199 protein-coding genes, 1 tRNA gene and 6 pseudogenes (2 of these 206 running past the window's edge) are annotated in these 230,686 nt (G+C 56.2%); 79 read left to right on the top strand and 127 right to left on the bottom strand.

Features of this window, described 5'->3' with window-relative positions:
* Together BN5935_RS10260 and era are read right to left on the bottom strand one after the other, a co-directional pair.
* A protein-coding gene (locus BN5935_RS10260; RefSeq protein WP_064976030.1) for a tetratricopeptide repeat protein crosses the window boundary here: on the bottom strand, positions 1-1,107 show its 5' portion. 882 nt of this gene lie to the left of the window's left edge; 1,107 of the gene's 1,989 nt are visible here — the first part of the coding sequence; the start codon lies at positions 1,105-1,107; its stop codon lies beyond the left edge, outside the window.
* Between the two features lie 46 nt (positions 1,108-1,153).
* Positions 1,154-2,035, bottom strand: coding sequence for a GTPase Era (gene era, locus BN5935_RS10265; RefSeq protein ID WP_064976031.1), 882 nt, complete (start codon positions 2,033-2,035; stop codon positions 1,154-1,156).
* 355 nt (positions 2,036-2,390) lie between these two features.
* Between era and BN5935_RS10270 the strand changes: the two genes are divergently transcribed.
* Entirely contained in the window at positions 2,391-3,020 is a 630-nt protein-coding gene (locus BN5935_RS10270) for a hypothetical protein (RefSeq protein ID WP_147625807.1), read from the top strand.
* A gap of 83 nt (positions 3,021-3,103) precedes the next feature.
* Here BN5935_RS10270 and ffh read toward each other — a convergent pair whose 3' ends face one another.
* Both ffh and BN5935_RS10280 read right to left on the bottom strand, forming a co-directional pair.
* Complete coding sequence (gene ffh / locus BN5935_RS10275) at positions 3,104-4,435, bottom strand: signal recognition particle protein (protein WP_064976033.1); 1,332 nt, start codon at positions 4,433-4,435, stop codon at positions 3,104-3,106.
* Positions 4,436-4,519: 84 nt separating this feature from the next.
* Positions 4,520-5,098 (bottom strand): DUF4294 domain-containing protein, encoded by a 579-nt coding sequence (locus tag BN5935_RS10280; protein WP_064976922.1) that lies wholly within the window; start codon positions 5,096-5,098, stop codon positions 4,520-4,522.
* Between the two features lie 71 nt (positions 5,099-5,169).
* On the opposite strand from BN5935_RS10280, the gene BN5935_RS10285 reads away from it, so the two are divergent.
* Complete coding sequence (locus BN5935_RS10285; protein ID WP_064976034.1) at positions 5,170-5,544, top strand: thioesterase family protein; 375 nt, start codon at positions 5,170-5,172, stop codon at positions 5,542-5,544.
* 2 nt (positions 5,545-5,546) lie between these two features.
* Complete coding sequence (locus BN5935_RS10290; RefSeq protein ID WP_064976035.1) at positions 5,547-6,374, top strand: VanW family protein; 828 nt, start codon at positions 5,547-5,549, stop codon at positions 6,372-6,374.
* Positions 6,375-6,412: 38 nt separating this feature from the next.
* Here BN5935_RS10290 and nhaD read toward each other — a convergent pair whose 3' ends face one another.
* Positions 6,413-7,759, bottom strand: coding sequence for a sodium:proton antiporter NhaD (gene nhaD / locus BN5935_RS10295; protein WP_204244905.1), 1,347 nt, complete (start codon positions 7,757-7,759; stop codon positions 6,413-6,415).
* Positions 7,760-7,902: 143 nt separating this feature from the next.
* On the opposite strand from nhaD, the gene BN5935_RS10300 reads away from it, so the two are divergent.
* Positions 7,903-7,973: transfer RNA gene (locus BN5935_RS10300), tRNA-Gln, on the top strand.
* 204 nt (positions 7,974-8,177) lie between these two features.
* Here the strand turns inward: BN5935_RS10300 and BN5935_RS10305 are convergent.
* The 5 genes from BN5935_RS10305 to BN5935_RS10325 form a co-directional block, all read right to left on the bottom strand.
* The gene (locus tag BN5935_RS10305; RefSeq protein WP_064976037.1) at positions 8,178-8,429 is read right to left on the bottom strand and encodes a GlsB/YeaQ/YmgE family stress response membrane protein; all 252 of its coding nucleotides are present in this window, start codon (positions 8,427-8,429) and stop codon (positions 8,178-8,180) included.
* Positions 8,430-8,481: 52 nt separating this feature from the next.
* On the bottom strand, positions 8,482-8,730 hold the full coding sequence (locus BN5935_RS10310) for a TIGR03905 family TSCPD domain-containing protein (protein ID WP_010258744.1): 249 nt from the start codon (positions 8,728-8,730) through the stop codon (positions 8,482-8,484).
* A 72-nt stretch (positions 8,731-8,802) separates the two neighbouring features.
* Positions 8,803-9,123, bottom strand: coding sequence for a preprotein translocase subunit YajC (yajC, locus tag BN5935_RS10315; RefSeq protein WP_064976038.1), 321 nt, complete (start codon positions 9,121-9,123; stop codon positions 8,803-8,805).
* A 164-nt stretch (positions 9,124-9,287) separates the two neighbouring features.
* A complete protein-coding gene (locus tag BN5935_RS10320) occupies positions 9,288-9,701 on the bottom strand; it encodes a DUF1573 domain-containing protein (RefSeq protein ID WP_064976039.1) in 414 nt (137 codons plus the stop codon).
* Positions 9,702-9,714: 13 nt separating this feature from the next.
* Positions 9,715-10,653 carry a transcription antitermination protein NusB gene (locus BN5935_RS10325; protein ID WP_064976040.1) on the bottom strand — a complete coding sequence of 313 codons (939 nt, stop codon included), beginning with the start codon at positions 10,651-10,653 and terminating at the stop codon, positions 9,715-9,717.
* Between the two features lie 165 nt (positions 10,654-10,818).
* Here BN5935_RS10325 and BN5935_RS10330 point away from each other — a divergent pair, with 165 nt between their 5' ends.
* The 4 genes from BN5935_RS10330 (at position 10,819) to BN5935_RS10345 (ending at position 13,543) form a co-directional block, all read left to right on the top strand.
* Positions 10,819-12,090: a BaiN/RdsA family NAD(P)/FAD-dependent oxidoreductase gene (locus BN5935_RS10330; RefSeq protein WP_064976041.1), complete on the top strand. Its 1,272-nt coding sequence runs from the start codon at positions 10,819-10,821 to the stop codon at positions 12,088-12,090.
* 5 nt (positions 12,091-12,095) lie between these two features.
* Positions 12,096-12,608, top strand: a complete 513-nt coding sequence (locus BN5935_RS10335; RefSeq protein WP_064976042.1) for a hypothetical protein — start codon at positions 12,096-12,098, stop codon at positions 12,606-12,608.
* Positions 12,605-13,159, top strand: a complete 555-nt coding sequence (locus BN5935_RS10340) for a cob(I)yrinic acid a,c-diamide adenosyltransferase (protein ID WP_064976043.1) — start codon at positions 12,605-12,607, stop codon at positions 13,157-13,159. Before BN5935_RS10335 ends, BN5935_RS10340 begins: the two co-directional genes overlap by 4 nt.
* Positions 13,160-13,321: 162 nt before the next feature.
* Entirely contained in the window at positions 13,322-13,543 is a 222-nt protein-coding gene (locus BN5935_RS10345) for a DUF2795 domain-containing protein (RefSeq protein ID WP_019150042.1), read from the top strand.
* Between the two features lie 31 nt (positions 13,544-13,574).
* Here the strand turns inward: BN5935_RS10345 and BN5935_RS10350 are convergent, their stop codons facing one another.
* Positions 13,575-14,339, bottom strand: coding sequence for a class I SAM-dependent methyltransferase (locus tag BN5935_RS10350; RefSeq protein ID WP_064976044.1), 765 nt, complete (start codon positions 14,337-14,339; stop codon positions 13,575-13,577).
* Positions 14,326-15,174 (bottom strand): CvfB family protein, encoded by an 849-nt coding sequence (locus BN5935_RS10355; RefSeq protein ID WP_064976045.1) that lies wholly within the window; start codon positions 15,172-15,174, stop codon positions 14,326-14,328. Before BN5935_RS10355 ends, BN5935_RS10350 begins: the two co-directional genes overlap by 14 nt.
* Before the next feature lie 170 nt (positions 15,175-15,344).
* Between BN5935_RS10355 and BN5935_RS10360 the strand changes: the two genes are divergently transcribed.
* From BN5935_RS10360 to BN5935_RS10380, 5 genes are all read left to right on the top strand, one after another.
* Positions 15,345-17,126 carry a CocE/NonD family hydrolase gene (locus BN5935_RS10360; protein ID WP_064976046.1) on the top strand — a complete coding sequence of 594 codons (1,782 nt, stop codon included), beginning with the start codon at positions 15,345-15,347 and terminating at the stop codon, positions 17,124-17,126.
* A 5-nt stretch (positions 17,127-17,131) separates the two neighbouring features.
* Entirely contained in the window at positions 17,132-17,896 is a 765-nt protein-coding gene (locus BN5935_RS10365; protein WP_064976047.1) for an amidohydrolase, read from the top strand.
* A 110-nt stretch (positions 17,897-18,006) separates the two neighbouring features.
* Positions 18,007-20,823, top strand: coding sequence for an excinuclease ABC subunit UvrA (gene uvrA, locus BN5935_RS10370; protein WP_064976048.1), 2,817 nt, complete (start codon positions 18,007-18,009; stop codon positions 20,821-20,823).
* Positions 20,824-20,873: 50 nt separating this feature from the next.
* Entirely contained in the window at positions 20,874-21,416 is a 543-nt protein-coding gene (locus tag BN5935_RS10375) for a DUF4251 domain-containing protein (protein WP_064976049.1), read from the top strand.
* 2 nt (positions 21,417-21,418) lie between these two features.
* The gene (locus BN5935_RS10380; RefSeq protein ID WP_064976050.1) at positions 21,419-22,063 is read left to right on the top strand and encodes a hypothetical protein; all 645 of its coding nucleotides are present in this window, start codon (positions 21,419-21,421) and stop codon (positions 22,061-22,063) included.
* 49 nt (positions 22,064-22,112) lie between these two features.
* On the opposite strand, the gene ispF is transcribed toward BN5935_RS10380, so the two are convergent.
* Entirely contained in the window at positions 22,113-22,592 is a 480-nt protein-coding gene (ispF, locus tag BN5935_RS10385; protein WP_064976051.1) for a 2-C-methyl-D-erythritol 2,4-cyclodiphosphate synthase, read from the bottom strand.
* Between the two features lie 66 nt (positions 22,593-22,658).
* Here ispF and BN5935_RS10390 point away from each other — a divergent pair, with 66 nt between their 5' ends.
* Positions 22,659-24,110 carry an aminoacyl-histidine dipeptidase gene (locus tag BN5935_RS10390; RefSeq protein ID WP_064976052.1) on the top strand — a complete coding sequence of 484 codons (1,452 nt, stop codon included), beginning with the start codon at positions 22,659-22,661 and terminating at the stop codon, positions 24,108-24,110.
* An 83-nt stretch (positions 24,111-24,193) separates the two neighbouring features.
* Here BN5935_RS10390 and BN5935_RS10395 read toward each other — a convergent pair whose 3' ends face one another.
* From BN5935_RS10395 to BN5935_RS10420, 6 genes are all read right to left on the bottom strand, one after another.
* Positions 24,194-26,386 carry a HEAT repeat domain-containing protein gene (locus BN5935_RS10395; RefSeq protein WP_064976923.1) on the bottom strand — a complete coding sequence of 731 codons (2,193 nt, stop codon included), beginning with the start codon at positions 26,384-26,386 and terminating at the stop codon, positions 24,194-24,196.
* A 12-nt stretch (positions 26,387-26,398) separates the two neighbouring features.
* A complete protein-coding gene (locus tag BN5935_RS10400) occupies positions 26,399-28,624 on the bottom strand; it encodes a HEAT repeat domain-containing protein (protein WP_064976053.1) in 2,226 nt (741 codons plus the stop codon).
* A gap of 15 nt (positions 28,625-28,639) precedes the next feature.
* Complete coding sequence (locus tag BN5935_RS10405; RefSeq protein WP_064976054.1) at positions 28,640-30,835, bottom strand: HEAT repeat domain-containing protein; 2,196 nt, start codon at positions 30,833-30,835, stop codon at positions 28,640-28,642.
* A gap of 64 nt (positions 30,836-30,899) precedes the next feature.
* Complete coding sequence (locus BN5935_RS15305) at positions 30,900-32,486, bottom strand: DUF6850 family outer membrane beta-barrel protein (protein ID WP_064976055.1); 1,587 nt, start codon at positions 32,484-32,486, stop codon at positions 30,900-30,902.
* 24 nt (positions 32,487-32,510) lie between these two features.
* Entirely contained in the window at positions 32,511-33,806 is a 1,296-nt protein-coding gene (locus tag BN5935_RS10415) for a DUF4876 domain-containing protein (RefSeq protein WP_064976056.1), read from the bottom strand.
* A 21-nt stretch (positions 33,807-33,827) separates the two neighbouring features.
* The gene (locus tag BN5935_RS10420) at positions 33,828-36,566 is read right to left on the bottom strand and encodes a TonB-dependent receptor (RefSeq protein WP_235821079.1); all 2,739 of its coding nucleotides are present in this window, start codon (positions 36,564-36,566) and stop codon (positions 33,828-33,830) included.
* 588 nt (positions 36,567-37,154) lie between these two features.
* Between BN5935_RS10420 and BN5935_RS10425 the strand changes: the two genes are divergently transcribed.
* The 13 genes from BN5935_RS10425 (at position 37,155) to obgE (ending at position 57,849) form a co-directional block, all read left to right on the top strand.
* Positions 37,155-39,578 carry a TonB-dependent receptor domain-containing protein gene (locus BN5935_RS10425; RefSeq protein ID WP_064976057.1) on the top strand — a complete coding sequence of 808 codons (2,424 nt, stop codon included), beginning with the start codon at positions 37,155-37,157 and terminating at the stop codon, positions 39,576-39,578.
* A gap of 90 nt (positions 39,579-39,668) precedes the next feature.
* Complete coding sequence (ald, locus tag BN5935_RS10430; RefSeq protein ID WP_064976058.1) at positions 39,669-40,775, top strand: alanine dehydrogenase; 1,107 nt, start codon at positions 39,669-39,671, stop codon at positions 40,773-40,775.
* Between the two features lie 824 nt (positions 40,776-41,599).
* Positions 41,600-42,673, top strand: a complete 1,074-nt coding sequence (locus BN5935_RS10435) for a fibrobacter succinogenes major paralogous domain-containing protein (protein ID WP_064976059.1) — start codon at positions 41,600-41,602, stop codon at positions 42,671-42,673.
* A gap of 32 nt (positions 42,674-42,705) precedes the next feature.
* Positions 42,706-44,481: a hypothetical protein gene (locus BN5935_RS10440; RefSeq protein ID WP_064976060.1), complete on the top strand. Its 1,776-nt coding sequence runs from the start codon at positions 42,706-42,708 to the stop codon at positions 44,479-44,481.
* Positions 44,482-44,578: 97 nt separating this feature from the next.
* Positions 44,579-47,698, top strand: coding sequence for a SusC/RagA family TonB-linked outer membrane protein (locus tag BN5935_RS10445; RefSeq protein ID WP_082944104.1), 3,120 nt, complete (start codon positions 44,579-44,581; stop codon positions 47,696-47,698).
* A 6-nt stretch (positions 47,699-47,704) separates the two neighbouring features.
* On the top strand, positions 47,705-49,348 hold the full coding sequence (locus BN5935_RS10450; protein WP_064976061.1) for a RagB/SusD family nutrient uptake outer membrane protein: 1,644 nt from the start codon (positions 47,705-47,707) through the stop codon (positions 49,346-49,348).
* A 13-nt stretch (positions 49,349-49,361) separates the two neighbouring features.
* Positions 49,362-50,267, top strand: coding sequence for a hypothetical protein (locus BN5935_RS10455; RefSeq protein WP_064976062.1), 906 nt, complete (start codon positions 49,362-49,364; stop codon positions 50,265-50,267).
* A gap of 169 nt (positions 50,268-50,436) precedes the next feature.
* Positions 50,437-51,957 carry a 2-isopropylmalate synthase gene (locus BN5935_RS10460; protein ID WP_064976063.1) on the top strand — a complete coding sequence of 507 codons (1,521 nt, stop codon included), beginning with the start codon at positions 50,437-50,439 and terminating at the stop codon, positions 51,955-51,957.
* 1 nt (position 51,958) lies between these two features.
* Positions 51,959-53,335 (top strand): 3-isopropylmalate dehydratase large subunit, encoded by a 1,377-nt coding sequence (gene leuC, locus BN5935_RS10465; RefSeq protein ID WP_064976064.1) that lies wholly within the window; start codon positions 51,959-51,961, stop codon positions 53,333-53,335.
* Between the two features lie 12 nt (positions 53,336-53,347).
* Entirely contained in the window at positions 53,348-53,941 is a 594-nt protein-coding gene (leuD, locus tag BN5935_RS10470) for a 3-isopropylmalate dehydratase small subunit (protein ID WP_064976065.1), read from the top strand.
* A gap of 9 nt (positions 53,942-53,950) precedes the next feature.
* Positions 53,951-55,492 carry an alpha-isopropylmalate synthase regulatory domain-containing protein gene (locus BN5935_RS10475; protein ID WP_064976066.1) on the top strand — a complete coding sequence of 514 codons (1,542 nt, stop codon included), beginning with the start codon at positions 53,951-53,953 and terminating at the stop codon, positions 55,490-55,492.
* Positions 55,482-56,543, top strand: a complete 1,062-nt coding sequence (leuB, locus tag BN5935_RS10480; protein WP_064976067.1) for a 3-isopropylmalate dehydrogenase — start codon at positions 55,482-55,484, stop codon at positions 56,541-56,543. The genes BN5935_RS10475 and leuB overlap by 11 nt, the downstream gene beginning before the upstream one ends.
* A gap of 292 nt (positions 56,544-56,835) precedes the next feature.
* The gene (gene obgE, locus BN5935_RS10485; RefSeq protein ID WP_064976068.1) at positions 56,836-57,849 is read left to right on the top strand and encodes a GTPase ObgE; all 1,014 of its coding nucleotides are present in this window, start codon (positions 56,836-56,838) and stop codon (positions 57,847-57,849) included.
* Here the strand turns inward: obgE and BN5935_RS10490 are convergent.
* Genes BN5935_RS10490 through serB form a run of 3 tightly spaced genes read right to left on the bottom strand, consistent with a single transcriptional unit; the run spans position 57,846 to position 60,585 of the window.
* The gene (locus BN5935_RS10490; RefSeq protein ID WP_064976069.1) at positions 57,846-58,607 is read right to left on the bottom strand and encodes a DUF5689 domain-containing protein; all 762 of its coding nucleotides are present in this window, start codon (positions 58,605-58,607) and stop codon (positions 57,846-57,848) included. The two genes, obgE and BN5935_RS10490, sit on opposite strands and share 4 nt — an antisense overlap.
* Positions 58,585-59,355 carry a DUF5689 domain-containing protein gene (locus BN5935_RS10495; protein WP_064976070.1) on the bottom strand — a complete coding sequence of 257 codons (771 nt, stop codon included), beginning with the start codon at positions 59,353-59,355 and terminating at the stop codon, positions 58,585-58,587. The genes BN5935_RS10490 and BN5935_RS10495 overlap by 23 nt, the downstream gene beginning before the upstream one ends.
* A gap of 6 nt (positions 59,356-59,361) precedes the next feature.
* On the bottom strand, positions 59,362-60,585 hold the full coding sequence (gene serB, locus BN5935_RS10500; RefSeq protein ID WP_064976071.1) for a phosphoserine phosphatase SerB: 1,224 nt from the start codon (positions 60,583-60,585) through the stop codon (positions 59,362-59,364).
* Positions 60,586-60,695: 110 nt separating this feature from the next.
* Here serB and BN5935_RS10505 point away from each other — a divergent pair, with 110 nt between their 5' ends.
* From BN5935_RS10505 to BN5935_RS10520, 4 genes are read left to right on the top strand one after another with little or no spacing between them, the layout of a single operon-like run.
* A complete protein-coding gene (locus BN5935_RS10505; RefSeq protein WP_064976072.1) occupies positions 60,696-61,607 on the top strand; it encodes a mechanosensitive ion channel family protein in 912 nt (303 codons plus the stop codon).
* Positions 61,608-61,610: 3 nt separating this feature from the next.
* Complete coding sequence (locus BN5935_RS10510) at positions 61,611-62,039, top strand: hypothetical protein (RefSeq protein ID WP_064976073.1); 429 nt, start codon at positions 61,611-61,613, stop codon at positions 62,037-62,039.
* Between the two features lie 22 nt (positions 62,040-62,061).
* Positions 62,062-62,478, top strand: coding sequence for a DUF5606 family protein (locus BN5935_RS10515; RefSeq protein WP_064976074.1), 417 nt, complete (start codon positions 62,062-62,064; stop codon positions 62,476-62,478).
* A 15-nt stretch (positions 62,479-62,493) separates the two neighbouring features.
* Entirely contained in the window at positions 62,494-62,982 is a 489-nt protein-coding gene (locus BN5935_RS10520) for a methylglyoxal synthase (protein ID WP_064976075.1), read from the top strand.
* A gap of 56 nt (positions 62,983-63,038) precedes the next feature.
* On the opposite strand, the gene BN5935_RS10525 is transcribed toward BN5935_RS10520, so the two are convergent.
* The 8 genes from BN5935_RS10525 to BN5935_RS10560 form a co-directional block, all read right to left on the bottom strand.
* Positions 63,039-64,493, bottom strand: a complete 1,455-nt coding sequence (locus BN5935_RS10525; protein ID WP_162272069.1) for a calcineurin-like phosphoesterase C-terminal domain-containing protein — start codon at positions 64,491-64,493, stop codon at positions 63,039-63,041.
* A 136-nt stretch (positions 64,494-64,629) separates the two neighbouring features.
* Complete coding sequence (locus BN5935_RS15405) at positions 64,630-65,295, bottom strand: acyl carrier protein (protein WP_204244906.1); 666 nt, start codon at positions 65,293-65,295, stop codon at positions 64,630-64,632.
* A gap of 43 nt (positions 65,296-65,338) precedes the next feature.
* Positions 65,339-66,859, bottom strand: a complete 1,521-nt coding sequence (locus BN5935_RS10535; RefSeq protein WP_147625808.1) for a hypothetical protein — start codon at positions 66,857-66,859, stop codon at positions 65,339-65,341.
* Positions 66,860-66,885: 26 nt separating this feature from the next.
* Positions 66,886-67,359 carry a hypothetical protein gene (locus BN5935_RS10540; RefSeq protein WP_082944106.1) on the bottom strand — a complete coding sequence of 158 codons (474 nt, stop codon included), beginning with the start codon at positions 67,357-67,359 and terminating at the stop codon, positions 66,886-66,888.
* Positions 67,360-67,379: 20 nt separating this feature from the next.
* A complete protein-coding gene (locus BN5935_RS10545; RefSeq protein ID WP_082944107.1) occupies positions 67,380-68,873 on the bottom strand; it encodes a RagB/SusD family nutrient uptake outer membrane protein in 1,494 nt (497 codons plus the stop codon).
* Positions 68,874-68,883: 10 nt separating this feature from the next.
* Entirely contained in the window at positions 68,884-72,036 is a 3,153-nt protein-coding gene (locus BN5935_RS10550; RefSeq protein WP_082944108.1) for a SusC/RagA family TonB-linked outer membrane protein, read from the bottom strand.
* A gap of 257 nt (positions 72,037-72,293) precedes the next feature.
* Positions 72,294-73,316: a tRNA dihydrouridine synthase DusB gene (dusB, locus tag BN5935_RS10555; RefSeq protein WP_064976080.1), complete on the bottom strand. Its 1,023-nt coding sequence runs from the start codon at positions 73,314-73,316 to the stop codon at positions 72,294-72,296.
* The gene (locus BN5935_RS10560) at positions 73,313-74,590 is read right to left on the bottom strand and encodes a hemolysin family protein (RefSeq protein WP_064976081.1); all 1,278 of its coding nucleotides are present in this window, start codon (positions 74,588-74,590) and stop codon (positions 73,313-73,315) included. The genes dusB and BN5935_RS10560 overlap by 4 nt, the downstream gene beginning before the upstream one ends.
* Before the next feature lie 115 nt (positions 74,591-74,705).
* On the opposite strand from BN5935_RS10560, the gene argS reads away from it, so the two are divergent.
* Entirely contained in the window at positions 74,706-76,487 is a 1,782-nt protein-coding gene (gene argS / locus BN5935_RS10565; protein WP_064976082.1) for an arginine--tRNA ligase, read from the top strand.
* A 62-nt stretch (positions 76,488-76,549) separates the two neighbouring features.
* Here the strand turns inward: argS and BN5935_RS10570 are convergent, their stop codons facing one another.
* The gene (locus BN5935_RS10570) at positions 76,550-77,806 is read right to left on the bottom strand and encodes a hypothetical protein (RefSeq protein WP_147625809.1); all 1,257 of its coding nucleotides are present in this window, start codon (positions 77,804-77,806) and stop codon (positions 76,550-76,552) included.
* A 395-nt stretch (positions 77,807-78,201) separates the two neighbouring features.
* Here BN5935_RS10570 and BN5935_RS10575 point away from each other — a divergent pair, with 395 nt between their 5' ends.
* A complete protein-coding gene (locus BN5935_RS10575; protein ID WP_235821081.1) occupies positions 78,202-79,203 on the top strand; it encodes a hypothetical protein in 1,002 nt (333 codons plus the stop codon).
* A gap of 146 nt (positions 79,204-79,349) precedes the next feature.
* On the top strand, positions 79,350-79,637 hold the full coding sequence (locus tag BN5935_RS10580; RefSeq protein ID WP_064976085.1) for a hypothetical protein: 288 nt from the start codon (positions 79,350-79,352) through the stop codon (positions 79,635-79,637).
* A 58-nt stretch (positions 79,638-79,695) separates the two neighbouring features.
* Here the strand turns inward: BN5935_RS10580 and BN5935_RS10585 are convergent, their stop codons facing one another.
* The 21 genes from BN5935_RS10585 to dnaA form a co-directional block, all read right to left on the bottom strand.
* Positions 79,696-80,469 (bottom strand): metal ABC transporter ATP-binding protein, encoded by a 774-nt coding sequence (locus BN5935_RS10585; protein ID WP_064976086.1) that lies wholly within the window; start codon positions 80,467-80,469, stop codon positions 79,696-79,698.
* Positions 80,466-81,317 carry a metal ABC transporter solute-binding protein, Zn/Mn family gene (locus tag BN5935_RS10590; protein ID WP_064976087.1) on the bottom strand — a complete coding sequence of 284 codons (852 nt, stop codon included), beginning with the start codon at positions 81,315-81,317 and terminating at the stop codon, positions 80,466-80,468. The genes BN5935_RS10585 and BN5935_RS10590 overlap by 4 nt, the downstream gene beginning before the upstream one ends.
* A 754-nt stretch (positions 81,318-82,071) precedes the next feature.
* Positions 82,072-83,061, bottom strand: a complete 990-nt coding sequence (locus tag BN5935_RS10595; RefSeq protein WP_147625810.1) for a hypothetical protein — start codon at positions 83,059-83,061, stop codon at positions 82,072-82,074.
* 102 nt (positions 83,062-83,163) lie between these two features.
* Positions 83,164-83,475: a hypothetical protein gene (locus BN5935_RS15170; RefSeq protein ID WP_147625811.1), complete on the bottom strand. Its 312-nt coding sequence runs from the start codon at positions 83,473-83,475 to the stop codon at positions 83,164-83,166.
* Between the two features lie 2 nt (positions 83,476-83,477).
* On the bottom strand, positions 83,478-85,409 hold the full coding sequence (locus tag BN5935_RS15175; protein ID WP_147625812.1) for a hypothetical protein: 1,932 nt from the start codon (positions 85,407-85,409) through the stop codon (positions 83,478-83,480).
* Positions 85,410-85,411: 2 nt separating this feature from the next.
* Positions 85,412-86,347, bottom strand: a complete 936-nt coding sequence (locus BN5935_RS15180; RefSeq protein WP_147625813.1) for a rolling circle replication-associated protein — start codon at positions 86,345-86,347, stop codon at positions 85,412-85,414.
* On the bottom strand, positions 86,344-86,616 hold the full coding sequence (locus tag BN5935_RS15185; protein ID WP_147625814.1) for a hypothetical protein: 273 nt from the start codon (positions 86,614-86,616) through the stop codon (positions 86,344-86,346). The genes BN5935_RS15180 and BN5935_RS15185 overlap by 4 nt, the downstream gene beginning before the upstream one ends.
* 19 nt (positions 86,617-86,635) lie before the next feature.
* On the bottom strand, positions 86,636-86,824 hold the full coding sequence (locus BN5935_RS15310) for a hypothetical protein (RefSeq protein WP_162272070.1): 189 nt from the start codon (positions 86,822-86,824) through the stop codon (positions 86,636-86,638).
* Positions 86,825-86,832: 8 nt separating this feature from the next.
* A complete protein-coding gene (locus BN5935_RS15315) occupies positions 86,833-87,039 on the bottom strand; it encodes a hypothetical protein (protein WP_064976092.1) in 207 nt (68 codons plus the stop codon).
* Positions 87,008-87,151 carry a hypothetical protein gene (locus BN5935_RS15190; protein WP_157377879.1) on the bottom strand — a complete coding sequence of 48 codons (144 nt, stop codon included), beginning with the start codon at positions 87,149-87,151 and terminating at the stop codon, positions 87,008-87,010. Before BN5935_RS15190 ends, BN5935_RS15315 begins: the two co-directional genes overlap by 32 nt.
* A gap of 35 nt (positions 87,152-87,186) precedes the next feature.
* On the bottom strand, positions 87,187-87,339 hold the full coding sequence (locus tag BN5935_RS15195) for a hypothetical protein (protein WP_157377880.1): 153 nt from the start codon (positions 87,337-87,339) through the stop codon (positions 87,187-87,189).
* Positions 87,340-87,652: 313 nt separating this feature from the next.
* Positions 87,653-88,117, bottom strand: a complete 465-nt coding sequence (locus BN5935_RS10620) for a helix-turn-helix domain-containing protein (RefSeq protein ID WP_064976093.1) — start codon at positions 88,115-88,117, stop codon at positions 87,653-87,655.
* A 661-nt stretch (positions 88,118-88,778) separates the two neighbouring features.
* Positions 88,779-89,165, bottom strand: a complete 387-nt coding sequence (locus BN5935_RS10625) for an HIT family protein (RefSeq protein ID WP_064976094.1) — start codon at positions 89,163-89,165, stop codon at positions 88,779-88,781.
* Positions 89,166-89,273: 108 nt separating this feature from the next.
* Complete coding sequence (locus BN5935_RS10630; protein ID WP_064976095.1) at positions 89,274-89,732, bottom strand: hypothetical protein; 459 nt, start codon at positions 89,730-89,732, stop codon at positions 89,274-89,276.
* 4 nt (positions 89,733-89,736) lie between these two features.
* Positions 89,737-91,956 carry a RelA/SpoT family protein gene (locus BN5935_RS10635; RefSeq protein WP_064976096.1) on the bottom strand — a complete coding sequence of 740 codons (2,220 nt, stop codon included), beginning with the start codon at positions 91,954-91,956 and terminating at the stop codon, positions 89,737-89,739.
* A 3-nt stretch (positions 91,957-91,959) separates the two neighbouring features.
* On the bottom strand, positions 91,960-92,973 hold the full coding sequence (gene recA / locus BN5935_RS10640; protein WP_064976097.1) for a recombinase RecA: 1,014 nt from the start codon (positions 92,971-92,973) through the stop codon (positions 91,960-91,962).
* Between the two features lie 16 nt (positions 92,974-92,989).
* A complete protein-coding gene (bcp, locus tag BN5935_RS10645; protein ID WP_064976098.1) occupies positions 92,990-93,454 on the bottom strand; it encodes a thioredoxin-dependent thiol peroxidase in 465 nt (154 codons plus the stop codon).
* Between the two features lie 84 nt (positions 93,455-93,538).
* Positions 93,539-93,751 carry a hypothetical protein gene (locus BN5935_RS10650; protein ID WP_064976099.1) on the bottom strand — a complete coding sequence of 71 codons (213 nt, stop codon included), beginning with the start codon at positions 93,749-93,751 and terminating at the stop codon, positions 93,539-93,541.
* A gap of 122 nt (positions 93,752-93,873) precedes the next feature.
* Entirely contained in the window at positions 93,874-94,398 is a 525-nt protein-coding gene (locus BN5935_RS10655) for a cupin domain-containing protein (protein ID WP_064976100.1), read from the bottom strand.
* Positions 94,399-94,439: 41 nt separating this feature from the next.
* Positions 94,440-95,342, bottom strand: a complete 903-nt coding sequence (locus BN5935_RS10660) for a helix-turn-helix transcriptional regulator (RefSeq protein ID WP_064976101.1) — start codon at positions 95,340-95,342, stop codon at positions 94,440-94,442.
* Between the two features lie 135 nt (positions 95,343-95,477).
* The gene (dnaA, locus tag BN5935_RS10665; RefSeq protein WP_064976102.1) at positions 95,478-96,890 is read right to left on the bottom strand and encodes a chromosomal replication initiator protein DnaA; all 1,413 of its coding nucleotides are present in this window, start codon (positions 96,888-96,890) and stop codon (positions 95,478-95,480) included.
* Between the two features lie 228 nt (positions 96,891-97,118).
* Here dnaA and BN5935_RS10670 point away from each other — a divergent pair, with 228 nt between their 5' ends.
* On the top strand, positions 97,119-98,861 hold the full coding sequence (locus BN5935_RS10670; protein ID WP_064976103.1) for a phospho-sugar mutase: 1,743 nt from the start codon (positions 97,119-97,121) through the stop codon (positions 98,859-98,861).
* A gap of 57 nt (positions 98,862-98,918) precedes the next feature.
* Here the strand turns inward: BN5935_RS10670 and BN5935_RS10675 are convergent, their stop codons facing one another.
* Together BN5935_RS10675 and BN5935_RS10680 are read right to left on the bottom strand one after the other, a co-directional pair.
* Entirely contained in the window at positions 98,919-101,138 is a 2,220-nt protein-coding gene (locus BN5935_RS10675) for a calcineurin-like phosphoesterase C-terminal domain-containing protein (RefSeq protein WP_082944109.1), read from the bottom strand.
* 3 nt (positions 101,139-101,141) lie between these two features.
* Entirely contained in the window at positions 101,142-103,673 is a 2,532-nt protein-coding gene (locus BN5935_RS10680; protein WP_064976105.1) for an alpha-N-acetylglucosaminidase, read from the bottom strand.
* A gap of 171 nt (positions 103,674-103,844) precedes the next feature.
* On the opposite strand from BN5935_RS10680, the gene BN5935_RS15745 reads away from it, so the two are divergent.
* Positions 103,845-103,979: a hypothetical protein gene (locus BN5935_RS15745; RefSeq protein WP_449353805.1), complete on the top strand. Its 135-nt coding sequence runs from the start codon at positions 103,845-103,847 to the stop codon at positions 103,977-103,979.
* On the opposite strand, the gene BN5935_RS10690 is transcribed toward BN5935_RS15745, so the two are convergent.
* The 5 genes from BN5935_RS10690 to BN5935_RS10710 all read right to left on the bottom strand — a co-directional run bounded on the left by BN5935_RS10690 (position 103,969) and on the right by BN5935_RS10710 (position 111,869).
* Positions 103,969-105,078, bottom strand: coding sequence for an acyltransferase family protein (locus BN5935_RS10690; RefSeq protein WP_082944111.1), 1,110 nt, complete (start codon positions 105,076-105,078; stop codon positions 103,969-103,971). The genes BN5935_RS15745 and BN5935_RS10690 overlap by 11 nt on opposite strands.
* Before the next feature lie 22 nt (positions 105,079-105,100).
* Positions 105,101-106,792: a RagB/SusD family nutrient uptake outer membrane protein gene (locus BN5935_RS10695; protein WP_064976107.1), complete on the bottom strand. Its 1,692-nt coding sequence runs from the start codon at positions 106,790-106,792 to the stop codon at positions 105,101-105,103.
* Between the two features lie 18 nt (positions 106,793-106,810).
* Complete coding sequence (locus tag BN5935_RS10700; protein ID WP_064976108.1) at positions 106,811-109,987, bottom strand: SusC/RagA family TonB-linked outer membrane protein; 3,177 nt, start codon at positions 109,985-109,987, stop codon at positions 106,811-106,813.
* A 188-nt stretch (positions 109,988-110,175) separates the two neighbouring features.
* Positions 110,176-111,150, bottom strand: coding sequence for a FecR family protein (locus BN5935_RS10705; RefSeq protein WP_162272071.1), 975 nt, complete (start codon positions 111,148-111,150; stop codon positions 110,176-110,178).
* 128 nt (positions 111,151-111,278) lie between these two features.
* Positions 111,279-111,869, bottom strand: coding sequence for an RNA polymerase sigma factor (locus BN5935_RS10710; RefSeq protein ID WP_064976110.1), 591 nt, complete (start codon positions 111,867-111,869; stop codon positions 111,279-111,281).
* Positions 111,870-112,131: 262 nt separating this feature from the next.
* On the opposite strand from BN5935_RS10710, the gene BN5935_RS10715 reads away from it, so the two are divergent.
* A complete protein-coding gene (locus BN5935_RS10715; protein ID WP_064976111.1) occupies positions 112,132-114,873 on the top strand; it encodes a hypothetical protein in 2,742 nt (913 codons plus the stop codon).
* A gap of 61 nt (positions 114,874-114,934) precedes the next feature.
* On the opposite strand, the gene BN5935_RS10720 is transcribed toward BN5935_RS10715, so the two are convergent.
* The 8 genes from BN5935_RS10720 to dapB are packed head-to-tail and all read right to left on the bottom strand — an operon-like array spanning position 114,935 to position 123,258.
* On the bottom strand, positions 114,935-115,255 hold the full coding sequence (locus BN5935_RS10720) for a nucleotide pyrophosphohydrolase (RefSeq protein ID WP_064976112.1): 321 nt from the start codon (positions 115,253-115,255) through the stop codon (positions 114,935-114,937).
* Position 115,256: 1 nt separating this feature from the next.
* On the bottom strand, positions 115,257-115,904 hold the full coding sequence (locus BN5935_RS10725) for an O-methyltransferase (RefSeq protein ID WP_064976113.1): 648 nt from the start codon (positions 115,902-115,904) through the stop codon (positions 115,257-115,259).
* Positions 115,904-116,503 carry a type 1 glutamine amidotransferase family protein gene (locus BN5935_RS10730; protein ID WP_064976114.1) on the bottom strand — a complete coding sequence of 200 codons (600 nt, stop codon included), beginning with the start codon at positions 116,501-116,503 and terminating at the stop codon, positions 115,904-115,906. The genes BN5935_RS10725 and BN5935_RS10730 overlap by 1 nt, the downstream gene beginning before the upstream one ends.
* 1 nt (position 116,504) lies before the next feature.
* Positions 116,505-117,719 (bottom strand): M16 family metallopeptidase, encoded by a 1,215-nt coding sequence (locus tag BN5935_RS10735; protein WP_064976115.1) that lies wholly within the window; start codon positions 117,717-117,719, stop codon positions 116,505-116,507.
* Positions 117,720-117,728: 9 nt separating this feature from the next.
* Positions 117,729-120,518, bottom strand: a complete 2,790-nt coding sequence (uvrA, locus tag BN5935_RS10740; protein ID WP_064976116.1) for an excinuclease ABC subunit UvrA — start codon at positions 120,516-120,518, stop codon at positions 117,729-117,731.
* A 10-nt stretch (positions 120,519-120,528) separates the two neighbouring features.
* Positions 120,529-121,128, bottom strand: a complete 600-nt coding sequence (locus BN5935_RS10745; protein WP_064976117.1) for an IMPACT family protein — start codon at positions 121,126-121,128, stop codon at positions 120,529-120,531.
* Between the two features lie 2 nt (positions 121,129-121,130).
* Positions 121,131-122,483 (bottom strand): signal peptidase I, encoded by a 1,353-nt coding sequence (gene lepB, locus BN5935_RS10750; RefSeq protein ID WP_064976118.1) that lies wholly within the window; start codon positions 122,481-122,483, stop codon positions 121,131-121,133.
* Between the two features lie 19 nt (positions 122,484-122,502).
* Positions 122,503-123,258 (bottom strand): 4-hydroxy-tetrahydrodipicolinate reductase, encoded by a 756-nt coding sequence (gene dapB / locus BN5935_RS10755; protein WP_064976119.1) that lies wholly within the window; start codon positions 123,256-123,258, stop codon positions 122,503-122,505.
* Between the two features lie 607 nt (positions 123,259-123,865).
* Here dapB and BN5935_RS15410 point away from each other — a divergent pair.
* The 9 genes from BN5935_RS15410 to BN5935_RS10800 all read left to right on the top strand — a co-directional run bounded on the left by BN5935_RS15410 (position 123,866) and on the right by BN5935_RS10800 (position 127,714).
* Complete coding sequence (locus BN5935_RS15410) at positions 123,866-124,207, top strand: hypothetical protein (protein WP_227962251.1); 342 nt, start codon at positions 123,866-123,868, stop codon at positions 124,205-124,207.
* A gap of 161 nt (positions 124,208-124,368) precedes the next feature.
* Positions 124,369-124,584, top strand: coding sequence for a hypothetical protein (locus tag BN5935_RS10765; RefSeq protein WP_004291535.1), 216 nt, complete (start codon positions 124,369-124,371; stop codon positions 124,582-124,584).
* An 11-nt stretch (positions 124,585-124,595) separates the two neighbouring features.
* Positions 124,596-124,817, top strand: coding sequence for a hypothetical protein (locus BN5935_RS10770; RefSeq protein ID WP_004291534.1), 222 nt, complete (start codon positions 124,596-124,598; stop codon positions 124,815-124,817).
* Between the two features lie 13 nt (positions 124,818-124,830).
* Positions 124,831-125,247 (top strand): PcfK-like family protein, encoded by a 417-nt coding sequence (locus BN5935_RS10775; RefSeq protein WP_004291533.1) that lies wholly within the window; start codon positions 124,831-124,833, stop codon positions 125,245-125,247.
* On the top strand, positions 125,244-126,575 hold the full coding sequence (locus BN5935_RS10780) for a PcfJ domain-containing protein (RefSeq protein WP_004291532.1): 1,332 nt from the start codon (positions 125,244-125,246) through the stop codon (positions 126,573-126,575). Before BN5935_RS10775 ends, BN5935_RS10780 begins: the two co-directional genes overlap by 4 nt.
* Before the next feature lie 24 nt (positions 126,576-126,599).
* Positions 126,600-126,857 (top strand): hypothetical protein, encoded by a 258-nt coding sequence (locus BN5935_RS10785; protein WP_004291531.1) that lies wholly within the window; start codon positions 126,600-126,602, stop codon positions 126,855-126,857.
* A 19-nt stretch (positions 126,858-126,876) separates the two neighbouring features.
* A complete protein-coding gene (locus tag BN5935_RS10790) occupies positions 126,877-127,110 on the top strand; it encodes a DUF3873 domain-containing protein (RefSeq protein ID WP_004304291.1) in 234 nt (77 codons plus the stop codon).
* Positions 127,107-127,352: a DUF6956 domain-containing protein gene (locus BN5935_RS10795; protein WP_004291529.1), complete on the top strand. Its 246-nt coding sequence runs from the start codon at positions 127,107-127,109 to the stop codon at positions 127,350-127,352. The genes BN5935_RS10790 and BN5935_RS10795 overlap by 4 nt, the downstream gene beginning before the upstream one ends.
* Positions 127,353-127,405: 53 nt before the next feature.
* Complete coding sequence (locus BN5935_RS10800) at positions 127,406-127,714, top strand: hypothetical protein (RefSeq protein ID WP_004304290.1); 309 nt, start codon at positions 127,406-127,408, stop codon at positions 127,712-127,714.
* Positions 127,715-127,747: 33 nt separating this feature from the next.
* Here BN5935_RS10800 and BN5935_RS15695 read toward each other — a convergent pair whose 3' ends face one another.
* From BN5935_RS15695 to BN5935_RS10820, 4 genes are all read right to left on the bottom strand, one after another.
* Positions 127,748-128,137 (bottom strand): hypothetical protein, encoded by a 390-nt coding sequence (locus BN5935_RS15695; RefSeq protein WP_004291527.1) that lies wholly within the window; start codon positions 128,135-128,137, stop codon positions 127,748-127,750.
* A gap of 64 nt (positions 128,138-128,201) precedes the next feature.
* Complete coding sequence (locus BN5935_RS10810; RefSeq protein ID WP_004291526.1) at positions 128,202-128,729, bottom strand: glycoside hydrolase family protein; 528 nt, start codon at positions 128,727-128,729, stop codon at positions 128,202-128,204.
* A complete protein-coding gene (locus tag BN5935_RS10815; protein WP_004291525.1) occupies positions 128,726-129,229 on the bottom strand; it encodes a DUF3872 domain-containing protein in 504 nt (167 codons plus the stop codon). The genes BN5935_RS10810 and BN5935_RS10815 overlap by 4 nt, the downstream gene beginning before the upstream one ends.
* Positions 129,226-130,128 (bottom strand): toprim domain-containing protein, encoded by a 903-nt coding sequence (locus BN5935_RS10820; protein ID WP_004291524.1) that lies wholly within the window; start codon positions 130,126-130,128, stop codon positions 129,226-129,228. The genes BN5935_RS10815 and BN5935_RS10820 overlap by 4 nt, the downstream gene beginning before the upstream one ends.
* 178 nt (positions 130,129-130,306) lie before the next feature.
* Here BN5935_RS10820 and BN5935_RS10825 point away from each other — a divergent pair, with 178 nt between their 5' ends.
* The 3 genes from BN5935_RS10825 to BN5935_RS10835 are packed head-to-tail and all read left to right on the top strand — an operon-like array spanning position 130,307 to position 133,852.
* On the top strand, positions 130,307-131,926 hold the full coding sequence (locus BN5935_RS10825) for a tyrosine-type recombinase/integrase (RefSeq protein ID WP_064976120.1): 1,620 nt from the start codon (positions 130,307-130,309) through the stop codon (positions 131,924-131,926).
* Positions 131,923-132,861 carry a tyrosine-type recombinase/integrase gene (locus BN5935_RS14915; RefSeq protein ID WP_082944112.1) on the top strand — a complete coding sequence of 313 codons (939 nt, stop codon included), beginning with the start codon at positions 131,923-131,925 and terminating at the stop codon, positions 132,859-132,861. The genes BN5935_RS10825 and BN5935_RS14915 overlap by 4 nt, the downstream gene beginning before the upstream one ends.
* Positions 132,854-133,852, top strand: coding sequence for a tyrosine-type recombinase/integrase (locus tag BN5935_RS10835; RefSeq protein ID WP_064976122.1), 999 nt, complete (start codon positions 132,854-132,856; stop codon positions 133,850-133,852). The genes BN5935_RS14915 and BN5935_RS10835 overlap by 8 nt, the downstream gene beginning before the upstream one ends.
* A gap of 109 nt (positions 133,853-133,961) precedes the next feature.
* On the opposite strand, the gene BN5935_RS10840 is transcribed toward BN5935_RS10835, so the two are convergent.
* The 17 genes and pseudogenes from BN5935_RS10840 to BN5935_RS10920 all read right to left on the bottom strand — a co-directional run bounded on the left by BN5935_RS10840 (position 133,962) and on the right by BN5935_RS10920 (position 148,382).
* Positions 133,962-134,534 (bottom strand): conjugal transfer protein TraO, encoded by a 573-nt coding sequence (locus BN5935_RS10840; RefSeq protein ID WP_064976123.1) that lies wholly within the window; start codon positions 134,532-134,534, stop codon positions 133,962-133,964.
* Positions 134,535-134,536: 2 nt separating this feature from the next.
* Positions 134,537-135,523, bottom strand: coding sequence for a conjugative transposon protein TraN (gene traN, locus BN5935_RS10845; protein ID WP_004291522.1), 987 nt, complete (start codon positions 135,521-135,523; stop codon positions 134,537-134,539).
* A 34-nt stretch (positions 135,524-135,557) separates the two neighbouring features.
* Positions 135,558-136,910 carry a conjugative transposon protein TraM gene (gene traM / locus BN5935_RS10850; RefSeq protein WP_004291521.1) on the bottom strand — a complete coding sequence of 451 codons (1,353 nt, stop codon included), beginning with the start codon at positions 136,908-136,910 and terminating at the stop codon, positions 135,558-135,560.
* Entirely contained in the window at positions 136,891-137,178 is a 288-nt protein-coding gene (locus BN5935_RS15420) for a TraL conjugative transposon family protein (RefSeq protein WP_018697145.1), read from the bottom strand. Before BN5935_RS15420 ends, traM begins: the two co-directional genes overlap by 20 nt.
* Positions 137,179-137,205: 27 nt before the next feature.
* Positions 137,206-137,829, bottom strand: a complete 624-nt coding sequence (traK, locus tag BN5935_RS10860; RefSeq protein WP_004291519.1) for a conjugative transposon protein TraK — start codon at positions 137,827-137,829, stop codon at positions 137,206-137,208.
* Positions 137,830-137,860: 31 nt separating this feature from the next.
* Positions 137,861-138,865 carry a conjugative transposon protein TraJ gene (gene traJ / locus BN5935_RS10865; RefSeq protein ID WP_004291518.1) on the bottom strand — a complete coding sequence of 335 codons (1,005 nt, stop codon included), beginning with the start codon at positions 138,863-138,865 and terminating at the stop codon, positions 137,861-137,863.
* Positions 138,866-138,868: 3 nt separating this feature from the next.
* Positions 138,869-139,282 (bottom strand): annotated as a pseudogene (locus BN5935_RS10870) (DUF4141 domain-containing protein); the annotation flags it as partial.
* A 115-nt stretch (positions 139,283-139,397) separates the two neighbouring features.
* Entirely contained in the window at positions 139,398-141,203 is a 1,806-nt protein-coding gene (locus BN5935_RS10875) for a reverse transcriptase/maturase family protein (RefSeq protein WP_064976125.1), read from the bottom strand.
* Positions 141,204-141,768: 565 nt separating this feature from the next.
* Positions 141,769-141,981: pseudogene (locus BN5935_RS10880) on the bottom strand (DUF4141 domain-containing protein); the annotation flags it as partial.
* Between the two features lie 23 nt (positions 141,982-142,004).
* Complete coding sequence (locus BN5935_RS10885; protein WP_004291516.1) at positions 142,005-142,385, bottom strand: DUF3876 domain-containing protein; 381 nt, start codon at positions 142,383-142,385, stop codon at positions 142,005-142,007.
* A gap of 40 nt (positions 142,386-142,425) precedes the next feature.
* Positions 142,426-144,930 (bottom strand): TraG family conjugative transposon ATPase, encoded by a 2,505-nt coding sequence (locus BN5935_RS10890; protein WP_004291515.1) that lies wholly within the window; start codon positions 144,928-144,930, stop codon positions 142,426-142,428.
* The gene (locus BN5935_RS10895; RefSeq protein ID WP_004291514.1) at positions 144,927-145,259 is read right to left on the bottom strand and encodes a DUF4133 domain-containing protein; all 333 of its coding nucleotides are present in this window, start codon (positions 145,257-145,259) and stop codon (positions 144,927-144,929) included. Before BN5935_RS10895 ends, BN5935_RS10890 begins: the two co-directional genes overlap by 4 nt.
* A 10-nt stretch (positions 145,260-145,269) precedes the next feature.
* The gene (locus BN5935_RS10900; protein ID WP_002560983.1) at positions 145,270-145,587 is read right to left on the bottom strand and encodes a DUF4134 domain-containing protein; all 318 of its coding nucleotides are present in this window, start codon (positions 145,585-145,587) and stop codon (positions 145,270-145,272) included.
* A gap of 201 nt (positions 145,588-145,788) precedes the next feature.
* Positions 145,789-146,517, bottom strand: coding sequence for a hypothetical protein (locus BN5935_RS10905; protein ID WP_004304280.1), 729 nt, complete (start codon positions 146,515-146,517; stop codon positions 145,789-145,791).
* A gap of 16 nt (positions 146,518-146,533) precedes the next feature.
* Entirely contained in the window at positions 146,534-146,887 is a 354-nt protein-coding gene (locus BN5935_RS10910; protein WP_004291505.1) for a DUF3408 domain-containing protein, read from the bottom strand.
* Positions 146,888-146,889: 2 nt separating this feature from the next.
* Positions 146,890-147,330 carry a DUF3408 domain-containing protein gene (locus BN5935_RS10915; protein WP_004291503.1) on the bottom strand — a complete coding sequence of 147 codons (441 nt, stop codon included), beginning with the start codon at positions 147,328-147,330 and terminating at the stop codon, positions 146,890-146,892.
* A 2-nt stretch (positions 147,331-147,332) separates the two neighbouring features.
* The gene (locus BN5935_RS10920) at positions 147,333-148,382 is read right to left on the bottom strand and encodes a ParA family protein (protein ID WP_004291492.1); all 1,050 of its coding nucleotides are present in this window, start codon (positions 148,380-148,382) and stop codon (positions 147,333-147,335) included.
* A gap of 421 nt (positions 148,383-148,803) precedes the next feature.
* Between BN5935_RS10920 and mobA the strand changes: the two genes are divergently transcribed.
* Genes mobA through mobC form a run of 3 tightly spaced genes read left to right on the top strand, consistent with a single transcriptional unit; the run spans position 148,804 to position 152,507 of the window.
* Positions 148,804-149,232 (top strand): conjugal transfer protein MobA, encoded by a 429-nt coding sequence (mobA, locus tag BN5935_RS10925; protein ID WP_004291488.1) that lies wholly within the window; start codon positions 148,804-148,806, stop codon positions 149,230-149,232.
* Positions 149,211-150,458 carry a conjugal transfer protein MobB gene (gene mobB, locus BN5935_RS10930; protein ID WP_004291483.1) on the top strand — a complete coding sequence of 416 codons (1,248 nt, stop codon included), beginning with the start codon at positions 149,211-149,213 and terminating at the stop codon, positions 150,456-150,458. Before mobA ends, mobB begins: the two co-directional genes overlap by 22 nt.
* A gap of 30 nt (positions 150,459-150,488) precedes the next feature.
* On the top strand, positions 150,489-152,507 hold the full coding sequence (gene mobC / locus BN5935_RS10935) for a conjugal transfer protein MobC (RefSeq protein ID WP_004291482.1): 2,019 nt from the start codon (positions 150,489-150,491) through the stop codon (positions 152,505-152,507).
* A gap of 131 nt (positions 152,508-152,638) precedes the next feature.
* Here the strand turns inward: mobC and BN5935_RS10940 are convergent, their stop codons facing one another.
* The 15 genes and pseudogenes from BN5935_RS10940 to BN5935_RS11010 all read right to left on the bottom strand — a co-directional run bounded on the left by BN5935_RS10940 (position 152,639) and on the right by BN5935_RS11010 (position 178,533).
* The gene (locus BN5935_RS10940; protein WP_004291481.1) at positions 152,639-155,893 is read right to left on the bottom strand and encodes a P-loop NTPase fold protein; all 3,255 of its coding nucleotides are present in this window, start codon (positions 155,891-155,893) and stop codon (positions 152,639-152,641) included.
* A gap of 16 nt (positions 155,894-155,909) precedes the next feature.
* Positions 155,910-157,040 (bottom strand): ATP-binding protein, encoded by a 1,131-nt coding sequence (locus BN5935_RS10945; protein ID WP_004291480.1) that lies wholly within the window; start codon positions 157,038-157,040, stop codon positions 155,910-155,912.
* Between the two features lie 301 nt (positions 157,041-157,341).
* Positions 157,342-157,947 (bottom strand): RteC domain-containing protein, encoded by a 606-nt coding sequence (locus BN5935_RS10950; RefSeq protein WP_004304269.1) that lies wholly within the window; start codon positions 157,945-157,947, stop codon positions 157,342-157,344.
* A 238-nt stretch (positions 157,948-158,185) separates the two neighbouring features.
* A complete protein-coding gene (locus BN5935_RS10955; RefSeq protein ID WP_004291474.1) occupies positions 158,186-158,608 on the bottom strand; it encodes a dihydrofolate reductase family protein in 423 nt (140 codons plus the stop codon).
* Between the two features lie 279 nt (positions 158,609-158,887).
* Positions 158,888-160,210 carry a sigma-54-dependent transcriptional regulator gene (locus tag BN5935_RS10960; RefSeq protein ID WP_004291471.1) on the bottom strand — a complete coding sequence of 441 codons (1,323 nt, stop codon included), beginning with the start codon at positions 160,208-160,210 and terminating at the stop codon, positions 158,888-158,890.
* Complete coding sequence (locus BN5935_RS10965; protein WP_004291467.1) at positions 160,203-162,521, bottom strand: hybrid sensor histidine kinase/response regulator; 2,319 nt, start codon at positions 162,519-162,521, stop codon at positions 160,203-160,205. Before BN5935_RS10965 ends, BN5935_RS10960 begins: the two co-directional genes overlap by 8 nt.
* Positions 162,521-164,446, bottom strand: coding sequence for a tetracycline resistance ribosomal protection protein Tet(Q) (gene tet(Q), locus BN5935_RS10970; protein WP_004291466.1), 1,926 nt, complete (start codon positions 164,444-164,446; stop codon positions 162,521-162,523). Before tet(Q) ends, BN5935_RS10965 begins: the two co-directional genes overlap by 1 nt.
* A gap of 657 nt (positions 164,447-165,103) precedes the next feature.
* Positions 165,104-167,737 (bottom strand): annotated as a pseudogene (locus BN5935_RS10975) (helicase-related protein); the annotation flags it as partial.
* Positions 167,738-167,852: 115 nt separating this feature from the next.
* Positions 167,853-169,658, bottom strand: a complete 1,806-nt coding sequence (locus BN5935_RS10980) for a reverse transcriptase domain-containing protein (protein WP_064976126.1) — start codon at positions 169,656-169,658, stop codon at positions 167,853-167,855.
* Between the two features lie 571 nt (positions 169,659-170,229).
* Positions 170,230-173,409: pseudogene (locus tag BN5935_RS10985) on the bottom strand (N-6 DNA methylase); the annotation flags it as partial.
* Positions 173,399-173,851 carry a DUF1896 domain-containing protein gene (locus BN5935_RS10990; RefSeq protein ID WP_004304266.1) on the bottom strand — a complete coding sequence of 151 codons (453 nt, stop codon included), beginning with the start codon at positions 173,849-173,851 and terminating at the stop codon, positions 173,399-173,401. The pseudogene BN5935_RS10985 and the gene BN5935_RS10990, both read right to left, overlap by 11 nt.
* Before the next feature lie 162 nt (positions 173,852-174,013).
* Positions 174,014-176,101 (bottom strand): type IA DNA topoisomerase, encoded by a 2,088-nt coding sequence (gene topB, locus BN5935_RS10995; protein ID WP_004291456.1) that lies wholly within the window; start codon positions 176,099-176,101, stop codon positions 174,014-174,016.
* 60 nt (positions 176,102-176,161) lie between these two features.
* Positions 176,162-177,733 (bottom strand): DUF3945 domain-containing protein, encoded by a 1,572-nt coding sequence (locus BN5935_RS11000; RefSeq protein WP_004291455.1) that lies wholly within the window; start codon positions 177,731-177,733, stop codon positions 176,162-176,164.
* 20 nt (positions 177,734-177,753) lie between these two features.
* On the bottom strand, positions 177,754-178,104 hold the full coding sequence (locus BN5935_RS11005; protein WP_004291454.1) for a helix-turn-helix domain-containing protein: 351 nt from the start codon (positions 178,102-178,104) through the stop codon (positions 177,754-177,756).
* Positions 178,105-178,107: 3 nt separating this feature from the next.
* A complete protein-coding gene (locus tag BN5935_RS11010) occupies positions 178,108-178,533 on the bottom strand; it encodes a helix-turn-helix domain-containing protein (RefSeq protein ID WP_004291432.1) in 426 nt (141 codons plus the stop codon).
* Between the two features lie 138 nt (positions 178,534-178,671).
* Between BN5935_RS11010 and BN5935_RS11015 the strand changes: the two genes are divergently transcribed.
* Both BN5935_RS11015 and BN5935_RS11020 read left to right on the top strand, forming a co-directional pair.
* Positions 178,672-178,971 (top strand): helix-turn-helix domain-containing protein, encoded by a 300-nt coding sequence (locus tag BN5935_RS11015; protein ID WP_004291426.1) that lies wholly within the window; start codon positions 178,672-178,674, stop codon positions 178,969-178,971.
* 31 nt (positions 178,972-179,002) lie between these two features.
* Positions 179,003-179,308: a helix-turn-helix domain-containing protein gene (locus BN5935_RS11020; RefSeq protein ID WP_004291424.1), complete on the top strand. Its 306-nt coding sequence runs from the start codon at positions 179,003-179,005 to the stop codon at positions 179,306-179,308.
* A 77-nt stretch (positions 179,309-179,385) separates the two neighbouring features.
* Here the strand turns inward: BN5935_RS11020 and BN5935_RS11025 are convergent, their stop codons facing one another.
* Together BN5935_RS11025 and BN5935_RS11030 are read right to left on the bottom strand one after the other, a co-directional pair.
* On the bottom strand, positions 179,386-179,748 hold the full coding sequence (locus tag BN5935_RS11025; protein ID WP_004291423.1) for a hypothetical protein: 363 nt from the start codon (positions 179,746-179,748) through the stop codon (positions 179,386-179,388).
* A gap of 11 nt (positions 179,749-179,759) precedes the next feature.
* Positions 179,760-180,995 carry a site-specific integrase gene (locus BN5935_RS11030; protein ID WP_004291422.1) on the bottom strand — a complete coding sequence of 412 codons (1,236 nt, stop codon included), beginning with the start codon at positions 180,993-180,995 and terminating at the stop codon, positions 179,760-179,762.
* 349 nt (positions 180,996-181,344) lie between these two features.
* On the opposite strand from BN5935_RS11030, the gene truA reads away from it, so the two are divergent.
* Together truA and BN5935_RS11040 are read left to right on the top strand one after the other, a co-directional pair.
* The gene (gene truA / locus BN5935_RS11035; RefSeq protein ID WP_064976127.1) at positions 181,345-182,124 is read left to right on the top strand and encodes a tRNA pseudouridine(38-40) synthase TruA; all 780 of its coding nucleotides are present in this window, start codon (positions 181,345-181,347) and stop codon (positions 182,122-182,124) included.
* Positions 182,121-182,309 carry a hypothetical protein gene (locus BN5935_RS11040; protein WP_064976128.1) on the top strand — a complete coding sequence of 63 codons (189 nt, stop codon included), beginning with the start codon at positions 182,121-182,123 and terminating at the stop codon, positions 182,307-182,309. The genes truA and BN5935_RS11040 overlap by 4 nt, the downstream gene beginning before the upstream one ends.
* A 64-nt stretch (positions 182,310-182,373) precedes the next feature.
* Here BN5935_RS11040 and lpdA read toward each other — a convergent pair whose 3' ends face one another.
* The gene (gene lpdA / locus BN5935_RS11045; protein ID WP_064976129.1) at positions 182,374-183,750 is read right to left on the bottom strand and encodes a dihydrolipoyl dehydrogenase; all 1,377 of its coding nucleotides are present in this window, start codon (positions 183,748-183,750) and stop codon (positions 182,374-182,376) included.
* Positions 183,750-185,444, bottom strand: coding sequence for a C69 family dipeptidase (locus tag BN5935_RS11050; protein WP_064976130.1), 1,695 nt, complete (start codon positions 185,442-185,444; stop codon positions 183,750-183,752). Before BN5935_RS11050 ends, lpdA begins: the two co-directional genes overlap by 1 nt.
* A gap of 236 nt (positions 185,445-185,680) precedes the next feature.
* On the opposite strand from BN5935_RS11050, the gene BN5935_RS11055 reads away from it, so the two are divergent.
* The 3 genes from BN5935_RS11055 (at position 185,681) to proC (ending at position 188,522) form a co-directional block, all read left to right on the top strand.
* Positions 185,681-186,907: a WD40-like domain containing protein gene (locus BN5935_RS11055; RefSeq protein WP_064976131.1), complete on the top strand. Its 1,227-nt coding sequence runs from the start codon at positions 185,681-185,683 to the stop codon at positions 186,905-186,907.
* 71 nt (positions 186,908-186,978) lie between these two features.
* Entirely contained in the window at positions 186,979-187,668 is a 690-nt protein-coding gene (locus BN5935_RS11060) for a YggS family pyridoxal phosphate-dependent enzyme (RefSeq protein ID WP_064976132.1), read from the top strand.
* Positions 187,669-187,739: 71 nt separating this feature from the next.
* Complete coding sequence (gene proC, locus BN5935_RS11065) at positions 187,740-188,522, top strand: pyrroline-5-carboxylate reductase (RefSeq protein WP_064976133.1); 783 nt, start codon at positions 187,740-187,742, stop codon at positions 188,520-188,522.
* A gap of 53 nt (positions 188,523-188,575) precedes the next feature.
* On the opposite strand, the gene BN5935_RS11070 is transcribed toward proC, so the two are convergent.
* The 7 genes from BN5935_RS11070 to BN5935_RS11100 form a co-directional block, all read right to left on the bottom strand.
* Entirely contained in the window at positions 188,576-189,355 is a 780-nt protein-coding gene (locus BN5935_RS11070; RefSeq protein ID WP_064976134.1) for a glycosyltransferase family 32 protein, read from the bottom strand.
* Between the two features lie 25 nt (positions 189,356-189,380).
* Positions 189,381-190,580, bottom strand: a complete 1,200-nt coding sequence (locus BN5935_RS11075) for a peptidoglycan DD-metalloendopeptidase family protein (protein ID WP_204244907.1) — start codon at positions 190,578-190,580, stop codon at positions 189,381-189,383.
* Positions 190,581-190,585: 5 nt separating this feature from the next.
* Complete coding sequence (locus BN5935_RS11080; protein ID WP_064976135.1) at positions 190,586-191,158, bottom strand: DUF3109 family protein; 573 nt, start codon at positions 191,156-191,158, stop codon at positions 190,586-190,588.
* Complete coding sequence (locus BN5935_RS11085) at positions 191,155-192,138, bottom strand: D-alanine--D-alanine ligase (RefSeq protein ID WP_064976136.1); 984 nt, start codon at positions 192,136-192,138, stop codon at positions 191,155-191,157. The genes BN5935_RS11080 and BN5935_RS11085 overlap by 4 nt, the downstream gene beginning before the upstream one ends.
* Before the next feature lies 1 nt (position 192,139).
* Entirely contained in the window at positions 192,140-192,949 is an 810-nt protein-coding gene (nadD, locus tag BN5935_RS11090) for a nicotinate (nicotinamide) nucleotide adenylyltransferase (protein ID WP_064976137.1), read from the bottom strand.
* 1 nt (position 192,950) lies between these two features.
* Entirely contained in the window at positions 192,951-193,514 is a 564-nt protein-coding gene (gmk, locus tag BN5935_RS11095; protein WP_064976138.1) for a guanylate kinase, read from the bottom strand.
* Between the two features lie 158 nt (positions 193,515-193,672).
* The gene (locus BN5935_RS11100) at positions 193,673-194,533 is read right to left on the bottom strand and encodes a YicC/YloC family endoribonuclease (protein WP_064976139.1); all 861 of its coding nucleotides are present in this window, start codon (positions 194,531-194,533) and stop codon (positions 193,673-193,675) included.
* A gap of 191 nt (positions 194,534-194,724) precedes the next feature.
* Here BN5935_RS11100 and serC point away from each other — a divergent pair, with 191 nt between their 5' ends.
* The 3 genes from serC to BN5935_RS11115 all read left to right on the top strand — a co-directional run bounded on the left by serC (position 194,725) and on the right by BN5935_RS11115 (position 198,114).
* Positions 194,725-195,795: a 3-phosphoserine/phosphohydroxythreonine transaminase gene (gene serC / locus BN5935_RS11105; RefSeq protein WP_064976140.1), complete on the top strand. Its 1,071-nt coding sequence runs from the start codon at positions 194,725-194,727 to the stop codon at positions 195,793-195,795.
* Positions 195,796-195,877: 82 nt separating this feature from the next.
* On the top strand, positions 195,878-196,801 hold the full coding sequence (locus tag BN5935_RS11110) for a 3-phosphoglycerate dehydrogenase (RefSeq protein ID WP_064976930.1): 924 nt from the start codon (positions 195,878-195,880) through the stop codon (positions 196,799-196,801).
* Between the two features lie 65 nt (positions 196,802-196,866).
* A complete protein-coding gene (locus tag BN5935_RS11115; RefSeq protein ID WP_064976141.1) occupies positions 196,867-198,114 on the top strand; it encodes a DUF1015 domain-containing protein in 1,248 nt (415 codons plus the stop codon).
* A gap of 53 nt (positions 198,115-198,167) precedes the next feature.
* Here BN5935_RS11115 and BN5935_RS11120 read toward each other — a convergent pair whose 3' ends face one another.
* The gene (locus BN5935_RS11120; RefSeq protein WP_064976142.1) at positions 198,168-198,746 is read right to left on the bottom strand and encodes a hypothetical protein; all 579 of its coding nucleotides are present in this window, start codon (positions 198,744-198,746) and stop codon (positions 198,168-198,170) included.
* Positions 198,747-198,999: 253 nt separating this feature from the next.
* On the opposite strand from BN5935_RS11120, the gene BN5935_RS11125 reads away from it, so the two are divergent.
* From BN5935_RS11125 to BN5935_RS11145, 5 genes are all read left to right on the top strand, one after another.
* The gene (locus BN5935_RS11125; protein ID WP_064976143.1) at positions 199,000-199,227 is read left to right on the top strand and encodes a 4Fe-4S binding protein; all 228 of its coding nucleotides are present in this window, start codon (positions 199,000-199,002) and stop codon (positions 199,225-199,227) included.
* A gap of 3 nt (positions 199,228-199,230) precedes the next feature.
* A complete protein-coding gene (locus BN5935_RS11130) occupies positions 199,231-200,325 on the top strand; it encodes a 3-methyl-2-oxobutanoate dehydrogenase subunit VorB (RefSeq protein WP_064976144.1) in 1,095 nt (364 codons plus the stop codon).
* 6 nt (positions 200,326-200,331) lie between these two features.
* Positions 200,332-201,099 (top strand): thiamine pyrophosphate-dependent enzyme, encoded by a 768-nt coding sequence (locus BN5935_RS11135; RefSeq protein WP_064976145.1) that lies wholly within the window; start codon positions 200,332-200,334, stop codon positions 201,097-201,099.
* A gap of 3 nt (positions 201,100-201,102) precedes the next feature.
* Entirely contained in the window at positions 201,103-201,648 is a 546-nt protein-coding gene (locus BN5935_RS11140; protein WP_064976146.1) for a 2-oxoacid:acceptor oxidoreductase family protein, read from the top strand.
* Positions 201,649-201,886: 238 nt separating this feature from the next.
* Positions 201,887-202,573: a peroxiredoxin gene (locus BN5935_RS11145; RefSeq protein ID WP_064976147.1), complete on the top strand. Its 687-nt coding sequence runs from the start codon at positions 201,887-201,889 to the stop codon at positions 202,571-202,573.
* Positions 202,574-202,618: 45 nt separating this feature from the next.
* Here BN5935_RS11145 and BN5935_RS11150 read toward each other — a convergent pair whose 3' ends face one another.
* The 6 genes from BN5935_RS11150 to BN5935_RS11175 all read right to left on the bottom strand — a co-directional run bounded on the left by BN5935_RS11150 (position 202,619) and on the right by BN5935_RS11175 (position 209,347).
* Positions 202,619-204,322, bottom strand: coding sequence for an LTA synthase family protein (locus BN5935_RS11150; RefSeq protein ID WP_064976148.1), 1,704 nt, complete (start codon positions 204,320-204,322; stop codon positions 202,619-202,621).
* 129 nt (positions 204,323-204,451) lie between these two features.
* Entirely contained in the window at positions 204,452-205,423 is a 972-nt protein-coding gene (fmt, locus tag BN5935_RS11155) for a methionyl-tRNA formyltransferase (protein ID WP_064976149.1), read from the bottom strand.
* The gene (locus BN5935_RS11160; RefSeq protein WP_064976150.1) at positions 205,420-205,812 is read right to left on the bottom strand and encodes a VOC family protein; all 393 of its coding nucleotides are present in this window, start codon (positions 205,810-205,812) and stop codon (positions 205,420-205,422) included. Before BN5935_RS11160 ends, fmt begins: the two co-directional genes overlap by 4 nt.
* A 4-nt stretch (positions 205,813-205,816) precedes the next feature.
* A complete protein-coding gene (locus tag BN5935_RS11165) occupies positions 205,817-207,040 on the bottom strand; it encodes a bifunctional 3,4-dihydroxy-2-butanone-4-phosphate synthase/GTP cyclohydrolase II (RefSeq protein ID WP_064976151.1) in 1,224 nt (407 codons plus the stop codon).
* Positions 207,015-208,517, bottom strand: coding sequence for an LptF/LptG family permease (locus tag BN5935_RS11170; protein ID WP_064976152.1), 1,503 nt, complete (start codon positions 208,515-208,517; stop codon positions 207,015-207,017). Before BN5935_RS11170 ends, BN5935_RS11165 begins: the two co-directional genes overlap by 26 nt.
* On the bottom strand, positions 208,514-209,347 hold the full coding sequence (locus BN5935_RS11175; protein ID WP_064976153.1) for a metal ABC transporter permease: 834 nt from the start codon (positions 209,345-209,347) through the stop codon (positions 208,514-208,516). The genes BN5935_RS11170 and BN5935_RS11175 overlap by 4 nt, the downstream gene beginning before the upstream one ends.
* A 169-nt stretch (positions 209,348-209,516) precedes the next feature.
* Between BN5935_RS11175 and mtaB the strand changes: the two genes are divergently transcribed.
* The 8 genes and pseudogenes from mtaB to BN5935_RS15560 all read left to right on the top strand — a co-directional run bounded on the left by mtaB (position 209,517) and on the right by BN5935_RS15560 (position 217,773).
* Positions 209,517-210,815: a tRNA (N(6)-L-threonylcarbamoyladenosine(37)-C(2))-methylthiotransferase MtaB gene (gene mtaB, locus BN5935_RS11180; protein WP_064976154.1), complete on the top strand. Its 1,299-nt coding sequence runs from the start codon at positions 209,517-209,519 to the stop codon at positions 210,813-210,815.
* Between the two features lie 35 nt (positions 210,816-210,850).
* Positions 210,851-211,648: a hypothetical protein gene (locus BN5935_RS11185; RefSeq protein ID WP_064976155.1), complete on the top strand. Its 798-nt coding sequence runs from the start codon at positions 210,851-210,853 to the stop codon at positions 211,646-211,648.
* Between the two features lie 43 nt (positions 211,649-211,691).
* Positions 211,692-213,098, top strand: a complete 1,407-nt coding sequence (locus BN5935_RS11190; RefSeq protein ID WP_064976156.1) for a TrkH family potassium uptake protein — start codon at positions 211,692-211,694, stop codon at positions 213,096-213,098.
* An 8-nt stretch (positions 213,099-213,106) separates the two neighbouring features.
* Positions 213,107-214,654 (top strand): sporulation protein, encoded by a 1,548-nt coding sequence (locus tag BN5935_RS11195; protein WP_064976157.1) that lies wholly within the window; start codon positions 213,107-213,109, stop codon positions 214,652-214,654.
* Positions 214,655-214,697: 43 nt separating this feature from the next.
* Positions 214,698-215,168, top strand: coding sequence for an NfeD family protein (locus BN5935_RS11200; RefSeq protein ID WP_064976158.1), 471 nt, complete (start codon positions 214,698-214,700; stop codon positions 215,166-215,168).
* 12 nt (positions 215,169-215,180) lie between these two features.
* Positions 215,181-216,152: a flotillin-like protein FloA gene (gene floA, locus BN5935_RS11205; protein WP_204244908.1), complete on the top strand. Its 972-nt coding sequence runs from the start codon at positions 215,181-215,183 to the stop codon at positions 216,150-216,152.
* A gap of 67 nt (positions 216,153-216,219) precedes the next feature.
* A pseudogene (locus BN5935_RS15555) lies at positions 216,220-217,020 on the top strand (alpha/beta hydrolase); the annotation flags it as partial.
* A gap of 42 nt (positions 217,021-217,062) precedes the next feature.
* Positions 217,063-217,773, top strand: coding sequence for an SGNH/GDSL hydrolase family protein (locus BN5935_RS15560; RefSeq protein WP_235821141.1), 711 nt, complete (start codon positions 217,063-217,065; stop codon positions 217,771-217,773).
* A gap of 40 nt (positions 217,774-217,813) precedes the next feature.
* Here the strand turns inward: BN5935_RS15560 and BN5935_RS11215 are convergent, their stop codons facing one another.
* Entirely contained in the window at positions 217,814-218,581 is a 768-nt protein-coding gene (locus BN5935_RS11215) for a CDGSH iron-sulfur domain-containing protein (RefSeq protein WP_064976159.1), read from the bottom strand.
* A gap of 233 nt (positions 218,582-218,814) precedes the next feature.
* On the opposite strand from BN5935_RS11215, the gene BN5935_RS11220 reads away from it, so the two are divergent.
* The 3 genes and pseudogenes from BN5935_RS11220 to BN5935_RS11230 all read left to right on the top strand — a co-directional run bounded on the left by BN5935_RS11220 (position 218,815) and on the right by BN5935_RS11230 (position 222,956).
* Positions 218,815-220,275 (top strand): FISUMP domain-containing protein, encoded by a 1,461-nt coding sequence (locus BN5935_RS11220; protein ID WP_064976932.1) that lies wholly within the window; start codon positions 218,815-218,817, stop codon positions 220,273-220,275.
* Positions 220,276-220,376: 101 nt separating this feature from the next.
* On the top strand, positions 220,377-221,579 hold the full coding sequence (locus BN5935_RS11225; RefSeq protein WP_064976160.1) for an MFS transporter: 1,203 nt from the start codon (positions 220,377-220,379) through the stop codon (positions 221,577-221,579).
* 72 nt (positions 221,580-221,651) lie between these two features.
* Positions 221,652-222,956 (top strand): annotated as a pseudogene (locus tag BN5935_RS11230) (fimbrillin family protein).
* Positions 222,957-223,000: 44 nt separating this feature from the next.
* Here the strand turns inward: BN5935_RS11230 and BN5935_RS11235 are convergent.
* Genes BN5935_RS11235 through BN5935_RS11245 form a run of 3 tightly spaced genes read right to left on the bottom strand, consistent with a single transcriptional unit; the run spans position 223,001 to position 226,522 of the window.
* Entirely contained in the window at positions 223,001-224,209 is a 1,209-nt protein-coding gene (locus BN5935_RS11235) for a homoserine dehydrogenase (RefSeq protein WP_064976161.1), read from the bottom strand.
* Between the two features lie 13 nt (positions 224,210-224,222).
* Positions 224,223-225,236 carry a homoserine O-acetyltransferase family protein gene (locus BN5935_RS11240; protein ID WP_064976162.1) on the bottom strand — a complete coding sequence of 338 codons (1,014 nt, stop codon included), beginning with the start codon at positions 225,234-225,236 and terminating at the stop codon, positions 224,223-224,225.
* Positions 225,236-226,522, bottom strand: coding sequence for an O-acetylhomoserine aminocarboxypropyltransferase/cysteine synthase family protein (locus BN5935_RS11245; RefSeq protein ID WP_064976163.1), 1,287 nt, complete (start codon positions 226,520-226,522; stop codon positions 225,236-225,238). Before BN5935_RS11245 ends, BN5935_RS11240 begins: the two co-directional genes overlap by 1 nt.
* 394 nt (positions 226,523-226,916) lie before the next feature.
* Between BN5935_RS11245 and BN5935_RS11250 the strand changes: the two genes are divergently transcribed.
* Positions 226,917-229,301, top strand: coding sequence for an LruC domain-containing protein (locus BN5935_RS11250; protein WP_082944115.1), 2,385 nt, complete (start codon positions 226,917-226,919; stop codon positions 229,299-229,301).
* 125 nt (positions 229,302-229,426) lie between these two features.
* Here the strand turns inward: BN5935_RS11250 and BN5935_RS11255 are convergent, their stop codons facing one another.
* Entirely contained in the window at positions 229,427-230,005 is a 579-nt protein-coding gene (locus tag BN5935_RS11255; protein WP_064976164.1) for a TetR/AcrR family transcriptional regulator, read from the bottom strand.
* A protein-coding gene (locus BN5935_RS11260) for a TolC family protein (RefSeq protein WP_064976165.1) crosses the window boundary here: on the bottom strand, positions 230,005-230,686 show its end. The gene runs 683 nt beyond the window's last position; the window shows 682 of its 1,365 coding nt (coding positions 684-1,365); the start codon falls outside the window, past its right edge — the gene reads right to left on this strand; the stop codon is at positions 230,005-230,007. The genes BN5935_RS11255 and BN5935_RS11260 overlap by 1 nt, the downstream gene beginning before the upstream one ends.

A 230,686-nucleotide genomic window follows, 5' to 3' on the forward strand; every position in this document is an offset into this window, starting at 1 on the left:
CAGGCGCGAACGGTAATCGGCGATCTTCTTCTGGGCGATCGCGCGGTCGGACTTGGCGCCCTGCGGGTCGTTCAGGAATTCGCGCAGGCGTCCGCGGTAGATGTAGGCGTTGGCGAAATCGGGGTAGAGCTTGATGGCCGACGTGTAGTCCGCCACGGCCTGCTCGATCTCGCCCAGTTGGGCGTAGACGCCCGCCCGGTTGTAGTAGACCAGCACGTTGTTGGGCGAGTAGAGCGCCACTTTGTCGTAATCTTCGAGTGCGCGGTTGTAGTCGCCGATCTGGGTGCGCAGCATGGCGCGGTTGAAGTAGGTCAGCGAGTTGGTCGAGTCGAGCTGGATCACCTTGTCGAAATCCGCGAGCGCTTGCATCGGGCGGTTGGTGGCGTTGTAGACCAGCGCGCGGTTGAAATAGGAGAGCACATAGGCGGAGTCGCACGAAATGGCCTTGTTGAAATCCGCTTCGGCCTCCTTGTACTGCTCTTGCTGCAGGTGCAGCGATCCGCGGCGGTTGTAGCCGTTGGGATTCTCGCGGTTGGTACGGATCGCGGTGTTGAAGTTCTCGTAGGCCCGGGTGGTGTCCTTCAGGTGCAGGTAGCTGAGGCCCCGGCAGATGAAGGCGTCGGCGACCTTGTTCTCCTGACGGATGAACTTGTCGAAATCCTCGATGGCCTCCTTGAACTGCTGGTTCAGCAGGCGCGTCACGCCGCGGCTGTAATAGGGTCCCGGCAGGTCGGGACGCAGTTCGATCGCCTCGCGGAAATCCTGCAGGGCGTCGTCGTAGTTGCCCAGCCGCGAACGGGTGATGGCCCGGTAGGTGTAGGCCTGCGTGTAGACGGGGTTCAGCCGGATGGCGGTCGAGAAATCGGCTTCGGCGCCCAGCAGGTCGTCGAGGTTGTATTTGGCGATGCCGCGCAGGAAGTAGCCTTCGAAAGCGTCCTCGTCGAAGCGCAGCAGGGTATTCAGGGTGCGGATGGCCTCTTGGTAGTCGTTGTTCATCATCGACGAACGGCCCATCCAGAAGAAATACTCCCGGTTGTACTGTGCGTGCGCCTTCATGCCGCACAGCAGGGCGGCTCCCAGTATGATTCCGAAGATGAGTTTCCGCATGCTCGAATTTTCGTTTACGCTTAAAACGGCCTTTTTGTTCGATTTATTATTCCTGCTCGTATCCGAATCGGCGCAACTGGCGTTCGTTGTTGCGCCAGTCGTCGGCGACCTTGACGAAAAGTTGCAGGAAGACCTTCTTGCCGAGAAACTGTTCCATGTCCTCGCGGGCCGTCTGGCCGACTTTCTTCAGTTTTTCGCCCTTGTGTCCGATCAGGATGCCCTTCTGCGAGTCGCGGGCTACATAGATCGTCGCCGCGATGCGGTCGATCGTCGGCTCCTCCTTGTAGCTTTCGATCTCGATCTCGCAGCAGTAGGGGATCTCCTTGTCGTAGAATTTGAGGATCTTCTCGCGGATGATCTCCGAGGCGAAGAACCGCAGGGTCTTGTCCGTGAGCGTATCTTTTGGGTAGAACGCCGGGCCTTCGGGCAGCAGTTCGAGGATGATTTTGAACACCCCTTCGACGTTGAAATTCTCCTTGGCCGACACCGGGACGATCCGTGCCCCGGGAATCTCGGCCTGCCATTTGTCCACCAGCGCGTCCAGCGCTTCGGGTGTCGAGAGGTCGATTTTGTTGATGACTACGATCGTCGGGATGCCGCTCTGGTTGATGCGCTCGATGATCTCGGCCGAACGGTCGCTTCGCTCGACGGTGTCCGTCACATAGAGGATCACGTCGGCGTCGGTCACGGCTCCGGTCACGAATTTCATCATCGACTCCTGCAACTTGTACGAGGGCTTCAGAATGCCCGGCGTGTCGGAGTAAACGATCTGGAAATCCTCGCCCGAGACGATGCCCATGATGCGGTGGCGCGTGGTCTGCGCTTTCGAGGTGATGATCGAGAGTTTTTCGCCGACCAAGGCGTTCATCAGCGTCGATTTGCCCACATTGGGGTTGCCGATGATATTTACGAAGCCCGATTTATGCATTGGAATATGCTGTTTTGAGCAACAAAGATAGGTTTTTTATCGAATTTATCCTATATTTGCTCAACAATATACCAAAATCGAGCTGCCTATGGAAAGATAGAAATTTTTGATTTTTAATGCCGCCGTGGCGGCAACGACATATAAAAGCGCATCGGCTTTTCTTCTTGCTTTCGAAACTTGGACACTTTTGAAACTGACGGGAATGAGAGTTGATGTTCGTGCTGTTTTACGGCGCGGGCATTTTCTTCATTTTGTTAGTTGGGCAGTCCAAGGCCTCGAAGGCGGATGAACGAAGTTTGTCCGCGTTTTTTGTGTTTTAACATTTGCTTGATGTAAAATTCTAACTCCTTGAATGATGAAACGTTTTAATTTGCTTGTGTATGTTTACCGGGGCATAAACACGCTGGAAGAAAAATTCACCCGGAAGACCCATCCTGATTACAAATCCGATTTGAGCAGGCATGTTCTGATCGTGACGGGTATATCTATCGGAGCCATACTTATTAGTTCCCTGCTGATGGGTGTAGTCACGAGCTTGTCGCCCGTAAATTCTTCTTCTGATTTGTCGGTTAGCATGTCTGTAGTGATGGTTTTTCAGGCAATGTTTCCGTTTCTGTGTTGTGCTGCCTACTGGATATATTATTTGAAACGGCATTTGTATTTGTTCTCGACGACCGGTCAGAAAATCGGATATGGATTGTTCACTTGTGTGATGCTTGCTATTCTGGGACCGTCTATTTTCCCGATACTTGTTGCCCTTATTTTGCTGACCATTGCTATTTCGGTCGCTTTGTTTCTGTTGAGTGTCGTGATGACGATCATTGCCTTGTTCGACGGAGGAGGTTCGAAAAAGAAGCGGTTTTCGCTCGACAATGGCGATAAGGTGACCGAGAAATCGGGATTGTTCGGAGAAAAATATTATGAAGGACGCAGCGGAAAATCCTATGAGACCAACGATAGCGGCAGGACATTCTACGAAAAGTAGCATTTCCCACCGGGTTTCACATGAATATAAAAAGGCTCTCGTTTTCGAGAGCCTTTTTGTCATGAAGTTTTGTAAAATGTTGCCTACCGCCTCATCATGCCGCCCGGCATCTTGGGCATCTTCAGGTTGCCGCCGGCGACGGTTTTCATCATCTTGCGCGTGTCCTCGAACTGCTTCATCAGGCGGTTCACGTCGGCCATCGTTGTGCCCGAACCCTTGGCGATGCGTTCGCGGCGGCGGGCGTTGATAATCTCGGGCCGCTCGCGCTCCGCCGGGGTCATCGACGAAATGATCGCCTCGGTCTGCTTGAACACGTCGTCCGGAATATCCACGTTCTTGAGCATCTTGCCCATGCCCGGAAGCATCGAAGCCAGATCCTTGAGATTACCCATCTTCTTGATCTGCTGAATCTGCGAGATGAAGTCGTTGAAGTTGAACTGGTTCTTGACCAGCTTCTTTTTCAGCTTGCGGGCCTCCTCCTCGTCGAACTGCTCCTGCGCACGTTCCACGAGCGACACGACGTCGCCCATGCCCAGAATCCGGTCGGCCATACGCTCGGGGTGGAACACCTGCAGGGCGTCCATCTTCTCGCCGCTCGAAATGAATTTGAGGGGCTTGTTGACCACCGAACGGATCGAAATGGCAGCGCCGCCGCGGGTGTCGCCGTCCAGCTTCGTGAGGACCACGCCGTCGAAATCCAACCGGTCGTTGAACTCCTTGGCGGTGTTCACGGCGTCCTGACCTGTCATGGCGTCCACCACGAACAGCGTCTCCGAAGGCTTCACGGCAGCTTTGATGGCCGTGATCTCCTGCATCATCGCCTCGTCCACGGCCAGACGTCCCGCCGTATCGACGATCACCACGTTGCAGTTGTTCTGACGGGCGTATTTGATACCGTTCTCGGCGATCTGCACCGGATTCTTGCTGCCCTCTTCGGTGTAGACCTCCACGCCGATCTGCCCGCCGAGCACCTTCAACTGGTCGATGGCCGCGGGACGGTAGACGTCGCCGGCTACCAGCAATACCTGACGGCCCTTCTTCGACTTGAGCATCGCGGCCAGCTTGCCCGAGAAGGTGGTCTTACCCGAACCTTGCAGACCCGCGATCAGGATCACGGCCGGCGTACCCTCCAGCCGGATGTCTGTGGCCGTGCCGCCCATCAGTTCGGCCAGCTCGTCGCGCACGATCTTGGTCATCATCTGGCCCGGCTTGACGGCCTTGAGCACGTCCTGACCCAGCGCCTTCTGCTTCACCTCGTCGGTGAAGGACTTGGCTACCTTGTAGTTGACGTCGGCGTCGATCAGCGCGCGGCGAATCTCCTTGAGCGTCTCCGCGATGTTGATTTCGGAGATGCGGCCCTCGCCCTTGAGGATTTTAAACGACCGTTCGAGTTTATCTGTTAAATTTTCAAACATGGTTGTTGTAGCTTGTTTCAGAGGGCAAAGGTAATAAAAAACGGGAAAATGCCACAAATTTGCGGCCTAACTTTTAGACTGGAATCAGCGGAGCAATCCGGCCTCGTAATAAATGACGATCTGCTCGATCATCCGGTCCTCGCCCTCCTTGTCGTACTGCGATTTGAGGTCCTGTCCGAAGATTTTCGAGATGCCCTGCCAGAACCCCGCCACGAAGCCGCCCCGGAACTCCTTCAGCACCTCGTAGGCGGTGTATTCCGTTTCGCGGTCGATGAGTTTCAGCAGCACGCGGCCCTGCGTGCGGGTCATGCGTTTCAGCACGGGGGTGTATTCGTCCTTGATTTCGTGGTAAATCTGCTTGATATACTCCTTCTGGGCTTTCTTGGTGGGCAGGCGAGTCAGTTCGGCCTCCATCGTCGCCATCTTGGCCCGGGCGATCTTGGCAATGGGGTAGACCTTCTTCACGGCGTCCACCAGCCGGCGGTAACGCCGCAGGTCCACCGGACGGCTGAAGACATAGACCGGCAGGATGTGGACCAGCGGAATCGAATCGCCCCGCTCGACGGCCCACTCCTGATGCCAGAAGCCGCGTCCGCCCTGCGCCTGCGCTTCGGGAAGCGCGGCAAACGATGCGAGGAACAGCAGGACGGCCCATTTTTTCATGATCGGCGAAATTTGCTTATCTTTGGCAAAGATAATCATATTCCGTAAACGAAATTCAGACGCAGGATATTATGCTTGAAAAAGGACTTTCCGCCCGCAGCGCCGCGACCGTGGCCCCGGGCAATACGGCCGCCGCGATGGGTTCGGGCGACCTCGATGTATTCGCCACGCCCGCGATGGTGGCGCTGATGGAGAACGCCGCGATGACGGCCGTGGCCTCCTGCCTGCCCGAAGGCTCGACCACCGTCGGCGCCGAGATGAACGTCACGCACATCAAACCCTCGGGACTGGGCGCCGAAATCACCGCCACGGCCGTGCTGACCGAGGTCGAGGGGCGCAAACTGACCTTCAACGTCGGGGCCCGCGACGCCGAGGGGATGATCGGCGAGGGCGTCCACATCCGCTACGTCGTCGACCGCGCGAAATTCATGGCCAAACTCGGCTGACCGTGGAGCAGTCCACGCCCCGACCGCTGAAACGCTCGCGGTTGCGCCTCTGGTGCGGCCGCCTCTGGTACACCTTCCTGCGCTACGGGACGTGGTATTTCGGCGGACTGCGCTTCGCCCGGAAAGCCTCGGCCCCGGGGTGTCCCCACCTGCATTTCCAACACCGGACACCGCTGCTGCGCAAGCTGAAGGACGTGGACATGCAGTACCAATATAACAAGATCACCAACCTCCGGCTGGCCGCCGCACACCTCGACGGCGTGGTCCTGCGTCCCGGCGAGACGTTCAGTTACTGGCGGCTAATCGGGCATCCGACACGCCGCAAGGGGTATCTCGACGGCATCGTGCTTTTTTGCGGCACCTTCCGCCCGGGCGTCGGGGGCGGGCTGTGCCAGTTGTCGAACCTGATCTTCTGGATGACGCTCCACACGCCCCTGACCGTCGTGGAACGCTACCGCCACTCCTACGACGTCTTTCCCGACAGCGGCCGCACGCAGCCTTTCGGCAGCGGCGCCACATGCGTCTATCCCTACCGCGACCTGATGATCCGCAACGACACGCAGACCACGTTCCGGCTCCACGTCACCGTCGGCGGGGAGTTCCTCGAAGGGGAGTGGCGGGCCGACCGGCGTCCGGAGTTCGCCTACCGCGTCGTCGAGCGCGACCATTGCATGAAGAGCGAGTGGTGGGGCGGTTACAGCCGTCACAACAAACTTTTCCGCGAGGTCTACGACACCGAGGGGCGTTGTGTCGACGTGCAGTATATTACCGGCAACGACGCGCTGATGATGTACTCGCCGTTCCTTTCCGAGACGACCGGAGAACCCTGAAACGCAGGAAGCGGGGCATTTGCCCCGCTTCCTCTGTCTTACAGCCCGACGATCAGGTGTTCGAGCCAGATCACCGCGATTCCCGCCACATAACCCGCCAGAGCCAGCAGCGTGATCCGTTTGAGATACCACCCGAAGTTGATCTTTTCGAGGCCCATCGCCACGACGCCCGCCGCCGAACCGATAATCAGCAGGCTTCCGCCCACACCGGCGCAGTAGGTCAGCAGGTGCCAGAACAAGCCGTCCTGCACGAAATTCTGCGCGAAGGCCGGATCGACGCTTGCAGCCACCGCCGCGGCGTCGGAAACGGGGTACATGCCCATGCAGGCGGCCACCAGCGGCACGTTGTCCACCACCGACGAGAGCAGGCCGATGGCCCCCGCGATGGTGAATACCTCGTGTACGGTCTTGTCCAGCCAGTCGGCCATGTCGGTCAGCACGCCTCCGGTTTGCAGGGCGCCTACGGCCATCAGGATGCCGAGGAAGAAGAGTATCGTCGGCATGTCGATGTGTTTCAGTACTTTCGACACGCGCGGCTGGATCGATTCCTCCATATTGCGGATGCTGCGTTTGCGGTCGTAGATGATCTCGGTCAGTATCCACATGAATCCCAGCGACACCATCATGCCCATGTAGGGCGGCAGCCCGGTGAGGCTCTTGAAGACCGGCACGAACAGCAGGCTCAGTACGCCCACGATGAGGATGAACCTGCGCAGGCGCGGCCCGATGCACTCGGGGCATCCCGTTGCGAGGGCCTTGGCGCTGACCTGTGCCGCCGGCCTGTCGGCGACGTAGCGGCTGGCGATGGCCGTGGGGATGATTACCGACACGAGGCACGGCAGGAAGAGGTTGGCGACGAGGTTCGAGGCCGTGACGTTGCCGCGCATCCACAGCATGATGGTCGTCACGTCGCCGATGGGCGACCATGCGCCGCCGCTGTTGGCGGCGATGACGATCACGCTGGCGAATATCCACCGCTCTTTCTTGTTGGCGATCAGCCGCCGCAGCAGCATGACCATGATGATCGTGGTGGTCATGTTGTCCAGCGCCGCCGACATGAAGAACGTGATGATGGAGAGCAGCCACATCAGCTTGCGCTTGTTGCGCGTGGTGATGTGGTCGGTGATGACGCTGAATCCCCCGTAACTGTCGATCAGGTCCACGATGGTCATGGCGCCGATCAGGAAGACCAGTATCTCGCAGGTGTCACCCAACTGATCGACCAGTTCGTGCTGGATCTTGGGATCGTTGCCCATGAGACTGAAGACGGTCCAGATCGCTCCCGCCATGAGCAGGGCGACGGCCGATTTGTCGATCCTCGTCTTGTGCTCGAGTGCGATGAACAGGTAGCCCACCACGAAGAGCAGAATCATTGTCGTTATCATTATATGCGCATCAATTAAAAGTACGATAATTGCAAAGTTAATAAATTGCCGGTGTTCCGGTTGTCGGATCAGGCATTTTTTGTGGTCCCGATTGGATTTTGGAATTTTTTATATATCTTTGTCGTCGCTTTCGAGCGAATGTTTGAGCTGTGGTGTAATGGTAACACAGCAGATTTTGGTTCTGTCGTTCTGGGTTCGAATCCCGGCAGCTCAACAAAAAAGGGTGGTCATGCGACCATCCTTTTTTGTTGAGCTAAAGCTCACATGGACAATCCTCCCAAACCCTCCTTTAAGTTCCTTTTCGTTGCTTTCGCTCGGCATAGTCTGCAAGCAGCCTTTGCTCTCGCTTACTCGCAACGTTGAAAAGGAGGGCTTTATGGAGTGCTGTTTCCCGGTCTTATTTTGCTGCAAGCCTGCGTCAGCGTATTTTGCGGTGCGAGACGAGTGCCGCGATCCACAGCAGTACGACCGAGCCGATGACGGCCGTGGCCAAGCTGGCCAGCGTGCCCACGGGCACCCATCCGAAAAGTGAAAATATCCAGCCTCCCAGCACACCGCCGATAAGCCCGACGATCAGGTTGACGAAGAGTCCCGAGCTGCCTCCCTTGACGATCAGGTTGGCGATCCATCCGGCCGTCAGGCCGAGGAGCAGATACCATAGAAAATACATATTCGTGCGTTTTAGAACACACGACTTGTTGCAAAATTCGTTCCCGAACCGCTCACAACGCCTTTTTCAGCGCTTTTGCCAACTGATCGGGACACGAGGTGCCCCGGCCCCGGCAGTCGATGCCTTCGAGACGCGCCACGGCTTCCGCAGCCTTCATGCCCCGCACGAGCGCCGCGACGCCCTGCTGGTTGCCGTGGCAGCCGCCCGTGAATGCGACGCTGCGGACGATGCCGTCCTCCACCTCGATCTCGATCTGCCGCGAGCAGGTTCCCTCGCAGGCGTGGGTTATTTTCCGTATCATAAGCTGTCGTGTGACGAAAGAAACAAAAAGAGCCGCAAATCATTGCAGCTCTTTATGATATGTCGGTTACCTCTACTGACGCTGGAGGTCCGAGTTGTCGGCTACGACCATGTTCTTGTCGATGCGCAGCGTGACGTTGCCGTCAACCTCGATCAGCAGGGTGGTCTCCTTGATCTCCTTCACGACGCCGTAGATACCGCCGGCGGTGATGATCTTGTCGCCCTTTTTCAGGCTGTTGCGGAACTCCTGCATCTGCTTGCGGCGCTTGGACTCGGGACGCCACATGAAGAGCCAGAGAACCAGCACCATGAGGCCGATCATAATGATGAAACTGTACTGCTGCATGAAACCCGGCTGGGGTTCTATGGGCGCGCCCTGAAGAAAATTAATCATACTGTTATTCTGTTTTAAGTGTTTATTTCAGTGAACGAAGCAAAGATACGAAAAAGAACGGACAATGCCAAAACCGGATTGGACCCGGTTTTGCAAAACGGCCCGACTCCTAAAAGGGTCGTTACGACCCCAAAGATACGAATTATTGCGGAATAAACAAGCATTTATTCCACATCGGCTTCGATGAAGAGCCGCAGGGGCTGCTGTGCGCCCGCCAGCGAGATGTCCATGGTTTTGAGCTGCCAGCCCCATTCGCCGCGCGAATCGAACGTGAGCGTCACCTGCTGAGCGTCCCCCGGAGCAATGGGCTGGGAATCAAATTCGAGGGTCGTGCATCCGCAACTGCGCCGGTAGGAGGCGACGGCCACCGGACGGCTCGCGTCGTTGGCCAGCCACAGCCGCAACTGGGCGATCTCGCCCGATCCGAGGCGTCCGAAACGCACGGTGTCGGTGCCTCCCGTGGTGAGCATCGAATCCGTAAGCGCGATAATCCGGCCTTTGCGTTCGGTCGTCTGCGGCCGGGTGCCGCATGCAGCCGTCAGGGCGGCCAAAAAAAGGATCGCAAGCGCGCGGAACATGCCGGAGAAGGGGTTATTCGATCAGGCCGCGGCCTGCCTTTTTGATGCTTCCCTCGGCGGTCAGCGACTCGACGATCTTGTCCAGTACGCCGTTGATGAAGGTGCTGCTGCCCGGAGTGGAATAGTATTTCGAAATTTCGATCCACTCGTCGAGCGTCACCTTCACGGGGATCGACGGGAACGAGGTCAGCTCGGCCATCGCCGTGCCGATGATGAGGTTGTCCATGAAGACGATGCGCTCGACGTCCCAGTTCGAGGTGAACTTTTCGATGTAGTCCTGATAGGTCGTGTAGTTGACCAGCGACTTTTCGAACAGCGTCTTGACGAACGCCGGGTCCTCGTCGCTCTTGAATTTCGGGGGAACCCGCAGTTCGGTGTGCGACACGCGCAGCCCCGACAGCGTGCGCAGGATCATCATAATAATATAGGGGAGGTCGTCGCTCCAGAGGATCGACATCTCTTCGAGCACGTCGTCCAGCGCCTCGCAGTTCTGGAGTTCTTTGAAAAACTCTTCCAGCAGTTTTTTGTCCTCGTCGAACGGGCGCTCCTCGCGCTGCATGTACTCCTTATAATAGTCGCTCTCGATGAGCTGCGTGTAGAGCGTGCGGATCAACTCGGGGTATCTCGTCCAGCCCAGCTTGCGGGCGGCGACATGGTCGTTCACCGCGTCGCTGTTGGCGATGGTGCGGATCACGGCGTTGTCCACGAACTTGGTGTTGGGATTGAGGTCTTCGAATGTCGGCAGTTTCTTCTGTTTGGCCAGCTCCTGACGCTGCTCGGCGTAGCGCGCGATCTCCACGGGGAGGATCAGTATCTGGAAATAGAGGTCGTAGGCCTTGTCGACGGACGCCATGAGCGTCTTTTCCGACGCGATCATATTGTCGGCACCCGACTTGAGGTGGGCGAACAGCGCCTTGACGACCTTTATACGGAGTAATCTTCTGCTCAACATATCTTTTAGAACGATTGGAACGGTTTTGACGGCGGCAAAGATAGTGCAAGCCGAGCGGACTGCCAAATTTATTTGCACATAACCGGGCTATTGCCGGTCCGGACCGGCATTTTAGCCGCCCTGAATGAACACCTTTTTGCGGAAAATCCCTATCTTTGCACCCGTATGGAACAAATGGAAGAAAAACAGCCGTATGACGTAATCGTCGTCGGGGCGGGCGCTGCGGGCATGATGGCCGCGGGGACCGCGGCGCGCAACGGGCTCCGTGTGTTGCTGATCGAGAAGATGGAGAAGTCGGGCCGCAAGGTCCGCATTACCGGCAAAGGCCGCTGCAACGTCACCAACGCCCGGCCTGCCGAGGAGTTTGCGGAGCAGATGCGCACCAACGCCGACTTTTTTGCGCCGGCGTTCGCCGAGTTCAACAACCGCGCGGCGATCAAATTTTTCGAGCGTGCGGGCGTGAAACTCGAAATTGAGCGCGGCGAGCGGGTCTTTCCCAAGAGCGGCAAGGCGTGGGACATCGCCAACGCCCTGCTGGAATACTGCTTCGAGAACGGCGTCAAACTCATCTACGATACGCGTGTCACGGAGATCATGACCCTCGGGAACAAGGTTTTCGGCGTGAAATATATCAACAAGCGGGGCTTCGAACGCAAGGAGGAGTGTGCGCAGGTGATCCTCGCCACGGGCGGCGTCTCCTATCCCGCGACCGGATCGACGGGCGACGGCTATGCCTTTGCCGCCGACTTGGGCCACACGATCGAGCCGCTGCGCCCGTCGCTGACGCCGCTCGTCTCGTCGCACGCCCAGATGAGGTACCTCGACAAGGTGATGCTGCGCAACGTGCGTGCGACCCTTTATGTCGAGAACGAGCCCGTGCGTGAGGAGTTCGGCGAGATCGGGTTCTCCGACCGCGGCATCGAGGGCGCCGTGGCGCTGCGCATGAGCCGCGATGCGGTGGACGCCCTGATCGACGGCAAGCGGGTGAAGCTGACGCTCGACCTGAAACCCGCGCTCACGGAGGAGGTCCTGCGCGACCGCATCGCCCGCGAACTGGCCGAGTTGGCTCCCACGGAGTTCTTCGGCGAATTGCTGCGCAAGCTGGTTCCCAAACCGCTGGTGATGCCGTTGGCGCAGGAGATCGACGTCCGGGCGAATTGCTATGTCAGCAAACTCACCGAGGAGCAGATCACGCGCCTCGTGCGGACGCTCAAAGGGCTGACTTTCCCGATCACAGACTATGCGCCATTTGAATATGCCGTCACGACGGCCGGCGGCGTGCGTTGCGAGGAGGTGAATCCCTATACGATGGAGTCGCTGAAAATCAAAGGGCTGTATTTCGCCGGCGAGGTGCTCGACCTCGACGCCAACACGGGCGGTTACAACCTCCAGATCGCCTTTTCGACGGGGCGTCTGGCCGGCATGCTCAAAAAATAGAGACCATGAGGTTCGGCGAATATCCTCTTTCACTCCGGTTGCCCGGGCGGGTTGCGGAACTGCGCAACCGTCTCTCCCGCGCCCGTTATTTCCGCGGACACGGGGTGCATTCGCCGTTCGTTTACGACATCGTGCGCGAGGTGTTCATGCGCGACGGACTGCTTCCGGGCGACCGGACGGTCTACGAATCCCTGACGGCCGCGGGCATCTCCCGACGGCGCGCCACGCAGTTACAAAACCTCGCGATACACTGCGGTTACGGTTCGTTTGGCCTGAATCGTGCGGATGCGGAGCTGTGTGTGGCGACGCGCGACCTGCCGCGGACGGAGACGCTGGCGCTGGTGCGTGCGGCGGCCGAAGCGGGGCATACTCTGGCGGTGATGTCGCCCTACGACGGGCAGGTGCGGCAGGCGCTGTGTGCCCAGATCGTTGCGCGGCATCGTTCGACGACGGTCGACAACCGCGGTTACCTGCTGATTTTCAATAACCATTTACCGAAACAACACTTCCGGATATGAGTAAGGTATATACCAAGACAGGCGACAAGGGGACCACTTCGCTGATCGGCGGCGAACGGGTCTTCAAGACCGACGAGCGGGTCGAGGCTTACGGCTCGGTGGACGAACTGGCGGCCTTCACGGCCCTGCTGGCCGACAACCTGCGTCCGGACGAGGCGCTGGCGGCTTACGTCGACGACCTGAACCGCATCCTTTCGCGGCTGATGAGCGTCGAGGCGCTGCTGGCGACGGGCGAGTCGGGGAGCGACAAGGTCTCACCGCTGGACCCTGCGGTCGTTACATGGCTCGAAGGGCGCATCGACGCCATGCAGGGGGCGCTTGCGCCGATCGACAAGTTCACGATCCCCGGCGGCCACGCCGCCGTGTCGCTGTGCCACGTCTGCCGCACGGTCTGCCGGCGTTCCGAACGCGCGGCGCTCCGGGCCGATGCGAAATACGGCGTCGACCCCTCGGTGCTGGTCTGGCTGAACCGTCTTTCGGACTACTTTTACCTGCTCGGACGCACGCTGACGGCTCATTATGAGGTGAAAGAGGTTTTGTGGATTCCTTAAATCGCTGATTGGCTGAGGTATGCAGATGTAATAACGATGTTTTATCGTTTTTTCTTTGTTTTTCTCAATTTTTTTATACTTTTGCAAATCAGTCATATAGGATCAAGAGCCTTGCGGGGCTTATAATCCATTGATATTTGGGAACTTAAAAACTTTGTGACTATGTATTGGACACTTGAATTGGCTTCGAAGCTCGAAGATGCACCCTGGCCCGCAACCAAAGAGGAGTTAATTGACTATGCGGTACGTTCGGGAGCGCCGCTCGAGGTGCTCGAAAACCTGCAGGAAATAGAGGACGAGGGTGAGATTTACGAATCGATCGAGGACATCTGGCCCGACTATCCCTCGAAGGACGATTTTTTCTTCAACGAGGAAGAATATTAATGAGAAATGCGGAGGCTGACCTCCGCATTTTTTATTTCGTGGCGACGTAGAACAGGTCGAAACAATTCGCGCCGACCGGGTCGATGCGGTAGTCGTCCATTCGGATCGAGGTCGTCAGGTCGGTGTTCTGCTTCAGGAGCTTGCGGCGGTTGAGCCGGTTCAGCAGGTCGTAGGGCAGTTGCAGCAGGCGGCGCGGCAGGCGGTGCTGGAGGTCCAGAATGTCGAACCTCGTGATGCGGCGGACGCTGCGGCGGTTCTCTTCGTAATAATCCATCACTTTTTCATCCCCGAACACCCCGAGGGCTTCGACCGTGGAGAAACTCCCGGCGAGGAGCTTCCGGAGCCCCTCGGCCGTGTATTCGCGCACATGCCACGGGTTGCGCGTCAGCGACATCGGGGCATTGGGCGTCGTCACGATGAAACGTCCGCCCGGGCGCAGTACGCGGGCGATCTCGCGCACGAAATCACCGTCACGCTGAATATGCTCGATCACTTGGAACGAGATCACGCAGTCGAAACTCTGCTTGGGGAAATCCAGCGGCGGCACCTCGGCCTGCCGGAACTCGACGTTGGGCAGTTCGAGCAGCTCCGGCGCCGGGACGTGCTTGTCCACGGTGACGAACCGCCGGGCGTGGGGCGCCACGACCTCGATGCCGTAGCCGCTTCCCGTGCCGATCTCGAGCACGTCGCCTGCAATGCGCTCCGCCGCGGCGTGGTAGGCCAGCAGCGAACGCTGAAACACGAAATTGTCGGAAGCCTCTCCCGAGACCCGCTCTGCGGTGTTAATCTTCGCCATGGGTCTTGCAGTTTATTCCCTTTTCACCGACCTCGACCTCGCCGCGCTTGAGGAGCATCCCCAGCGAACGCTTGAAAACCTTTTTGCTCATCTGCGTCAGGCGCGTCACCTCCTCCGGGGCGCTGTCGTCGTTCAGGGGGAGGAATCCGCCGTTGTCGCGGACCAGTTGGAGCAGCGTCTGGGCCGAGTCCTTCACCTGCGCGAATCCGGCCTGCTGGAGACTTACGTCGATGCGGTTGTCCTCGGTGATGCGGCGGACATAACCCGTCAGGCGGTCGCCGACGGCTACCGGACGGAATATCTGGTTGCGGTAGATCATGCCCCAGTGGCGGTTGTTGACGATCACGCGGTAGCCGATCTCGCTCTCCGAGGCGACGAGCAGCGAAACCTCCTCGCGGGGTTTTACCGAGATCAGGTCGTTGTTGATGAAGCCTTTGAGCTTGGTCGTGGCCACACAGCGGCCCGTGATGTTGTCTTCGTAGAGGTAGACGACATAGCTTTGCCCGGCGAAGATGCCGCCCTGCTGGTTGCGGTTGGGGAGGAAGAGATCCTTGCCGTGGAGCCCCCAGTCGAGAAACGCCCCGTGGGCCGTCTTGTCCACCACGCGCAGGTAGCCCGCTTCGTCGGCGCGCAGCAGCGGCGTTTCGGTCGTCGCCACCAGCCGGTCCTCGGAGTCGTGGTAGAGGAATACCTCTTTTTGGTCGCCGACCTTGTCCGTCAGCGAGGTGTAGCGGTTGGGCAGCAGAACCTCGTTCTGCTCCTCATCTGCGAGGTATAGGCCGTATTCCGATACGCGGCTTACGGTGAGGGTTTGTGTGCGTCCTGCTCTGAGCATAGTCGTTTATTGAAAAATACGCAACAAAAGTACGTTTATTTTCGGCCGAATCCAAACGCCGCGCTCCTGCCCGTCGGAAGAAATGGTGCTTTTGTCGGGGCTTCGGGGTGTATTTTTGTGTTTTGATAGGAAAAAAGCTATCTTTACGGGAAGCTAAAACCAATCCTGCCATGAGACTCCGCCGATTCCTGCTGCTGCTCTGGGGCGGTCTGCTGGCTGTCGCCGCCGCGTGCGCCCAGCCTATCAGTTCGCTTTACGACAAGGCCGAATACCGCATCGCCATGCGCGACAGCGTCCGCCTCCATACCTCGGTCTACACCCCCAAAACTCCGGGCCGCGCGCCGATCATCATCTTCCGCACGCCTTACGGCACGGGGCCCTACGGCGCCGGCAAATTTCCCGCCGCATTCGATAAAGGCTACCTGCGCAGCTATGTCGACCGGGGCTACATCATCGTTCAGCAGGATGTCCGGGGACGTAACCGGAGCGAGGGTGAGTTCATGCACATCCGTCCGGTGGGCTTCGGCGACGTGGACGAGGCCACGGACAGCTACGACACGGTCGAGTGGCTGGTGAAACACATTCCCGGCAACAACGGCCGCGTGGGTTTCGCCGGCTGTTCCTATCCGGGATTCTACGCCCTGATGGGGGCCCTGAGCGGACACCCGGCGGTGAAGGCCGTTTCGCCGCAGGCTCCCGTGACCGACTGGTACATGGGCGACGACGTGCACCACAACGGCATTCTGATGCTGAGCGATGCCGTGCGGTTCCTCCATTCGATGAACACCCCGCCGGAGGGGACGCCCCGGCGGGAACTGACCCTCTCGCCCGACGAACGCACGTTCTTTCTGGAACACCCCGCGCGGGCCGATCTGACGAAACTGCTGGCCCCCAACGCCTTTTGGGAGGAGATGTCCGGACATCCCGACTACGACGAGTGGTGGCGGGCGCGCGACACGCGCCGGGCGTGCTACAACATCCGTCCTGCGATGCTCGTCGTGGGCGGAACCTACGATGCCGAGGATTGCTACGGGGCGTGGAACCTCTATCGGGCCGTGGTGCGGCAGAGCTCTCCGACGCCGGTGCATCTGGTCGTGGGCCCGTGGGCGCACGGGGCATGGACCGGTGACGGCCGGAAACTGGGGGCGTACGATTTCGGCGAGGAGGCCTCCGGGAAACATTATATGGAAAACTTCGAGGCGCCGTTCTTCGACTGCTACCTTTGGGCCCGCGATACCGTCGACCGCCTGCCGCCCGTGGCGGTCTTTTCCTCGGGCGACAACCGCTGGCACACGTTCGACCGCTGGACGCCCGCCGGGGCCCGCCGGATGACCCTCTATCTGGCCGACGGCGGCCGCCTGACGGAAGAACGCCCCACGGCCAAAAACTCCTCGACCGCCTATCTCTCCGATCCCGCCGACCCCGTGCCCTATGTCGAAACCTCCGGCACACGGCGGCCCAAGGAGTATATGGTCGCCGACCAACGGTTCCTTGCGGGCCGTCAGGACGTGCTGACCTTCGTCACCGAACCGCTCACGGAGGATGTGACCCTCGTGGGACCCGTCGAGGCGGCGCTCGAGGCGGCGTTGTCGACCTCGGATGCCGATTTCGTCGTGAAGCTGATCGACTGCTTCCCCGACGGGGGCGAACAGCGGTTGGTGCGGGGCGATGCCGTGCGGGGACGTTACCGCGACGGATTCACCCGCCCCAAAGCCTTCTCTCCGGGCAGGCCCGAATGCGTGCGGCTGCGCACGACGGACATCGCCCACACGTTCCGCGCCGGACACCGGATCATGGTGCAGGTGCAAAGCTCGTGGTTCCCGCTCATGGAGCGCAGTCCCCAGCAGTTCGTCGATCTGTGGCGCTGTACGGCATCGGATTTCGTGCCCTGCCGGGTGACGCTTTTCCACCAGCGCGACCGCGCGTCGTCCGTCTCCGTCCTTAAACTCTGATTCCGATGGAACTGCGTATCGCCCTTTGCCAGCACGATATCGCGTGGGAACAGCCTGCGCGGAACCTCGCCCGGCTGGAGCCGCTGGTGGCCGCCGCCGCTGCCGACGTGGTGGTGCTGCCCGAACTGTTCGCCACGGGCTTCACCCTCGATCCCGCCGCTGTTGCCGACGCTCCCGGCGGGGAGGTCGTCACGGCCCTGCGCCGCTGGGCCGCGCAATACGGCAAGGCCGTCGCAGGCAGCGTCGCCGTCGCCGAAGCGGGATGGTTCTGCAACCGGATGTATTTCGTGACGCCCGACGGCGGGTGCGTGTCCTATGACAAACGCCATCTGTTCACGCCCGGCGGCGAGGCCCGGAACTACACGCCCGGCAACAGCCGCGTGGTGGTCGAATACCGGGGATTCCGCTTTTTGCTGCTGGTCTGCTACGACCTGCGGTTTCCGGTCTGGAGCCGCTGCCGCGGGGATTACGACGCCATCCTGTGCTGTGCCTCGTGGCCCGCACCGCGGCGCGAGGTGTGGCGGACGCTGCTGCGCGCCCGGGCCATCGAGAACCAATGCTATGTCGCAGGGGTGAACCGGGTGGGGGACGACCCCTCGGGGCATTACGCCGGGGATTCGGCTTTTGTCGATTTCAAGGGCCGCACGCTGGTTGAGGCGGACGACCGGGAGCGGACGCTCACGGCGGTGTTCGACGGCGAAGCGCTGGAGGCGTTCCGCGCCAAATTCCCCGCGTGGAGGGACGCGGACGATTTCCGGATTCAAATGTAATTCGCACGGCTTGTTTTTCAGGCGCAAATGTCGTATCTTTACGCACTTTTCGCGCCGGATTTCCCATGCACTCAATAAAAGGGGCCTCCGGTACGTTTTTCTCAACGAAAATGGAAGATACGATCAAAATACTCGGCGCCCGGGTCCACAACCTCCGCAACGTGGACCTCGAAATCCCGCGCCGCAAACTGGTGGTCATCACCGGGCTTTCGGGCTCGGGCAAATCGTCGCTGGCCTTCGACACGATCTATGCCGAGGGACAGCGCCGCTACATGGAGACGCTCTCGACCTACGCGCGGCAGTTCGTGGGGACGATGGAGCGCCCCGACGTGGACAAGATCACGGGCCTGAGCCCCGTGGTGGCCATCGAGCAGAAGACCACCAACAAGAACCCCCGTTCGACGGTCGGCACCGTCACCGAGATCAACGACTTCCTGCGCCTTCTCTATGCGCGGGCGTCGCGGGCCTATTCGCCCGTCACGGGCGAGGAGATGGTCCATTATACCGACGACCAGATCGCCGACCTGATTCTCGAAGGCTTCGCCGGGCGCAAGATCGCCCTGATGGCCCCCGTCGTGAAGGGCCGCAAGGGCCACTACCGCGAACTGTTCGAGTCGCTGGCCAAGAAGGGCTATATCTATGCCCGCATCGACGGTGAAATCCGCGAAATATCGTCCGGGATGCGTCTCGACCGCTACAAGATACACACCATCGACTTGGTGGTGGACCGTCTGGCGGTGAACGACGAAGCCCGCGAGAGGCTGATGACCTCGCTGAAAGAGTCGATGCGGCAGGGCAAGGGTACGATGGCCGTCTACGATTACGGCACCGAGCAGCAGCGCTTCTATTCGCGCCACCTGATGTGCCCCTCGACGGGCATGGCCTTCGAGGACCCCGCGCCCCACACCTTTTCGTTCAACTCCCCGAAGGGCGCCTGCCCCCATTGCAACGGACTGGGCGAGGAGGCGGTGTTCGACATCGAAAAGATCATCCCCGACACCCGGCTCTCGCTGCGCGACGGGGCCGTCGAACCGCTGGGCAAGTACCGCAACAACATGCTCTTCGCCATCCTCGAGATGCTGGGCCGCCGTTACGATTTCACGCTGGACGACCCCGTCGAGAGTTTCTCTCAGGAGGCGCTGAACGCCGTGCTGTACGGCGATTCCGAGCCGCTGACGGTCGATCTCTCGGAGTTCAGCTCCCCGGGCGGGCGGCAGTTCCTTTCGTGGGAGGGCGTCGCCGAATACATCGGCCGCACGGAGGACGACGATTCGAAACGCGGCCAGAAATGGCGCGACCAGTTCCTCGTCTACCGCAAATGTTCGGTCTGCGGCGGCACGCGTCTCAAGAAGGAGGCCCTGCAGTTCCGCGTCGCCGGCAAGAATATCGCCGAGGTCTCGGCCATGGCCATTTCGGAATTTTCGGAGTGGGTGCCCTCGATTCAGGGGCAGATGACCGAAAAGGAGTGGAAGATCGCTCAGGAGATTGTCAAGGAGATTCGTGAACGCCTGCGTTTCCTGATGGACGTGGGATTGGGCTACCTCTCGCTGGCGCGTTCGTCGCGCTCGCTTTCGGGCGGCGAGAGCCAGCGCATCCGCCTCGCCACGCAGATCGGCTCGAAACTCGTCAATGTGCTTTACATCCTCGACGAACCCTCGATCGGACTGCACCAGCGCGACAACCAGCGGTTGATCCGCAGCCTCGAGGAGCTGCGCGACGCGGGCAACTCGGTGATCGTCGTCGAGCACGACGAGGACATGATGCGCGCCGCCGATTTCATCGTTGACGTGGGTCCCCGCGCGGGCCGCAAGGGCGGCAACATCGTCGCCGCCGGGACGTTCGACGACATCCTCCAATCCGACACCATCACCGCCGACTACCTTACGGGCCGCCGGCGGATCGAAATACCCGAAACGCTGCGCAAGGGCACGGGCGAGCGTATCGTGATCCGCGGCGCCCGGGGCAACAACCTCAAGAACGTCACGGCGGAGTTCCCGCTGGGCAAGTTCATCTGCGTGACGGGTGTCAGCGGTTCGGGCAAGTCGACGCTGGTCAACGAAACCCTGCGGCCGATCCTGTCGAAAGCCCTTTACCGCTCCTTCGACCAGCCGCTGGAATACGATGCGGCCGAGGGCATCGACCGTATCGACAAACTGGTGGTCGTGGACCAGTCGCCCATCGGGCGCACCCCGCGTTCGAATCCCGCGACCTATTCGAACGTCTTCGCCGACATCCGCAAGCTGTTCGAAATGACCCCCGACGCCCAGATCCGCGGCTTCAAGGCGGGGCGTTTCTCGTTCAACGTCAAGGGCGGCCGCTGCGAGGAGTGCCGGGGTGCGGGCGTGCAGACCATCGAGATGAATTTCCTGCCCGACGTCTATGTGCGCTGCAAGGCGTGCGGCGGTCACCGCTACAACCGCGAAACGCTCGAGGTGAAGTACAAGGGCAAGAACATCGACGACGTGCTGAACATGACGGTCAACATGGCCGTGGAGTTCTTCGAGAATATTCCCAATATCCATCAGAAACTCAAGGCGATTCAGGAGGTGGGCCTCGGCTATCTGACGCTCGGACAGCCCTGCACGACGCTGTCGGGGGGCGAGAGCCAGCGCATCAAGCTCTCCTCGGAGCTCTCGAAGCGCGACACGGGCCGCACGCTCTACATCCTCGACGAGCCCACGACGGGACTCCATTTCGAGGACATCCGCCTGCTGCTGGAGGTGCTGAACAAACTCGTCGACCGCGGCAACACGGTCATCGTCATCGAGCACAACCTCGATGTCGTGAAGGTTGCCGACCATATTATAGATATAGGTCCCGAGGGCGGGGCCGCCGGCGGTGAGATCATCGTCGCGGGTACGCCGCACGAGGTCGCGCAGTGCGAACGCAGCTACACCGGGCAGTTCCTAAAAAAGATTGGCCTTTAGCGCTTTCGGCACAAAACTTGCTTTCATAGCCGTAACAAACCTTATGTGCTATGAAAAAAACAGTCATCATCGTCTTGGGGCTGCTGTTTGCGACGGCGGCCGTTACCGTGATCGGACAGAAGAAGATTCTGTCGCCCAAAGAAGAACGCCGCGAGGTGCGTGAGAAGCGCCGTGCGGAACGCATTGCCAACTATGAAAAGTTCATGGATTCGCTCGTGCTGTCGCGCAATTTCCAGTTCAATCCCTCGACCATGCAGCGTCAGCCGGCAGGCCCCATGCGCCAGATCATGAACCCCGCGTTCAACGTCGGCATCTGGGACGGCACGGTCGACATCTGCCTGCCCTATATCAAGGGATATGTGCCGCCTTACTATGTGACGATCATCAACTACACGGTCCCCGACGTGCAGGGCTACACCACCGAACAGACCCATGAGGGGTGGATGGTGACCTTCTCGACGTCGCTGTTCTCGGCGTCGACCTACACCTTCACCTTCGAGATATTCTCCCGGACGGGCGGTGCCAACCTCACGATCACCAATCCGTGGTACAGCCCCGTGCAGTATACGGGTTCGATTTCGCAATTGTATTGAGTATGAACCGTTTTTTCACGGCCGGGGCGGCCCTTTTGCTGGCCTGCTCAGCCGTCGCCCAGTCCCCGCAGTTCGCTGTGGGGACTTCGGGTGCTGACAGCATTCCCCAGACCACGATTGTCCCCGTGCAGCAGCCCCCGGTCGGGGTCGTGGAGCGCACGACCGTCTATGAGGAGCCGGAGAAGGGGATGGACCGCGCCCAGCGGCGGGCTTACAAAGCCCGGGTCTATGCCGCGAAAATCGACTCGCTGGTGCAGTCGCGCGACTATATGTTCTTCCCCAACTCGATGCAGGAGATTCCCGGCGGGATGATCCGCTCGATCTATGCCGACTATTTCTTTTTCGGGATGTTCGTCGACCACGTCGAAGTGCATCTGCCCACCGAACGGGGCATCACGCAGTATGTCGAGATGCTGAATTTCGACTCGATGTCGATCCGCGATTACCGGGCGGCGCGCACGCAGTGGGGGTGGTCGGTCACGTTCAACATCGCCGACGGCGACGCCCTGTACCACGCCGATTTCGCTGTCTCGACCGCCACGGGCGAAACGGTGCTGACGCTTCTGACGCCTGCCGTTACGATGCGTTACGTCGGGTGGCTGTGGAACAAACGGGTCAATGACCCGCGTTATCACCGGATGGATTGACGAAAGGCTGCCCGAGGGCAGCCTTTTCGTTCGTATGAGACCCCTTGGCCTATTTTTTGCAGATCAATGCCACGGCGGAGACGGAAATCCCTTCCTCCCGCCCCTCGAAGCCCAGATGCTCTGTGGTCGTAGCTTTGACCGACACCCGGTCATCGTCTACACCCATTGCGTCGGCCATCGCGGTGCGCATGGCGTCGATGTGCGGCCTCAGTTTGGGCCGCTGGGCGCGGATCGTGCAGTCCACGTTTCCGATTTCGTATCCTTTGTCGCGCAGCAGCGCCGCGACCCTCCGCAGCAGTATTTTCGAATCGATGCCCTTGAAATCGTCCGACGTGTCGGGGAAATGCAGTCCGATGTCGCCCAGCGCCGCAGCGCCCAGCAGGGCGTCGCACAGGGCGTGGATCACCACGTCGCCGTCCGAATGGGCGATGCATCCTTGGGTGTGGGCGATCTCGACACCTCCCAAAACCAGCGGCAGGCCGTCGGCCAATGCGTGTACGTCGTATCCGTGTCCTATCCTGAAATCCATCGGTTCCCGTATTTTATATTGCCAAAGTTACGGATTTTTCCTAACTTTGCAAAAATGCAAATGCCTATGTCAGAAATTACCTCGCTGGAGCCCCGCCTCGTGTGGGAGCAGTTCGACGCCATTACGCGCGTGCCGCGGCCCTCGAAGAAGGAGGGCAAGATCATCGACTTTCTGGTCGATTTCGCCAAGAAACACAATATCGAATACAAGAAGGACGCCGTCGGCAACGTCGTGATGCGCAAACCCGCCGCGCCGGGCTTCGAGGAACGCCCCGCGGTGATCCTCCAGTCGCATATGGACATGGTCTGCGAGAAGAACTCCGACGTGGAGTTCGATTTCGACAACGACCCCATCCGCACCCGCATCGACGGCGAGTGGGTCAAGGCCGAGGGTACGACGCTGGGCGCCGACTGCGGCATCGGCATGGCCGCGGCGCTGGCCGTGCTGCTCGACGACACGGTGGAACACGGACCTCTCGAGGCGCTGTTCACCGTCGACGAGGAGACGGGCCTCACAGGCGCGTTCGAGCTGGGCGAGGGGATGCTCTCAGGCAAATACCTTATCAACCTCGATTCGGAGGACGAGGGCGAGATTTTCATCGGCTGTGCGGGCGGCATCGACACCATCGCCACGTTCCATTACACGATGGAGCCTGCGCCGAAGAATTACAGTTTCTTCCGCGTCGACGTTTCGGATTTGCAGGGCGGACATTCGGGCGACGACATCGACAAGGGCCGCGTCAACTCCAACAAGACCGTGGCGCGCCTGCTGTGGGACGGTATGCAGTCGTCCGAACTGCGGCTGAGCTATTTCAGCGGCGGTAACCTCCGCAACGCCATTCCCCGCGAGGCTTACGCCATTTTCGGCGTTCCGACCCGGCTCAAGGGCGAGTTCGTCAAACGCTATAATCTTTTCGCCGCGGACCTCGAAACCGAATTCCGCTTCCGCGAACCCAATTTCCGGATCACGCTCAACGAGATGCCGCAGGTCGAGGAGGTCCTCGACGCGCGGACGCAGTTCGCGCTGGTCTATTCGATCGTGGGCGTGCCCAACGGCGTCATCGCCATGTCGTTCGCCGTTCCGGGGCTGGTCGAGACCTCGACGAACCTCGCCTCGGTGAAATTCGCCGACGGCAACCGTATTGTCGTCACCTCGTCGCAGCGGTCGTCGGTCGAGAGCGCCAAGACCTATGTGATGCAGATGGTCGAGTCGGTCTTCGCACTGGCGGGTGCCGACGTGGCCCATTCCGACGGCTATCCGGGCTGGGCCCCCAATCCGCAGTCGCGGCTGCTGGAGGTCACGGTCGAAGCCTACAAGCGGCTGTTCCGTACCGAGCCCAAGGTCCGCGCGATCCATGCCGGACTGGAGTGCGGGCTGTTCCTCGAAAAATATCCCGATCTGGAGATGGTCTCCTTCGGCCCGACGCTCCGCGGCGTGCATTCGCCCGACGAGCGGCTCGAGATCGCCACGGTTCCCAAATTCTGGGACCTGCTTTGCGAGACGCTGCGCGTACTTTAGCGGTATTCTGCCGGCTTTTCAATGACGAAGGCTTTTCAGAGTTGCATCTGAAAAGCCTTCGTCATTCATAGTTTCGGGCTGCATCAATAGGCCGTCAGCCTGTTGGACGTGCGCCGGGCCTCTGCGGTAATTGCGGCGGGCTGTCCGCCCTGAAGCAACCGTTCGCACATGGCGGAAATTGCGGGACGCTGGTATGAACGGCCGAACCAGCCCAACGCTTCGATGGCGGCCACGCGCAGCGGTTCTTCGAGCGCGGCGTCTTCGGCCAGAGCGATCAGTTCGGGCACGCAATAATGGTGGCGGTAGAGGCGGAAATAGGTTATTTCACCCATACGCCTCTTGATTTTGTTCTGCGGGTCCCGAATGAATTTGAAAGTCTCCGTCTGTTCGGCTTGTTTGTCGGCTACGCGCTTCAGGCGCTTTTGCAGCAACTCGTCGTTTTGGTAAAGTTCATGCTTGGCCGCACACTGACGGCGGAGTTCGGTGCTTACGGCGTCGGGATTCATGAACATCATGTTCTCGTCGGCATGATAGGCCACGCGCAGCGAAAGTTCGTCGTCCAGCAGCATCTCGACAGCCGCGGGAACCAGCTCGTCGTCGCCGCAGTCGCCGATCCACTGCGACACCAGACGGCGCACCAATTCGTAGCTGTCGCCCGCCGTTTGTGCCAGCATCGCCTTGAAGCGGGGCGAACGGCTGTTGCTCATCAGCGTGAGGGCTTCGAGACGTACCGATCCGTAGGGTGATTCGGCAGCGCGTTTTTCGCACAGGTCGGCCGTCCCGCCGTAGCCGTTGTCGGCGAGTTTGCGCATGGCGATGGCCTGCACGTCGGCGGGCATCGTTTCGGCGGCCATCCGGAGCCAGTATTTGTTGTCCGCGGCCTTTGCCGTGAGCGCCGCGTTTAGGTCCGTGCCGGGCAGCGCCCGGTTGACGAAACGATAGGTAGGGTCGCCGATCAGGTGCGTTTCGAGGTAATGTACATGGCGTCCCCACTGGCCGATGCGCACGCCGCAGTCCAGCAGTCCGATATAACGGTCGGGCCACTTGTCCTGCAGGGCGTTGACCGAATTGCCTTGCGTGACGACGCAGTCTCCGGGTCCGAAGATATAGCTCGTGGCGATGCAGTCGTCGAGATGGAACGAGCCGTTGTAGCAGGCGTCGAACATCACCATGCGGGGATTCATCGGCCGTTCATAAAGGTCGTCGATGTGTACGTCCATCGTCCGGTTGAGCACCGAATCGGCCGTGTGCAGCGAATCGGAGAGCCGGCACCACGCTTCGGGCACGCCGTAATAGGCGATCATTTCAGCCTTGCGCTTTTCGGGGTCTTTGCGTCCGTCGAGTTTGCTGCGCAGGAACAGTTTGATGTTCTCGATCGAAACGTTCATGCTCGAACCGTTCCGGTAGCCGTTCAGGTATTGCATGTCGGGAGAGCCGTGGTGGTGGCACAGGGCGACATCGACGCCTTTCCGGGCCATTTTCTCCAGCAGATAGGGTTTCATGGGCCAGCGGCTTTCGAAGTCGTAGAAACGCACGCTGCTGCCGGTGCGGAAAAGTGCGGGCAGTTGTTCGCGCAGTGCGATCTGTTCCCCGGCCCAAGCCTCGGGAGCCTCGGAGTTGTAGCCGTGGCCGCGGAAAACGAACAGGTTGTCCAGAACGTTCTGCTCCTCATGGGCCTTCACCACCTTGCGCAGGTAGGCGCGCAGGAGTTCGTCGGAATCCGTGCCTTCGCGTTTGGGCGGCTTGATGCGGGCCGAATAGATCGGCGACGCGATGTGCTGGCGTGATTCGGGCGTGAGCGAGTAGTAGAAATAGAGCGGTTCGTCGGCGTCGCGGCGGATGAATTCGAATTGCAGTTCCGGATCGTCGTAATAGCGGTCGGAGGGGACCGACGAATCTTTCCAGTCGCGGTCCTGACTGCTCTTGAATGCCGACGTGAGATGCTGCGCATCGCGGATCATGGCGACGGGGATGTCGCCGATGAACACCACGCCCTCGAGGGGCGGCCGAGCCTCCGTCATCCGGACGATTTCGCTGCGCACGCTTTCGGGATTCTGCCATGTGTCGATGAGCAGGTAGGTTCCCAGCCCGTCGCGTTCCACGGCGGCGCGGTAGGCGTCGACCTCGGCCGCTGCGGCGTCGTAACTCCGGCTGTCGATGAAGATGGCGAATGTCGTGGCGCTTTTCACGCCGGGACGGATGATGCGCGGTGCCGCTGCGAGTGACAATGCCTGCAGGCAGACGGCGATCAGTAAAACGATTTTTTTCAACTTCATGGCCATATCTGATTAACGGGTCGGCTTGGATGGGGTGTTTCCGAGCCGGATCGCGGTTTGCGTCAGCTCGTCGCGGAGTTCTTTTTCCAGACTCTTGTCGGCAGCCATTTGCTGGCAGGCGGCGATGATCTCGGCGCGGCGCGGGGTGTGTACGAACCAGCCCAGACATTCGGCCGTGTTGACCCGCAGTTCGAGGGGCTGCGAAGCGTCTGCCACGAGTTTCAGCAGATCGGGCACCAGTTCGTGATAGGTGTTGTTGCGCATCGAACGGATGGCCGAAATACGGCTTTTGAGCGTCTTGCCGTTGAACAGCAGGTTCTGCTGACGGGCCTTCATCTCCTGTTCGCGTGCGACCTCCTCCCGGAGTTCGGCGAACTTTGCGTCGTGATCCGGATATGCCGAAGCCTCGACGGCCGTGCGCAACGCCTGTTCGACCTCTTTCCCGGGGAACAGCTCCAGCCCTTTCAGGACAATGTAGGCTACGCGTTTCGATTCGCTGTCGTTGACATAGATGTCGGCTAATGCAGGCAGCAGTTCCGGGCGGCCCGACTGCCATGCGTAGGTCGCGGCATTGCGGCGCAGCAGCTCGTAACGGTCTTTCAGTCCCCGGATGATGGCCTGTGCGAAGATCTCTTCGTCACCGGAGCGGCCGATGAGCTTGAGGCACTCCATGCGGGTCGTCGCCAGCGGCGACTGTTTCATGAACTCCAGCAGTTCGCCGGCCGAGATCGCCCCGGCGTCGGTCAGCATCCGCAGCGAGAGGCTCTGTACGTCGGCCCACGGCGAACTCGCGAGCAGGCTGCGCCAGTAGGCGGCATCTCCCTTGCGGGTCACCATGTCGGTCGCCAGCGTATTCGGTTCGACGGGGCGGAACCGGAAAGCCGGGTCGCCGATGATGTGCCCTTCGAGCGATGCGATCAGCCGGTTATATTGTCCGACGCGCACGCCGTGCGACAGCAGGCCGACCATCTCGTAGGTCCAGCGGTCCTGCAGCACGTTGACCGTATTGCCCTGCGTGACCACCGTGCGGCCCGGGCCGAAGATGTAATATCCCGTGATGTATCCGGGTTTGTGGAACGACCCGTTGTAGCAGGCATTGAGCATCACGAAGCGCGGCTGCGTCGCCAGCGTTGCAAGGTCTTCGAGGCTGATGATCGTCTGGTCGCCCTTGGCCTTCGCGCCGTCGTCCTTTTCCTTCTCTTCGAAGAAAGCGTCGGTCAGGTGGTATTTCTCCTTGAAATATTGTTTGGCTCCCTCCATGTCGGCCTTCTCTCCCTTGCGCCGCTCCATGTACAGGGCGATTGAAATTTCGGCCTTGAGCTGGCTGTACTGTCCTTCGAAACTGTCGGGCTCGGTCTTGTAATTGCCGACATGCTGTTTGTCGGGCGATCCGTGTTCGTTGAAGAACATCGCATCGACCTCCGGACGTACCAGTTCGTCGAAAACCCGGTATTTCATGTAGTCGTCCATCCGGAAATTGAGCTGGCGCAGGTTCTCGGCCTTGCGGGTATTGGTCAGCGGGAAGTTTTCGTCGAGCGCAATGCGTTCGTCCATCCAGCAAACCAGACAGTCGGAATTGTAACCGTCTCCGGCATAGGTTACCAGACAGTCGAGCTGATCGACCTTGCCGCGTTCGGCGACGACCTTTTCCAGATAGCGGGCTATTCCCTCATACTTGTCGCCTCCGAGCTGTTCGGGATAGCGGATGCGCCCCGAGTAGAATGCGGGAGCGAGCTGCTGCGGCGAATCGCAGGCGAGGTTGAAATAGGAGAGCAGCCGGTCCGTACTGTCGCGGGCGATCAGTTCGAACCGCAGGTCAGGGCAGTCGTAGTAGCGGTCGGAGGGGACCGACGACTGGATCATCGGGAAATTCTGCTCGTCCATTTTGAACGCCGTGGTCATATGCTGGGCATTGCGCACCATGGCGATCGGAATTTCGCCCACGAAGACCACGCCTTCGAGCGGCGAGCGTTTGGCTGTTTTGCGCATCAGTTCGATGAGCTGCGCACGCACCTGCTCGGGGGTCTGCCAGTCGTCGCGGAGAATGTAGGTCGAGAGGCCGTCGGCCTCCAGAGCATCGCGGTAGGCGTGGAGCTGCGGGGTGGTTTTGTCGTAGGTTGCCTGATCGACAACGATTGCGAACGATGTCGGCTGCTTGCTGCGGGGCTTTTCGACTGTAACTTTGGCTTGCAGGATGAACGGCAGCAGCAGGACGATTGCCAATAAATATCTTTTCATAGCTTTCATTACGGATTATTTCTTGGATTCCACGCGGTTGATCATGCGCTGCAACTCTTTGGACAGTTCCGGCGAACAGTTGCCGCGGGCGAGCAGTTTGCGTCCGGCGTCGGCGATTTCGTGGCGGCGCACCGAGAGATTGAACCACGCCAAGGCCTCGGCCATCCGCACACGCAGAATTTCCGGGGCCTGCTCGTCGCCCAGCAGGGTGAGGTATTCCGTTACATGCTGATGATAGGGGCGGTTCTTGAGGAAACTGATGCGGGCCTGACGCCAGCGTATCTTGCCTTCGGGGTCGAGTATTTCCCGCGTCGAGGACTCTCCGGGCGAAAGCCCGTCGCGCTCGACGAGCTTGTCGAGCAGTTCCTGTTTTTCCTCTTGGGCGTGATAGAATGTCTTGCCGGCGAAATAGGTTTCGATGGCCTTTTTGACCTTCTGCGTGTCGAAGCAGCGGATTGCCTCGCTGATGTTGAACACGATGCGCGCGGCGTTACGGTCCTTGGCATAGACGTCGATGAGTACGGGGATGAACTCCTCGTCACCGATGCGGCCCATGCGCGTAACGGCGATGCGGCGCAGGAACTCGAAACGGTCGTAGGCGGCCAGCATCAGGGCTTTCTTGTATTCGGGGCCGTTGAGCGATTCGAGCAGCCGGAATGCATTGTAGCGCACGACGCTGTAGGGCGATGTCGCGCACTTGTCGAGCAGTATGCCGGGCAGTTGCGGATAATCATTTTCCCAGAGCCGGATCATCGCCAGATTCTGGATGTCGGGCACTGCGTTGTCGAGCTGTCCGAGCCAGAAGCCGTTGTCGCGCTTCAGCGCCATCGAATTGATTTCGAGTTCGGGGTGAGCAGCCTTGAAACGGTAGGTCGGGTCGCCGATCACATGCGATTCGAGGATGTGGATGTTCTTGGCCCAAGCGCCGATGCGCAGCCCTTCGCCCAACAGCCCCAGCAGGTCGAAAGCCGACTTGTCCTGAAGCACGTTGACGCTGTTGGCGAACGTTACGACGCAGCGTCCCGGAGCCATGATGTAGTGCCCTGCGATGCAATCGTCCTCGCGGTAGTCGCCGTTGTAGCAGGCGTCGAAGACCACGAAACGGGCGTTGGGCGCAATGGCCTCCACCTCTTCGAGAATGATGCCCGTGCGCAGGTCGGCGATCGAGTCGAGGCGGAGCATCTCGGGGTCGTCTGTCCGGTTGTACCAAGTGGAGTCGAGCCCTTTCTCGGCGGCGCGTTTGGCGGCGTACTCCCGGCCGGTTCCGGGGCGGCGGGCCAGTTCGCGCAGGCTGCGCTGCATCTCGGCTGCGGCCTCCTCGCCCGATTCCACATAGGGCGTTCCCGAGAGGTACTGGCGATAGGGCATTCCGTGTTCGTGGAAGACCATCATGTCCACGTCGTCGCGGCGGACTTCGCGGATGAGCGACTCCTTCATGAAGGGCTGCATCGAGTAACGCAGGAATTTGGCGTTCTCGGTACGGCTGAATACGTCGCCGAACTGCTCGTCCAGCAACTGCTGTTCATCGCGCCATGCGATGAGCGAGTTGGAATAGGAGCCGTGGCCCGTATAGGAGACGAACCGGTCGAAAGGCGTCGTGGCGCGGTGTTCGGCCACGGCTTTTTCCAAGTAACGGGCGATCTGTCTGTAGGGGTCGCCGTAGGCTTTCTGTGCCTTGATGCGGCCCGAATAGATGTCGCAGGAGATGTACTGCGGCGACGAGGGCGACATCTCGTAATAATGGAAGAGACCCTGCGAGGGAGTGCCCTGCGGGACGAATTGCAGGTCGAAGTCGTCGTAAAAACGGTCCGAGGGGACCGAGGTCTCGTGGAGCGGGTGGTTGCGTTCGTCCATTTTGAAGGCCGAGGTGAGGTGCTGTGCCTTGGTGATCATGGCGATGGGGATGTCGCCGATGAACACACAGCCTTCCAGTGCGTTTTCCGCGTGAAGCTTACGCAGCACGTCGCGCACTTGTTCGGGCGTCGTCCAGTCGTGCGAAACGATGTAGACGGGCAGCCCTTCGGCTTCGAGCGTCTGTTTGTAGGCTGTCATCTGGGTCCGGCATTCCCGGGCGGTCCGGGTGTCGGTGATCACGGCGAAGGAACTCGGTCCCTGCACGGAGGGGTTTTCGAACGTCTGCGATCGTCCCGGCGCGGCCGAAAGCAGCAGAACTCCGGCCAGCAGGACAAAAAACGGTTTTCTGTAATTCATATGGAGCAGTTATTTGAAACCCTCCGGGGAGGATATGTGGCGTCCTCTCCGGAGGGCTCCGGTTTTAAAACATCAGTCCGATTTTGAAATTGGCGTAACCGCGGCGGTTGAACAGGTCGCGGTGGTCGTCGGCACGCACATAGTCGGCCGAGGCTGCGGCAAAGACCGAACCGCGGCCTTTGAACAGACGGGCGAACGAATAGGTGACCTCACCGCCGAACGCGGCGTATCCCGACCCGAGGTAGTAATAGTCGCGGAGCGTGAAATCGGTGTAGCACTTCGCGTCGGCCTTGTACCCGTTGTAGTCGATGTCGCTGCTGTCGTTCATTTTGTAGGAGGCGCGGATTCCGACGAGCAGCGAGTGCTTTTCGTTGAAGATGAAGTTCTTGCGTCCGAAAATTCCGATCTTGCAGTTCTTGATGTCCTGCGTGCTGCGCGGGAAATAGTAGATGTCGCTGAGCTTCTCGGTGGAGAATTCGACGCCGGCGGTCCAGTTGTAGGAATCGCCGCGGGTGGTGCGCATGTACTGCAAACGTCCTTCGAAACCGGCCTTCGAACTGTTCGAACGGACGGATTTCGATTTGATGATCCACTTGGCGACCTCGAAGGAGTTGTCCCACTCCTGCACATACTGGATGCCGTCGATGCTGCGGTCGCCGTAAGCGGCGTTCAGGAAGAGCGTATTCTCCTTCGAAGGCTTGTAGACGGCGTTCAGGCCGATCGACCAGCGCTCGTCCCGGGTCGTGCCGACCATTTTGGGGGTCGTGTAGCTGTTGGTAACGTCCTCCACCTCCCGGGAATATTTACCCGATACGAGCAGTCGCAGTTTTTGGGTCGTGAACGAGTACTGGCCGCCGACGCCCATGCAGTTGGCGTTGTAGATGCGCTGGTTGTCATCGTTGTTGCCTCCGATCGACGCGTCGATAAAGAATCCCGGGAAATTGAAAATGTAGACGGGGTTGGTGCTGAACGCGATTTTGTTCATGGCGGTTCCGTCTTCGCGCCGAGAGTAATACTGATAGTTGGCGCCGATGGCGTGCTTGCCCAGCGTGACGGTCAGGCCCGGTTTGATCTCGAATTTCGAAAGGCTGACCAGCGGGCGCGGGTCGTGCTGCTTGGCGCCCTGACCGTTCTGATATCCGGCTTCGATGCCGAAGATCAGCCGGTTCCACAGTTTGGGCGTAGCGGCTTTCACGGTCATGTCGTAGAGCTGGTTGATCCATTTGCTCTTGTAGGTGTCGGCGATGAAGAAGGGCGTGCCGCGCAGCGGGTCGATCAGCGAGGCGTTGTATTCGGCGTCGCGCAACTGGTCGCGCGAATATTCGAACCGTCCCCAGATGAAGGCGCCCTTGAGGGCCTGCATCGTACCGCCGCCGTCGGTGAAAAAGCGGTAGCCGGTGTTGTGTTTCCCCTCCTGCGCCCGTTTGAAGGAACCTTTTTCGATATCGTATCCCAGTCCGACTTGGCTGTAATAGTCCATCCGGTCTAGCTGGATGCCCGACACGTTGTCCGAGTAGCTGAACTGGAGGCTCTCGCTTTTCAGCCGTTCGACGGAGGCCTCGGTATTGATCCGCTGTGCCGAGGAGCAGAGCGGCGCGAGGGCCGCAGCCACGAGGCATCCCGTCAGTTTGATGTAGCTATATTTTATCATAACTCATTCGATTTTTGGGGATTATTATTTCAGGGACCAGTTCCATGCGGGCATTTTCTCTCCGTTGCGGCGGAACTGCGGGTCCTGCATTTCGAAATCTTCCGTCGAGTTGTTCGTGTCCTGATAGATCGGCGTGCCGTCGGCCCGCTGGCCGATCACTTTGCGGCATACGCTCTTGCCGACGTAGATTTCTTCCGTCGAAGCTGCTCCGGCATCCACGAATCCGGGGATGCGCTTCATGTTGAGGCTGTTCGATGTCGGGAGCATCTCCACACCGTCGATCAGTTGTTCGGCCGGGATGCGGACGTACTCCTGCGTTTTGCCCACCTGCTTCTGGGTCGTCTCTCCCACCACGCCCGTATTGATGGTCGGGAATTCGAGGTGCTTGCCGGGCTGGTAGATACAGAGTCCCGGACCGCTGACGGTGTTCAGCCACTGCATGGTCACGATGTACCCCGACCAGAAAACGTACTCGAGGTCGGGAACGTCCTCGTTGACACGCTGCGGATTGCCGGCCCATGTTTCGAATTCGGACAGCGACGTGTCGATCAGACCGCCGTATTTGCTGTGGTCGGCATGGTTCGCGGCCTCTTGGGTGATGATGAACGACTCGCCCGGCTTGAGCGGGTAGTCGGTTCCGTTACCCGGCAACTGCCAGACCGTCACGGCATAGACGTAGTTGTTCAGTCCGTCCTCGGCAGGCCATTCCGGGAGCGTCGCCGTTGCGAATTCGGGCACGAGACGCGCGAAACAGAGGTGGTCGAGGTAATAGGTTTCGTCGCCGTTGTTGTAGATCTCGTAGAACTGGTCGCGGAAATAGGTCGACTGGGTCGTGGGGTTGGTGCTTCCGCAGTAGAAGATCTGGCTGAAGCAGAGCGGGCCCACCATGGCGGGGCGGATGGCGATCGAGAAGTCGTTCGACGCCTCGGCCTGCTCCGGCGTGATGTCTTTCATGATGGTTTTGTTCTGCACCGATCCGTTCAGGTAATAGGTGTTCCCTTCGGATTCGGATTCGCCGAATACGGAGATCGTATAGTTGCCCGGAGCGACCTGCGCCTGCGCGATGCCGTTCTCATCGGTCTGCGTTTCGATGATGGCATCCTCTTCGAAATTGGTGAAACGGACGGTGAGCCCTTCCACCGGAAAATCCGTGTTGATGGTACCGTTGCCGTCGGCATCCACAAAGCCGGTCACGGCCTTGACCTTGAACGAAACGTCCAACGGATTCACGACATCGGCCTGACTGGCGGAGTCCATCATCTCGATGCACGAACAAAGCCCTGCAGCAACCGTCAGTATGGCTATATATTTCTTTTTCATAATTATGCTTGCATTGTAGGGTTATCGAATCTTGACAGACAGCGCGGCCCCGAAGAAGAAGGTCTTTTCGTTGCGCCGGGTGTACTTGCCCGGATAGACCTTGCTTTCCCAGATCGGCGTGCTGCGGAACATGTTGTTGGCGAAGAACGAAATGCGCATGAAGTTGCGGATTTCCTTGGTCAGATTGATGTTGATGCAGAGCATCGGGGGCATCGAACCTTCGCGGATCAACCGGCGGTTGTCGAGGCGTGAGCGCATGTCTACGGCTTGGAACTCCTCCTCCCCGATGCGCGAAGCGTCGAAATCGTATACCCGGCCGTCCAGACGCGAGATGTACTTCACGGGGATTGAGTCGTTGCCGTAGGTGGTGTACGAATGTTCCTGCCACTTGACGCTGGCTGTCAGGGTCACGACGAAGCCGATGCGCGGAATGTTGTGCGTGATGCGCAGGTTGGTGGTGGTCGCCTCCGCGTGCTCCGTCTTGTTGCCCGGTTCGAAAACGCCCATGTGGGGATAGGAGCCCGCTACGGTATTGCCTGTCGTATGGTTGTCGAACGTGTAGTAGTTCTTCCACGACTTGTACTGCGTCCAGCTTCCGTTCAGGCCGAACGAGGTGCGGATGGAGTTGATGCGTCCGAAGTCGATGTCGAACTCGACGCCCCGGCTTTCGTAGGCGAAGTAGTTGGTCGGAGTCGAATACTGGAGCAGGATCTTGTCCGACGACTTGAGCGAAAGTTCGGGCATATCCGTTTCATTGGCCGGTTTGGCCGCCGAATACTGGTTGTAGTCCACGCACTTGAACGTGTCGAACGTCGGGCTGGTCATATAGCCGTTGTGGGTCTTGTCCTCGAAATAGGTGACCGAACCGCGCACCTGTCCGATCTTGAAGTCGGCGCCGACCTCCCATTTGGTGGTTTTGGCCAGTTTGAGGTTCGGATTCTCCGCCGAATAGACGTGCGTCGTGGCGATCTGGAACTTCTGGGCGTCGCTGAAACCGCTTGCCGTCGTGTTGTCGAAGTTCAGAATGTCGAAATAGGCATTGTCGGGGTGGAGATAACCCAGCGAGGGGGCTTTGTATGTGATGCCGTAACCGCCGCGGATGCTCAGTTTTTCGGGAATCAGGTCATACGAGGCGTTGACGCGGGGCGCAACGCCTCCGTCCATGTCGTAAACGTGGTCATAGCGGACGCCGGCGACGATTTCCAGCCTGCGGTGCAGGATGTCCGTCGAAAAATGCTCCTCGGCGTAGAGGCTGAACTGGTGCATGAACGGCACGTCGCTGAAGGCACGTTCACGCTGGGTGGTGAAGTTGGTGTTGACCACCCGACGCGGCGGATTTTCCGGGTCGAATACCTTGCCTTCGCCCAGATTGCCCGTAGCGCGGTACTCGCCGCCGACGATCAGCCGGTGGTGCGTGCGTCCCAAGTCGCCGGCGAAGTTGGCCGCCAGTTGTACGAAGGTGTTCAGCTCCTTGCCGTAGATATCGTATTCCGCCGTGTAGTCCGAGGGCAGACGCCACGCCTTGCCGTTCTTGTCCGCATCGGGGATGTTCGTGATTTTCGTACCGTCGGACAGGAAAATGTCCCGCCCGGGAATGCTCGAAAGAATGGCCCCGTCGGTTTTCGAGGTGGAGTAGGTCCAGTCGGAGTTGGTGGCGAATTCCGACCGGTAGGTCTTTTTGTCCGTATAGTTCGCCGAGACGGTGTACCGGAGGTTCTTGAACCAGTTCCTGTTGAAGTTGAACGAGCCGTTGGTGTTGAAACGCAGTCCCAAATCGCGCTGGGTCATTACGTCCAGATCGCGTTTGTCGTCGGGGTTGGGCTCGGCCTTGTCCTTGGTGTAGAAAAAGTTCATCGAGGTGTTGGTCGACCATTTTCCCACGGTGTTCGAGTAGCTGACACGTCCCGTTACCCGATTATAGGTGTCGTATCCTTCGGTAGGGTCGTTCTGGGCAAAGGTATAGTCGACGCCGTAGTTGAGTACGCCGGCCCTGTCGCCGAGACCTACGCCGTGCGATGCGGAGGCCATGTAGACATTGGGATTGATGTCCAACTGGATCGACAGCGGAGCGCGTCCGGCCTTGCTGTTGACGATGACGGCGCCCGATGCGATGTCGCCGTATTGGGCCGATGCGATACCCCGGATCACCTCCACCGATTCGATGTTGCTGGTGGTGATGGTTCGCATGTCGACGCCCGAATTGGGAGTGGAGATGCTGGGTCCGGCATTGGCGCCCAACGACAACGACAGGGTTTGCATGTTGGCGTTGTTCGAAACGGGGGCGCCGTCCATGATGATGGCCGTACCGAAACTCTGGCCGTTGCGGATGGAGAACGTGCCGACTTTCTTGAGCGCTATCTCTTCGGAGGTGCGCGTATCGGCACCCGGGAGCAGCGACATGATGTCGGCCAGCGAGGTGGCCTGAATGTGCTCCATGGCCGATTTGGAGATCTTCGATGCGGTTGCCGCACCGGTCTTTTTCGACTCGGCCGACACCACGACATTCTCCAGATAGAACGACGTGGCCTTCAGAATGAATTTGAGGGAGTCCCGGGCGGGAAGCTGGATCGTTTGCGAGAGGGGCTCATAGCCCAAGGAACTGATTTCGACCTTGTATTTTCCCGGGTTTGATAATTGGATTTCGAACCGACCTTTGACGTCGGTGGTTGTCGCTACACCGATCTCAGGCAGGGAGACAACGGCATAGGCCAGCGGGGTGGTTTTGGAAATTCCCCCCCCCTCGGTTTCCGAGGCCAGCACTGTGCCGTTAAACGAGACCTTTCCTTTGCTCTGCGCCGACAAAGAAGCGGCACTGCAAAGTATCAGAATACTCGTTAATACACTCAATTTGGCAATAACCTTCATAAGCTATCGAGTTTTGGGTTAATAAATGGAACCTATCAGGTGCAAAAAGGTAAATTTGCCCCTGTATAGATCCGAGAATCATTGTGAATATCTCGGGTGCAATATAATGAAAAAAAATTAATAACTGTTCGAAAGTGCGCTTTTTTCAAGCAGATTGTTTTCTGGTTTTGAATGTCGCTGCATATCATCGATCATGCAGCAGAGCGCATTTTTAGATTGGAAGTTGCTGACTCATTGAGGTGTTTTGAACCGGTTTCATCATCAGGGCATAATCTTGATTCCATACCTTATATAATATGGATGATGGATTTTTATTTATATAAATCTTATAATTTTGTCGTAATGCCTATGATTTGGTTTCAAATTGTAAGTATTTTTGCGGTATTTGGTGCCGCAACGATACTTTCATGGGGCGCACCGTTTCTCCGTACCGCATCCGATTCGATTTTTTCTTATCTTTGTATTTCGTAAAGTCGCAAAAAGATGCTGAAAAGTCGCTGCTGCCTGCTGTTTCTTCTGCTGCCGAGCCTGCAGGCTGCGGCTCAGTCTCCCGACGACGAATACTATCCCTATGCCGAACGTGAGGAGCGGCGCGAAGTGCTCACGACCGATTCCGCGATCTTCTACCGCGCCGTGCAGGGCGTTTCGGACCTCTACGGCGACCATACCGATTTCAATCTGCCGCAGGTGGCCCACAAGCGTCGCGGGCTGGACTACCGCGCCGCGCGCACGTCGCTCTCGGGCGTGGACCTGCCGTACCGTTATCTTTCGCTCCTGCGTCTGCTGGGGGCCGGGGAGGAGCGCTACGCAGGACTTGCTCCGGTGCCCGGGGAGTGGGGCCCTGCGGGCGGTGTGAGGCTGTTCCGGTTTCCGGAAGGGGAGTCGTTGCAACCTTACCTCGCCTCGGTGCGCTTCACCGACCGCAACTACCTTTTCGGGGCCAAAGTAGCCGCCGCGAAGACTCTCGGCGACGGATGGAGCCTTTCGGCCGCTGCCGATGCCCGCACGGGCCGCGACATGCACGTCGAAGGGGTCTTCACCAACGCCCTGACCGCCGGGCTGCGCCTTGCCAAACGTTTTGGCGAAGGGCATGAACTCGCCCTGCTCTGTATCGTGCCGCCCTCGACGCGGGGCACGCGCCTCTCCTCCTCCGAGGAAGCCTTTTCGCTGACGGGCGACCGCCTCTACAACCCGGCGTGGGGTTTTCAGGACGGCCGGGTCCGCAACTCCCGGGTGCGGCGCGAGACGATCCCGCTGGCCGTTGTCACTTATGAGGTTCCGCTGTCGCCCGCGACCTCGCTCACGGCGGCGTTCGGCGCCGAAGCGGGCGTTTCGAAATACAGCATGCTCGACTGGTACGACGCCCGGACGCCGATGCCCGACAACTACCGCTACCTGCCCAGCTATGCCGGGGACCGGGAGACCGAGCTGGCGTGGCGTTCGAACGACACGCACTATACGCAGGTCGACTGGGACGAGCTGATCCGCCGCAACCGCATGGCCGCCGGACACGCGGTCTATGCGCTGGAGGACCGTGCCGAGCGGCTTTGCAATCTCTCGGCGAACGCCCTCCTGACCACCGATGTCGACGGCCGGCTGACGCTCCGTTACGGCGTTGCCCTCCGCCGCGAAAATACGCGCTCCTACCGGCAGATGCGCGATCTGCTGGGTGCGGAGTACATCACCGACATCGACCGTTTCCTCGTCGATGACGACACCTACAGCAACCTGCTGCAAAACGATCTGCGGCATCCCGACCGCACGATCCGCGCGGGCGACCGCTTCGGCTACGACTATACGCTCACCGCCCGCACGGCCCTGATCCACGCACAGGCCGACTACCGCGCCGACCGTTTCCGGGCGGATCTCTCCGCCGAATTGGGCAGCGGGGCGGTCAGCCGCCGGGGCCACTACGAGAAGGAGCTCTTTCCCGGAGCGCAGTCCTACGGCCGTTCGCGGGTGATGCGCTTCACGCCCTATGCCTTCCGGGCCCTTGCCGGCTGGGCTTTCACGCCGCGCTGCTACCTCGAAGCCGCCGTGCAGGCCGACGCCCGGATGCCCGAAGCGGAGAACCTCTTTTACCAACCTCTCTATAACAACCGCACGGTCGACAATCCCGTGCCCGAACGTACCTATGCCGCCGAACTCGGCTGGCGCTTCACGGGACCCGTTCTGGACTTGCAGGCGACGGTTTTCGCGGTGCTGACGCTCGACGGCACCGAGACGCGCCGCTATTACGACGACATGGCCTCGGTCTACTGCGACATGGCCGTCACGGGGATCGGACGCCTCTCCTACGGCATCGAGGCCGCCGCCGATATCCGCTTGTCCTACCGCTGGCGGTTGTCGCTGGCAGCCTCGGCAGGGCGTTACAAATACGCCCGCGACCCGGTCGTCACGGTGCTCTCCGACGTGGATAATTCGGCAGTCGACCTGCGCGCCGTCAGCCGCATGGGAGGTTGTGAGACGGGCGGGGCCCCGCAACTGACCGCCACGGCCGAACTGGCATGGTTCGGGTCGAGAGGGTGGGGCTGCCGCGCTTCGGCGGGATATGCCGGGCGGCGCTATGTCGAGCCGATGGCCCTGCGCCGCACCGACCGCATCGCCGGGCAGGGCGGCATCACGCGCGAGGCTTTCGAGGCCTTCACCCGGCAGGAGCGGCTGGCGGATGCCTTCACGCTCGATGCTTCGCTGTTCAAATCCTTTTATTTCGACCGTTCGCGGCTGACCGCGGCGTTGATGCTCCGCAACCTGCTGGGTGACGCCGATACGCCTTACGGCGGTTACGAATCGTTACGCGTGCGCCGCATCCGGCCGGGCGACGATACCCTCTACACGCCCCACGCCACGCGCTGCACCTATGCGTGGCCCCGTTCGTTCTATCTTACAATCTCTTACCGATTCTGACCCGTTGGTAAAAAAACGTCCGATTTTTTTGGATTTTACCGCGAAATTCGTATTTTGTAGGGGCGAAAGAACCCTAAAACTTCCAAAACCATGATTATCGGTATTCCAAAAGAGATCAAGAACAATGAGAATCGCATTGCTCTTACCCCTGCGGGCGCTCAGGAGCTCGTGAAGCGGGGCCACAAGGTTTATGTGCAGGCTGCGGCCGGTGTAAACAGCGGTTTTACCGATGATGATTATATAGGTGTGGGGGCCGAGATGCTCCCCACGATCGAAGAGGTCTATGCCCGGGCCGAAATGATTATCAAGGTCAAGGAGCCCATCGCCCCCGAGTACAAGCTCATCCGCCGCGACCAGTTGGTCTTCACCTATTTCCATTTTGCCAGCAGCGAACCCCTCACGCGGGCGATGGTCGACAGCGGGGCGGTCTGCTGCGCCTATGAGACCGTCGAACGCGCCGACCGTTCGCTGCCGCTGCTGATCCCGATGTCGGAGGTCGCGGGCCGCATGGCGGCGCAGGAGGGGCGTTATTTCCTCGAAAAACCCCGCGGCGGCAAAGGCGTCCTGCTGGGCGGTGTCCCGGGTGTGAAACCCGCCAAGGTCTTCGTGATCGGTGCCGGGGTGGTCGGTACGGCCGCTGCGCGCACGGCCGCCGGAACGGGCGCCGACGTCACGATCTGCGATATCTCGCTGCAACGGCTGACCTATCTGGCCGACGTGATGCCCAAGAACGTCAAGACGCTGATGTCCTCCGAATACAACATCCGTCAGGAGCTCAAGCACGCCGATCTGGTGATCGGCTCGGTGCTGATTCCGGGCGCCAAAGCCCCGAAACTCGTCACGCGCGACATGCTGAAAGATATGGAGCCCGGTACGGTGATGGTCGACGTGGCCATCGATCAGGGCGGCTGTTTCGAAACCTCGCGCCCCACCACGCACGAAGACCCCGTCTACTATGTCGACGGGATGCTCCACTACTGCGTGGCCAATATTCCGGGCGCCGTGCCCCGCACTTCGACCCTCGCGCTCACCAACGCCACGCTTCCTTATGCCATTCAACTGGCCGACAAAGGCTGGCGCCGCGCCGCGAAGGAGAATCCCGAGCTGGCACTGGGCCTGAACATCGTCGGCGGCCGGGTGGTCTGCAAACCCGTGGCCGACGCTTGGGGGCTGCCTTACGAGCCGCTGGCGTTGTAACGCCGTCGTTCTGCGATCCTTACTGCGGTCTTCCGGACCGTCGATAGTCCGGAAAGCCGCCGTAATGTCGTAAATCGTAAAATATTGCCCGAAAATTCGTCATCATTATTTTTGAAATTCTTGAATAATTTGTATATTTGCAAGTAAGCGAGTGGGTTACGACATTCGTTTTTGTTTCAAACCGTGTGAAAACGGGTTGAAATATCGCGTGATTCTTAGGAATACGGCGGATTTTCATTACAGATCGTAACAAAAGGGTCCCGAAATCAAAGGACGTGTCCCGGGACTGACATGGCGGCAGGCAATTAGGTTCCTTATATTATATTAGGTACGAGGTTCGGCGGTGTTCGGGTGTTCCCGGATACAGGGTGCCGGGCGACGGTTTCCCGTATCGACTGAATATAGAGCGCTGCCTCAGAAACCGGGCGGCAATAAAAAACAAGAGTCATGAAACAAATCGCCAAGAACCTTTCCTTCGCAGGGATGTTGCTGCTCGTCGGCTTCTTTGCGTCGTGCAAGGACGATGAGGATCCCATCAAGGATCTGACTGTCAAAATTCCCCCCCCCTCGCGGGAGAATATGTCATTGAACAGGGGCAGAGTTTAGAAATCCCCTTTACGGTAGGTGAGGCGAAGAACGCCGAACTGACCGCCACGGCAACGCCCGACAAGACCGAATACACGGTCGCAGCGACTCTTTCCGCATCCGATCCCGGATCGGGAGTCATCACGGTAACGGCACCCGATCTCATCCTTTCTCCCGTTACCGTCACCATCACCCTCAAGGTCGACGATTCCAAGACACAGCGTTCCGCAACCGGGACGGTGACCGTATCCTCGAAACTCATCGACGGATTCACCGAGATCACCACCCCCGCCAACTGCTATATAGCAGCTCCCGGAGCCCTTGTGAAATTCCCCGCAAATATCGGCAACACGACCGAAAAAGCCGCTTTCAAGACGGCTGAACTCCTGTGGCAGGACGCCGCAGGACTGGTCGAACAACTCATAGCCGCCCCTGAAGAGAACTGCGTGTATGCAATTCTCAAATCAGGTGTGAGCGGTAACGCCGTCGTCGCCGTCAAGAACGCCGACGGAGCCGTCGTGTGGAGCTACCACCTCTGGGTGGCCGATTTCGATCCCGATGCCAGCGTCATGACTTGGACCGATGCCGATGGCGGCGTCACCTATAAGATGATGGACCGCTATGTGGGTGCCGTCAGCAACCAGCCGGGCAGCGATCTTTCCAACGGTCTGTTCTACCAGTGGGGCCGCAAGGACCCGTTCGGCACCTCGAACTACGAGGGCAAGCTGAAAGCCATGTACAATATGGCCGGCGAAGAGGTGACGCGCACGGTCGAGGCTTGCGCCGCCGAGGATAACATTCCCAATTCGATCGCCAATCCGCTGACCCATTATTCGGGTGTGAGCGGCGGCAATTACAGTTGGCTCACGACCGTCAAGGCCAATATCGCCACCGACGCCATGAAGGACCTCTGGGGTGCCGAGTCGGGCACGCAGACCAAGTACGACCCGTGTCCGGCAGGCTGGCGCGTCGCTCCGCAGGCCGCTTGGAAATTCTATAACGATGCCGATGTGACCAAAGAGATCGTCTTTGCCGCCGGTGTCGAGTCGCCTGCGAACAAGGATCAGTTGGGACGCAATGTCTCGACCGACGGCACCACGAAATTCTATTTCCCCTCGCAGGGCGAGATCGCCCACGGCGGCGGCTACTCGAACGGTATCGGTACGAACTGGCCCAGCGGCAAAGCATGGTCGTCGACGGTGGATGCGGCCTATTTCCGTTCGTTCGGAACGACGGTTTCGCCGACCTCGGTCAGCTACACGGGCGGATTCTCCCAAGGATACGAACTTCCCGTGCGCTGCGTGAAACTCTGATCGGATTTCAAAATTTTTAAACCCTAATACATATGAATTTAATCAACAAACTCGGCAAGAGTCTGCTTGCCGCATTGCTGCTGACGGGGGCCGCGACCATCGTGTCGTGCGGCTCGGACGATTCGGACGACGGTCCGAAGCTCGGGGAACTGAAAGCGATCTTTTCGTCGGATAATTTCTCGGTCGAGGCCGGCGGAACCGTCTCGCTGCCTTTTACCGTGACCGGAGTCGAGGGAGCCACGCTCGCGCTGAGCGCCACGCCTTCCAATACGGCCGCCACGACAAGTGTCACCAGCGACGCCAACTATGCAGGATCGGTCGAATTCACGGCCCCAGCAATTACCGACGGTGAAAAGATCACCGTGACGCTGACCGTTACCGATAGTAAGAATAACCGCACCACGACGGCCCAGACTTCGGTGACCGTGGGCGCTTCGGAGAAGCTCGCCGTTGCGCTGAGCGCCGACATCAAGTCGATGGCCACCAAACCCGGCGGCTCGTTCGAACTGCCGTTCACGGTGACGGGCATCGGTACGGCAACGGTAGCCTCGGATGTGACCCTGACCGCTACGTCGGGCTGGAACGCCACCTGCGAGTGGGGTTCGGACAAGACCTCGGGCAAGATCAAGGTGACGGCCCCGGCTGCGCTCACCCCGACGCTTGCGCTGTCGATGACCATTTCCGACAACCATAACCGCACCGCGAAACTCGAGGCGACGCTGACGATCGTCGAGATATCGACCGCCGCCAATGCCGCCAACTGTCACATCGTGGCCCCGGGCAGCACGCTGACCATCAAGGCTGTCGAAGGCAACTCGACGACCGAACTCAATTTCAACAACGCCGCGCTCGTATGGCAGGATGCACAAGGCATGGTGAAGTCCGTTTCGGCGAACAGCTCCGAAAAGGTAGTGGTCGTCCAGCTCAACGCCGGAATCGTGGGTAACGCCGTCGTTGCCGCCAAACTCGACGATGTGATCGTCTGGAGCTGGCACGTCTGGGTCACCGACTACGATCCGATGAGCGATCCGTTCGTCTGGACCGATAAATCGACGGGTACGAGCTATACCTTCATGGACCGGAACCTCGGTGCCAAAAATGCCAAGAAATACGATGCAGGTTCGCTCGGCCTGCTCTACCAGTGGGGCCGCAAGGACCCGTTCGTGGGTGCCGACGGTACGGAGTCTTCGGTTTATGTGCTCAAATACGACATCGACGGCAACCGTGTGCGCGAGGTCAGCGAGGAGCGTCCGACCTATCCGTCGAGCGATTACGAGAGCACCAATCTTCTGCTGTCGATCCAGAATCCCAACACATTCTATTCCGCACCCAGTTCGGCATGGCCCGTCGTGGACTGGCTGACCGACGACGCACAGCGTCAGAACCACGATCTGTGGGGCGGCGTTTCGGGTTACAAGACCAAGTACGACCCGTGTCCCGAGGGCTGGAAGGTTCCCGAAGCGGGTGCTCCGTGGGGATTCCGTAAGGAGTACAAGAAAGCGGGCGCCCTCAATGACGGGCAGCCCTACGATTCGAGTTATCCATGGTTCATCGAGTACGATGACGCTTATTGCATCGGCTTCCGCTACAAGCAGGCCGATTCGGGCAAGGAGTACTGGTTTCCCTTCACCGGCAAGAAGGATTGCAACAAGGGAGATCTGAACGGTGTCGGCGGAGGTGCCAATTACAACACCGCTACATGTCAGAACACACTGGCTATCATGGAGATGCTCGCATGGGGCAATCCGGCGAGCGAGACGGGCCTCAACCGTCCGTACGGTTCTTCGGTACGTTGCATCAAGGAGTGATGACCGACCTGAAAGTGTAGAAATCTGAGGGGTTGCCGGCCTGAGTGGCGGGCAACCCTTTTTACCAGCAATTCAAACCCGCTTAAAACAGCATGAAATGAAGAGATTTCTGGCAACAGTCATAGCCTGTGTGGCGATCTGCGCCGTGCAGGCCCAGTCCCGCATGGTGCGGGGCACCGTGACCGATGCCGCCGACGGATCGCCTGTGGTGGGCGTTGCCGTCACGGTGGAGAACGGGACCGCGGCTGCGGTCACCGGGCTCAAGGGCGACTATACGATCAGAGCTTCGCAGGGGCAGACGCTCGTTTTCTCGTTCTTGGGCATGACTACCCAGCGACACAAGGTCGGCGCGGCCGACGTGATCGATGTGAAGATGGCCGCCGACAACAAGGTGCTCGACGAGGTGATCGTCGTGGCTTACGGAACGACCAAAAAGGAGACGTTCACCGGCTCGGCCGAGATCGTCACGGCCGAGAAGCTCAAGGACCGTCCCGTGACCGATGTTACCAAGATGCTCGACGGACAGGTCGCAGGCGTCATGTCGACCTCGGGCGGCGGACAGCCGGGCAGCGGCGCCGAACTGCGCATCCGCGGTTTCGGGTCGATCAACGCTTCGAACTCCCCGCTGCTGGTGGTCGACGGCGTACCGTTCGACGGCGACCTGAATTCGATCAACAGCAGTGACATCGAGTCGATGTCGGTGCTCAAGGACGCTTCGGCGGGAGCCTTGTACGGCGCCCGCGGAGCCAACGGCGTGATCCTGATCACGACCAAGCAGAACGCCGGACGGGGCGAATCGCTCAGCGTACACCTGAGCGCCAAGGTGGGCGTCAGCTCGCGGGCCATTCCCTCCTACAACACGATGTCGGCCCGCGAATATATGGAACACATGTACTTGGCCTGTTACAACGATCTGGTCTATACGGAGGGCTACCTCCCGTCCGTAGCTGCGGGGATGACCGCCGACCGGCTTGCACGCCAGATACTCGGCACGGACAATATCTATAATGTTTACGACAAAGAGATCGGGCAGCTTTTCGACTCGAACGGCAAGATCGTGAAGGATGCCCGCCAGAAATATAACGAGAGCTGGCTCGACGAGGCCGAGGCCAAATGCCCGGTTCGTCAGGAGTATCAGGTCTCGGTCAACGGTTCGGGCAAAAACAGCCGTTACCTCGCTTCGCTGAGCTACCTCAACGAGGAGGGTACGCTCAAGACCACGGGTTTCGAACGTTATACGGTGCGTGTCGGTGCGGATTTCTCGCCCAAAAAATGGCTCGATTTCGGTGCCAACGTCAACTATGCGCACACCGACAGCCAGTTCCTCGGCTCGGAGGGCACGGCCAACAACACCAATGTCTGGTATTCGGCCATGCTGATGGCCCCGATCTACCCGGTCTACAAGAAGAATCCCGACGGCAGCACCGTGTACGAGGATGACAAAAAGGTCTTCGACTACGGCTCGTCGCGTCCGGCCGGGGCGCAGAACAACCGCAACTCGGTGGCGACGCTTTTCGACGACGACTATTATACGCTGACCGACAACGTCAGCACCCGCGCTTATGTGGGCTTCAACTGGAAAGGGCTGAAATTCACCTCCAATATCGGCGTGGACAACGTCAACGCCTACGAGACGACCAACTACAATCCCTATTCGGGCAACGCCGCCGGCACGGGCCGTCTCACCAAGGAGAGCAGCCGCATGATGAGCTATACATGGAACCAGTTGGTGTCCTACAAGACGCAGATCGGCAGGCACAACATCGATGTCATGGCGGGCCACGAGTTCTACAACTACAACATGCGCTACATCATCGCCGAGCGCACCGGATTCCCCTTTGCCGACTACGACGATCTGGGCATGGGTTCGACACTTGCCGAGGCCAATTCGGCTTCCGACAACTATTCGATCAACTCCTACCTCTCCCGCGTCAATTACGACTTTTCCGACCGCTACTATTTTTCGGCGAGCTTTCGCATGGACGCCTCTTCGCGTTTCAAGAAGGAGAACCGCTGGGGAGCCTTCTGGTCGGTGGGCGCTTCGTGGCGCATCTCGCAGGAGAAATTCCTGAACGGCGTGAGCTGGATCGACAACATCACCCTCAAGGCCAGCTACGGCGTGCAGGGCAACGACAACCTCGGCTCCTACTACGCATGGCAGTCGCTCTACGACATGAACTACCCGAATGCCAACCAGTCGGGTGCGGTCATCAACTCGATCGAGAACAAGGACGTGACGTGGGAGAAAAACGGCAACCTGAACGTCGGCGTCGAATTCCGCCTGTTCGACCGCCTTACGGGTACCGTCGAATGGTACAACCGCAAGACCACCGACCTGCTGCTGGAGTACCCGATGGCCATTTCGCTCGGCTTCCCGGGTTATTACGCCAATGTGGGCAGCATTGTCAACCGCGGTTTCGACATCACGCTGGGCGCCGACATCATTTCGACACGCGACTGGCGCTGGAACGTTACGGTGATGGGCTCCACGCTGAAGAACAAGGTCCTGAAGCTCACCGACAACGGCGAGGACATCGTCAACGGCGTCTACATCATCCGCGAGGGGCAGGAGATCAACACCTTCTATATGTCCAAGAGCGCGGGCGTCGACCCGACCACCGGCGAGCAGCTCTACTGGGCCTATGAAAAGAACGCCGACGGCAGCATGAAGCCCGGCTCGGAGTACATGACCAACGACGCTACCGTGGCCGCCGGTTGCAAATACCTGCAGGGCAGCCGTATTCCCGACATCTACGGTTCGATCTCGTCGTCGCTGAAATTCCGCGGCTTCGATTTGGGGCTGCTGTTCACCTATTCGCTCGGGGGCAAGATCTACGACTCGATCTACAACGCCATGATGGAGCCGTCGTTCGTCGGGCAGACCTACCATCGCAACGCCCTGCGCACATGGACCGCCCCGGGGCAGAGGACCGACGTGCCGCGCACGACGACCACCGCCTCGACGCAGATCACCGACCGCTACTTGGTCGACGCTTCGTACTTCGCCGTGAAGAACATTTCGCTGGGTTACAGCTTGCCGAAAGGAGTGCTGGGCAAGGTCGGCATCGAATCGCTGCGCGTCTACCTGTCCGCCGACAGCCCGTGGATCTTCACCCACCTGAAGGGTATGAACCCGCAGGCCAGCTTCACGGGGTCGACCTCCTATTCCTATACGCCCAACCGCACGTTCACGCTGGGTGTGGACTTAAAATTCTAAACCGCGATGAAAAAAATCAGATACATACTCCTTTGCCTCGTGGCCTGCGCCGGTCTGTCCGGCTGCGGCGACCTGATGGAGACCGATCCGTCGAACGAGGTGGACAAAAGTTTGATCCTCAAGGATGTCAACGCCGTCAAGGTGGCCATGAACGGAGTCTACTCCACGATGTATAACCGCATCGACTTCGTGACGGCCAACGCCCACCAGTGCTTCGGCAACATGGCCGTGACGCTGTGCGCCGAGGTGATGGGCGACGACATGATCCAGACGGCGCAGGGTCCCGGATGGTTCTGGAAGGACTACAACTACGAGGCCCGTGTACGCTATACCAGCAAAATCTGGCGGAGTTACTTCACATGGAAATACTTTTACGAGATCATCAGCAACGTCAACTACATCCTTTCGGTCGAGCATACCGCCACAGGGGATGAGAACGAACTGAAATGCGTCATGGCGCAGGCCTACGCCGCCCGGGCGTTCGCCTATTTCATGCTGATCCAGTCGTTCCAGCAGACCTACAAGAAGCACGAGACGTGGCCCGGGGTACCCGTGTACACCGAACCCACGACCAGCGCATCGAAAGGCAAGGGACGCGGAACGGTGGAGCAGGTCTACACGCAGATCAACGACGACCTGACGGCTGCCCTGACGCGTTTCGAGGAGTGCGGCATCGCGCAGGAGCACATTTCCAACCTCGACTACTACGCCACGAGTCTGCTCAAAGCCCGTGTCGCGCTGGTGCAGAACGACTGGCCGACGGCCGCCGAGGCCGCTGCCGAGGCGATGAAGAAACCGGGCCGTTCGCTGCTCAGCAGGACCGACGCCACGGTCATAAAGGGCACGTTCGACGACGCGACGAGGAACTGGACCACGGGCAAGACGCCGTTCAACTCCGTGGCCTCGAGCTCGGTGCTGTGGGGTGCGGAGATGCTCTCGGAACAGTCTACCGTCTATGCGTCGTTCTTCTCCAACATGGACGCCTGCACCGATGTCTACTATGCGGCCGAGACGCCCAAGTGCATCAGCAACTGGCTCTATGCCCAGATTCCCGACACCGATGTCCGCAAAGGGTGGTGGAACGGCAATATCGGCATTCCGGCCGAGGACTGGAGCTACGGCGCCAACATCAACTACAACCAGCACAAGTTCCAATGGGCCGACCAGAAGGCGCACAAGGGCGATTATATCTTCATGCGGCTGGAGGAGGCTTACCTCATCCGTGCCGAGGCGCTGTGCCGTATGGGTGCCGAATACGAGGACGAGGCCCGCAGCGCGCTGCTCGAACTGGGTTCGCGCCGCGACACGGAATATGCCAAGCGCATCGAGACGCTGACGGGCGGCACCCAGACCTTCGCCACGACGGGCGTCGTGAAGACCCTGCTCGACGAGATCATCCTCCAGCGCCGCATCGAGCTGTGGGGCGAAGCCGGGCGCATCTTCGACATCCTGCGTCTGGCGAAGGGGTGGACGCGCTATTGGGAGGTGAACGGTGAGAAGAGCAACCACACCAATTACCTGAGCAAATATGCCGAGTACCTCAGTTTCCCGGCCGACTATCTCGAGTGCATCATGATGATCCCGCAGGCCGAGATCGACAACAACCCCAACATCACGGCCGCCGATCAGAATCCCTATGTTCAATCCTAAATGCGTATAAGCGATGAAATCATTCCATATGGTTGCGCTGCTTGCCGTCGCGGCGCTTGCCGCAGTGTCCGGATGCAGTGACGACGTGAAGAAAACGACCTATTCGGGCAGTTCGGGCTTCGGGTTTGCGGCTTCGGTGCTCAATGTGGAGGTCGGTTCGGCGAATGCCAACCAGATTCTCGTGCCGATCTACCGCGGCACCGAGGACATGCAGGTCGCCGAGCTGCAATTCGAGTACGACATCTCCAAGGCGGGGGCTTCCGAACCGTACTGGTCCGATGCCGATCCCGCGGGCATTTTCTCGCTGACCACCCAGCGGGTGATCTTCGCCGACGGGGCGAAGGTGGCCTATGCGCTGGTGCGTTTCACGAACCTCGACCTGCTGGGCATCACCACCAAATACAAGATGCGCCTGACGATCAAGGACTCCCTGAGCCCTTCGAAGCGCGATCAGGTGACGCTGTCCGTGAGCCGCCAGTTGACGTTCGATTATCTGGGCAAGTGCGATTACCACGATGCCTGCGTCTTCGACGGCATCTACAAGGCCGACATTTACCGGGCTCGGGAGGCGGAGATTTACCGCGTGATGGACCCCTATACCGAGGGGCTTATCAAGGAGGAGTATGCCGAGAACGGCTGGATGGGAACCCCGTCGGCCTATGTGCAGTTTGCCGTCGATGCCAACGGGCAGATCACTTACGAACCGTTCTGTACGGGCATGATGGTCAATGCGAAATATACGGCCTATGCCTATTATCCGGGTGAATATATCTGGGGAAAGGATTTTTCGGATTACAACAAGGAAAATAAAAAGCTGTCGGACAAAGTGTTACAGCTTTATCCGGTCTACTGTCTGCCCGAATACCAATACGGATTTCTCAACGACGGAGCCTATCCGCTGACCGTTACATTGCCATAAAGGAGCGGTAAATAAGCGATTTAGGCGATTATTTAAGAATTTTTATTTATATTTGCGAAAGATAGGTCTTTCGCATGGATAGGCGGCGCCCGACAGAGCCGACAAAATCGACTCTGTCTGTGGCCCGCGCTGTCTTTGTCTGAGTTTACAGGTTAAAAACAGGTTAGTTATGAGTGAGAAATTGTACATTTTCGACACCACGCTCCGCGATGGTGAGCAGGTCCCCGGCTGTCAACTGAACACCACCGAAAAAATCGAAGTCGCCAAACTGCTCGAAAACCTCGGTGTGGACGTGATCGAGGCCGGTTTTCCGATCTCCAGCCCCGGGGATTTCAATTCCGTGCTGGAAATTTCCAAAGCCGTTTCCGAACCGACGATCTGTGCGCTGACCCGCGCCGTGGAGAAGGATATCGATGTGGCGGCCGACGCCCTGCGACTTGCCAAGCACAAACGTATCCATACGGGTATCGGCGTGTCGCCGCAGCACATCTACGACAAACTGCGCTCCACGCCCGAGAAGATTCTCGAACGGGCTGTCGAGGCGGTGAAATATGCCAAACGCTATGTCGAGGACGTGGAGTTCTATGCCGAGGATGCCGGACGCGCCGATGTCGAGTATCTGGCCCGCGTGGTCGAGGCGGCCATTGCCGCCGGTGCCACCGTGGTCAACATCCCCGACACGACGGGCTACTGCCTCCCGAGCGAATACGGCGCCAAGATCAAATACCTCGTCGACCATGTGTCCAACATCGACCGGGCCATCATTTCGACCCACTGCCACAACGATCTGGGCATGGCCACGGCCAATACGCTGAGCGGCGTCCTGAACGGCGCCCGGCAGGCCGAGGTGACGATCAACGGCATCGGCGAGCGCGCCGGCAACACCTCGCTCGAAGAGGTGGTGATGACGCTGCGCTGCCACAAGGATGTCAATATCGACACGAATATCAACTCGCAGCTCATCACCAAGGCTTCGCACTTGGTGTCGAGCCTGATGAACATGCCCGTACAGCCCAACAAGGCCATCGTGGGCCGCAACGCCTTCGCCCACTCGTCGGGCATCCATCAGGACGGCGTGCTGAAACAGCGCCAGACCTACGAGATCATCGACCCGCAGGATATCGGGCTCAACGAGTCGGTCATCGCCCTCACGGCCCGCAGCGGCCGTGCGGCCCTCGTCCATAGGCTCGAACTGCTGGGCTACGACCTCACGCCGGAGGAGCTGGACGCCACTTACGAGAAATTCCTCGTGCTGGCCGACAAGAAAAAGGAGATTCACGATTACGACCTGCTGTACCTCGTGGGCGACATCGACCGCATGAAACAGCAGTCCGTGGCGCTGAAATTCCTGCAGGTGACCACCGGAACGCTGGTTCCGACGGCTACCGTGGTGCTGAAATTCGGCGACCACGAACGTATGGCCATCGCCACGGGCAACGGCCCGGTCGACGCCGCGGTCTCGGCCATCAAGAAGCTTATCAACGAGAAGGTCGTGCTTTCGGAGTTCCTGATGCAGGCCATCACGCGGGGTTCGAACGACGTGGGCCGCGTCCATGTGCAGGTCGAGTGCGGTAGCCGCACCGTCCACGGATTCGCCGCGCATACCGACACCACGCGGGCTTCGATCGAGGCATTCCTCGACGCCCTGCGGGCACTCAATGTAACCGAAAAGATCGAAGAGGAGAATTGATATGGGACGAACACTTTTGGACAAGATTTGGGACGCACACACCGTGCGCATCGAGGACGGCGGCCGCTGCGTGCTCTACATCGACCGGCAGTATATCCACGAGGTAACATCGCCCGTGGCCTTCGGGGGCATCGAACGCCGGGGCTTCGGCGTGGCTCGCCCGGCGCAGATCACCGCCACGGCCGACCATAACATCCCGACCGTCGACCAGCACCTCCCGATCGAGGAGCCCGAGTCGCGGCGGCAGGTCGAGGCCCTGGCCGAGAACTGCGCCCGGCACGGTATCGAGCATTTCGGGGTGGGGCACCCCAAGCAGGGCATCGTGCATATCATCGGCCCCGAGCTGGGCTTCACGCAGCCGGGCATGACGATTGTCTGCGGAGACAGCCACACCTCGACGCACGGAGCGCTGGGAGCCGTGGCGTTCGGCGTGGGCACCTCGGAGGTCGAGATGGTCTTCGCCAGCCAGTGCATTCTCCAGACCAAACCCCGGACCATGCGCATCACCGTCAACGGCGACCTGCGCCCGGGTGTGGAGGCCAAGGACGTCATTCTCTACATCATTTCGCAGATCACCGCTTCGGGCGGCACGGGCTATTTCATCGAGTTTGCCGGCAGCACGATCCGGTCGCTTTCGATGGAGGGCCGCATGACGGTCTGCAACATGAGCATTGAGTGCGGTGCCCGCGGCGGCATGATCGCCCCCGACGAAAAGACCTTCGAATATCTCCGGGGCCGTGAACGGGCTCCTCAGGGGGCCGATTTCGACCGGGCCGTGGCCCGCTGGCGGGAGCTTTACAGCGATGCGGACGCGGTTTTCGACAAGGAGTACCGCTTCGATGCCGCCGACATCGCCCCGATGATTACTTACGGCACCAATCCCGGGATGGGCATGGCCGTCGATGCGTCGATCCCCGCCGATGCCGATCCCAAGGCGCTGGAATACATGGGTTTCGGGGCCGGTGAGAAACTGCTGGGCAAGCCGGTCGACTATGTCTTCGTCGGCAGTTGCACCAACGGCCGTATCGAGGACCTGCGACGCTTCGCCCGTCTGGTCGAAGGACGCCGCAAGGCCGACAACATCACGGCATGGATCGTCCCCGGTTCGAAGGGCGTTGAAGCCGCCGCCAAGGCCGAGGGACTGGACAAGATTCTGGCCGCCGCGGGTTTCGAACTCCGCCAGCCGGGCTGTTCGGCGTGCCTTGCGATGAACGCCGACAAAATCCCTGCGGGCAAATACAGCGTCTCGACCTCGAACCGCAATTTCGAGGGGCGTCAGGGACCCGGGGCCCGCACGATGCTCTCGGGCGTGGCCGTAGCGGCCGCCGCCGCGGTGACGGGACGGATTACGGACCCGCGCGAACTTTTCGAATTCTAAAGAAGCAAAGACATGGCTATACCCAAATTCGTAACTTTCACCTCGGGGGCGGTGCCCGTCAAGGTGGAGAACATAGATACCGACCAGATCATCCCGGCGCGCTTCCTGAAGGCCACCGAGCGCAAGGGATTCGGCGACAACCTTTTCCGCGACTGGCGTTACGACGCCTCGGGCGCGAAGATCGCGTCGTTCCCGCTGAACGACGCCCGCTACGAAGGGCAAATCCTCGTCGCCGGGCGCAATTTCGGGTGCGGCAGTTCGCGCGAGCATGCCGCTTGGGCCATTGCCGACTATGGTTTCCGTGTCGTGGTGTCGAGCTTCTTCGCCGACATCTTCCGTAACAACGCCCTGAACAACGGCCTGCTGCCGATCCGTGTCAGCGAGGAGTTCCTGAAAGCTATTTTCGATGAAATCCGCCGCGATTCGAAAGCGCAGTTCACGGTCGATCTGGACAACCAGACCCTGACCGTCGTGTCGAGCGGCCGCAGCGAGCGTTTCGAGATCGACGCCTATAAGAAGCGCTGTCTCCGGAACGGCTACGACGACGTGGACTACCTGCACAGTATCGCCGACAGGATCGCGGCTTTCGAAGCCGCCCGCAAATAGACCGAGCCGATGCTTCGCCCGGTCGAAATAATGGACACGACGCTGCGCGACGGCGAGCAGACCTCGGGCGTTTCGTTCAATGCCCGCGAGAAGCTCGCCATCGCCCGGCTCCTGCTGGAAGAACTGCGCGTGAGCCGCATCGAGATCGCCTCGGCGCGGGTCTCGCAGGGCGAACAGCAGGCCGTGCGCGCCGTCGCCGAATGGGCCGCCGCCAAGGGGTATGCCGACCGCGTCGAAGCCCTCGGGTTCATCGACGGCGGGCTGTCGCTCGACTGGCTGGGCGCGGCCGGATGCCGCGTGGTGAACCTGCTGGCCAAGGGTTCCCGCAAACACTGCGAGGGGCAGTTGCGCCGCACGCCCGAAGAGCATCTGGCCGATGTGCGCGCCGAGATACTTGCCGCCGTCGACCGGGATATGCGGGTGAACCTCTACCTCGAGGACTGGTCCAACGGCATGCGCCACTCGCCCGACTATGTCTATGCCATGCTCGACGGACTGGCCGACGCTCCCGTGCAGCGGTTCCTGTGCCCCGATACGCTGGGGGTGCTCGATCCCTATGATACCGAACGTTTCTGCCGCGATCTGGTGGCGCGCTATCCGCAACTGCGCTTCGATTTCCATGCCCATAACGACTACGACTTGGCCGTGGCCAACACCGCCGCCGCCGTGCGGGCGGGTTTCCACGGGGTCCATGTCACGGTCAACGGACTGGGCGAACGCGCCGGCAATGCGCCGCTGTCGAGCACCGTGGCGGTGCTCCACGACCGGCTGGGCTGTACGACCGGCATCGACGAGACGAAGATCAACCGCGTCAGCCGCACGGTCGAGTCCCACACCGGCATCCGCATTCCCGCCAACCGCCCGATCGTGGGCGAGAGCGTCTTTACGCAGTGCGCCGGCATCCACGCCGACGGCGACAACAAGAACAACCTCTATTTCAACGAACTGCTGCCCGAACGCTTCGGCCGCGTCCGCGAATACGCGCTGGGTAAGACCTCGGGCAAGGCCAACATCCTCAAGAACCTCGAGGTGCTGGGCATCGACCTCGACGAGGCCGCGATGCGCAAGGTCACCGAACGGGTGGTGGAGCTGAGCGACAAGAAGGAGCTGGTGACGGTCGAGGACCTTCCCTATATCGTTGCCGACGTCCTGCGCTACGACCTTGCGGACAATCCGGTGAGGATACTCAATTACAGCCTTTCGCTGGCGCAGGGACTGCGCCCCGTTGCGACGCTCAAGATCGAGATACACGACCGTCCCTACGAGCAGACCTCGGCCGGCGACGGCCAGTACGACGCTTTCATGCGGGCTCTGCGGCAAATCTACCGCGAACAGCTCGGGCGCGAGTTCCCGATGCTGCGCGACTATGCCGTCTCGATCCCGCCCGGCGGCCGCACCGACGCCTTTGTGCAGACGATCATCACATGGGAGATGGACAGCCGCGTGTTCAAGACCCGCGGACTGGATGCCGACCAGACCGAAGCCGCCATCAAGGCGACGATCAAAATGCTGAATATCATCGAAATAAACTATAACGACAATGGATGTTAACATCGCTCTTTTAGCCGGCGACGGCATCGGTCCCGAGATCGTCGCCGAAGCCGCCAAGGTGCTGGACCGCGTGGCGGAAAAGTTCGGACACAAGATCACCTATACGCCTGCGCTGGTGGGCGCCGCGGCCATCGACGCCACGGGCGACCCCTATCCCGACGAGACGCACCGCGTCTGCCTTGCCGCCGACGCCGTGTTGTTCGGGGCCATCGGCGACCCGAAATACGACAACGATCCCACGGCCAAGGTGCGCCCCGAGCAGGGTTTGCTGCGGATGCGCAAGTCGCTGGGACTGTTTGCCAACCTGCGCCCCGTGGCGCTGTTCGACGCGCTGGCCGACCGTTCGCCGCTCCGGGCCGAGGTCGTGCGCGGTACGGATTTCATCTGTGTGCGCGAACTCACGGGCGGCATCTATTTCGGTCGTCCGCAGGGCCGTGACGACGACGGAAAGCGCGCTTTCGACACCTGCACCTACACCGTCGGGGAGATCGAGCGGGTTCTGCATGTGGCGTTCCGGCTGGCCGCTTCGCGCCGTCATAAACTTACGGTCGTCGACAAGGCCAACGTGCTGGAAACCTCGCGTCTGTGGCGCGAAACCGCCCAGCGCATCGCCAAGGAATACCCCGCCGTAACGGTGGATTATATGTTCGTGGACAACGCCGCCATGCAGATCATCCGCCAGCCGGCCTGTTTCGATGTGATTGTTACCGAAAACATGTTCGGCGACATCCTCACCGATGAGGCCAGCGTCATCAGCGGTTCGCTGGGCATGCTCTCTTCGGCGAGCGTCGGCGCCGAGGTGGCCCTTTTCGAACCCATCCACGGCTCCTATCCGCAGGCCGCGGGCAAGAACATCGCCAACCCGATGGCCACGATCCTCTCGGCCGCCATGCTGCTGGAGCACTTGGGGCTCGACGCCGAGGGCAAGGTCGTGCGCCGGGCCGTGGACAAGGCCCTCGCCGACGGCATCGTCACCGAGGACCTCGTCGCTTCCGGAGCCCGGGCGCACTCGACCTCCGAGGTGGGGGATTACGTTGCGAAGAACGTATGAACGGTCCTCTGAAATAACGGGTTGTTTGCAGACTGCGTTTCGCAGTCTGCTTTTTTTGTAGTATCTTTGCAATCCTAATCAGAGTGCTGCATTCCGGTCGCATGCGATAAGCCCCTCCCGAGGGCCGTTTAAGAAACGGCTCTTAAAATGTGGAGCGGAGTGTTGGATCCGATGTTTAACATCCGGGGATCGCCCCTAAAGCCCGGCTTTTAGCCGGGGTGGGGCAGACTTGTAAACGAATGTCGGAGGCGGCGACAAGGAGTATCAACAGCACAAAAAACGATGGATAATCATGGCAAGCTCAAATTTTGTCGATTACGTAAAGATATTCGCCCGTTCGGGGCACGGCGGCGGCGGCTCGACGCATTTCCGGCGCGAGAAATTCGTGGCTTTCGGCGGTCCCGACGGCGGCGACGGCGGCAAGGGCGGGAGTATCATCCTGCAAGGCGACAAACAGTACTGGACGCTCATCCACCTCAAATACCAGCGCCACCAGTTCGCCGAAGACGGCGAGCACGGCTCCGGGGCCCGTTCGTCGGGCAAGGATGCCAAGGACATCATCATCCCGGTGCCGCTGGGCACGGTCGCCAACCGCATCTATGAGAACGAGGACGGTACGACCGAGACCGAAACGGTGGGGGAGGTGACGGCCGACGGCGAACAGCTCGTGCTGCTCAAGGGCGGCCGGGGCGGTCTGGGCAACTGGCATTTCAAGAGCGCCACGAACCAGACGCCGCGTTACGCCCAGCCGGGCGAGGAGGGCGAGGAGGGGACGTTTATCCTCGAACTGAAGGTGCTGGCCGACGTGGGGCTGGTGGGCTTCCCCAATGCGGGCAAGTCGACGCTGCTGTCGGTGGTTTCGGCCGCGAAGCCCAAGATCGCCAACTACGCCTTCACGACGCTGGAGCCCAACCTCGGCATCGTCGAGGTCCGCGACCACAAATCGTTCGTCATGGCCGACATTCCGGGCATCATCGAGGGTGCCCACGAAGGCCGAGGCCTCGGAACCCGCTTCCTGCGCCATATCGAGCGCAATTCGGTGCTGCTGTTCATGATCCCCGCCGACAGCGACGACATCCGCCGCGATTACGAGATCCTGCTGGGCGAGCTGACGCAGTACAACCCCGAACTGCTGGACAAGGAGCGCCTGCTGGCCATTACCAAGTGCGACATGCTCGACGACGAACTGATCGCCCAGATGCGCGGCCATTTGCCCGAGGGCGTTCCGTCGGTCTTCATTTCGTCGGTCTCGGGGCTGAACATTCAGCAGTTGAAAGACATGCTCTGGGAAGCGCTGCAACGCTAAAAGACGACCTCGCGGTTGGTGACACGGAGCGTGTACTTTCCCGCGAAATAGTCGATGATTCCATACAGGGAGCCCGTGCCGGAAGGCAGGGGCTCCTTTGCATATGCACACGTCGCGGCGCTCCGCACCGTGAATTCGCTGCCTTGGGCGTCGACGATCACCCGCTCGGTGGCGACGGTGCGTCCCGTTTCGGGGTCGGTGTCGCACCATGTCTTTCCGGCATCGGCGAAACGCACGCCGTCGAACCGGACCCGGGTGTCGATGTGGCGTGCCGAAACCTCCCCGAAGGTGAGCGGGGCGGCCCGGTGCTTTTCGCCCTCCTCCGGCAGCGTGACGCGGATATAGCGGGGCAGCTCCTCGCGCGGAATCGCTTCGGCCCCGTAATCCCCGGCTTCGGACCCCAGTTCGATCTTCCCGCCGTAATTGCAGAGCGTCAGCCCGTTGCATCGAACAGTCGCGATTGCGCCGAACGGATAGTCGTCGGCCAGCGAGGGATGCCCGGCGGCGATTGCGATGCCGCCGCTCGGGTCCTCGACCACGATCGTCCGGTCGAATTCCCCGTAAAGGTCGTTGGCGGTGATGAACCCCCGGATGGTGATGTCCTGTGTGACGGCGACGCTGCTGCGGCCGTCGCAGAGCGATTTCAGGTAGGCGACGGTGTGCCGCGACGCCTCGGGTTCCTCGGCGAATCGGGGTTCCGTGGCTGTGTCGCATCCGGCCGACAACAGTAGCAGGCTAAGGCCGACAATCGCCCTCATCGCGCGGTTTAAGGATATAACGCCCGTCGCCCGCGGCGTCGTACTGGAGAATGCCCGTCAGCGATACCGTTCCGGCGGGGACGTCGGTGTCGGCAAACCGGGCGTAGGTGCGGACATAGGTGTAGACGGTGTTGCCGTCGTTGTCGGCGAAGCATTTGTACCCGGACCATGTCGCCGCCGAGAGGTCTTCGGGGGTGTAGCGGAGGCCGTCGATGCGGACCAGCGTGCCGCATCGGGCGGGAGTGAGCTCGGATATCCGGCGCAGGGCGGGCGTGGGGGAGTGCAGAACCTCGCCGCTGCGGACGAGCGCCGCGGCCAGCGCCGGTTGGGAACCGATGTAGTCGGTGGCATAGCCGCTTCCCGCGGCGGAAGGGCGCCCGACCTGCAATAGGCCGCGGCTCTCAGCCACGGTCAGCCCCTTGAGCCGTAATGTCACACGGCTCCCGACCGGAAAGTCGTTGTGCAGATGGTCGATACCGGCCATTACCTCAAGTCCCGCTTCATCTGCCTCGATGCAGAGCGTGCGGTAGAAATTCTCCGCCCGGTCGCTGGTTGTGACCGTCCCTGCGACCACGATGTCGCCCGTGACCGTGAACGGCGTTCCGGCGTAGCGTGCACGCAGTGCGGCGATGGTCTCCGTCGCAGGTTCTTCGGGCACATTGCCGTCCGGCTCCCCGAACCGGGAGTCGTAACACCCGGCCGTCAGAAGCGCGGCCAAGGCGACGGCGATGCGGCGGAAGCGGGGCATACCGGATCAGGCTTCGATGCGCGAATCTTTCAGCCCGAGGAAGTAGAGGATGCCGTCCAGTCCGATCGTCGAAATCGACTGCCGGGCCGTGGCTTTTACCTTGGGTTTGGCGTGGAACGCAATGCCCAGACCCGCGAGGTTGAGCATCGGCAGGTCGTTGGCCCCGTCGCCGACGGCCACCGACTGGGCGATGTTGATCTCCTCGAACTGGCACAGCAGCCGCAGCAATTCGGCCTTGCGGCGTCCGTCGACCACTTCGCCGACATAACGTCCCGTCAGACGTCCGTCCTCGATCTCCAGCTCGTTGGCATAAACGTAGTCGAAGCCGTATTTCTGACGCAGGTAGTTGCCGAAATAGGTGAATCCGCCGGAGAGGATCGCTGTCTTGTAGCCCACGCGCTTGAGGATGGTCATCATGCGCTCCAGCCCCTCGGTGATAGGCAGGCTGCGGGCAATTTCGTCCATGACCGAGACGTCGAGCCCTTTGAGCAGCGCCACCCGCCGCGAGAAACTCTCGCGGAAGTCGATCTCGCCGCGCATGGCGCTGGCGGTGATGGCGCGCACCTCGTCGCCCACGCCGGCCCGTTCGGCCAGTTCGTCGATCACTTCGGTCTCGATCAGCGTCGAATCCATGTCGAAGCAGATCAGGCGGCGGCTGCGGCGGGAGATGTCGTCCTTCTGGAACGAGACGTCGAGGCCGATGTCCGAGAGGTTCATGAAGCCCGCCTGCATCGTGCTGCGCTCCTCGTCGGAGAGCGACCCGCGCACCGAGAGCTCAATGCACGATTTGGCCGCGCGGTCGTCCTCGCAGAGCGGCATGCGGCCCGTGAGACGCTTGATGGCGTCGATGTTGAGCCCGTGCTCGGCTACGACCTTCGTCACCTCGGCGATGTGGCGCGCCGTGACGGTGCGGCCCAGCAGGGTGATGATGTAGCGGTTCTTGCCCTGACGGCCCACCCAGTCGTCGTAACGCTCCTCGGTGATGGGCGTGAAGCGGATCATGACGCCCAGTTCCGAAGCCTTGAAAAGCAGCTCTTTCATGATGCTTCCCGACTTGTCGGCAGTGGTCTTTATCAGGATGCCCAGCGTCAGCGACTGGTGGATGTTGGCCTGACCGATGTCGAGGATGAAGGCGTCGTAACGCGCGAGTATCTCGGTGAGCGACGAGGTCATGCCCGGCTTGTCCTCGCCCGAAATGTTTATCTGGATAATTTCAACGTTGTTCTGCATTGTGTAATGTATGGTGTTTTCTGTCGCTTTCTGCAAAAAGCGTAGACAAAGTTAATAAAGTTCTCCTTTTTTTGGCTATTTTTGCGTGACGAACTAAAAAAAACAGAATTATGTGGACATTTTTAGCGGCTGAGGACCCGGCGTCCCTGATCGTGCCGGACAGTGTGCAGAAAGCCCATTTCGCAGAGGCGGTCGAGAAGATCGCCAACATCGATTATCACGCCCTGCTGCAATCTTTGCTTTCGGAGTCAGTCTGGATACTGATAAAGATCCTTATCGCGCTGGCCATCTATTTCATCGGCCGGTGGGTCGTGCGGCGCATCCTGAAACTGGTCGATGTCGCCATGCAGCACCGCAACGTCGACATCTCGCTGCGGTCGTTCACGCGTAATACCATAAGCACCGTATTCACGCTCCTGCTGGTGCTGATCGTCGTTTCGACGCTGGGTGTCAACGTCACGTCGCTCATCGCCGTCGCGTCGGCCGCCACGCTGGCTATCGGTATGGCCCTGAGCGGCACGGCGCAGAACTTCGCCGGCGGCGTGATGATCCTGCTGATGAAGCCCTACCGTATCGGCGACGTCATCTCGGCTCAGGGGCAGTCGGGCACCGTGCGCGACATCAAGCTCTTCTCGACGGTCATCACCACCGCTGACAACCAGACGATCTACATCCCCAACAACTCGATCGCCACGGCCATCATCGACAACTATTCCACGGCCGATCTGCGCCGCGTGGACTGGACCGTGGGCATCTCCTACGGCGACGACGTGGACGTGGCCCGCAAGGCCATCCTCGCTATGCTGGCAGCCGATTCCCGCATCCTGAAAGATCCCGCTCCGGTGGTGTGGGTCGCTGCGCTGGCCGACAGCTCGGTGAACCTCTCGATCCGCGCATGGGTGAAGAACGGCGACTACTGGAACGTCTTTTTCGAGCATAACGAGGAGTTCTACAAGGAGCTGCCCAAGCAGGGCCTCAGCTTCCCGTTCCCGCAGATGGACGTACACATGAAACAGGAGTAGACGATGAGACGGACGTTTTTCGCCGCTGCCGCAGCGCTGTGCCTCGCAGCCTGCAATTCCAGCTCCGGGCCGGAACGGTCGACCCCTGCGGAGTTCGGCGAAGTGACGTTTGCCCCGACCGAGGTGACGCCCGAAACGGATGTCGAGGTGGAGGCGTTCGTAACGAGCAAGTACGGATTCCGTCGTGTGGACATCGTTTACATTCTTGACGATGACCGGTCCGACGTGCGGTTCGCATCGCTCCTGCGCTCGTTCGAATCCGAAGCTACGTCGCTGACCTACAAGGGGACCATTCCCCGGCAGAAGGCGGGTCGGAAAGTAACTTTTCAGGTCCGTGCCATCACGGCTTACGACGTTGTGACTCTGTCCGATCCCCAGTCGTACACGATCCCCGATGAAGAGGAGGATGAAAAACCCGAACAACACAATTAACACAACGAAATAACGAATCATTATGGAACTGAAAGAGATTCTGGCCATCTCGGGCCAGCCCGGACTTTATAAATATGTGGCGCAGTCGAAGAACGGCGTGATCGTCGAGTCGCTGCTCGACGGACGGCGCATGAACGCCGCGGCGAATGCCAAGGTGAGCGCCCTGACCGAGATTTCGATGTTCACCGAGGGCGACGACATCGCTCTGGCCGATGTTTTCACCCGGATTTACACCCATACCGGGGGCAAGGAGGCGATCAGCCCCAAGGAGGCTCCCGAAAAGCTGAAAGCCGCGTTTGCTGAGGTGCTTCCCGAGTACGACCGCGACCGGGTGCATGTTTCGGACATGAAGAAGTGCTTTGCGTGGTACAACACGCTCCTGCAGGCCGGATTCACGGAGTTCAAACTTCCCGCCGAAGCCGAAGAAGAGGAGAAATAGTTTTTTTTGAAGATTATGGGAAAGCAGACGAAAGTGCTGGCACTGGTTGCCCACGACAATATGAAACGCGATTTGGCCGAATGGGTCGACTGGAACAGCCGCAAACTGAGCCGTCACCACTTGGTATGCACGGGAACGACGGGTAAGATGGTCGAGAAGACGCTGCGCGACCACAAGGAGGAGCACGAGGCGGAGGACGAGCCGAAGCCCGAACTGCGGATCACGCTGCTGAAATCGGGTCCGCTGGGCGGCGACCAGCAGTTGGGGTCGCTGATCGCCGACGGCAAGATCAACGCGCTGATCTTCTTCTGGGACCCGATGTCGGCCCAGCCGCACGATGTCGACGTGAAGGCGCTACTGCGTCTGGCGACGCTCTACAACGTGCCGACGGCTATCAACCGCTCCTCGGCCGACTGCCTGATCTCCTCGCCGCTGTTTGAGGACGACGACTATAAACCCGTCGTGAAGGACTACAAAGCCTACGTCGAGCGGGTGCTGAAATAATCGTGGGGTAGTGCCGCAATAAAAAATCCGGAACTGAGGTTCCGGATTTTTCGTTTTCAGGGGGCGAGTATTACCCGCACGTCGGTCAGTCTCACAGCACCGTCCGCTGTCGTGTCGCGGGCTTCGAGATACATCCGGTGGGGGCCCGGTTGGGTTCCCTCGGGTAGCCGCCCCGTCCAGATGTGCGGAGAGGGGGCATTGCGGTGGGGCGAACGGCGTGCGTATTTCGATTGCAGATAGCCCTGCTGATTGCGCAGTTTCGACCGCAGGACTGTCGGTGCGGCCATGGCCGTGTGCGTCAGCGGTTGCCACGCACCGTCGTCGATCCGCATTCGGACCTGCGTCTCCGGACCTCCGGCGAAGAGGTTCACCACGACGCTCCCCGCAGGCAGGGAGGCCAGTTCCTCGATTTCCCGGTCTTGAGGATTGCCGTCGGCGATCCATACATCGGCCTGATGCCCTTCGTCGATGCCGATGCCCTTGAACCGGAATGCGTAATCCGCCTTGTCGAAGTCGATGCGGAAGTAGTTGCGCGGGGTTCCGCACGGCTGCAGGGAGCGCGGCACCAAGTCCAAGTCCTGCTCCCCGGTCCAGAGCAGTCCGCAGACCGCCCCGGCAACCAGCTCCTGCACGTTGTCCGCCAGCCGTTTCCGGAAGACCGAATGGGTGTGTCCCGACAACATTAGGCAGCGGCGTCCGTCCAGCAGTGCGAGCACCTCGTCCTTGTTTTTGGTGGCGGCCATCGGAATATGCTGGGCAATGACCACGAGCGTTTCCCGCGGCACCCGTGCCAGATCGTTGCGCAGGAACCGCAACTGCTTTTCGGTCAGTTTGCCGACATAGCTGCGGCGTCCTTCCGTGAAGACGTTGTTGAAGACGATGAAATGGACTGGCCCGTAGTCGAAAGCGTAGGTGTCGGCTCCGAAAGCCTCGTTGTAGCAGACGACCGTCCGGACGCTGTCCATATCCCGGTCGTGGTTGCCCGAAAGCGTCCACGAAGGCATCGGCAGTTCGTCGGTTAGCTCCTTGAAGAGCGGGAACAGCGAGCAGTCGTCGTTTACCAGATCGCCCAGAAAAAGCGAAAAGGCCATGTCGCGGCGTTCCGCCAACTCCGAGAAGAACGTGCGTGCGGCATATCCCGCTTCGGTCGTGTCGCCGAACTGCACGTCGCCCACGGCAGCGATGCTGAAACGATCGGGCTGTCGGCGGCGCACCAGTCCGAAATCGGCATTGCCGTTTGCCGTGCTGTCGGGGTAGTATCGGAACCGGGCGTTGCGAATCCCGCCGCCCGGAAATTCGTAACCGGACGGAAGGATCGGGAATATGCTGCTGTGCGCCGTTGCAGGAAGGATATAGCGGCCTTTCCGGTCGGTGATGACGACCGTGTCACCGTCGGATACGGGAACGCCTTTCAGGACGCGTTCTCCCCGGTCTCGAACTCCGTTGTCGTTGCGATCGAGAAAGAGCGTTCCCGAACGCACTGGCTGTGCCCCGCTCTGTTGGGGTGCCATGATAAGGCTTTGTGTCAGAAATGCCAGTACCAGGTAAAAAGGAATCGGTTTCATGGGTGAAAATGTCGATCGGATATTTGGGTAAAATAATGCGAGCCTTGCGGCCCGCATTATTCAAGTGATGTTTCAGGTGTGATCAGGACTGGCTTTCGATATATGCCCAACAGTCTTCCACCGTTTTTATTCTGGCTACATACTCATCGGAAATTTCAATATTGAATTCATCTTCAAGGGCTATGACAAACTCAAAAAAATCCAGACTGTCCATGCCAAAATCGTTCCTTATATTGGAATGGACGCAGATTAAACCAATGGGAACATCCATTTTTTCGTTGATGATCTCCTGGATTTTTTCAAAAATCCGAATGTCCGGGTTACTCGGCAGCGGCGGAATCGAGACGGTGTGTTTAGTTACATAATTGACAAGATCTCCGAAAGTTATGATTTTTTCTCTGTCTTCAGCCGGAACATTGAATCCGAATTGTATACGGACTTTGTTGAAAATATTTATCATATCAACCTCATCGGCCTGCAAATCCGAAGAGAATATCATATAGCTGTTAATCATCGGGTAATTAGTCCCAAGTACCGAATTTACGATTCCGACAAGTTCGTCGCTGATGGTTTGGACAGCGCGGGTAACTCTTGCCAAACGAACTTCTGCGGAGATTTTGACCGGCTCGTTCTGTTGGGCTAGTTCAGTTTCAGAAATATCCTGTGTCCGGCACGACGTCATCGAGATCGTCGCCGCCAAAGCAAGGGCCATTGCATAGGCCCTTGCTGTACGAATTATCCTTTTCATGATTAGGTCATTTAGGTTAGTGGTTGATAGGCTAAAATAAAAGTTATTCTGCAGTAGCCAGTTTGTACAAGCAGAGCTTGGCGGGTGTGGTTACTACGCCATCGGTTGTTTCTTCCTGAACATAATAGGCAAGATAGGCTGTGCCGTCCTTTGCAAATTTGAACTCGAAATCTGTTTCAACCTGATCGGGACTGATAATTGTTGCAGGGGTCCAATCTTTGGTTTTCGAATCCAGAGAGACAACCGCTATCTGTTTTGTGTCTCGAGTATTGCGGAAAATTGCGTAGGGTACACCGAGTGGACTGACAGCCATTCTTCCATAATCACCGTCATCGGTATTCAGAGGGCTTCCGAGCCGGTTAATCTCATAGCTGTCCGTGTTGGGATTATACGTTGCTTTCATCACATGTCTCGTATATGCAGCCCCGAGTTTATATGTAAGATTAATGTAGATATTTCCGTCATTGTCAATGTCCATGTCCGGAATTCGGGAACCCATCGTATAATAGGTCGTTGTCTCAGCTCCCGGTTCAGATGATACATATGCGAATGAGTCGATGACTGTTTTCCAGTTCCCGTTTTTATAGGTATAGACGGAGAAGCTGTTCGGGGTAACGGGATTTAGCGTTAACAAATACATCACGTCCTCTTTTACGCGGGCTACAGGCCAGTAAGTATAGCCGCTGCGTCCGGGAATAGTTTGTTGTGTGAGCCAACTTGCCCCATCGTATACGGTCATATTGAGCTCTCGTTTGCCGAGACTTCCTGAAGCTGCATTATTAGCCGTGAAAACAAAGATGTTACCGTTATTGGCTTCACAGATCGTCGGACCTACTCCCGAATTCAGAGGTCGGTCGTAAGTTACGGATTCCAGACTCCAAGAGCCACTTTTGTTAGTTGTTATGTGACCGACTTCTTCCGTTGAATTATAATATGACATATAAGCTTTTCCGGATTTGTCAAATCCGAATCCGATATTTTGAGTCGGTGCTGTCTGTACAACTACTGATGAAATACTCGAACCATTTACACTCGCATATAGCAGATCACCATAAGTTGCACCTCCGGTTTGTTCAGTAATCGCAAAATATGGTTTGTTATCAACGGGATTAATTTCCATGCGAAGGTGAGTTAGGGTTACATTCATCTCTCCGACTTTCTCCCATACGGCTTCGGGCAGCTCGCTGACCGTTACGGTGTAGAGGGTGTTCTTCTTGCCGAGGCTTACCAGATAGTCTACCGGATCGCCGAAGTCGTTGGCCGTCGTGCCGCTGACTTGCGTCGTGCCGTTTACCGTCACCGTCGATTCGCCATCGGCCGTTTCGAATGTTGCCACGAGCGCCGAGACGTCGGTGTCGATCGGCACCTTCACGCTGATCGCCGTTCCGGAGATCGTGCCGGTGTAATCCTTCACCAGATAGTCGGGGTTATTTTCGGCTTTGAAACTGAATGCCGTGAGTTTGGCCTCGCCCGTCGGGCCTTCCTCTTCTCCGGTCTTGTCGTCGCCGCATCCTGCGGTGAACAACACCCCGAGGCAGCAAAGCATGGATAGGTACTTTTTCATAATGATATTGATTTAAAGGTGGATAATTACATGTTTATTTTGCGGATCGTATGCTGTCTCGACAGTTGGTCGGGACCCGGGAATCCGAGCGTGAACCCGAGGCTGGTGTTTTCGATGCGGATCGTGATCGAGTTGTCCTTCGAGGCATCGATCTCGCTGGGCAGCCAGCGGATACGGATCGGCATGGAGTAAACGCCCGGCACGAAAACGATCTGGTTGCCGGTGGTCACGCGTTCGAAATCGACGCCGGCTTTCAGACCGTCGCCGACCGTGAACGAGTAGTCCACGACAAGGTTTTCGGTCAGCTCTTTCGAACTGAGGCATATGTTGTATGTGCGGACGACGGTCGCCTGTGACGAGACGGTCGATGTCGCGGCATAAGCGTCGTCGTCGGCCTGTATGACATAGATGAACGGGTGGTCGTAGGGCTCGTCCTTTTTGCAGGAGGAGAGCAGCAGGGTAGTTGCAACGGCCAGTATGAAACTTATTTTCTGAATCATGGCATATTGAAATTGAGTGTTTATTCTTCGGCTCCGCCGTATCCGGGATTTTGCTGCATCGCGGAGTTGTTGTCGATCTCCAGCCGGGGGATCGGCAGGACGAAGCGATAGTCGGGATAGGAGAGTTTTGTCAGGGTCGTCAGGGCTGATTCGTTGCGCTCCATCGTCTGGTGGCGGCGCGAGATGTCCAGCAGGCGATGTCCCTCGAAGCAGAGTTCGCGCATACGCTCCCGCTCGATCAGGGTGTTCATCTCCTCCTGATTCGAATAAGTCAGTATGATTTGACTGATGCTCTTGCCCGTTGCGCGGGCGATCAGGGCCTTCAGGTCGGCGGCGGCGCTGTCGAGATCGGGGTTTTCCCGGTTACAGAGTGCCTCGGCACGGATCAGGTACATTTCCGAACAGCGCAGGACGAAAGGATCGCTATGGCCGTTGAGCCCGTTGTTGTCGATTTTGTATTTGTCATTGACGTAATATTTCATGCAGGCCTCCTTCTCGTAGCTGTGCTCCTCGTCGTCATACCCTTCGTAAGCGGGATCATAGTGCAGCAGCCGTGTCCGCCGGATATCCTGAGGATCGTCGAACAGGGCCAGCAGTTTGGCCGAGGGGATGACTTTGGTCGATCCTGCCGGATTGTAGAGATTGTGCAGGGACGAAGTGTTGTCGTATCCGTTCAGGCGGAGAATCGTCTCCTTGCCCGGATTCTTGTCCGGATAGCGGAACATCATTTCGTAGTCGGCATAGGGTGTCAGCGATACTTTTCCGATGACCTCCGAGGCGTATTGTTCCGCCAGATCATAGTTGCCCATGTAGAGGTAGACGCGAGCCAGCAAGGCCCGGCAGGCGGTTCCGGATGCATAGTATACGTCCGAGTCGCCTGTTTTGTCGAGCGTCGTCATCGCCGTCTGCAGGTCTTCGAGGACCTGCTTGTAGGTCTTCTCCATGGAGAACCGTGCGATTACGTCGTTGAAACTCACCGGCTGGAGCGGCAGTGCGATGCCTAGGTGCGAAGCGTTGTCCGTGTAGGTGTAGTTCTGGGCGTAGGCATTGCTCAGGTTGAAGAATATCAGCGCCCGGATAAAGTGAGCATGGGCGATGATCCGGTCGATGGCCTCCGATTTTTCGGGATTGCTCTCCTTGAGCTCCGGGCCGTAATGGATGATGTTGTTGGCGTTGACTACGATATTGTACCCCGCTTTCCAGAGCAGGCGCGGATACCCGGCATCGTCCTCCGGCAGCGATTCGAAATTGTGAATCCGCAGGTGCATGTCGGACGCGTTCTGCGTCAGTTCCGGCAGGTCGCTCGCCAGATCCGAATAGTTGACGAAATAGCTGTCGTAGAAACTGTAGGTTTCGTGATATATGCCGTAATAGGCGCTTTCCAGTCCGTTATATTCCGCGAAGAAGGATTTGATCGTGCTTTTGCCGATGTTTTCCACATCGAGGAAACTGGAGCATCCGGCTGAAGCACCCAGCAGACCGGTCAGCAATAGTGATATGATAGTTCTTTTCATATTCGGAACATTAGAATGTTACGGATAAATCGATCGAATAGCTCGTCAGCATGGGGAATCCGGCGTTCATTGTGGTCTTGTAGCTGTTTTTACCGCGTTTCTGGTCCGGAGTCCAGAGGTAGACGTTGTCGCCTACCAGCGAGACGCTTGCTGCTGCCATTCGCAGCTTTTTGCAGAGTTGCTGCGGGAACTGGTAGGTCAGGGCGACGTTCTGCAGGCGGATGTTGGTCATGCGGTGCAGGAAACGGTCGGTATAGGAGGATGCGCGCATCTGGTTTTTGTAGGCGATGCGGGGATTGATTGCCAGTTCGCCCGGCTTTTTCCAGTACTCCAGCGCGTTAACCGACGTGTTGGTGGAGATGATGTCGCTGGCCGCATTCATGCTCATCCGGTCCATCACGGTGTAATGCCATCCGCCGATGGAGTAGTTGAGCATGAAACGCAGTGTGAGCTGTTTCCATTGCAGGGTGTTCGTCAAGCTGCCGAAGACGCTCGGAACCGCGACCTTGCCCGTGGTCACCCGGTTTTCGTAATTGTAGGTCTTGGTGATGTTGCCGCGTTTGTCATACCACATGGGCTGTCCGTCGGCCGGGTCGATACCGGCCCAGCGGATCAGACACCATGCGTTTTTGGGCTGTCCCTCTTCCCAGACATACTCGCCCTTGCTGATGGTCGTTCCCTGGTAGAGTTTGAGGATTTTGTTGCTGTTGTGTGCGAGGTTCAGTTCCGAGGTCCATGTAAAATCGCGGCTTCGGATATTGGTCGAGTTGATGTTGATCTCGACGCCGCGGTTGCGCATCTCGCCCAGATTGCGCATGATGGAGTCTTCCGTAACGATCATCGAGATACGGCTCGACGCCAACATGTCTTTCGTGACTTCGTTGTAATACTCGATGTCGACCAGCACGCGTTTGCAGATTCCCACGCTGACGCCGAGGTTTGTCTTCAGGGTCGTTTCCCATGTCAATCCCGGATTGGGTGCGGAACTCTGCACGGCGCCCATGTTGCCGATATATCCCGAGGAGGTGGAGATGCTGTAGGTGCCGTGGGCAGCCGAGGTGTCCACACGGGAATTTCCGGTACTGCCGTAGGAGAATTTCACTTTCAGGGTGTCGAATATCTTGCTTTTGAAGAACGCCTCGTTGTGGACATTCCACGAAAGGCCTATCGAGGCGAAGTTGCCCCAGCGCGAATATTCGCCGAACGAGGAGAAACCCTGCCTGCGTAAAGTTCCGGCAATGAAATAGCGGTTGTCATACGAATAGGAGACCTGTCCGATATAGGAGAGTGACCGGGAATAGGCCGTGTTGCTCGAACCTTTGATCTTGTCGGCTGAGACGTAAGCCATCTCCTTGATCTGGTCGTTGATAAAACCGTAGCCGTTCAGGTTGAGATAGCGGTTTTCTTCGTGCTTGAACTCGATTCCGGCCATGGCGCCGACCCGGTGTCTGCCGAACGTGCGGTTGAAGTTTATGCGGTCGACGTTGTTCCAGTTGAGGTTGTAGGTCCCACGGCGTTCCGATTTTCCCATGGGTTCGCCTTCGATATAACCCGAGAGATTGGTGCGGGCGTTGTAAATGTCTTCATAGACGCCCATGTAGTTCGTTGCAAATTGCACCGTTCCCGACAATCCTTCAATCGGTTCCCATTTCAGCAAAGCGTTCAGCGACGCATTCAGCGTGCGCTGGCGGTTGTCGTTCTCTTCGCGTTCGGGAACCTTGTTCTGGGTGAACTTGAGCATTGACGGTTTGTACTCGGTGAGCGATTCGTTGCTGTAATAGTTGTAGAGCCGCATCGTGTGGCCGTCGTTCTCGTAGGGTGAGAAGATCGGAAGCGTTTCGTAGTAGCTCCGTGTCAGGGAGAAGATATTGTTGACGTTGTACGAGCCGCCCATGATCACCGTAGCCTCGAGTCCTTTTACGAGCGTATAGGTCGAATTGGACCGCAGCGAAAGACGCCGTTGGTTGTTGCCTTTGAGCATCATGTCGTCGGTGTAGAAGCCGGCCGAGAGATAATTTTTCATCCGTTTCGTGCCGCCGCTGGCACTCAGGTCCACCTGCAGGTTCTGGCCGGCGCCCAGATAAACCTCGTTCCAGCGGGTGTCGGTCGTCGAATAGCTGTTGTATTCGCTGTCCTGATAGGGAAAGGCCGAAATAGGATTGCCGGCGTTGGTCCAAGCTTCCTTGGCGTAGGCCATGTACTGCGATGCGTTCAGCACTTTGAAACGGGTGCTTTCGTTGGGGAACGAGACGCCGTATTTGATTCCGATATTTACGCGAGTCTCCTCGGATTTACCTTGCTTGGTGGTGATCAGGATCACACCGTTGGCGCCGTCCGCACCGTAGAGCGCGGCTGTCGAGGCGTCCTTCAGTACCGTGATGGACTCGATGTCGGTGGGGTTGATGAACGAAAGCGGACTGACCGTGTAGAGCGTGCCGGTCACCTGCCCGTTGCGGTCGCCGGTGTAAACCGGGGCTCCGTCGATAATCCAGAGTGGTTCGCTTGAGGCGTCGAGCGAGGCGTCGCCGCGCACACGCACGCGCAGACGGGTGCGGAATGCCTCTTCGTTACCGTTGATGCCCTGCGTTACTTGGAGGCCCGGCACCATGCCGTCGAGCATGTTGTCCACGCGGCGTACAGGCATCAGCTCCAGTTTTTTCGAACTGATCTGATAGGCGCTGCCGACAAGGTCCTCGCGGCGCTGCACGACGCCGTAACCCGTCACGACGACCTCGCCGATCTCCGTGTCGGGTTCGAGCGTAATCGTAAGCGTGTTTTGGGTGGTGACCCCTACTTCGCGGCTTTTCATACCGACATAGGAAACCGCGAGAATAACGACCTTGCCCGTATTGGGGATCGACAGCGTGAATTTACCGTTGGTGTCGGTGTGAATGCCTTTCGAAGTGCCTTTGATCATGACCGTCGCACCGATCAAAGGGACGCCTTGCGCGTCGAAGATTTGTCCGCTGATGTTGCGGGTCGCACTTTGGGGTGTTGTTTGTGCCTCGTCCGACCCTGTCGCGGTGTTACCTAATGCGGAGGCTGAATTCCCCCCCCCCCTTGCCGGGGTTGCGACAGAAACCGTCAGGACACACACAAGAAGCAGGAGATGCCGCAATTTGCAGCTATGCCCCGTGTTGGTCGCTGTAAAAGTTTCCTTCATAGTTTAATAAATAAAGGTGTAGATTCTGTTTGCCGCTCTGAATTCGGCCGTTTCCGGGGCGATTTCGGGGCGTCTGTTTCTACAAAAATAGGCAAAAAAGTGCGAACTAAAGTCTTGTAAAGGATAAAAAAACGAGCTTTGTGACAATAAATCCGAATATACTGCGTTGCGGTTTCCGTTTGCATAAAAAAACGCTCCCGGCCTTACGATCCGTAAGTGCCGGGCACGGTTGTGTTGGAATCCGGAGCAGAGCCTCTTTACAGGTTGTGCGACAGCGGGGCGGGGACCGTGCCGCTCAGGTCGTAACCGCCCCAGCGGGCGGCGATCTCGTCGAGCGTCGAGAACAGTTCGCCGGCGTCGAGCGATGTCACCAGTTTCAGCCGCGTGGGTTTGAAGTCGGGCAATCCTTTGAAATAGTTCGTCAGGTGGCGCCGCATTTCGAGGATGCCGACATGTCCGCCCTTGATCTCCAGCGACTTCTGCAAATGCTCCTTGGCGATGGCGACCCGTTCCGTGACCGAGGGCTGGGGCATCACCTCGCCCGTGGCCATGAAGTGCTTGATCTCGCGGAATATCCACGGACGCCCGTAGGTCGCGCGGCCCACCATCACCCCGTCTACGCCGTAGCGGTCGAACATCTCCCGGGCCTTCGGGCCCGAATCGACGTCGCCGTTGCCGATGATCGGAATGTGTATCTGCGGGTTGTTCTTCACCCGGCCGATCAGCGTCCAGTCCGCCTCGCCGCGGTACATCTGGGCCCGTGTGCGGCCGTGGATCGTGAGCGCCGCGATGCCGGCGTCCTGCAGCCGAAGGGCTATCTCTTCGATGTTTTTCGATTCGTCGTCCCATCCGAGACGGGTCTTGACCGTCACGGGTGTCTTGACCGCCGCAACGATCTGCCGCGTCATCTCGACCATCAGCGGTACGTCGCGCATCATGCCCGACCCGGCGCCGCGCCCGGCAATCTTCTTCACCGGACAGCCGAAGTTGATGTCGATGATGTCGGGACCGGCGGCCTCGGCCATCCGCGCCGCCTCGACCATCGGTTCGATCAGGTGGCCGTAGATCTGAATCCCCACGGGACGCTCCGCGTCGTCGATCTCGAGTTTCTTGAGCGATTTGGCTGCATCGCGGATCAGCCCGTCCGAGGAGATGAACTCCGTGTAGACCACGTCGGCCCCGAACCGCTTGCACATGTAACGGAACGACGGGTCGGTCACGTCCTCCATCGGCGCCAGCAGCAGGGGATGCTCACCCAATTCTATGTCTGCGATTTTCATAGTTGTTCCTGTTGATCGAACGTGACCAGCACTTTGTCGATGCGCGCCCCGTCCATGTCCACGATCTCGAACGTGAAGCCGTTCCACGACAGCTTTTCGCCCGTGGCCGGAATATGCGCCAACTGTTCGAGAATCAGACCGCTGACGGTGTTGTAGGCGTTGTGCGCGAAAACCTCTTCGAGCCCGAACCATGCGAGGAAATCGTAATACGGACACTGTCCGTCCACCAGACAACTGCCGTCCTCGCGCCGCACGATGTCGGGCTCTTCGCGCGGGTCGGGGAGTTCGCCGACGAGCGCTTCGAAGATGTCCTTCAGGGTGATGATGCCGCGCGTGACGCCGAATTCGTCGCAGATGATGCCGTAGCCCAACTGCTCGCTGCGCAACTGTTCGAGGGCGTTGTAGACCTCGAATCCCTCGTGGAAGAACTTGGCCGGGGTGAGCTGCGAACGCAGGTCGAAACCGGGCTCGTCGAGGTGCAGGAAGAGGTCCTTGAGGTAGACCACGCCCAGCAGTTTGTCCAGACTGCCGTCGGCGACGGGGTAGCGGTTGTGCGGCGCGCGGGCGACGACTGCGCGGACCTCCGCGGCGTTCATCGACGCGTCGATCCACACCAGCTCGCTGCGGTGGGTCATGATCGACTCCACCGTGCGGTCGCCCAGCGAAAAGACGCGCCCCATGATCTTTTGTTCGACCTCCTGCACTTCGCCGTCCTCGGCGCCCTCCTGAATGATCGAGCGGATCTCGGCTTCGGTGACCTTGCTCTCAGCCTTGTGCAGCCCCAGCAGGCGGGTGACGCCCGCCGTGCTCTTGGAGAGCAGCCAGACGAAAGGCGACGCCACGACCGAAAGCGCCCCCATGGGGCGTGCGATGATCTTTGCGGCCTTTTCCGCGGCGTTCATGCCGATGCGCTTGGGCACCAGCTCGCCGAAGATGATCGTGAGGTAGGTGACCACGATGACGATCGTGACCTGCGCCGTGATGGTCGCCGCGCGCAGCGGGATGCCCAGTTGGGCGAGGTCCTTGCCGAATTTGGCGGCCAGCGTGTCGCCCGAATAGATACCCGTGAGGATGCCGATGAGCGTGATGCCGATCTGCACCGTCGAGAGGAACCGGTCGGGGTCTTTGGCCAGTTTCAGAGCTTGGCGGGCCCCTGCGCTGCCCTGTCGGGCCTGCATCTCCAGATTCGAACGGCGGGCCGAGATCAGGGCGATCTCCGACATGGCGAAGAGCCCGTTGAGCAGGATCAGCAGCAGAATGACGAGAATTTCCATGGAATGTCTGGTCGGTTTACCCGGCAAATATACGGATTGTTTCAGAATATATAGGGGCCGGGGATTGATTATTCGGCGAAAAACGCTAAATTTGCAGGCAAATCATATCGCAATCATGAATATCGAAACCTTTATTTCGGATGCGGTCCGCCGTTCGGTGGAGGCGCTTTACGGAGAGCTCGGCGACGAGCAGTTGCAGATTCAGAAGACCCGCAAGGAGTTCGAGGGCGACTACACCCTCGTGACGTTTCCGCTGCTGCGACGAAGCCGCAAATCGCCCGAGGCCACCGCGACCGAGATCGGAGAATATATGACGGCCAACATCGCGGAGGTCAAGGCGTTCAACGTAATCAAGGGCTTCCTGAACCTCTCGCTCGACAGCGGGTTCTGGGCGGCCCGTTTCAACGAGATCGCCGCCGACGAGACCTTCGGGCAGGCCCCCGCGACGGGCCGCACGGTGATGGTCGAATATTCGTCGCCCAACACCAACAAACCGCTGCATCTGGGGCATATTCGCAACAACCTGCTGGGGTATTCCGTGGCGCAGATCCTCAAGGCCAACGGCCACACGGTCCTCAAGGCCAATCTGGTGAACGACCGCGGCATCCACATCTGCAAGTCGATGCTGGCGTGGAAACTCTACGGCAACGGCGAGACGCCCGCTTCGACGGGCATGAAGGGCGATCACCTCGTGGGCAAGTACTATGTGGAGTTCGACAAGCATTACAAGGCCCAGATCAAGGAGCTCATGGCGCAGGGGCAGTCGGAGGACGACGCCAAGAAGAGCGCCCCGATCATGCTCGAAGCGCAGGAGATGCTGCGCAAGTGGGAGGCCAAGGACCCCGAGGTCTACTCGCTGTGGGAGACCATGAACGGCTGGGTCTACGAGGGCTTCGACGTGACTTACAAGGCGTTGGGCGTCGATTTCGACAAGATTTACTACGAATCGCAGACCTACCTGCTGGGCAAGGCGCTGGTGGAGGAGGGGCTCGAAAAGGGCGTCTTCTACCGCCGTCCCGACAACTCGGTGTGGATCGACCTCACGGCCGACGGACTCGATGAGAAACTGTTGCTGCGCGGCGACGGCACGTCGGTCTACATGACGCAGGACCTCGGCACGGCTTTCCGCCGCTTCGAGGACAACAAGCTCGACGACATGATCTACGTCGTGGGCAACGAACAAAATTACCATTTTCAGGTACTGAAGCTGGTGCTCAAGAAGTTGGGCTATGCCGACTGGAGCGACCATATCACCCACCTGTCCTACGGCATGGTGGAGCTTCCCGAGGGCAAGATGAAATCGCGCGAGGGCACGGTGGTCGATGCCGACGATCTGATCGAAGGCATGGTCTCGACGGCCCGCGAGATGTCGGCCGAGCTGGGCAAACTCGACGGATGCACCGAGGAGGAGGCGAACGCCGTTTCGACGATGGTCGGACTGGGCGCCCTCAAATACTTCATCCTCAAGGTAGACCCCAAGAAGACGATGCTGTTCGACCCCCGCGAGTCGATCGACTTCAACGGCAATACGGGACCTTTCATCCAGTACACCCACGCGCGTATCCGCTCGATTCTGCGCAAGGCTGCCGAAGCGGGTATCGACTTCGGGGGCGTTGCCGCCGCGGACTACCTGCCCGAGGAGATCGATCTGGTGAAGACGCTGACGGAGTATCCCGCCACGGTAAAAGCCGCAGGCGAGAATTTCGCACCTTCGATCATCGGGGCCTATGTCTACGAGCTGGCCAAGCAGTTCAACGGTTACTACCATGACCATTCGATCCTCAAGGAGGAGAACGCCGACATACGCCGCATGCGCCTCCAACTGGTTCAGCAGGTTGCCCGCGTCATCCGCAGCGGCATGAAGCTGCTGGGCATCGACGTTCCGGAGCGGATGTAATGGCTGAAAACAAAAAACGGGAGGTTTTTGCGAAAACCTCCCGTTTTTTGTGCCCGGACGGATCAGTTCAGGGCGATCAGATTGATGATTTTGTTGGACGATTCCTTTTCGTTGATGATCGAAATCCGGCCCTGTGCCGATATTTCGCCGATCACGACTTTGCCGTCCTCGTAACGCAGTGCCGTGAACAGTTGGCGTTTATTAGCCTCGTCCATCGTCGTCTCGTATAGTTCATATTCGCTTGCAGGGAAGGTGTACGGTGTGGATTTGATTGAATAGTCGTCGAGATTGAGCGTCAGAATTTCACTGCCTGTAAAGAAAAGATAATCGTTTGCCAGAGACTCTTTTTGGCTGGTGCCTATTTCCCACCATATTGAGATGGCTTTATGAAGTTCGTTGTTATCTTGATCGTAGGTTATCGTTCGGACGATCCGCGAACCGTCAAACTCATAGAGCATGTAACCGATCTGTCCGGGAATATCGGCGTATATCGGCATGAATATGATTGTATTGTTGCTTTTTTCGTTCTTCACGATACTGATGATTTCTCTCGGAAACTGATCGGGCAGCCCCTCTTCATAAAGCGGACATACGGTCATTTTTTCGAGCTCGTTGTTCGACTTTTGATTCCATTTCGAGATGGTGAGTTGGTCTAGAATCAACGAATAAAGGTCGTTTCCGGTCAGGAAAACCACCTCGCCTGAGACTGGATAGATGCGTCCGCTGGGCATTTTAAATTTGCCGCCATCGTGAAACAGGTCTTCGTTGGGGGTGTAATAGATTGTACCACCCTTGTTTATCAGGAAGTTGTTGCATTTCTGCCCGTCGGGAAGCACTTGTTCTATGGTGAAATTCTTCGGATCGAGTTTGTAGAGCATCTGGTTGTTCACGGCGTCAATCCATTTACCAACGAAGTAGAGCATTCCGTTGGGACCCTCCTTGACCGGTGTGTCGAGAACGTCGGGTGCCTGATAGAGCTTTTCAGTCTGCAGGTCGGCGATCATCCGGAGAGGGTAGGAATTCGTTTCGATCAGCAGCAGTTTGTCGTTGAGCTTCTCGATCTTTTCGATCTTCACATCGGTGGGATTTCCGGCCTTGTCGTAGAGCAGGATGCGGGTCTCGTTGCCTTGTCGGTCGATTTTCCAGTAACCCTCATCCTCGTCGCTGCCGTTTGCGGCCCGCGTCGTTGCCGCCCGTTTGTAAATGATAGACGCATTGGCGATGGAGGCCGTCGAGAGGTCGTAGGAGGACCCGGAATCGTCGTCTCCGCACGCCAGCAGCAGGGACATTGCCCCCAATGCAAGAAGAATTCTTTTCATGTTATTTCTTTTTTTGCCATCGACTCCGGCTGGCAACTACAAAAAGAAAGTGTGGAGTCGATTCGTTTATCCACTTCGAGGTTCTGGTAAACCCAATCACGAATAAACAATACCCCACACCTGTAAGGGTATGGAGCGACGCTGTTGCATACCGATACGAGGTGACGAGTGTGTTGCTATCCCCGTGATTTTGAAATTTACCAGATTTCGAAGTGAGGACAAAAGCGAATACACTTTCATCAATAATATGTCGTATACGGCCAGGCCGTATACAATGCAAATGTAGGAAAAACTTTTTGATAATCATACAAAAAGGCATGCTCTTGTACGAAGCCTCGTTTACCGTGGTACGAATCTTGCGAGAGGGGAGTGCAGTTAACTAACACTATTTTAGCGTGAAAACAATCGTATCTACATTCGCTCTTTCTCTCGCGTTGTGTGCCGCTGCCGGAGCGACGGCCCAGACCAAGAGTGCGGTGCCGGCGCCTGCGGCCGACACCGTATTGCTGTCGGAGACTGCCGACGGCGATTACATGGTCCGCAGGTTTCTGGTCAAAAGCCGGAACGACACCGATTATTCGGTTCGCTACCGGATTAATCTGGCGACGCTCAACGCCGCGCTCAGCGGCAATTCGAAGGAACTCGACGAACTCAATGCCTTCGTCGGCGACCTGACCAAAGACACGTTGAAGCAGGTCAGCGCGGTGACCATCACGGGTTATTCGTCACCCGACGGACCCGTGAAATTCAACGAGGCGCTGGCTGCCCGCCGTGCCAACGATTTCAAGGCCTATCTCGACCGGAAATACGACTTTTCGAAGAAGTATAAGGTGACGGTGAACTCCGTCGCCGAGGATTGGGAGATGTGCCGCACGCTGGTCGCGCAGTCGTCCATGCCCGACAAGCAGGCCGTGCTGGGCATTCTCGACGGCAGGCAGTCTCCGGATCAGAAGGAACTGGCGCTGAAGAAAATGACCGCCGCATGGGACTATATGAAGGAGAATATCCTGCCGCCGCTGCGCCGTGTCGAACTGACGATCGATTACAAGGTCAACAGCATCGTCGAACAGCGCACGCTGATTCCCAAGCCGAAACCGGCTCCGCAGCCTGCGCAACCCGCAGAACCTTATGTGGTCGTCGATGAGCAGGTGAGCGGGATCATCGTCGAGATGCCCAACGAGCATGAATATAAGAAGGAGGTGCGCGAGGAGTCCCGCGAGGTGAAGAAGGAGGCCCGGGCCGCCGAGAAACTCGCCAAGCACGAGGCCCGTGAGGCGCAGAAGATAGTCCGCCAGCAGGAGAAGGCGGCCAAGAAGATTGCCAAAAAGGAGGCCAAGGCCGCTAAAAAAGCAGAGAAAGCCGCCAAGAAGACCTATAAAGACCTCGAAAAAATGTAGCCAGAGAAAAGATTCCGGATTTCCGGAATCTTTTTTTATCCGCCCCTCGCCGGGAATTATTTCCCAGGGACGCAGCCTGAAAATGTTTGATAATCCGAAAGGTTTTACTACCTTTGCCGAAGCAAAAATTCTAAAATCTACCGAATATGGCAAATTTACGCGTACTGAAAAAAGAGATTGATTACCGCCTCGAGGAGGTTGTTTTCGACTGCGATATGGCTATCTGTTTCCAGCCTTCGAAAGAGAAGGAGATTTTCGAGGTGATGCAGGAGGCTGTTGCCGTGCGCAACGACCTGTTCGCCAAGGCGATGAATCCTGCCGAGCCGCATAATCCGTCGCTCGTCCGCAAGCACTACGCTGCCCTGCGCGCCGAGATCGACGACGCTTTCGGCAAGCTCTTCGAAAAACTGAGCCAGATCAACGGCCAAAAGTAGGGTAGTTCCCTTTCGTTGAAAAACAGCGGAGCGCTCCATGCGGGGCGCTCCGCTCGTTTTATTCGTGGTCGCAGCAGCATCCGTCGCCCGGATGGTGCTCCAGCACGGTGTGAGGAATGTGGCCGTGCGAGACGAGCTGGATAGGGCAGTCGTAGTTGCGCAACTGCTCTTCGGTCAGCACGTTCGAACGGTGACGGTGTGCGTGGCGGTTGACGCAGACAATCTCTTTCACGACGCTTGTGATCGTACCGATGTCGTGCGACACCATGACGATCGCCATGCGCGTATTCAGTTCGTGCAGTGTGCGGTAGAGCTCCTTTTCGAACTTGTTATCTACGAAATTCGCGGGTTCATCCAGAATCAGCAGCTTCGGGTCCGAGATCACGGCCCGGGCCAGCAATGCCCGCTGCATCTGGCCGCCCGATACTTCGCCGATGGGGTTTCGGGCCGTCCCGGCAATCCCCGACGATGCCAGCAGTTCCATCGCCTTCTCCCGATCCTCCCGGGTGTAAGGGGCGCGGAACCCGCGGCGTCCCTGCAATCCCGACAACACCACCTCGAGTACCGAGATCGGAAACGTGCGGTCGAAATCCGACAGTTGCGGCATGTAACCGATCAGCCGCTCCTTTCCCCGGAACAACTCCGGAGCAAGCCGTATCTCCCCCGTGTAGGGCACAGCCCCCAGTATGGCTTTCACGAGTGTCGTCTTTCCGCCTCCGTTGGGGCCAATGACGCCCAGAAAATCCTTGTCGCCGATCTCCAGATCGACGTGCCGGAGGGCTTCGTATCCGTCGTATGCGACGCTCACGTCGCGCATCGTTACCAGATTCATTTTGCGGTGATTAAGTCGGTTATCGTGTCGATGTTGGCAATGGCGTCCCTGCCCAGCGGGTCGATCGCCACATATTCGGCGTCGATGTCACGGGCGATTACCTCTACGGTCGATGCCGGGAATTGGTTTTGGTAGAATATCCGACGGACGCCGTCCTCGCGGGCCTGCCGGATGATCGCCGTCAGTTGTTTGGCCGAAGGCTCCTTGCCGTCGGCCTCGATGGCCACCTGCCGCAGCCCGTAATCACGGGCGTAGTAGGTGAGGGCAGGGTGGTAGACGATGAAATATTCAATGCCACTCTGCGCAATCTTCTCCGCCGTGCGGGCATCCAGCGCCTGTAACTCCTCCAGCAGCCGCTTGTAGTTGGCTTCGTATTTCACCGAATCGGGATAGGCTTTGTGAATTGCCTCGTAGGCATTTGCCGCCATGGTCTGCAAGGCCTTCGGCGAGGTCCAGACATGGGGATCGACCCCATGTGCATGGTTGTGTCCATGGTCGTTGTGCGAGCAAGAGCCTTCGATCAGGTCGATTCCACGGCTCAGGTCGATGACCTTTTCCTGATTCTCCATCTTGCCCAAAAGCGTGGATTCGAAGTCGATAAGTCCCACATTAAAAACAAGTTGCGCTTTGTTGAGCCCTACGAACTGCCGGGGTGTCGGTTCGAATGTCTCGGGACTGGCTCCGGCCGGGACGAGCACTTCGACATCGAAATCCCCGCCGACGATGCTTTCCACAAGGCTCTGCAATGGCAGTATCGATACATATAATGTATTGTCATCCTGTTGTTTGTGCGTTGTGCAGGCTGCCAGCATTATGATCGCTGACAGGTATGTCGCAATTTTGTGCATGATTGATAATCTCTGCTGATTTCTAAACCGAACAAAGGTAATAAAATAAGGTAATAAATTATGCTTAGACCCTGTATTTGTGTCCGGTTTTGTCAGGTGTTAGTTGCTATTATTATCTGTATATAAGATTGTTACATATATAATTTAACATAATAGCCTATATCTCACTGATATTCAACCCGTTAGAGGGTAGGGGAGAGGGGTTTTTAAGTACTGCCTAAGAGAAGAATAGGGGAGGCAGTACGTCAAAGAACCATGTAGCACAGAACTACGATTGCAAAGTAAAAAACAATATTTTACATTTCCAAAAAAAACGATAAATTTTACAATTATTTTATTGATATGAAGATTTTACGCACGCACATGAAGCACGCGCGCGCGCATAACATACCGGAGACATTCCGTATCTCGGTGCAGCGAGATACTACATTATAGGGAAAATAATTAAACGAAGTAGTCCGACACGCCAATGTCTCGGGCTTTTGAGTGAGCCCAAGACAAAGGCGGCCGGACCATCAGAAATAAACGTGCTAATTCTGGTATACAATAATTAATTTACATTTGTAAATGACAAATGTAAAATACAGAGTATCAAGCAATTAAAAACCCCGTCCAATAGGGCGGGGTAGTGGGGGCTAATGACGGTTAAGATAGCGAACAATGCCGCGAATCAAGTAAAAAGCCAAAACAAGCGGCAACAACAAAAATAACCACGGAATAATATTTACTAAAGCATCCATACACAAAGATAGTATTACCGTTTGGTTTTATCAAGAAAACGTTCAATTTCCGATGTTGAAAGACGCTCAAATCGCCAATCATTACGACGATTTCTATTAATAATTTGCTTAGCGCCTTCCTCCGCCATAGTTTTAGTAGTATAAAGGCCAAGTACATCAACAAGACGACCGTAAAGCTCGGTACGCGACTTTTCATTAGAAAGGTCAGTATTAGCAATAAGATTATTAACCTCCTCTGTCAATTTATCAACTTTACCTTTGCGGGTTTGATTCTCCGTCTCGGTTTGAGCATCAAGATTATGTTGCTTAGAGGATTCGGTGGCAATCTGAGCCTTAATAAGGTCCATATCAGAACGAAGCTTTTCAGTAGCCTGCTCCTTGTAAGCCTTATCAGACATAAGGTTAGAAATACGCTGATCAGTTTCACGGAGAATCGAATCTTTGATTTCCATATCCTTAGCCTTTTCAGCTTCAAGCCATTTAGCTTCGATGCCTTTAATCTTTTCCTCGAGCTCGGCAATGCCAGCGGCAGCAGATTTGGCGCGTTTAAGGAGATCGGACATAGAATTTTCAATATCCTGACCAGTGGTACGAGAACGAGCTTCTTGTGCCTGAGCTTCCTTAAGATCAACCTCGGCGTCAGTCAAACGTTGCTGGTTACGCATCATCTGAGATTCAGCAATAGTACGAACAAAATCGTAACGAGAAGAACCACCGTCGGGATTCGAAGAAGAAGGACCAGCGGCATCAGAAGCAATACCAGCACCACCGGGAGAATTACCGAAGACATCAGCAGGAGAAATACCAGCGGCACGCCAACGAGCGGCAGACTTCATAGGGCTGTTTTTATCAGCGACGTAATCAATCATTTCCTTTTGATACTTTTGCTGAAGCTCCATATTACGCTCATTGTAGCGTTGCTGTCGGCGAGAATTAATAGAATTAGAAAGCTGGTCGAAAGCAAAGTTACCAGCGGCACCGGCAAGACCTGCAAGAATCGACATATTGTTCAATTTTTCTATTTAAAATAGGGTAGGGGACGTGCTTTCCGCACTCCGCAATATATATCAAGTATATTGCGGCCCCTACCACAAATTATTGTTCAATTAGTCGGCATTCGGCTCACGAGCTCCATCCTTCAAAGCACGAGCCTCGGATTCAGCAGCCATAGTAGAAGCCATATCGAGCAAATCGAGTTTCGAAACCGTAGCATCAGTAAACACATCAACCTCACCGGAAGCTATAGCTTCAGCGGTATCAAAAGCCGCCGGAAGAGGTTTACGAGTAGAAACACCGTCCAAATCAACACCACCACGGACGTAATACGAAACGGGGCGAGCGACAGAAACGCGCTCAACAAAAGGATTACAATCATGCTCAATAGAGCCATGATTTACAAGCGTTCTTTTAGTATACATAATTAACGACCGAGATAAGGCATGTAGTTAGCCGAAAGCGAAGATGTTACTTTCAAATCAGCGTAAATATAGAGACTGAAATTCTGGTCAAAAAGGGTCTGACCAGTAAACAAATATTGCCAATCAAGAGGATTAATATAAGTGCCAGTATACTCACCATCAGAATAAACAAAAGAGTTTTCAGGAGCTTCAAGAACACCGTAAGTAGTGAAACGACGAACCAAAGTCCAATACTGATAAGCACCATTTTGAGCGAAATCACCATGCAGATGGGGGTAATCAGTCCGAAGCCAAGAAAATGCAACCTCCTCACCAACAGAAACAGTATTCGGGTCAACGGTAGACGACGGATTGGTAGCCGAATCCGAGAACCAAACACTACCGGAAGGGGTCTTGAAATTACGAGGCATCATGGTGAAACGATGACGAGGAACAGAGGTAAAACCAAGACCGTTCAATTCAGGATTAAAATCATCCGCAAAGGTATTATTATCCAAATCAGGGTGTTTACCCTGACAATAAGCAGGCTGAGGAACAAGCATAGAAATAAGCATAAAAGTACCGGGTTCCTTAGCATAGTAATCGATACCAGAATGCTTCGAAAAATCACAATACTTATCAAGAGTGGCGGCCAACTGACCAAGATTAACCTCTTCACCAGAAGCAACACCGTTCGAAGTAGCACGGATATTCGAGGGATTAATAGAAGCCTGCCAAACACCGAGAAAATCAGGTTTATTGACGTAGGGCGAAGACTTAACACCATTCAGGGTGCGGAAGATATCACCGACACGACCACCAGAAACAAAAACACGGTCCATCATGTTTTGAATCTTGGTCTTCAAACGAAGTTCGGGAACACCAACAACGTAACCAGTAGGAGACTCACCGTCGGGGTCATCCTCAACATTAATAAGAGCAGTAGGGGAAGCGCCTTGCTTGATGATATTACCAAACAAATCAGGAGCATAAGGAACAGAAAGCAGGCCACCAGAGTTCTGGAGACCGGAAGTCAGCATAACCGCAACGGGATTGATAAACGAAGAATATTGGCCCTGATAGAACTGCGAAAAAGGCGCAGCCTGACCAGAAGCCGAATAATAAGCAAGCAAATCAACGGTATTAAGGAAAGCGTCAGGAGAAATACCGTTAAAGACAGAACCGAAAGCCGTAGGACCATAGGAACCAGCAGCACCAGTACGGTAGAACGCTTCAATAGAAACATCACCAGCACCACGAGTATAATACATATAATCTTCCTGCATATTCGCAATATAATAATAATGCGAAAGAACGTAGGTGAAGAACGGTGCCAAATTCTGGTACATACTCGGAGCGGCAGCAAGAGACGAAGAGGACGAACCATTACGAGGATAAACAGAACCAGCAGGGAGACCAAGCCAATCCCAAAGACCACCACGGCCTACATGGGTAATGCGAGCCGTAGAGCCGGGCTGAGTTTCAACCTCATCAGAGACCCAAGCGTCGAAAGCAGAAACACCCGAGAGAGGACCAGTAAAACCGGAAACCGTCAAACCTCGTTGCATAAAACGAGAATAACGAACCAATCCAGTCGACGGGTCGGAATACTGTAAATTCGAAGCGTTGAAAGGATTGAAATAGAACTTACCGAAATCAAAATACTGCTCAGGAGAATAGCGTTTACCGTTACGCATCCAACCGTAAATAGTAGAATCAGGAAGGAAGGTAGCGATAGTAACAAGCTTGAAGCCATTCATCAGAGGACCACGAATTGCCTGCGACTGCAAAAGCTGATCCATACGGCCACGAATACGGTCACCTGTATTCAAGCGGCGATGATGGACCGGGTAGGCAAGCCCCGGGTGGATGGTGCCATAAATAGGAGCGACACGAGAGTGAACCGCGCGGGGTGTCTGATTCTCATAATCAGACGGAATACGGTATTTTGCCATATTTAAAAACTTTTATTTTCATCCATATTTTTCTTGAATTTATCAAAAGAAGAAAGACGATTAGAACGGGGTAGGGGAGTAGAAGATGTAAGGTCAATAAGGCAGTTTTGCTCATAGGTAGAACGGCGGGCCATAATTTGACTAAACTTATCGAAATACTCGGTACCTTGCCAGCTAAAGGTAGCAGGAGGAGAAATATAACGGTCGAGAACCATATTTTGTCTATCGACCTCGGTAAAGATTTTATTATAATAATAGCGGGGTAGAGCTTGCTTAAAACCATCCATTACCATAAAGGGCTGATAAGTACCAGCCAACTTATGAAAAGAGGATTCGTCGCTACTAAGATAATTGTCACCAATACCAAGAGAAGAGATAATACGGGGACGTATCTTATCACCATTAATACTTTTAGTAACGTATTTTGTGATATACCCGCACGTTTCCACTGAAACGTAACCCACGAAGATAAAGCCATACTTCCAACGTGAAGCAAGCAAAGGATGATGACCGGGAGAATCGGAATCATAATTATCTATTAAATTTTTAGGAACATTAAAAAGAATACCATGATAATGGGGACGACCGTGAAGCGTACCGAATTCACAAACGAACCAATGTCGAATCTGTTTACCATAATCTTTGCGTAGACGATCTAAAAACAACCGGACAGCCTTATTAGTGTCCTTAGAAAACTTCTTTAAGTTATCATCATCAAAGGTTAGGGTAACAAACAGGCAAGAGCCGGGCGGCCATTTACGGACCTCATACAGCAAACGAAGACGGTACTGATTATTAACGGATTTCTGGCAAGAATGACAGTAGCCGCAAGGAACCTCCAAATAATAATCCGGGGGCCAAAAAGTACCGTAATTCAACTTAGAATAATCGATAACCTCGTTATAAGTCAAATCCTTATAGCGGCGGTTAATGATCATCTTAGGTTGCTCGCATGCCATTTATCAGGTTTGGTAACGGATTGGAAATAACCCTTAACGGGAATTTGGATATCAACAACACCATCAGTTGAGACAGTATAACAATAAGGCATGAAAGTATCAATAACCCAATCTTTCCAGCGAAGAAAGTCTTCGACCTTATAAAACTTAATCGACAAAATCGGGTCTTTGCCCGATTTTGTCAACCAAGTCACGGAATCGGACCAAGCGATTAACGCCTCAAGTCCGCGCCATGTATTCGAAGCCATAAGACAATCATAATGGTGTTTACTTATCGTTATCCGGTCCAAGCTCATATGGTTCGGTAGTCTGCTTGTAGACCTCGATGTTACAAGGCTGGCCATTATGGTCACGAGAACGGATGTCAGACAGAACCGGGGCAATAGCGGCCGCAGTAGCAAGAGAAATGTAAGGGCGGCCATTAATAACGACCACAAATTCAACAGTAGTTTTCATAATTCAAATTACTTAGATTTTTTAGTAAACGAGCCGACTTGCTCGTATTTAATAATAGTAGTAGTAGTATCACCTTTTACAAAGCTCGAAACGCTTTGGGCAACATAGTGAGAGGTAGAGCAAGAGGTAAGGAAAAACGCGGTGAGGGCGGCAACGATAGCCGCAACGAGTTCCCAGAACCTTTTACTTTTCAGCAGAGATTTCAGCTTTTCCATCTTTCATGACAGATTCCAAACCAAGACCAATAATCAAGTATTTAGCAGATTTGGCGGTGCACTGAATCTGAGTGCCATTCGGAAGAACAATTACAACCTCGGGAGTTTCCATAATTAAGTGGTTTAAAGGGTTTTACAAATGTAAAGCTACTCGGCAAGATTATTATAAATACCACGAAGGTCATCAATAATAGCCTCAAGACGAATAATTACACAAGGAGGAACATTGTCACGAATAGATTCGACAATAGCAACAAGAGAAGCAAGGTCAATTTTGACCTTAAAAGCATCATTGAACATAATTTTGCTACAAATTAATAAATTATTAAAGGTATAAAGTGCTTATGCACAACGTAGTAATCAGTACTTAATCACCCATAATTTAACATAATAGCAATATTAATTCAATCTTCTTAAGAATACGACAGCACGTCGCATGCCAATTTCGATACACAAAAAAGCACACCTGATAAAAGATGTGCTTTTTTGTTGTAGTTGTGGTTACGTCGGATTGCTTGGTTGCACCTATATTCTTTCAGAATGCTATTTGACTGTTTTACATTTAAACTTTCCGTGCGAGGGATATTCCGGGAAATTTTTCCGGTGGAAGATTTTAGCGCTTTGTCGGAGTGAAACTTTCGAAGGTCTGGTCGTCGTAAAACAGTACGACGCGCTGAACGTTGGCTCCGGTCCGGCCGGCCGGAAACTGAGCCGCGACCTGAGTGGCGGATGCCTCGGGAGACTCCGGTTTCTGGCGGGCGGTTTTCGGGGCGGCAGCTTCGGTTTCTGCCGACCCGAACAAATCCTTGTCGATCGGAAGCTGCATCGCGGACGTCGGTGCGGATACTTCTGCGATATCGGCAGGTTCGTTGCGATACATCTGCGTCGAGTCAAGTAACAGCCAATCGGGATTGATCTGCGGAAACCTCCTGAGAATCTTCTGAAGCAAATCGAAGCCCGGCTTGTTTCGTCCGGCGAGAATGTGGGAGATTCCGGCCGGGTTGATTCCGAGCATCTCCGCGAGCTGGCTCGGCTTCAAACCTTCGTGTTTCATCAAATCGAGCAATTTTTCCTTCATTCGCGCAAATTTTTACAAATATAAATATTTGTTTTTTGTAAAACAAGAAAATTCTACATTTGTAAAATGTTAATAGGTGTTGACAAAATTTACAATTGTAAATAAGAGAATATGGTTAAATAAGCCTTACTCGATAATTATAAAGCATTACTTGATATAATTACCTTTAAAATGCTGGTAATTAGATCAAATAGTTGTGTGTACCGGGCTGATAGTATGAGCTGTCATCTATACCCGATAAGTTTCGGCCCATACCCGAATCGTTACTTTAAATAAATATTATAACTTACTGATTATTAATATATGAATAATATATTGTTTAATAGTTTTACTTGGGCCGATTCAATCTTAAATTCATGGTTATACCATTATCAGGGTGTTTTTACAAATGGATAATATTAACCGGGTTATTAACAGATGTTTAGTTTATATATGTAATAACAAATGGAATTAACAACTCTTTTTGTGTTTACATTTGTAAATAACCTACCCTTCTCTGTTATTTTTAGACTGTTTTTGAGTTATTCCCGATTACTGATCGATAGAATCGGCAGCATTTCTGGATTTCGCATATATTATGTTAAATAAAAAGAGGGCGGGTAGTGTTAATAACCCACTACCCGCCTTAAATACAGCGAATTATATTTTTGTTAACAATCCCCTATTTCGACAGTTTATCGGCAATTTCGCGGAACTCTTCCGGCGTCAATTTGAGCTTTTCACGGTGAAAATCGACGTCGTTTTCGTTCTGGATGGGGATCAGATGGATGTGCGCATGCGGTACTTCGAGTCCTAAAACGACCACGGCGACCCTTGCGCATGCTATTTCGCGCTGAATTTTGGCCGCTACCTGCTTGGCGAAGACCATCATGCCTGCCAGAGTTTGGTCGTCGAGGTCGAAAATATAGTCCACCTCTTGTTTGGGTACGACCAGCGTATGGCCTTTGGTCAACGGATTGATGTCGAGAAATGCGTAATAGTTCTCATCCTCGGCTACTTTGTACGAGGGAATCTCCCCCGCAATGATGCGTGAAAAAATGGTTGCCATCTTCTTATGCTGTTTAAAAAGTGTTTGCGGGATGCTGTTTTGCCCGAAAACAGGCGGAAAGCCCGAGGCTCCCGGCGGCGGAACCGGGGCCACACAGGGCCTGAGAACCTACTCCTCGTCGAAGCGGGGCTTCAGTATCTCCGAATAGATTACGGCCTGCCGGAGGTTGAATTCTCCGGCGATGGATGATGAGGACTCCTCCGGCGCATCGGAAATGGCATGCGCGGCGATTTCGTCGGTTTCAGGCGCTGTTTTGAGCCGGTCGGTCGTCTGGTGTCGGAGCGTTCCCGTTTCGGCTGTTTTAAGCGCCGTATATTCCGGCTCATACTCCTGCGCGGGGATTTCCTCGAGGCTCCGGCATTCGTCCGGAAAAACGGCTGCAATCGGCTCCGGGCGTGTCGGGGCTGTCGAAGGCATCGGTATGTCGGGTGCTGACGAGGGCCATGCCTCGTCGTGGGGAACCTGCTTGGCGCCCTTTCCGCGGGCCTTGCGGGATTGCGATACGACGTTGAAGACCATCGCTCCGGCGATGATCACTACCCATATGACAGTTGCAAAATCCTCCATAACCTCAGCTTAATGTTCGTTTAACACTCTCGATGCCTTTTATCTTGCGCAGTTTGTCCATGACGGCATGGAGGCTCTCGGCGTCTTTCACATAGAGGCTGACGCTGCCTTCGAAGATGCCGTCGTGGCTGTGGATGTTCACTTCGCGGATGTTGATATTGAAATCGGCGCTCACGACCTTCGCCAGATCGAGCAGGATGCCCTGCCGGTCGATGCCGCGCAATTCCGTGGTCACGAGGTAGGACATGGCCTTGTGCTGCGACCATTTGATCTCCTCCTTGACGATGTTGCGCCCGAACTGGGAGGCCAGACGGTTCAACTCGTCGCATGTGGCCTTGTGGACGATGATCTTCCCCGTCGCGGGGTCGCGATACCCTACCACCTTGTCGCCCGGGATCGGTTTGCAGCACTCGGCTATCTCGAACAGCGGTTCCGCGGCCGGCGCATCCGCCGCCGGAACAATCTCGCCCGGGGTCTGGGAGTCGTCGGCATCCTCCTCCTCCTTTTTGGGGATGAAGAGGGTCCAGAACTTGAGTATTTTGCTTTTGGAATTGACTTTCAGGGCTTTGTCCAGACTGTCGAGCGAGACGATTCCCGCGCCGATCTTGCTGTAAAGCTCCTCCTTGTTGTTGCAGTCGTAGATGGGGACGATCTTGCGCAGTACACGGCCGCTGAGCTTGATATTCAGCGACTTCATCTTCCCGTCGAGCAATTGCATACCCCGCTCGATGTTGTTCTGCCGCTCGCGTTTGAGGAAACTCTTGATCGACTGCTTGGCTTTGGCCGTGGTCGCTATTTCGAGCCATTCGGGCTTGGGGCGGGCATTGTCGGCGGTGATGATCTCGATCTGGTCGCCGCTGTTGATCTGCGTGGTGATCGGTTCGAGCTTGTGGTTGATCTTGGCGCTGATCGCACTGTTGCCGATCTTCGAGTGGATGTCGTAGGCGAAGTCGAGCGCCGTGGCTCCGAACGGCATTTTCCGGGCCTCCCCTTTCGGCGTAAACACCACTATTTCCGATGTATACAGCGATAACTTAAAGTTGTCCAAGAAGTCCACGGCATTCTCCGTCGGACTGTTCAGCGCCGCGCGTATCTGCTTCAGCCAGCGGTCGAATTCATCCTCGTCCTGCGAGATCGTGGCATGCTTGTATTTCCAGTGTGCGGCAAATCCGCGCTCGGCGATGTCCTCCATGCGCTGTGTGCGGATCTGCACCTCGACCCAAACCCCGTCGGGGCCCATCACCGTCGAGTGCAGCGCCTCGTAGCCGTTGGCCTTGGGCATCGAAATCCAGTCCCTCAGCCGGTCGGGTTTGGGGGTGTAGATGTCGGTGATCGTGGAATAGATCTGCCAGCACTGCGTCTTTTCCGAGGGGAACGGCAGCGGCTTGAAGACGATGCGGATGGCGAACAGGTCGTAAATCTCCTCGAAGGGAATCTGCTTGCGCTGCATCTTGCTCCAGATCGAGTAGACGCTCTTCACACGGCCCGAAATCTCGTAGTTGATGTTGTCGCGGTTGAGCGAGGCGATGATCGGGGCGTTGAACTTGTCGATGAACTCGCGGCGCGAAGCCTCGCTCTCCTGCAATTTCTGGGTGATCTCGGCGAACTGCTGCGGGAAGCGGTACTTCATGCAGAGGTCCTCCAGTTCGCTCTTGATCGAGTAGAGGCCCAGCCGGTAAGCCAGCGGTGCGAAGAGATAGATGGTCTCGCCGGTGATCTTGATCTGTTTGTTCATCGGCATCGCCCCCAGCGTGCGCATGTTGTGCAGCCGGTCCGCGATCTTTATCAGGATGACCCTGACATCGTCTGAGAGGGTCAGCAGTACTTTCCGGAAATATTCGGCCTGTTCCGAAGTGTCGGCGTTGAACACACCCGACATCTTCGTCAGTCCGTCGACCATCGAGGCGATTTTGGGGCCGAAGATGCGTTCCATGTCCTCCACGGAGTACTCCGTGTCCTCCACGACGTCGTGCAGCAATGCCGCGACGACCGATTTCACGCCCAGTCCGATCTCCTCGATGACGATTTTGGCTACTGCAATAGGATGCAGGAGGTAGGGCTCGCCGGAGCGGCGCCTTACCCCCTCGTGTGCCTCCTTGGCAAGGAAAAATGCCCGTTTGATGAAATTCCAGTCCTCGTCGTTCTTGCATATCTTGGTGCAGGACAGCAGGAGATCATCCCATTTTTCCTTTATAAGTACCTCATCCTCGGCAGTATATCCCATATATTACTCCTTTTTGGTCTTCATGGCCTCGCGGACTTTGGCCTCGATCTCGTTGCGCAGCTCCTCGTCGTTTTTCAGGAGCTCCTTGACCGCGTCGCGTCCCTGACCGATTTTCTTCTCGCCGTAGGAGAACCACGAACCCGCTTTCTTGATCACGCCGTAGTCCACGCCCAAATCGACGATCTCGCCGATCTTCGAAATGCCCTCGCCGAACATGATGTCGAACTCCGCGCGCTTGAACGGGGGCGCCACCTTGTTCTTCACGACCTTGACCTTGGTGCGGGTTCCCAACTGCTCGTCGCCGTCCTTGATGACCGAGACGCGGCGGATGTCGATACGCACCGAGGCATAGAATTTCAGCGCGTTACCGCCCGTTGTGGTCTCGGGATTGCCGTAAACCACGCCGATCTTGTCGCGCAACTGGTTGATGAAGATGCAGACGGTCTTGGTCTTCGAGATGCTTGATGTGAGCTTGCGCAGCGCCTGCGACATCAGCCGCGCCTGCAGGCCCATCTTCGACTCGCCCATCTCGCCTTCGATCTCGGCCTTGGGCGTCAGCGCCGCCACGGAGTCGATGACGATGATGTCGATGGCGCTCGAACGAATCAGCGAATCGGCGATTTCGAGGGCCTGCTCGCCGTTGTCGGGCTGCGAAATGAGCAGGTTGTCGACATCCACGCCGAGTTTCTGGGCATAGAAGCTGTCGAAAGCGTGCTCGGCGTCGATGAAGGCCGCGATGCCGCCGGCTTTCTGGGCCTCGGCGATGGCGTGGATGGCCAGCGTGGTCTTACCCGACGACTCGGGGCCGTAAATCTCCACGACGCGGCCTTTTGGGTAACCGCCCACGCCGAGCGCCATGTCGAGCGTGATCGACCCCGTGGGGATTACCGGCACGTCGTTCACTTCGGTGCTGTTCATGCGCATGATCGAGCCTTTGCCGAAGTCCTTCTCTATTTTTTGCATTACGGCGTCCAAGACTTTGAGCTTGTCCGCGTTTACCTGTACTTTTTCAGCCATATCGGTTTTGTGTTTTTTACTGTTTGTAGGAATCGATGATTTGTTGGTAGTGGTTTGCGGTGTTCACCTTGGTGAAGATCTTCTCGATGCGCCCTTCGGCATCGATCACGAACGTCGTGCGCAGAACACCCATGTATTTGCGCCCGTACATCGACTTCTCGGCCCACACGCCGTAAGCCTCGCAGACCGAATGGTCTGTGTCCGCCAGCAGCGTGAAGTTCAGCTCGTGTTTGTCGCAGAAATTCCGGTGCGACTTCTCGCTGTCGGGGCTTACGCCGACGATGCGGAATCCCATCCGTGCCAGCTCGGCCTTGCCGTCGCGCAGGCTCTTGGCCTCGAGCGTACACCCCGAGGTGTTGTCCTTGGGATAGAAATAGAGTATCGTGCGCTGTCCGCGGAGGTCGGCGAGCGTTAGTTGTTCACCGTCTTGGGTCGTGGACTTGAAATCGGGGGCCATATCCCCCACCTGCAGCTGTGTCATCGCGTTTTCGAAAAAGGTAATTATTTTTCAAAGATAGGAAAATTTCCGGTGATTTCCGCGCTTCGCGGGCGACTTTTTTGCGGCCTAATCCCAGAGGTAAGTCACCTCGACCTGTTCGTTGAACTCCTCCTGCGTGGTGTTGAGCCGCCGCCGGCAGGCCGGGCACCGGATGGCTGTTTCGGTTTCGACGTATTCGCCGCAGCCGACGCACATCGGCATCAGTCCGAATCCCGGCTGCATGGAGTGCTCGAACTGCGCTCCGCAGTGCTTGCACCTGATCTTGTAAGCTGTTCCCATTGTCTTGTTGTTTTTGGTTCACGCTGCAAAGGAACGACGCTCGTGTGACAGGTTATGACATAAATGTAAAAAAACGTATGTTTTTAGTAAAACATACGTTTTTCAGGGTTACGGTCGGAGGGTTAGTGGTGGTGTTCGGCCTCCATCGCCTCCTGCTGGGTCTTGTGGACCGTGCCGTGGGGATGTTCCGCCGGGGCGTATATCGAATAGATTTTCAGCGGTTTGTCGCCTGTGTTGACGATGTTGTGCCACTTTCCGGCCGGGACCAGAATGGCGTAGTCGTCCGAGACCTCCCGCACGAAGTCGAGCCGGTCCTCGCTGTCGCCCATCATCACGCGGGCCGTGCCCTCCTCGACGCGCAGGAACTGGTCGATGTCGTGGTGCTGCTCCAGCCCGACGTCGCCGCCCGCGGGAATCGACATCAGCGTCACCTGCAGGTTGGCTCCGGTCCACAGCGCGGTGCGGAAATTCTCATTCGCCAGCGTGTAGCTCTCGATATTGAGCGTAGTCGGCTCGGCGCCGTAGTCTTTCAGTACGACGGGCTCCGCGTCGGCCTTTTCCTGCACGGCCGGGGCTTGCCGGCAGCAGGATGCGGCGGTGAGTGCCAGACTCAGGACACCGGCCGTCAAAAGCATGTTATGTTTCATGGTGTTTTGGTGTTTGGTGAGTAACGCAATATACGAAAAAATCAGATTTGCGGCGCATTTGCCGCGAGGTATTTCCGGATGTAGTCCGTCAGTTCGGGCGAATCGACGATGCGGATGTCGTCCAGCAGCCCCACGACGAAGCGGCCTACCCCGGCCATGCCGGCCACCTCGGTGTCCAGCGCCCAGCGACCCCGGCCCAGCGGCTTCAGGTCGCGTTCGGCCAGCGGATACTCCTCGCACAGCAGGTTGTAGGCCAGCATTCCCAGCTCCAGCCGGATGCGGCGGCGTGTCCCGCCGTGCATGCGGAATGCGTCGATGAACCCCTCGTCGTGCCCGGCTTCGTGTTCCCACGCAGCGTCGGAGAGCTCCACGGAGCCGATGCGCGAGGTTTTGAAGAGCTTGTTCGAGTGGCTTTCGAGGTCGTAACACCACACCTGCACATAGTTGGTCGTGAAGGCGAAAGGCTCCACCCGGCGGTCGCGGACCTCGCCGCCGTGCGCCGACTGGTAGCCGCGCAGGGTGGCCTGCCGCCGCTCCTCGATGGCCTCGATCAGCCGCCGGATGTTCGGGGCGTTCTTGCCCCGCACGACGGTGTCGGCCAGCGTCTTGTTGTCGTAGACGGAGTAGAGCTTGCGCTTGAGGTTCTGCTTGAGCATGTTGGTGTCGTCGATATTCTCGATGGCGCTCTTCAGGATTACGGCCTCCTCCTCGGTGAAGTGCACCAACTGCGAAATGTCGCGGAAGTGCGGCGACTCCTTGTCGAGACGGATGCAGTCGCCCGATTTCTTGATGACGAACCCCGCGTCGCGGAACGTGTCGATGTAGCGGTAGACCGTGCGGCGCGACATCTGGAGCCGTTCGGCCAATTGGTCGATGTTGTAGGTGGTGTTGGCCGTCAGCAACTTCATCAGCCGCAGCAGGCGTTCGAGTTTGGGTTGGTCCATGTGGAAATATTTGTTGCAAAGGTACTAAAAAAGTCGTGACAACGAATGTCACGACCCTCTGTTTGTATCGACGGTATGTGCGCCCGGTCCGGGCGTTTGTCTTTTCGGTATCCGGCCTTCTCTCCGGTCCTCCCGCTACTGGGCGAGCACTTTCTTTTCGATCTCCTCGACTTGGCGGCGGAATGCCTTGTCGGTCTCGATGAGGTTCGACACGGCCTTGCACGAATGGAGCACCGTGGCGTGGTTGCGGCCTCCGATGGCCGACCCGATCGTCGTGAGCGGCGCCTTGGTGTGCTGCTTGGCCAGATACATGGCGATCTGCCGGGCCTGCGCGATCTCGCGCGTGCGCTCCGTGGAGTTGAAGCGCGCGAAGTCGAGATTGAGGTATTCGCACACGACCTCGATGATGTGGTCGATGGTCACCTCCTTCTGGTAGAGCTTCACATAGACCTTCAGGATCTCCTTGGCCAGCGACGTGGTGATCTTGCGTCCGAGGAACGAGGCGTTGGCCACCAGCGACGAAAGCGCCCCTTCGATCTCCCGCACGTTGGCCGAGATGTTGTCCGCGAGGTAGGCCACCACGTCGTCCGTGATCTGGGCCCCCAGCTTCTGCGCCTTGGCGCGGATGATTTTGAGCTTCGTCTCGTAGTCCGGGGTGTTCAACTGGGCCGACAACCCCCATTTGAAACGCGTCAGCAGCCGCTGTTCGATGTCTTTCAATTCCACGGGCGGCTTGTCCGACGTGAGGATCAACTGCTTGCCCGCCAGTTGCAGGTGGTTGAAGATGTTGAAGAACGCGTTCTGCGTACCGGTCTTTCCCGTCAGTTCCTGAATGTCGTCGATAATCAGCACGTCGATCATCTGGTAGAAATGGATGAAGTCGGGGATCTCGCCGTTCTTGTAGGCCGTCTGGAACTGGGCTTGGAACTTGTTCATCGAGACATACAGCACCTGCAACTCCGGATGACGCTGGCGCACCTCGTGGCCGATCGACTGCACGATGTGGGTCTTGCCCAACCCCGAGTCACCATATATATATAGGGGATTGAAGGGGTTGTTGCCCGGGTTCACCGCCACGGACATGCCTGCCGAGCGGGCCAGCCGGTTGCATTCGCCCTCGATGAACGTCGCGAACGTGAGGTTCGGATTCAGTTGCGGGTCGATAATTATCTTCTTGAGTCCCGGAATTACGAAGGGATTCTTTATATTTGCGGTGTTGGTCTGCGTGTTGAAACGCGAGATGGCCGTCGTGTCGGCGTCGGCCGCCACGGGGACCGCCGGAGCCGTCGCACGGGGCACGGCGTAGTGCAGCCTCGTCTGCTGTCCGTAGAGTTGGGAGATGATCGGCTTGAGGAACGGGATGTAGTTCTTCTCGATCTGGCGGACATAGCTTTCGTTGGGAACCTTCAACCGCAGCGTCGTCCCGTCGAATTCGAGCGGAATGATGGGCTGAAACCACTTTTCGAACTCCTCGGCGGAGGTCCGGGCCTTGATTTGGTCCAAGCAGGTCTGCCACATATCGCTATATGTCTGCGCGTTGTTTAACATGATTCAGGGTTGCACCATTTTTGATGAGACAAAGTTGTGAATAATTTTGCGAAAAGATTTTCGTTTTTGAGTTGTAATTCTCCTTTTTTTATATATAGAAAACCAACGGTTTCCGGACACCGAATTTTAACTCCCTGATAGTGAATAATCGATTTTTAATTTGTATATTTGCATATAAAATTTTTGGGACTCCCGAAATATAAATTATAAATAAAACCAATAAGAATTATGGCAAACGATTTGGAACAATTGGTTCTCCGAAAAGCACAGGCATGGCTCGACGGCCACTATGACGAAGCAACTAAAAAGCAGGTCAAATACCTGATGGACAACGATATGAAGGAGCTCGTCGAGAGTTTCTACAAGGATCTCGAATTCGGCACGGGCGGCCTGCGCGGTATCATGGGCGTGGGTTCCAACCGCATGAACGTCTATACGGTGGGCGCCGCCACGCAGGGGCTTTCGAACTACCTGAAAAAGAACTTCGCGGGCGAGCGGGTGCGCGTTGCCGTGGCCCACGACAGCCGCAACAATTCGCGGATGTTCGCCGAGCGTGTGGCCGATATTTTCGCCTCGAACGGGTTTCAGGTTTTTCTGTTCGACACGCTCCGGCCGACTCCTGAACTGAGCTTCGCCATCCGCGAACTGAAATGTCATTCGGGCGTGGTCGTCACGGCCTCGCACAACCCCAAGGAGTACAACGGTTACAAGGCCTACTGGACCGACGGCGCGCAGGTGACCGAGCCGCACGACAAGAACATCATCGCCGAGGTGGCCAAGATCACCGACGTGAATATGATCCAGACGGGCAAGAATCCCGAAAATATCACCATCCTCGACGAGAAGTTCGACGAGATCTATTTAAATAAGGTGCACGAGCTGTCGCTTTCGCCCGAGAGCGTGAAGAAGCACCACGACATGAAGATCGTCTACTCGCCGATGCACGGCGCGGGCGTGCGGCTGGTTCCGGCGTCGCTGAAGAAGTTCGGCTTCACGAACGTCATCATGGTCAAGGAGCAGGCCGTTATCGACGGCAACTTCCCCACCGTCGAGTCCCCCAACCCCGAGGAGCGCAAGACGATGTCCATGGCCATCGACCTCGCCGCGAAGGAGGGCGCCGATCTGGTGCTGGCCACCGACCCCGATTCGGACCGCATCGGCGTCGCGCTGCGCAACAAGAAGGGCGAATATGTGCTGCTGAACGGCAACCAGACCCTCGTGCTGCTGCTGAGCTATCAGTTGACCCGCTGGGCCGAGCGCGGCGAGCTGGACGGCAACCAGTATGTCGTGAAGACCATCGTCACGTCGCAGATGGCCAACGCCGTGGCCGAGCATTTCAAGGTCAAGTGCTACGACTGCCTCACGGGATTCAAGTACATCGCCAAGATCATCCGCGAGAACGAAGGCAAAGCCAAGTACATCGGCGGCGGCGAAGAGTCGTTCGGCTACCTCGCCGGCGACTATGTGCGCGATAAGGACGCCGTTTCGGCCTGCTCGCTGGCTGCCGAGGCCGCCGCATGGGCGATGGACACGATGGGCCTGACGCTTTACGAGTGGCTGCAGGAGCTCTATGTGAAGTACGGCTTCTACCGCGAGGGTCTCGTTTCGGTGGTCCGCAAGGGCAAGGAGGGCGCCGACCAGATCCAGAAGATGATGGTCGACTTTCGTCAGAACCCGCCCAAGGCCATTATCGGTTCGCCCGTGGTGAAGATCAACGACTTCCAGTCGCTCGAGACGCTCGATGTGAAGACGGGCTGCAAATCGCCCATCCATCAGGACCGCAGCAACGTGCTGCAATGGTTCACTGAGGACGGCACGACCGTTTCGGTGCGTCCTTCGGGCACGGAACCCAAGATCAAGTTCTACTTCGGGGTGAAGGAGCCGCTGGCTTCGGTCGCCGATTTCGACAAGGTGCTCGGCGACCTCGACGCCAAGATCGAGGGCATCAAGCGCGACCTCAAGCTGGAGTAGTCCCCGACTACCCTGTTAAAAAACGTCCCGGCTCGACAGCCGGGACGTTTTCTGTTGTTATTCCATGTGGGTCGTGAAGGCCTTGGGGCGCGTCATCGACTCGGTGTAGGGCACTCCGAAGCGGTCCCTGATCTCGATCTCCAGCGTCGAGGTCGCCGAGGCGGCCTCCACCGAGAAGATATGCGTGGTATTGTAGGTGGCGAACGACGAGGTGATGCTGCCGTTCGACGCCGTGCGCGGAATGTCGTACGAGAGGTTGTGCAGCGGGTCCTCGGCCCGGACCTGCGTGACCGTCAGGGGCTTTCCGTTCTCCTTGACCGAGATTTCCCAGCCCGAATCCCAGTTCCAGACGTTGATGTAGACCGTGTTCTCCTTGCAGGCGGTATACCTCGAGCGCAGCGGGTATTTCTGGAGGAAGGCCTTGACGCTGGCATCCGTGGCGTAGTGGTTCTTCACGACGTTCATGTCGTAGGTCCGGAACTGCTTGCCGGCGTCGACTTTCATCCCCTTCCAGCGCCATTTCACCTCGCCGCCGTTGTTGGTGAAGACCATGTAGCCGCCCTCGCTGCCGTCCTTGCAGATGCTGTTCTGCGAGACGTAGCCCGTCCACCACCACGAGGCGCAGATGGCGCCCATGTTGTGCTCGAAGATGTTGTTGTAACCCGCGGGCATGTCCTCGTTGGCCACCGCACGGTTGATGTGCGTGTCGCCCGTCAGGTAATGCACGCTGGCGAAGCCCTTGAAGCAGTCGCCCAGCTCGGCGGTCCCCGAGTCCTTGAAATTCGGCTTTACGCTGACCTTGTTGTTCGAAACGCCGGTGATGGCGTAGGCCGAGCAGTGCATGCAGACGAAGACGGGTTTCGACTTGTCGACGTGTTCGAGGTCCTTTCTGAGCCATGCCAGTTGTTCGTCGTCGACGTAGGTGTCGTGGCTGCGGTCCTCGTTTTCGTTGATATAGTACATGTTGTCGAGCACGACGTAGTGGATGTCGCCCAGATTGAACGAGTAGTATGTGGGGCCGATGATCCTGCGAAACGCCTCCGCAGCCTTGAAGTCGTCGGTGAACTTCATGTCGTAGTCGTGGTTGCCGATGACTTGGAAATAGGGCACGGGGAAATTCTCGATCTCCTTGCGGTAGTCCTCGAGCGTGTAGAACGTGCCCTTGTCGTACCAGTAGATGTCCCACGTCAGGTCGCCCAGACAGATGGCGTAGACGTTCTTCGTGCCGTGCTCCCTGACGAAGGCGTCGATGTCCCCGCGGAAGTCGTTGCGGTATTGTGGCGTGTCGGTGTAGGTCTTGTTGTAGTTGTAGCGGTTGGCCATGTGCGGGTCGGTCGTGGCCAGCAGGATGTGCTGCGTGTTGGGCTCGCGGCGCAGGCTGAACGAGTGCTCCTCGACGACGTCCGCGGCGGCGGTCGTCGCCTGCCAGAACGACGGGATGCTTCCGTCGGTGTCGACCATGTAACCGCCCGGAATGGAGATGAACACCGAGCCGTTCTTTTTCTTCGAGGCGAGCCAGTAGCAGCCGTCCTTGTCGGTGGTGGTCACCTCGAAACCGTCGGAGACGACCACGCCCTCCATCGGCACGCTTTCGCAGGTCACCTCGCCCTTGATCGTGGCGCCCTCCCTGTCGGGGATGAGCTTGACACCCTCCTGCGTGACGGTCACCTCGGTCGAGGCGGCTCCGGACTTGCCCGTGAAGGTGATCCGGGTGCTGCGTCCGCGGCCCTCGTTGACCGGGACCGTGAAGGTGTAGGCGGCGATCTGCGGCGAGATCGTCCTGACGGGTTCCATGGTAATCCAGTCGCAGTTGGTGTCCACCTCATACTCGCCGTAGCTGGCCACCGTGAAGTTCAGCGTCGTGCCCTCCTTCGAGACGGTCGGTACGGCGTCGGGCGAGACCACCAGATCGTTCTGCGCCATCTGGAAGACCGGGACGGAGAACTGCACGACGCTGTTCCCCGAGGAGAAGAACAAGCCCGAGCCGCGCGGATCGTCGCTGGTTGCGGGGTCTACCGTCAGGGCGACGGTCGTCGTGCCGTTGTTGCCGCTCTGGGGCGTGATGTGCACCCAGTTGTCTTGGGCTTTGACCGTCCAGCTCGTGTTGGAGGTGACGGAGAAGTATTTGGTAAGCCCCTCCCGGGTGGTGATGACCGCCTGCTCGGCGGTTTCGAGGGTCGTGAAGGACCGCGGGTTCTCAGTGCTTTCGTCGGCACTGCAACCGCAATATCCCATGCAGAGCAGGGAAACGCACAGTATGTTCAGGATTCTTTTCATGGTCTAATATGCTAATTCGATGGCTGCGTAGTTATCGGCCGCAGCCTTGCCTTCGATGCGAATGTAAACCGTCACCTCTTTCGACAGCGGATCGGGCGCTTCGAGCTTGTGGAGGGGTATCTCCACGGCTCCTCCGGCGGGCCCCACCTCGAGCGACACCTCTTCGCGGGCACGGTCGTAGCGGTTGGCCGAACAGCGCACGTTGGTGACCTTCACGGGCTCGAGTCCGCGTACGGGGACGATGCGCAGGGCCCGGGCCTTTTCGAACTGGCCCCAGCCGACGGTGAAGCTGAGGGTGACCGACGGTTTTGACAGTTCGAACGGCGACCAGAAGGCTACGGCGTCGGCCGGGCGACGGCTCTCAGCCGGGGTGATGCCGCGCGCCTCCCCCACCAGTCTGCGGGCCGCGGCCAGCGGGTCGGCGAACGGCTCCACATGACTTGCCGTGCGCGAGGCGTGCCATTGCTCGTCCCACGAGCGGAAGTCGAAGGCGGTGCCGTCTATTTTGGCCTCCAGATACTTGTTCAGCCGGGGCACATAGTAGTCGCGGATGACCCCCGACCATACGCGGGCCGAGTAGTCGCTCAGCGAAGGACCTCCCCAGACCGAGACCAGACGGCGCGACTCCCCGACGAAACGCTCCTTCTCCTCCTCCGTGCATCCGGCCCCGCGGGCCATGCCGCTCCAGCGGTCGAGCCGCAGCAGCGGGTGCGACGCCAGCAGGCGGTCGGCGTCGAGCAGCAACTCTTCGATGCGCATGGCGCAGTCGTAAGCCTCCTCGCGGGCGCCGTAGAGATCGGCCCAGTTGGCCGTTTCGAGCAGCATGTCGGCCTTCGACGCGAGGTAGAGGGCGGCGTACTGGATGGCATCGGTGCGGTAAAGTTCGCTGCCGCCCAGCTCATCGGCGCATGCGAGGAAATGCTCGATGGCGGCGTAATAGTGTTCGTTGATGCCCATCGTCGGCATGCGGTGGGAGTACGGACGCAACTGCCAGCGGTAGCGGGCGTTGTTCGTACACTCGTTGTAGGAGGATTGCAGCATTTCCGTCCAGAAGCGGTCGATCTCCTCCGGACAGCTTCCGTAACGTGCCGCGGAGTAGTCGTGCAGGAACCGTTTCAGGTCGATCCGGTCGCCGCTCCACCCTGCCGCCGCGATGATTTCGTAGACGACTTCGTTGTTCTCGACCCCTTCGGGCGAGGTGCCGTAACCGGTCAGGCGGCCTCTGTCGGGCGATGCCAGCGCGTCGAGATGACCGTTGGCGTAGAACTCCAGATTGCCGATCAACGCCGTGCGGCCGCCGAAATTGGGCACCGTCGAGTAGATCCACTCCCTGCCGAAGAATCCGTGCAGGTGGTTCCAGCTCTTCTCGCTGCGCCAGATGAAGTTGTTGAAGTCCACCGCGAGGTCGAGGATCATCATCCGCCCGTCGGGGGCGCCGCTCAGCAGGGCTTCGACGCTCTCCGGGTCCCAAATGTTGCGCTGGTAGCCGAACATCCATCCCTGCATCACCCACACGGCGTCGGGATTGGCCTCGGCGAGCGAACGGTAGATGGTCCGGCCGTAGTGGCGGAGCGTCGCGGCGCGTTCGGGCGATCCCTTGGGGCCGAACGGCACGTCCATTTCGTTGAAACTGTCGATGAGGTAGTAGCGGCCCTTGCCGAACTCCTCCTCCCAAGCGCGGACGAAGGTCGTGCCGATCTCCGAGAAGAGCGGATCGAGGGGCGAGAGCATCCAGTTCCTGAAGCCGCTCCATTTGGTCTCGGTGAGCTGCGCTTCGGGATGGATGCGCTTCATGGCCGGGGGCACGAAGCCTGCGAAACCCTGATAGACCGGGGTCATGCCGAGGGCTTCCATGCGGTCGATGATGCGGTGCTGGAGGGCGATCTGCGCCTCGTGCCATTGGGGTGTCGGCGCGCCGTCGAGTCCGCTCATGTTGCCCATGCGCATCCACGGCAGGTGGGCCGGGCCGGTGAAGAGCACGCCGATCTCCTCGTCGGTGAGCCCCATCCGGCGCCATACGCGGGCGAGGATGGCCTCGCCGGCGATCGGGGCCAGCGGCATGTCGAAGCCGTGGAGGGCCATCCAGTCGATCTCGCGCTCCCATTCGTCCCAGCCCCAGAAGGGCGAGGTGTAGCCGAAAGTGCAGACGTTCATATAGAGCCGCCGTTCGAAAGGCGACGTGACCTCCCGCCTCGGCGTGTCGGGGAAGCGTTCCGGGAGGTCGAAGCGGCTGCCCGACCATGTGCAGACGCCGTAGCCGTGCGACGTGACGTAGTCGTAGAATCCGCGGCAGAGGGCCACGGCGCTGCTGCCCTCGATGACGAGCCGCCCCTTGCGGGCCTCCACGGCGAAGCGGTCGCAGCCCGACGGGGCCTTGTCCACCAGCTTCAGCTCCACGTTCGCGGGCCAGCCGCCCGCGGTGCGGGCGATCACGCCCCGGGCTTCGTCGACGGGAGCCGACGCCGCGGCGGGCAGAACCGCCGCAAGCATCGCCAGCGCGGGCAGGAGTCGTTTTATGACTGATCGTATGTTCATACTTTGAGGAATGTGTTTTTCTTGTAAAGGAAGTAGAGGAATAACCAGCAGACGGCGACATAACCGGCTCCGTTGACCACCGCGGCCACCGCCTCGGGGCATTTCGAGGCCGCGCCGCCGAGGAAGAAGTCGGAGATCCGGNTCCGCTTCAGCGACGGCTCGGAGGTCAGCGTGACGGGGATTCCCAACGACGGAGGCCCCCGAAGCGTGACGTTCACACCCCGAAAAGTGAAATGGATGCGTTTCGAGGCGACCGACGGCGCGGGCAGGAGTCGTTTTATGACTGATCGTATGTTCATACTTTGAGGAATGTGTTTTTCTTGTAAAGGAAGTAGAGGAATAACCAGCAGACGGCGACATAACCGGCTCCGTTGACCACCGCGGCCACCGCCTCGGGGCATTTCGAGGCCGCGCCGCCGAGGAAGAAGTCGGAGATCCGGTCGAAGGGGATGATCCGCTGTGCGAGGTAGATGGTGATGGAGTTGAGTCCGATGACGCGGAAAAAGAGCGTCCACCGTTTCCAGCCGCGCACGTCGATCAGGTAATAGAACAGCGCGAACATCCCCAGCGAATAACCCGTCACCACGCAGGTGAACGAACTGCTCCACAGCTTCTTGTTGATCGGCATGATGCCGCTCCATGCGATCCCGGCGAGCGTGATCGCCACCGCCGCGAGGGCCATGTACAGTGCTTTGCGGTTCCCCGTGAGCCCCGGCCGTTCGCGGCGCAGGAATTCTCCGGTGAACATGCCGAACATGGCCGAGACGATGGCCGGAACGGTGCTCAGCAGCCCTTCGGGATCGAATGTCTTGTAGAGGATGCGCCCCGGAAGCCACTGCCGGTCGACCCACCCCGCCAGATTGCCTTCGGGCGAGAGGGGCGACGCACCGGCCGGCGCATCGGGTGCGGCGACGAGGCACAGCAGCAGCGAATAGCCGATCAGCACGGCCGCGGCCACGATGCCCCGCGTCTTCACGCCGCAATATATATAAAGTATGGCGGCGAACATCCACGCCAGCCCGATGCGGCCCAGCACGCTTGCCACGCGCAGCGACGCGAAGTCGAGCCTGAACAGTCCGTTGTAGACCAGTCCCAGCACCACGAGCGTCGCGCCCCGGCGGATCACCTTGCCCAGTATCGCCCGTTCGCCGAGACCGTTGGCGCGTTGTTTGGCCAGCGAGAAGGGGAACGAGACGCCCGCGATGAAGAGGAACAGCGGGAAGATCGTGTCGTGGTGGGTCAGCCCGTCCCATGCGGCGTGCCCCATCGATCCGGCGACGGCGTCGGTGAAGGCGCCGGGCCACAGGGCGCAGAGCGATGCCACGAGACCCGAGAAGCCCATGATGAAGAGCATGTCGAATCCCCGCAGGGCGTCCAGCGAAAGGAGTCTTTGGTTGGGTTTCATGCGAAACGTTGTCCGGATCGGTTTATATCGGTTCGTCGGCCAGTTTGTTGTTGCCGGCGATGGCGGTGGTCGGCACGGGGAATACCAGCCGCGAAGGGTCGTTCGACGCCTTGTGGTCCCACCACTCCTCGCTCAGGAACAGCCCCCAGCGGATCAGGTCCGTGCGGCGGCGGCCTTCGCCCAGAAACTCGATGCCCCACTCGTCGACCATGCGGTACTTGTCGAGATTGTCCTTGGTGACGGGATCGGGGTCCTCCCTGTTCTCGAAGGCCCGCGAACGCACCTCGTTGATCAGGTCGGCGGCCTCTTTTTTCAGCCCGGCGCGCATCCGGCATTCGGCCAGCATGTAGTAAACCTCCTCGAGGCGGATCATCGGGAAGAAGGCCGCCCAGCAGTTTTCGTCCTCCTTCGGGGCCACGGGGAATTTGGCCAGCCGGTAGAGGCTCGGCTCTTCGCCGTCGAGCATCGACGAACGCAGCGTCGAGGGCGACTGTCCGGACTGGAGCGTGGACATCAGCGCCACATAATCCACCAGCACGAGCTGTTTGCCGCTGTATCCGGCGCGGATGCATGTAACGGGCGTCCCGTCGGGCTTGACCTGTGCGCCCAGTTGCAGCATTCCCACATATTTGCCGCCGCCCTGATAGACGTACTGCTTCTTGCGCAGGTCCTTGTCGTTGAATTTCGAGAATGGACCGTTGAGCCTGTAGGTGTAGGAACTTCCGTCGGGGGCGTGCGAGGGAGTCAGTCCGAAGCCGTTGTAGGGCTGGAAAAGTCCCTCGAAGACGAGTTTCATGTTGTAGTGGAATCCGTAGCGGTAGAACGTGTCGAACATCTCCTGATCGGTGTTGCGCGAAGGCAGCGCCCAGATCAGCGCCTGCGACTGGCGGTTGTTGAAGGAGAAGGGTCCGTTCCAGTTTTCATCCAGCTCGTATTTGCCGTATTCGCCGCCGATGATCTCCTCGCAGAGTTTGGCGCACTCGGCATAATGGTCCTCACCGATGTACGACTCGGCGTTGAAATAGAGCCGGGCCAGCAGTGTCGCGGCGGCTCCGCGGCTGATGACGCTCGACGCCTCCGATCCGGCCTCCTTGGGATAGAGGTTCTCGAGGGCGTGTTTGAGCAGGCTCTCCGTGTGGGCGTAGACCTTTTCGGCCTTGCTGCGGCCCTCGGCGGGCTTCGTCAGGTCGGTGAAGATCGGGAATGCCCCGAAGAAGTCCAACCCGCGCAGGTAGAAATAGCCGATCAGCGCGTTGAGCTGGTTGATGTGGTCGGCTTTATCCTTCTCCGTGAGGCCCAGCGACGGGTAGTCGAGCCGTTCGAGGTCCGTGCGGCACTCGATGGTCAGGGCGATGCCCATGGCCGTACCGCGCCATGTGTCGCTGATCGACGATTCGTCGGGCGTCCAGTTGTGGCTGTGGAGCCGGACGAAGTGTCCGCCGTCGTACCAGTCCTCGCCGCGCGTGGGCATCGACATCTGGTCGGCGGTCATCTCCTGCAGGTACCAGCGTCGCGGCGGACGCTGTCCGACGTCGTACCAGAACAGGTGGGTGAAGGGCCGGTTGAGCACTTTGTAGACATCGCCCTTGTTCCGGAAGAACGTGTCGGGCGTCGTTTCGCTGTACCACTCGTCCTCGAGTGCGCATCCCGAGAAAAGCAGGCAGAAGGCTGCCGCAAGGATGCCTATTTGGGTTTTTATGGAATATGATTTCATCGGTTGATCCTCCTTATGTTATAAATTGAGCGTGATGCCGAACGTGAATACGCGGGTCGAGGGCCATACTTCCAGCCCTTCGAATCCGGGGGTCAGTCCGTTGGTGTTGACTTCGGGGTCGATGCCGCGGTACTTCGTGAGGCAGAATACGTTGCGGGCCGTGAAAGTGAAGCGGATACTCCTGATGTAGCTCTTGATCGACGGGATGCGGAGCGTGTAGCCCAGCGTCGCGGCGTCGAGTTTGAGGAACGAACCGTCCTCGAGGAAGTAGTCGCACAACTCTTTTTCGCCCGTGATGTTGGCATTGCGCCCGAAAGCCGTTTTGAGGCGGTTGCGGGTGTTCTGTCCCGATGCGGACTGCAGGCCGTGATACATTTCGGTCATGTTGAAGACGTCGTTGCCGATCCAACTGCGGAAGAAGAGCGAGAGGTCGAAATTCTTCCACGAGATGCTGTTGTCCCACGAGAGGATGACGTCGGGCATGGCCTGACCGATGTGGCGCTTGTCTTCGAGGGTTTTTTCCGCGGCCGGAATGATGTTGTTGTCTTTGTCATAGAGTAGCCAACTGCCGTCGTCGGCGATTCCGGCGTATTTCCAGATGTAGAACCGGCCGATGTCCTCGTTCGGGGAGAGCCGCACGGCCTTGCCGGGGCTGCCCGGCGTCGGGAACTCGTAATCGTCGAAATTGGTCTGGCTGCCCCACAGCGTAATCAGGCGGGTTTTGTTGCGCGAGATTTGCAGCGAGGTCGTGTAGTTCCAGTCTTTGGTCTGCACGGGCACGCCCGTCAGTTCGATTTCGAAACCGTTGTTTTCCATCGAACCCACGTTCATCGTCGTCTTGTCGTAGACGGCGGGCGGCTGCGAAACGCTGATGTCGTAGATCATGTTGTCTACCTTGCGCTTGTAGACGTCCAGTTTACCGCTCAGACGGCCTTTCAGGACCTGAAAGTCCACGCCGAAGTTATATTCGTCCTTGGTCTCCCACTGCAGGTCGGGGTTGACGTTGCGCGCCAGTCCGTAGACCGATGACCATGCTCCGTTGAAATACCATGTGCGGACGACGCTGCTGCTGGTGTCGTACTTGTACATGCGGGTCGTGACGCCGGGCGCGAACCACCCGTTGCCCGTGCGGCCGTAACCGAAGCGGATGCGCAGGTCGTCGAGCCATTTCGCGTTCTTCATGAAACTTTCGTTCGAGATGCGCCATGCGGCCGACACGGCCGGGAACCAGCCGTAGCGGTTGTTCGCGCCGAATTTCGACGAACCTTCGTAGCGGGCGCTGACCGAGAGGAGGTAACGGTCGGCATAGGAGTAGTTGACGCGGGCGAAATAGGCCACCAGCGTCTCCAGCGGCTCTTTGTGCGAATAGATCGACGACCGGCCCTCTTTCAGCCATGTGCCTTCGCCCATGTTGTACCACTTGGTGCCGTCGACCGAAAAATTGGCGTTGTCGCCTTCGAACTTCTCCTTGCGGCCCAGCCGCTGGTAGGAGTATCCGGCCACGGCCTTGATCGAGTGGGCTCCGAAGAGTTTGTTGTAGTTGAAGATCCACTCCAGCGACTCGGTGTTCTGCGTGCTCCATTTCTGTTCGGCATAACCGTTGCGCGCCAGTTCGCGGCTGCGGCGGTGGAGGGCCGATTCCCAGTAGGCTTTGTTGGCCGACGTTCCCACCGTGCCCACGGTCAGCGTGGTGCTCAAACCGTCGTAGATGTTCAGTTTGGCGCTGACGTCGGCCTGCAGGCGGGCCGTATGGTCCGCATTTTCGCTCAGGGCCAGTACGGCCACCGGGTTCCATTCGCCTTCGCCTTCGAGGATCTTGTAACCCGAGGGGTCGTCGGGGTTGTAGACCGGAATGGTCGGGTTGAGGTTCATGGCGTCGCGGAAGATGCTGCTCGGCGCGATGTTCGCCTTGGAATCGACATAGTTGAGACGCCCGCTCAGTTCGAGCCGGTCGTTGAGGGTCAGGAACTTGAAGTTGAAACGTCCGCCGATCTCGCGTTTGTCCGAGCGGATGGTCATGCCCTGCGCGTTCTTGTAGAAGAGCGAGGCGTAGGCCGAGAAATTCTTCGTGCCGCCGCTCATCGTCACGATGTGGCGCTGCGTGAAGGGAGTCCGTGTGATGGCGTCGAACCAGTCGGTGCGTCCCCCGCGGTCGGCCTGTCCGTGGGCAAGCCATTCGTCGGCCGAGAGCACCTCGGCCTTGCGGCGGACGGTCTCGGTGGTGAATTCGCCCGTGTAGCTCACCGCGGGCGCTCCGATCTGCCCCATGCGGGTCGTCACGAGGATCACGCCGCCCGAGGCGCGCGTTCCGTAGATGGCGCCTGCCGAAGCGTCCTTCAGCACGTCGATCGACACGATGTCCTCTTTTTGCAGGATGTTCATGTTGCCGCCGGGAATGCCGTCCACCACGATCAGCGGGCCCTGCTCCGATTTAATCGAGTTGGCGCCGCGAAGCTGGATCGAGATGCTGCTGTTGGGGTCGGTGCCCGATGCTGAGACGATGTTCAGCCCCGGAACCTTGCCGGCAATGGCCTGCAGCGGCGAGGCGGTGTTGCCGGCGAGCAGGTCGCTGTTCTTGAGCGAGGTGATCGACGAGGTCAGCTCGCGCTTGTCCAGCGTGCCGTAACCGATCACCACGACATCGTCCAGTTGCAGCGACTCTTCGCGCAGCACGATGTCGAGCGAGGTGCGTCCCTGCACGGGAACCTCCTGCGTCTTGTAGCCGATCGACTGCACGATCAGCGTGGCGTTCGGAAGCGGTTCGCCGAAGGCGAATTGTCCGTTGACGTTTGTGGCGCAGGCTTTTCCGGTGCCTTTGACGATGACCGTCACGCCGACGAGTTTTTCGCCCTGTTCGCCGGTGACGACTCCCGAAAGATTACGGGGAGCCTCTTCCTTTTTGGCCGCGAGCGAGATCTGGTAGTTCGAAACGGTGTAGGCGATGGCCGTTCCGCCGAAGAGTTTGTCGAGCGTCGCGCCGATGGCTGCATCCTTTACCTCGATATCCACTTTGCGGTCGAGGTCCGGCAGCGACGAGTTGTAGAAAAAGCGGTATTCGCTTGTGCGCTCTATCTGCTGGATCACCGAACGTATGGCCGTCTTGCGGGCCGATACGGTGATCTGGGCGAACGTACATAGCGGCATGCACACCGCGAGGGCGAGCAGTGCCAAGCACGTTTTGCGTATTGAACTCATTGTATTGGTGTTTTAAGGTATGTTTTACTGGAGTGGTTATGGAGCCTTCCGCAAAATACCTTAAAGGCCGGCGGTCGTTCCCGAAGGGAGTCCGTAGCGGCGGGAGAAGTGTCGTTCTATGCCATAGGCAGTGAGGTTTTCGGGTTCATTATTCGGGTTCGGTCGGTTTGGTCGGTGTCGTGTGGGGGCTATCGTTTTTCGTCGAGGACCACGGTGTTCTGCTCGATCGTGTAGCTCACCTCGCCGGACAGTCCGATGAGCTGGAGCACGTTCTGCAGGTTGTTGTTCTTGATGATACCCTCGAAACGCAGGTGCTTGATGCGCTCCGAACGGAAGACGAAGCGGATGTTGTATTCGCGGTCGAGCAGTTCGGTCAGCTTCTCGAGCGTCGTGCCGCTTTCGACGATCAGCTCGTTGTTACGCCACAACCCGGCGAACTGGGTGCGCCCCGAGCCGTTTTTGGTGAATCCGCCGTCGGCGGTGTCGTAGGCCACGGCCTCCATCGGGTCCAGCGTCGTCGTGAAGCCGTCGCCGTCGTCGATGCGCACTTTTCCTTCGATGAGCGTCGTCACCGAGGTCCGGTCTTCGGGATAGGATTTGACGTTGAACACCGTGCCCAGCGCCTCGACGGTGTAGTTCCCGGTGTTGACGCGGAAACGCCGTTCGGGGTCCTTGGCCACTTCGAAATAACCTTCGCCGACGAGGTTCACCTCGCGGCTGCTGAGGTTGTAGCGGCTGTCGTAGCTGAGCTTCGATGCGGAGTTGAGCCATACGCGCGTGCCGTCGGGCAGCGTGATATTGGTCTTCTGCCCCTTCTCGGTGTAGATTTCGAACAGGTGTCCCTGCCGGGCCGCGATTTTCGCGTAGTTGTACCATCCGGTGACGGCGGCCACGGCGATGCAGGCCGCTGCGGCCCACGGAAGCAGCCGCCCGAGGAACCTGCGGCGCGGTGCCGGAGCTTCGGGGGCGCCGGCGTCAATCGTTTCGCGGATACGCGCGTGAATGCGCTCCTTGGTCCGGCTGTCCATCGTCCCGTTGGTTGAGGCCCATTTGCTTCGGTAGTACTCGGCCAGTTCGGGATCGGATTCCGACCTTTCCCGCAGCCACTCCGTCAGGGCGCGCTCCTCCTCGGCGGAGGTTGCGCCGTTGAAAAACCTTTCCAACAGGTTTATGGGATCGTTATTCATAAATAGATACAGTCTTGTTCGCGGCGGAGCCGCTTTCCATTAAATATGCGTGACGCCCCCGAATCCCTTATCCGGCGGGTTGTTTTTTTCGAAAATAGTTGGATTTAGCTGGTTGTGACCAGAAAAAGGAGCGCGCAGAAAAGATGGATGTTGCGAAACCGCGACCGCATGAAGATGTTGGCGTGGTAAAGCTGGGTTTCGATGGTCTTTTCCGAAAGGTTGAGGCGCCGGGCGATCTCCTTGACCGAGAGCCCTTCCTGTTTGCTGAGGATGTAGATGCGCTTACGCGCAGGCGGCATCTGTTCGACCAGTTCGGCGATGTATTCGCTCGTGAACGCGAGGTTCACCATGTTGTCGGTCGTATTCTCCCCCCCCCTCCGCGGGCCCTCCTGCTGCACGACGTCGATAAACGCCGAATTGAGCAGCATGCGGCGTCCCTCGCGGTAGACCAGATTGCGGGCCACAGTGAAGACCCAAGCTTGGAAATTGCGCTCCTCGTCGATCTGTGCACGGTATTCCCACAGCCGCAGGAAAAGCTCCTGAGTGATGTCCTCGGCCAGCGACTTGTTGAACAGCGTCTTGCAGGTGAAGTTGTAGACATACCCGCCCCACCGTTCGTAGATGGCGTCGAAAGCCTCGCGGTCGCCTCGTTTCAGGCGCCGCAGCAACTCTTTTTCCGTCTCTTTTGCTTTCATCTCCGTGCTGTCTGGGGCGCCTTCTCCGACGGCGCCAATACGACAAAGTTAAAACTATTTTTATCGTTTGAAACACTTCCGAGGCTTTTTTCACGATTTTGTTACGATACCTAATTATAAAAGGGAACGGCATTTAGATGAAAAAAATCGCACGGCGGATAAGGGTTTTCGCTTCGTTGTGCATATTTAAAAATAGTGATTATGGAGCACTGAAAATACCTTTTAAATTTTTTTACGGAAAATTTTAAAAGTCAACCAAAAGATGAAACCCAAGAATCTGTTCAAGGGAATCCCGGCGTTATTTCTGTTGCTTTTTGCGGCCGTCGGCTGCGAGCGGGATTTAACCGTGGATTGCAGCGATGCGGAGTTCTCCGTGCTCAGTGCGGACGACACGCCCGTGACCACCCGGCAAACCCTCAATTTCAATACTTCCGTCAGCCTGAAACTTCAGGCCCGGAATGTCGCCTCCACCGAAGTCTCCGTGCCCGAGGGCTGGGGCTGCGAGGTCAATATTCCCAAACGCACGGCGACCGTCACCGCACCCGACGGCGCCTATGCGGACGCCGCTGTCGACGGCGACATCGTCATCACGGCGAAGGGCGTCAACGGCTCCCTCGTCCGCGTCGCGTTTCCCGTCGAGGCGGTCGATGCCGAGGTCGTGCTGAAATGCACCGACGACCTCGCCGAACCCGTGTCGCTGGCTTACGGCGAATCCGCCGAGCTGACCTTCGACGCTCAGAATGTCGAACGGATCGACATGTCCGAACTTCCCGCCGGCTGGAAAGCCGTGCGTGACGGCTTCGTGCTGACCCTCACCGCCCCCGCTGCCGACGACGACACCGCCGCCGAAGAGGGTGAGATCGAGCTTACGCCTTACAGCCGCCGCGGTTCGAAGGGCGCCTCCGTCGTCATCAGGGTCGCCGTGGCCGAAGCGCCCATCGTGCTGACCTGCAACGAGGATATCAGCGACGTGATCCCCTTCCGCCTGAGCGACAGGAAGGTCTTTACCTTTGCCGCTTCTTCGAATGTCGTGGATGTAAAGGTGTCGGATGCCCCGAAGGGCTGGACGCTGAATCCCGATCTGGCAAAAATGCAGTTGGAGATTTCCGTTCCCGATCAGGCTGCCGCCGATCTGGCCGCCGAGGGCAGCGTCGTCCTCACGCCCGTCAGCAACCGCGGTACCGAAGGCGACCCCGTGACGATCCGCGTGAAGGTGAGCGTCACGGCTCCCGTGTTGGAATTCGACGTGACTTCGCACTATTTCGGTCTCGGAGAGACGATGACCATCCGCATGACCAAGGCCATCAACGTGGCGGACGTAGGGCTTAAATCGGCTCCCGAGGGATGGACCGCAGTGCCCGACTTCGGCTCCCGGAATTGCGCACTGACCGCTCCTGCGGCGGTTTCCGGTGCGGCTTCGTCCGGCAGGTTCGTCTTCACGGCAACCTCCGCGTCGCAGGAGACTCAGGAGGTGGAAGTGGAGGTTAAGTTCAACGGACTCCACGATGCCGGCGACTTTGTGAAATTCGGCGACGCCGTGGCGACGGGTGCGTCGGTCGACGATTTCCTCCTCGGCGGTGAGGTGAACCTCTTTGCCGATGCCGACCTTACGCAGGCGGGCCGCGATGTGATTGTCGGAGCCGCCGGGAAATCCTTCTCAGGGACCTTCAACGGCAACGGCCATACCATCACCCTGCGCATAGCCGCTTCGGGCGCCGATGCCGGCCTGTTCCATACGCTGGGTGCCGGAGCCGTGGTCAAGGAGCTGAAACTGGCCGGAACGATCACCTCGTCGGCTTCGGATGCCAATGTCGGCGGCGTGGCGGTCTACAACGACGGCGCCGAACTCAACGGCATCACCTCGTCGGTGGCCTTTACCTACAATGCATCGGTGAACGGCGGCTACTACGGCGGTCTGGTCGCCTACACCCGCCAGTCGGGAGCGAAATACATCGACTGCCATACGACGGGCGCCGTCGTGACCAAGGGTATCAAGTACCTCGGCGGGCTTCTCGGCGCCGTGGCCGCCGACACCGAGGGCACGATGACCGACTGCTCGAATGCGGGCAACATCGTCCTCAATTACGGTGCGCTGGCCATGGGCGGAGCTCATGCCGCCGGTTGTGTCGGCAATACGGAAAAGAGCAAGTGGACCTTTACGCGGGTCTCCAACACCGGCAATATCGACTACAATTTCGGCAAGACCAACGGTGCCATCTATTCCATCGGCGGAGCATTCGGCATGGCCTGCGGCAGGTTCGAGGAGTGCTTCAACAAGGGCAATGTCGTCGATACCGACGGTGCCGACGCCGTGGCGGGTACACGCCGCATCGGCGGTTTTGCGGGAGCGAGCGCGTCGGGCGGCTACCCGATCCGGGCCTTTAACTGCTACAATGAAGGTAAAGTGGTCGGTATCAGCAACTACGTCGGTGGATTCATGGGTATCGCCGAGGGTTCGAAACCCGAACTGAACGCCCCCAACGAGCTTACCGACTGTTACAATGCAGGCGACGTGCGTGTGGTCAGCAACACGACCATCTCGGGTATGTTCGGCGGTTTCCTCGCCGTGTCGTACCAGTGCGCCAACCTGACCCGTTGCAGCAACCGTGGCAAGGTCCTCGGATTTACGAACCGCAGTGCCGGCGGACTGGTCGGTGCCGGAGCCGATCAGCTTGTGATCGACCAGTGCGAGAATACGGGCATGATTTACATAGGCTGCACGGTGGCTTCCAACCCCAAGGCCGGACGTCCGTTCGTCGCGGGTCTCGTGGCCATCCGCGGTAAGAATCCCGTCACGATCCGCAATTCCAAGAACACGGGAGCCGTTACGGCGATGGTTCAGGCTGCGGCCGATGTCCAGAGCGCCTATGTTTCGGAGATCGTCACCGTCGATGGTCTGCCTGACGTGACCGTCTGCGACGATGCTACCAAGTCGGCGTCGGCCGGGGCGACCGTCACGCCGATCCTGAAAGACAGTTGGAACTCGAACATTCCCGGGCTGTAATTCCCCGGTTATGAAGCAGAGAGGGAGGACTCGCAATGGGTCCTCCCTCTTTTTTGTTCGGTTACAGCTTCGGGTTGTTCAGGTGCCGCTCCTTGTCGCGGGCGGTCTTCTTGGCGAAGTTGGCCTCGACGGCGGCCGTGAGGTCCACACCCGTCTGGTTGGCCAGACACACCAGCACCCACAGCACGTCGGCCATCTCGTCGGCGAGGTTTTCCTTTTCGCCCTTCTTGAACGACTGGTCGCCGTACTTGCGGGCCATCACGCGGGCCAGCTCCCCCACCTCCTCGGTCAGTACGGCCATGTTGGTCAGCTCCGAGAAATAACGCACGCCGTACTCCCTGATCCATGCGTCGACGCGCTCCTGCAATTCCTTGATTTCCATATTACTTTACCCTTATCAGATTCAGTCCGTCGCGCAGCGGGACGATGACGTTCTCCACGCGCGGGTCTTCGGCGACCGTGCGGTTGAACTCCACGAGCGCCTGCGTGTGATGGTCGCTGCGGGCAATGGGCTGCACGACCTTCCCCGACCAGAGGATGTTGTCGGCGATCAGCACCGAACCGCCGTGCACCAGCGGCCGTCGTCCGTCATCGCCCATCAGCATCCGGTAATAGGCGGGATATTCGCGCTTGTCGCCGTCGATGAACACCAGATCGAACTCCCCGCCCAGCTCCGGGGCGATCTCAAGCGCCGAACCGATGTGCAGTACGATCTTGTGCCCGTGGGGACTGCGGGCGAAATACGAGCGGATGAACTCCTCCTGCTCGTCGTCCACCTCGACGGTGTGCAGTTCGGCCCCTTCGTCGAGCCCTGCGGCCATCGAGAGCGCCGAATAGCCCGTGAAAGTCCCGATCTCAAGCACCCTGCGCGGCCGCACCATCCGCACCAGCATCTCCAGCAGTCGGCCCTGAATATGTCCCGAGAGCATACGCGGCGCCACGGCCCGCAGGTTGGTCTCGCGGTCGAGTTCGTGGAGCAGCGCCTCCTCGGGTTCCGAAAAATCGTGGACGTATTTCTCCAGCGCGTCCATTATTTCCGGTATAGTCCGTGTTTGTTGAACTGGTACGAAGCCTCGATCACCTCGTCTGTATCGGCATGCAGCCACAGCAGGCATTCGCGGGTGAATTCGAGGTAACCCGTGCCGTTGGCCGTTACGATGTTGCCGTCGCGCACGGCCTGCCGCTCCTCGTAGAGGTCTGCGCCCGTATAGTTCGCGCCGCCCCACTCGCGGAGCATTTCGAGGGTGTTGCCCGTGTGACGCACGCCGTTCAGGAACCCGTGCGCCGCGAGGAACGCCGCCGCGTTGCAGATCGCACCGACGAGCACGCCGCGTGCAAGTGCCGCTTCGACGATCGGAACGACCCGTCGAGCCTCCTCCGACTGCCATTGCATGCCTCCTACGAGGATCAGGGCCGCATAATCTTCGGGCATGGTCGCGGCCGTGTAGTCGACCGTGACGACCAGCCCGCCGATCGAACGCACCTGTTTTTGGGTGGGCGTCAGCGTCCGTGACACATAGGGCGTTCCGCCGCCCGCCATTGTCAGACCGGTGTTGAGTCCCGTGGTGAGAAACGCGCCTTCCCAGTCGGCGAAATCGTCGAGCAGCAGGAATAAAACTTCTTTTTTCATCCTATTTATAGATTAAACGTGACATATTCGAAAATACCGCTTCGGCAACCTCGGTCAGTTGTGCGGCCGTCAGGTCGCGGACCTTGGCGTAAACCTGCTCCATGGTGTCCACGTCGTCGTGGATCAGCAGGCTTTTGCCCGCCCCGAGCATGTAGCTCTCGTTGCTCTCGCTCGAAATGGCTAACTGGGCGATGAACTGCTTTTTGGCCATCGACAGTTGCCGGGCCGTGAGCGGTGCGGTGCGGAGTTTCTGCAACTGACCTTCGATCAGCCCGATGCACTGCTCCGCATTGTTGTGGTCCGAACTGAAATAGATCGCCACGATACCCGTGTCGCCGTAGGGCGTGTAGTTGGCTTCGATGTTGTACGACAGCCCGTTCTTCTCGCGCAGGACCACGTTCAGCAGCGAATTGGCGCTCGGGCCCCCGAGGATGTTGGTGAGCAACGCCAGCGGCAGCCGCTGCTCTTCGCCGATGCCGCAGGCGCGGTTGCCGACGATGCAGTGGGTCTGGTGGGTGTGCTTCACGACCGTCTTTTCGAACGGCGCACAGGCCGCAGGCTCCACCCTTTCGAATCCGCGTACCGTTGCCGGGCGGTCGGCGAAATAGCGTGTCGCCACCGCTTCAGCGGCCTTGGCCGAGAAATTGCCGATCGACGAGAAGACCATCTGGTCGGTGGTGTGCGTGCGTGCCGTGAAGGCGCGGATCGCGTCGCCGTCATAACGCATCAGCGATGCCTTGCGGCCCAGAATGTTGTGCCCCAGTTCCGAACCTGCGAAGAGCATATCCTCGAACGTGTCGTAGATCATGTCGGCGGGCGAATCCTTGTAGGTGTTGATCTCGTCCGCGATCACCTCTTTCTCGCGCTCCAGTTCCCGGTCGGGAAACGTCGAGCGGAACGCGATGTCGGCGATCAGCTCCGCGGCTTTGGCGAAATCGCCCCGGAGCGTCGTGGCGTGTATGGTCGTGTCCTCCTTGGTGGTGAATGCGTTCAGCTCTCCGCCGAGGTTCTCCAGCCGGCAGTTGACCTGCCATGCGCGGCGGTGCTCGGTGCCCTTGAAAAAGGCGTGCTCCGTGAAGTGCGCCAGCCCGTACTGGTCGGGATGTTCGTCGCGGCTCCCGGCGCCGATCACCAGCGCGCAGTGCGCCACCGATCCCTTCACCTGACGGTGGATGCCCCGGATGCCGTTGGGCAGTCTGTATGTGAAAAATTCCATTTCGGTCGTTTAAAGTTTGGTGCGTAGGCGCAGAAACTCGCCTGTGTGGCTTTCGGGGCACTTCTCCAGCTCGCGGGGCGTTCCTTCGAACACCACGCGCCCGCCCTGCGTACCCGCTTCGGGCCCGAGGTCCACGACCCAGTCGGCACACTTGATGATGTCCATGTTGTGTTCGACGATCACGATCGTGTGGCCGCGCTCGATCAGGGCGTTGAACGCCGCCAGCAGTTTCGAGATGTCGTGGAAATGGAGTCCCGTCGTGGGTTCGTCGAAGATGAACATCACGCCGCCCTGCGCCGAATCCTTCGTCAGGAACGACGCCAGCTTCACGCGCTGGCTCTCGCCGCCCGAAAGGGTCGACGACGACTGCCCTAACTTGATGTAGCCCAGTCCCACGTCCTGCAACGGTTGCAGCCGTTCGACGATGCGCCGGCAGGTAGCGTTCTTTTTAGCCTCTTCGCCGAAGAATGCGACGGCGTCGTCCACGGTCATCTCCAGCACGTCGTAGATCGACTTTCCGCGGTATTTGACCTCCAGTACTTCGTCGCGGAAACGCCGTCCGCCGCACGCCTCGCAGACCAGCTCCACGTCGGCCATGAACTGCATCGAGACTTTGATGACACCCTCGCCCTGGCACTCCTCGCAGCGTCCTCCCGCGATGTTGAACGAGAATGCCGAGGCCCCCAGTCCGTTGTGCTGGGCGTAAGGCTGGTCCGAATAGAGTTTCCTGATTTCGTCGTAAGCCTTGATGTAGGTCACCGGGTTCGAGCGCGACGACTTGCCGATGGGGTTCTGGTCGACCATCTCGACCGACTTGAGCAACTGCACGTCGCCCGTCAGCCCGTCGAAATCGCCGGGTTTGACCCCCGTGTCGTACAGCATGCGCCGCAGCGCCGGGTAGAGAATGCCTTTCGCCAGCGACGATTTTCCCGAGCCGCTGACGCCCGTGATGCAGGTCATCACGCCTAACGGAATCTTCACGTCGATGTTGCGCAGGTTGTTTTCCCGCGCGCCCTTGACGGTTATCGAGTTGCTCCAGCCGCGCTCGGTCGTCGGAACGGCTATTTCGCGCCGCCCCGTGAGGTAGTCGGCCGTGAGGCTCTTTTTGCTTTTCAGCAGTTGGGGCAGCGTACCGCTGAAGACCACCTCGCCGCCGTTGTAACCCGCCTTGGGGCCGATGTCGACGATCCAGTCCGCGGCGCGGATCACCTCCTCCTCGTGCTCTACGACGATCACCGTGTTGCCCAGATCGCGCAACTGTTTCAGTACGCCGATCAGACGGTTCGTGTCGCGCGGATGCAGGCCGATCGACGGTTCGTCGAGGATGTAGAGCGATCCGGTGAGGTTGCTGCCCAGCGAGGTCGAGAGGTTGATGCGCTGGCTCTCGCCGCCCGAGAGGGTCGACGACAGCCGGTCGAGCGTCAGGTATCCGAGCCCCACGTCGGCGAGGTATTGCAGGCGGTTGCGGATTTCGACCAGAATGCGCGACGCCGTCTTGGTGTCGTGTTCATCCAGTTCCAGCCCGCCGAAGAACGCGATCAGCTCGTCCACGGGCATCGTCACCAGATCGGCGATTGTCTTTCCCGCGACGCGCACATACAACGCCTCTTTGCGCAGACGCGAACCTCCGCAGTCGGGGCATGTCGTTTTGCCCGTGTAGCGGGCCTTCATCACCCGGAACTGGATTTTGCGCCGCTCCGAGTCGATGTATTCGAAAAATTCGTCGAGACCGTGGAAATACTGGTTGCCGCGCCACAGCAGACGTTTCTGCTCGGGCGTCAGTTCGTGGAACGGCGTGTGGATCGGGAAATCGAACTTCGAGGCGTTCTCCACGAGCTGCTGCTTCCATTTGCGCATCGTCTCGCCCCTCCAGCAGGCGATGGCGTCCTCGTAAATGGTCTTGCTCTTGTCGGGGATGACGAGGTCCTCGTCGATGCCGATCACCTTGCCGTAACCCTCGCACCGGGGGCAGGCTCCCAGCGGGTTGTTGAAGCTGAACAGATGCTCCGAGGGGTGTTCGAACTCGATGCCGTCGGCCTCGAAGCGCGAGGAGAACTCTTTCACACCCTCGTCCGTGACGATCTCGCAGATGCCCCCGCCGTAGGAGAACGCTCGGGCCACCGAGTCGCGGATGCGGGTCTGCGTGTCCTCGTCCGTCGTGACGCGCATGCGGTCGACCACCATCCGGATATCGTCGGCCTTCGTGTCGGGGCCGATGCCGGGCAGGATATCCTCTATGAGCTTCACCTCGCCGTCCATGTAGACGCGCATGAGTCCCTCCGAGAGCAGCAGCGTCAGTTTTTCGATGATCCCCTGCCCTTCGGCGAGCGCCAGCGGGGCGCCGATCACCACGCGCTGGTTTTCGCGGGCAAGAATCCACGCCGCCACGTCGTCCACGCTGAAACAGCGCACCTCGGCGCCCGAAACGGGCGAAAAGGTGCGGCCGATGCGGGCGAACAGGAGCTTGAGGTAGTCGTATATCTCGGTCGTCGTGCCCACCGTCGAACGGGGATTGCGCGTGTTGACCTTCTGCTCGATGGCGATGGCCGGCGCGATGCCCGAAATGATGTCCACGTCGGGTTTGTTGATCTTGCCGAGAAACTGGCGCGCATAGGCCGAGAGGCTCTCGACATAGCGGCGCTGCCCTTCGGCGAAGATCGTGTCGAAGGCCAGCGTCGATTTTCCCGAACCCGAAAGGCCCGTGATAACGACCAGTTTGTCGTGCGGGATTTTAACCTCGATGTTGCGGAGGTTGTGGACCCGCGCACCTTTAATATAGATTGCGTTTTCGTGTGCCATTTTTGTATAACTAATTTTCCGCAATGCTCCCGCCGGCTTTCCGGAGTTTTTCGACGAGCGCTTCCGCGCGGCTTTCGCGGATGGTGAGCCGCATGGAGCAGAGGTTGTCGAAGGTCTGCGACACTACCTTCGGCTGCTCCTCCTTGACGACCCGCATCACGCCGTTCATCGCCACATAGGGGAAATCCACCTCCACCGTGCGGTCCACCGTGAGTTCCACGATCTCCGCCGCGGCGATGGCTTCGGCCGCAGACTCCCTGTAGGCGGCGATCAGCCCCGGAACTCCCAGCTTCGTGCCTCCGAAATAGCGGACCACGACCACCAGACAGTCGGTGATGTCGTTCGAAAGCAACTGCCCGAGTATCGGCTTCCCGGCGGTTCCCGAAGGCTCCCCGTCGTCGTTCGAGCGGAACGCTTCGCCGTGCGGGCCCAGCCGCCATGCGTAGCAGTGGTGCGTGGCGTCGTAATATTTCTTGCGCAGGGCGTCGAGCCGTTCGCGGATCTCCTCCTCCGAGCGCACGGGATATATCCAAGAGAGGAACTTGCTGCTCCGCTCCCGGCAGGCGGCTTCGGCCGGGGCCGCGACGGTTCGATAACTGTCGCCGGCCACCGTTATTTCACTTTTCGGAAGAGACGCTCCCAGCGGATGTTGGCCGGGAAACGCTTGTTGGCATCGAGCGACAGCCATACGAACGACGCCTTGCCGACGATGTGGTCCTCGGGCACGAAGCCCCAGAAACGCGAGTCGGCCGAATTGTGGCGGTTGTCGCCCATCATCCAGTAGTAGTCCATGGCGAAGGTGTACTCCGTGGCTTCCGCACCGTCGATGTATATTTTGCCGTCGCGCTCCTCGAGCTTGTGGCCCTCGTAGGCCTCGATGATGCGGCGGTAGAGCGGCAGGTTCTCAGCCGTGAGCCGCACGGTGGCGCCCTTCTCCGGGATCCAGATCGGACCGTAGTTGTCTTGGCTCCAACGGGCTTCGTCCCACTGCGGGAATACGCCGTTGTTGGGAGTGTAGATGTAGCGGCGGACCGATATGACGTTGCTGAGCTCCTTGACCTTTTCGGCGATTTCGTCCGTGAGTGTCATGAAATACCCCGAGCCGTTGCCGGTATACTCCCGGATGCCGAGGTTGTCGATGGCGTATTGCGTGAAGGGCGACGAGGTCTGCACGACGTAGCTGTATTGCAGTCCCGGCACCTCCTCCTGCGGCTGCCCGTTGATGAAGGCCTGTCCGTCACGCACTTCGAGCGAGTCGCCCGGGATGGCGATGCAGCGCTTGATGTAGTTCTCGCGCTTGTCCACGGGGCGGCTGATGATCGTGTATTCCTGATTGAGACGCTTGCGTCCCTCCTCCTTGCCGAACGAACGTTCGAATTCGCGCACGACGTCGTAATAGGTCACGGCCGGGTCCTCGAGCAGCACGGTGTCCCCCGCCGGGAAGTTGAAGACCACCACGTCGTTGCGGCGGATCGGCTTGAGTCCTTTCAGACGGTGGTACGGCCACTTGATCGCCTCGGAGAACGATTTCTTGGTCTGCGAGAACGGCATCGTGTGGTGTACGAACGGGAACGACAGCGGCGTGTTGGGCATCTGGGGTCCGTAGGCCACCTTGCTCACATAGAGATAGTCGCCCACCAGCAGCGACCGTTCCATCGACGAGGTGGGGATGACGTACATCTGGAAGAAGAAAATGTGGACCAGCGTGGCGACGACCGTGGCGAAGATGATGGCGTTGACCCATTCGTAGACGGTCTTGTAGACCTTGCTCTGGCGGCACATCTTCACGTTGTGGCTCCACACATAGCGGTAGAAGAACTTCGTGATGTAGAGGTCGAAGATGACCGGCAGTCCCAACAGCAGCCAGAGGTTGCCTGTCCAGACCACGAACCAAAGCGTATAGAGCAGTGCGGCGAGCGTGAACCCGACCCATTTGTTGCGTAGTAAATCCCTGATTTTTCCCATTTTGTATCGGTTATTTCAACTATTTCAGCAGGTCGTCCATCCCGAAGACGCCCTGTTTGCCGCAGAGGAATTCGGCGGCCACGACGGCCCCCATCGCCAGCGTGCGGCGGTTCTTGATCGTGTGTTTCAGTTCCAGCATGTCGTCCGCCGACTCGTAGGTCACGGTGTGGATGCCCGGGACGGCGCCTTCGCGCACCGAGCGGATTTCGATCCGGTCGGCCGGGGTATCCTCGCTGCGCTCCACGCGGTTCGTGGCGTGCGCGATGCCCGGGGCGTAGTTGACCCAGCCCTGCTTGTCGGCGAGGTTGTCGAGGATGCCTTCGGCCAGCGTGATGGCCGTGCCGCTCGGGGCGTCGAGCTTCTGGGTGTGGTGGACCTCCTCGATGCGCACGTCGTAGCCCCCCACGCGGCCGATCATAGCCGCCAACTGCCGGTTGAGGCGGAACATCAGGTTCACGCCCAGACAATAGTTCGATGCGTAGAACAGCGCTCCTCCCCGTTCGCGGCACAACTCCTGCAACTCCGCGAGCCGGTCGGTCCAGCCCGTCGTGCCGCTCACCACCGCCGCGCCGTTCTCGAGACATGTGCGGATGTTGGCGTAAGCGGTCGCGGGCGTGGTGAACTCCAGCGCCACGTCGATCCCCGCCAGATGCTCCGCGTCGAGTTCGTGTGCGTTGTCGGTGTCGATGACGAGGGCCGCCTCGTGGCCCCTTTCGGCGAGTATCCGTTCGATTTCACGGCCCATCTTGCCGTATCCGATAATTGCAGCCTTCATTTGTTTTATCAAGATATTCGTACAAAGATACGAATTATTTATGAATCTAAACGCAGGAGGGAGTACAATAGTATTCCGGAATTTTGTATATTTGCCAAAAGAAGTTACGAAAAGAGTGTAATTTATTGGAAATGAGCGTAGGTTAATTGCTCTTGATAGTAATAGGTTACGATTTAGTTAGTTATCTACTGCATTATCCTTCTGCGCGTTGCGTAACCTTCAAAGAACTCTTCGTATGCAAAAGTAGCTATTTAATTCGAGATTTTGATATAAACTCCCGTTTTTTATCCCCTCATTCATAAGAATTTTCCGTAAAAGCGGTATTGTCCGTCGGCACACCATTGCCCAAAACGAGTTTGGAACAAACGTGTGCCGACTACCGCATAGCTGGAGAAAAGGGCATTGCCTCACGCCTAAACGATGTTTAGACAGATGAAGCAATGCCCCTTTCTTTTGCGCCTATGCCAAGAGGTGCTTTTACGGGTTTTCAAATGATTTTTCTTTTTTCGCTGTCTCTTTTGCCGGAAGCGGAAAGTGAATGCAGAGTGTGTCAGCCTGCCCCATGAATGAAACAGGCGCCCACACACAGCCGGACAAACCGGGAAGAATGATTGTTGCCACCCGGCTGAACAAGTTCCGTCGGATCGGAAACAATCATACTTCCTTTGTTGTGGTTTGCCCTTTTCACGCTTCCGGTGATGTCTTTTTCCTTTTGGTGATTCTTTTTTTTACGGATTTTCCCCTGAAGTTTTTTTCTACACAATCTGCCTCTGTTTTCGTTTACCTCCATTTTGCGCCTTTCAGTAAGCCGCATCAGTCAGTCATTTTCGTTCTGGGCGCAAAGGTAATTCCGGGATTGGACGGGAAAGCAAGGTCAAGCCTCCTGTTTTCGGTAAAAATCTCCAGCCCTGCGGGTAGTATTTTGACCGAAAAACCTTGCATTCCCTAATCCCTACCTTTTCAAGCACCCGAAACGAAAACGACCGATGCGACAGAAAGACGCATAAAAAAAATGTCGGATAAACGAGAGGCAGATAAGATAGTTTGAAACTCAACTCCCTCAGCTCTTGAATCCGCATTAAAAACAAAAAAATCAAAAACAGCGAAGATATGACGGCAACGGCAAATTTCAGACAAATGGCGCAACACATCGGGTTGGCGATATGCGGCTTGATGATGCGCACCGCCTTCGGGGTGTTCGGCATCCTTTGGGGCATCATCAGAGAGATTGTAAACGGAGTGTTCCGAGTGGCGATAGGTGTAATCGTGGCTATCCTTTCCACCATTGCCTTCTTTGGCTTCATCCTTTGGTTATTCACCCTTTAACCCTTACCGACATGGCAAAAAGAAACAGCAAGACGGCAGCGCAGCAGTGCAGATATTACGAGGTGGACAACATCTTCGTGTATATGGTGGAAACGTACATCAACGGCAATTTTGAAACTTTCCGAAGATTGTACCACGAACTGAACAAGGACGCACGGAGGGATTTCATGGACTTCCTTCTCAGCGAGGTAGAGCCGACCTATTGGAGAGAGATACTGAAACAGATAATCTAAAAATGACAGCGATATGAAAGGAACAGACCATTTCAAGAGAACGATATATATGTACTTGGAACAGCGTGCGGAGGAAGATGCGCTATTTGCAAAGAAGTACCGCAACCCTGCCAAGAACATGGACGAGTGCGTGACCCACATTCTGAACTATGTGCAGAAAAGCGGTTGCAACGGTTTCACGGACGGAGAGATATTCGGGCAAGCCATCCACTACTATGAGGAAAACGAGATAGAGGTGGGCAAACCGATGGACTGCCAAGTGGTTGTGAACCACGTTGTGAAACTCACGGCAGAGGAAAAGGCGGAGGCACGTCAGAACGCTGTCCGCAAATACCAAGAGGAGGAACTCCGCAAGTTGCAGAACCGCCACAGACCGTCAGCGAGAAAAGAAAACCAACCCCAACCCTCATTATTTGATTTAGGCTTATGAAACCGAAGACCAAGATACAGAAAGAGGTGGCAAGACTTTCCGCCAACCTTCGCCCCATATCAGCGACACAAATAGATTGGGCATACCGCCACTGCGTTGAGCATATCGGCTACCGCACCAAGAAAGGGAACATCACCTGTTCCGACTGCGGTCACGAGTGGCACAGCGACAGCGGACTATGCGACACCCTTGAAGGCTGCACCTGCCCCAAATGCCATGCCGAACTCAAAGTGCAGGACACACGCAGACGCATCTACAAGGAAACGCAGAATTTCAGCGTGATAACCACCTGCAAAGGGTATCAGGTAATCCGCGTGGCGCAGGTCAGATGCGAGAGCAGGAAAGGCGAACCGATGCGTTTCTACTGCCACGAGGTCGTGCAGCGTTGGATTTCACCCGACGGCAAGGTTACGGACATGGCGTTGCTCCGTGGCTTCCTTTTCTGCTATTGCGATGTGTGGGCATTAGGCAGCGATATGGAGGTAAGACCGCACAACAGCCTATACGATGATGTGGTGGCAAGAAGCTGTGCATATCCAAAGATGAGGATATTGCCCCAACTCAGACGTAACGGCTTCAAGGGCGATTTCCACGGCATCTCCCCCGTGCGTCTTTTCAAAGCCTTGCTTTCAGACCCAAGAATTGAAACCCTTATGAAAGGCGGTGAGATTGAGGTCATGAAACACTTTCTTTTCAATACCCGTACTGCCGATGAATGTTGGGCATCATATCTGATTGCCAAGCGTCACAAGTATCAGATAGACAACCTCTCAATGTGGTGCGACTATCTGCGTATGCTCAAAAAACTCGGTCAAGACCTCCGTAACCCGAAGAACATCTGTCCCGAAGATTTCATGGCGGCACACGACAACGCAACCCGAAAAATTGAAGCCATACACGAGAAGGAAAGAGCCGCAGAGCAACGCCGTTGGGAGATTGAAAGGCGTGAGCGTGAGCAACAGCGACAACTCCAACGAAAGAAAGATGCGGAGGATTTCATCGCCAACAAATCCAAATTCTTCGGCTTGGTAATCACGGACGAGGAAATAATCGTCAAGGTGCTTGAAAGCATAGACGAGTATTACAACGAGGGCAAGACGCAGGGCATCTGCGTGTTTGGCAGTGGATACTACAAGAAAGCCGACACCCTCATACTATCGGCAAGGATTGGCGATGAGATTATTGAAACCGTAGAGGTGGACTTGCGAACCCTCGAAGTGGTGCAGTGCCACGGCAAGCACAACCAGGACACCGAATATCACGAGCGCATCATAGACCTTGTGAACAAGAACGCCAACCTTATCCGTGAGCGGATGAAAGCGGCATAGCATAACCCCTAAAACAACATTGATATGGAAGTAAGAATTGAAAGTATGATTTGTGTGTGGGATGATGCAATCCCCACGATGTTCCTTGAATTTGTGAACCTCCTCACTCTCACAACGAGTGAGGGGGAATTGAGAAAGAGCGTAAAGGAGTTTGCCGAGAAGCACGAACTTGACAAGTTTTTCCTTTACGGCTTCGGCTCACACCATTTCTACCTGCACCAACGCTACACAAGCAACCCCGAAATGGTGATGAAGAACAGAGTTCTGTCAGTACATTTTTAACCATCTAAAAAGCAACATTATGACAACACGAATGACCATCAACGGAGTAAGCACCTGCGCGGAAGCAGGTACGGAGAAATACGAGCGTTTCCAATCGGGTATCGGAAGACGCAGGCGGACACTTGTGCAGTACGACTACCGCCACCCCATAGACAGAGAATTGTTCTCTTGTGTCAAACCCACGTTGGACGAGTGCCGAGCCGCACGGGACAAGTGGCTGAACGCAAAGAAGGGAAAGGAGGACAGACTATGAACACGACCTATCAAACGCTGATAGTCAAGTTCAGCGAACCTATCACGGCATTGGACGGTATCTTTGACGATACCGGAGCGTGGGGAACGGACACCCTCAAGGGGTGGATAGATGATTACGAAAGCACACGTTTCACCGCCACCGACAGCCATACGGCAGTCATCACGAGCGAGTACAATATGGAATGTGTGAAAGAGTGGCTACAACGGCAGACCCCCATTTCCGAAATGCGAGAATTTTGAACGGGATGGCGGTGTCCGCACCGCCAATACTTAAAACCCTAAAAACAAAAGATATGATAGCCAAGACGATATTACAGCAGATAGGCGGAAAACGCTTCACCGCCATGACAGGTAGCCGTGATTTCATAGATATGGGCAACGGCTTACGGATGAGCCTTGCAAGGAACAAAACAAGTGCCAACCGCCTTGACATCATCTATGACGAAGGGGCAGACCTCTACAATATGCGCTTCTACCGCAGGACGTTCAGCAAAAAGACCTTTGAGTGCAAGACAAAGGACATTGCCGTACACGAGGGTATCTATTTTGATATGCTGGAGGAAATGTTCACGATGGTGACGGGACTTTACACACGCTTTTGAGTGGCGGGGCGGCGAGAGCCGCCCTACTTTCTTTCAGTGAGCATGATGGCGGACAAAGAAAGTAGCAAAGAAACCTTTGTCCAATCTGCGATAACTAAAAAATCCGCAAGTAAAACTTGCGGAGGCTATATATTGGGTCGTTATTTTTTGGTGGAGGGGAATGATAATCTCGAACCGTTGAACTACACATTTCTGCTTCGTCTCCATTTCCCCCAACGATTTGATACGTTCAATCATTTTTGTTGTTCCTTTCTGAATTTTCCTAAATACTTTCTTCATAATTTCGCTATACTTTTTATGGTTAATAACTATGTTTTGTATTGCTCTCACAACACTTACAACTTGAAGTGTTATTTGGAAACCGATAGGCAAAAATGGCTCAACGATGTCAATTAACGAGAAAATCCTACGATAATCTATCAAGTGATAGAGCAAAAGACGTGCCAAGTTAAATATGGCACGTCTTTTGCCAGTTTTGTCAGTCCTTTTATGGGATATACAACAGCGCAAACTCCGCCTTTCTCCGTTTGAGCAGCATGGCGTGGCGTTTTCCTTTGTAGTTGCAGAAGGCTATATACTCACGGTAGATGTTCCTGTCACCAGCTTCCAGCTTCTTGATTAAGGTGCTTTTGGGGATTGTTTTGCTGCCTAACAGCTTCGCCGGTCCCACATTGTAAGCTAACGTGCCAAGCAAAATCGAATCAACCCCGAATTTACGGAACATGGCGACAAATTTGCGCAGGTCTTTCCGCAAAAGTTCATCCGCATCCCGTTTTGTCATGGTTCGTGCCGAATACTTCTCGTTTGGCAAAAGTTTGTGACCCCAACCGACGTATGGGTAGTGTTTTTCTGAGTGCCAGCCTTCAAAGTAGCGGCAGCATAAAAAAGCACGTTCCATAAGCGGCAGTCGGTAGATTGCCGCCTGCCCGTCCGTTCCCTCTTGGCGGCTGATCTGCGCGGACACAGAACAGACCGTCAGAAGTGAACAGAGCATTGTCATGAATACACGCATCATTTCAACAAGGGGCTGAAGTTGCCGATGGGAACGATGGTAAGATCGTCGTCCTTTACATTCCTGTTGTTGAAGTCAAATTCCAGTTCGTAGGAGTTGCTAAAGTTATCCTCCACCACCACGATGAAATTATGCGCCTCATCACCCGCCGCCGTGTAGTACAGGCGGAATTTTTCGTTCTCCAGCAGGTAGCGGTCGTTAGGCAGGAAGGTGATGCCGTTATCCATTTTGAGCGAGCCTTCCCCCTCGAACTGGAAATAGCGGATGGTATAGAGCGTACCCGAAAAGTCGCCCTCCTTTTTCAGTTCACAGCGGATTTCCACTGTCTGCCCCTTTACTACCTTGTTCGGCACGGGCATGACCTCCACCGTGAAGGGATAGGACTGCTGGATGTCCATGTCATCGTCACATGACACGAGGGTGAATGACATGGCGGCTATCAGGCATAACGCCACTGCCTTGAATATTGATGTTCTCTTGTTTCTGTTGTTCAGTATGTTCATTGTTCTTCGATTTTTAGATGGTTGTTTTTCTGTTTTTTCGTTGTCAGTTGCAGGTACTCGTTCAAGTCCTTGCAACCGTCATAGAGGGAGGAACGGTCGGTGACACGTTCCCCGTATCGCATGGTAAGTGCGGCAAGCGTCCGCCGTCCGGCTTCGTCACGGTCGAGGAAGCAGCCGATGCGCCCGTATCCGTCCAGCAATCCCGCCGCCTTCTCCACGTTGGCGACTGAGTTCAGCACAAGACAGTCAGCGTTACCGGTTACACCAAGCGTCACGGCAGAGAGAAAGTCCATGAAGCCCTCGAACACGAGGCACTCGTCAGCCGGGATGTCATTCGCCTTTACCAGTGATACAGACTTCGGAGGTATGCAACCCTTGAAATATCGGCTTCTGACTTCATAGCCACCTGCCATGTTCGGAAAGCCAACGGCAAAATACCGTTTCCCACGCACACCGTAGTTCAAGCGGCAGCAGTGACGGGATGCGATGGCGTAAGGGATGCCCCGTTCCTCTAAATACTCCGTCAGCAGTGAGCGGAGCAGCGGAGCGACCTCCACATCCTCAAAAACGGATTCGGTCGGCTTCGAGAGATAGACGGGCTTTTCCCATCCGGCAACCGTCATATTGGCGGCTTCCGCTATGAACTTCGCTTGCTTCATGAAGTCATCGCTTTGCAGAAACTCCCCGGCAAGCGTGAAGATGTCGCCGCCCTTGCCCAAACCGAAGTCGTACCAGAGCTGTTTCGCCACGTTCACACGGAAAGAGGATGTGCGCTCGCCCCTGTACGGGGCAAGATACCACAGCTCGTTACCGCTCCTTCTGACAGGCTCATGCCCCAGCCGTGCGAGAAAATCCGCAAGCGGCATCCTTCTGACAGCATCTATTTCCGTCCTTTCCATGCCCGTGTCAGTTGATGATGAACTTGATACCAAATGTTGTATAGTCACTTATGTGTTATACTATTGTTATATCGCTATAATTCAGATTATTTCCAAGATTTAGTACAACATAATTTTATTACTATTATTGTAATTCAAATTGTAATTATCGTATTGTCAAATCTAAAAAGTTACATGTATGTTAGAACAATTGATTTTCGAAAAGTCTCACCTACGGAGACATTTGGATGCACCTCTACTTGAAGAGCGTGAAGGTTACTTGCAGTATATACAGACAAACGTAAATAGTAATAAAGATTACCTGTTACGTTTGGCTGTTCATATGCTTAGAGGTGTTGAACTTCTAAAACTTTCAGACAATGATTCTTCGTTGGTATCAGTCAACGCAATAAGAAAGATTGTAGAGGAATGGGGACAAACTGGCATAAGTCGATCAAAACAAACGGCTTTCAGTTCACAAAGCAAAGGGAAGATGGAAGCCTCAATCACCAAATGGCTAAGTTACATCAACCGTTTGGAAAGCCGATTGGAAGACTCAATCCCTGTCTTCAATACATTATTTAGAAGGAGATACACCAGAAAAAAAATGCTAATGGCTCCTTTTTTAGAAGAGCGCATAGAATACCTTCTACATTGGGAGAAACTTGGTGCGACAAGAAATACTTTAAAGACAATTGCGGAGTATGAACTTCACATTATAAAGTATTTATCTATGGAACGCCTAAGGGTTGTCAATATTGATGAAATAAGAGAAGCGTCCAAGGTATGGGCAAAAGAAAAGAATGTAACAAGAAGGACTATCGAATATTCACCTCACGGAGAGAGAGTTTTTTTCAGATATGCGAAAGGCTGGTTGGGATTCATGGAATGTCTTGACAATAAAAAGGACACGTTCCCTTTTGAGAAAATGGCAATTGAATACCTGGACTATTTAGTAAATGTCCGTGGTTACTCTCTGCAAACATACAAAAGTAGATATCTGGTATTGAAAAGAGCATTCCTTCTGTTAGGAAAGCAATGTAATGTATTGCATGAAGTAACTCCTAAGCATATAGATACCATCATCACCTGCTTGCATGAGGAGGGAAAAATGTCCCGACGGTCTATCGCTGGCTTAACTTCCATACTCCGTTCTTTTTTCTTGTACGCGGAGCAAAAAAAATGGTGTATGGAGAATATTTCAAGTTCCATATATTCTCCACGGGTGTATTCGGAAGAAAATATTCCATATGCGCCACAAAGAGATAATATCAAACAAGCCGTGCAATATTACAACACGGACGAGAAGTCGGCAATCCGTAATTATGCCATACTCCAAATCTTTGCGGTTTACGGCATACGGACTTACGAACTTGCCAATCTCCAATTGAAAGATCTGGATTGGAGGAAAGAACTGCTACACTTAAGAAGAGCAAAGGGGTGTCGTCCGCAAACCTTTCCGCTGGTTAGATCCGTGGGCGATGCCATTCTTCACTATCTCAAGGAAATAAGACAGAATGAAAGTCATTCCGAGTATGTTTTCCTCTGTATGGATGCCCCGTATAGACCGGTTTCAACATCTGCCGTTTACAAAATCGTAAGTGACAGTCTGCGTCAACAAGATATTGTTTTGAAACATTATGGGGCGCACTGTTTACGTCACGGTAGCGCCACCCTTTTGGTCAATTCCGGCTTTACAATGAAAGAGGTAAGCGATTATTTGGGACACCAGTCACTTGACACAACTCGTATCTATGCGAAAGTTGACCTTTTGAGTCTTAGGAAAGTGGCTGATATGAATTGGGAGGGCTTACTATGACCATAGGAGAAATCATGCCCGTATACATTGCTTATCGCCAGTCGCTTGGAGAAAAGTTTAAGAACAACAGAAATATCTTGTGCAGCTTTTGTCGTTACGTCGGAGAGGATTGTGGGCTGGCATTAATAAACCGGGATATTGTATCTGATTTTTTATATGCCCCGAAAGGGATGGTAACTTCCAACTGGTTTTCTAAATATACAGCATTGAAAGGATTCTATACATGGGCATTGTCAAGAGGATATGTGAAGGAAATCCCATTACAACAGGTATTGCCAAAGCGACCGGATCATATCACTCCATATATCTATAGCAACAGCGAGTTGAAATCCTTGTTTGATAGTGCTTTGACTTATCAAAGAAGGAAAGGTCACATGATTCCATATGTGACACAAACCATATTGGTGATAACATATACGTTGGGATTAAGAATACATGAGACGTTGGACTTGAAACTGGAGGATATTGATATGTATGAATCATTGACTGTAATCCGTGAGTCAAAATTCTATAAATCGAGAATTGTCCCGTTTGGAAAGAAAGTGGGATGTCGTTTTGCGGAATATTTGGAGTGGCGCAAAAAAAACGGTTATCCGCAAGGCGAGAAATCAGCCCTGTTTGTAGATGACAGGGGACATCCTGTCAATATCCATACTTTTAGTTCCTGCTTTAAGCATATCAGAAAAAAAGCTGGTATAAGTCGAAATGACGGAGGGCGATTTCAGCCAAGAATCCAAGATTTGCGCCATACTTTTGCCACCAACAGATTGGTGACATGGTATACTGAACAAAAAGATGTACAAAGTCTGCTGCCCTTATTGTCTTCATATTTAGGGCATACACAGCTTTCTCATACATCTGTCTATCTCTCAATGATTCCTGAATTACTGAAAGAAGCTTGTAAACTTTTTGAAAATTACATTGATTATGAATGAACAAAGAAAATATTTAAGTTATTGGATAAGACGATTCTTGCTGGAATATATTATAACCGAAAGAAATCTTTCCAGAAACACACAACTTAGTTATAGAGACACTTTTAAATTGTTGATACCGTTTCTTTCAAAAGAAGAAAAAGTAAAGGCGGAAGAAATTCTGCTGGAGCATATAACTCCGGACAATATAATCTTATTTTTGGAAAATATCGAAAAGAGTAGAAAATGTTCCGCATCAACAAGAAATCAAAGGTTGACTGCCATATTTGCTTTATCCAAGTTCGTTGGTCAAAACTCCCCCGAGCATGTAGAATGGAGCAGAATCGTACATACTGTACCTGTCAAAAAATACCAGAAGACAATCATAACCTATTTGGATAAGGATGAAATGAATGCTTTACTGGAGGCTCCTAATCGTAAAATAGGACAAGGAAGAAGGGATTATGCGTTGCTTCTGTTTTTATACAATACCGGTGCACGGGCGGACGAAGCAGCCAATCTAAAGATATCCGATCTGTTTATGGAGAAGAAGGTCGTATGTCTTCATGGAAAAGGAAATAAAACAAGAAGGTGTCCTTTGTGGAAAAGTACAGTGGAAGAACTAAAGGTACAAATCGAAAAACGAGATAGTTCAGAAAATGTTTTCATGAACAGGCTTAATCAACCTATCACTCGCTTTGGTATTTATACTATTGTTGGGAAATATGCAAAACTGGTAGCAGCAACTTATCCTTCAATATTGCAAAAAAGAGTAAGTCCACACACTATAAGGCATACTACGGCTACACATTTGCTACAAGCCGGTGTTGATATTAATACAATTAGGGCTTGGCTAGGACATGTCTCTGTCAATACGACTAATATCTACGCTGAAATTAATCTTAAAATGAAAGCTGAAGCTCTGGCTTGTTGTGAAGTGGAATGCAAGAATCACAGCAGTAAACGTTGGAAAGAGGACGAGGAGTTGATGAGCTTTTTAGATAATTTGTAGATATTATTATGTGGTATTTACTTTTATCAATATTCTGATTTTAAATGTGTTGTTGACCTTTTTAGGGCCAACAACACATAAGTGACTATACAACATTTGGAATCAAATGTTATATATAACATTTTATCCCGACCCCGAACTGCGTGTGGAACTTCCGTGTGTCGCCACCCCAAAGGCAACGCTCCCGCAGGTTGGCAAGCAGGGCGATACGGTCTGCCACGTAACACTCCACATCGAGCGTCAGCGCACCGCCGTAGATGAAGGCGTCCCGGTCGTGCAGCGTGGAGCCGTCATGCAGCACCTTCTTCCCCCAATTTACCGCCTCATATCCGGCGAGAGCCGAAGCCCCGGCATAGACGAAAACAATCTTTCGGGCGTCCGACAGTATCTTGAAGTAATAGCCGCCCTCCGCCGTGAACTGCGCCACGGGTATCTTGGTGTCCTTGTAGGGATTGTTCTTCAACAGGTATTCGCCACCGAACACCCACTTGTTCCCCTTCTTCGTGTAGGTGGAGAGAGCCGCCCCGAAGCTGTACCCGCCGTCCTTGCCGCCGAGATTGAAGCCGTCCGCCATGTCCGCCCTCACCTCGATGCCCTGCATCTTCGGCAGACACCGCTGGGCGTGCGCCTGCCCTGTAAAAAGGGCAAGCGACGCGATGATTATTGCGATGTACTTTCTCATGGTCAGCGTACTTGAAGTTCGTTGATGGTACCCGCGCGTACCAAATCCTCGTTCTCAATCACGAAGGACTGGTGACGGCCGCCGTTCTTCTCGTTCAATTCCACCACGAGGCACTTGTCATCGGGGATGGTGAACTTCGCCATCGTGAAGACCGTGCGCTCGCTCTTTTTGCCCGGCACGAGGGTGGCGTAGTTCTGCGCGCGGAGCGGCAGAATAATCTGCTCCTGCACGGCAGTACGCTTCGCAACCTTCTTGTCCACGATTTTCCAAGTGATGTAGTCCACATCGAAAGGCACGTTGCTCTGGTTCTTTATCTCCGTGTGGAAATAAAGCAAGCCGTTGTGCGTGTAGATGCCTTTCAACAGGTATTGGATGCCGAAACGCTTGCAGCCGATATGCTTCACCTCGCGCTTGTTCTGTTTGTGGATGGACTTCATGATAAGGCGCACCAGCATCGGGCTTTCGCTGCCCAGCTCTTTCAGATAGATTTCCTGCGCGTTGTTCGGGCGGTTCACCGTGCTGCCGTCATGGATGAAGTCGCACATCTCCACGTTGAGCAACAGCGGTTCGGCGGCGTACTTCACGTTGAAGGTGTAGAAACTGCCGTCCTCCGTGATGACGGACATATTCGTTTCGTTGGGAAAATTCCTTACGGTAGCCTTCACACGGATGATGTTCTCCGCTCCGTCGGCTTTCCCGGCAATCAGGTCGGGCGAGCCTAAATCGACATAGCGCACCTCCGCCGGAAAAATGACGTGGACGGTCTTGTCGTAGGTCACTTCCAGACCGTGCGGCGGTATCATGCGGTCGAAGGTCAGCTTGCGTGACAGCCCGTGATATAGGTCGCCGTCCGCCTCCTTCTGCGGATAGACCTCCTTCGTCAAGGTCGGTTGTTCACTTCCGTTGGTCGTTTCAACGGTTACATTCTCCTGCGCGTTGGCAGTTATGATGCCCATAGCGAGGGCAAACATGATGATTACTTTTCTCATTACTTTTGGATTTTAGTGGTAATTTTTATTGTTTTCAATATTTTTCTTGGTAAAGCATGACCCTGTACCCGGCTTTCAGATGCACCTTGACGGTTCGCATCTTTTTGGCGATGTACTGGCTCGTGCCTTGTATCAGCCCCTTGCCCAAGTCGGAGGCGAGCTGCGCCCCGGCATTGGTGGAGATGTTGATGCTGCTTCCCAGCGAGCCGCCCATGTTGGCGGCGACCTCCCGGACGGCGTTCATCTCCATCGAGTTCGGGATGAAGATGCCGGGCTGTCCGTCCGTGTCATAGACCGCAAGCTCCACGGGGATAATCGTGCCGTCGTATTCCAGCGAGGTAATCTCGATGTCGAGCCGCTCACCCTGTATCTTGCCCGTGCCGACCACCACCGCACCCCGGGGTATTGTCCTGCCTGCCACCGCCATAGGCTCCAGCAGGCGCAGCCTTACCGTCTGCCCGTCCGTCACGCTCTGCGCCCCATGCACGCACGCCGGTATGGTGTTCCTGTCCAATACCTCCGCCGTGCCGACAGCCGTGTTGAAACCCCGGTTGCGTTCCTGCGATAAGGCGGCGACAAACTCCGCGTTACTCATAGGCTGTGAGAGTGAAGAAACTACTTGATGCTCCACCTGTCTGATAGGCATTGCCTTGTTCTTCTTCCCTTTCTGCACGGTAGTTGGCTCTGCCCTCTGTTCCGCCGATGGCTGTCCTCCGTTCTGACCGCCCATGTACTTTGCCGCCAGCTCGTAGGACTTCTCCATAAGAGCCACCTGCTCGTCCATAGAGGAAGCCTTGCCCCTCTCGCTTTCCAGTTCCGACTCCAGCGATGCGATGCGCTCCAACAATTCGTCCATCTCCGCATTGTCGTTTTTCGGCTGGTCGTAGAAGTTTCCGAGCGTGGCGTTCAGGTCACGGTAGGCGGCTGCGGAGGACTGGATGGTCTGCGGCGTGGCTGGCTTTGCCCTTTCTTCCTTGCCGCCCGGATTGGCGAGGTCGAAGTCCACTCCGTTCTCCGTTCCCGCTATCTCGCGGTCGAACATGTCGCCCAGCTGCCCGATGGCACGGTTGCGGCTCTCCTGACGCTCTTCCATCTCCCCATGCTCGTAGGCTTTCAGCTTGTCGCCGATAATCTGCCGGTTCGCCTTGTCAGCGTCGGGCATCTCGGTGTTGTATCCGTCCGTTCCCGGCGGTTGCTCCTTGCCGGAGGACGGGGCGAATATCAGCCACATCGCCCCGATGAACACCAACACCATAGCGGGCAGCACGATCATCTTCTGCCGTTTCAGCCGTTGCGCCTCTGTCAGCGGTTCGCGCTCCTTTTTCGGTTTCCCCGTTTCGGGAGCAGCTTTGTTCTCTTTCGTCGGTTCATTCTTTGTCTGTTCCATATAAATAAGGTGTTAAGTGATTGCCTGTTTCCGCCGGGGTCGGCAGTTCCACCCGTCCGGCGTGTCCCGTTTCCATATGTGAGCCGTCGTTCCTGCCGATGTCATAGACGGCTCTGCCGAAGGTGTAAAGGGCAAGCACCGCGAAGGCGGCGAACATCCCCAGCACGATGCGGCGGCGTGTTTCCGGCGGCAAGCCGTCCAGATACCCTTTGAGACTTGCCGCCAAGCGTTTCCGTTTGTCGTGGAGTTTCCAATACATGCCCCACATTGATTTTCTGATACTTTTCATGTCCTGTTACCGTTTGATAGTCTGTAAATCCTTGTTCTCAATGATGGTGAAACCCTCGATGGTAAAACCGTTCGGGTTGTCATCCGACCGCGATGCGTTCAGCAGGCGGCAGGTGGTCACGAGGCTGCGCTCGGTGACGTTGCTCTGCCGGATGATTTTCTGTGTGGCGTAGGTCACGGCACGGTAGGGATAGGCGTTGAAGTCGCACACCACGCTGTCCACCTTCAGCACTTGGTTGATGTTCCCGGCGATGATGCGGTTGTAGTACCCCTTCTCCGCGAAGTCCGAATAATAGTGGTACACGCTCTTGTCCGCCAGCAGCAAGGCACGTTTCACGTTGTGTTCAATCGCGCTTTTTTCAGGTGATAGCGTGAAGAACATCTCGTGGAAACGGCGCACATGTTCCCGTGCCTCCGCCGGGCGGTTCTGCGACAAATCCTGAGACAAGGCGAGCATCAGGCTCTTGCCGTTGTCCAGCACATAGATTTTCTCCCGTTGCTTCTCTGCGAAACGGTAGGAGTTCCACACGCTCCACACCGTCACCACGGCGCACAGCGAGAGGAAGACGATACCGAACAGGCGTATCTGCCTGAACGACGATTCGATGTTTCTAAGTGATTTGAATTCCATTTATATTTTCCAATTTATGATTGCACATTGATTATTTCAGCAATTTGCCGACACGTCCGACTGCGTTTCCTGCGGCTGCACCCGCCACGCTGCCCGCCATGCTTCCGGCTCGTCCCGCCATCTGGTTCACGTTGCGACCGTAACCGCCCATGCCTCCGGCTTGGATAATCCAGCCCGCAACGGTGGGAATGGTAAAGTAGCCGATGATGCCGATGCAGAGGAATACGATATACACCCCGTCGCTCGAATCCAGCGAGAAGTTCGGGTCTGCCTGCATCCGCTCGATGTCGTTTTGCAGCATCAGAACCTGTATCTTCGCCAGTATGGTGCTGAACATGTCCGATACCGGTAGCCACAGATAGACCTGTATATAGCGGCATATCCACTGCGTGAGCGTGTTTTGGAAACCGTCCCATACCGACAGGGCGAAGGCTATCGGACCGAGAATCGCCAGCACCACGAGAAAGAAGGTGCGGACGGTGTCTATCACGAGGGCGGCGGCTTGGAACAGCAGTTCGAGTATCTCGCGGAAGAAGTCGCGGATGCTCTTCTTCATGTTGTACATTCCCCGGTCGATATACATTCCCGCCATCGTCACCATGTCGGAGGGCGACCAGCCGAGTTCCTCCAGTTGCTTGTCAAATTCCTCGTTGGACACGAGGTAGGCGGTTTCGGGGTTGCGTACCATCGCCTCGTATTCCAGTTTGTCCTTCTGCTCCCGGTATCGGTTCATGTCCAGCGTTTCCGCCTCCAGCATCTTTGCCGTGCCCTGTACGACGGGTGAGAGGATGCTGTTTATCGTGCCCAGCACCACAGTCGGGAAGAACATGATGCACAGACCGATGGCAAAAGGACGGAGCATCGGGAATACGTCTATCGGTTCAGCTCTCGCCAGCGACTGCCATACCCGGTAGGCGACGTAGAACAGCGCACCCAGCCCGGCGATGCCTTTCGCCACACCAGCCATGTCCCCACACAGCGGCATCATCTGCTCATAAAGTGAACGTAAAATCTGATGAAGGTTGTCGAACTTCATAGGCTACCAGTATCTTTCGTTCATGTTCCCGTACAGCCCCATGATGCGGTCGAGGTCGTTCTTCTTTTTCGCACGCAGGTAACTCACGGAGATGTTCTTGTTCGTGTAGTAGCTCACGAGGTTGCGGTAACGCTTCATCTTCGAGTGGCAGCGTTCCACCACGTCCATGCGCTCCTTGTCGGTCATGGAGAGCGTGGTGATGTTCACCACGTTCCTGAGTTCCGTCAACACTTCGTTGCTTTCCTCCAGCAGTTTCGTGTAGCCGAAAGCGATTGCGGAAAGCTCTTCGGGTCTGAAATTCCCGTCACGGAGCATCCGTTGGAAACTGTTCACATAGATGTCTGTGATGTCGCCCACCATCAGGATGGTCTGCTGCACCTTGCGGGCGTCCTTGACCAGATTGTTCACCGATTTGAGGGGTAGGCTAAGCATCCAACGCCCTGCCGTATTACTACGGTGGGTTTTCGGAAGCTCGCCCCCAAACCGGACGTACACGTCTCCGCGTATCCGGCTTTCTACTAATAATATCAATCTATTCATTGTTACTGAGTTTTTTGTAACACTTACCACATATGGCAATAGTCTTTCGTTTGCGAGCCATCATTTGTTTTTCGCAGGTAGTTTTCCCTTGAAGATTTTTTAATTTTCTCACATGGTGCATCACTAACTTATCGACTGCTCCACATAATTCACATTTTTCCGCTTTCAGCCTATCTATAAGACTTGTGTTTGTAGGATGATATGTGAATTTGGGCAAGTTGTCTAAATCCTTAATGTTCATTGGATTTTTCTTTTTGAACCCACCATGATAAAAGGTCAAGTCTTTGGCAGTACCGTTCTTTAAATAGTATCTAACTGAAAAAAGTCCATTCTTGGTGTACTTTTTTCGGATTTGCGACATCGTTGTCCGATATTTCTGCGCAAATGTTTTGTACATACTATATTTCATGATATACCCAAGTTTTGACAGACTACTACAATTATTAGCCAAACAATAGTAATTGTAAATGCCCTTTATTTCCTTGTTGTACCTGTCAAGTATCTCAAAGTCATTGTTGTTTGAAAGTTTGGGACGGGATTTTGCTTTCCAATACTCCTTGCCGTTGTGTATCTTTATTTCTAAAACACGATATTCGAGCAACTTTTTCTTAAACGTATCCTTTCCAAGTGCCAATTGTATCCTCTTATTGAAGACACGTCTTAGTACTCCGTATTTGCTTCTTTTGGTGTCATTGGATTTTCTTACAAAAATCTCATATCCGAGAAATTTTGCAGCGTTTTCAGCATGGGTGATAAGTGTTTTCTCATCGGACAGTGTAAGAGCCAACTTTTCATAGAGGAAGTTCTTTATGTCCTCTTTGATGGTGATAGCATCTTGTTTACTGCCAATAATTCCAATTAGAAAATCATCCGCATATCTCACATATTTGAGTTTTCTGTAGTTCATATCCATTTCGTCACCATCAGAATACTGCAAACCTTCTTTTTGATAAGCCTTATATTGTCTTATCAATTCTGACCTTTCACTTTTGTCTTTTACCACTTTCAACTTTTTCAGAATACGGTGTCGTTTGCCTTCAAGTGATACTACCTGTTTAGTTCTTTTCCGTTCTTTCCCCTTATCAAATTTTCCAGTGTATTCCTTCATGAATTTATCCAACTTATCAAGGTATATGTTTGCCAAGATAGGGCTGACAATTCCGCCTTGCGGTGTTCCGCTGTAGGAGTTATGAAAGTTCCAGTCTTCGATATATCCTGCATTCAGAAATTTTCTAATCAAGCGAATAAATCTTTCATCAGCGATACGTTCTTTCAGAATACCTATCAGTATCTCATGATTGATATTGTCGAAAAATCCCTTAATATCACCTTCTACGAACCATTTCACGCCCGAAAATGTCTTCTGAATATCAGACAAGGCAGTGTGGCAGCTTCTTAGAGGTCGGAAGCCATGTGACGTTTTTTCAAACTGTCTTTCATAGATGGCTTCCAATATCATTCTGACCACTTCCTGCAATAATTTATCATTAAAAGCTGGTACACCTAATGGACGCATTTTCCCATTTTTCTTTGGGATATACATCCGTTTTGAGGGTTGGGGCTGATAACTCTCATCTTTCAACGATGTTATCAGTTGTTCAATTCGGTTCAGGCTCATTTGGTCAATGGTTTTCCCATCTGCACCTGCTGTCATATTGCCCGGTTTCGCATATATGCGTTGGTAGGCAACGTAATACATTTCCTCATTGAAAAAGATACGGTACAAGCGTTCAAACTTGTAATTCAAATTTTCACTGTGTTCCGTTAGACTGTTTAATACATACTCTGGACTTCTCATAATGTCTCTCACATTTTCCGTTATTTGCATTAAAATTATTAGCTGCTTCCCTTCGCCATGTACAGGGCTTTCCCCTGCTCAGACTACTACGGAAGCTCCGTTGCCTTGTCGGATTTTCATAGGTCTGTACCTAATAGCCTTGCGGCGTTCCGATTTAGGCAATCCCCGTTTACGATATAATAACATGGCTATGATAGATTGTCGGATATGACTTCCGCCCGTTACCGCTTACTGCGGTTGTGCCGTAATTTGTTCCTGCCTCTACTACACGACGCTCGCAACAGAGGTATTACGGTATAGCGAGTTAAGTTATCTTTCACTATAAAACATACTGGGTTCACTTGGACTATCATTCAATCAGTTTGGATTTTATCCTCGTATCTATCTGTTTCATCTCACCATTCAGTTGCAATTTGATAACTAATTGACTTATGGCTTTCCAGCGTGCTATACTCCCTGCCGTCCTTTCGTGGGCAGATAAGCTGGTGATGATAGGTAAATATTGGAACACTTACCTAATAGCTTGCCAATGCTACATTTATTATATCGCCTATACGGGCGCACCATCGTAATACTTCTTGCCCTGCTGATAGATTTTCACCGTCTCCTGAAAGTTGCTCACCATGTTCGTGGCGGTCTTGGAGGTATGGATGATGTTTTTGGAGGCATTGATGATGCCCTGCGCTAGATTGCCCGGATCGCTTACGACCCACTGTGCGCTTGCCCTGCCCGCGAAAAGCAGGCACAGGCAGATAATCATTGTTATTCTTGTTCTCATGTTACTTTGGATTTTAGTGGTTGTTATTCTTCGGTCGGATGTCCCGGCTGCGGCTTCACCCGCACATAGTCCCCGTTTGGCGAGAAAGTCAGCACATCCGTGGCCTCGTTGTAGGACACGTCGATGCGGAAGCCGGTGTTCATGAACAGGTTGCCGTTCTCCTCCTGCAAGAGATAGGTTTCCGGCTTGAGCTTGCGGCGCAGACCGCTACGACGGAACACCGTCACTTTGTAGGCTTCGCCCTCCTTGTAGATAAGCACGTCAGGTTTTCCCTCCACGCTCTCCCAGTTCCCGCACAGCATGTCGCGGCGGTTGTCGGCCACGTCGCAGGATTGCAGCATCATGACCGCCAATCCGATAAGGCACTTGCTGACTTGCAGCATTTTCACTTTTGGTAAATTCATACGCGTTTTTCTTTTTTGGTTGATACATTCTGTTTTTTAGTTATTCCTTGTTTCTCCGCCTTTCGGCAAGCTGCCGGATGGCGGCTTCGATGTCGTCGCCCAGCTTCTCCGCCAGACGGTAAACCTCCACTTTTTCCGTTTCCTCGGTGGTGTACGCCAGATACTCTTCCGCGCTGACCTCCGTGGCATAGACCGCCGACTGCGTGCCGCCCAAGCCTATCCACACCTCCTTGTAGAGCCGTGAAGGGTTGTTCGCCATGTTGATGGAGAGTATCTGCGACTTCTCCTTTTCCGTCAGTCCGAGCAACGCCTGTATCTGGTCGAACTTGTTCATATATTTCCTTTGGTCAAGCAGGATTTTACAATCCGAGTTGTTGATAATGCTCTCTTTGACCACCGGAGAACTGATAATGTCGTCCACCTCCTGCGTCACCACGATTGCCTCGCCGTAATATTTTCTGACCGTCTTATACATATAGCGCAGATATTCAGCCATGTTCGCCGATGAGAGGGCCTTCCAAGCCTCTTCCACGATAAGCTGTTTCCGCACGCCTTTCAGCCGCCGCATCTTGTTGATGAAGGCTTCCATGATGATGATGGTCACGACGGGGAACAGTTCGCGGTTTTCTTTAATCGAATCTATCTCGAAGACGATGAACCGCTTGCCGAGCAGGTCGATGTTCTCCGTGGAGTTGAGCAGGAAATCGTAACGCCCGCCCCGGTAATACTGCCGCATGGTGGTGAGCATGTTGTCGATGTTGAAGTCGGACTTCTCCACCTTGATGTCACGCTGTGCCAGTTCCTTGCGGTAGTCGTCACGCATATACTCGTAGAAGGTGTTGAACGACGGCACGATGCTACGGTCGGATTGGATGCGCTCAATATAGGCACTCACGGCACTGCCCAGCTCGCCGCTCTCCGTCTTTGTCACCTTGTCGTCCTCCGACTTCCAGAGCGTCAGCAACAGGGTCTTGATGCTGTCCTTCTTCTCCACGTCGAAGATGTAATCGTCGGTGTAGAACGGGTTGAAGCTGATGGGCTTATCTTCCGTGTAGGTGAAATACACACCGTCCGCTCCGCCTGTCTTGCGTCGGATCATGCCGCACAAGCCCTGATAGGAGTTTCCCGTGTCCACCAATACCACATGTGCGCCTTGCTCATAATATTGGCGCACGAGGTGGTTCATGAAGAAAGACTTGCCGCTGCCCGAAGGACCCAGCACGAACTTGTTGCGGTTGGTCGTGATACCTCGCTTCATGGGCAGGTCGGAGATGTCAAGGTGCAGCGGTTTTCCCGTGAGCCTGTCCACCATCTTGATGCCGAAGGGCGAGAGCGAGCTGCGGTAGTTGGTTTCCTCTGTGAACAGGCACACCGCCTGTTCGATGAAGGTGTGGAAACTCTCTTCCGCCGGGAAGTCCGCCGCATTGCCGGGTATCGCCGCCCAGTAGAGTGTCGGGCAGTCGATGGTGTTGTGGCGCGGCACGCATTCCATGCTTGCCAACTGGCTGCCCACGTCGTTCTTGATATGCTTCAGTTCCTCCGCATCGTCGCTCCACGCCATGACGTTGAAGTGTGCCCGTACCGAGGTCAGTCCGTAGGAATGGGCTTCGTTCAGGTATTGGTCTATCCACTCGCGGTTGATGCTGTTGCTCCTTGAATAGCGAGATAGCGACTGCATGTTACGGGCGGACTTCTCGAACTTCTGCAAGGTTTCCTCACTGTTGTCTATCAGCACATACTGGTTGTAGATATGGTTGCAGGAGAGCAGAAGCCCCACCGGGGAGGCGAATGACAGTCGGCAGTCACTCCGGTCGGTGGAGAGCTTCTCGTAACGGGTGTCGGTAGCCACCTTGCCCGGCAGGTCTTCCGCGTCGGAGAGGGTGTGCAGACACAGGCGGTTGTCGCCGATGCGCATCTCCCTTGCCGAAAGCTCGATGTCCTGCAAGGTGGTGTCACCTTCCGGCATGAGCGAGAAGTAGCGTTCAATAAGTCCCGTCTTTCCCTCAGTACCCACAATCTCATCGGTGGAGAGGCGGCGCAGCCTGACAAGCCCGCTGTCGTTCATGATGCGCTCGAACTGTTCGCAGGCTTCCAAGAACTTGGTCGTGGTTTCCCTGTCCAGCTCCTTCGGGATGATATGTCCCCGGCACAGCGTGCTGAAATTGCTCTGCATCCGGTTACGCTCCTTTGTTGTCTTGGTCAGGTAGAGGTAGCAGGTGTGTTTCAGGTACGGACGCTCGTTGAAGTGACGCTCGAAAGAGCGGCTTAAAAAGCTCATGTCGTCCTTCTGAAGCTCCGGTTTGTAGCGTTCCTTGATGAACCAGTCCTGTTTGTGGACGACGGAGTAGTCCGGCAGCACCTTGATAGCCTTGCACCAGCAACTGTGTATCGCCTCGTACTCCGCACCCGTCACGGTGTAAAGTTCCGGTAGTTCCACCTCGAAAGCCACCGTGATGTCGGCGTCCTTTGAGATGATGCAGCCATGCTCCACCGCTAAAAGTGGGAACCTGTTTTCCAGTGTTGTCATTTTCGATGTATTCCTCATTGTCTTTCTTCCTTTCGTTGTCGTTTGAACAGACGGGTTATCCGCCGCCGGTTGATAAGGTATCGGGGATGGCTCCGTGCCGCTCCTAATTTCATCAGCCCGTGTTCACCGTACCGGGCGTTCAGCGCGAAGGTCTGCCATACAAGGAGGGAGGACGATGCCGCGCCGAAGCCGATACATATCCACTGGTCGATACCGACCATGTAGAGGATGACGAACAGGACGAAGAGAGCCAGCAGACCTCCGCAGAAGATGAAGAGGTACTGTGCCTTCAAGCCCTTGAACTCTACCGGACGGCCGATACCCTTGTTGATTGGGTATTCAGCCATACATTATTTATTAAAGGAAGAATGAGCGCAGGATGGTGGCGGCAACAATCAGGAAGATGCACGCGCCGAACCACGAGGCGGCTGTCTTGCTGGTGTCGGGGTCGCCCGATGAAAACTTGCCGTACACTTTTACGCCCCCGATAAGCCCGACGACTGCACCGATGGCGTATATCAGTTTAGTTCCGGGGTCGAAATAAGAACTCACCATAGAGGTGGCTTCGTTGATGCCCGCGATGCCGTTTCCCTGCGCGAAAGCGGAGGCGGTTGCGGCGATGACAAGTGCCGCGGAGAGGATTGCTTTTCTGTTTTTCAAGATGTTCTTGTTCATAAACTGTTCTTGTTTTTTGCCGTCAAAAGGGTGGATGGTCCTTTGTCGGGCGGTTGATACTTTGTTTCTTTACTTTGGTTTTAGTGGATGCCCGTTTGTTTCCACGGACGTGGGCGTGTCCGTTGCGGATGGGGATGCGCCTTGCGTTTCCTCGCCGCGTGGGTTGATGTCATTCTTTCATGTTCATTTCTTTTATTGTTGTCATACATAGTTGCGAATGTCGAACTCCTCGATGTTGTCCGGCACGACGAACTCCTTTTCAGATTTCTTCAGCCGAATCTCGATAAGCCCCTTGATGCGGATGCCTATCTCCGAAGAGCCTTCCATCATTTTCTCGTACAACTCCGTGCCCTCCATGTCGGTGAACACCTTAGCCGCCTTTTCACGTTCCGCCTGTGTCGCGTCCGGGTTTTTGGCGGTCTTGCAGGCGTCGTCAATCTCGTCAAAGCTGCTGCCCGAAGCCCGTGGCGTGTCCGAGGCGTCCTCTTCCGGTTCGTCGTCCCCGTATCCCAGTTCCTCCGGCGGTATGCTCGTGAAGGTCTCATCGAGTTTTTCCTCCGGGACTTGTGCCGGGCGGGATGCGTTTCCCGTTTTTCCGTCGTCAAAAGTAGCCTCTTCCTCCGACAGCTCAATGCCTTTTTCAATAGTGGCGGCTTCTTGCGTCGGTATGGCAGCGGTTGTCCGGGTGGATGCCATCCTGAAACGGCTCTTGCCGATGATGTCCGCCTTTTCCGCAGGGACTTCCTCGTGTGCCGCTATGCGTTTAGCCTCATTCCCGTCCAGTGACCGCCATAATCCGACAATGCCCTTGAAGAAGCGGACAATCCGCGTGTCCATGATGCGCTCGTAAAGGAGCAGGAACAGGAACCAGAGGTTGCAGCCGACCGATACCGCCAGCAGAATGTCTGTCATGCTGATTGTGTAATTCATATCCTTCCGTTTTTGGTTAGAATACTGAATTGTAATTTCGGGCATAAAGGCTCTTTATCGCATCTTCGCACTGGTTGAAGTGGTGCGTCAGCACATGGTCGATGTAAGCGGACAGCGTAAGCCGGTCATGCCCGATTACACGGGTGATACGCATGATACGCTCGTGGTACTCCGGGCGCACATACGCCATCTTCCCCTCACGTGCCTTTACTTCCGGGTCGCGGATGAACAGGCGTTCATAGTCCTTCTCACTGCATTTGCCGCTTACCGGGACAGGCGACAGTATTTCCACACTCGCCTGCACTTGGGTAAACATACCTCCGCAGTCTTGCTGTGGTCTTTTTTCATTCGGTGTCATTTCTTTTTCCATTTTCAAATCAGATCTTCACGTTGTTTCTTGTACAGTTCGTTGATTCTCTCCTTGTGCTGTTCCAGATGCTGGCGCAGCACGGTATCCACATATCCGCCTACTGAGATTTCCCCTCCGGCGATGTCGTTCACGATTCTGAGGATCTTGCCGTGGACGTCACGGCTGATATAGACACATTGGCGGGTCTTTATCTCGTTGCGGCGCAGGAATAGCTCGTTGTAGTCCTCGTCCTGCCTTTTCCGGCGTCCACTTTCCCTCTGCGCTTTTTCCCGTGTTACGGGTTGCACAGGAGATGGTTCCGGTGCGGCGGTGTCCTCTTCGGTCGGTGCAGCTGCGGGTACTTCCTGTGCGGGGCGCAGTGTCCCGTCCTGTGTGCGCCGCCCGATGGAGGCTAACAGCAGTTCCTCGTCGATGCCTTCCGTGTTCACTTTCCTGCTGCCCATGCTCACTGCGGTCTGATGATGTCGCTTATCTCTTCGGAAAACTCCCGGATGCCACTCCCTTTCAGCAGTGCCGTGTCCATCGGGAAGATGGTGGAGCGGAAAACGCTCTTGCGCTCTTCCGAAAGGTCACGGCGGAACTTCTTGCTGTCGGGCAAGCGGGTGGAAAGTACCGGAAAGCCCATTTCGGCTATCACTTCCTCGTAGATGCCGTACAAGTCGTTCCTCTCCCTGCCGTCCACCATCGTCCAGAACAGATGCAGCCCCTTTGTTTTCGCCTGTCCGGTAGTCATCAGCCTGTCGCGGAACATCGTGACGAATTTCAGGGTACTCTCCACGACAAAGCGGTCGGCACTCAGCGGAGTGAAAATGTAGTCCATCTGCGAGAGCGTCTTTATCACGCCGTTGCTTCGGAGTGTGCCGGGCATGTCGAAGAACACCACGTCGGGTTTCACGTCCTCAGTGGCAATCATCCTCTCGGCATCGTCGAGGGCGTTCACCGCATTGCTTTTGACGATGGTGTAGGCGTTCTTTTTGATCCGGCGGAAATGGTCGCAAGCGAGAGCCTTGAAGTAGGTGCTGCTGTCGATAAGCCCCATTTCGTGTTCGCGCAGCCCGTGGATGCTGTGCTGCGGGTCGTCGCAGTCCACGACGGCGACATTGTAGCCTTTCACGTTGTGCAGGTAGCTGGCGGCAAGTGCCGTGACAGTGGATTTGCCGATGCCACCTTTCTGTGTTGCGAATGCAACGAAGATTTCCTTACTCATAGTTCCATTTATTTTAATTGTTGATGATTTGTTTTTCTGTTTCCATACGGATTTGGCTGTCGCACCATCCGCTTCCGTGACTACACACGCAGGCGGGTCGTCGCGTATCCGGTTCTGTGGTGAAGCGGTGCGTCGGACAAATGGTGATTGACGACATTGCGTCATGAAGTCATTGAATCCATACGTCACCGAATTGTCGGAGAACCGGGTTTCCGACGGTTCGGGTATCCGTTTCGGCAAGTATCCGAAGAAGCGGATTTCCGGGTATTTGAATGTTCCGTTTATCATATCTTCAAATCGTTCGTTTCTTGAATCATGCTGCAAATAAACAAGTATATTTTGGAACCTGTATCACTTCTCCGGCAAGTGGCGGCACGTTGCGCCGGTTGGCAGTCATTGACCGGGTCAAGCATCTGTCCGATACCGCTTTAAGGGCGTAACTTTGCACCCGGACAGCAGGGTTCGCCGATGACGCGCGGCCCGGAGTCCTGAAAGGTATTTTCCCAATCCGTCCCCTGACGGATTTTTATGTTCACCTGAACATAGCAAGATGTCTTTTCAGCCGCTCAAAATATTTTGAGCAGCCACGAAAAGCACTTGCCCTTGCAGGGGGCGGGCTTTCCCTCCGAAGTCGGGAAGCCTTTCAGAACTGCGGTGCTGTAATCCGAAGCGGCGGCTTATGCCGTCAATCCGCTAAATCCAAAGTAATATGAAAGAGAAAAGGAAAAGCAAATCAGGGAGAAATCCCAAACTTGATCCGGCGGTGTACCGGTACACCGTCCGTTTCAACGAGGAGGAACACAACCGTTTCCTCGCCATGTTCGGAAAATCGGGTGTCTATGCACGGTCTGTTTTCCTCAAAGCGCACTTCTTCGGGCAACCGTTCAAGGTGCTGAAGGTGGACAAGACGTTGGTGGACTATTACACCAAACTGTCGGATTTTCATGCACAATTCCGTGCCGTGGGTACGAATTACAACCAAGTCGTGAAGGAACTGAGGCTGCATTTTTCAGAGAAAAAGGCGATGGCGTTGCTCTACAAATTAGAGCAACACACCGTCGAACTCGTGAAACTGAGCCGCCGGATTGTGGAACTTTCAAGGGAAATGGAGGCAAAATGGTCGCAAAAATCAGTGTAGGAAGTTCGTTGTACGGCGCGATTGCCTACAACGGGGAGAAGATTAACGAGGCGCAGGGGCGGCTTCTCACCACCAACCGCATCTACAATGACGGTTCGGGAACGGTGGACATAGGCAAGGCGATGGAGGGTTTTCTCACCTTCCTGCCACCGCAGATGAAGATCGAGAAGCCGGTGGTGCATATCTCTCTCAACCCGCACCCGGAGGATGTGCTGACCGATATTGAGTTGCAGAATATCGCCCGCGAGTATCTGGAAAAACTCGGTTTCGGAAACCAGCCTTATCTTGTATTCAAGCACGAGGACATCGACCGCCACCACCTGCACATCGTGACGGTCAACGTGGACGAGAACGGGAAAAGGCTCAACCGGGATTTTCTCTACCGCCGCAGCGACCGTATCCGCAGGGAACTGGAACAGAAGTACGGATTGCATCCGGCAGAACGTAAAAATCAGAGATTGGATAATCCGTTGCGCAAGGTGGCCGCATCGGCAGGTGATGTGAAGAAGCAGGTAGGCAACACCGTGAAGGCTCTGAATGGGCAGTACCGTTTCCAGACGATGGGCGAATACCGTGCGCTCCTTTCCTTATATAATATGACGGTGGAGGAAGCGAGGGGCAACGTGCGCGGACGGGAGTATCACGGGCTGGTCTATTCCGTCACGGACGACAAGGGTAACAAGGTGGGCAACCCGTTCAAATCCTCGCTTTTCGGGAAGTCCGCAGGCTATGAAGCCGTACAGAAGAAGTTTGTCCGTTCCAAATCGGAAATCAAGGATAGGAAACTGGCAGACATGACGAAACGCACCGTCCTTTCCGTGCTGCAAGGCACTTATGACAAGGACAAATTTGTATCCCAACTCAAAGAGAAGGGCATCGACACCGTACTGCGCTACACAGAGGAAGGGCGCATCTATGGGGCTACCTTCATCGACCACCGCACGGGATGCGTGCTGAACGGTTCGCGCATGGGTAAGGAGCTTTCGGCGAATGCCTTGCAGGAACACTTCACCCTGCCATACGCCGGACAACCGCCGATACCGCTATCCATCCCTGTGGATGCTGCGGACAAGGCACACGGGCAGACCGCCTACGACAGTGAAGATATATCGGGCGGTATGGGCTTGCTCACTCCCGAAGGTCCGGCGGTAGATGCCGAGGAAGAGGCTTTCATCCGGGCGATGAAGCGCAAAAAGAAGAAAAAACGCAAGGGCTTGGGTATGTAATCAGAGTATCAACAATTAAAAAATCAATGTATGTCACAACAAGAAGACGATTTGAGGGCATTGGCGAAAATCATGGATTTTCTGCGTGCCGTGAGTATCATTTTAGTGGTCATGAACGTGTACTGGTTCTGCTACGAAGCCATCCGGCTGTGGGGCGTGAACATCGGCGTGGTGGACAAAATCCTTCTGAACTTCGACCGCACGGCGGGGCTGTTCCATTCCATTCTCTACACGAAGCTGTTTTCCGTCCTTTTGCTTGCCTTGTCCTGTCTGGGTACGAAGGGTGTCAAGGGTGAGAAAATCACTTGGGGGAGAATCTGGACAGCATTTGCCGTCGGGTTCGTGCTGTTTTTCCTGAACTGGTGGTTGCTGCCCCTGCCGCTGCCGCTTGAAGCGGTGACGGGACTGTATGTCCTTACCATTGGAACGGGCTATGTCTGCCTGTTGATGGGTGGTCTGTGGATGAGCCGCCTGTTGAAACACAATTTGATGGAGGATGTTTTCAACAACGAGAACGAGAGTTTCATGCAGGAAACGAGGCTTATCGAAAGCGAGTATTCGGTCAATCTGCCGACACGTTTCTATTACAGGAAACGCTGGAACAACGGTTGGATCAATGTAGTTAATCCCTTCCGTGCGTCCATCGTGTTGGGTACGCCGGGCAGCGGCAAGTCCTATGCCGTGGTAAACAATTTTATCAAGCAACAGATTGAAAAGGGCTTTAGTCAATACATCTACGATTTCAAGTATCCCGACCTATCTACTATTGCCTACAACCATTTGCTGAACCACCCGGACGGCTACAAGGTAAAGCCGAAGTTCTATGTGATCAACTTCGACGACCCGCGACGCTCTCATCGGTGCAATCCCATTCACCCGGATTTTATGGAAGATATTACGGATGCCTATGAGAGTGCCTACACAATAATGCTCAACCTCAATAAAACGTGGGTGCAAAAGCAGGGCGACTTCTTCGTGGAGTCACCTATCATTCTGTTTGCCAGTATTATCTGGTATCTCAAAATCTATCAGAACGGGAAGTTTTGCACGTTTCCCCATGCTATCGAGTTTCTGAACCGCCGTTACGAGGATATATTTCCGATACTGACCTCTTATCCGGAGCTGGAGAACTACCTTTCGCCGTTCATGGATGCGTGGCTTGGAGGGGCTGCGGAGCAGCTCATGGGTCAGATAGCGTCGGCAAAAATCCCGCTTTCGAGGATGATTTCACCGCAGCTCTACTGGGTGATGTCAGACAGCGAGTTTACGCTGGACATCAACAATCCCGAAGAGCCGAAAATCCTCTGCGTGGGTAACAATCCCGACCGTCAGAATATCTACGGTGCGGCACTCGGTCTGTATAATTCCCGTATCGTGAAGCTCATCAACAAGAAGGGGATGCTGAAGTCATCGGTCATCATCGACGAGTTGCCCACAATATACTTCAAAGGGTTGGACAATCTTATAGCTACCGCCCGAAGCAACAAGGTTGCCGTGTGTCTGGGCTTTCAGGATTTCAGCCAGTTAGTGCGTGACTACGGGGACAAAGAGGCGAAAGTGGTGATGAACACTGTCGGCAATATTTTCTCCGGTCAGGTGGTGGGGGAAACAGCCAAGACGCTCTCCGAGCGGTTCGGTAAGGTGTTGCAGAAACGGCAGTCCATCTCCATCAACCGGCAGGATGTTTCCACCTCCATCAACACGCAGATGGACGCGCTCATTCCACCGAGTAAGATTTCCGGGCTTACGCAGGGAATGTTTGTCGGTTCTGTATCCGACAACTTCAACGAGCGTATCGAGCAGAAGATTTTTCATTGCGAGATTGTGGTGGATGCCGAAAAGGTGAAACGGGAAGAAAGTGCCTACAAGAAAATTCCCGTCATTACAAACTTCACGGACGAGGACGGCAACGACCGCATGAAGGAAACGGTGCAGGCGAACTACCGGCGCATCAAGGAAGAGGTGAAGCAGATTGTGCAGGAGGAACTGGAGCGTATCAAAAACGATCCGGTGCTGTGTAAACTGCTACCAGATAATGAGACTGTCTAACAAGTCCCCAAAATTGAAAATTATCCCTATCGAAGTTTGAAGTGACCCCCAAAAGTTGGATACAATTTTTTTGGGGGGCACTTCAGTTCTGACGGGTAAAATCGTAAAATTCGGACTTGTTAGACAAATACTTACGCGGTTTCAACCTCAGGTACTGAATCTATCGAATTGACAAATTTAACCAATTGCGGATCTGAATCTTTTTGTATGAGGTTTCGGAGACTCTTTTTCAATTCATAAGCATCATCCCCTGCTGTATTTATTAAATCCATATAAAAATCTTTGTTTTGCAGAATCAATGAACGGCATGCCCCATCGGAAATTACAGGTTTCACTATTTTATCAATAACGTCTCCAGCTTGACTTTTCAAATTACCATGCGATCTAAGCCATGTTTCGAAAAATTGAAACTTTATTGCATTGATAGTCTTTTTACCGATGCAGAAATCATTTCTTATATCGGTAACTGTCGATTTAATTTTTCGTTTATCCAATCTTTCAACTATATTCTTGAAACAATTAGGGAAAGGATTCAAACTTTGAGTTCCAGAAGCAATATCCATCAGAATCTTTTTGCCAAATTCAGTCAAGTTATCTGGCAAGGATTTGATTTTAGCCAGTAAATGTTTTATTGCGACAAACCAATAATATGATGTATGTGCTGTTCTTTGGGCGTATAATGTATCAACACTTATTTCAGACAACGCTTCGAACGCTATTTTATTGATATGATCGGTCAGGACATTGCTTATTTTAGTGGTCAAATCGTAAAAAGATGCGTCAGGAATTACATCTTTAATATTGTTCTTAGTGATATACTTATCCAAATCGGTATTCCACTCTGCTAAATGCTCGATAAATACCTCATCCGTTACACCTATTCTGTTCTTAATATCTTCAAATTGGGGCAATATGTCTGAGAGCAATAATTTATAGCCAAGTTTATGATTTACCATGTATTGTAGTGTTTCATTTAATAGCGGTATATTCCATCCCACACTATTTACTAATAAGTCTCCATGATCCACATAATAGTCCATGAGTTCTGCAACATATTTTATATCTCCACCCTCTATTAAGGAAACGGAATGACCATGTGCCAATTGCATGGCGACTAAATCGTAATATCCAGACTCTTTAATGTTTCGGCCATCAGTTTCTAATTCAGAATGCAACTGATTTATGTAGGTTGAATCTAACGTTACAGGTAAAGGTCTTTCTTCGTCAGATGCCAATAAACGATAGGTTGTAAATATAGCCCCTATATTATCTTTATTTACATTCTGTTCATCAATGCAATTCGTGATCGCTTGCAAAAGCGTTGGAAACGTATAGGTAGAATTATCTTTTAACGTTTTTACAATATCTGCATGGTCGAAATTATCGGGTAGTAAGTTTGCCAAATAATTATCGAGCGCCTCCGAATTTGTTGCTACTTGATAATATTTATATGCTTTAGTTGTCGCGTTATCCCGATAGGCAGCATCTGTTGCATTTGCAGCTTGAATATAATCGATAAATGTATTTGGCTTGACTGTTTTTGCTTCAATCAATGACGTAAAATCGCACGCCAACTTATTTTGCGCAATAAACCTGTCTATTGCATCTAACGTTTTGAAATAGTCGCCGCCATTGAAGTCATTGAACCGAACTATCTTCTTATATAATTGAGCAATCACATGGTTTTGGCTTTCCGTGTCTAAATGCAACAGCAGTTCTTGGTATTCGACAGGGAACACCTGCTTCTCTATGGATTCTTTTAATTTCAATTGTGCTATTCTTTGCCATACACGCAGAATAACATCGCTCTTTCGAGTTAATTTATGCAAACAATGTATAATCTTATCGATAAGCGCATTGTCCATACATTGTATAACTTCTTCTAATACAGTGTCAAATTGTTTATTAGTCTCTGCATATTGATTTATGTCGTGGTCTTCTTCTCCGTTGATGCAGCCTTCAATATATTTTTTCAATGGAATTTGTCGAGCATCTTCAACATCGACACCATATACCAAAGCTGCAATTTCGCGTTGTGTTTGCAGATCATTGTTAATTATTGTTTGAATGCCATTCAGATAGTCGCCGGACAATATTTGTTCTACTGGATTTGCCAGAATATCCGTCTTCTTCAAACAGAACAATGCTATGTTTATCATCAAAATTTCGTTACACCACTCTTGTTTAAGAGCGACCATCTCATTGATATATGATATAATTTCCCTAACATTGGCATTAGGATTTACCAATCTGAATATCCGATTTATAGTTTCTTTCGCTTCATTTTCTGTTTCTCCAAATGCTTCAACAAACAGTTTGTTGAATATACTTCGATAGTCGGTAATAACAGGAGGAGCAACACGATAAACAATAGGGAAAGTTTTATTGATAAAATACTTGGTCAGTTGTTTCGTTTGTTCGTCGGTCTCATCTCCGAATGCACAAGCTAAATGTGTTTCATCGAAAGGAATAACAGCCCAAACATTTTCAAAACCGCTATCGGCGAAGAACGTATGGATAGAAGACCATAATTCTTTTACTTTTTCAGCGGGGAGACGATCCATGTTGTCAAAAACAAGGACTAATTTACGTTGTCCTTTTTCCTTGATAAAATCAGAAATGTCTTGCATCCATGTTTTGAACTCGTAAACCGTTGGTTCGTCTTCGCTCAAAGTCTCATAGCAAACGTCCTTTTCGACTTTATCTTGATAAATAGCTAACATATAACTCCATCCATATTTATGATCTTTGCTATATGCCCATTTCCAAACGCACAATGCAATAAGAACTGGCAGTGCAGCTATGATAATAGACAATAAAGAAAACCACCATGTTGTGGGTGTAGGTTTTACTGCATACGCAATAAATGTAAATATCGGAGTTAAAACTGCAACCAAAAATGCCGCAACCATACCATTACTGATAAGGGGATATTTTTCGGTTACGGTCTCCGTTTTACGGGCTAATAAATATTTCAGCTTTTCAGACCATGATACGGTTTTCGTACCTCCACCTTTGACTTTTATTGTTGCATTTCCAGATAGGATACCATCATCAATAAGTTTGCTTGTAAGCAATTCCAATATAGAGCGGCGTTGCAAGTCCTCTTGATGTCCCCATGCGTCATACTCAAAAAAGTAATAGTCGTCTGATAATTCACGTTCCAACATTTTAACCACGTTGGATTTTCCAGATCCCCAAATACCTTCGATGCCGATAATTCGAGGTAAAGTACATTCCTCATCCAATGAATCATTCTGACAAAAATGGCGAGCAATAGTTTTTGCCAACCTTTCTTGCGAACCTCCATCGAATTTGTCAATACCACACGGTTTATTTTGGATAAACCGCGGATATTGCTGTTTGGATTGTAGTTTTGTTTCCATATACGTAATTTATTGATTATACGAACTCCAAATAATTCTCCCGATTTACCACATGAAACTCGGCATAGGGATAGGCTTCTTGGAAGGCTTTCGGTGCGGCCGGCATTTTATTTCCCCACTTGAACTCCAAGGCGGTAAGACTGTCGGCACTCTCCTCAATCAGGTCGATTTCCTGTTTGTCGTAGGTGCGCCAGAAATAGAACTCCCTGTGCAGTCCCTCATTGAAGTTCGCTTTGCGCCGCTCTCCGATGATGTAGTTCTCCCACAGCGCACCGACATCCTGCCGAATGGCCAGCGGTGAGAAAGCCCCGATAATGGCATTGCGAATGCCGTTGTCGTAGAAGTACCACTTGCCAGCTTTTGTAACCTCCTTGCGTAGGTTACGCGAATAAGCCCCCAGACGATAGATAACGAAGACCTTTTCCAATAGGTCGAGGTATTTTTCAACGGTCGTCTTGCTCATGCCGAGTTGTTTACCTAACTCTTCGTAAGAAACTTCGCTGCCCAACTGAAAAGCTATCAATCGCAGTAGATCGCGCATCTTGCTCGAATTTTTTAAGCCGTCAATTGCTAAGATATCTTTAAGCAGGTATGCACCGACAATATCACGTAGGTAGTCTGTTTTACGTTCATAGTTCTCCATCATTACTACTTCGGGATAGGAACCGTAAATCAAGCGCGCTTCGAGGTTCTGGCGGGTTTCAAGTGCCGTTTCCGTCTGTGCGATTTCCCGTTGCGAGAATGGTGTAAGGAGAAATTGCGTACTGCGGCCGACCAACGGTTCACCAGTCTTATTCAGCAAATCGAATGACGAAGAACCACTTGCCAAGACACTTATTCCCGGTATTTCATCAACTATCAACTTCAGAATACTACCGATTTGTGGTATGTTCTGTGCCTCATCAATAGCCAGCAAATCAATACCATCCAATAAATGCCGATAATTGGCTATTGAGCGATTCTCCAATAGTGCTAATGTGTCGTAGTCTTCGCCGTTGAGCATCATCGTCCTACCTGAATAGTTGTCCACAATTTTACGCATCATTACCGTTTTACCAACACGGCGAGCACCAAAAATCAGTACTGCTTTATTGGGCGCGATTCGTGCTGTAATCTTCTCTTGAAGTATTCTATTTACTGTTTCCATACCTTATAAAATATAATGCAAAGATAATCATATTTTTTTAATTGGCGAATTTTACAAAAAAAACGGGCTATTAAATGGCGATTTTTACAACCACAATCTTATGGAAGTTGTTTCATTGTTTTTAGTAATGATATATGTTCATACTATGATGACTCAATAATTTACCAGACATACGTTTCTGAAATTTGTCCTTATAGGAATGAAAAACTCACATATATTGTGCTAATTAATATATAATTAAATGAAAATAAAAAGACAGGATACGAGTATTCCTGTCTTCTCATATGTAATGGATATTTTTTTATTTTCTCATCCGCTCCAACTCCTCATCACGCAACATTCTCTCGTTCAGTTTTTCCTGCATCCTGTCAATGAAATAGGTGCGGCTTTCGTTCTTCCGGCGTTTGATATCAGTGTAGAAGCGGTAGCAGTCTTTAGAATCAACCCCGAATATCTTATAGAGAAGTGGGGCGAGCTGTTTGAGCGGCATATTGCCGTTGTTGATGCAGCCCATCACGTCTATGCCGTAGATAAGTTCCACGAGGTCGATGGCATTGCCCGTCCATTGAAGAAGGCTGGCGGTGGTTTCTGTTGCGTTGTTGGCGGATATTAGTGGTGGCACTTGGGGCGTGGCAAGGAATTTCTGCATCTTTCTTACGAAAGACAGAGCCTTGCTGACGTAGGCGGCAATCTCTCTTTTTTCTTCTGACAGATTACGTACGGGATGGTGCTGCAACTCGATTTCGATGTAGGCAAGCGCGATGACGGTAAGGTTCATGTCCATGCCGCCGTTGCACAGTTCGATCACTTGGGTGGCGAAAGCCGTGTATGCCGTTTCCATATTGCAGTCGCCGGCTTCGTTTATCAGGCGGAAAAAGTCGGTTTCCGCCAGCAAGAAATAATTCATGGTTCTGTCAATTTTGAAAATTACACTTTGTTTTCTGCGTGCGCACATGAATATAATTGGCAAAAAACGCGGCAGAAAATAAAAAATCCAACACTCAATTTTACAAAGTGCTGGATTTCAGAGGTATAAAATTCAGTATTTTTTCACAAGGACAAATTATCTCCGACTTAAATTGTTTGTAATCGGAACATTTATTCTATTCCTGAAAATAGAAATGTATGCTTGCCGCACATTTTGGCTATCTTGCTTTTTTATCAAGGATATAGATAATGCGACATACACCGTTGGGATAGCTTTTCAAAGAGGAAAGCGTCCAGTGTTGCTCTGGCAGAGCCGACTTAAAAAAATGTCGTCCGCTTCCGGATATGAAAGGAACGGTGTATAGTATGATTTCATCCACAGCGTGCATCCGCAGCAGTCCGTTTATATAGTCTGCCGTGTCCGGTGTGGCTTCCGCGAGGTAACGGATGTTTGTGCAGTCTTTTCTCCATTCGTGCAGCATTGAAATGGAATAGTCCGGTGTCACACGGTAAAAGGCTTTCTTCCTGATTTCATCAAGACCGCAACGGTCAAGGCACAAATCCTGATGTGCTTTATCATATAACTCTGAAGAAAGACATCCGTCCATCGTCAGTACGGCGAGAATCTGAACTTTACCCATAATCGTTTCCTTTCGTTAGGCAAGGGTAAAAAAGTAGCGTGCAATTCACACTACCTTCAAGCGATGGCTCTGGTAAAGCCTTTACGGAGAGTACGTGAATGCACGCTATGCGTAAGCATAGCATAAGCATCACGCAATCGTCTCCGTAGTTCCAATTTACCAGATTTTCGCTTGAAACGCCTTGCGGTCTTATCCTATATGTTGGCGGCGAAAAGCTCCTGCCAATCGCCGTTTTTCTCAAATGTTATGCAAAGATAGCCAAATTCAGTGAATTACGGGCTATGATTGCTTGAATTTATATTTAAGTCCATACTCTTCAAGTTTGCTGTATAGTGTTGTCCTGCCTATGCCGAGCAGTTCTGCGGCGACACTCCGGTTGCCGTTTGCCTGTTTCAACGCACGCAATATCCGCTCCTTATCCTCCGCGTCATTGCGCAAGGCGAAGCTGACAGTAGAGGTCGGTTTCGTCACGGCAAGTTCCAGATGCTCTTTCATGACAACACCTTCCTGCGCCTGCAATACAGCACCCATAACTTTCTGCCGAAGTTCCCGCACGTTGCCCGGCCATGCGTGTGTCAGCAACGCTTTACGTGCTTCGGAACTGAACCCGCTCACGCTACACTCCAGCTCTCTGTTTGCCATATCACGGAAGAACTCTGCCAGCGGCATAATGTCTTCTTGACAGTCACGCAACGGAGGAACGGTTATCCCGAAGTCGTGCAGGCGGTACAGAAGATCCTGCCGAAAACGCTTTTCATTCACCGATACCTCCAAATCTTCATTGGTAGCAGCGATGATGCGGACATTGAAATTCCGGTCTGCCTTGTCTCCGACCGGGCGATACCGCCTCTCCTGTATGGCACGGAGCAACATCTGTTGGGTTTCCAACGCGAGGTTTCCTACCTCGTCCAGAAACAACGTGCCGCCTTCCGCCTCATGGAAATATCCTTTCTTGGCATTGTCCGCACCTGTAAATGCACCTTTGACGTGTCCGAAGAAAGCCGACGGTGCAAGCTCTTTGGAGAGTGAACCGCAGTCCACCGCCACAAATGGCTTGCCTGCACGTTTGCTCTTGTCATGCAACAGGTGGGCAATATGCTCCTTGCCCGTGCCGTTCTCACCAAATATCATCACGCTCATATCGGTGGCGGCTACCAGCCTTATGCGGTGCATGATTTTCTGAAAGGCGGAACCTTCACGGGCGAATATAGGCATACGGCGTTGTCCTGCCTGACGTTCTTTCAGTATGGAACGGATCAGGGGGACAAGTTTATCCTCCACAAGCTGTTTGGGAATATAGTCTATCGAGCCGAGTTTCATGCTTTCCACGGCGGTATTAACTTCGGCGTAGTCGGTCATAATGATGAAGGGCTGCATCTTTCCCTCCTTTCGCATCCAGCACAAAAGGTCTATGCCACTGCCGTCAGGCAGACGCAGGTCGGCAACCACGATATCATTATCTGTTGCCTGTTGCAGATGTTTCTTCGCGGTTGAGAGGTGGTAAGCCTTCATATTGCGGTAGCCCTCCCGTGACAGCATATTGCAGACATATTCGCAATACACGATGTTGTCTTCCACCACAATTATTTTTGTCTTATTCATCTTCGTATTTTCTCCTTTCCTCTTCTGCCAACCGTATTATTTCCACTCCCTTATCCAGCACGGCAGTCACGGCATGGCTTAACGCTTCACCATCCGGGAGAGCATCGCCACGAAGCAATCCGTAAAGTACATTCAGCGGTTGGTCGGCACGGAGCACCTCCCACGAACTGCGCAGGTGGTGGATCAGGGAATCCAGCTTTTGCAGGTCTTTTTCTTTTGCTGCATCCCGTACCGCCTGCATTTCCTTTTCTGTTTCAGTTATCAACTTTTCCAGCATGACGGCTTCATTGCCATAGGACAATAAGGCGGAAAAGTCCGGTTTCCCGTCCGGTGTCGCTTTTATGGCACACCTGTCGGAAACCTCCATCAGTTCCGATATGGAGAACGGTTTGAACAGGCATCCGGCAAAGCCTTTTGCCAATAGTTCCCCTTTGTTACAACTGCCCGAAGCGGTTGCCACAACCACCGGGATTGTTGGTGAATTGCCCACGTTGGACGAACGCAACAGTTCCAGCAATTCGAAACCGTTTATATCGGGCATATTCAAGTCTGTCAGCAACAGGCTGTATTCTTTCTGGCGTATCATTTCCATCAGTGCCGCAGCATCGGTGCAAGTGTCGCAGTGTATTCCTTCTTGGGAATACATCTCTTTCAGCATCAGAAGTAATACCTCATCATTGTCAATGGCGACAACATCATGGAATTTATTGTTATGATAAACAGGTGTATTGCTTGTATATCCAAGCTGTTCTTCAGCTTCCTGCATAGAAATTTCAACTGTGAAACGACTGCCTTTCCCTTTCTTGCTGTCTAAACGGATTGTTCCGCCAAGCATCGACACAATATTACGCATTATGGCAAGCCCAAGCCCGAAACCCTCCTTTGCGGCGGCATTTGATAGACGTTCAAACGCACCGAACGCTTGTTTCTGTTCCTCTTCTGTCATGCCTGTACCTGTATCTTCAACGACCAGTGTCAGAACTCCATTATCATATTCAGTAATCAAAGAAACACCGCCTTCTTCTGTGAACTTGACAGCGTTTGACAGCAGGTTATTCCCGATTTGTATTATTCGCTCTTTGTCGGTCAATACAATGGCATCGTGTCCAGTCTTCACGGACAAGGACAGCCCTTTGTTCACGGCAACAGGCATGAACTCCGTTTCAAGTGTGTGCGTGATTGCTGAAATCCGGCAGGGTGACAGACGGGGCTGTTCCTTGCCGTTGTCCAGGCGGAAGAAGTCAAGCAAAGTGTTAAGCATATCCCGCATACGGTCGGAGGATTGCAGTATGTTTTGGATATACTGCCCGGACTTATCCTCACACTGTTCTTTCCGTATCAGTCCGGCATAGCCTGTTATTGCTGTCAGCGGTGTGCGCAGTTCATGGGTGATAGTATGTACCGCCTTCTTCCTTGACGTTATCAGTGCCTCGTTCCGTTGTACGGATTGTTCCAGTTGCCTTATCAAATCAGTTGTCTTGTGCTTGTATTGTTTAATGCTTTTTGCATCACGATGTATGATGATGTAGGAAATTAACAACAATAGAAGAACGAATCCCATTAAACCGCCTACTTGCATAAATGACTTTTCACGCATGGCAACTATTTCGTTTTCCCGGCTTTGCAGTTCGGTTTGTACCTTTTCTTCTATTTGGCAAATCAATTCTTGCAGTTGTCTGTTAAGTTCTGCATTACGAGCTGCAAGGCTGTCGGCTTGTTCCGACAATTGGCGATCCTGCACTTTCTGTTCGCTGATTACGTTTCTATTGACCGAATGAAGGATAGTGGTTGATACTGCTGGAGTTACTTCCTTTTTTTTGCCGAATATGCCTAAGAAACCTTTTCGTTTTGGCTTTTTGGACTGTTCCTGCACACTTTTCTGTACAATAACCGGAATTTGATTGGCTATCTTCTTGTTAATAGATTGTTGTTCATCCATTAACCGGACTATCTGGAACATCTGTCGTTCCTTATCCTCTAAAAGACTGCGCACACTATCGATGCGCTCTGCTGGATAGGTGGCCTTGAAACGGCAGAGCATACTGTCCATTGCCATACGCCGTGCATGGTAATGCTCGATATCTTTATCGTTCCATTCCAGTATTGTTTCACCCAATAGAGAAAATTTTATCATTTGAATATTGATATTGTTTATTTCTTTTCGGAGCTCGTCTATTTTTTTATTGCCAAGTTCTAATGCTTCTATCTCCTGCCATTCATAGAGGCTATTATATGCCATACATCCGATAAGAATGGAGATAAGTATATATCCCAACCGTATTGCCTTATAGAAATTTCCTGACCGCTCCATTATTTTAATGACATTGATTTTTGGAACATGAATAAAAGTTTATCTTTTTCGTTCATGCGGATATTATCAGAATAACCGTCTTTTGTTATTTGATACCCACATGGCTTAACCATAAAAATGCCTAAGCCCTTAGTGTACGAACTTACTTCTGAGGCATAGTCTTTACTTGTATTTAATGGAACTTTCCCTTTAATATGACACCACTCATTATTACAACTGATGTCTTCAATCTCAGACATCAGTTTTTGCAAATCTGTAATAGCTTTGGAACTCGCTACTTGGGGTATCTGCAACTCAAAACAGAGCATCGGTTCGAGAATGTCCACACCTGACTGTTGCAAAGCCAGCCTGAAGACATAAGGGGTCAGCTGTCTGAAATCAGCAGGTGTACTTACCGGGCTATAATACTCGGCTTGAGTAAAAGTTACTTTCAGATCTGTCACTTCCCATCCATGTAAACCAGATTGGCAAGACATACGAATCCCTTCAAAAACGGCATTTTGAAAAGAATGGTTCAGATAACCATAGGAGATGTCACTTTCGATTTGCAACCCTGCCCCTAACGGTAAGGGTTCAAGAGTCAGCCCTATTGTGGCCCAGTAAGGGTTGGGTGGTACTTCGATCTGAATAATCTTATTGACCTTTTTTATAGGTCGTTCTTTGTAGATAGTCTTGATCTCATCAAAATGGACCTTTACGGAAAATCGTTCTTCCAGCAATGTCTGTATGATTTCCTTTTGGGTCAAACCATATAACGAGATTTCCAATTCATCACTATATGAGTTTATGGAAAAGGACAAAGACGGGTCTTCAATCCACAATGTATTCAGAGCGGATATCACCTTGCTTCTCTCTTCGGGCTTATTTGGCCGGACGGAGGATTTGAGAGCGGGATGCTGATGAGATAATCCTTGAATCAAACAAGGTTTAGCACCTAAATAATCTCCGATTCGAAAATCTTCTATATCTTCTACAATCGCGATATCATTGGCACCCACTTCATCAACATTTATCTCTCTGCCCTGATAAATAGTCTTTAGATTTTTAATCTTGATGAATTTTTCCGAATCGTTGATTCTTACAACGTCTCGAAGTCTCAGACTTCCGTCAATTATTTTAAGAAAACTTCTTTTATGCCCTTTGGGGTCATGCTCTATCTTATAGAGATAAGCTGAAAGTCTGTTTGAGACTGATGCCGGAGGAAGTATAAAAGAAGAAATGGCGTCCAACAACTCATTGATACCGATATTGAACATTGCTGATCCATGTAGCACCGGATAGACTTTGGCTTTTGCCACAAGAGCGATTATCGTATTCCAATAATCAGCCGGTGAAATTTCGCTATCCGCCAAATATCGTTCTAATATATCGTCGTCATGGTTGCATACAAATTCTTTGTATTCTTCCTTTATATATGTTTGGGAGCAAACCGGATAAACCGATCCATCGACAACAGTTTGCATAAACAGGACATCTTGCGACAGATTTGTTTTTATATCCATATACAAACGCTCCAAATTCACACCGGCACGGTCAATCTTATTGATAAATATAATTGTCGGGATTTGCAGCTTTTGTAAAGTACTGAACAGCAACTTTGTCTGCGCTTGTATGCCTTCCTTTGCGGATAAGATGAGGACTGCTCCATCAAGCATTTTGAATGTCCGCTCCACTTCCGCAATAAAATCCATGTGTCCCGGAGTGTCAATGATATTGCATTTCACTCCATTCCAGATAATAGATGTCGTAGAAGCCCGGACAGTAATTCCTCTACGTTTCTCTATATCCATAGAGTCCGTTATGGTGTCACCATTATCCACACGGCCGCACTTTTCCGTTGCTCCACTGGCAAACAGCAGATTCTCGGTTACGGAAGTTTTTCCTGCATCAATGTGAGCAAGAATTCCTAAATTTATAATATTCATTTGGATTAAGCAATAATATACTACAGTAGATGCATTGTCGAAACGCACCTTTTAATACCTCCTCGTAGCATATGAGAACTACAGGATTACTAACTCGTATTAATATGTATATTATTACTGCCGCATAACGATTACAAAATTACACAAAAAAATATATCTAACAAAAGTGGGAGGATTTTTTAACTTTTTACCATAGACATTTTATTAGGGAAGCGTAGGTTCAACTGGCAAGTACAAATAAGTAGAAATGTTTGAACAACACCGTTTTAGGAAGTTGAAAAATCAAGTTTCTCTCTCGGTATAGCGTTTATTTTGGCCAATATCTTCTTTAGTTTAGCATTTGTGTATTTCCCATTCGTGTTCTATTTAGCTCCTTATTATGAGTATGTAGCAAGTTACTTATCAAATTCAGCCTCTTTGAGGGTCAAATATGGTTTTGCAAATGGTGACTGACAAGACATAAACAAGGTCAGCAGGAATTTTTTACATAAATGGACATGAATGTATATAACCTAAAATAAGAATAAATTTTAATAAGGGCTGCCCAAAAAGAAAAAAATGCAGTTGCCATCCTATAGATACTTGCAGAAAGGATAAAATTTACTTTTAGACCTTTTGGGATAGCCCTTATTAATACTTCAGATAAAATTCCTTAGGTTATATTTTCAATCCTTTGGACCGGGTTTCCTCCTTGGCATACAGTCCCGGACGCCCGATTATGACATGGTTGGCAACGATACTATCCGCCGGACTGCGTATCTGCGGCGGTGCATTTTCGGGATATTGCGCCTGCCTGTTCCTCACATCTTCCGCTTCCGGCTTGAGCTGTTGCCCTTCATTCTCCTTTTCTGCGACTTCGGGCGTGGGTGGCGCAAGCTCCAGCTGAATTTTTCGGTCAAGGGCGGCAAGTTCGGACTTCAACTGCTTCAGCTCGTCCTCCTTCTTCCACACCTTACCCGCTATCTCCTGTAACTGCGGTATCTCCATCTCCAGCACCTCGTTCTTCGCCTTGTACTGGTCGATGATGGAGGGTATCCTCTCCATCGCGTTGAGGAAGTTGCGGGCGGCGGCCAACGGGTCAGCCATCGCCAGATGCCCGTTGTTGTAGGTGTACTTGTAGTTCCCCTCGACCACGAAGCGGTTGTCGGTGAACTCCAATCCCTCTTTGAGTATCCTTTCGCTCACCACCTTTATCGGAAAACCGTAAAGTTCACCGACCTGCGTGTACAACCCTCCGGTCGTGGCATTCTTGGCTATCTCCTGCAAACGCTTTCCGATGACCTTCTCATCGGCGGAATCCACTCCGTCCACCTTTATTATATTAAGGCGGTTGCCCTCCTTGTCGGTCTGCACCACCGACAGGAAGCGGTTCCAGTCCTCCGTCATGGCATCTATGAAAGCCGTGTTGTTGCGCAACTCGCCGGTCTTTGACTCCAGCTTGAACTCCGAATCACGCTTGCCCTTGTTGAACGACTTGCGTTCCCCTTCGAGCGATGCGATCCGCTTTTCCAGTTTCGCCTTGTCCAACAGGTCGGTATTGCCGGAGAGCAACGCCATGTATTCCGAGAAATTCATGCCCGATTTTTCGTCCATTGCCCCCTCGTCGATGGTACGCGCACCCATCGCACCGCTTTTGAGCTGGCTTATGAAAGTCTGCTTGCAGTGCAGGAGGTTGAACTTGTAGCTGTCCAGTGACTTCTCCACCGCGTAGATGATTACATCCACGTTGTTCCCGGCGAAATGTTTGGCAATCTCATTACCTGCCCTAACTCCGCGTCCGTCACGCTGTTGCAAGTCGGACGGTCGCCACGGCGTATCGAGATGATGGATAGCCACACACCGTTTCTGGGCGTTCACACCCGTTCCGAGCATAGAGGTAGAGCCGAACAGCACACGCACCGTCCCGGCGTTCATGGCGTCTATCACCGCCTTCCGCGCCTTGTCGGTCTTGCACTCCTGAATGAAGCGCACCTCGCTTGGCGGTATACCGTAGTCCTCCGTCAGTTTGCGCTTGATTTCCGAATAGACGTTCCACCCGTCGCCCGGCTGGTATGTCCCCAAATCAGAGAAAACGAACTGCGTGCCTTTCTGGGCGTCGTATTTTTGATAATACTCCGCGATCATCTTGGCACAGTGACTCGCTTTGTTGTCGGGATGATCTTCGTAATTCGGGTCTATCATGCGCATGTCGAGTGCCATTTTCCGGGCATAGTCCGTGGCGATGAGCATCTTCGCCTTTTCTTCCGTTTCCGAAAGCGGCAGCCTGCCCAACAAGGTGGCATCGCCCGTCTTGGCGAACTGCATCAGTTTCTGTATGAAGTCCTCCTGTTCCGGCGTGGGCGGTATATGGTGCAGTATCTCGTTCTTGGCAGGACGGTCGCCCACATCCTCCGCCGTGCGGTAGTCCGTGATTTCATTATAGAAGGCGGCAAGCTCCGGCACTTTGATGAAGTAGCGGAAACGCTCCTTCTGGACCACATTGTTCGTCACGTTAAATTCAAAATCCGTCGTCTTCTTGGCAAATATCGCCGCCCAAGCGTCGAAACACCTTATGTCCTGCCGTTCCAGCTCCTTCGGGCGCAGGTACTTGAACAGCAGGTACAATTCAGTCAGTGAGTTGCTGATAGTCGTGCCGGAGAGGAAGGTCGCACCCAAGTCTTTTCCTGTGCGCTCCTGTATGGTGCGTATGGCAAAGAGCATGTTAAGTGCCTTCTGGCTTCCCTCGCTGTTTCCCAATCCCGCCACACGGTCGTGGCGCGTGTTGAAAGTCAGATTCTTGAACTGGTGGCTCTCATCTATGAAGATGTGGTCGATGCCCATCTGCTTGAAATCCACCACGTCGTCCGTGCGTGACTTTATGGCGTGTTCCACCTTCTCCAGCTTCGCTTCAAGGTTGTGCTTGCGCTTCTCCAATCCTTTCAGCATCGCCCGCGACACGTTCTTTCCCTGCTGCCGTAGCACTTCGAGGTTTTCCTCCACCGTGTCAAGCTCTGCTTGCAGGATGCGCTGCTGCAATTCCGGCGACTGCGGTATCTTGCCGAACTGGTCGTGCGACATGATGACGCAATCGTAGTCGTTGTTCTTTATATTATTGAAGAAGCGCACACGGTTGGCGGTCGAAAAGTCCTTCTCCGAAGCGTACAGAATACGTGCGTTGGGATATGCCGCCTGATAGGTGGCTGCAATCTCCGCAACGTTGGCTTTCAGCCCGATAATCATCGGCTTGTGTGCCAAATTCAGACGCTTCATCTCATGCGCGGCGATGCACATTATCAGCGTCTTACCGGTTCCACAGGCTAAGCACATCGCGCCTTGCCGCCCTTTCGGACGGTAGGTTTCAATGTACTCGCCACCGAACCGTACGTACACGTCTCCATGTATACGGCTCTCCATCAATATATTCAGTCTATTTCTTGTTTCCATGAATTTTACGATAACAGTTATTACAAACAGCTATTGTTTTCCTCTTTCGGGCAATCATAAAACGTTCCCATTCTTGTTTGCCTTCCAGATTCTTGAGTTTACGGACATGAAACATCTTCAAATTATCCGTTGCTCCGCAATATTCACACTCGTTAGCCTTCAGTCGAGCCATTAGGCTCGTGCTTTGGGTTGCACGATAACTGGGCAGATTGTCCGCAAAGTCCAATCTTGCTTGCTTTTGTTGCCTAAATCCTCCATGATACAAAGCACGTTCTTTTATTGCGCCTCTATTGTCCTCATACTGTACGTAGAAAATTTTATCACGAGTGTATTTTCGGATAATCTTCCGTACGGTTGATTCATACTTTGACGAAAGTGTTTTATACATACTCTCCTTCATGTAGGAATAGAAACTATTGAGAATGTTACAGTTGTTGGCAAGACAATAATAATTATAGATACCTCTTATCTCCGAATTATATCGGTTCAAGATTTCAAGGTCATCATTATTCCTAAGATAAGGTCGAGATTTTGACTCCCATTTCTCTTTTCCATTTTCAACTACAATTTTCATAGCACCATAGTCGAGTAGTTTCTTCCTCATAGCCTCAAGAGGTAGAAGAAGAACTGTTTTGTGGTTGAGAGACCGGCGGGTTATACCTCGACTGTCCTTTCTTGTCTTTTCACATCTGCGGATTGTCACTTCATAGCCTAAGAACTTCGCATGGTCGCTTGAATTGGTGATTAGCGTCTTTTCATCGGAAAGTTCAAGTTTCAATGTGCCATGCAAGTAGGCTTTAATATCTTCCTTTGCTTTTACACATTCCTCTTTACTTCCGATTACACCAATCAAAAAATCATCGGCATAACGAACGTATCTCATACGTCTGAAATTTTCATCCATGTCCAGAGTTGCAGGAAGTTGTTGCATCTCGTAATGGAGCTTGTTAATCTCCTGACGTAATACTTCTTTCTTCTGCTCATCTGTCTCATTCTTTAGTTTCTTTACTCGTTTGTACTTTCGAGATTCAATCCTTTTATATTCAGGATTTACTCTCCTTTTATCAGCCTTGTTGAAAACTGAAATGTATTTCTGCATATACTTATCCAATTTATCAAGATAAATATTTGCCAAAATCGGACTTACAACACCCCCTTGCGGTGCTCCGCTATAAGTGTTGTAGAACTGCCATTTCTCCATATATCCTGCGTTCAGGAATTTACGAATCAGACGTAGAAACCGCTGGTCAGATATACGTTCAGCAAGAATCTCTATCATAACATCGTGGTCGATGTTGTCAAAAAATCCTTTGATGTCACCCTCAATAAACCAGCGAGTCCCGTCAAATCCCTCATGAATGGAAGCCAGTGCAGTATGGCAACTGCGGTGCGGTCTGAATCCATGTGAGCACTTTTCAAAATGTCCCTCGTAGATGGATTCAAGAATCATTCTTACGACTTCATGCACAAGTTTGTCATCAAAGGCAGGAATGCCTAAGGGACGCTTCTTGCCATTCTTTTTAGGAATGTAAACTCTCTTAGCAGGATAAGGTTGATAGCTTTCGTCTTTCAGTTTGTCAATGATGTTGTGTATGCGTTCAATACTCATTCCATCTATGGATTGACCGTCTGTGCCTTTCGTACAATTCCCTTCATTAGAAGCGATGTTCTGATAGGCTAACGCATACAGGTTTTCATTGAACAGCAGTCGATAAAGCCGTTCAAACTTGTAATTTAGGTCTGAGCTATGCCCAGCCAGACTGTTTAATACATTACCTGAATCTCTCATAATGTCTCACACATTTTTCGTTAAACGTATTAAAAATATTAACTGTCTCCCTTCGCCATGTACAAGGCTTTCCCTTGCTCGGACTACTACGGAGACTCTGTTGCCATGCCGAATATTCAAGGAACTTGTATTCCCATAGCCAACTTTTATTGGCGTTTCGGTTTAGACAATCCCCATTTAGACATATAGTAACATAGCGTGATAGATTGTCGGATGCGATTTTCGTCCTTTTCCGCTTATTACGGCTGTTCTGCAATCGGTTTTCGGCTCTCATACTCGAAGTCGGAAAGTAGAAGTATTGCAGCCCGACGTTTGTAACTATCTTCCGTCGGGGTTTACCAACTAACAACTTGGACTGTCGTTCAAACAGTATAGTCTTCATCCTCATATCTATCGTTTCATTTAGACATTCAGTAGCAGTACGATAGTTTACTGACTTATGCCGTTTCCAACATGCGACACTCCCCACCGCCTTTCGGCTAAGTGGATAAGTTGGCTAATGACCGGCGTTGAAAACCCTTGCCGGGTAGGTTGCTAATCCTACATTTACTATATGCCCTTATGGGCGCAGCACCTCGTGGTCGCAAATTCCGCCGCCGTTCTGTTTCAACATCCAGACGCAATCCATCTGTGAGGGATAGACGCTCTTGATACCCCGGCTTGCCAGCCCTTTCAGGTTGAGGTCGGGAAAGGTCTGATGGGAGCCGTCGTAGCGCGGGCGCACGAAACAGTTGAACTTGCGGTTATACATCGTCACAAGCCGCTCCTTGAACTGCGGCGACTGCTCTTCGAGCCATTCGGAGAAGCCGTTTCGTATCTCGTCAATCTTGGCGTTGGCGAGTTGTATTCCCTCGCTGTCGCGCATCTTGATGTCGTTGCCATGCTCGTCCTTGCCGATGGACTTCATCATGTCAGGGCAGGTGTTGTGCAGGGCGTGTTTTAGGAGGTGCATACCGTCATAGTTCCGGTAATACCCCTTCACCAGAAACTCGTCCGTGATTTTCATGGTGCGGTAGCCGCACACCACCGAAAACTCGTCCATGCTTGCGGAATAGGCGATTTTCACCTCCGTGTCGAACAGCCGGCTCATGTAGGCGGCATAGACACCCGTCGGAATCCAGCGTTCCCCGAAATTGAAGTCCAGATCCTCGAAGGCGATGCGCTGCGGCTCGGCATCTTTCAGAGCCTCCAACGCCTGCTTCACCTCCGGCATACGCTCATTTTCGGGATTGTCACCCATCCATGCCTCTATGCGTTCCGCTTTCTCTATGACATTTCCGGCGATGAAACGGTCTTTGATTTCGTAACCGGTCACGAGCGGATTGTAGTAGATGCGCCCTTGCAGGGCAGTGAGCAAATCCTCCGCCGTGCTGTCGGTTATCTCCCGCATATAGTCGAGATTGACCGTACCATATTTGTTGAGCGACGCAGACAGGGCTTCTTCGGGAGAGCCTACGTTGGCATGGCTCTCCACCGCGAAGGAAACAGGATGCTCGAAGATGTCCGCCTTGACGAACTTTCCGTTTTCCATCCGTTCCAGCGAAAGGATGTCGCGCCCGCCCGCATCCATCATCACTAACTTCACGTTCTGCTTGGCGTTGAGGTTGCCGTAGCGCATGACAAACTCATCGTAACAGGTATTCAGATGCTCTCGCCACGGAACATTTGCCTCGCGCCGGAGCGATTCATAACGGTACAGACGCTCGTAGGCGTCACGCAGCGACACATACAACAACGCCTTTTCCTTCTGGTATCCTTTCAGGTCGAGCGGCTGGAATGTCGCCCCGTATGGCGTGATGTCTTTCAGGTAGCCGATGTTATGACGCCCCCGGTCAGCCACCAGCGACCCTTCGCGCAGGTGCATCTCCGGCGTGCGGTGGTAGGCACGCGGAGAAAGGTCCACGACTTCCTCCTTCGGCTTTTCCGCTTCGATGTCGGGGAAAAGGAAAGTCCCCACCGCTTCCGATGGGGTATCTGTAACGGCAGGTGCGGCGACTGCCTCCGGCTGTGTTTCCTCCTGTCGTGGCTGCTCACGGGAAGTTTCCGGCACGGCTTTCACTTCCGTCTTTTCCGCCACTTGTTTCTCGTTATGCTGCCTTGCCAGTTCCCGAAGTTCTTTCCTACGCTCCGGCGTCAAACCCATCATCATTTCATAGAAACCGTTGATGGGAGGATTGGTATCCCAGTCCAGTGTGGCATAGATGTCGTCCGGGTCGGCAGGCTTGGCGGTGTTCTCCGCTTTCACCTCCTTATTCTCCATTGCGGGTTTTGCAGTTGGAGCTGTCGGTGTAACCGTGACTTTCGGTTTGGGCGGAGTGGACTTTGCCGTAACTGCCTTTTTCACCGTCTTTTTCTTTTTGGAGGTTTTCGGTTGGCTGACCTCTTCCGTCATCCCCCAGAGGTCAAGCAGGGTGAGCTGCACGCCTGCGGAATATTGCGGGCGCGGTTCTATCTCCGGCTTTTCATCTGCGGGTTGCGGCTTTTCTGTCGGAGTTTCCACCGTCTGCGCCGAGGATACTGTTTCCAATTTTATGGCAGGACGCTCTACTTTATTTTGAACGGCAACTTTTTCTTCCGTTCCTGCCTGCCGGATTGAACCCGAATACAAGCGCATGGCAAGCCTGTAATGGAAATCCTCGTCGAGCATACGGCGCAAATCCCCGGCGATGCCTGCTGCCTTGCCCTCGTGCAGATAAACCATAGCGGGCTTCCCGTAGGGGTCTGTGTCAAGTTTCGCCATCGTATGCACGATGCGTTCCGGGTGGTGGATGAAATAGGCGTTGTCGGTCAGGGCGGTTTTCGTGTCCGTCTGTATCACGGTCATCAGCCGCTCGTCCTGCGACATTTCCTTCTTGCTGAGGTTCTTTTGCAGGACAATCAGGTCACTGCCCACCTCCGTGCCCGCGTTGTCCGTGAACAGGTTGTTGGGCAGGCGTATCGCGGATACCAGATTGGCCTGACTGAACAGCTCGTTACGCACGGAGGTCTTGGTGCTATTCAATACCCCTTGCGAGGTGATGAACGCCACGATACCGCCGTCACGCACGGCATCCAGTCCTTTGAGAAAGAAATAGTTGTGGATGGTTTTCTGGGCGGAGCGTCTGCCGAAAGAGTCGCTCCGCTGAAACTCCGCGTCGAACACGGCAATGTCACCGAACGGAATGTTGGACACCGCCAAGTCGAAATAATTGTTGAACGGTCTTTCGATTTTCTCAAAACCGCAGGTGCGCATTTTCTGGTCGGGATAGAGATGCCTCAAGATTGTACCCGTGAGCAGATCCTTCTCGAAAGCCATCACATCCGCATTGGGGCTGTGCCGCAGCATGGAATCCACGAACACGCCGACACCTGCCGACGGTTCGAGCATACGGGCGGGGCGGACGCTGTAATCTGCCAGCACGTCCGCGATGGTGTCGGTTATCTCTTTGGGGGTGTAGAAAGCGGTCAGCACGGACGCTTTCAGCGAATCCACAAACCGCTTGTACTCTGTTTCGTCCTTGCTGTTCTCACGGATAAGCCTGTGCAGCTCCACCGTCGGGGCGAACAGTTCGAGGTCGGATTTCGCCCACCGGACGGCATCCGTCAGTTCCTTTGCAGGGTTGAGGATACATTTCAGACCGCCGAAACCGCAGTACCTTTGAAGTATGGCACGCTCTTCGGTTGTCGCTGTCCTATTTTCCCTGTCAAGGATGAATGCCGTCCGTATCGCCTCGATGTTGTCCCGCAGTTTCTGTTTGCGGTTAAACGCCATATTCGTCTAAGTAAAGGACGGTTGCTCCCGTCAGCTCCGTGTAGAGCAGGTCGTAATCGGAAGACAGGGCGAAATTGTCATCCGAGAGGTCATAGACGGAGAACACGTTGCCGACAAGCGGCAGCAGTTTCAGGACAAAGGCTTCACGCTTCTCTTCCGGCACTTCATCGGCAAACTCGTTTTCCACGACTTCGCGGAGGATGGCGTAACGGGAATAATGCAGCCCGCGCAGCAGCGTGTCCATCGCCAGTTCCTGCGCACCATCGGCGGGATAGCCTTCAAGCCGTGCCCTCTCATACGTTTCGGCGGCACGGTCGGCCCGTTCCCGTATGAAAGCGGTGTCGTCAGCCTGTTCAAACTTGTTCGTGCGGAGATAGTCCAGCAGGTACAGACCGTAATAGGAAAAGTCGGTCTGACCCTCGTTTTTCTTCTTGTTGTTCATTACTTTGGATTTAGCGGATTGATAATTAACGGGATAATCGGTTGGAAAAAGGAAGAAAAAGGCACTCGGTATCCCTCCGAGTGCCACCACTAAATCCAAAGTATGAGTGTAATCCGGTATCGAAGAACAATTCATTACTCTGAACAAGTGGCAAAGTTAATACTATTTCTTCCGTCCTGAAAATTTCTTGTCCTTTTTAGCCTCCGGGAACACAAAAGTCGTGTTATATTCCCCGTCAAAGGCGACAACAGCATCGAAACTCTTGCCCTGTTTGCTCTTGAACCCTTTGAGCAGCTTGGTATGCCCTTCGGTGAGCAGGTCTTTGATTTCATCGTCGGACAGGGTGCGTCCCGCTTTCAGCCGGAACACGGGCAGTCCGCACTCCGTGTTGTCGCAGCGTACCACCTTGCCGTAGAACCGCATCCTGCCCGTGCCACACTTGGGACACGCGCAGCCGGAGTCACGGCTGCCGAAGAGCTTGTCGCACGAGATCAGTTCGGAGGTTATCTCACGTGTGTACGCCTCTATCTCCTTGCGGAAGGTGTCGTCGGACAGTTCCCCGCGCTCGATACGCGCCAGCTCCTTTTCCCATTCGCCCGTCATGGCAACATCGGCGATGCGCATCGTCTTGACGACGGAATTGAGGGCAAGTCCTTTTTCGGTGGGAACAAGCGACTTCTTGCAGCGTTCCATGTAACCGCGCTTGAAAAGCGTTTCGATGATGGAGGCGCGTGTGGCGGGAGTACCGATGCCACAGTCCTTCATCGCCTGCCGCAGTGCGTCGTCCTCAATTTCCTTGCCCGCCGTTTCCATTGCCGAGAGCAGGGTGGCTTCGGTATGCAGCGGCTTGGGTTTGGTCTTTCCTTCGGTAATGGACGAGCCTTTCGGTGTCAGCGTGTCGCCTTCCTGCCAGCCGGGGATGGTAATTTCCTCTTTTTCCTCGCCATAGACGGCACGCCATCCGGTTTGCTTCACGACGCTGCCTTTTACGGTAAACTCCACTCCGGCACATTCCGCCGTGACAGTGGTCACATCCTTGACGCATTTCTCAGAGAATGCCTCGACCATACGCCCGGCAATCATCTGATAGATGGTATTGTCCTCTTTGGAGAGGAAGAGCGGTTTCTCACCCGTGACGAGCAGGGCATGGTGGTCTGTCACCTTGCCGTCGTCCACGCTGCGGCGTGTCGGGGCGGCTTTTGCCCGCACCTTGTCTTTCCATTCGGGCTGTGTGCCGATGAAAGCGAGCAGTTTGGGAATTTCGGCAAACACGTCTTCGGGGATGTAGCGGCTTCCCGTTCTCGGATAGGTTATCAACTTCTTTTCGTAGAGTTTCTGCGCGATTTCAAGCGTCTGTTCCGCCGTGAAGCCGTGCTTGGCGTTGGCTTCTTTCTGGAGCGTGGTCAGGTCGTAGAGCAAGGGAGTTTCCTCCGTCTTCTCCTTGCGCTCGGCTTTCGTGACAGTGGCGCAACCTGCCGCCTTTACCTTATTATATAGTTCCATCGCCGGTTCTTTCTCTTTCCATTTCTCGGAGGATGAGAATTTCACGACTTCGCCGTCGCAACCGTCCGTTGCGATATGGAGCTGCCAGAATGCTTCGGACGTAAAGCGGCGGTTCTCCCAGTAGCGTTCACATACCATAGCCAACGTTGGTGTCTGCACCCGCCCCACGGAATACGTGCCGTGTCCGGCGGCGATGGATAACGCCTGTGTGCCGTTGATGCCCACGAGCCAGTCGGATTCGCTCCGCGCTTTGGCGGCGAGGTAGAGGTTGTCGTATTTGCTGCCGTCTTCGAGTTTCCGCAGTCCCTCGCGGATAGCTTTGTCGGTGAGAGAGCTGATCCACAGGCGCACGAAAGGAGTGGTGCAACCCGTATAGTGGTAGAGGTAGCGGAAGATAAGCTCTCCCTCGCGTCCGGCATCGGTCGCCACGATGATATGTTCGCTTGTGTCGAACAGTCTTTTGATGACTTTTATCTGCGACACCACGCCGCTGTCGGGCTTGTAACCTTTCTCCGTCCTGACCTGACGGGGGACGAGCGTGAATGTGTCGGGAATAATCGGGAGGTTGTCACGGACAAATCCGCGCACGCCGTAGCCGTCGGGCATGGCAAGCTGAACGAGGTGTCCGAATGCCCATGTCACGGCATAACCGCCTCCCTCGAAATATCCTTCCTCTCTCTTTGTCGCGCCCACGATGCGGGCGATTTCACGTGCCACGGAGGGCTTTTCTGCAATGATTGTCTTCATGTCTTCTTCTTTTTTGTTGATACTTTGGATTTTATTTTGGATTCAGTGGCGGACACGGGATTACATTTTCATGCCCTTGCCCGTTTTCTTCTGCGGCTTCTCCTGCTGCTGTTGCTGGCGGGCGTCCTTCGGGTTGGTCTGACCTTTCTGCAACGGCTCTCTCAGATTCTTTGTAGCCTCGTTGGTCTTGCCATCGTTGTTCACCGCCACCTGCGTGCGGCTCTCGTTGGACGGAGCAACCTGCTGTGCATTGTCAGGGTTCGTGTCGTAGCGGTACGGGCGTCCCTTCTCCGGGTTGAACTTGATATACATCGTGGCATGGAAGCCCTGCTTGTCGGTCACGTTCTCCAGCTTCACGGCTTTACCCGCCACATAGTCGGCTTTCTGCTGGTCGGTGAAGCTCACGCCGCTCCATTTGCTGATGGGGCGGATGCTGCCGTCCTCGTTCGTCCACGTGTTGCGGCGTTGCTCCTTCTTGGTCTGTGCGGCATTTTCCCCGCCCTGCGCCTGACTTTTCGATGTGTCGCCTTTGGTTTCCTGTGTCTGTGCGGTACGGGGCGACTTGCCGGTTCCCGGCACGAACTCCACGCCGCGCTGCTCCACGTTCACTTGCAGGGTGGTGACGAACTTTCTGCCGTCGTTGCGCTCGATGAGCTTGTCGCGTACGGGCAGTCCGGCGCGGAGCATGTCCCGCTCCTGCGTGGTGATTTCCGTCTTGCCGATGCGCTCCGGGATGCGCACCCTGCTTGCCGGAATGTCCGTGATTTCATTCGTCTTGCGGTCGATGCTGATGTAGGAGGGGATGATCTCGCCCGTTTCCCTGTCCACAATGTCCACGACCCTACCGAGATTGCCCGTTTCGCGGAGGTTCTTCCGGTCATTGTCGGAGAATTTGTGTTCCTTGTACTCATCCAGCTTCTGCTCCTTGCGGATGAAGTGCGGCACGAGGCTGATGTTTCCCTCACCGTCCTTCTTGAAGGAGAGGCGGGCGTCCAGCTCGAATGATTCGCCGCCGAAGGTCGGTTTGACCTTTACCAAGTCGGACTTGCCATAGTTGAGCATCTTCGTAAGGTCGCCGGACTTTTCAAGGTTGTCCCGCTTTACGCCCCATCTGTCCTCCAGCTCCTGCCAGTTGATTTTACTCTCGTCGATGGGCTGGTAGCCACGTTTGCCCTGCATCTGTTCGGATTTGTCCTGTTGCTGTTCTTTCCGTTGTTCCATGTTCTCCTGTTTTTGAGGTTCTTGTTTCTCTGTCTGTTGTGCTGCCATCTCTTCCTGCACCTTCTTCTCATAGTCGGAGGTGTCCACCTTGTGAGGGGCGAGCAGCTCCTTGTTCGCTTCGGGGTCTTTCAGCAGTTGCTTCATCACCTCTAAGAGATTTTCAGCTTGGTCTGCCGCAATGCGGTAGAAACCGAAGCGGCTGGGTTCCTTGCACTGCCGGAAGAAGTTCTTGAAGAAGTTGTCCAGCACGTCGCCATGTCGGTCGAATTGCAGGAAACTCTGCGCGTTCTCCGCTTTTGCGGGGGTGCGCTTGGGTGTGCCGTCCGCGTTCAGCCCGGCTACCACGCTGATCTCGCCTGTCTTCTCGTCACGGACTACCAGCACGTCCTTTTCGTCTTTTTTCTTTGCCATCTGAAAAATGTTTTAATGGGTTATTTATGAAAGAAATTATGGATACGAGCCTTGTAGAAGGCTATATCTTCCTTTTTGAAGTCCTTGATATGGTTGGAAAGGAATGTCAGCACGTCCTCCTCGCTGTAATAGGTCTTCTTGCCCAGCGTCTTGTAGGGCAATGCGCCTACGCTGCGGTAGCGTTGGAGGGTGCGTTTGCTTATCTGGAGCAACATGCACAAATCCTGATTGTCGAAAAGGCGGATGCTTTCCGTGATAGTGGGCTGTTTCCCCTCAGCCTTCATCGCCAGCAGCAGTTCGTCCTGACGGTCGAGCCGTTCCATCAGCTTCTGCATCCAGCCCTCGAAGTTGTTTCGTGTGAGCAGTTCCATGACCTATGTCCTCCTTCCTTTTGGTTTGCCGCCCGTGCGCAGCGTGTGGTTGTGGAACAGGGTGTCTATTGTCCCTTCCTCGTTCCTTACTGTGTTGTCCTCCAATAGCCGCAGTATCTCGGAAAGGCGGTAGCGGCAGCTTCCGCGTACCACCACATACTCGATACGGTGGTCGGTGCGCATACGCTGCATGGTGCGCTTGCTCACGTTGAGCATCTTCGCCGCCTGTGCCGTGTCAAGCAGCTTGTCTTCGGTTTCCCGCTTCCGTTTCTTCTCGTCCCTTGCCTCGCGGATGTACCCTGCGATGTTCGCAATCTGCGCCATCATCTCCTTGTAGGCGGAACTTTCCATTGTTATCACTTTCATGTTCAGTCCTTTCTTTTTGTTTCTGCGACAAAATTCGGCAATAAACAAAAGGGGCTTTAACAACTCACTACGTGACTCACGTAAGATTTTTGCGGAAGATGGCTCCGTAACCCGGTCAAACGGCGCAACAGGCAGCCTTTCAGCGGAAAACGATACGTCTTGTATGCCGTTTCGTTACCTTTGCGGCAAACTCTAAATGACATGAATATGGAAATAGTATCTATCGAGAAAAAGACTTTCGAGATGATGGTGGCGGCATTCGGCGCACTCTCGGAGAAGGTCGCCGCCCTGAGGCGCAAAAGCGACACGGGGCGCATGGAAAGATGGCTCACGGGCGAGGAGGTCTGCGGGCAGTTGAGAATAAGCCCGCGCACGTTGCAGACGCTGCGTGACAGGCGGCTTATCGGCTACTCGCAGATAAACCGCAGGTTCTATTACAAGCCAGAGGAGGTGAAGCGGCTGATACCGCTTGTCGGCACGCTCTATCCGCACGGCAGATGATTTGATTTATTCACCCACTGAATCCGAAGTTATGATGAACGAGAACAACGATGTTTTTACGATGGAAGACGAGCCGATAGCCTCTGTGGTGCAGGATATGCGCAAAGGCTCGAAATGGCTGTCCGCATTTCTGGAAAGCTACCGTCCTCCGCTGGACGGGGAACGTTACCTGACGGACGGCGAGGTGTCGGAACTGCTCCGTGTGAGCCGGCGCACCTTGCAGGAATACCGCAACAACCGCGTGTTGCCCTTCATACTTTTGGGAGGGAAGGTGCTTTACCCGGAAACGGGGCTGCGCGGGGTACTGGAAGCGAACTACCGCAAGCCGCTGGAGTGAGGCGGTTTCATGAAAAAGTAAACGGGTGACACCTTTTGTGGTGCTACCCGTTTACTTGTCTTATGGGGTATGTGCAATCAGCAATACCCGGCTTTTCCGTTCTGTATGAACATCACGTATGTCTGCCGTTTCTCTTGTGAGAGTGCCTTTCCCACCAGCCATGTGCGGAACAGGTGGGTGTTGTAGGTATTCACCCTGAAAGCGACCGGGATGATGATTTCAAGGGCGTACACGTCCGCGTGCAGCCCGTTTTCAAGCTGCATGTAGCGGCACACCTCGTAGTCGTTCAGCACGTCCGACTTGCGGACGGCTCTGATGGCGGCGTTCACTGCCGGGACGGTCGTATGGAACAATCCGGCTATTTCGGTGGCGGTCATCCACACGTCGTTACCGGTTACGCTGACTGCCTTGTCCTCGATGATGATTGTGTCACGTTTCATGGCTTTTCTTTTTAGATGGTGCAACCTGCAAATTCCTCGACGCCGTTCAATCTTGCGGCAAGGTTCTCCATGTCCTGATTGAGCTTCTCTTTGGTTATCTTTGCGTAAATCTGCGTCGTCTTTATGCTCTTGTGTCCGAGCATGGAGCTGACCGTTTCGATGGGAACACCGTTGGAGAGGAATATCGTCGTGGCTGCCGTGTGGCGGCTCTGATGCCACGTGATATGCTTGGTGATGCCGCAACGCTTGGCGACGGCACGGATACCGGCAAGGCACGTGTTATAATGCGGAACGGGAAATATCCTGCCGTCCCCGCACAGTCCCCGGTATTTGCCGATTATGCGGTTGGCGATGTCGAGCAGGCGGATGTTGGACACCACGCCCGTTTTCTGGCGGTTGATGTTTATCCACTCGTGTTCGTCGAAGTAGGTGCGGATATTCTCTTCCGTAAGGTTGCGCATATCCGCGAACGACAGCCCCGTGAAGGCGCAGAACAGGTAGAGGTCGCGGTACAATTCCTGTTTGGCGTTTTTCAGTTTCCCCTCCATCAGCAGGCGGATCTCATCTTTGGTCAGGAAACTGCGTGTTGTTTCCTCCTTCTTGATTTCATACTCGCGGAACGGGTCGCGCGTCAGCCACTCGTTGTTGATGGCGATGAATACCATCGTCCGTAACGGGCAGACGTACAGCCACACGGTATTGGTGCAGCAGTGCTTGTCCGTGCGCAGGAACATCTCGAAGTCGGAGATGAAAGCCGGGGTAAGCTCTTTTAGGGCGATGTCCTTCACATGGTAGCGGATGTCGAGGAACTCTTGCATGTGCTTGTAAACGGTGCGGTACTTCAGCAGCGTGCCTTTGGCTTTCATGCCTGCCTCCACCTGCTTCTCGTAGTCCTCGTTGTGCTGGCGGAACACCTGCATCAGCGTGTGGTAGCGGTGTTCCAGTCCGAGAAAGGCGTTCTTCACCTTCTCCGCCGTGACGAAGTTGTCACGCTCCATGATTTCCTGATAATGCCTGTTGATGCGTACCCGCATCTTGTCAAGCATACGGTTCGTTTCGAGTGCCGCCGTGCTTCTGCCCGTGACACGTCCACCTTTGGTGTCCCACAGTTTCGGATCGACAGTCAGTTTGCAGCTGAACTGTGTCTGGCTGCCGTCCACCGTGATGCGTCCCATGACGGGAACTGTCCCGTCCTTTTTCACTACCTGACGCTTGAGGTAGTAGATTACTGAAAATGTACTCTTCATTGTCCTTAATTTTTGGGTTTCAAAATTAGTTGGTGAAGAGTCCGGTGTTGGTACGCAAAACGGGGAGGAACGGCGCAATCTTTTTCCGTAACCTGATTTTTCGCATGAGTTATGGATAACTCACTATTCCTTAGAGCCTTGTTTCGCTATTCGTACCCGTTTGTCGCATTTTCGGGCATGGTTACGAACAAGTAACGTAGCGGCGTCAGGATTTGGCTTCGGCAGGGATTGTAATGGCTTCACGGATTATCGCCACTTCAACCAAAACCCTTGTAACTCAATTCTATCACTATATCTTTCCGCATTTCACTTTTTTGTAGTAACTTTGCATTGCAAACTATTCTATGCTATGCGCTATTTCCTCGAACTCCGGTACAACGGAGCCGCCTACTGTGGCTGGCAGCGGCAGCCCGACATGCCCACGGTTCAGCAGACGCTGGAGCGGGCATTGGCTACCCTGCTGCGCGAGCCGGTCGAGGTGACGGGCGCCGGACGCACCGACACGGGGGTCAACGCCGCCTATTATGTGGCGCATTTCGACTGTACGACACCCGTCGTGGACCCTGCGCAACTGGTCTACAAGCTCAACTTCCTGCTGCCGGGCGACATCTCCGTCGGGAGCATGACGCCCGTCGAGAAGGATGCCCACGCGCGTTTTCACGCCTGCGAACGGGAATACCGCTATTTCATCGAGCCGCGCAAGAATCCCTTCACGCGGCACCTGACATGGCAGTACTATGTGCCGCTCGACATCGGGCGGATGAACGAGGCGGCGGTCCTACTGACGGAATACGACGATTTCACCTCTTTCGCCAAGCTCAATTCGAACAACAAGACCAATATCTGCCGCGTGCGGCAGGCCGTGTGGACCGTCGACGAACGCGGCACGATGTGCTTCACGATCCGTGCGGACCGGTTTTTGCGCAATATGGTCCGGTCGGTCGTCGGCACGCTGGTCGACGTGGGACGCGGACGCTATGCGCCCGCGGAGTTCCGTGCGATCGTCGAGAGCCGCGACCTGTCGCGTTCGAGCGCGGGAGCCCCGGCACAGGGATTGTTTCTGAGCGACGTATGCTACCCTCCGGAAATTTTCGAACGTCAATGTTATACTAAATTCAAATTGCTATGATTGGAACAATTATTTGGCTGATCGGCCTCGTATGCGCAATCTGGTGCGTGATGGACATTTTCAAGAAGAACATCTCCACGGCCGGAAAGGTGATCGCATCGATCATCGTGCTGCTCACCAGTTGGCTGGGACTTGCGGTCTATTATTTCTACGGCCGCGACCATTTGCAGGAGTGGTTCCGGTAATCCGCGGCAGAGGTAAAAGAAAAGGGAGGTTTTGAAACCTCCCTTTTTCTGTCGATGGACTTGGTTACAGGTGGATCGCCGCCCCCATTGCTGCTTCGGCGGCCTCCATGACACCCTCGTTCATCGTCGGGTGGGCGTGGATCGTGCGGGCTATCTGGTGGGCTGTGGCGCCCAGCGTGCGCGCCAGCGTCGGCTCGGCCAGCATTTCGGTCACCGATGCTCCGACCATGTGGGCTCCCAGCAGGCGGTCTTCTTCGTCGAAGAGCAGTTTGATGAATCCGTCGCGGTCGCCGGCTGCCGTCGCTTTGCCTGATGCTGTGAACGGGAAGCGTCCGACCTTATAGGCGATGCCGCGCTCCTGCGCCTGCTGCTCGGTCATGCCGACCGACGCCACTTCGGGCTGGGTGAAGATGCACGACGGGATGGTCGTGTAGTCCACCGGCGCGGGGTTCAGTCCGCAGATGGCCTCCACGCAGCAGACGGCCTCGGCCGAAGCCACATGCGCCAGCGCCGGGCCCGGCACGATGTCGCCGATGGCGTAGACGCCCGGGACATTGGTGCGGTAGAATTCGTCCACGACGACCTTGTCGCGCTCGACGGCGATGCCCAGTTCTTCGAGGCCGATGTTTTCGATGTTGGATTTGATGCCCACGGCCGACAGCACGACCTCGGCAGAAAGCGTTTCCGCGCCCTTTTTGCCTTCGATCTCCACTTCGCAAACTCCTTTGGCGTTGACCTTCACGGCTTTCACCGTGGTCGAGGTCAGCACCGCCGCACGCAGTTTGCGGAACGCACGCTCCATAGTCTTCGACACCTCCTCGTCTTCGAGCGGCATCATGCGGGGCATGTACTCGATGACGGTGACCTTGACGCCCAGCGCGGCGTAAAACCACGCGAACTCGCTGCCGATGGCCCCCGAACCCACGACGATCATCGACTCGGGCAGGCGGCCGAGCGTCAGTGCCTGCCGCGACGAGATCACATGCTCGCCGTCGACGGGCATGAACGCCATTTCGCGCGGACGTGCTCCCGTGGCGAGGACGATGTGATCGGCCTCGTATTCCGTACCGTCCACGTCGAGCCGTCCCGGGGCCGTGAGACGTCCGAATCCGGGGATGAGGTCGATGCCGTTCTTGTTGAGCAGGAATTGCACCCCTTTCGACATGGTTTCTGCCACGCCGCGTGAACGGGCCACGATCTTTTCCAGATTCGGCCGAATCTCTCCGGACGCTTCCAGCCCGTAATGTTCCGCGTTTTTGCAGTAGCCGTAGACCTGTGCGCTTTTCAGCAGCGCCTTGGTCGGGATACAGCCCCAGTTGAGGCATACGCCGCCCGGCTCGGCACGCTCCACGAGCGCCACCTTCCGGCCCAACTGCGCGGCACGGATCGCCGCCACATAACCTCCGGGGCCGCTGCCCACGATGATGATGTCGTATTTCATTATTTTACCACTTTCAATATTTCTCCGTTATCGGCAGCCACGGCGCGTTTCCACTTCTCGTTGTAGCCCGGGAACTGGATCTTGTCGGGAATCTGCCTTCCGTTGCCGTTGTCCACGAAATGAGCCGCGCTGCCGTCGCCGTCGAGGAACGACAGTACGTCGCCGTGCTCGCTCTTCACGTTGCCGTCCATGTATTTCACCAGCAGGTAATTATTGAGTTTCTGCCAGCGGTCGAAAAGCTCCTGCGCCGTCGAAACGCTCAACTCCGTGAGGTAGTTGCGGCGTGCCGCGGGCGACATCCGTCCCACCCGGGCGTTGACCCGCTCGACGTTGACCAGCATGTCGTTCTCCCACTTGTCCACGACCTTGCGGATGTCGGCCGAAATCATGTCGTAGCGCATGTAGGCGAAATTGGTCGTGCGGTTGAAGAGCCAGAACGCCGACGTGGGCGAATATTCGAGCATCGAGCCGTTGCCCTCGCGGAAACATTCGGGAACCTCCTGCGCCGAGCAGAAGATCGGCGTCAGGCACGAGGTCGCCGCATCGTCCACGCCGAACCAGAGGATGCCCATGTCGCGCGTTACGTTGGGCCGGGCCTGCGCCACGAACCAGAATCCGGTCTGCTGGGTGGCCGTGGCGCGCTCGTTGACGTATTTCACGCCGTCTACCTCGAACTCCATCGGACGCCAGCGGTAGGGGCAGTTGTGGCCTCCGGCACCGATGTCGGCGGTCATGTCCATCGGGGTGCCTTCGTAGTGGTCGCGCATGCAGTCGAAGAGCGTCTTGGGCGACACTTTCGTGCGGGGCTTCACCCACAGCGGCATGCGGTTCTCCTTGTTGTGGCCCATCGCATAGTCCACATATTGGTCCATGTCGTCGGCCACGGTGCGGAAGAACGCCCACACGCGGGCTTCGCAGGCGCGCAGGGCTCCGAAATCGAGCGGAGCATAGGCGTCGCAGAAACTGAAATCCTCGTCCGGGCCCTTGTAATAACCCATCTCGCGGGCGAACGAAATCACGTCGGGCGAATAGAGACAGTTTTCGGGATCGTTCTTCGGGAAGGTCGTGATGCGGGCCTGATTGGCGTGCGCCGAAACATAGCCGTCGGGAATGCGGCGGGCCACCCAGACGATGCCTTTGCGGGCGTTGCCGCCCTTGCCGTCGTCCTTGAAACCCTTGCCGATCAGCTCCATGATCCACGCCTCGTCGGGATCGGCGATCGAGAACGATTCGCCGCTCGACGCATAGCCGTAAGTGTTGGCCAGATCGGCGATCACGCCGATGGCCTCACGGGCGGTTTTGGCCCGCTGCAACGTAATGTATATCAGCGACCCGTAGTCCATGCGTCCCGTCGAATCCTCCAGTTCGCCGCGGCCTCCGTAGGTCGTCTCGCCGATGATGAGCGAGTGCTCGTTCATGTTGCCGATGGTCGAATAGGTCTCCCGGACCTGCGGGATGTCCCTCAGGTAGCGGCCCGTGTCCCATTCGTAGACGGGCAGCATCGCCCCGTCCTTGAATTTGCCGCCGGGGGTGTGGTACAGCGCGCCGTAGAGCGCGTGGGAGTCTGCCGCATAGGTGACCATCACCGAACCGTCGGTCGAAGCTCCTTTGGTGACGATGAAATTGGTGCAGGCCGATGCCGCGCCGTAGGCGACTGCGGCTGTCGCTGCAAGAATCAATCGGAGTTTTTTCATTGTTTTTCAGGTTTTGACATCAAAGATAGTAAAAAGCGGGACGACTGCAAAACCGGATTGCGTTCGGTTCGGCAGAACGTTCCGACCTCCTAAAGGTGCCGTTAACGGCACCAAAGATAGATAACAAATCCAATAATGGCAAAAATCCGTTATATTTGTATCGAATATGCTCACTGCATATCCCGGAAATACCCCCCCCCGGTGCGGAGGTAAGAAATTGCAACTTAATTGCTTGTATGAAAAAACTTTTGCTGTTGCTCCTCTCCGGGGCGATCTTCGGGGCCTGTTCCGACAAAAAGGTGCGTCTGGTTCTGGTGACCGACATCGTCATGCCTCCCGAATCGTGGACTTTTACGCCCGGCGACGGGGTGACCGTTTCGGCCGAGGGGTTCGAGGCCGACGACGAGATCATGTTCGAAATCTACTGGGAGGAGGGCGCCGGGTCGTTCGCCCCGAACGGTTATGCCAAAGGCGTGCGGGGGATTGTCACGCAGCGTACTGCCACGAGCATCACCTTTCTGGCCCCGGGGCACTACCCCGCTTCGACGACCCGGGTGTTGCTGTTCCGTCAGGGTAAGATAATGCCGCTGGGCACGATCCGTGTTGCCGACGGAACTCCGAAAGCCGCGGCGATTTACGGCATTTCGGCCTCCGATACCGATGAAACCCTGATCGAGCGCATCGACCCGGTGACGGGTGCCGTGACGAGGGTTCAAATGCTCAACATCGGGCAGGGACTCGACTGTGCGGTGGGCGTTCCCGGTTCGGGCTGGCTATTCGGCATCAGCTCCGGGGCGATGACCGGCTTCGACCTTACGATGAATTACTACAACGATTTCGGAGGGCAGGATTACCGGTTTGCCGGACAGGTCTCCGACTCCTATGTGGCGCTTCTCTCCTATGACTCGGAGCGGCTGAGGCTGACCACGCAGACCGCGACCCGGTCCGATTATTCCCCGGCCCCGGTCTCGTGGCCGATGCCCGAGGAGGTTGTGCAGACGCTTGTCGTGCAGCCGTTCGTGGTGGTCGGTTCCAATCTGTTGCTGGCGCAGCGCAATGCCGACGGCACCTGCACTCCGGTTCTACTGGGGATTCTCGGCGGTTCGGGGACGGGCGAGAACGTGGAAGCCGATGCGATGGTCCCGTTCTGGACAGCGGTCCCTTCGGCGACGGAACCGGACCGGTTGGTGCGGGTCGGAGGCTATGCCGTGTCGAAAGATGGCGAGACGCAGTTGCGGTTGTTCGACATGGCCGGTGACGGCACTTTCGGTGAGATGCTGGCCGAGGTTCCGGGCACGGTGCTGTCGGTTACGGAGTATTCGCCCGATAAGGATACGCTGGAGATTTGCCTGCTTTGCGAGTCGGGCGGCGTGCGCCGCATCCATATCTACGATGTGCTGAAAAAGACACGGCGGACGCTTCCCGGGGAGTTCGGCTGTTCGCAGATCGTGGCGGCAAAATAGGCGCTTTTTCCCGGGAGGTTTCGTGTTTGTACGAATTTTGCGTATTTTTACCGGGAAAAACTGAAAAACCAATGTCTGATATAGCTTGTCAACTGTCGTTCGTGCGCTCGACGCTTCCCGAAGACGTCACGCTGGTCGCCGTGTCGAAGACACACCCCGCGGAGATGATTCGCGAGGCCTATGACGCCGGGCACCGCATCTTCGGCGAGAGCCGTCCGCAGGAACTGCGTGAGAAATACGAGGTCCTGCCCAAGGATATCGAGTGGCACATGATCGGCCACCTGCAGACCAACAAGATCAAATACATCGCGCCGTTCGTGGCGCTGATTCATTCGGTCGACAGCGCCCGACTGGCTGAGGCCATCCAGCGCGAGGCGGAGAAATGCGGGCGGACGATCGAGATACTGCTGGAGATACACGTCGCCGAGGAGGAGACCAAAACGGGCTGGGATGTGGGTGAACTGATGGAGTATATCCGCACGGCGCCCTTTGCCGGGATGCCGAACATCTGCGTGCGCGGCGTCATGGGCATCGCCACCAACACCGACGACGGCGCGGTGATCCGCCGCGACTTCAACGAGCTCCGCCGCTGCTTCGAACTGCTGCAACCTTACTTCGGGCCGCGGTTCGACACGTTGTCGATGGGCATGTCGCACGACTACCCGCTGGCCGTCGAATGCGGTTCGACGATGGTGCGCGTCGGCTCCCTGATCTTCGGCCGGCGTAAGACGCCGGTTTCAGCGGGCAACGATATGCAATAATGCTACACCCGTCTTTGCGCCCCGGAGGGTTGACGGCGAAATAACGATAAGTATACTAAACCAGACAGACTATGAAAATCGGATTTATCGGATTCGGAAATATGGCGCAGGCCCTCGCGCACGGCTTGGTCCGCGGAAAGGCCGTTGAGGCCGGGAATATCGGCGCCTGCGCGCGCGACCGTGCGAAATTGCAGCGCAACACGGAGCCCCACGGGTTCCGGGCTTTCGACGATGCCGCGGCCGTCGCGGAGTTCGCCGACATCGTGATCGTCGCCGTGAAACCCTATCAGGTCGAGGCGGTCGTGACGCCCGTCCGGGAACTGCTGGCGAAGAAGATCGTCGTTTCGGTGGCCGCAGGCGTCACGTTCGATGATTACGAGCGGATGCTCGTGCCCGGTACGGCCCACCTGTCGACTATCCCCAATACGCCCGTCTCGGTCTGCGAAGGCATCGTCGTCTGTGAACGCCGCCATTCGCTGTCGGATGCGCAGTGGACATGCGTCGAGGGGCTGTTCTCGAAACTCGGGATCGTGATCCGGATGGATACCGCCCTGCTCGATATTTCAAGCACCGTCTGCGGCTGCGGTCCGGCGTTTGTCGCCATGTTCATGGAGGCGCTGGCCGACGGCGCCGTCAAACACGGCATTCCGCGTGCCGACGCCTACCGGATGGTGAGCCAGATGGTCGCCGGAACCGGAAAGTTGCAACTTGTGACGGGGCAGCACCCCGGGGTGATGAAAGATGCCGTCTGCTCGCCCGGCGGCACGACGATCGTGGGCGTCGCCGAGTTGGAACACAAGGGTCTGCGCGGTGCGGTCATCGCCGCCGTCGATGCCGTGCAGAGCAAATCGTAATAAAATCCCTTCCAAAAAATAGGAGAAAGGGCCCTCTGACAGGGCCCTTTCTCCTATTTATGCAGTCCGAGTCCGCGCATCAGGCTCTTCCACCAGCGCGAATACCATTTCTTTTTTTTGCGGGGCTTTTCCGGCCGCCAACTGCCGATACAATGATGTATGGCGTAATTTCCGGGGGCGGCTTTTTCCGGATACGCTGCGATGGCCGCCGAGGGATGGATGCGGATGCCCTCGTCCAACTCCTGTGCTATGTCCCTGTATTTCAGTCCGGCCGGCCGCGCATGGTAGGCCATGATGTCGGGCGCTATGATTTTGTCGTAAAGCGTACCGTCCCCGAGGATGAAATGGTGGCTGTCGTACCAGTCGAGACAGCGTTTGGTGAACGGATGTCCCGCCGTGACACCGAATGCCCCCGACTGCAAACCCACCCCTACGTCCGGGAACAGGTCGGATACCAATACCTCCCCCTCTTCCGAAATGTAACCTTTGGCGATATTCCGGGCCAGCACCGTCTCTTCGGTCTCTATGGCCGCGAACATCTCCGCATCGAGCAGGTCGTCGAACGGTTTGAGCGTCTCGACGTCGGTGTCCAAGTAGATGCCTCCCTCCCGGTAGAGCGCGTAGTGGCGGATGTAGTCGGCGGCGAAAGCGTATTTCTTCCGTTCGACCGCCTCCCGGACCCATGGCACGGAGTTCACGTCGAAACGGCTCTCGTCCCAGCGGACGATTTCGTATCCGGGCATCACCGTGCGCCACGATTCCATGCACAGCCTGATCCGGTCGGGATATTTACCCCCCCCCAGCCAGCAAAAGTGGATTTTCTTAGGTATCATTTCTGATGGATTTCGGCCGGCGTCGTTACCGGATGCGCAGCGAACGCCCGATTTGCAGGATGGTGGTCGACTTGATGCCGTTCAGCCGGCAGATGTTCGACACCGTCGTTCCGTTCCGGCGGGCGATGGCGCCCAGCGTATCTCCCGAGCGGATTTTGTAGTATTTCATGGCGGCCTTCTCGGCGGCTTCCTTCTTGTCCTGCTCCTCGTTGGCTATCTCGTCGTCGAAATCCTGTCCGGCGTTGGAGTAGATGCTGAAGAACGATTTTTTCAGCAGGAACGTCTCGCGGCTCAGCGTGCCGTTCTTGAAGTCGATCAGACGCTCGGGGTCGAACGACTGCCCGTAGTAACGGGTCTCGAAATGGAGGTGGGGACCCGTCGAACGGCCCGTCGAGCCGCCCAGACCGATGATCTGCCCCGCCTCGACCCATTGTCCGGGCTCCACCATGCGTTCCGACAGGTGGCCGTAGTAGGTCTCCAGCCCGTTGTCGTGGCGGATGATGACGAGGTTGCCGTAGCCGCCCTTGTTATACTGCGAGATGCGCACGCGGCCGCAGAAAGCGGCGTAAATCGGGTCGCCCATCTTGAGCGGCAGGTCCACGCCCTGATGCTGGCGCCGGCGCCGGGGGCCGTATTTACCGCGCGGATGCACGGCGCCCTGATAGGGGCAATGGTAGCTCGTCAGCGAATCCACGAGGTCGATGACCACCGATTTGGGCATCCCCGACATGTCGACTTCCCGGTAGGGAAAAAGCGTCGACGTGTCCCAGTATTTCTCGAAGATGGTGCTGTCCTTGGCGATTTCGCGGTTGCGGATGTATTTCCATGAGTTGTTGCTGTAGAGGATCACCTGCACGGCGTCGTTGTCCGTCGTGAGGGTGTCGATCACGGTCAGCCCGTTGGAATCGAAGATGGATTCGATCTTCGTGGGACGAAGGCGCAACTGTAGTGCGGCGATGGAGTCGGCTGCCGCCTGCTCGGGGCTGACGACCGGTGCGGGGGCCGGTTCCGGCTCCTCCGCATCCCCGGCGAACTGCTCGGCGATGACGAGGCTGCGGAGCGAGTCGATCAGCGAGGCCTGCCGGGACGTTACGGCCAGAAGCGAGTCCGCAGCAATGACTTCACTGTTTTTTGCGGCGGTCCGCGACCGTGCGTTTTTGGGCTTGCGTGCTTCCGCGGCGAAGACCAGCGAGAGGGCCGCGAGTGTCAACAGGTATTTTTTCATATCTTTCATTGTTGTCTGATGAGTTCTTCGGCCGTTTCCAGCGCCTTGTAGAATTCCTCGCCGAAGCGTCGGACGATCGGTTCCCGGAGGGCCTTGTAGACCGGGATGCCCAGCTTCGCACCGCACCGGCGGGCCGGTGCGCACACCGACCAGCGGTGGTAGTTGAGCCCCACGGTACCGTTCGAGAAGCGCATCACGCGGATGGGATAGAGGTGGCACGAGATCGGTTTGCGGAACGGGGTCCTGCCCTCCTGCCACGCTTTTTCGATGGCGCAGAGCGTCACGCCGTTCTCCTCGTAGGTATAGGCGCACTCGGCGTCGCCGACCAGCGGCGTCGTCAGGTCGCCGTCCTCGTCCACGACCATGAAACCCTGCCGTTCGACGGACTCGATGCCTTCGGGCGTCATGTAGGGCTTGTAGTTGGGGTATTCGCGTTCGAGGATTGCGACTTCCTCCTCTTCGAGCGGCGCTCCGGCGTTGCCCTCGACGCAGCAGATGCCCTTGCACTGTGCGATGTCGCAGGCGAAGCATTCGCGCAGCAGGTCGGCGCTCACGATTTTGTCGTCGATCTCGATCATTTGCGGCATGTGTCTGCGATGATGATGTCATAGAGTTCCCCGAGCGACATGCCCATTTCGCGGGCCTGCTTGGGGACGATGCTCCCGGCGCTCATGCCGGGGATCGAGTTCAGCTCGATGAGATAGGGTTTTCCCGCCGGGGTGACGATGAAATCCACCCTTACGACGCCCGAGCAGCGGCATACTTTGTATGCTTCGCGGGTCATGCGGTTCAGCTCGGCCCTGACCTCGGGGGCGATGTCCGCCGGGGTGATCTCGTCGGAATACCCGGCGGTGTATTTGGCCTCGTAGTCGAAGAAATCCTTTTTGGAAACGATCTCCGTGATGGGGAAGATATATTCCTTTCCGCCGGCGATCATCATTCCGCAGCCCATTTCACGCCCTGCGATGCACTCCTCGATCAAAATTTCATCGTCCTGAGCGAATGCCGCGTCGATGGCCGCGGGCAGTTCCTCCGGGGTGTGGACCTTCGTCACGCCGAACGACGAACCGCTGGCGTTGGGCTTCACGAACAGCGGCATGCCGAGGTCGGCGACGATCTTCGCCGCGTCGAACGCTTCGCCCCTGCGCAGGAAAATTTCGCGGGCGAGGTTGACACGGCCCGCCAGCGTGCGCTTGGTGGTGATCTTGTCGAAGGTGATGACCGACGAGGTCATCGAGCACGACGAATAGGGAACGCCCATCATGTCGAGGTATCCCTGTAACTTACCGTCCTCGCCGGGCGTGCCGTGGATGATGATGAGGGCGTAGTCGAATGCCTTGTGGACACCGTCGACGGTGATCGAAAAGTCGTTCTTGTCGACCTGCCACCGGCGGCCGTCCGGCGCCGTGTAGTGCCAGTCGCGGTGGTGGAGGTCGACGACCGTGATGTCGTATTTCGTGTGGTCGAGGGCCGCTTCGATCTGTGCGGCGCTCTGGAGGGCGATCTCCCGCTCGGGCGAATCTCCGCCGGCCAGAAGAGCTATCTTCAAACGTGTCATTTCAGGGATTGTATATGTCTTTGTATCGGAATTCCAGTATTTCCTGCACCATCCGGGCGAACTGCCGGGCCTCGACATGCTCTGCGTCGATGCGCAGCACGGCGTTGAAGTCGTTGAGCGCCGGGCCCCACTCGCCCATCCGGTAATGGAGCCTGCCGCGCTCGATGTAGAGCGCCGTGTCGTCCGGAGCCTCGGCGATCCGTGCCGTGAGGGCCGCGATCCGTGCCGCGGGGCTCCACAGCCCCTTGCGGCGGATGTAGGCGGCGACGCCCTCGTCGAGCATGGCCGAGGTATCCTCGCCCCGCCCGATGCGGTCGCGCACGTCCGTCGACGCGAAATCCTGCAAAGGGGCGTCCGCCAGCAGCGTGATGCGCCCCTCGAATCCTTCGGCCGGTTCGCCCCGGCGGGGATAGACGTAGACCGGATATTCGAGGATTTTCTCGTACTCCTTCCAGCCATCGAGCCGGGCGATTTGGTCGCTGCCCATCAGGATCGAGAACTGCATGTCGGACCCGAAGTTTTCCTTGAGGTAACGCAGGGTATCTATTGTGTATGAGGGCTTCGGGAGCAGAAATTCCACGACCGACGGTTTGATTTTTTCCGGATATTTCGAAGTGGCGCAGGCGATTTCGGCCATTTCGAAACGGTCCATTTCGGGAGCCAGTTCGTCGGCCGCCTTGTAGGGGCTCTGCGGCGAGACGACCAGCACGACCTCGTCGCAAAGCGTCTGTTCGACAGCATACTCCGCCAGCGCGATGTGGCCTTTGTGCACGGGGTTGAACGACCCGAAATAGAGCATCACCCGTTTCATCCTACCGCGCGATGAATTGGTCGAGAATACTGCATGTACCGCCCACGGCCTCTTCGAGACAGTCGTTGACGACCACATGGTCGAACTCCGGGGCCTTCGTCAGTTCGAATTCCGCCTTGGCTACGCGGCGCTCGATCACCTCCGGGGCGTCGGTGCCGCGGGTGACGAGCCTCCGGCGCAGCTCCTCGATCGAGGGCGGCATGACGAACACCGAGCAGGCGTCGTCGCCGAAGATGCGCTTGAGGTTGATGCCGCCGATCACGTCGACGTCGAAGACGATCACATGGCCCTTGGCCCAGATGCGCTCGACCTCGCTGCGCAGCGTGCCGTAGCAGGTGCCTTTGTAGACCTCCTCCCACTCCACGAAGCGGTTTTCGGCCACGGCCTTCATGAACTCCTCCTGCGAAAGGAAATAGTAATCCACTCCGTCGCGCTCCTGTCCGCGGGGTGCGCGGCTGGTCGCCGAGATGGAGAACTCCAACTGAGGATAACGCTCCAGCAGGTGCCGGACGATCGTGGTTTTGCCCGAGCCGCTCGGGGCCGAGAATATGATGACTTTTCCCATAATCAGATGGCGATTGATTTTATGTCGGTTAGCAACCCGGTCTCCTGTTGTCGCCGCCGTTGGCGTCGTTTACAAGTCTGACCCCACCCCAAACCCCTCCCTCGGGAGGGGCTTATCGCATGCGACCGGGTTGTCAGCCGGAATTCGTCTGGATATTTCTACAATATATTCAACACTTGTTCCTTGATCTTCTCCAGCTCGTCCTTCATCTTGACTACGAGGATTTGGATGTTCGACTCGTTGGCCTTCGAACCCATCGTGTTGATCTCGCGGCCCATTTCCTGAGCGATGAAGCCCAGCTTGCGGCCTGCGCCCTCCTCCCCTGCGGCCACCTCGCGGAAGTATTTGCAGTGGTTGGTGAGGCGCACCTTCTCCTCGGTGATGTCCAGCTTCTCGAGGTAGAAGATCATCTCCTGCTCCAGCCGGTTGCGGTCCACGTCGACGGGGAGTTTCGAGAGGTTGTCCAGAATGCGGTTGCGGACCGTCTCCGTGCGGGCCTTTTCGAAAGGAACCACCTCGTCGCGGTACTGCTCGATCAGCTCCACGCGGCGCAGCAGGTCGGCGATCAGGATCGCCCCCTCCTGTGCGCGGAAGGCGTCGAGCTGTGCGGCGGCGGCCTCCGCAGCGGCGATCAGCGCGGTGTGCTCCTCCTCCGAAATGGCTTCGGACTCGGTGGACACCACGTCGGGCATGCGCATGATGACCGGCAGGATGGCGTCGTAATCGGCGTCGATGCCTGCGAACGCGAGCGTGTCGTTCATCTGCCGCAGGTATTCGCGGAAGACCTCGCGGTTGATGCGGGCCGGGGTCTCGACCGTCTGCGACTCCACCGAGACGAAGACGTCGACCTTACCCCGCTGGAGCGTGCGCGTGATGACGTTGCGGAGTTCGTTCTCCGACTGGCGGTAGACGGCCGGAAGCCGCAGCGAGAGGTCCATCTGTTTGGAGTTGAGCGAACGGATCTCGACCGTGATCTTTTTATTTTGGAGCGTGGCCTCGCCTTTGCCGAAGCCGGTCATTGATTTTACCATGTGTGGATGAGGACTTGAATTTCCTGCAAAAATAGTAAAAACTATCCAAAAAGAGGCGCATTCTTTCTGCGGAATGAAATTTATTTGGCTATCTTTGTATTTATAATTTTTTTTATTTACATTTGTGTTAGTAAACTAACAGTTAGGAGTCAGATCATTCAAATCACATACGAATCATTATGAAAAAGCACAATTTCAATGCGGGACCTTCCATCCTGGCGGACGAGGTCATCGAAAATGCGGCCAAGGCAATTCTCGACTTCAACGGATCGGGTCTTTCGCTGCTTTCGATCTCTCACCGGACGAAGGATTTCGACGCCGTGATGGAGGAAGCCGACCAGCTTTTCCGGGAATTGCTCCATATTCCGGACAACTACAAGATCATCTATCTGGGCGGCGGTGCAAGCACCTATTTTTATGAAATTCCCGCGAACTTTCTGGGCAAGAAGGCCGGTTATGTGAATACGGGTGTCTGGGCGAAGAAGGCCATCAAGGAGGCCAAGCGTTACGGCGAGGTCGAAGTGCTGGCATCGTCCGAGGACAAAAATTTCACCTACATTCCCAAGGGCTTCGCCATTCCGGCCGACCTGGACTATGTGCATATTACCTCTAATAATACGATTTACGGTACGGAGTACCACGAGGACCTCTCGTCGCCCGTGCCCCTCGTTGCCGACATGTCGTCGGACATCCTCTCCCGCCCGGTCGACGTTTCGAAATACGCCATGATCTACGGCGGAGCACAGAAAAACCTGGCTCCCGCGGGCGTGGCTTTCGCCATCATCCGCGAGGACATGCTCGACAAGATCGTCCGCGACCTGCCGTCGATGGTGTCGTTCCGCACCCATGTCGAGAACAACTCGATGTTCAACACCCCGCCCGTCTTCCCGATCTATGTGCTGAAGGAGACCCTCAAGTGGCTCAAGTCGATCGGCGGCGTTCCCGAGATCTACCGCCGCAACAAGGAGAAGGCCGCCCTGCTCTACGACGAGATCGACCGCAACCCGCTGTTCTGCGGTACGGCCGTCAAGGAGGACCGCTCGCTGATGAACATTTGTTTCGTGATGGCCGAGGGATACGAAGACCTCGCCGACGAGTTCATGGCGTTCGCCAAGGAGCGCGGCATGGTCGGCATCAAGGGCCACCGTCTGGTGGGCGGTTTCCGCGCGTCGTGCTACAACGCCCTGCCTAAGTCGAGTGTCGAGGCGCTGGTGGCCTGCATGCGGGAGTTCGCCGAAAAACACGCGTAACAGCATGTGCCCGACCATCGTCCCGCTGATGCGGGAGACGAAGAGAGAACAGGATATTTATTTTACGTCATTGATCGATACTATGAAAATACTGGTTGCAACGGAGAAGCCTTTTGCCAAGAAGGCCGTCGACGGAATCCGCGGGATCGTGGAAGATGCCGGCTATGAACTGGCGCTGCTCGAGAAATACACCGACAAGAGCCAACTGCTGGAGGCTGTGGCCGACGCGGATGCACTGATCATCCGCAGCGACAAGGTGACCGCCGAGGTCATCGCCGCGGCGAAAAACCTGAAGATCGTGGTCCGCGCCGGTGCGGGTTACGACAATGTGGACCTCGGGGCGGCTTCGGCGCGGGGCATCGTGGTGATGAACACCCCGGGCCAGAACTCCAACGCCGTAGCCGAGCTGGCGCTGGCCATGATGATCTACATGTCGCGGAACCGCTTCACCCCGGGTACGGGCATGGAAATTCAGGGCAAGACCCTCGGCATCCACGCTTACGGCAACGTCGGCAAGCTGGTCGGCCGCAAGGGAAAGGCGTTAGGCATGAATGTTGTCGCATACGATCCGTTCATCACCGACGAGGCGGTCTTCGCGGCCGACGGCGTGAAGAAGGTGGCGTCGGTCGAGGAGCTTTACAAGGCGTCCGACTTCCTGTCGCTGCACATTCCCGCCACGGAGCAGACCAAGGGTTCGATCGGCTACGACCTGCTGATGTCGATGCCCAAGGGCGCGACGCTGGTCAACACCGCCCGCAAGGAGGTGATTGACGAAGCCGGTCTGGTGCGTGCCCTGACCGAGCGCGAGGACCTGAAATATATCACCGACATCGCCGCCGGCAATCAGGCCGAGCTGGATGAGAAGTTCGGCAAACGGGTTTTCGCCACGGCGAAGAAGATGGGCGCCGAGACTGCCGAGGCCAACATCAACGCCGGTCTGGCGGCTGCCAGCCAGATCGTGGATTTCCTGAAGAACGGCAACACGCGTTTTCAGGTCAATAAATAGACGATAAATGTATCGGGAAAGGCGGGTGCGGAAACGCCCGCCTTTTTCGCCTAAAACAAGACTTTATGGTACGAATAAAACCTTTCCGCGCGGTCCGTCCGCCGCAGGAGCATGCCGCCGAGGTAGCGTCGCGTCCCTACGACGTGTTGAATTCCGCCGAGGCCAAGGCCGAGGCTACGGAGCGTTCGCTGTTGCACATCATCAAACCCGAGATCGATTTCGAGCCCATCGCCGACGAACATTCCGAGCCGGTTTACGACAAGGCGGTGGAGAATTTCCGCAAATGGCAGTCCGAGGGATGGCTCCGGCAGGACCCCGAGGAGTACTATTATATCTATGCGCAGACGATGGAGGGCCGCACGCAGTACGGACTGGCGATGTGCTGCCACTTCGAGGATTACCTCTCGGGGGCGATCAAGAAGCACGAGCTGACGCGGCCCGACAAGGAGGAGGACCGCATGATCCACGTCCGCAACCAGCAGGCCAACATCGAGCCGGTGTTCTTCGCCTACCCCGATAATGCCGAGATCGACGCCATCGTCGCCGACGTGGTGAAGAACAACGCTCCGGAGTACGATTTCACGGCCGCCGACGGCTTCGGGCACCAGTTGTGGGTCATCCGCGACCGGAAGACCAACGACCGCATCACGGAGCTGTTCGCAGGCATCCCGGCGCTGTATGTCGCCGACGGACACCACCGCACGGCTGCCGCCGCCCGCGTGGGGGCCGAGTGCCGCGCGAAGAACCCGAACCACTCGGGCTGCGAGGAGTACTGCTATTTCCTCGCCGTGACCTTCCCGGCCAACCAACTGCGCATCATCGACTACAACCGCGTGGTGAAGGACCTGAACGGCCTGACGCCCGCCGAACTCCTCGAAAAACTGAAGGAGTCGTTCACGGTCGAGGACAAGGGAACGGAGGAGTACCGCCCCACGGCCCTGCACAACTTTGCGATGTATCTCGACGGCCGCTGGTGGAGCCTGACGGCCAAGCCGGGCACCTATGACGACAACGACCCGATCGGGGTGCTGGACGTCACGGTGCTGTCGAATCTGGTGCTGGACAGGATTCTGGACATCAAGGATCTGCGCACGTCGAAGCGCATCGACTTCGTGGGCGGCATCCGCGGTCTGGGCGAATTGAAACGCCGTGTCGACAGCGGGGAGATGAAGGCGGCTTTCGCCCTCTATCCCGTCTCGATGGAACAACTTATCCGAATCGCCGACACGGGCAACATCATGCCTCCGAAGACGACGTGGTTCGAACCCAAGCTCCGCTCGGGGGTGGTGATCCACTCGTTCGAAGAAAAATAATTGAAAAAGAGCTGCCTTTTCGGGCAGCTCTTTTTTTTGCAGGGTGTTCCGGACTATTTCCGGGTATTGTTGGCGATCGACGCCAGCGCGCGGTAGAGCTCCGCGAAGACGCGGGCGACGACCACGATCAGGAATCCGTAGATCGGGAAGAGCAGACACGACCAGATGCTTCCGCCGACCAGATTGCCCATTCCGAGGGCATGGCCCATCATTCCGGAGCTGTCGCCCAAGAAGAGGGCGGCCACCAGCGACAGGACGAACCCGCCGACACCGACGTACATGCCCAGCCACTCGCCGCAGGTCTGGAGGAAATGCGAGAAAACGGGGATGGCGACGAATTCGTCACCGTCCTGCGACGATGCGTTGACCTTGTCGCGGCGGTTCCACCAGATCTGGAATCCGAACCACGAGAGTCCGCAGATGATGAGGAAGAGCACGATGAACGCCACGACGAACTTGCCTCCCGCGTTGAAGACGTGGTTGTCGATGGCCGCTACGAGCACCCCGATGGGAACCAGCAGGTTGAGCGCCGCCAGCAGCGTGTAGAGCCAGCGGAACGGTTTGCGGAAGAACGCTCCGTCGTCGATGAGTCCGAGAATGGGGTCAAGGAAGGTGAAGAATTTGTTTTCCATAAGGCATTGGGTTTTGGTGGTTGGTTGTCCGGAAAAATGACCGGATGCTATAAAATTAACACTTTTTTCGTTATGTCCGAACTTTTCGGGCGCTGAATTTTCTGAAACAGGGACAGTTGACCCTTTTGGAGTGTAAACGTTTTTTTAAAGAAGCGTTGTTTTATCACGGATCGGCGATTTTTTATAACGAAAAACAAGCCAAGGCATGGAATTTTTCGTATATTTGTAAGCAACTTAACAATACTATAGCGTTATGGCTAAAATCAAAGGAACAATCGTTGTCGATAAAGAGCGCTGCAAGGGGTGCGGGGTCTGCGCCTCGGCCTGCCCGTGCGACGTGCTCGCTCTGTCGGCAGAGGTAAACAGCAAGGGCTACCCCGTGGCGCGGATGGTGAATCCCGATGCCTGCACGGGCTGCGCTTCGTGTGCGGTGATCTGTCCCGACAGCGTCATCACGGTTTATCGTCAAAAATTCGAATAGGCTATGGCAGAGAAGGAAGTAAAACTGATGAAAGGCAACGAAGTGATCGCCCATGCGGCCATTCGCTACGGTTGCGACGGATATTTCGGATATCCCATTACCCCGCAGTCGGAGGTGATGGAGACCCTGATGGAGCTCAAACCGTGGGAGACCACGGGCATGGTGGTGCTGCAGGCCGAGTCGGAGATCTCTTCGATCAACATGGTCTACGGCGGCGCCTCGACCGGCAAGCGGGTGATGACCTCGTCGTCGAGCCCCGGCATCAGCCTGATGTCCGAGGGGCTGAGCTATCTGGCCGGTGCCGAGCTGCCCTGCCTGATCGTCAATTGCCAGCGCGGCGGTCCGGGGCTGGGTACGATTCAGCCCTCGCAGGGCGACTATTTTCAGGCCTGCAAGGGCGGCGGCCACGGTGATTTCCACCTGATCGTGCTGGCTCCGAACTCCGTGCAGGAGATGCACGACCATGTGGCCGAGGCGTTCGATCTGGCGTTCAAATACCGCAATCCGGCGCTGATCCTCGCCGACGGCGCCATCGGGCAGATGATGGAGAAGGTCGTGCTGGCGCCCCAGCGTCCGCGCAAGACCGACGAGGAGCTGAAGGCCGAGTGCGGTTCGTGGGCCACGCAGGGCAAACCCGCCGGCCGGGCGCGCAATATCGTGACCTCGCTCGAATTGCAGTCCGAGAAGATGGAGATCATCAACAAGCGCCTGCAGGAGAAATACAAGGCCCTTGAGGAGAACGAGGTGCGCTACGAAGCCATCGAGTGCGACGATGCCGACTACGTCATCGTGGCGTTCGGTTCGTCGGCCCGCATCTGCTCGGCGACGGTCGAAATGGCCCGCGCCGAGGGGCTGAAGGTCGGCCTGCTGCGTCCGATCACCCTCTACCCTTTCCCCAAGAAACAGCTTGCCGAACTGGCGGCCCGCGGCGTCAAGGGATTCCTCTCGGCCGAACTGAACGCCGGACAGATGGTCGAGGACGTGCGGCTTGCCGTCAACGGCAAAGCCCCCGTCGAGCATTACGGGCGTCAGGGCGGCATGATGTTCAATCCCGACGAGGTGCTCGACGCGCTCAAGGAAAAACTGATTAAAAAGTAAAAGACGATGGCAGAGGTTGAAATCAAAAAGGAGAATCTGGTTTATACGAAACCGGCGCTCATCACCGATAATGTCATGCACTACTGCCCCGGTTGCAGCCACGGTACGGTGCATAAGCTCGTCGCCGAGGTCATCGAGGAGATGGGGCTCGCGGAGAAGACCGTGGGCGTTTCGCCCGTGGGCTGCTCGGTGTTCGCCTACAACTACATCGACATCGACTGGATCGAGGCGGCGCACGGACGCGCACTGGCCGTTGCGACGGCCGTGAAGCGGCTCTACCCGCAGAATCTGGTCTTCACCTATCAGGGCGACGGCGACCTGTCGGCCATCGGTACGGCGGAGTCGATCCATGCGGCGGCGCGCGGCGAGAACGTCGTGGCGATTTATATTAATAATGCGATTTACGGCATGACCGGCGGCCAGATGGCCCCGACCACCCTGCTGGGCATGAAGACCGCGACGACCCCCTACGGACGCGATCCGCGGCTGAACGGCTATCCCTACAAGATTGCCGAGATGATGGCCCATCTGGACGGTGCCACCTACATCACGCGCCAGAGCGTGCATACGGCGGCCAACGTGCGCAAGTGCAAGAAGGCGATTCGCAAGGCGTTCGAGAACTCGATGGCCGGCAACGGTTTCTCGATGGTCGAGGTCGTCTCGACCTGCAACAGCGGCTGGAAACTCTCGCCCGTGGCTTCGAATCAGTGGCTGGCCGAGAACATGCTGCCCTACTACCCGCTGGGCGATATCAAGGACGTTAAAAACGAGTAAGCTATGAAAGAGACGTTGATAATTGCAGGATTCGGAGGACAGGGCGTCCTCTCGATGGGTAAGATTCTGGCTTACTCGGGCGTAATGCAGGATTTCGAGGTGACGTGGATGCCCTCCTACGGTCCCGAGATGCGCGGCGGCACGGCCAACGTGACAGTGATTCTTTCCGATAGGAAGATTTCGTCGCCCATTGCCCACGAGTTCGATACGGCGATCATCCTGAACCAGCAGTCGATGGAGAAATTCGAGCCGATGGTCAAGCCCGGCGGCGTGCTGATCTACGACACGAACGGCATCACGCGCCATCCGGTGCGCAAGGATATCGAGGTCTACGCGATCGACGCCACGGCCGAGTGTGCGAAGATGGGCCAGGCCAAGCTGTTCAACACGATGATTCTGGGCGGTTACCTCAAGGTGCGTCCTGTAGTCGGGATGGAGAACGTGATGGTGGGCCTGAAAAAGTCGCTCCCCGAGCGTGCGTGGAAGATGCTTCCGGCCAACGAGGAGGCCATCAAGCACGGCGGCGAGATCATCCGCAAAGTTCGCTGATTCGTGCGGAACAAGAAAATGAGGCGTCCCGAAAGGGGCGCCTTTTTGTTGTATCGGGCCGACCGAACATGCCGCAGCTCCTAACCGAAACCGTCGTTTGTGTAGACCGATTCGTGCAAGATCGCAAAACGGTGAATAACATGTCGTTAAAAGTACTATTTTAGTGGATGAAAGAATAGGTCATATGTTGAAGGGCATTGATTTTGCGTGCCCGTCATTAACTTTAAAATTTCAGACTATGGAAAAGAACGAACAGCAGATGCCGCGTCTGGGCGAACCCGTTCCGGCATTCGAAGCGATGACCACCAGAGGGAAGATCAGCTTCCCGGGCGATTACAAGGGCAAATGGGTGATCTTGTTCAGCCATCCCGCCGACTTTACTCCGATCTGTACGACCGAGATACTTACGTTCGGAGCCCGCATGGCGGAGTTCCGGGCGCTGAACTGCGAATTGGTCGGTTTGTCCGTGGACAGCCGCAACAGCCATATCGCATGGCTGAAAACCATCCGCGAGAAAATCGAGTACAAGGGCATGAAGGATATAAAGGTCGAGTTTCCGATCATCGACGACGTTGCGATGAAGGTGGCGACGCTCTATGGCATGATCCAGCCCGGCGAGAGTCAGACGGCAGCCGTGCGGGCCGTCTTCTTCGTCGATCCGAAGGGCGTGCTGCGGGCGATGATCTACTATCCGCTGGCGCTGGGCCGCAATTTCGACGAGATCAAGCGCGTGCTGGTCGGCCTGCAGACCATCGACGCTTTCGGCATCGCACTGCCTGCCGACTGGCGTCCGGGCGACGAGGTGATCGTGCCGATGAAGGGCGACGATCAGGAGAAGATTCCCGAAGGGGCCAAGTGCTACGACTGGTTCTTCTGCACCAAGCCGCTCCCGAAAGAGGAGATCGAGAAGAAGATCGGCAAGTAGGCCGGACAAGCAAGCGAGGCGCCCCGAAAAGGCGCCTCGCTTCTGTTACAGCCGGGATTTGAAATAGTCGGTTCGCAGCAGGATGTCCGAGACCCGCCACAGCTCTTTCCGGTATTGCCGGACCGAATCGCTCCGGTTGCCGCCCACCCAGCCGCTGGAGTGGTCGGCGGCGCAGTCGCTCTGGTGACGGAAAACGCTCTCGCCCAACCCGTGAAAATCGTAGTCCTGTGCGTGCATCAGGTCGAGCAGGCTGGGATAGATGTCGATCTGTGCGATGACGTTTCCCGTTTCGGCCTTCAGCGGTGCATTGAGGATGAAGAGCGGGATGTAACGGTCGCTCAACTCCCGTTTTTCGCGCCCTTCGTACTGGTTGCGGGTAATGGAGTCATGGTCGCCCGTGATGACGATGATGCTCCTGTCGTAGAGCCCGCACGCCTTGAGCGAGTCGATGAACCCGCCGAGACAGCGGTCCACATACTGCGCAGTGACCAGATAGTATTTGGCCTCTTCGTCCGGGATGTCGGCATTGTTCAGCGGACTTTCGATATCCGACTTCGTGTATGGTCCGTGTCCCGACATCGTAACCATCTGGGCATAGAACGGCTGCGGGAGTTCCTTCAGGATTTCGAGTCCGTTTTTGTACAGTTCCTCATCGGCGCGGCGCATCGGTCCGCGGCTCAGTTCGTAATGATATCTGTCGAATCCGTAACTCTTCGAGGTGGCCTCCTGATTCCAGTAGTGGCGGGAGTCGCAGATCAGCGATGCGGAGGTATATCCTCTCCGGGCCAGTGCTTTGGGTAACGCCGGATAGGTATTCCGGCAGCCGTAAAGGCTGGCTGCCGCCCCGCTTTCAAGCGGCAGCAGTCCGGCGTTGAGCATCAGTTGTGCGTCGGACGACCGCCCGTCCTTCACCTGCGGCAGCACCCGCGGGAAATAGAGTACGCTGGTGTCCCGGGCCAGCGAATTCAGGAAGGGCGTTGCCTCCGTGCCGTCGATCTCCAGTCCGATCGGCCAACTGCCCAACGATTCCGCCAGCACGACGATCAGGTTTCGGCGATGGTCCGCCACGATCGGTTCCCGGGAGGCGCGGCGCTCCGCGGCTTCGACGAACTGCGCGGCATATTCGCTCTCCTCCGCCGAACATCCGTGCAGGTAGGCGGCCTGATAGGACCAGTAGCCGATCAGTCCGTATTTGTGAAGGCCCACCATGATTTCGTTCCGGAACCAAGGCCATGGGTGTTTGAACTCATTGGGGTCATTGAAATACGGTGGAATGGTGGTGACGACGATCAGCAGCAGGCTGACGGTCAAACCCGTGGTGCGGAGGCGTCTCCCCCCCCCTCCCGATATACGGCGTCCGAAAAGGATATACCCTGCGGCAAAACAAACCGACGGAAACACGATCCACAGGTCTGAGGCCCGCATCGAGGCGCAGATGCTCGGGCCGAGCCCCCGGAGGTTGTTCACCATCAGGTAGGAGTTCAGCGGCATGATGCTGTAATAAATACGGTAATACCAGACGTTCGACAGCAGGTAGAGATTAACCAGCACGATCCAGAGAAACAACCAGCGTTTCCGGTACAGAAACCAGACGGGAAGCGCCAGCAGCATGGCGTCCGCGGCACGCTGGGCCCAGATGGCAAAATAGTGGTGATGGTAAATGTCCCATACCTCATCTACGATCGTCAGGGTGATGTAGAAAGCCAGTGTCAGCAGCAGATAGGTCGCTATCCTTCCATAACGGCCCATTCGACCGGTGGGTAAGTCCGGTCGTTCGGGGTTTTGCATACGAAGTTTCATTTGACGGTGTATCTTTTACAACCGAAGACCGTGATGGGACGGTTTTCGGGAAAAACGGTTCAGCAGCGAAGAATCGGGTTATTTTTGGAATCTGTATTGGTTCACGTCGCGCCAGCCCAACAGCAGGTCGCGCACCGGGAGCCGTTTCTTGCCGGCTATCTGCAACTCCCCGACAACGATCCATCCGTCGGCGCACGCCACGCGGATAAAGGTCCGGCCGTCGCTCTCAACCGTGCCGCACGGCAGGCCGTGGGAGGCGGCTTCGAACGTCGCCGAGAACAGCTTGGCGCTCTGCGGCTCCTCGTCGCCCTCGCGGAACATCCCGGTCCACGCCGCCGGATACGGCGACAGGCCGCGGATGAAATCCGCGATGCGCCGGCCCGGAAGCGTCCAGTCGATCCGGCAGTCCTCCTTGAAAATCTTGGGGGCGGGCCGCAGCGTCGACTCGTCGATGTGCTGTTGCTCGACGGGCTGAATCTCCCCTGCGGCGAGGCGCTCCACGGTTTCGGTGACCAACGTAGTTCCGGTGGTCATCAGCTTTTCGTAGAGCGTCCCGACGCTGTCTTCCGGGAGAATGGGCACCCGGACCTGTCCGATGATGCCGCCCTTGTCGATCTCGTGGTTCAGGAGAAACGTGGTGACGCCTGTCTCGGTCTCGCCGTTGATGATCGCCCAGTTGATCGGCGCCGCCCCGCGGTACTGGGGCAGCAGCGACGCATGGAGGTTGAAAGTCCCCAGTTGCGGCATGGCCCAGATCACCTCGGGAAGCATTCGGAAGGCGATCACGATGCCCAAGTCGGGCCGCAACGCCTGCATCGCCCCGACGAACTCCGGGTCTTTCAGCTTTTCGGGTTGCAGGACGGGAAGTCCCAGCTCCAGCGCGGCGATCTTAACTTCGCTCTGGTGGAGTTTCCGGCCCCGTCCGGCGGGTTTGTCGGGTGTGGTCACCACACCCACGACGTTGTAGCCGCCGGCGACGAGCGCCCGCAGCGAAGGCACGGCGAATTCGGGCGTGCCCATGAATACGATGCGAAGGTCTTTGGCGTTCATGATGTCTGTTTGCAGGTAAGTTCGATCTGGTTTCCGTTCGGATCGGCCGCGACACTCTCGAAATAACCGTCGCCCGTGATGCGGGGCTCGCCGAGAATCGGGTGATTGTCGCTGCGGAGCCGCTCGGTCAGTGCGAGCACTTCTTCGCGGCTGCCGAGTTCGAAAGCCATGTGGCATAGTCCCAGTTGCATGGCCGAGTTGCGGCCCCGGATGTCCGTTCGGCGCATCAGTTCCAGCCGGCACCCTCCGCCGAACGCCACGAAATAGGATTCGAACCCTTTGGCCGGATTCGTGTATTTGCCGTTGCTGACACCTCCGAAGTAGCGGACATAGAAATCCCGCAACTCCTCCAGCCGTTCGGTCCAGATGGCGATGTGTGCGATCTCCATTTTGCTATTTTTTCTCCAGACCCAGCGTGTGGTGCATGCGCTCCTGCTTGGTCTCCAGATAGTGTTCGTTGTAAGGGTTCGGGGCGATCACGATGGGCACGATCTCGTCGATGCAGAGTCCGTAGCCCTCCAGTCCGGCCCGCTTGAGCGGGTTGTTGGTCATCAGGCGCATGTGGCGGATGCCCAGCTCGCGGATGATGCTCGCGCCCACGCCGTAGTCGCGCTCGTCGGCCTTGAAGCCCAGCTTGAGGTTGGCATCGACGGTGTCGAGCCCCTCGTCCTGCAACTTGTAGGCGTGAATCTTGTTGCAGAGCCCGATGCCGCGGCCCTCCTGATTGAGATAGATGACGGCGCCCTTGCCCTCCTTTTCGATCATCTGCATGGCGTGGTGCAACTGTTCGCCGCAGTCGCAGCGGTACGAACCGAAGATGTCGCCCGTGACGCACGACGAGTGTACGCGCACCAGCACGGGTTCGTCCTCCGTCCACTCCCCTTTCGTCAGGGCTACATGCTCCACGCCGTTCGATTTCTGGCGGAACGGCGTGATGCGGAACCCGCCCCACTCCGTGGGCAGGGGAACCGTCACGCCCTTCTCGATGATCGACTCCTCCTTGAGGCGGTAGGCGATCAGCGAGGCGATCGAGATGATCTTCAGGTCGAACTTCTTGGCGATCTCCACCAACTGCGGCAGACGGGCCATCGTGCCGTCCTCGTTCATGATCTCGATCAGTGCGCCTGCGGGCTGCAATCCGGCCAGACGGGCCAGATCGATGGCCGCCTCGGTGTGTCCCGGACGGCGCAGCACGCCCTTGTCGCGGGCGCGCAGGGGATTGATATGTCCCGGACGGCCCAGATCGGTGGGTTTCGTTTCGGGATCGGCCAGCGCGCGGATCGTTGCGGCGCGGTCGTGGATCGAGACGCCCGTGGTGCAGTCGTTGCCCAGCAGATCGACCGTCACGGTGAAGGGCGTGCCCAGCAGCGAGGTGTTGTTCTCCTCCATCATATTGAGGCCCAGCTCGGCGCAGCGTTTCTCCGACAGCGGGGCGCACAGTACGCCGCGGCCCTCCTTGAGCATGAAATTCACGATCTCGGGAGTGATCTTCTCCGCGGCGACGATGAAGTCGCCCTCGTTTTCGCGGTCCTCGTCGTCGACGACGATAACGGGTTTGCCGATGCGGAAGTCTTCGATAACCTCCTCTACACTATTCAGAATCGTGTTTTTTGCCATTTCGTTTGAATTTTATCGCGTTCGTCATTTTTTTGATTCCCGGGGTCAGTTTGTCCCGCAGCGCCTTCAGTTTTCCGGCGTACCAGTCCGTATCGAGCAATGCCGAGTCGTTGGTGGCCTTGTAGGTAAGGTATACGGCGATCGGCGTGAGGATGAAGGTCGAGAGCCACATGCCGTAAACGGCGTCCCAGTTACCCTCCTTGGCCAGCTTCTCGCCCGAGAGACTGATGATGTAATAGATCACGAAGAAGATTACCGACACCACCACCGGCAGTCCCAGTCCGCCGCGGCGGATGATGGCGCCCAGCGGCGCGCCGATCAGGAAAAAGATCAGGATCGACACCGGGAGCGATATTTTCTTGTGCCACTCGACCTTCGAGCGGTAGAGCTGGTTGAGCGCCTCCTTGGCGGCCGATTCGTCGAACGCGAACATGTTGCGCGAGTTCTTGGCCAGCGTCCGGGCCTGATCCCATACGCGCTCCTTGTCGCGCGTGGACAATCCGGCGATCGAATCCTGCGCCAGCATGTCACGGAAATGGCGCTTGTCGACCTGCAGGCTGTCGGGCAGCGGCAGTACGGTGTTGTCGCGGGCGAAAATCTGCTCTTTCAGCAGCGGTTCGTAGGAGCTCGTCGTGGCGGCGTTGACCTTTATCTCCAGCGAGTCGATGTCGTGCTGAAGCTCCTGAATGTTCTTGGTCTGGCTGTTCGAGAAGAGGTCGGCATCGGTGCGTCCCTGTGCGAATCCGTCCATCGGGATCACCTGCTTCTGCAGCTCGAACGTGTGGTGGCGCAGGGCGCTCTTGGTGAACCACTGGCTGTTGCGCGTCTGCTCGTAGGTCTCGCCGTGGAAGAGCGTCACCAGCAGGTACCGCTTGTCGTCCGAAAGGCGGATGTAGCCCGAGTCGGCGACGATGGTGTTCATGTTGCCGTTGGCGGCGCGGTTGTCGTAGATCAGCACGTTGTGCAGCAGGTGCGTGTCGGGCTCTTGGTGGCTCACGCGGATCGACATGTTTTCGATCCCGTTGAAGAAGAGCCCGTCCTGAAATTCGAGGGCCTGCTTCTGTTGTCGGATGTCGTAAAGCGTGCTGTACAGCTTCTTGTTGGCGTTCGGGACGAGGTTGTTGCCGATGAAGAAACTGCCGACGGAGACGAACGCCACCAGTATGATGAGCGGCTTGGTGATTTGCACCAGCGACATGCCGGCCGATTTCATGGCCAGCAGTTCGTAGTTCTCGCCCAGATTGCCCATGGTCATGATCGCCGCCAGCAGCATCGAGAGCGGCAGTCCCATCGGGATCATGTTGGCCATGAAGTAGGTCATCAGCTCGATGATGATTCCGGCGCTCAGGCCCTTGCCCACCAGTTCGTCGATATAACGCCACACGATGTTCATCATCAGCACGAACATGACGATGAAGAACGTGAGGACCATCGGCCCCAAGTAGGATTTCAGAACGAGTTTATGGATGGTCTTCATGCGGCTGCTCGCTGTTTTTTGCTACGCAAAGATACAAGTTTTACCAGTATAAGCGTAAGAGTGAGGGTAAATATTATGGCGGCGCCGGGCGGAACCTCGAAATTGTAGCTGGCGACGAGCCCCGCGACGTTGCCCGCGACGGCTACGAGGGGCGCCGTGAGGGCGATGGTGCGGTACGAACGCGAAAGCGTGTTGACGATCACCACGGGCATCGTCACGAGCGAGATCAGCAGCACGATGCCCATGATGCGGATCGAGAGGACGATTGTCACGGCGACCAGCGCGGCCATCAGGTAGGAGATCACGCGCGTGGGGATGCCCCGGCTGCGGGCGAAGTCGCGGTCGAAGGCGACATACATCACGGGCCGCAGCCACAGGAGGGCTCCGGCGACGATCACGGCCGTCAGCGCGGCCAGCGACACGACGTCGCTGTCGGTGACGGTCACGATGCTCCCGAAGAGGTAGGCCGACAGGTCGCCCGAGGTGTAGCCCGGGCGCAGGCTCATGAACAGCGCCCCGACGGCCATGCCGACGGACCAGATGATGCCGATGGCCGAATCCTCGCGGATGTGCCCCCGGCTGCCGGCCCATTCGATGCCCAGCGCCGAGAGGACGGCGAATACCAGCGCCCCGATGATCGGGTTCGCCCCCAGATAGAAGGCGATGCCCAGTCCGCCGAACGAGGCGTGGGTGATGCCTCCGGCGAGGAAAACCATGCGGCGGCAGACGACATAGGTTCCTATGACTCCGCACGTTATGCCCGAAAGCACACACGCCGTGAGTGCGTTCGAGAGATAGCCGTATTGGATCAGGTCGCTGAAAAATTCCATATCTTTCCAAGGGCGAAGTTGTCGGTTGTGTATCAACGATATACCGTGGACAGATGTCGCCGTGCTTCTTTTGCGTTGTTTAATTGCGCGCAAATTTACGCTTTTTTATCGGAAAAGCCTCCTCCTTTCGCACAGTTTTCGTAATTTCGTGCCGGAAAAATACGAATCTATGCAACCTCGCAGAGTCAATTTTCATACCTTGGGCTGCAAGCTCAATTTCTCGGAGTCCTCGACCCTCGCCCGCGAGTTCGAGCGCGGCGGTTTCGTCCGCGTGGCCCCCACGGCCGAGGCGGACATCTGCGTCATCAACAGTTGTTCGGTGACCGAGCATGCCGACAAGAAATGCCGCAACCTGATCCGCAAGCTCCACCGGCGCAACCCTGCGGCGATCATCGCCGTGACGGGGTGTTACGCGCAGTTGAAACCGCAGGAGATAGCCGCCATCGACGGTGTCGATATCGTGTTGAGCAACAACGACAAGGGAGCGTTATTTAAACGGGTGCTTGAACTGTCGGGCAAAGGCCGTGCGCAGGTGTACAGTTGCGACACCGCGTCGCTCACGTCGTTCTTCGCGGCCTTCTCGAGCGGCGACCGCACGCGGGCTTTCCTGAAGGTGCAGGACGGGTGCGACTACTGCTGCTCCTACTGCACGATCCACTACGCCCGCGGTTCGAGCCGTAATATGCCGATCGCCGACCTCGTGGCCGAGGCGCGTCAGATTGCGGCGGCGGGCCAGAAGGAGATCGTCCTGACGGGCGTCAACACGGGGGATTTCGGCCGCACGACGGGCGAGAAATTCATCGACCTGCTGCGGGCGCTCAACGAAGTCGAGGGGATCGAACGCTACCGCATTTCGTCGATCGAACCGAATCTCCTAACCGACGAGATCATAGCCTTTTGCGCCGCGTCACCTAAATTCATGCATCACTTCCACATCCCGCTCCAGAGCGGTTCGGACAAGATACTCGGGCTGATGCGCCGCCGTTACACCACGGCGCGTTTCGCCGAGCGGATCGCGGCCGTGAGGCGGCTGATGCCCGACGCCTTCATCGGCATCGACGTGATCGTGGGCTTTCCGGGCGAGACCGATGCCGATTTCCGCACGACCTATGATTTTCTGGCGGGACTGGAACCCGCTTTCCTGCATATCTTTCCCTTCTCGGAGCGTCCCGGAACCCCGGCCGTCGAGCTGCCCGGCAAGGTGCAGTCGTCGGTGGCCACGGAGCGAGTGGCCGAGTTGGAGGGCCTCTGCGACCGCCTGCACGGTGCATTCTGCGCCCGGGCCGTCGGGACGGAGGATACGGTGCTCTTCGAAAGTACGCGACGCGGGGGCATGATGTTCGGCTTTACGGGCAACTACCGGCGGGTGAAGGCCCCCTACGATGCCGCGAAGGTCAACACGCTCTGCCGCGTGAAACTCGGGGAGATGGACGAATCTCACGATCTGATGGGGGAAATCCGGGATTAATCACTATATTTGCAGGAACGTTAAACAATGGAGATATGACGGGTATGCGCAAACGGGTGACGGTCGGATTTCTGAGCATCGTCTGCCTGCTGTTTTTTTCGGGTATGGTCTCGTTTCTCGAGCTGAGCCACCTGAGCCGCGATACGGGCGAGATACTCAAGGCCAACAAACGCAACATCGAGCTGGCCAAGGAGATGCTCGACGCGGCCCACGAGCAGAATATTGCGCTCATCAAACTTTCGGTCTTCGGCGACCGGTCGTGCGACAGCCTGTGCCGCGCCAGCATGGAGCGGCTCGAAAGTACGCTGTCGGTGGCTCAGGGCGAGGCTCTCGAGAAATCGTTTCTCGATTCGCTGGCTTTCGCCACGACCGAGCTGCGTCTGCTGACGGACAACTACCTCGCTTTCGGGGGTGTCGGAACTGCGAACGCCGCCGCAGCGGTGGCTGCCGGCCGTGCCGACTCGCTCGGCAGCAGGTGGTACAGCGACGAATATCAGGCGCTCTACGGCCGCCTGACCGCCGCCATCAAGAGCTACATGACCTCGACGCAGAGTTCGTTGGTGCCGCGTGCCGAACAGATGAAGAAGAATGCCTACAGAGCCGTTACGCCGGTGCTGATCTCGGTGGCCGTGATGATCGCCATCGTGCTGATGCTCTTCTACTTCATGTCGATCTACTGCGTGACGCCCATCGAGCGGATGAACAAGGGGCTGGGCGACTGGATCGCGTTCCGCGTGCCGTTTGCCGTCAAGGGCGACTTCAAGGACGAGGTGCTGGACCTCAAGGAGAAGATCGAGACGCTCATAAACATTTCCAAGCAGACCAAAGCCTGATGCCATGCGGGTAGATGTGGTTTTACGATATGTAGGAGTCGTGATGCTCTTCATCGCGATGTTCATGCTGCTTTCGGCGGGAATTTCCTACCTCAGCGGCATGGATTCGGCGTTCTATCCCCTGCTGCTCTCCTCGCTGCTCACGGCCCTGCTGGGCGCTTTCCCGCTGATATTCGTCGAGAAACGCGAGCAGATCACCAACAAGGAGGGATTCTGCATCGTCGTGGGAGCGTGGCTCGTGGCCTGCGTCGTGTCGATGTTCCCCTACCTGATCTGGGGCGGGGAGTTCTCGCTGGTCAACGCTTGGTTCGAGAGCGTCTCGGGGCTTACGACCACCGGGTCGACCGTCCTGAACGACGTCGAGGCCCTGCCGCGCGGATTGCAGTTCTGGCGCATGTCCTCGACGTGGATCGGCGGTATGGGCGTGGTGATGTTCGCGCTGGTGGTCCTGCCCTCGATGGGCCGCAGCAAGATGATGCTCTCCAACGTGGAGCTCTCGACGATGGCCAAGGACAACTACCGCTACCGTTCGCAGATTATCGTGCAGATTCTGCTGGTGGTCTACGTCGGGCTGACGATCCTCTCGACCGTGATGCTCAAGCTGGCGGGCATGAACTGGTTCGACGCGCTGTGTCACGCCATGTCGGCCTGCGCCACGAGCGGATTCTCGACCAAGAACGCCAGCGTGGCCTATTTCAACAGCCCGATGATCGACACGATCCTGATCTTCACGATGGCTACGGCCGGTATTCATTTCGGACTGATCTACGCCACGGTGACCGGCAAGCGCAACAACATCTTCCGTTCGGAGGTGACGCGCTGGTACCTCGGGATGCTGCTGGCGGGCGGTGTGCTGATCGCCGTAAGCCTCTATGCCGCGGACCTCTACCCCACGCTGACGACGTCGTTCCGCTATGCGATGTTCCAGTTCGTGTCGGTGGTCACCACGACGGGATTCGCCACGGCCGACTCCAACACATGGACCTCGTTCGCCGTCATCCTGCTGATCTTCGGCTCGATCGTCTGCGCCTGTGCGGGCTCCACGGCGGGCGGCATCAAGGTCAACCGGCTGGTGCTGGCCGGAAAGATGATGCGCACGCGCCTGCGTCAGCAGCAGCACCCCAACGCCATCATCCGCATCAAGCTCGACGGCGTGATTCAGGAGAACGAGGCGCTGCATGCGGTGATGATCTTCATCGTCACCTACCTGATGTTCATTCTCGCCGGCACGGTCTTCGGCACGGCGCTCGGCGTCGACCTGACGACCAGTTTCACGGGTTCCGTGGCCTCGATGGGCAACGTCGGACCCGGATTCGGTGAGCTCGGCTCGATGGATAACTTCTCGGCGATGCCCGCGGCGTTCAAGTTTTCCAGTTCGCTGCTGATGCTGCTGGGGCGTCTGGAGATTTTCGGACTGATACAGATTTTTTTCATTAAATGGTGGAGATGACCCAAGCTATGTTTCGCAAGGTTTTCACATATGTGCTGGGCGCGGCTTTTCTGGCTGTCGGCGTGCTGCATGCCCAGCAGCCGAAGGTAGAGGCCCGCATTGCCGGGCTGGAGGGCAACGCGGAGTACATGTCGCTGCTGAGGGAGGATGCGCAGTTGCAGATGCGCGAGGATTCGATCGTGAACGCCGTGGAGCGCATGCGCCAGCGGCTGCGCGAGGACCCTGCGCGGCGTCAGGAGTTTTCGCAGGAGATTCTGCAACTGGAGAGCCGGATCTTCGAAATCCGCAACGCCAAGGGACGCCTGATCGACCGCATAAACACCATCGAGCAGGAGTGGGTGCTGGCCAACCTGAACGGTGTGGCGCAGCAGCCCGTAGGGCCCGTTGCGGCCGATCCCGCGGCGTCGGTGCCCGATTCGCTGAAGGTTCGCAATCTGGTGGACAACCTCTATTTCCGCGAACACCTCTCGTCCGAGGACTATACGGCTCTGCGCAATGCCCAGAAACTGGAGATGCGGGCTGTGGACTATATCAACCGCTATTTCGCCAACTACGGGACGCTCTCCGAACTGGCCGAATCTTATGCCGCGGTGCAGACCGAGGCCGAGGCGGTGGAGATTTACGAACGTTACCGGGCGCTGGAGGGGATGAACCGCGTGCTGGCCGACTCGTTGGCCGCGACGTGGAATTACATCTTCGACAACAAGAACTACGCCTACGGCTACCTGCTCGACAAGATGGGCAAGGAGGATATTCTCGCCCGCGAGGAGGAGGCGCTTTCGGAGGCCGCGCGGCAGTTGTCGGCGTTGCAGGGCCAGACGGCTTCGGAAGCCGTGGCGGATTACCTGCTGCGCAAGCGGGTGATGGTCGACTACGAGGCCTCGGTGGCCGGCGTGCTGGCGCTGGACGCCGCGCGCGACTCGCTCAAAGGCGTGGCGGCGCAGTTGGAGGCGATCGATTACCGCCTGCCGCGGGTCGACGTCGCCGAACGCTATTTCCTCGACTACGACAGCGTGGCGTTCTCGTCGACGCCGAAATACTCCTACCAGCACCCTATTCCCGAATGCAAGGTCTACGCCAACGGCACGATCTACCGCATCCTGCTGGGAACCTACAACACCAAGCGTGCCGCGGCGACGTTCCGGGGGGCCTATCCGCTCTTCTATCTGGTGAACGATGCCGGCAAGTGGTGCTACTATACGGGCGGATTCGCCACGCTGGACGAGGCCGAGGCGGCGCAGGCGCTGCTGAAAAAACGCGGTTTCGTGCGGCCTGAGATTGTGGTGTGGACCGACGGTGCGTACCGCAATCTGTCGCTCGAACCCGATTCGCAAAAGCTCCTCTACCGGGTCGAGATCACCGGGACCGATGCCCTGTCGGACGAGGTGAAGCAGGTGATCGCCGCCACAGCCGAGGGTTACGAGCTGTCGCGCGTGGGCCAGCAGCTCTTCATCGTCGGGTCGTTCGACGACAAGGCCGTCGCCGACCGTCTGGCCGACGCCATCCGGCAAACGGACGCCGCATTGGAAATAAAAGTCGCGGAGATAGCGGAATAACCGAATTTTTTTCCTATCTTTATTGCAATATTCTACAAGCCCTATGGAGATGTTCTATATTGTACTGCTCGTTTTCTTCGGACTGCTGTTTCTGGTAGCCGAACTCGTCCTGCTGCCCGGCGTGTCGATCGGCGCCCTGCTGGCGCTGGTCTGCTACGGAAGTTCGGTCTATCTCGCTTTCCGCGATTTCGGGACCGGGGCGGGAATTCTGGTCATCGTCATCATTCTCGTGCTGTCGCTCGTCGCCACGGTCATTTCCCTGCGGGCGAAGACGTGGCAGCGCTTCTCGCTCAAGCAGGAGATACGTTCGTCGAGCACCCCCGTCATGCCCGCCGAAGAACTGCAGATCGGCGACCGCGGCGTCACCCTCTCGCGTCTCTCGCCCATGGGCAAGGTCGAAATCGGAGGACGCACCTACGAAGCCAAGTCGCTCGGGGCTTATGTCGATCCGCAGCGCGACATCGAGGTCGTGGGCTTCGAGAATTTCAGCGTCATCGTAAAAACTATCAAATAACAACACTACACTATGGATTTACAGGCAGGAATGATCGTACTGATCGTCTTCGTGAGCCTTTTTGCGATCTGGCTCATCTTCTATTTCATCCCGGTGGGACTGTGGTTCTCGGCTTTGGTGTCGGGCGTGCGCATCAGCCTGCTGCAACTGGTCCTGATGCGTTGGCGCAAGGTGCCGCCCTCGGTGATCGTCTCCTCGATGATCGAGAGCACGAAAGCCGGCCTGACGCTCAACCCCAACGAACTGGAGGCCCACTACCTCGCCGGCGGTAACGTCACGAACGTGGTGCATGCGCTGGTCTCGGCGCAGAAGGCCAACATCCTGCTGGACTTCAAGATGGCGACGGCCATCGACTTGGCGGGCCGCGACGTGTTCGAGGCCGTGCAGATGTCCGTGAATCCGAAGGTCATCAACACGCCTCCCGTGGCCGCCGTGGCCAAGGACGGCATCCAGTTGATCGCCAAGGCCCGCGTTACGGTGCGTGCCAACATCAAGCAGTTGGTCGGCGGAGCCGGTGAGGAGACCGTGCTGGCGCGCGTCGGCGAAGGCATCGTTTCGTCGATCGGTTCGGCGGCGTCGCACAAGATCGTGCTCGAGAATCCCGATTCGATCTCGCGCGTGGTGCTCGAAAAGGGCCTCGACGCAGGAACGGCTTTCGAAATCCTCTCGATCGACATCGCCGACATCGACGTGGGCAAGAACATCGGCGCCCAGTTGCAGATGGATCAGGCGCAGGCCGACAAGAATATCGCACAGGCGAAGGCCGAGGAGCGCCGCGCAATGGCCGTGGCCCTCGAGCAGGAGAACAAGGCCAAGGCGCAGGACGCCCGCGCCAAGGTGATCCTCTCCGAAGCCGAAGTGCCGCTGGCCATGGCCGAAGCCTTCCGCAACGGCAATCTGGGCATCATGGACTACTACAAGATGAAGAATATAATGGCCGACACGCAGATGCGCGAGACCATTGCAAAACCGGAGAAGAAATAACTCCGCTGGATTTGTTATCAGGGGTGCGCGTCGTGCGTGCCCTTTTTTGTGAAATATTCCGAAAGCTATGAAACGATATCTTCTGATCCTTGTATTCGTTCTCGCCGCGGCGACCGTCTCCGCGGCCCGGATCGACACCGTGGCGGTCTTCAGCGCGAAGATGCGGCGCGACATCCCGGCGCTGGTCGTGGTGCCCGACGCCGGCATCGGGCAGCGTATGCCCGTCCTCTACCTGCTGCACGGTTACAGCGGCTCGTACATGACTTGGCAGCGCGACGTCACGGACCTGCGTCCGCTGGCCGACGCCTACGGTATGATCATCGCCTGCCCCGACGGCGCGAACAGTTGGTATTGGGACAGCCCCCTCGACCCGTCGTCGCAGTTCGAGACTTTCGTGTCGCAGGAGTTCCCCGACTGGATCGACGCGCACTACCTGACGATCCCCTCGCGCGAGGGACGCGCCATCACGGGCCTCAGCATGGGCGGTCACGGCGCCCTGTGGACCGCCCTGCGCCACAAGGACCGCTTCGGGGCTGCGGGTTCGACCTCGGGAGGCGTGGACATCCGCCCTTTCCCCGATTCGTGGGAGATGAAAAAGCAGTTGGGTGAATTGAAACAGCATCCCGAACGCTGGGACGCGCATACGGTCATCAATCAGGCGGACGGGCTCAGCGACGGCGAGCTGGCTCTCGTGATCGACTGCGGCTATCAGGATTTCTTCTATCAGGTGAATGTGAACCTGCACGAGAAGCTGATGCGGCGCGGCGTGAGCCACGATTTCCTGACGCGTCCCGGGGAGCACAACTCCGCCTACTGGTCCAACTCGCTCCCCTATCAGGTGCTCTTTTTCCACCGCTATTTCCAGCGGCAGACGCCCCCGGAGGCCGTGGCCGTGGCGACGGGACGGCGGGTGGTCTTCATCGGCGACTCGATCACCGACGGCAACTGGGGCAAGGGCGACGGCAAACCCTCGTCCGAACGGAACCTTACGGACCGCAACCACCTCTACGGCAGCGGCTATATGTACCTTTGCGCCTCGTATTATCAGGGATATCGTCCCCGGCGGGGCTACCTGTTCTTCAACCGCGGGGTGAGCGGCAATACGCTCGACGAACTCGCGGCCCGCTGGCAGGAGGATGTCGTGGCCCTGCGCCCTGACGTGCTGTCGGTGATGGTCGGCACCAACGACGTGGGCCGCTATCTCCACGGACGGATGGTCAGTGCCGCCGCCGAAAAACCGGATTTCGACTTCGCGGGTTGGGAAAAGACCTACCGCCGCCTGCTCGACGAGGCCCGGCGGGCGAATCCCGACCTGAAAATCCTTCTCTGTACGCCTTTCGCGGCTCCCGTAGGGGAGATCGCCGAGGGTGTGTGGGGTGAATACTATCCCCTGCGGCAGCAACTGCTGGCGCGGTGCTGTGCGGTCGTCGAACGGATCGCCGCCGATTACGGCGCGGCCCTCGTGCCGTTCCACCGGCTGGTCGCCGACCTCGAAACGAAGCTGCCGAACGGCGACGCGACCTACTGGGTGTGGGACGGCATCCACCCCACGCCTGCCTGCCACCGCCGGATGGCCGACTGCTGGATTGAAGCCGCCGCCCGGAGCGGGGCGATGGAATAAATGAAAAAAAGGGCTTTTCCACGGAAAAGCTCCTTTTTGTTTAATAAACCTCTTCGGGAAGCGTCTCGCCGACAGGTTCTCCTTCGAGGTTGTCGCGCCATTTGATCGCGGCGTGCGTACCGTCGCAGTAGGGCTTGTTCGCCGACTGCCCGCAGCGGCAGACGACCACGCGGTTGCGGATTTCGTAGGTCTTGCCCGTCTCGCGCCGCAGGGCGATGCCGCCGCGAATCCACAGCCCGCCGCTGCTGCCGATGGTGACGTCCTCGATCAGCCCGAGACTGGGTTCGAAGCGGAATTCGAAGGGTTTTCCCGAACTTTTGTCCCACGCCGTGAGCCGGCCGCCGGGGCACATCGACGCTTCGCGGATCGCCATCCGGCGCGCTTCGGGGGCGGACGACTGTTCGGTGAGCGTCCACGCATTGCCCTCCGGGTGGCAGAAGCGCGCGAAAACGCAGTATTTGGGGTTGTCGGTCATTTCGAGCGTGCCGCCCTCGATCACCTCGGCCTTGTCGAGCAGCGATTCGGATTGCGCCGTGAGGGTCGGGTCCCACATGGCCTTTTCGTGGCTTCCGTCGCAGTAGGGCTTGCGCCGCGACGCCCCGCAGCGGCAGAGCGCCGTGGGTTCGGCCTCGGTCGAGAAGTGGCGGCCCTCCTGAAAATACCAGCTCTCGTTGTTCTCGTTGGGCATGATGAACTGCTCGGCCAGCGGCGGACGTCCGTAGACCAGATAGGGCCCCTTTTCGGTCACGGTGATACTCAAGTGCTCCCCGGCGGGGGAACTTCCCGTCTCGATTTTCAATTTCGACATACTATATGCGTTTCTGATTCGTTAGTGAACCGGTGGCAATAATTGTTCCCAAATGCAATTATTTGAGACAGGAGGGTGGAATTATTCGGCTTTTTCCTATCTTTGGTGCCGTAACGGCACTTTTAGGAGGGTGAAAGATTTGCCGAACCGGGCATAATTTGGTTTTGCACCCGGCTGACTTTTTATTACCTTTGTAACCGATTTTGAAACTGAAACAAGATAAAATGAACTATATGAAAAGATTCGCAGGGTTGGTTTGCGCGGTCGCGGCCATCGTATTTTTCGCTTCGTGCAGCAAGGACAAGGAGTCGGGCAGTCTCTCGTTCAACTCCCCGGCCGTATTCCTGTCGGCAGGCCAGACCGCAACGGTGGGCTTCAAGTCCGTCAACCTCCAGAATCTCTCGGTGACCAACAAGCCTACGGGCTGGGCCGACCCGACGATCGACGTCGCAGCGCAGACCCTGACGATCACGGCCCCCGCATCGTTCGACGACGACGAGGTCAAGACCGGTTCGCTGGTGCTGGCCGGGACGCCCAAGGGCGGTTCGTCGGTTTCGGCGACGCTCTTCGTGGGTGTGGTCGAGAGCGAGGACCTGAGCGGTAAGCCCGCTAACAGCTATATTGTCAGCAAGCCGGATCATAACTACCTGATCAGCGCCATGCACCGGGGCGACATTATGGCGGTGCTTCCGGCATCGGTGGATGTGGTGTGGCAGAGCAAGTCGGGGCTGATCCAGTATACGGAACTCCGCGACGGCAAAGTGTCGTTCTATGTGGGAGCCGACAGCGACGACGAGGAGAAGATCAAGGAGGGCAACGCCGTGATCGGAGCCTACGACGCTGGCGGCACGATGATCTGGAGCTGGCACATCTGGGCTGTGAACTACGATCCCGAAGCATCGGTGGTTAATTTCAACGGCTATGAGATGATGGACCGCAACCTCGGTGCGCTGGCCAACGACAACTCGACGACGGACAAGATACTTGCCTCCTACGGGCTTTATTACCAGTGGGGCCGCAAGGACCCGTTCATCGGCCCGGCGTCGTACAACGCCGCTAACGGCGCGTCGGCCAGCATGTACAACGGCGGCGGCAGCCGTGTCTACCTGAAGACCGAGGTTTCGAGCGCCGAAGCCGGAACGATGGATTACGCCGTGCGGAATCCGCTGACGTTCATTGTGGGCGTTTCCGGTTCGGAGTACGACTGGCTGTGGAGCGCCCATTCCGACGCGCTGTGGTCCGAAACGCAGAAGAGCGTCAACGACCCCTGCCCCTACGGCTGGCGCGTGGCTCCTGCGGTGGCTTTCGATCAACTTTTTATTTATAATATACCCTCGGCGGAATATGCCGACAAGTTCGGCTGGACATTGGCGCATCCGGACACCGGGGCCTCCTCGCTGTTTATCGGCGCAGGACGCCGCATCTACCGGCACACGCAGGAGAACGACACGCAGGGCGGCGGAAGCATCCAGAATTTCTATCCTACGCCCATTCCGGACACCCAAGTCCGCAGTTCGGCCATCTACAACCAGCCGTGGGTAGGCTATTACTGGACGGCAGCCGCTTCCGGAACCCAATCCTCGGCGTTCTATTTCTGGTTCGACAAGAGCGATCCGGAAAACAGCGGAGTTACGCATAACACGCCGCAGTACCGTGCCAACGGCATGCAGGTGCGCTGCGTGAAAGCGAATTAGCACAAACTTAAGAAGAAACCCCAACCGTCGGGCCGGCCATGATGCCGGTCCGTTTTTTTGGTATAACAGTTGCGGGGTCGGGATACTAAAAATCCCAGACCATGAAAATCAAAACCGGAAAAGGTTCCATCCCGCTCGTCGTCCTGCTGGCCGTCTGGTCCGTGTCGGCCATCGCGTCGCTGCCCGGACTGGCCGTCTCCCCCATTCTGGGCGATTTGAACAAGGTGTTTCCCAAGGTCACGGACCTCGAAATACAGATGCTCACGTCGCTGCCTTCGCTGCTGATAATCCCCTTCGTACTGCTTTCGGGAAAACTCTCCGAAGGCCGCGACAAACTGACGATCCTGACCGTCGGGCTCTCGATCTTCTTCCTGAGCGGCGTGGCGTGTCTGTTCGCCCGCAGTATGACGTGGCTGATCGTCATCAGTTGTATCCTCGGCATCGGAGCCGGGATGGTCATTCCCTTGTCCACGGGCCTCGTCGTCGATTATTTCACGGGCGACTACCGCGTCCGGCAGTTGGGTTACAGCTCGGCGATCAACAACCTGACGCTCGTTGTGGCCACCGTGGTCACGGGCTATCTGGCCGATGTCGACTGGCATCTCCCCTTTCTGGTCTACACGCTGCCGGGCATCTCGCTGGCGCTCTCGTTCTTCCTCAAACGGCGGCGTTCGGAGCCCGAACCCGAGCAGAGCATCCAACTGCGTCACAAACGTATCGACCGCCGTAAGCTGGCGGGGCTGATGCTGTTCTATTTCTTCGCCACCTATGCCGTGCTGGCAGTGGCTTTCTACGCCTCGTTTCTCATCGACGACTACAAGATCGACAGCTCCTTTTCGGGGGTACTGATCTCGCTCTTCTTTCTGGCGATCATGCTCCCGGGGCTCTTTATCGACAAGATTATCGGCAGGTTGAAACAGAATGTCAACCTCGTGTCGCTGGGGCTGATCTGCGCGGGACTGCTGTGTGTCGGGATTTTCCGCGACCGGGCGATGCTCGCCGTCGGGGCCCTGCTCACGGGATTCGGCTACGGGGTGATACAGCCCGTTATCTATGACAAGGCCGCGACCATCGCCCCGCCCCGCTCGGCGACCTTGGCGCTGTCGTTCGTCATGGCGATGAACTACCTCGCCGTGATGGTCTGCCCCTTTATCGTGGACCTGTTCCGGCATCTGTTCCACACCCGCAGCGATAGGTTCCCGTTCTTCTTCAACGCCGCGCTGGTGCTCGTCGTGGTCCTCGTCACTTGGCGCCGCCGCGAAAATTTCACATTGGGGCTCGATGAATCCTATTACAAAAGCTGACGGATTGCTTTGAAATGATATAAAAAGTTTTATTTTTGTACTGAAAAGTTGCAACCAAATAAAACTCTTTATATGATGAACCGAATTTTACTCGCGGCCGTTCTGGCTGTAAGTGCCGTCGTGTCCGGCTGTGCCGAAAAACAGGATGCGCATCCGTCCGTGAAAATTACGCCGACGATCAAAACCCGTGTGACGGGGCTCCATTTCGATACCGGGGATCAGATCGGGTTGACTATTCTCAGAGGTACGGACCCTTATTTCACTAACCAACTGATGACCTACGAGGGTTCGGCCTTTTCGGGGTCGGGACTGCTGTGGTACAACGACCTGAATGAAACCTCGACGCTCACGGCCTATTATCCCTACTCTTCGGCGGGTGTGCCTGCGGAATTTTCCGTGGCGCCGGACCAGCGCGGCGGATGCGCCTCCTCAGACCTGCTGGGTGCCGTGAAACGCAATGTGACGCCCGGCAGCGCCCCGGTGGGCATGATTTTCTACCACCTGATGTCGCAGCTTACCGTCATCATTACGAACAATTCCGATGCGGCGGTCGCGTCCGTTTCCGTGGGCGGGCTCGTGCCGACGGCGACCGTGGACCTGACCGTTCCGACGGCCACGGCCAAGACGGACGCCGCTGCGGCGGAGGTCAAAGCCTTCGAGGTGACGCCCGACGCCGCCTACCGCGTCATCTTGGCGCCCCAACAGGCGGCGTTGACCGTCACGGTCGGGACGGCCGACGGCAAGAGCCACAGCAAGACCATCGCTTCGGCGGAACTTCTGAGCGGCAAGCAGTACGACATGTCGGTCACGGTGACCAACATCGACATCTCCGTCTCGCTGAGCGGCGACGTCAGCGACTGGGGCGACGGCGGGTCGCTCGACGACGATGGCAACGATGCCGGGGAGCTGACTTACGAGGGCGACACCTACCCCACGGCGAAGATCGACGGGCGGGTGTGGATGGCCGAGAACCTGCGTTATGCGCCTGCGGGTGCAAGGCTGGAGACGGATATGTGGCACTCCGAGTTCGGGCTCTCTGCGGGGATGCTCTACAACTAGGCCACGGCAACGGGCGGCGCGGCGACCGGAGATGGCCCCATACAGGGCATCTGTCCCGCCGGATGGCCCCTCCCCCCCGTCGCAGAATTCGAGTCGCTGGCCGCGAGCGCCGAGCGTCCCGCCGATTTTCTCGACTACCCCGGATTCCGGAATGAATACGGTGCTTCCGGCGGTGAAAAAACCAAAGGATATCTGCTCGGCGGCGATCTCGCCGAAGAGGGGCGGGTTCGGGGCCTTCTCTACTCGACCGATTCGGCTCCGGCTATTAAGGATATGCCTGTCGAAAACTATTTTCCGCTCCGCTGCGTAAAGGATTGAAAACAGAAAGGGCCCGCCGAGGCGGGACCCTTCTGTTTGCGTTTTTAGTCGCGGTTCAGGAAGAAGATCGGGATGTTGGCCAGGAAGACATCCTTGCCCGAGAGCTGCGACCGCTTTTCGAGCAGTTCGCTCAGCAGGATGTCGCCGATCACATAGTTGCTCTCCTCGCTGGTGAACTGCTCGTGGATTTTCGAGAAGTTCAGAATCTTCTGCACTTCGGTCTCCTTGTAGCGGGCATAGATTTTCAGCGTGATGTCGGTCGTGTAGTCGGGTTTCTCGATGTAATTCATCTTCTTGTACTCGTAGCGGTAGTTGTTCAGCCGCGCCATGATGTCGCTCAGGATCGACGAGGCCGTGGGCAGGCTTCCCGCGCCCTTGCCGAACATGAACTGGCGGTCGTAGCATTCGCCGCGGATCACCACGCCGTTGTACTCGTCGTCGACGCTGTAAATGTACTTGGCCGGCGTCACGAACTCCGGCATGACGAACATCGTGAAGTGCTTGTCGCTGACCTTCACCACCTGTGCCACCAGTTTGATCTTCACGTTCTTCTCGCGGGCATACTGAATATCCGAATCGTGGATCGTCGAGATGCCGTAGGTGAAGATGCGGTCCGGGGCGACGTAGGTTCCCAGAGCGTGCACCGTGATGATGACCAGTTTGAACAGCGAGTCGTAGCCTTCGATGTCGAACGAGGGGTCGCTCTCGGCGAAGCCCAGCGCCTGTGCCTGCGCCAGCGCGTTGGCATAGGAGTCCTTGTGGTCGAAGACGCGCGAGAGGATGTAGTTCGACGAGCCGTTCAGGATGCCTTTCACCTCCAGCAGCAGGTCGTTGTCGTAATACTCCTCGAGGTTGCGGATCACGGGGATCGAGCCGCACGACGAGGCGTCGTAGAGCAGCGCCACGTTGCGGGTTTTCTGGATCTCGATCAGTTCCGGGAGGTTCCGGGCCAGCATCGTCTTGCTGCCCGACACGACCGGAATGCCCCGCAACAGGGCCCGTTTCACGATGTCGTAGGCCGCCCGGGCGTCGTCGATGACCTCGACGACCAAGTTGATGTTGGGGTTGTCGAGAATCTCGTCGACCGAGGTGGTGAAAAGCGACGGGTCGACGTCGATCTTCCGCGGCTTCTTGGGGTCGCGGACACAGATTTTCACGATCTCGGCGTGGGCGTTCTTCGATTTTCGCACCACTTCGTAGATGCCCTGCCCGACGACGCCGAAGCCGAACAGTCCGATTTTGATTTTGCTCATAAAGTATCTGGTTTTAGTTTTTCATAAACGGCAGCAGCAGGTCGTTCAGTTGCTCGTACTCCACGAGGAATCCGTCATGGCCGAACGGCGAGTCGATCTCATGGTAGGCGCTGCCGGGTATCATCGCGTGCAGGCGCCGCATTTCGGTCGGGGTGAAGATGATGTCGGTGGTGATGCCGACGACCAGCGTACGGGCTTTGATGCCAGCCAGTGCCCGCTCCAGCCCGCCCCGTCCGCGCCCTGCGTCGTGGGTGTCGAAGGCGTCGAGAATCGCGTAATAGGAATAGGCGTTGTAGCGGCGGCAGAGCTTTTCGCCCTGATACTGCTGGTAGGTGCTAGCCCGGTGTACCGCGGGGCGCTCCTCGCGGTCCTGCTGGGTGAGGTTGTAGCCCTCGGGACCGCGGTAGCTCAGCAGGCCGATGGCCCGGGCCGCGGCGAGACCCTTCATCCCCGCGTCGTCGCGCGGCTCCCCGAAAGTCGCGTCGGCCTCGATGGCCATGCGCTGGGTTTCGTCGATGGCGATGGCCCAAGGCGACGCTTTGGCGTCGGTGGCGATCAGCGCCAGCCGCTCGATCCGTTCGGGCTCCGTGACGGCCCATTCCACGGCCTGAAATCCCCCGACCGAGCTGCCCACCAGCGTTGCGATGCGGCCGATGCCGAGGGCGTCGGCCAGCAGCCGGTGCGCCCGGACGATGTCGCGGATGGTGAAGGGCGGAAAATCCTTGTACCACGGCTTTCCCGTCGCGGGATTGACGTGCAGCGGGCCTGTCGTGCCGTAGTGCGAACCGATGATGTTGGCGCAGACGACGAAATGCCGCGCGGGGTCGAGGAAACGCCCCGTCTCGACCGTGTGGGGCCACCAGTCGGCGACGTCCGAATTGGCCGTCAGCGCGTGGCAGACCCACACCACATTGTCCTTCGCGGCGTTCATCGTGCCGTAGGTGTGGTAGGCGATCCGCAGTTCCGGCAGCGTATGGCCCGTTTCCAGTTCGAACGGCCCGGGGGCTATGTATATCTGTGGTTCCATCAGCCTATTTGCGCAAAAGCCTGTTCGAAATCCTCGATGATGTCGTCGGCATTCTCCAGTCCGAGCGAGATGCGCAGCAATGTGGGCGTCACGCCCGCCGCCGCGAGGGCCTCGTCGCTGAGCTGCCGGTGGGTCGTCGATGCCGGGTGGGTCACGACGGTGATCGAGTCGCCGATCATGACCATGTTGGCCGCCAGCCGGAGCGATTCGACGAAACGCACGGTGCTTTCGAGCGTGCCTTTCAGTTCGATGGAGAAGACCGCCGAGGAGCCGAAACGGTAGTATTTGCGGGCGTTTTCGTGGCTCGGGTGGGTGTCGAATCCCACATAGCTGACGCGCTCCACCTTGGGATGGCAGCGGCAGTATTCGGCCAGCTTGCGCGTCGATTCCACCTCGTGCTTCACGCGCAGCGAGAGGGTCTCGAGGCCGAGCATCATCAGGTAGGAGTCGAACGGCGAGGGAGCGCATCCCATGTCGCGCAGTCCGTCCACGCGGCATTTGACGATGAACGCCGCCGGACCGAACGCCTCGTGGAAATTCAGCCCGTGGTAGCCCTCCGAAGGACCGTCGATCTGCGGGAACTTGCCGTTCGCCCAGTTATAGGTGCCGCCGTCGACGATCACGCCGCCCAGTCCCGTGCCGTGGCCGTTGATCCATTTGGTCGCGGAGTCCACGACGATGCTGGCACCCCACTCGAACGGATTGCAGAGGTAGCCCGCGGCGCCGAACGTGTTGTCGACGACCAGCGGCACGTCGCGCCGCCGGGCCAGCCTGCCCAACTCCTCGAGGTCGGGCACGGCGCAGGAGGGGTTGCCCATGCTCTCAGCGTAGATGGCTTTGGTGCGTTCGTCGATCAGCGCTTCGAAGTCCTCGGGACGTTCGCCGGGAGCGATGCGGCAGTCGATACCGAGTCTGCGCAGCGTGATGCGGAACTGGTTGTAGGTGCCGCCGTAAAGGAACGGCGAAGCGACGATGTTGTCGCCCTCGGCGGCCAGCGAGAGCACGGTGACCAGAATGGCCGACATGCCCGACGACACGGCCAAAGCCCCTACGGCACCGTACAGTGCGGCTATGCGCTGTTCGTAGGCCGTCGTGGTGGGGTTTTGCAGGCGGGTGTAGATATTGCCCGCCTCGCTCAGCTCGAAGAGCTTGGCTGCCTGCTCGCAGCTTTTGAACCGGTAGGCCGCCGTGGGATAGATCGCCACGCCCCGGGCACCGGTCGCTTCGTCGGGTTGCAGGCCCGCATGAATCTGGAGGGTTTCGAATCGGTAATTTTTCGCTTCCATATAGTATGCTGTTTGTTTAAAATTCGTTCATAAAAAAATCCGACCTCAGAGAAGCCGGATTGTGTCAGTTCAGTGCATGATCGAGCTACACCCGGCGAGAACGGTTGCACATCATAGTATCCATCATCATACCGCGAAGCATTTCGCGGTCGTGGACGGTATATCTTCTCAGTGCATTCATTTCGCTTGTATAACTCTTACGGTGCAAATATATAAAAAATTTTCGAAACAGGCGTTTTTCGGCGGGAATTTTGTTATTTCGCCGAAAGTGGGCTTTTTTGTGGTGTAAAATGAGCGGAATTTTGTAGTTCCCGAATAATTGTGTATATTTGCACTGAAGACAGTACCTCCTATTGGGATATACGGGGGTATAATAGGGATTAAATTAGTGACTATGAGAAAAATCTATTTGCTGCTGGCGGCTGTGGCTCTGGCGGTATCTTCCTGTCAGAAAGATGCTGACGGCGGAGGCAAGACTCCGACCGAACCTGCCGGAACCATTCCGGCGGACTTCGATTGGAAAACAATTCAGGACGTATCAGTAACGGTTTCGGCTCCGGTTGTGGAAGGTGGGACTCCTGCTTATTCCGTAATCAGGGTATACGCTTCGCCGATTTTATCGGAGAAGAATGTCGTAGCCAAGGGCGTTGCCACTGCTGCGGCTCCTTTCGGTACGGCGGTTTCGATTCCTGCCGGCACCCAAAATTTGTATGTGCAGACTACCCTGCCCGACGGGCGCAAGGCCGTGAAGATGGTCGGGGTCCGCAGTTCGGTCAACGTACCCGGAACTGCGATGGCCGCCGCCGCGTCGCCGAAAGTCCGCCTTGCGGCGGTAACGACGATGGCTGCGAGTTCGATGCCGGAATATCCGGTGATAACCGAGCCCGATGCCGGATCGTTCGATCCGCAGGCCGTGATCTCCACCACCCCGTCGAAGAATTTCAACCTCGGGGCCAAGGAGTCGGAGTATGCGGCTGCCGCGTATTACATTCCCGCAGGCGCCGTGATCGACGGCAACATCAACCTGAACGGCAATTACGAACCGAACAAGCAGCCCGTGCTGTATGTCGCCGGCAAGCTCAACCTCGCGTCGCCCAACATCGGCTATGCGACGCTGGCGATCCTGCCGGGCGGCGAAGTGACGGTTTCGGGCAAACTGACCGCTCAGAACGTCGCCAAGGACTGGCCTGCGCTGTATGTATTCCCGGGCGGCAAACTCACGGCCGCCGAGGTGAACTTCTCCGGCAAGGCCGCCGTCAATCTGGGTACCGTCGAGGTCTCCGGAAAACTGGACCTGAACAACGCCCTGAAGTTCTACAACGGTCCGGAAGCCGTGCTTACGGCCGCCAATTTCAAATATTCCAACTCGGGCGGCCTGTTCAACGACGGCAAGATCACGGCCGATGAACTGGAATTCAATTCGACCGCGGCGTTCGAGAACTGCGAGAACGGTGAATTGACGGTGGGCTATGTGAAGTTCGCCAACAAGACGACGAAGTTCTACCAGAAGGGCGCCGCCGCGATCGACGAGATGTATGTGATCGGCGAGGTTTACGTCAACTGCCATACCGCTGTAAATACGCTGAAGGTCGAAGGCGGCAGCATCTACATCGCTTCGGGCGCAGCCTTGGTGACCGAGACGGCCGATTTCAACAACGCCAAGGTCGAGTTCGCCGCGGGTTCGCTCTTCATCGCGCAGGACTTCAATCTGTCCGAGGGCGGCAAGAACACCTTTACCTCGAAAGCCGGGGAGACGGACATCGTGCCGGTGCTGCGCTTCGAGAAGTCGTCGTTCTACTCCAAGGGCAACGAGTACTGGAGTCAGGCCTACACGGCATTCTCCGGACGGATGGAGGTCGTGGACCCGCAGGCCGAGAACAAGTTCTATGTGGCCAAGTGCTTCACCGACGGAGCCTATCTGGCCCTTTCGCAACTGACGAACATTCCCAAAAGTGACTGCAACGGCGGCAAGGGACAGATTACGCCCGATCCGGAACCGGAACCCGATCCGTTCGAACTCGTCGAGGGGCAGGTTTTCACCTACTGCTTCGAGGACAACTGGCCGTGGTTCGGCGACTATGACATGAATGATGTCGTTATCGTGAGCCGTATTGACCGCACGCTTTCGAAGGACGGCGGCAAGGTCTCCGAACTGACGTTCAACTGGGAGCTGAGGGCTGCCGGAACCACCTACGACATCGCTTTCGGGGTACAGATGGATCAGGTGGCGGGCACGAACGTCGCGTCGTCCGAGTCGTCGCACAAGGGCTTCGGCAAGGGACAGTTCGCCTCGCAGAACCCCGAGTCGGGCAAGAATGCCGTCATTCCGTTCTTCAACGATACGAAGGAGCTGCTGAGCACCTCGAACACATGGAAGGGGCAGTCTGCATCGCCGACCGTGAAGCACACGACGCGGGTCGTATTCTCGCAGCCGGTGGACGCCGCTGCCGTGAAGGATTCGGAGATGAACTTCTTCATCGCCGTGAAGTCGCGCACGAACGAGGTTCACATGCCGGGTTACGCGCCGACCGAGTCGGGCATCATCGGCAAGGGCTCGTTCCTGCCGTCGGACCCCTACAAGTTCTACATCGCACAGGGCGACGAGGCCAAGTACAACTACCTGATGTGGGCGCTGATGATCCCCGGGGAGTTCCGCTACCCCGCCGAGACCAAAGACATCCGCACGGCCTACAAGTACTTTCTGGACTGGGCGGCGTCGAACGGCACGCAGCACACCGAGTGGTATCTCGAAGAGACCGATGCAAGCAAGATTTATTGATCTCACGATAGGATGATAAAAGCCGCGGCACAGACCGCGGCTTTTTCGTATCCGTTTCCGACTGCACATAAAAAACGATCCGCAGGAAACCCTGCGGATCGTCTCTTATCGGGATGAAACCCGGCCTATCTGCGGTCGATCAGCTCGATGCCCTTCCGGGTCGCCGCGCCGCGGAGAATGGTGCGGCAGAAGAGGTAGAGCTCCTCACGGACCGTGCCCGTCAGGCGCAGTTCGTAGAGCGTGTTCATCAGCCGGTCTGCGAATGCCGGAGCGTCGATCTCCGGAAGCAGAAGCTCTTCGTCGCGGCAGGCTTCGAGACAGCGTGTGATCTCCCGGTGCCAGAATTCCCGGTGTTCGTCGTAATGTTCGGCAAAGATGACCTTGTGGCGGATGTCCGACAGGAAACGGGGGTCCACCGTGTAGAGGTTGTCCATGTACTCGTTGACCAGCTTGAGCACCTTTTGCAGCGAATTGCCGCCGCGGCGCTTGCTGCAGGCGACGATGCGTTCCCGCTGCTGGTGGCTCATGTAGTCGAGGCAGGCGCCTACCAGATCGTTCTTGTCGGTGAACATTTCGTAGAGGGTGCGCTTCGAGATTCCCAGCGTCTGCGCGATCTCATCGACCCGGACGGCACGAATGCCGTTCCGGGCGATGAGTTCCCGCGTGGCGCGGATGATCTCCTCTTTGGTCGCTCCCCTTTCCATTATTTTTCCTCCGTGATGTCACGGCCGCCGCCGAGGGCCTGATAAAGATTTACGACGCCCTGAATCTCGTCGAACCGGTCGGAAATCTGCGACAACTGTGCCGAGAGCAGCGACTGTTGGGCGGTCAGCACTTCGAGGTAGGTGGTCGAACCGTGCTGCATCAGCAGTTCGGTCGACTCCACGGCACGCTCCATGGCTGCGATCTGGCGGGCCCGGAGGTCCGTCTTGGCGCGGGCCGACTGGCATTGCGCAAGGGCGTTGTTGACCTCGGCGCCGGCGTTGAGCAGCGCCTGCTGGAACGCCAGCTTCGACTCCTCCTGCTGTGCTTTGGCGATCTTCACGCGGGCACGGTTGGCGTTGGCGTTGAAGATCGGTTGCAGCAGCGATCCGGCGGCATTCCAGATCAGTTTGCCTGCATCGGTGATGGCGACGTTGTTGCCCCAGCCCAGCGTACCGCTCAGCGTGATCGACGGATAGAGGGCTGAACGGGCGCTTGCCGTGGCGTAGTACGACTGCATGAGCGTGTACTCGGCCGAACGGATGTCGGGACGGTTCGAAAGCATTTGCAGGGGCACGCCGACCGTCAGGTCGTCGGGCAACTGTTGGTTGTCGAGACTGCCGCGGCCGATGGTGTGCGGAGCCTCGCCCAGCAGCGAGCAGAGCGAGTTCTCGATCTGCGTG

The sequence above is a fragment of the Alistipes provencensis genome (assembly GCF_900083545.1).
Lineage (GTDB): Bacteria > Bacteroidota > Bacteroidia > Bacteroidales > Rikenellaceae > Alistipes > Alistipes provencensis.

What these genes read in the sequence shown, in the direction of transcription:
- BN5935_RS11220 (WP_064976932.1), top strand. Translation starts at nt 218,815, where the DNA reads ATGAAAAGATTCGCAGGGTTGGTTTGCGCGGTCGCGGCCATCGTATTT.
- BN5935_RS10655 (WP_064976100.1), bottom strand. Translation starts at nt 94,398, where the DNA reads ATGAAACATAACATGCTTTTGACGGCCGGTGTCCTGAGTCTGGCACTC.
- BN5935_RS10595 (WP_147625810.1), bottom strand. Translation starts at nt 83,061, where the DNA reads ATGTCGATTCTTGCAGGTCTTGCCGGTGCCGCTGGTAACTTTGCTTTC.
- gmk (WP_064976138.1), bottom strand. Translation starts at nt 193,514, where the DNA reads ATGGGAAAAGTCATCATATTCTCGGCCCCGAGCGGCTCGGGCAAAACC.
- BN5935_RS11255 (WP_064976164.1), bottom strand. Translation starts at nt 230,005, where the DNA reads ATGGAAAGGGGAGCGACCAAAGAGGAGATCATCCGCGCCACGCGGGAA.
- BN5935_RS10795 (WP_004291529.1), top strand. Translation starts at nt 127,107, where the DNA reads ATGAACACGACCTATCAAACGCTGATAGTCAAGTTCAGCGAACCTATC.
- bcp (WP_064976098.1), bottom strand. Translation starts at nt 93,454, where the DNA reads ATGACACAGCTGCAGGTGGGGGATATGGCCCCCGATTTCAAGTCCACG.
- BN5935_RS10365 (WP_064976047.1), top strand. Translation starts at nt 17,132, where the DNA reads ATGGAACTGCGTATCGCCCTTTGCCAGCACGATATCGCGTGGGAACAG.
- BN5935_RS10670 (WP_064976103.1), top strand. Translation starts at nt 97,119, where the DNA reads ATGGCAAACGATTTGGAACAATTGGTTCTCCGAAAAGCACAGGCATGG.
- BN5935_RS10660 (WP_064976101.1), bottom strand. Translation starts at nt 95,342, where the DNA reads ATGGACCAACCCAAACTCGAACGCCTGCTGCGGCTGATGAAGTTGCTG.
- BN5935_RS10840 (WP_064976123.1), bottom strand. Translation starts at nt 134,534, where the DNA reads ATGAGAAAGTACATCGCAATAATCATCGCGTCGCTTGCCCTTTTTACA.
- BN5935_RS11115 (WP_064976141.1), top strand. Translation starts at nt 196,867, where the DNA reads ATGGTACGAATAAAACCTTTCCGCGCGGTCCGTCCGCCGCAGGAGCAT.
- BN5935_RS11110 (WP_064976930.1), top strand. Translation starts at nt 195,878, where the DNA reads ATGAAAATACTGGTTGCAACGGAGAAGCCTTTTGCCAAGAAGGCCGTC.
- BN5935_RS10440 (WP_064976060.1), top strand. Translation starts at nt 42,706, where the DNA reads ATGAATTTAATCAACAAACTCGGCAAGAGTCTGCTTGCCGCATTGCTG.
- BN5935_RS10780 (WP_004291532.1), top strand. Translation starts at nt 125,244, where the DNA reads ATGAAACCGAAGACCAAGATACAGAAAGAGGTGGCAAGACTTTCCGCC.
- BN5935_RS11020 (WP_004291424.1), top strand. Translation starts at nt 179,003, where the DNA reads ATGATGAACGAGAACAACGATGTTTTTACGATGGAAGACGAGCCGATA.
- BN5935_RS11025 (WP_004291423.1), bottom strand. Translation starts at nt 179,748, where the DNA reads ATGAAACGTGACACAATCATCATCGAGGACAAGGCAGTCAGCGTAACC.
- BN5935_RS10375 (WP_064976049.1), top strand. Translation starts at nt 20,874, where the DNA reads ATGAAAAAAACAGTCATCATCGTCTTGGGGCTGCTGTTTGCGACGGCG.
- BN5935_RS11085 (WP_064976136.1), bottom strand. Translation starts at nt 192,138, where the DNA reads ATGACACGTTTGAAGATAGCTCTTCTGGCCGGCGGAGATTCGCCCGAG.
- uvrA (WP_064976116.1), bottom strand. Translation starts at nt 120,518, where the DNA reads ATGGCACACGAAAACGCAATCTATATTAAAGGTGCGCGGGTCCACAAC.
- BN5935_RS10400 (WP_064976053.1), bottom strand. Translation starts at nt 28,624, where the DNA reads ATGAAAAGATATTTATTGGCAATCGTCCTGCTGCTGCCGTTCATCCTG.
- BN5935_RS10700 (WP_064976108.1), bottom strand. Translation starts at nt 109,987, where the DNA reads ATGAGTTCAATACGCAAAACGTGCTTGGCACTGCTCGCCCTCGCGGTG.
- BN5935_RS10545 (WP_082944107.1), bottom strand. Translation starts at nt 68,873, where the DNA reads ATGAAAAGAACTATCATATCACTATTGCTGACCGGTCTGCTGGGTGCT.
- BN5935_RS11185 (WP_064976155.1), top strand. Translation starts at nt 210,851, where the DNA reads ATGACGGGTATGCGCAAACGGGTGACGGTCGGATTTCTGAGCATCGTC.
- traM (WP_004291521.1), bottom strand. Translation starts at nt 136,910, where the DNA reads ATGGAACAGACAAAGAATGAACCGACGAAAGAGAACAAAGCTGCTCCC.
- BN5935_RS10345 (WP_019150042.1), top strand. Translation starts at nt 13,322, where the DNA reads ATGTATTGGACACTTGAATTGGCTTCGAAGCTCGAAGATGCACCCTGG.
- BN5935_RS10630 (WP_064976095.1), bottom strand. Translation starts at nt 89,732, where the DNA reads ATGGAGGATTTTGCAACTGTCATATGGGTAGTGATCATCGCCGGAGCG.
- BN5935_RS10620 (WP_064976093.1), bottom strand. Translation starts at nt 88,117, where the DNA reads ATGAAGGAAAAATTGCTCGATTTGATGAAACACGAAGGTTTGAAGCCG.
- BN5935_RS10380 (WP_064976050.1), top strand. Translation starts at nt 21,419, where the DNA reads ATGAACCGTTTTTTCACGGCCGGGGCGGCCCTTTTGCTGGCCTGCTCA.
- BN5935_RS10590 (WP_064976087.1), bottom strand. Translation starts at nt 81,317, where the DNA reads ATGCACAAAATTGCGACATACCTGTCAGCGATCATAATGCTGGCAGCC.
- traN (WP_004291522.1), bottom strand. Translation starts at nt 135,523, where the DNA reads ATGAGAAAAGTAATCATCATGTTTGCCCTCGCTATGGGCATCATAACT.
- BN5935_RS10820 (WP_004291524.1), bottom strand. Translation starts at nt 130,128, where the DNA reads ATGGAAAGGACGGAAATAGATGCTGTCAGAAGGATGCCGCTTGCGGAT.
- BN5935_RS10415 (WP_064976056.1), bottom strand. Translation starts at nt 33,806, where the DNA reads ATGAAAAAGAAATATATAGCCATACTGACGGTTGCTGCAGGGCTTTGT.
- BN5935_RS10900 (WP_002560983.1), bottom strand. Translation starts at nt 145,587, where the DNA reads ATGAACAAGAACATCTTGAAAAACAGAAAAGCAATCCTCTCCGCGGCA.
- BN5935_RS11015 (WP_004291426.1), top strand. Translation starts at nt 178,672, where the DNA reads ATGAATATGGAAATAGTATCTATCGAGAAAAAGACTTTCGAGATGATG.
- BN5935_RS10810 (WP_004291526.1), bottom strand. Translation starts at nt 128,729, where the DNA reads ATGATGCGTGTATTCATGACAATGCTCTGTTCACTTCTGACGGTCTGT.
- BN5935_RS10955 (WP_004291474.1), bottom strand. Translation starts at nt 158,608, where the DNA reads ATGGGTAAAGTTCAGATTCTCGCCGTACTGACGATGGACGGATGTCTT.
- BN5935_RS11140 (WP_064976146.1), top strand. Translation starts at nt 201,103, where the DNA reads ATGAAAGAGACGTTGATAATTGCAGGATTCGGAGGACAGGGCGTCCTC.
- BN5935_RS10405 (WP_064976054.1), bottom strand. Translation starts at nt 30,835, where the DNA reads ATGAATTACAGAAAACCGTTTTTTGTCCTGCTGGCCGGAGTTCTGCTG.
- ald (WP_064976058.1), top strand. Translation starts at nt 39,669, where the DNA reads ATGATTATCGGTATTCCAAAAGAGATCAAGAACAATGAGAATCGCATT.
- dusB (WP_064976080.1), bottom strand. Translation starts at nt 73,316, where the DNA reads ATGAAAATCGCAGACATAGAATTGGGTGAGCATCCCCTGCTGCTGGCG.
- BN5935_RS10890 (WP_004291515.1), bottom strand. Translation starts at nt 144,930, where the DNA reads ATGAGGAATACATCGAAAATGACAACACTGGAAAACAGGTTCCCACTT.
- leuD (WP_064976065.1), top strand. Translation starts at nt 53,348, where the DNA reads ATGGCTATACCCAAATTCGTAACTTTCACCTCGGGGGCGGTGCCCGTC.
- BN5935_RS10510 (WP_064976073.1), top strand. Translation starts at nt 61,611, where the DNA reads ATGAGACGGACGTTTTTCGCCGCTGCCGCAGCGCTGTGCCTCGCAGCC.
- BN5935_RS15195 (WP_157377880.1), bottom strand. Translation starts at nt 87,339, where the DNA reads ATGTTCAATGATGCTTTTAAGGTCAAAATTGACCTTGCTTCTCTTGTT.
- BN5935_RS10505 (WP_064976072.1), top strand. Translation starts at nt 60,696, where the DNA reads ATGTGGACATTTTTAGCGGCTGAGGACCCGGCGTCCCTGATCGTGCCG.
- BN5935_RS15420 (WP_018697145.1), bottom strand. Translation starts at nt 137,178, where the DNA reads ATGTGGGGCATGTATTGGAAACTCCACGACAAACGGAAACGCTTGGCG.
- BN5935_RS10425 (WP_064976057.1), top strand. Translation starts at nt 37,155, where the DNA reads ATGCTGAAAAGTCGCTGCTGCCTGCTGTTTCTTCTGCTGCCGAGCCTG.
- BN5935_RS10945 (WP_004291480.1), bottom strand. Translation starts at nt 157,040, where the DNA reads ATGGAAACAGTAAATAGAATACTTCAAGAGAAGATTACAGCACGAATC.
- BN5935_RS10340 (WP_064976043.1), top strand. Translation starts at nt 12,605, where the DNA reads ATGAGTAAGGTATATACCAAGACAGGCGACAAGGGGACCACTTCGCTG.
- lepB (WP_064976118.1), bottom strand. Translation starts at nt 122,483, where the DNA reads ATGGGAAAAATCAGGGATTTACTACGCAACAAATGGGTCGGGTTCACG.
- mtaB (WP_064976154.1), top strand. Translation starts at nt 209,517, where the DNA reads ATGCAACCTCGCAGAGTCAATTTTCATACCTTGGGCTGCAAGCTCAAT.
- ispF (WP_064976051.1), bottom strand. Translation starts at nt 22,592, where the DNA reads ATGGATTTCAGGATAGGACACGGATACGACGTACACGCATTGGCCGAC.
- BN5935_RS11170 (WP_064976152.1), bottom strand. Translation starts at nt 208,517, where the DNA reads ATGAAGACCATCCATAAACTCGTTCTGAAATCCTACTTGGGGCCGATG.
- BN5935_RS10920 (WP_004291492.1), bottom strand. Translation starts at nt 148,382, where the DNA reads ATGATAAACGGAACATTCAAATACCCGGAAATCCGCTTCTTCGGATAC.
- BN5935_RS11100 (WP_064976139.1), bottom strand. Translation starts at nt 194,533, where the DNA reads ATGACCGGCTTCGGCAAAGGCGAGGCCACGCTCCAAAATAAAAAGATC.
- BN5935_RS10350 (WP_064976044.1), bottom strand. Translation starts at nt 14,339, where the DNA reads ATGGCGAAGATTAACACCGCAGAGCGGGTCTCGGGAGAGGCTTCCGAC.
- BN5935_RS11130 (WP_064976144.1), top strand. Translation starts at nt 199,231, where the DNA reads ATGGCAGAGAAGGAAGTAAAACTGATGAAAGGCAACGAAGTGATCGCC.
- uvrA (WP_064976048.1), top strand. Translation starts at nt 18,007, where the DNA reads ATGGAAGATACGATCAAAATACTCGGCGCCCGGGTCCACAACCTCCGC.
- truA (WP_064976127.1), top strand. Translation starts at nt 181,345, where the DNA reads ATGCGCTATTTCCTCGAACTCCGGTACAACGGAGCCGCCTACTGTGGC.
- BN5935_RS10785 (WP_004291531.1), top strand. Translation starts at nt 126,600, where the DNA reads ATGGAAGTAAGAATTGAAAGTATGATTTGTGTGTGGGATGATGCAATC.
- BN5935_RS10910 (WP_004291505.1), bottom strand. Translation starts at nt 146,887, where the DNA reads ATGGAAAAAGAAATGACACCGAATGAAAAAAGACCACAGCAAGACTGC.
- nadD (WP_064976137.1), bottom strand. Translation starts at nt 192,949, where the DNA reads ATGAAACGGGTGATGCTCTATTTCGGGTCGTTCAACCCCGTGCACAAA.
- BN5935_RS11195 (WP_064976157.1), top strand. Translation starts at nt 213,107, where the DNA reads ATGTTTCGCAAGGTTTTCACATATGTGCTGGGCGCGGCTTTTCTGGCT.
- BN5935_RS10450 (WP_064976061.1), top strand. Translation starts at nt 47,705, where the DNA reads ATGAAAAAAATCAGATACATACTCCTTTGCCTCGTGGCCTGCGCCGGT.
- BN5935_RS10580 (WP_064976085.1), top strand. Translation starts at nt 79,350, where the DNA reads ATGGCAAATTTACGCGTACTGAAAAAAGAGATTGATTACCGCCTCGAG.
- BN5935_RS10690 (WP_082944111.1), bottom strand. Translation starts at nt 105,078, where the DNA reads ATGAAACCCAACCAAAGACTCCTTTCGCTGGACGCCCTGCGGGGATTC.
- BN5935_RS11005 (WP_004291454.1), bottom strand. Translation starts at nt 178,104, where the DNA reads ATGGAACTGCTCACACGAAACAACTTCGAGGGCTGGATGCAGAAGCTG.
- BN5935_RS11120 (WP_064976142.1), bottom strand. Translation starts at nt 198,746, where the DNA reads ATGGAAAACAAATTCTTCACCTTCCTTGACCCCATTCTCGGACTCATC.
- BN5935_RS10515 (WP_064976074.1), top strand. Translation starts at nt 62,062, where the DNA reads ATGGAACTGAAAGAGATTCTGGCCATCTCGGGCCAGCCCGGACTTTAT.
- BN5935_RS11175 (WP_064976153.1), bottom strand. Translation starts at nt 209,347, where the DNA reads ATGGAATTTTTCAGCGACCTGATCCAATACGGCTATCTCTCGAACGCA.
- BN5935_RS10775 (WP_004291533.1), top strand. Translation starts at nt 124,831, where the DNA reads ATGAAAGGAACAGACCATTTCAAGAGAACGATATATATGTACTTGGAA.
- recA (WP_064976097.1), bottom strand. Translation starts at nt 92,973, where the DNA reads ATGGCTGAAAAAGTACAGGTAAACGCGGACAAGCTCAAAGTCTTGGAC.
- BN5935_RS10825 (WP_064976120.1), top strand. Translation starts at nt 130,307, where the DNA reads ATGTTAGAACAATTGATTTTCGAAAAGTCTCACCTACGGAGACATTTG.
- BN5935_RS11250 (WP_082944115.1), top strand. Translation starts at nt 226,917, where the DNA reads ATGAGAAAAATCTATTTGCTGCTGGCGGCTGTGGCTCTGGCGGTATCT.
- mobC (WP_004291482.1), top strand. Translation starts at nt 150,489, where the DNA reads ATGTCACAACAAGAAGACGATTTGAGGGCATTGGCGAAAATCATGGAT.
- BN5935_RS11160 (WP_064976150.1), bottom strand. Translation starts at nt 205,812, where the DNA reads ATGGAGATCGCACACATCGCCATCTGGACCGAACGGCTGGAGGAGTTG.
- obgE (WP_064976068.1), top strand. Translation starts at nt 56,836, where the DNA reads ATGGCAAGCTCAAATTTTGTCGATTACGTAAAGATATTCGCCCGTTCG.
- BN5935_RS10675 (WP_082944109.1), bottom strand. Translation starts at nt 101,138, where the DNA reads ATGAAAAGAATCCTGAACATACTGTGCGTTTCCCTGCTCTGCATGGGA.
- BN5935_RS11240 (WP_064976162.1), bottom strand. Translation starts at nt 225,236, where the DNA reads ATGGAACCACAGATATACATAGCCCCCGGGCCGTTCGAACTGGAAACG.
- BN5935_RS10715 (WP_064976111.1), top strand. Translation starts at nt 112,132, where the DNA reads ATGAAACCCAAGAATCTGTTCAAGGGAATCCCGGCGTTATTTCTGTTG.
- BN5935_RS10390 (WP_064976052.1), top strand. Translation starts at nt 22,659, where the DNA reads ATGTCAGAAATTACCTCGCTGGAGCCCCGCCTCGTGTGGGAGCAGTTC.
- BN5935_RS11200 (WP_064976158.1), top strand. Translation starts at nt 214,698, where the DNA reads ATGGAGATGTTCTATATTGTACTGCTCGTTTTCTTCGGACTGCTGTTT.
- BN5935_RS10815 (WP_004291525.1), bottom strand. Translation starts at nt 129,229, where the DNA reads ATGAACATACTGAACAACAGAAACAAGAGAACATCAATATTCAAGGCA.
- BN5935_RS10725 (WP_064976113.1), bottom strand. Translation starts at nt 115,904, where the DNA reads ATGGACGCGCTGGAGAAATACGTCCACGATTTTTCGGAACCCGAGGAG.
- BN5935_RS10695 (WP_064976107.1), bottom strand. Translation starts at nt 106,792, where the DNA reads ATGAAATCATATTCCATAAAAACCCAAATAGGCATCCTTGCGGCAGCC.
- BN5935_RS10320 (WP_064976039.1), bottom strand. Translation starts at nt 9,701, where the DNA reads ATGTTCCGCGCGCTTGCGATCCTTTTTTTGGCCGCCCTGACGGCTGCA.
- BN5935_RS10950 (WP_004304269.1), bottom strand. Translation starts at nt 157,947, where the DNA reads ATGAATTATTTCTTGCTGGCGGAAACCGACTTTTTCCGCCTGATAAAC.
- BN5935_RS11040 (WP_064976128.1), top strand. Translation starts at nt 182,121, where the DNA reads ATGATTGGAACAATTATTTGGCTGATCGGCCTCGTATGCGCAATCTGG.
- BN5935_RS11125 (WP_064976143.1), top strand. Translation starts at nt 199,000, where the DNA reads ATGGCTAAAATCAAAGGAACAATCGTTGTCGATAAAGAGCGCTGCAAG.
- BN5935_RS10710 (WP_064976110.1), bottom strand. Translation starts at nt 111,869, where the DNA reads ATGAAAGCAAAAGAGACGGAAAAAGAGTTGCTGCGGCGCCTGAAACGA.
- yajC (WP_064976038.1), bottom strand. Translation starts at nt 9,123, where the DNA reads ATGATTAATTTTCTTCAGGGCGCGCCCATAGAACCCCAGCCGGGTTTC.
- dapB (WP_064976119.1), bottom strand. Translation starts at nt 123,258, where the DNA reads ATGAAGGCTGCAATTATCGGATACGGCAAGATGGGCCGTGAAATCGAA.
- BN5935_RS11150 (WP_064976148.1), bottom strand. Translation starts at nt 204,322, where the DNA reads ATGGGCCGTTATGGAAGGATAGCGACCTATCTGCTGCTGACACTGGCT.
- BN5935_RS15180 (WP_147625813.1), bottom strand. Translation starts at nt 86,347, where the DNA reads ATGATCATTAACCGCCGCTATAAGGATTTGACTTATAACGAGGTTATC.
- BN5935_RS10835 (WP_064976122.1), top strand. Translation starts at nt 132,854, where the DNA reads ATGAATGAACAAAGAAAATATTTAAGTTATTGGATAAGACGATTCTTG.
- BN5935_RS10735 (WP_064976115.1), bottom strand. Translation starts at nt 117,719, where the DNA reads ATGGAATTTTTCACATACAGACTGCCCAACGGCATCCGGGGCATCCAC.
- BN5935_RS10765 (WP_004291535.1), top strand. Translation starts at nt 124,369, where the DNA reads ATGACGGCAACGGCAAATTTCAGACAAATGGCGCAACACATCGGGTTG.
- BN5935_RS15405 (WP_204244906.1), bottom strand. Translation starts at nt 65,295, where the DNA reads ATGAAAAGGATAATTCGTACAGCAAGGGCCTATGCAATGGCCCTTGCT.
- BN5935_RS11145 (WP_064976147.1), top strand. Translation starts at nt 201,887, where the DNA reads ATGGAAAAGAACGAACAGCAGATGCCGCGTCTGGGCGAACCCGTTCCG.
- traJ (WP_004291518.1), bottom strand. Translation starts at nt 138,865, where the DNA reads ATGAAGTTCGACAACCTTCATCAGATTTTACGTTCACTTTATGAGCAG.
- BN5935_RS11245 (WP_064976163.1), bottom strand. Translation starts at nt 226,522, where the DNA reads ATGGAAGCGAAAAATTACCGATTCGAAACCCTCCAGATTCATGCGGGC.
- floA (WP_204244908.1), top strand. Translation starts at nt 215,181, where the DNA reads ATGGATTTACAGGCAGGAATGATCGTACTGATCGTCTTCGTGAGCCTT.
- BN5935_RS11190 (WP_064976156.1), top strand. Translation starts at nt 211,692, where the DNA reads ATGCTCTTCATCGCGATGTTCATGCTGCTTTCGGCGGGAATTTCCTAC.
- BN5935_RS11030 (WP_004291422.1), bottom strand. Translation starts at nt 180,995, where the DNA reads ATGAAGAGTACATTTTCAGTAATCTACTACCTCAAGCGTCAGGTAGTG.
- leuB (WP_064976067.1), top strand. Translation starts at nt 55,482, where the DNA reads ATGGATGTTAACATCGCTCTTTTAGCCGGCGACGGCATCGGTCCCGAG.
- BN5935_RS15185 (WP_147625814.1), bottom strand. Translation starts at nt 86,616, where the DNA reads ATGGCTTCGAATACATGGCGCGGACTTGAGGCGTTAATCGCTTGGTCC.
- BN5935_RS15175 (WP_147625812.1), bottom strand. Translation starts at nt 85,409, where the DNA reads ATGGCAAAATACCGTATTCCGTCTGATTATGAGAATCAGACACCCCGC.
- BN5935_RS10270 (WP_147625807.1), top strand. Translation starts at nt 2,391, where the DNA reads ATGAAACGTTTTAATTTGCTTGTGTATGTTTACCGGGGCATAAACACG.
- BN5935_RS15310 (WP_162272070.1), bottom strand. Translation starts at nt 86,824, where the DNA reads ATGAAAACTACTGTTGAATTTGTGGTCGTTATTAATGGCCGCCCTTAC.
- BN5935_RS10980 (WP_064976126.1), bottom strand. Translation starts at nt 169,658, where the DNA reads ATGAGAGATTCAGGTAATGTATTAAACAGTCTGGCTGGGCATAGCTCA.
- BN5935_RS11060 (WP_064976132.1), top strand. Translation starts at nt 186,979, where the DNA reads ATGTCTGATATAGCTTGTCAACTGTCGTTCGTGCGCTCGACGCTTCCC.
- BN5935_RS10355 (WP_064976045.1), bottom strand. Translation starts at nt 15,174, where the DNA reads ATGCTCAGAGCAGGACGCACACAAACCCTCACCGTAAGCCGCGTATCG.
- BN5935_RS10875 (WP_064976125.1), bottom strand. Translation starts at nt 141,203, where the DNA reads ATGAGAAGTCCAGAGTATGTATTAAACAGTCTAACGGAACACAGTGAA.
- BN5935_RS11215 (WP_064976159.1), bottom strand. Translation starts at nt 218,581, where the DNA reads ATGTCGAAATTGAAAATCGAGACGGGAAGTTCCCCCGCCGGGGAGCAC.
- BN5935_RS10330 (WP_064976041.1), top strand. Translation starts at nt 10,819, where the DNA reads ATGGAACAAATGGAAGAAAAACAGCCGTATGACGTAATCGTCGTCGGG.
- BN5935_RS10445 (WP_082944104.1), top strand. Translation starts at nt 44,579, where the DNA reads ATGAAGAGATTTCTGGCAACAGTCATAGCCTGTGTGGCGATCTGCGCC.
- mobA (WP_004291488.1), top strand. Translation starts at nt 148,804, where the DNA reads ATGAAAGAGAAAAGGAAAAGCAAATCAGGGAGAAATCCCAAACTTGAT.
- BN5935_RS10570 (WP_147625809.1), bottom strand. Translation starts at nt 77,806, where the DNA reads ATGAAAAGAATTCTTCTTGCATTGGGGGCAATGTCCCTGCTGCTGGCG.
- BN5935_RS10885 (WP_004291516.1), bottom strand. Translation starts at nt 142,385, where the DNA reads ATGAATTTACCAAAAGTGAAAATGCTGCAAGTCAGCAAGTGCCTTATC.
- BN5935_RS10535 (WP_147625808.1), bottom strand. Translation starts at nt 66,859, where the DNA reads ATGAAAAAGTACCTATCCATGCTTTGCTGCCTCGGGGTGTTGTTCACC.
- BN5935_RS10305 (WP_064976037.1), bottom strand. Translation starts at nt 8,429, where the DNA reads ATGTATTTTCTATGGTATCTGCTCCTCGGCCTGACGGCCGGATGGATC.
- BN5935_RS10990 (WP_004304266.1), bottom strand. Translation starts at nt 173,851, where the DNA reads ATGAACAACAAGAAGAAAAACGAGGGTCAGACCGACTTTTCCTATTAC.
- BN5935_RS11080 (WP_064976135.1), bottom strand. Translation starts at nt 191,158, where the DNA reads ATGATCGAGATCGACGACAAAATCGTGAGCGCCGACCTGCTGCGCGAA.
- BN5935_RS11165 (WP_064976151.1), bottom strand. Translation starts at nt 207,040, where the DNA reads ATGGCAAAAAACACGATTCTGAATAGTGTAGAGGAGGTTATCGAAGAC.
- BN5935_RS10520 (WP_064976075.1), top strand. Translation starts at nt 62,494, where the DNA reads ATGGGAAAGCAGACGAAAGTGCTGGCACTGGTTGCCCACGACAATATG.
- BN5935_RS10800 (WP_004304290.1), top strand. Translation starts at nt 127,406, where the DNA reads ATGATAGCCAAGACGATATTACAGCAGATAGGCGGAAAACGCTTCACC.
- leuC (WP_064976064.1), top strand. Translation starts at nt 51,959, where the DNA reads ATGGGACGAACACTTTTGGACAAGATTTGGGACGCACACACCGTGCGC.
- BN5935_RS10560 (WP_064976081.1), bottom strand. Translation starts at nt 74,590, where the DNA reads ATGGAAATTCTCGTCATTCTGCTGCTGATCCTGCTCAACGGGCTCTTC.
- BN5935_RS15305 (WP_064976055.1), bottom strand. Translation starts at nt 32,486, where the DNA reads ATGATAAAATATAGCTACATCAAACTGACGGGATGCCTCGTGGCTGCG.
- nhaD (WP_204244905.1), bottom strand. Translation starts at nt 7,759, where the DNA reads ATGATAACGACAATGATTCTGCTCTTCGTGGTGGGCTACCTGTTCATC.
- BN5935_RS10460 (WP_064976063.1), top strand. Translation starts at nt 50,437, where the DNA reads ATGAGTGAGAAATTGTACATTTTCGACACCACGCTCCGCGATGGTGAG.
- BN5935_RS15190 (WP_157377879.1), bottom strand. Translation starts at nt 87,151, where the DNA reads ATGGAAACTCCCGAGGTTGTAATTGTTCTTCCGAATGGCACTCAGATT.
- BN5935_RS10280 (WP_064976922.1), bottom strand. Translation starts at nt 5,098, where the DNA reads ATGAAAAAATGGGCCGTCCTGCTGTTCCTCGCATCGTTTGCCGCGCTT.
- lpdA (WP_064976129.1), bottom strand. Translation starts at nt 183,750, where the DNA reads ATGAAATACGACATCATCATCGTGGGCAGCGGCCCCGGAGGTTATGTG.
- BN5935_RS10310 (WP_010258744.1), bottom strand. Translation starts at nt 8,730, where the DNA reads ATGATACGGAAAATAACCCACGCCTGCGAGGGAACCTGCTCGCGGCAG.
- BN5935_RS11135 (WP_064976145.1), top strand. Translation starts at nt 200,332, where the DNA reads ATGGCAGAGGTTGAAATCAAAAAGGAGAATCTGGTTTATACGAAACCG.
- BN5935_RS10960 (WP_004291471.1), bottom strand. Translation starts at nt 160,210, where the DNA reads ATGAATAAGACAAAAATAATTGTGGTGGAAGACAACATCGTGTATTGC.
- argS (WP_064976082.1), top strand. Translation starts at nt 74,706, where the DNA reads ATGAATATCGAAACCTTTATTTCGGATGCGGTCCGCCGTTCGGTGGAG.
- BN5935_RS10965 (WP_004291467.1), bottom strand. Translation starts at nt 162,521, where the DNA reads ATGGAGCGGTCAGGAAATTTCTATAAGGCAATACGGTTGGGATATATA.
- mobB (WP_004291483.1), top strand. Translation starts at nt 149,211, where the DNA reads ATGGTCGCAAAAATCAGTGTAGGAAGTTCGTTGTACGGCGCGATTGCC.
- era (WP_064976031.1), bottom strand. Translation starts at nt 2,035, where the DNA reads ATGCATAAATCGGGCTTCGTAAATATCATCGGCAACCCCAATGTGGGC.
- BN5935_RS10335 (WP_064976042.1), top strand. Translation starts at nt 12,096, where the DNA reads ATGAGGTTCGGCGAATATCCTCTTTCACTCCGGTTGCCCGGGCGGGTT.
- BN5935_RS10905 (WP_004304280.1), bottom strand. Translation starts at nt 146,517, where the DNA reads ATGAATTACACAATCAGCATGACAGACATTCTGCTGGCGGTATCGGTC.
- serC (WP_064976140.1), top strand. Translation starts at nt 194,725, where the DNA reads ATGAAAAAGCACAATTTCAATGCGGGACCTTCCATCCTGGCGGACGAG.
- BN5935_RS10285 (WP_064976034.1), top strand. Translation starts at nt 5,170, where the DNA reads ATGCTTGAAAAAGGACTTTCCGCCCGCAGCGCCGCGACCGTGGCCCCG.
- BN5935_RS10325 (WP_064976040.1), bottom strand. Translation starts at nt 10,653, where the DNA reads ATGTTGAGCAGAAGATTACTCCGTATAAAGGTCGTCAAGGCGCTGTTC.
- fmt (WP_064976149.1), bottom strand. Translation starts at nt 205,423, where the DNA reads ATGAACGCCAAAGACCTTCGCATCGTATTCATGGGCACGCCCGAATTC.
- BN5935_RS11000 (WP_004291455.1), bottom strand. Translation starts at nt 177,733, where the DNA reads ATGGCAAAGAAAAAAGACGAAAAGGACGTGCTGGTAGTCCGTGACGAG.
- BN5935_RS10475 (WP_064976066.1), top strand. Translation starts at nt 53,951, where the DNA reads ATGCTTCGCCCGGTCGAAATAATGGACACGACGCTGCGCGACGGCGAG.
- BN5935_RS11225 (WP_064976160.1), top strand. Translation starts at nt 220,377, where the DNA reads ATGAAAATCAAAACCGGAAAAGGTTCCATCCCGCTCGTCGTCCTGCTG.
- BN5935_RS10680 (WP_064976105.1), bottom strand. Translation starts at nt 103,673, where the DNA reads ATGAACATACGATCAGTCATAAAACGACTCCTGCCCGCGCTGGCGATG.
- BN5935_RS10895 (WP_004291514.1), bottom strand. Translation starts at nt 145,259, where the DNA reads ATGGCTGAATACCCAATCAACAAGGGTATCGGCCGTCCGGTAGAGTTC.
- BN5935_RS11050 (WP_064976130.1), bottom strand. Translation starts at nt 185,444, where the DNA reads ATGAAAAAACTCCGATTGATTCTTGCAGCGACAGCCGCAGTCGCCTAC.
- BN5935_RS10940 (WP_004291481.1), bottom strand. Translation starts at nt 155,893, where the DNA reads ATGGAAACAAAACTACAATCCAAACAGCAATATCCGCGGTTTATCCAA.
- ffh (WP_064976033.1), bottom strand. Translation starts at nt 4,435, where the DNA reads ATGTTTGAAAATTTAACAGATAAACTCGAACGGTCGTTTAAAATCCTC.
- BN5935_RS10540 (WP_082944106.1), bottom strand. Translation starts at nt 67,359, where the DNA reads ATGATTCAGAAAATAAGTTTCATACTGGCCGTTGCAACTACCCTGCTG.
- BN5935_RS10455 (WP_064976062.1), top strand. Translation starts at nt 49,362, where the DNA reads ATGAAATCATTCCATATGGTTGCGCTGCTTGCCGTCGCGGCGCTTGCC.
- BN5935_RS15410 (WP_227962251.1), top strand. Translation starts at nt 123,866, where the DNA reads ATGATTGTTGCCACCCGGCTGAACAAGTTCCGTCGGATCGGAAACAAT.
- BN5935_RS11055 (WP_064976131.1), top strand. Translation starts at nt 185,681, where the DNA reads ATGAAAAAACTTTTGCTGTTGCTCCTCTCCGGGGCGATCTTCGGGGCC.
- BN5935_RS10770 (WP_004291534.1), top strand. Translation starts at nt 124,596, where the DNA reads ATGGCAAAAAGAAACAGCAAGACGGCAGCGCAGCAGTGCAGATATTAC.
- BN5935_RS10915 (WP_004291503.1), bottom strand. Translation starts at nt 147,330, where the DNA reads ATGGGCAGCAGGAAAGTGAACACGGAAGGCATCGACGAGGAACTGCTG.
- BN5935_RS11235 (WP_064976161.1), bottom strand. Translation starts at nt 224,209, where the DNA reads ATGAGCAAAATCAAAATCGGACTGTTCGGCTTCGGCGTCGTCGGGCAG.
- BN5935_RS15315 (WP_064976092.1), bottom strand. Translation starts at nt 87,039, where the DNA reads ATGGAAAAGCTGAAATCTCTGCTGAAAAGTAAAAGGTTCTGGGAACTC.
- BN5935_RS10360 (WP_064976046.1), top strand. Translation starts at nt 15,345, where the DNA reads ATGAGACTCCGCCGATTCCTGCTGCTGCTCTGGGGCGGTCTGCTGGCT.
- BN5935_RS10395 (WP_064976923.1), bottom strand. Translation starts at nt 26,386, where the DNA reads ATGAAGTTGAAAAAAATCGTTTTACTGATCGCCGTCTGCCTGCAGGCA.
- topB (WP_004291456.1), bottom strand. Translation starts at nt 176,101, where the DNA reads ATGAAGACAATCATTGCAGAAAAGCCCTCCGTGGCACGTGAAATCGCC.
- BN5935_RS10730 (WP_064976114.1), bottom strand. Translation starts at nt 116,503, where the DNA reads ATGAAAAAAGAAGTTTTATTCCTGCTGCTCGACGATTTCGCCGACTGG.
- BN5935_RS10585 (WP_064976086.1), bottom strand. Translation starts at nt 80,469, where the DNA reads ATGAATCTGGTAACGATGCGCGACGTGAGCGTCGCATACGACGGATAC.
- BN5935_RS14915 (WP_082944112.1), top strand. Translation starts at nt 131,923, where the DNA reads ATGACCATAGGAGAAATCATGCCCGTATACATTGCTTATCGCCAGTCG.
- serB (WP_064976071.1), bottom strand. Translation starts at nt 60,585, where the DNA reads ATGCAGAACAACGTTGAAATTATCCAGATAAACATTTCGGGCGAGGAC.
- BN5935_RS10625 (WP_064976094.1), bottom strand. Translation starts at nt 89,165, where the DNA reads ATGGCAACCATTTTTTCACGCATCATTGCGGGGGAGATTCCCTCGTAC.
- BN5935_RS10790 (WP_004304291.1), top strand. Translation starts at nt 126,877, where the DNA reads ATGACAACACGAATGACCATCAACGGAGTAAGCACCTGCGCGGAAGCA.
- BN5935_RS10525 (WP_162272069.1), bottom strand. Translation starts at nt 64,493, where the DNA reads ATGGCACCCCAACAGAGCGGGGCACAGCCAGTGCGTTCGGGAACGCTC.
- BN5935_RS15170 (WP_147625811.1), bottom strand. Translation starts at nt 83,475, where the DNA reads ATGTATACTAAAAGAACGCTTGTAAATCATGGCTCTATTGAGCATGAT.
- BN5935_RS10490 (WP_064976069.1), bottom strand. Translation starts at nt 58,607, where the DNA reads ATGAGGGCGATTGTCGGCCTTAGCCTGCTACTGTTGTCGGCCGGATGC.
- BN5935_RS10635 (WP_064976096.1), bottom strand. Translation starts at nt 91,956, where the DNA reads ATGGGATATACTGCCGAGGATGAGGTACTTATAAAGGAAAAATGGGAT.
- BN5935_RS11070 (WP_064976134.1), bottom strand. Translation starts at nt 189,355, where the DNA reads ATGATACCTAAGAAAATCCACTTTTGCTGGCTGGGGGGGGGTAAATAT.
- BN5935_RS10650 (WP_064976099.1), bottom strand. Translation starts at nt 93,751, where the DNA reads ATGGGAACAGCTTACAAGATCAGGTGCAAGCACTGCGGAGCGCAGTTC.
- proC (WP_064976133.1), top strand. Translation starts at nt 187,740, where the DNA reads ATGAAAATCGGATTTATCGGATTCGGAAATATGGCGCAGGCCCTCGCG.
- BN5935_RS10495 (WP_064976070.1), bottom strand. Translation starts at nt 59,355, where the DNA reads ATGCCCCGCTTCCGCCGCATCGCCGTCGCCTTGGCCGCGCTTCTGACG.
- BN5935_RS11075 (WP_204244907.1), bottom strand. Translation starts at nt 190,580, where the DNA reads ATGAAAAAATACCTGTTGACACTCGCGGCCCTCTCGCTGGTCTTCGCC.
- traK (WP_004291519.1), bottom strand. Translation starts at nt 137,829, where the DNA reads ATGGAATTCAAATCACTTAGAAACATCGAATCGTCGTTCAGGCAGATA.
- BN5935_RS10720 (WP_064976112.1), bottom strand. Translation starts at nt 115,255, where the DNA reads ATGGAAATCAAGGAATTGCAGGAGCGCGTCGACGCATGGATCAGGGAG.
- BN5935_RS10550 (WP_082944108.1), bottom strand. Translation starts at nt 72,036, where the DNA reads ATGAAGGAAACTTTTACAGCGACCAACACGGGGCATAGCTGCAAATTG.
- dnaA (WP_064976102.1), bottom strand. Translation starts at nt 96,890, where the DNA reads ATGTTAAACAACGCGCAGACATATAGCGATATGTGGCAGACCTGCTTG.